235 protein-coding genes, 6 tRNA genes and 1 pseudogene (2 of these 242 running past the window's edge) are annotated in these 219,979 nt (G+C 64.1%); 75 read left to right on the top strand and 167 right to left on the bottom strand.

Features of this window, described 5'->3' with window-relative positions; translation table 11 throughout:
- A protein-coding gene (locus tag AB7G19_RS18155; RefSeq protein ID WP_014494631.1) for a hypothetical protein crosses the window boundary here: on the bottom strand, positions 1-355 show its 5' portion. The gene continues 20 nt to the left of window position 1, outside the view; the window shows 355 of its 375 coding nt (coding positions 1-355); its start codon is at positions 353-355; the stop codon falls past the left edge of the window.
- Positions 356-570: 215 nt separating this feature from the next.
- On the opposite strand from AB7G19_RS18155, the gene AB7G19_RS18150 reads away from it, so the two are divergent.
- The 3 genes from AB7G19_RS18150 to AB7G19_RS18140 all read left to right on the top strand — a co-directional run bounded on the left by AB7G19_RS18150 (position 571) and on the right by AB7G19_RS18140 (position 2,450).
- Positions 571-828 carry a hypothetical protein gene (locus tag AB7G19_RS18150; protein ID WP_174770120.1) on the top strand — a complete coding sequence of 86 codons (258 nt, stop codon included), beginning with the start codon at positions 571-573 and terminating at the stop codon, positions 826-828.
- Between the two features lie 225 nt (positions 829-1,053).
- Positions 1,054-2,268 carry a zinc metallochaperone GTPase ZigA gene (zigA, locus tag AB7G19_RS18145; protein ID WP_283016787.1) on the top strand — a complete coding sequence of 405 codons (1,215 nt, stop codon included), beginning with the start codon at positions 1,054-1,056 and terminating at the stop codon, positions 2,266-2,268.
- The gene (locus AB7G19_RS18140; RefSeq protein WP_071913000.1) at positions 2,265-2,450 is read left to right on the top strand and encodes a hypothetical protein; all 186 of its coding nucleotides are present in this window, start codon (positions 2,265-2,267) and stop codon (positions 2,448-2,450) included. Before zigA ends, AB7G19_RS18140 begins: the two co-directional genes overlap by 4 nt.
- 45 nt (positions 2,451-2,495) lie before the next feature.
- On the opposite strand, the gene AB7G19_RS18135 is transcribed toward AB7G19_RS18140, so the two are convergent.
- Positions 2,496-3,671, bottom strand: a complete 1,176-nt coding sequence (locus AB7G19_RS18135; RefSeq protein ID WP_354113673.1) for a lipase family protein — start codon at positions 3,669-3,671, stop codon at positions 2,496-2,498.
- Between the two features lie 200 nt (positions 3,672-3,871).
- Between AB7G19_RS18135 and AB7G19_RS18130 the strand changes: the two genes are divergently transcribed.
- The 3 genes from AB7G19_RS18130 (at position 3,872) to AB7G19_RS18120 (ending at position 5,954) form a co-directional block, all read left to right on the top strand.
- Complete coding sequence (locus tag AB7G19_RS18130) at positions 3,872-4,204, top strand: hypothetical protein (RefSeq protein WP_441268004.1); 333 nt, start codon at positions 3,872-3,874, stop codon at positions 4,202-4,204.
- Positions 4,205-4,453: 249 nt separating this feature from the next.
- Entirely contained in the window at positions 4,454-5,083 is a 630-nt protein-coding gene (locus tag AB7G19_RS18125) for a DUF1326 domain-containing protein (protein ID WP_063982744.1), read from the top strand.
- Between the two features lie 49 nt (positions 5,084-5,132).
- Positions 5,133-5,954, top strand: a complete 822-nt coding sequence (locus AB7G19_RS18120; protein ID WP_283016790.1) for a DUF2182 domain-containing protein — start codon at positions 5,133-5,135, stop codon at positions 5,952-5,954.
- A 155-nt stretch (positions 5,955-6,109) separates the two neighbouring features.
- Here the strand turns inward: AB7G19_RS18120 and AB7G19_RS18115 are convergent.
- A tRNA-Leu gene (locus AB7G19_RS18115) sits at positions 6,110-6,194 on the bottom strand.
- 218 nt (positions 6,195-6,412) lie between these two features.
- Positions 6,413-6,655: a FliM/FliN family flagellar motor switch protein gene (locus AB7G19_RS18110; protein WP_015685538.1), complete on the bottom strand. Its 243-nt coding sequence runs from the start codon at positions 6,653-6,655 to the stop codon at positions 6,413-6,415.
- An 82-nt stretch (positions 6,656-6,737) separates the two neighbouring features.
- On the opposite strand from AB7G19_RS18110, the gene lipB reads away from it, so the two are divergent.
- A complete protein-coding gene (gene lipB / locus AB7G19_RS18105) occupies positions 6,738-7,475 on the top strand; it encodes a lipoyl(octanoyl) transferase LipB (protein ID WP_283016791.1) in 738 nt (245 codons plus the stop codon).
- 199 nt (positions 7,476-7,674) lie between these two features.
- Positions 7,675-8,388: a DNA helicase gene (locus AB7G19_RS18100; RefSeq protein WP_283016792.1), complete on the top strand. Its 714-nt coding sequence runs from the start codon at positions 7,675-7,677 to the stop codon at positions 8,386-8,388.
- Between the two features lie 45 nt (positions 8,389-8,433).
- Here the strand turns inward: AB7G19_RS18100 and AB7G19_RS18095 are convergent, their stop codons facing one another.
- The gene (locus tag AB7G19_RS18095; protein ID WP_208070100.1) at positions 8,434-8,856 is read right to left on the bottom strand and encodes a tautomerase family protein; all 423 of its coding nucleotides are present in this window, start codon (positions 8,854-8,856) and stop codon (positions 8,434-8,436) included.
- Positions 8,857-8,969: 113 nt separating this feature from the next.
- On the opposite strand from AB7G19_RS18095, the gene AB7G19_RS18090 reads away from it, so the two are divergent.
- The gene (locus AB7G19_RS18090) at positions 8,970-9,821 is read left to right on the top strand and encodes a LysR family transcriptional regulator (protein ID WP_354113674.1); all 852 of its coding nucleotides are present in this window, start codon (positions 8,970-8,972) and stop codon (positions 9,819-9,821) included.
- On the opposite strand, the gene AB7G19_RS18085 is transcribed toward AB7G19_RS18090, so the two are convergent.
- Genes AB7G19_RS18085 through AB7G19_RS18070 form a run of 4 tightly spaced genes read right to left on the bottom strand, consistent with a single transcriptional unit; the run spans position 9,818 to position 12,928 of the window.
- Positions 9,818-10,246: a hypothetical protein gene (locus tag AB7G19_RS18085; RefSeq protein ID WP_166342223.1), complete on the bottom strand. Its 429-nt coding sequence runs from the start codon at positions 10,244-10,246 to the stop codon at positions 9,818-9,820. The genes AB7G19_RS18090 and AB7G19_RS18085 overlap by 4 nt on opposite strands.
- A gap of 9 nt (positions 10,247-10,255) precedes the next feature.
- Positions 10,256-11,692 (bottom strand): TIGR01777 family oxidoreductase, encoded by a 1,437-nt coding sequence (locus tag AB7G19_RS18080; protein WP_354113675.1) that lies wholly within the window; start codon positions 11,690-11,692, stop codon positions 10,256-10,258.
- Positions 11,689-12,354, bottom strand: coding sequence for a DUF4166 domain-containing protein (locus tag AB7G19_RS18075; RefSeq protein ID WP_354113676.1), 666 nt, complete (start codon positions 12,352-12,354; stop codon positions 11,689-11,691). The genes AB7G19_RS18080 and AB7G19_RS18075 overlap by 4 nt, the downstream gene beginning before the upstream one ends.
- 16 nt (positions 12,355-12,370) lie before the next feature.
- Entirely contained in the window at positions 12,371-12,928 is a 558-nt protein-coding gene (locus AB7G19_RS18070) for a GbsR/MarR family transcriptional regulator (RefSeq protein WP_071912979.1), read from the bottom strand.
- Positions 12,929-13,079: 151 nt separating this feature from the next.
- On the opposite strand from AB7G19_RS18070, the gene AB7G19_RS18065 reads away from it, so the two are divergent.
- Positions 13,080-14,600, top strand: coding sequence for a PAS domain-containing sensor histidine kinase (locus AB7G19_RS18065; protein ID WP_354113677.1), 1,521 nt, complete (start codon positions 13,080-13,082; stop codon positions 14,598-14,600).
- Positions 14,601-14,667: 67 nt separating this feature from the next.
- On the opposite strand, the gene AB7G19_RS18060 is transcribed toward AB7G19_RS18065, so the two are convergent.
- The 4 genes from AB7G19_RS18060 to AB7G19_RS18045 form a co-directional block, all read right to left on the bottom strand.
- The gene (locus AB7G19_RS18060) at positions 14,668-14,967 is read right to left on the bottom strand and encodes an acylphosphatase (RefSeq protein ID WP_014494616.1); all 300 of its coding nucleotides are present in this window, start codon (positions 14,965-14,967) and stop codon (positions 14,668-14,670) included.
- A complete protein-coding gene (locus AB7G19_RS18055; RefSeq protein WP_354113678.1) occupies positions 14,964-15,830 on the bottom strand; it encodes an isocitrate lyase/PEP mutase family protein in 867 nt (288 codons plus the stop codon). Before AB7G19_RS18055 ends, AB7G19_RS18060 begins: the two co-directional genes overlap by 4 nt.
- Before the next feature lie 157 nt (positions 15,831-15,987).
- Positions 15,988-18,003 carry an acetyl/propionyl/methylcrotonyl-CoA carboxylase subunit alpha gene (locus tag AB7G19_RS18050; RefSeq protein ID WP_354113679.1) on the bottom strand — a complete coding sequence of 672 codons (2,016 nt, stop codon included), beginning with the start codon at positions 18,001-18,003 and terminating at the stop codon, positions 15,988-15,990.
- A 176-nt stretch (positions 18,004-18,179) separates the two neighbouring features.
- Positions 18,180-19,250 (bottom strand): zinc-binding metallopeptidase family protein, encoded by a 1,071-nt coding sequence (locus tag AB7G19_RS18045; RefSeq protein ID WP_354113680.1) that lies wholly within the window; start codon positions 19,248-19,250, stop codon positions 18,180-18,182.
- A 214-nt stretch (positions 19,251-19,464) separates the two neighbouring features.
- Here AB7G19_RS18045 and AB7G19_RS18040 point away from each other — a divergent pair, with 214 nt between their 5' ends.
- The 5 genes from AB7G19_RS18040 (at position 19,465) to AB7G19_RS18020 (ending at position 25,355) form a co-directional block, all read left to right on the top strand.
- Positions 19,465-21,942: a hybrid sensor histidine kinase/response regulator gene (locus AB7G19_RS18040; protein ID WP_354113681.1), complete on the top strand. Its 2,478-nt coding sequence runs from the start codon at positions 19,465-19,467 to the stop codon at positions 21,940-21,942.
- A gap of 10 nt (positions 21,943-21,952) precedes the next feature.
- Complete coding sequence (locus AB7G19_RS18035) at positions 21,953-22,393, top strand: EamA family transporter (protein WP_208087381.1); 441 nt, start codon at positions 21,953-21,955, stop codon at positions 22,391-22,393.
- Positions 22,394-22,461: 68 nt separating this feature from the next.
- Positions 22,462-23,748, top strand: coding sequence for an MFS transporter (locus tag AB7G19_RS18030; protein WP_354113682.1), 1,287 nt, complete (start codon positions 22,462-22,464; stop codon positions 23,746-23,748).
- A gap of 25 nt (positions 23,749-23,773) precedes the next feature.
- On the top strand, positions 23,774-25,024 hold the full coding sequence (locus AB7G19_RS18025) for an arsenic transporter (RefSeq protein WP_354113683.1): 1,251 nt from the start codon (positions 23,774-23,776) through the stop codon (positions 25,022-25,024).
- Positions 25,025-25,121: 97 nt separating this feature from the next.
- A complete protein-coding gene (locus tag AB7G19_RS18020; protein WP_071912960.1) occupies positions 25,122-25,355 on the top strand; it encodes a hypothetical protein in 234 nt (77 codons plus the stop codon).
- Between the two features lie 46 nt (positions 25,356-25,401).
- Here the strand turns inward: AB7G19_RS18020 and AB7G19_RS18015 are convergent, their stop codons facing one another.
- Positions 25,402-26,766, bottom strand: coding sequence for an MFS transporter (locus AB7G19_RS18015; protein ID WP_071912958.1), 1,365 nt, complete (start codon positions 26,764-26,766; stop codon positions 25,402-25,404).
- 24 nt (positions 26,767-26,790) lie between these two features.
- Positions 26,791-27,558, bottom strand: coding sequence for a GntR family transcriptional regulator (locus AB7G19_RS18010; RefSeq protein WP_283016806.1), 768 nt, complete (start codon positions 27,556-27,558; stop codon positions 26,791-26,793).
- Between the two features lie 174 nt (positions 27,559-27,732).
- Between AB7G19_RS18010 and AB7G19_RS18005 the strand changes: the two genes are divergently transcribed.
- From AB7G19_RS18005 to AB7G19_RS17995, 3 genes are read left to right on the top strand one after another with little or no spacing between them, the layout of a single operon-like run.
- Positions 27,733-28,932, top strand: coding sequence for a mandelate racemase/muconate lactonizing enzyme family protein (locus tag AB7G19_RS18005; protein ID WP_167768060.1), 1,200 nt, complete (start codon positions 27,733-27,735; stop codon positions 28,930-28,932).
- Positions 28,933-28,944: 12 nt separating this feature from the next.
- Positions 28,945-29,712, top strand: a complete 768-nt coding sequence (locus tag AB7G19_RS18000; protein WP_063982668.1) for an SDR family oxidoreductase — start codon at positions 28,945-28,947, stop codon at positions 29,710-29,712.
- A gap of 25 nt (positions 29,713-29,737) precedes the next feature.
- Positions 29,738-30,769 carry an L-idonate 5-dehydrogenase gene (locus AB7G19_RS17995; RefSeq protein WP_283016807.1) on the top strand — a complete coding sequence of 344 codons (1,032 nt, stop codon included), beginning with the start codon at positions 29,738-29,740 and terminating at the stop codon, positions 30,767-30,769.
- Positions 30,770-30,783: 14 nt separating this feature from the next.
- Here AB7G19_RS17995 and AB7G19_RS17990 read toward each other — a convergent pair whose 3' ends face one another.
- On the bottom strand, positions 30,784-31,650 hold the full coding sequence (locus AB7G19_RS17990; protein ID WP_283016808.1) for a DUF3280 domain-containing protein: 867 nt from the start codon (positions 31,648-31,650) through the stop codon (positions 30,784-30,786).
- A gap of 188 nt (positions 31,651-31,838) precedes the next feature.
- On the opposite strand from AB7G19_RS17990, the gene AB7G19_RS17985 reads away from it, so the two are divergent.
- The gene (locus tag AB7G19_RS17985; RefSeq protein WP_283016809.1) at positions 31,839-33,224 is read left to right on the top strand and encodes a HAMP domain-containing sensor histidine kinase; all 1,386 of its coding nucleotides are present in this window, start codon (positions 31,839-31,841) and stop codon (positions 33,222-33,224) included.
- Complete coding sequence (locus AB7G19_RS17980) at positions 33,221-33,907, top strand: response regulator (protein ID WP_063982664.1); 687 nt, start codon at positions 33,221-33,223, stop codon at positions 33,905-33,907. Before AB7G19_RS17985 ends, AB7G19_RS17980 begins: the two co-directional genes overlap by 4 nt.
- Here the strand turns inward: AB7G19_RS17980 and AB7G19_RS17975 are convergent.
- The 3 genes from AB7G19_RS17975 to AB7G19_RS17965 all read right to left on the bottom strand — a co-directional run bounded on the left by AB7G19_RS17975 (position 33,888) and on the right by AB7G19_RS17965 (position 35,815).
- Positions 33,888-34,730 (bottom strand): hypothetical protein, encoded by an 843-nt coding sequence (locus tag AB7G19_RS17975; RefSeq protein ID WP_283016810.1) that lies wholly within the window; start codon positions 34,728-34,730, stop codon positions 33,888-33,890. The two genes, AB7G19_RS17980 and AB7G19_RS17975, sit on opposite strands and share 20 nt — an antisense overlap.
- A 204-nt stretch (positions 34,731-34,934) precedes the next feature.
- A complete protein-coding gene (locus tag AB7G19_RS17970) occupies positions 34,935-35,426 on the bottom strand; it encodes an SRPBCC family protein (protein WP_283016811.1) in 492 nt (163 codons plus the stop codon).
- Entirely contained in the window at positions 35,426-35,815 is a 390-nt protein-coding gene (locus tag AB7G19_RS17965) for an ArsR/SmtB family transcription factor (protein WP_166097165.1), read from the bottom strand. Before AB7G19_RS17965 ends, AB7G19_RS17970 begins: the two co-directional genes overlap by 1 nt.
- A gap of 281 nt (positions 35,816-36,096) precedes the next feature.
- Between AB7G19_RS17965 and AB7G19_RS17960 the strand changes: the two genes are divergently transcribed.
- Both AB7G19_RS17960 and AB7G19_RS17955 read left to right on the top strand, forming a co-directional pair.
- A complete protein-coding gene (locus AB7G19_RS17960) occupies positions 36,097-36,702 on the top strand; it encodes a serine hydrolase (protein WP_441268003.1) in 606 nt (201 codons plus the stop codon).
- Positions 36,654-37,151 carry a serine hydrolase gene (locus tag AB7G19_RS17955; protein ID WP_441268002.1) on the top strand — a complete coding sequence of 166 codons (498 nt, stop codon included), beginning with the start codon at positions 36,654-36,656 and terminating at the stop codon, positions 37,149-37,151. The genes AB7G19_RS17960 and AB7G19_RS17955 overlap by 49 nt, the downstream gene beginning before the upstream one ends.
- Before the next feature lie 69 nt (positions 37,152-37,220).
- Here AB7G19_RS17955 and AB7G19_RS17950 read toward each other — a convergent pair whose 3' ends face one another.
- Positions 37,221-38,048: an outer membrane protein gene (locus AB7G19_RS17950; protein ID WP_208087391.1), complete on the bottom strand. Its 828-nt coding sequence runs from the start codon at positions 38,046-38,048 to the stop codon at positions 37,221-37,223.
- Positions 38,049-38,327: 279 nt separating this feature from the next.
- Positions 38,328-39,032 (bottom strand): SDR family oxidoreductase, encoded by a 705-nt coding sequence (locus AB7G19_RS17945; protein ID WP_283016813.1) that lies wholly within the window; start codon positions 39,030-39,032, stop codon positions 38,328-38,330.
- Positions 39,033-39,132: 100 nt separating this feature from the next.
- Between AB7G19_RS17945 and AB7G19_RS17940 the strand changes: the two genes are divergently transcribed.
- A complete protein-coding gene (locus AB7G19_RS17940) occupies positions 39,133-39,975 on the top strand; it encodes a GNAT family N-acetyltransferase (RefSeq protein ID WP_283016814.1) in 843 nt (280 codons plus the stop codon).
- 18 nt (positions 39,976-39,993) lie between these two features.
- Here AB7G19_RS17940 and AB7G19_RS17935 read toward each other — a convergent pair whose 3' ends face one another.
- On the bottom strand, positions 39,994-40,440 hold the full coding sequence (locus AB7G19_RS17935; protein ID WP_283016815.1) for a hypothetical protein: 447 nt from the start codon (positions 40,438-40,440) through the stop codon (positions 39,994-39,996).
- 503 nt (positions 40,441-40,943) lie between these two features.
- Between AB7G19_RS17935 and AB7G19_RS17930 the strand changes: the two genes are divergently transcribed.
- On the top strand, positions 40,944-42,797 hold the full coding sequence (locus AB7G19_RS17930; protein WP_354113685.1) for an alkaline phosphatase family protein: 1,854 nt from the start codon (positions 40,944-40,946) through the stop codon (positions 42,795-42,797).
- 53 nt (positions 42,798-42,850) lie between these two features.
- Here AB7G19_RS17930 and AB7G19_RS17925 read toward each other — a convergent pair whose 3' ends face one another.
- The gene (locus AB7G19_RS17925) at positions 42,851-43,423 is read right to left on the bottom strand and encodes a hypothetical protein (protein ID WP_028154483.1); all 573 of its coding nucleotides are present in this window, start codon (positions 43,421-43,423) and stop codon (positions 42,851-42,853) included.
- A gap of 381 nt (positions 43,424-43,804) precedes the next feature.
- On the opposite strand from AB7G19_RS17925, the gene AB7G19_RS17920 reads away from it, so the two are divergent.
- The gene (locus AB7G19_RS17920) at positions 43,805-44,464 is read left to right on the top strand and encodes a peroxiredoxin (protein WP_014494579.1); all 660 of its coding nucleotides are present in this window, start codon (positions 43,805-43,807) and stop codon (positions 44,462-44,464) included.
- 138 nt (positions 44,465-44,602) lie between these two features.
- Here AB7G19_RS17920 and AB7G19_RS17915 read toward each other — a convergent pair whose 3' ends face one another.
- A complete protein-coding gene (locus tag AB7G19_RS17915) occupies positions 44,603-46,333 on the bottom strand; it encodes a methyl-accepting chemotaxis protein (RefSeq protein ID WP_283016816.1) in 1,731 nt (576 codons plus the stop codon).
- A 169-nt stretch (positions 46,334-46,502) separates the two neighbouring features.
- On the opposite strand from AB7G19_RS17915, the gene AB7G19_RS17910 reads away from it, so the two are divergent.
- A complete protein-coding gene (locus AB7G19_RS17910) occupies positions 46,503-47,894 on the top strand; it encodes a cryptochrome/photolyase family protein (protein WP_283018886.1) in 1,392 nt (463 codons plus the stop codon).
- Between the two features lie 66 nt (positions 47,895-47,960).
- A complete protein-coding gene (locus AB7G19_RS17905; protein ID WP_071912924.1) occupies positions 47,961-48,281 on the top strand; it encodes a histone in 321 nt (106 codons plus the stop codon).
- A 56-nt stretch (positions 48,282-48,337) separates the two neighbouring features.
- Here the strand turns inward: AB7G19_RS17905 and AB7G19_RS17900 are convergent, their stop codons facing one another.
- From AB7G19_RS17900 to AB7G19_RS17890, 3 genes are all read right to left on the bottom strand, one after another.
- Complete coding sequence (locus AB7G19_RS17900; RefSeq protein ID WP_063982651.1) at positions 48,338-49,084, bottom strand: hypothetical protein; 747 nt, start codon at positions 49,082-49,084, stop codon at positions 48,338-48,340.
- A gap of 97 nt (positions 49,085-49,181) precedes the next feature.
- Positions 49,182-50,054, bottom strand: a complete 873-nt coding sequence (locus AB7G19_RS17895) for a DMT family transporter (RefSeq protein ID WP_028153619.1) — start codon at positions 50,052-50,054, stop codon at positions 49,182-49,184.
- A gap of 98 nt (positions 50,055-50,152) precedes the next feature.
- On the bottom strand, positions 50,153-50,599 hold the full coding sequence (locus AB7G19_RS17890; protein ID WP_063982650.1) for a hypothetical protein: 447 nt from the start codon (positions 50,597-50,599) through the stop codon (positions 50,153-50,155).
- Positions 50,600-50,890: 291 nt separating this feature from the next.
- On the opposite strand from AB7G19_RS17890, the gene AB7G19_RS17885 reads away from it, so the two are divergent.
- Positions 50,891-51,154, top strand: a complete 264-nt coding sequence (locus AB7G19_RS17885; RefSeq protein ID WP_063982649.1) for a hypothetical protein — start codon at positions 50,891-50,893, stop codon at positions 51,152-51,154.
- 30 nt (positions 51,155-51,184) lie between these two features.
- On the opposite strand, the gene AB7G19_RS17880 is transcribed toward AB7G19_RS17885, so the two are convergent.
- Entirely contained in the window at positions 51,185-51,646 is a 462-nt protein-coding gene (locus AB7G19_RS17880; protein ID WP_283016819.1) for a host attachment protein, read from the bottom strand.
- Between the two features lie 311 nt (positions 51,647-51,957).
- On the opposite strand from AB7G19_RS17880, the gene AB7G19_RS17875 reads away from it, so the two are divergent.
- The 4 genes from AB7G19_RS17875 (at position 51,958) to AB7G19_RS17860 (ending at position 54,050) form a co-directional block, all read left to right on the top strand.
- Entirely contained in the window at positions 51,958-52,236 is a 279-nt protein-coding gene (locus tag AB7G19_RS17875) for a hypothetical protein (protein WP_071912916.1), read from the top strand.
- Positions 52,237-52,377: 141 nt separating this feature from the next.
- A complete protein-coding gene (locus AB7G19_RS17870; RefSeq protein ID WP_225048974.1) occupies positions 52,378-52,596 on the top strand; it encodes a hypothetical protein in 219 nt (72 codons plus the stop codon).
- Positions 52,597-52,742: 146 nt separating this feature from the next.
- The gene (locus tag AB7G19_RS17865) at positions 52,743-53,708 is read left to right on the top strand and encodes an AraC family transcriptional regulator (protein WP_283016820.1); all 966 of its coding nucleotides are present in this window, start codon (positions 52,743-52,745) and stop codon (positions 53,706-53,708) included.
- A 189-nt stretch (positions 53,709-53,897) separates the two neighbouring features.
- Positions 53,898-54,050 (top strand): hypothetical protein, encoded by a 153-nt coding sequence (locus tag AB7G19_RS17860; protein ID WP_167768065.1) that lies wholly within the window; start codon positions 53,898-53,900, stop codon positions 54,048-54,050.
- 50 nt (positions 54,051-54,100) lie between these two features.
- Here the strand turns inward: AB7G19_RS17860 and AB7G19_RS17855 are convergent.
- From AB7G19_RS17855 to AB7G19_RS17845, 3 genes are all read right to left on the bottom strand, one after another.
- Positions 54,101-54,177 (bottom strand) — tRNA-Arg (locus AB7G19_RS17855).
- 152 nt (positions 54,178-54,329) lie between these two features.
- Positions 54,330-54,848, bottom strand: a complete 519-nt coding sequence (locus AB7G19_RS17850; RefSeq protein ID WP_283016821.1) for a hypothetical protein — start codon at positions 54,846-54,848, stop codon at positions 54,330-54,332.
- Between the two features lie 162 nt (positions 54,849-55,010).
- Positions 55,011-55,583 carry a hypothetical protein gene (locus tag AB7G19_RS17845; RefSeq protein WP_283016822.1) on the bottom strand — a complete coding sequence of 191 codons (573 nt, stop codon included), beginning with the start codon at positions 55,581-55,583 and terminating at the stop codon, positions 55,011-55,013.
- 181 nt (positions 55,584-55,764) lie between these two features.
- Here AB7G19_RS17845 and AB7G19_RS17840 point away from each other — a divergent pair, with 181 nt between their 5' ends.
- Positions 55,765-56,151 (top strand): VOC family protein, encoded by a 387-nt coding sequence (locus AB7G19_RS17840; RefSeq protein WP_283016823.1) that lies wholly within the window; start codon positions 55,765-55,767, stop codon positions 56,149-56,151.
- A gap of 50 nt (positions 56,152-56,201) precedes the next feature.
- Here AB7G19_RS17840 and AB7G19_RS17835 read toward each other — a convergent pair whose 3' ends face one another.
- Complete coding sequence (locus AB7G19_RS17835) at positions 56,202-56,696, bottom strand: hypothetical protein (protein WP_283016824.1); 495 nt, start codon at positions 56,694-56,696, stop codon at positions 56,202-56,204.
- Between the two features lie 260 nt (positions 56,697-56,956).
- Between AB7G19_RS17835 and AB7G19_RS17830 the strand changes: the two genes are divergently transcribed.
- Positions 56,957-57,310: a GrlR family regulatory protein gene (locus tag AB7G19_RS17830; RefSeq protein WP_063986297.1), complete on the top strand. Its 354-nt coding sequence runs from the start codon at positions 56,957-56,959 to the stop codon at positions 57,308-57,310.
- Between the two features lie 8 nt (positions 57,311-57,318).
- Here AB7G19_RS17830 and AB7G19_RS17825 read toward each other — a convergent pair whose 3' ends face one another.
- The 9 genes from AB7G19_RS17825 to AB7G19_RS17785 all read right to left on the bottom strand — a co-directional run bounded on the left by AB7G19_RS17825 (position 57,319) and on the right by AB7G19_RS17785 (position 70,600).
- Positions 57,319-60,006, bottom strand: a complete 2,688-nt coding sequence (locus AB7G19_RS17825) for a PAS domain S-box protein (RefSeq protein WP_283016825.1) — start codon at positions 60,004-60,006, stop codon at positions 57,319-57,321.
- A 124-nt stretch (positions 60,007-60,130) separates the two neighbouring features.
- Positions 60,131-61,045, bottom strand: coding sequence for a DMT family transporter (locus AB7G19_RS17820; protein WP_283016826.1), 915 nt, complete (start codon positions 61,043-61,045; stop codon positions 60,131-60,133).
- A 79-nt stretch (positions 61,046-61,124) separates the two neighbouring features.
- Complete coding sequence (locus tag AB7G19_RS17815) at positions 61,125-61,940, bottom strand: NUDIX hydrolase (protein ID WP_283016827.1); 816 nt, start codon at positions 61,938-61,940, stop codon at positions 61,125-61,127.
- A 4-nt stretch (positions 61,941-61,944) separates the two neighbouring features.
- Positions 61,945-62,898, bottom strand: coding sequence for a dihydrodipicolinate synthase family protein (locus tag AB7G19_RS17810; protein WP_283016828.1), 954 nt, complete (start codon positions 62,896-62,898; stop codon positions 61,945-61,947).
- A gap of 71 nt (positions 62,899-62,969) precedes the next feature.
- On the bottom strand, positions 62,970-63,848 hold the full coding sequence (locus AB7G19_RS17805; protein ID WP_283016829.1) for an SDR family oxidoreductase: 879 nt from the start codon (positions 63,846-63,848) through the stop codon (positions 62,970-62,972).
- 163 nt (positions 63,849-64,011) lie between these two features.
- Positions 64,012-64,872, bottom strand: a complete 861-nt coding sequence (locus AB7G19_RS17800) for a MaoC family dehydratase (protein ID WP_283016830.1) — start codon at positions 64,870-64,872, stop codon at positions 64,012-64,014.
- A gap of 209 nt (positions 64,873-65,081) precedes the next feature.
- The gene (locus AB7G19_RS17795; protein ID WP_085405481.1) at positions 65,082-65,471 is read right to left on the bottom strand and encodes a Zn-ribbon domain-containing OB-fold protein; all 390 of its coding nucleotides are present in this window, start codon (positions 65,469-65,471) and stop codon (positions 65,082-65,084) included.
- Positions 65,471-66,628: a thiolase domain-containing protein gene (locus tag AB7G19_RS17790; RefSeq protein ID WP_039147548.1), complete on the bottom strand. Its 1,158-nt coding sequence runs from the start codon at positions 66,626-66,628 to the stop codon at positions 65,471-65,473. The genes AB7G19_RS17795 and AB7G19_RS17790 overlap by 1 nt, the downstream gene beginning before the upstream one ends.
- A 480-nt stretch (positions 66,629-67,108) precedes the next feature.
- Positions 67,109-70,600, bottom strand: a complete 3,492-nt coding sequence (locus AB7G19_RS17785; RefSeq protein ID WP_283016831.1) for an indolepyruvate ferredoxin oxidoreductase family protein — start codon at positions 70,598-70,600, stop codon at positions 67,109-67,111.
- A gap of 273 nt (positions 70,601-70,873) precedes the next feature.
- Between AB7G19_RS17785 and AB7G19_RS17780 the strand changes: the two genes are divergently transcribed.
- Positions 70,874-72,085 carry a c-type cytochrome gene (locus tag AB7G19_RS17780; protein WP_283016832.1) on the top strand — a complete coding sequence of 404 codons (1,212 nt, stop codon included), beginning with the start codon at positions 70,874-70,876 and terminating at the stop codon, positions 72,083-72,085.
- A gap of 128 nt (positions 72,086-72,213) precedes the next feature.
- Here the strand turns inward: AB7G19_RS17780 and AB7G19_RS17775 are convergent, their stop codons facing one another.
- Positions 72,214-72,858, bottom strand: coding sequence for a trimeric intracellular cation channel family protein (locus AB7G19_RS17775; protein ID WP_283016833.1), 645 nt, complete (start codon positions 72,856-72,858; stop codon positions 72,214-72,216).
- A gap of 166 nt (positions 72,859-73,024) precedes the next feature.
- On the opposite strand from AB7G19_RS17775, the gene AB7G19_RS17770 reads away from it, so the two are divergent.
- Entirely contained in the window at positions 73,025-73,420 is a 396-nt protein-coding gene (locus AB7G19_RS17770; protein WP_063982629.1) for a hypothetical protein, read from the top strand.
- 162 nt (positions 73,421-73,582) lie between these two features.
- On the opposite strand, the gene AB7G19_RS17765 is transcribed toward AB7G19_RS17770, so the two are convergent.
- From AB7G19_RS17765 to AB7G19_RS17755, 3 genes are all read right to left on the bottom strand, one after another.
- Positions 73,583-74,392: an isocitrate lyase/PEP mutase family protein gene (locus tag AB7G19_RS17765; protein WP_283016834.1), complete on the bottom strand. Its 810-nt coding sequence runs from the start codon at positions 74,390-74,392 to the stop codon at positions 73,583-73,585.
- A gap of 71 nt (positions 74,393-74,463) precedes the next feature.
- Positions 74,464-74,814, bottom strand: a complete 351-nt coding sequence (locus tag AB7G19_RS17760) for an antibiotic biosynthesis monooxygenase family protein (RefSeq protein ID WP_028151163.1) — start codon at positions 74,812-74,814, stop codon at positions 74,464-74,466.
- A 24-nt stretch (positions 74,815-74,838) separates the two neighbouring features.
- Entirely contained in the window at positions 74,839-75,147 is a 309-nt protein-coding gene (locus AB7G19_RS17755; RefSeq protein WP_283016835.1) for an NIPSNAP family protein, read from the bottom strand.
- A gap of 149 nt (positions 75,148-75,296) precedes the next feature.
- Here AB7G19_RS17755 and AB7G19_RS17750 point away from each other — a divergent pair, with 149 nt between their 5' ends.
- From AB7G19_RS17750 to AB7G19_RS17740, 3 genes are all read left to right on the top strand, one after another.
- Complete coding sequence (locus AB7G19_RS17750; protein ID WP_028154913.1) at positions 75,297-75,995, top strand: winged helix-turn-helix domain-containing protein; 699 nt, start codon at positions 75,297-75,299, stop codon at positions 75,993-75,995.
- A 195-nt stretch (positions 75,996-76,190) separates the two neighbouring features.
- On the top strand, positions 76,191-77,201 hold the full coding sequence (locus AB7G19_RS17745) for an alpha/beta fold hydrolase (protein WP_441268001.1): 1,011 nt from the start codon (positions 76,191-76,193) through the stop codon (positions 77,199-77,201).
- Positions 77,202-77,483: 282 nt separating this feature from the next.
- Positions 77,484-77,732, top strand: a complete 249-nt coding sequence (locus AB7G19_RS17740) for a GCG_CRPN prefix-to-repeats domain-containing protein (RefSeq protein ID WP_063982626.1) — start codon at positions 77,484-77,486, stop codon at positions 77,730-77,732.
- 148 nt (positions 77,733-77,880) lie between these two features.
- Here the strand turns inward: AB7G19_RS17740 and AB7G19_RS17735 are convergent, their stop codons facing one another.
- Complete coding sequence (locus tag AB7G19_RS17735; protein WP_063982625.1) at positions 77,881-78,162, bottom strand: twin-arginine translocation signal domain-containing protein; 282 nt, start codon at positions 78,160-78,162, stop codon at positions 77,881-77,883.
- 121 nt (positions 78,163-78,283) lie between these two features.
- Complete coding sequence (locus AB7G19_RS17730) at positions 78,284-78,598, bottom strand: hypothetical protein (protein WP_441268000.1); 315 nt, start codon at positions 78,596-78,598, stop codon at positions 78,284-78,286.
- Positions 78,599-78,704: 106 nt separating this feature from the next.
- Here AB7G19_RS17730 and AB7G19_RS17725 point away from each other — a divergent pair, with 106 nt between their 5' ends.
- Entirely contained in the window at positions 78,705-80,663 is a 1,959-nt protein-coding gene (locus tag AB7G19_RS17725) for an alpha/beta hydrolase domain-containing protein (protein ID WP_063982624.1), read from the top strand.
- A gap of 196 nt (positions 80,664-80,859) precedes the next feature.
- Positions 80,860-81,516 (top strand): glutathione S-transferase family protein, encoded by a 657-nt coding sequence (locus tag AB7G19_RS17720; protein ID WP_063982623.1) that lies wholly within the window; start codon positions 80,860-80,862, stop codon positions 81,514-81,516.
- 105 nt (positions 81,517-81,621) lie between these two features.
- Here AB7G19_RS17720 and AB7G19_RS17715 read toward each other — a convergent pair whose 3' ends face one another.
- Both AB7G19_RS17715 and AB7G19_RS17710 read right to left on the bottom strand, forming a co-directional pair.
- Positions 81,622-81,969: a hypothetical protein gene (locus AB7G19_RS17715; protein ID WP_063986294.1), complete on the bottom strand. Its 348-nt coding sequence runs from the start codon at positions 81,967-81,969 to the stop codon at positions 81,622-81,624.
- 65 nt (positions 81,970-82,034) lie between these two features.
- Positions 82,035-83,567 carry an acyl-CoA carboxylase subunit beta gene (locus AB7G19_RS17710; protein ID WP_063982622.1) on the bottom strand — a complete coding sequence of 511 codons (1,533 nt, stop codon included), beginning with the start codon at positions 83,565-83,567 and terminating at the stop codon, positions 82,035-82,037.
- Positions 83,568-83,716: 149 nt separating this feature from the next.
- Here AB7G19_RS17710 and AB7G19_RS17705 point away from each other — a divergent pair, with 149 nt between their 5' ends.
- From AB7G19_RS17705 to AB7G19_RS17695, 3 genes are all read left to right on the top strand, one after another.
- Positions 83,717-84,121, top strand: coding sequence for a DUF4260 domain-containing protein (locus AB7G19_RS17705; protein WP_063986293.1), 405 nt, complete (start codon positions 83,717-83,719; stop codon positions 84,119-84,121).
- Between the two features lie 143 nt (positions 84,122-84,264).
- Positions 84,265-84,858 (top strand): hypothetical protein, encoded by a 594-nt coding sequence (locus tag AB7G19_RS17700; protein WP_063982621.1) that lies wholly within the window; start codon positions 84,265-84,267, stop codon positions 84,856-84,858.
- Between the two features lie 73 nt (positions 84,859-84,931).
- Positions 84,932-85,924, top strand: coding sequence for a dienelactone hydrolase family protein (locus AB7G19_RS17695; RefSeq protein ID WP_063982620.1), 993 nt, complete (start codon positions 84,932-84,934; stop codon positions 85,922-85,924).
- A 150-nt stretch (positions 85,925-86,074) separates the two neighbouring features.
- Here the strand turns inward: AB7G19_RS17695 and AB7G19_RS17690 are convergent, their stop codons facing one another.
- From AB7G19_RS17690 to AB7G19_RS17670, 5 genes are all read right to left on the bottom strand, one after another.
- Positions 86,075-86,731: a carboxymuconolactone decarboxylase family protein gene (locus tag AB7G19_RS17690; protein ID WP_231142158.1), complete on the bottom strand. Its 657-nt coding sequence runs from the start codon at positions 86,729-86,731 to the stop codon at positions 86,075-86,077.
- Between the two features lie 63 nt (positions 86,732-86,794).
- Entirely contained in the window at positions 86,795-87,652 is an 858-nt protein-coding gene (blaOXA, locus tag AB7G19_RS17685; RefSeq protein ID WP_063982618.1) for a class D beta-lactamase, read from the bottom strand.
- Between the two features lie 88 nt (positions 87,653-87,740).
- Entirely contained in the window at positions 87,741-88,004 is a 264-nt protein-coding gene (locus AB7G19_RS17680) for an EscU/YscU/HrcU family type III secretion system export apparatus switch protein (protein WP_063982617.1), read from the bottom strand.
- Positions 88,001-89,593 carry a flagellar hook-length control protein FliK gene (locus tag AB7G19_RS17675; RefSeq protein ID WP_441267999.1) on the bottom strand — a complete coding sequence of 531 codons (1,593 nt, stop codon included), beginning with the start codon at positions 89,591-89,593 and terminating at the stop codon, positions 88,001-88,003. Before AB7G19_RS17675 ends, AB7G19_RS17680 begins: the two co-directional genes overlap by 4 nt.
- Before the next feature lie 56 nt (positions 89,594-89,649).
- On the bottom strand, positions 89,650-90,444 hold the full coding sequence (locus AB7G19_RS17670; RefSeq protein ID WP_063982597.1) for an ATP12 family chaperone protein: 795 nt from the start codon (positions 90,442-90,444) through the stop codon (positions 89,650-89,652).
- A 74-nt stretch (positions 90,445-90,518) separates the two neighbouring features.
- On the opposite strand from AB7G19_RS17670, the gene AB7G19_RS17665 reads away from it, so the two are divergent.
- Entirely contained in the window at positions 90,519-90,965 is a 447-nt protein-coding gene (locus tag AB7G19_RS17665; protein ID WP_063982596.1) for a hypothetical protein, read from the top strand.
- Positions 90,966-91,102: 137 nt separating this feature from the next.
- On the opposite strand, the gene AB7G19_RS17660 is transcribed toward AB7G19_RS17665, so the two are convergent.
- From AB7G19_RS17660 to AB7G19_RS17650, 3 genes are read right to left on the bottom strand one after another with little or no spacing between them, the layout of a single operon-like run.
- Positions 91,103-92,317, bottom strand: coding sequence for an RluA family pseudouridine synthase (locus AB7G19_RS17660; RefSeq protein WP_063982595.1), 1,215 nt, complete (start codon positions 92,315-92,317; stop codon positions 91,103-91,105).
- Positions 92,318-92,369: 52 nt separating this feature from the next.
- Positions 92,370-93,707, bottom strand: coding sequence for a replication-associated recombination protein A (locus tag AB7G19_RS17655; protein ID WP_028151184.1), 1,338 nt, complete (start codon positions 93,705-93,707; stop codon positions 92,370-92,372).
- Positions 93,704-95,110 (bottom strand): DegQ family serine endoprotease, encoded by a 1,407-nt coding sequence (locus AB7G19_RS17650; RefSeq protein ID WP_063982594.1) that lies wholly within the window; start codon positions 95,108-95,110, stop codon positions 93,704-93,706. Before AB7G19_RS17650 ends, AB7G19_RS17655 begins: the two co-directional genes overlap by 4 nt.
- Positions 95,111-95,423: 313 nt before the next feature.
- Between AB7G19_RS17650 and AB7G19_RS17645 the strand changes: the two genes are divergently transcribed.
- Positions 95,424-97,055 (top strand): OprO/OprP family phosphate-selective porin, encoded by a 1,632-nt coding sequence (locus tag AB7G19_RS17645; protein WP_063982593.1) that lies wholly within the window; start codon positions 95,424-95,426, stop codon positions 97,053-97,055.
- A gap of 41 nt (positions 97,056-97,096) precedes the next feature.
- Here the strand turns inward: AB7G19_RS17645 and AB7G19_RS17640 are convergent, their stop codons facing one another.
- A complete protein-coding gene (locus AB7G19_RS17640; protein WP_063982592.1) occupies positions 97,097-97,480 on the bottom strand; it encodes a winged helix-turn-helix transcriptional regulator in 384 nt (127 codons plus the stop codon).
- 133 nt (positions 97,481-97,613) lie between these two features.
- Here AB7G19_RS17640 and AB7G19_RS17635 point away from each other — a divergent pair, with 133 nt between their 5' ends.
- On the top strand, positions 97,614-98,627 hold the full coding sequence (locus tag AB7G19_RS17635) for a zinc-binding alcohol dehydrogenase family protein (protein WP_063982591.1): 1,014 nt from the start codon (positions 97,614-97,616) through the stop codon (positions 98,625-98,627).
- A 188-nt stretch (positions 98,628-98,815) separates the two neighbouring features.
- Here AB7G19_RS17635 and AB7G19_RS17630 read toward each other — a convergent pair whose 3' ends face one another.
- The 33 genes from AB7G19_RS17630 to rpsL all read right to left on the bottom strand — a co-directional run bounded on the left by AB7G19_RS17630 (position 98,816) and on the right by rpsL (position 120,058).
- Complete coding sequence (locus AB7G19_RS17630; protein WP_063982590.1) at positions 98,816-99,604, bottom strand: SDR family NAD(P)-dependent oxidoreductase; 789 nt, start codon at positions 99,602-99,604, stop codon at positions 98,816-98,818.
- A 210-nt stretch (positions 99,605-99,814) separates the two neighbouring features.
- Positions 99,815-100,654, bottom strand: a complete 840-nt coding sequence (locus AB7G19_RS17625; RefSeq protein WP_441267998.1) for a c-type cytochrome — start codon at positions 100,652-100,654, stop codon at positions 99,815-99,817.
- A gap of 120 nt (positions 100,655-100,774) precedes the next feature.
- Positions 100,775-101,191 (bottom strand): 50S ribosomal protein L17, encoded by a 417-nt coding sequence (gene rplQ, locus AB7G19_RS17620; RefSeq protein ID WP_014494513.1) that lies wholly within the window; start codon positions 101,189-101,191, stop codon positions 100,775-100,777.
- 122 nt (positions 101,192-101,313) lie between these two features.
- Positions 101,314-102,345: a DNA-directed RNA polymerase subunit alpha gene (locus tag AB7G19_RS17615; protein WP_038942308.1), complete on the bottom strand. Its 1,032-nt coding sequence runs from the start codon at positions 102,343-102,345 to the stop codon at positions 101,314-101,316.
- Positions 102,346-102,457: 112 nt separating this feature from the next.
- On the bottom strand, positions 102,458-102,847 hold the full coding sequence (gene rpsK / locus AB7G19_RS17610) for a 30S ribosomal protein S11 (RefSeq protein ID WP_007603045.1): 390 nt from the start codon (positions 102,845-102,847) through the stop codon (positions 102,458-102,460).
- A 121-nt stretch (positions 102,848-102,968) separates the two neighbouring features.
- Positions 102,969-103,337: a 30S ribosomal protein S13 gene (rpsM, locus tag AB7G19_RS17605; RefSeq protein WP_014494511.1), complete on the bottom strand. Its 369-nt coding sequence runs from the start codon at positions 103,335-103,337 to the stop codon at positions 102,969-102,971.
- 187 nt (positions 103,338-103,524) lie between these two features.
- A complete protein-coding gene (locus AB7G19_RS17600; RefSeq protein WP_441267997.1) occupies positions 103,525-104,406 on the bottom strand; it encodes an adenylate kinase in 882 nt (293 codons plus the stop codon).
- A 276-nt stretch (positions 104,407-104,682) separates the two neighbouring features.
- Positions 104,683-106,014 carry a preprotein translocase subunit SecY gene (secY, locus tag AB7G19_RS17595; protein ID WP_071912844.1) on the bottom strand — a complete coding sequence of 444 codons (1,332 nt, stop codon included), beginning with the start codon at positions 106,012-106,014 and terminating at the stop codon, positions 104,683-104,685.
- Between the two features lie 148 nt (positions 106,015-106,162).
- Entirely contained in the window at positions 106,163-106,648 is a 486-nt protein-coding gene (gene rplO / locus AB7G19_RS17590; protein WP_014494508.1) for a 50S ribosomal protein L15, read from the bottom strand.
- A 75-nt stretch (positions 106,649-106,723) separates the two neighbouring features.
- On the bottom strand, positions 106,724-106,918 hold the full coding sequence (gene rpmD, locus AB7G19_RS17585; protein WP_011088137.1) for a 50S ribosomal protein L30: 195 nt from the start codon (positions 106,916-106,918) through the stop codon (positions 106,724-106,726).
- Positions 106,919-106,943: 25 nt separating this feature from the next.
- A complete protein-coding gene (gene rpsE, locus AB7G19_RS17580) occupies positions 106,944-107,534 on the bottom strand; it encodes a 30S ribosomal protein S5 (RefSeq protein WP_028152981.1) in 591 nt (196 codons plus the stop codon).
- Between the two features lie 44 nt (positions 107,535-107,578).
- Positions 107,579-107,941, bottom strand: a complete 363-nt coding sequence (rplR, locus tag AB7G19_RS17575; protein WP_007603036.1) for a 50S ribosomal protein L18 — start codon at positions 107,939-107,941, stop codon at positions 107,579-107,581.
- 11 nt (positions 107,942-107,952) lie between these two features.
- A complete protein-coding gene (gene rplF, locus AB7G19_RS17570; RefSeq protein WP_063982587.1) occupies positions 107,953-108,486 on the bottom strand; it encodes a 50S ribosomal protein L6 in 534 nt (177 codons plus the stop codon).
- A 16-nt stretch (positions 108,487-108,502) separates the two neighbouring features.
- Positions 108,503-108,901: a 30S ribosomal protein S8 gene (gene rpsH / locus AB7G19_RS17565; protein WP_008136338.1), complete on the bottom strand. Its 399-nt coding sequence runs from the start codon at positions 108,899-108,901 to the stop codon at positions 108,503-108,505.
- 14 nt (positions 108,902-108,915) lie between these two features.
- Positions 108,916-109,221 (bottom strand): 30S ribosomal protein S14, encoded by a 306-nt coding sequence (gene rpsN / locus AB7G19_RS17560; protein WP_063982585.1) that lies wholly within the window; start codon positions 109,219-109,221, stop codon positions 108,916-108,918.
- A gap of 46 nt (positions 109,222-109,267) precedes the next feature.
- Positions 109,268-109,825 (bottom strand): 50S ribosomal protein L5, encoded by a 558-nt coding sequence (gene rplE, locus AB7G19_RS17555; RefSeq protein ID WP_063982584.1) that lies wholly within the window; start codon positions 109,823-109,825, stop codon positions 109,268-109,270.
- A complete protein-coding gene (gene rplX / locus AB7G19_RS17550) occupies positions 109,818-110,132 on the bottom strand; it encodes a 50S ribosomal protein L24 (protein ID WP_063982583.1) in 315 nt (104 codons plus the stop codon). Before rplX ends, rplE begins: the two co-directional genes overlap by 8 nt.
- Positions 110,132-110,500 (bottom strand): 50S ribosomal protein L14, encoded by a 369-nt coding sequence (gene rplN / locus AB7G19_RS17545; RefSeq protein WP_007603030.1) that lies wholly within the window; start codon positions 110,498-110,500, stop codon positions 110,132-110,134. Before rplN ends, rplX begins: the two co-directional genes overlap by 1 nt.
- Positions 110,501-110,584: 84 nt before the next feature.
- Positions 110,585-110,833, bottom strand: coding sequence for a 30S ribosomal protein S17 (rpsQ, locus tag AB7G19_RS17540; RefSeq protein ID WP_063982582.1), 249 nt, complete (start codon positions 110,831-110,833; stop codon positions 110,585-110,587).
- Positions 110,834-110,846: 13 nt separating this feature from the next.
- Positions 110,847-111,053 carry a 50S ribosomal protein L29 gene (rpmC, locus tag AB7G19_RS17535; protein ID WP_063986292.1) on the bottom strand — a complete coding sequence of 69 codons (207 nt, stop codon included), beginning with the start codon at positions 111,051-111,053 and terminating at the stop codon, positions 110,847-110,849.
- 5 nt (positions 111,054-111,058) lie between these two features.
- A complete protein-coding gene (gene rplP, locus AB7G19_RS17530; RefSeq protein ID WP_063982581.1) occupies positions 111,059-111,472 on the bottom strand; it encodes a 50S ribosomal protein L16 in 414 nt (137 codons plus the stop codon).
- 32 nt (positions 111,473-111,504) lie between these two features.
- Positions 111,505-112,230: a 30S ribosomal protein S3 gene (rpsC, locus tag AB7G19_RS17525; RefSeq protein WP_063982580.1), complete on the bottom strand. Its 726-nt coding sequence runs from the start codon at positions 112,228-112,230 to the stop codon at positions 111,505-111,507.
- A gap of 18 nt (positions 112,231-112,248) precedes the next feature.
- A complete protein-coding gene (gene rplV, locus AB7G19_RS17520; RefSeq protein ID WP_011088147.1) occupies positions 112,249-112,638 on the bottom strand; it encodes a 50S ribosomal protein L22 in 390 nt (129 codons plus the stop codon).
- Between the two features lie 10 nt (positions 112,639-112,648).
- Positions 112,649-112,927 carry a 30S ribosomal protein S19 gene (rpsS, locus tag AB7G19_RS17515; RefSeq protein WP_008136357.1) on the bottom strand — a complete coding sequence of 93 codons (279 nt, stop codon included), beginning with the start codon at positions 112,925-112,927 and terminating at the stop codon, positions 112,649-112,651.
- Between the two features lie 12 nt (positions 112,928-112,939).
- On the bottom strand, positions 112,940-113,773 hold the full coding sequence (gene rplB, locus AB7G19_RS17510) for a 50S ribosomal protein L2 (RefSeq protein ID WP_028152985.1): 834 nt from the start codon (positions 113,771-113,773) through the stop codon (positions 112,940-112,942).
- A gap of 12 nt (positions 113,774-113,785) precedes the next feature.
- Positions 113,786-114,088 carry a 50S ribosomal protein L23 gene (locus tag AB7G19_RS17505; RefSeq protein ID WP_007603019.1) on the bottom strand — a complete coding sequence of 101 codons (303 nt, stop codon included), beginning with the start codon at positions 114,086-114,088 and terminating at the stop codon, positions 113,786-113,788.
- On the bottom strand, positions 114,085-114,705 hold the full coding sequence (gene rplD, locus AB7G19_RS17500; RefSeq protein WP_011088150.1) for a 50S ribosomal protein L4: 621 nt from the start codon (positions 114,703-114,705) through the stop codon (positions 114,085-114,087). Before rplD ends, AB7G19_RS17505 begins: the two co-directional genes overlap by 4 nt.
- A 1-nt stretch (position 114,706) precedes the next feature.
- Positions 114,707-115,420, bottom strand: coding sequence for a 50S ribosomal protein L3 (gene rplC, locus AB7G19_RS17495; RefSeq protein ID WP_063982578.1), 714 nt, complete (start codon positions 115,418-115,420; stop codon positions 114,707-114,709).
- 53 nt (positions 115,421-115,473) lie between these two features.
- Complete coding sequence (gene rpsJ / locus AB7G19_RS17490) at positions 115,474-115,782, bottom strand: 30S ribosomal protein S10 (protein ID WP_002712302.1); 309 nt, start codon at positions 115,780-115,782, stop codon at positions 115,474-115,476.
- 84 nt (positions 115,783-115,866) lie between these two features.
- Positions 115,867-117,057 (bottom strand): elongation factor Tu, encoded by a 1,191-nt coding sequence (gene tuf, locus AB7G19_RS17485; protein ID WP_063982577.1) that lies wholly within the window; start codon positions 117,055-117,057, stop codon positions 115,867-115,869.
- A gap of 40 nt (positions 117,058-117,097) precedes the next feature.
- Entirely contained in the window at positions 117,098-119,170 is a 2,073-nt protein-coding gene (gene fusA / locus AB7G19_RS17480; protein WP_071912837.1) for an elongation factor G, read from the bottom strand.
- A 30-nt stretch (positions 119,171-119,200) separates the two neighbouring features.
- Positions 119,201-119,671, bottom strand: coding sequence for a 30S ribosomal protein S7 (rpsG, locus tag AB7G19_RS17475; RefSeq protein ID WP_063982575.1), 471 nt, complete (start codon positions 119,669-119,671; stop codon positions 119,201-119,203).
- A gap of 15 nt (positions 119,672-119,686) precedes the next feature.
- Positions 119,687-120,058, bottom strand: coding sequence for a 30S ribosomal protein S12 (gene rpsL, locus AB7G19_RS17470; RefSeq protein WP_007603006.1), 372 nt, complete (start codon positions 120,056-120,058; stop codon positions 119,687-119,689).
- Positions 120,059-120,741: 683 nt separating this feature from the next.
- Here rpsL and AB7G19_RS17465 point away from each other — a divergent pair.
- The gene (locus AB7G19_RS17465) at positions 120,742-121,995 is read left to right on the top strand and encodes an FAD-dependent oxidoreductase (protein ID WP_283016853.1); all 1,254 of its coding nucleotides are present in this window, start codon (positions 120,742-120,744) and stop codon (positions 121,993-121,995) included.
- Here AB7G19_RS17465 and AB7G19_RS17460 read toward each other — a convergent pair.
- From AB7G19_RS17460 to AB7G19_RS17405, 12 genes are all read right to left on the bottom strand, one after another.
- Positions 121,908-123,941 (bottom strand): ABC transporter ATP-binding protein, encoded by a 2,034-nt coding sequence (locus tag AB7G19_RS17460; RefSeq protein ID WP_283016854.1) that lies wholly within the window; start codon positions 123,939-123,941, stop codon positions 121,908-121,910. The two genes, AB7G19_RS17465 and AB7G19_RS17460, sit on opposite strands and share 88 nt — an antisense overlap.
- A 132-nt stretch (positions 123,942-124,073) precedes the next feature.
- Complete coding sequence (locus tag AB7G19_RS17455; protein ID WP_354095860.1) at positions 124,074-126,137, bottom strand: FAD-dependent oxidoreductase; 2,064 nt, start codon at positions 126,135-126,137, stop codon at positions 124,074-124,076.
- A gap of 192 nt (positions 126,138-126,329) precedes the next feature.
- A complete protein-coding gene (gene rpoC / locus AB7G19_RS17450; protein WP_071912831.1) occupies positions 126,330-130,526 on the bottom strand; it encodes a DNA-directed RNA polymerase subunit beta' in 4,197 nt (1,398 codons plus the stop codon).
- Positions 130,527-130,655: 129 nt separating this feature from the next.
- The gene (rpoB, locus tag AB7G19_RS17445) at positions 130,656-134,774 is read right to left on the bottom strand and encodes a DNA-directed RNA polymerase subunit beta (RefSeq protein WP_085405453.1); all 4,119 of its coding nucleotides are present in this window, start codon (positions 134,772-134,774) and stop codon (positions 130,656-130,658) included.
- 483 nt (positions 134,775-135,257) lie between these two features.
- A complete protein-coding gene (rplL, locus tag AB7G19_RS17440; protein ID WP_028152883.1) occupies positions 135,258-135,635 on the bottom strand; it encodes a 50S ribosomal protein L7/L12 in 378 nt (125 codons plus the stop codon).
- A 54-nt stretch (positions 135,636-135,689) separates the two neighbouring features.
- On the bottom strand, positions 135,690-136,208 hold the full coding sequence (rplJ, locus tag AB7G19_RS17435; RefSeq protein WP_283016856.1) for a 50S ribosomal protein L10: 519 nt from the start codon (positions 136,206-136,208) through the stop codon (positions 135,690-135,692).
- 584 nt (positions 136,209-136,792) lie between these two features.
- Positions 136,793-137,746: a 2-hydroxyacid dehydrogenase gene (locus AB7G19_RS17430; protein WP_354095861.1), complete on the bottom strand. Its 954-nt coding sequence runs from the start codon at positions 137,744-137,746 to the stop codon at positions 136,793-136,795.
- Positions 137,747-137,864: 118 nt separating this feature from the next.
- Positions 137,865-138,557 (bottom strand): 50S ribosomal protein L1, encoded by a 693-nt coding sequence (gene rplA, locus AB7G19_RS17425; protein ID WP_014494487.1) that lies wholly within the window; start codon positions 138,555-138,557, stop codon positions 137,865-137,867.
- Positions 138,558-138,563: 6 nt separating this feature from the next.
- On the bottom strand, positions 138,564-138,992 hold the full coding sequence (rplK, locus tag AB7G19_RS17420; protein WP_006611824.1) for a 50S ribosomal protein L11: 429 nt from the start codon (positions 138,990-138,992) through the stop codon (positions 138,564-138,566).
- Positions 138,993-139,123: 131 nt separating this feature from the next.
- Positions 139,124-139,681 carry a transcription termination/antitermination protein NusG gene (gene nusG, locus AB7G19_RS17415; RefSeq protein ID WP_063982569.1) on the bottom strand — a complete coding sequence of 186 codons (558 nt, stop codon included), beginning with the start codon at positions 139,679-139,681 and terminating at the stop codon, positions 139,124-139,126.
- A complete protein-coding gene (gene secE, locus AB7G19_RS17410) occupies positions 139,681-139,872 on the bottom strand; it encodes a preprotein translocase subunit SecE (protein WP_007611620.1) in 192 nt (63 codons plus the stop codon). Before secE ends, nusG begins: the two co-directional genes overlap by 1 nt.
- A 345-nt stretch (positions 139,873-140,217) precedes the next feature.
- Positions 140,218-140,293, bottom strand: a tRNA-Trp gene (locus AB7G19_RS17405).
- Positions 140,294-140,445: 152 nt separating this feature from the next.
- On the opposite strand from AB7G19_RS17405, the gene AB7G19_RS17400 reads away from it, so the two are divergent.
- The gene (locus AB7G19_RS17400; protein WP_283016858.1) at positions 140,446-141,669 is read left to right on the top strand and encodes a serine hydrolase domain-containing protein; all 1,224 of its coding nucleotides are present in this window, start codon (positions 140,446-140,448) and stop codon (positions 141,667-141,669) included.
- Between the two features lie 150 nt (positions 141,670-141,819).
- On the opposite strand, the gene AB7G19_RS17395 is transcribed toward AB7G19_RS17400, so the two are convergent.
- Together AB7G19_RS17395 and AB7G19_RS17390 are read right to left on the bottom strand one after the other, a co-directional pair.
- A complete protein-coding gene (locus AB7G19_RS17395; RefSeq protein WP_063982568.1) occupies positions 141,820-142,587 on the bottom strand; it encodes an SDR family NAD(P)-dependent oxidoreductase in 768 nt (255 codons plus the stop codon).
- 69 nt (positions 142,588-142,656) lie between these two features.
- A complete protein-coding gene (locus AB7G19_RS17390) occupies positions 142,657-143,355 on the bottom strand; it encodes a histidine phosphatase family protein (RefSeq protein WP_063982567.1) in 699 nt (232 codons plus the stop codon).
- A 134-nt stretch (positions 143,356-143,489) separates the two neighbouring features.
- Between AB7G19_RS17390 and AB7G19_RS17385 the strand changes: the two genes are divergently transcribed.
- Positions 143,490-144,275: an SDR family NAD(P)-dependent oxidoreductase gene (locus tag AB7G19_RS17385; protein ID WP_283016859.1), complete on the top strand. Its 786-nt coding sequence runs from the start codon at positions 143,490-143,492 to the stop codon at positions 144,273-144,275.
- Between the two features lie 929 nt (positions 144,276-145,204).
- Here AB7G19_RS17385 and AB7G19_RS17380 read toward each other — a convergent pair.
- Positions 145,205-145,687, bottom strand: coding sequence for an anthrone oxygenase family protein (locus AB7G19_RS17380; protein WP_063982566.1), 483 nt, complete (start codon positions 145,685-145,687; stop codon positions 145,205-145,207).
- Between the two features lie 94 nt (positions 145,688-145,781).
- Here AB7G19_RS17380 and AB7G19_RS17375 point away from each other — a divergent pair, with 94 nt between their 5' ends.
- From AB7G19_RS17375 to AB7G19_RS17365, 3 genes are all read left to right on the top strand, one after another.
- A complete protein-coding gene (locus tag AB7G19_RS17375) occupies positions 145,782-146,432 on the top strand; it encodes a TetR/AcrR family transcriptional regulator (protein WP_063982565.1) in 651 nt (216 codons plus the stop codon).
- Positions 146,433-146,536: 104 nt separating this feature from the next.
- Complete coding sequence (gene argE / locus AB7G19_RS17370) at positions 146,537-147,724, top strand: acetylornithine deacetylase (protein WP_283016884.1); 1,188 nt, start codon at positions 146,537-146,539, stop codon at positions 147,722-147,724.
- 168 nt (positions 147,725-147,892) lie between these two features.
- Positions 147,893-148,195 carry a hypothetical protein gene (locus AB7G19_RS17365; RefSeq protein ID WP_208070710.1) on the top strand — a complete coding sequence of 101 codons (303 nt, stop codon included), beginning with the start codon at positions 147,893-147,895 and terminating at the stop codon, positions 148,193-148,195.
- A 199-nt stretch (positions 148,196-148,394) separates the two neighbouring features.
- Here AB7G19_RS17365 and AB7G19_RS17360 read toward each other — a convergent pair whose 3' ends face one another.
- The 3 genes from AB7G19_RS17360 to AB7G19_RS17350 form a co-directional block, all read right to left on the bottom strand.
- Positions 148,395-149,021: a LysE family translocator gene (locus AB7G19_RS17360; protein WP_354096739.1), complete on the bottom strand. Its 627-nt coding sequence runs from the start codon at positions 149,019-149,021 to the stop codon at positions 148,395-148,397.
- A gap of 209 nt (positions 149,022-149,230) precedes the next feature.
- Positions 149,231-150,289: a phosphotransferase family protein gene (locus AB7G19_RS17355; RefSeq protein WP_247307454.1), complete on the bottom strand. Its 1,059-nt coding sequence runs from the start codon at positions 150,287-150,289 to the stop codon at positions 149,231-149,233.
- 131 nt (positions 150,290-150,420) lie between these two features.
- Positions 150,421-151,656 (bottom strand): acyl-CoA dehydrogenase family protein, encoded by a 1,236-nt coding sequence (locus tag AB7G19_RS17350; protein ID WP_063982561.1) that lies wholly within the window; start codon positions 151,654-151,656, stop codon positions 150,421-150,423.
- A gap of 209 nt (positions 151,657-151,865) precedes the next feature.
- Between AB7G19_RS17350 and AB7G19_RS17345 the strand changes: the two genes are divergently transcribed.
- Positions 151,866-152,528, top strand: coding sequence for a TetR/AcrR family transcriptional regulator (locus AB7G19_RS17345; protein WP_354096740.1), 663 nt, complete (start codon positions 151,866-151,868; stop codon positions 152,526-152,528).
- 3 nt (positions 152,529-152,531) lie between these two features.
- Here the strand turns inward: AB7G19_RS17345 and AB7G19_RS17340 are convergent, their stop codons facing one another.
- From AB7G19_RS17340 to AB7G19_RS17280, 13 genes are all read right to left on the bottom strand, one after another.
- The gene (locus tag AB7G19_RS17340) at positions 152,532-152,924 is read right to left on the bottom strand and encodes a RidA family protein (RefSeq protein ID WP_038942317.1); all 393 of its coding nucleotides are present in this window, start codon (positions 152,922-152,924) and stop codon (positions 152,532-152,534) included.
- Positions 152,925-153,125: 201 nt separating this feature from the next.
- Positions 153,126-153,341 (bottom strand): hypothetical protein, encoded by a 216-nt coding sequence (locus tag AB7G19_RS17335; RefSeq protein ID WP_014494475.1) that lies wholly within the window; start codon positions 153,339-153,341, stop codon positions 153,126-153,128.
- 225 nt (positions 153,342-153,566) lie between these two features.
- Positions 153,567-154,796 (bottom strand): CaiB/BaiF CoA transferase family protein, encoded by a 1,230-nt coding sequence (locus AB7G19_RS17330; protein ID WP_354096741.1) that lies wholly within the window; start codon positions 154,794-154,796, stop codon positions 153,567-153,569.
- 218 nt (positions 154,797-155,014) lie between these two features.
- Positions 155,015-155,701 carry an outer membrane protein gene (locus tag AB7G19_RS17325; RefSeq protein ID WP_283016888.1) on the bottom strand — a complete coding sequence of 229 codons (687 nt, stop codon included), beginning with the start codon at positions 155,699-155,701 and terminating at the stop codon, positions 155,015-155,017.
- 137 nt (positions 155,702-155,838) lie between these two features.
- Positions 155,839-157,044, bottom strand: coding sequence for an MFS transporter (locus AB7G19_RS17320; RefSeq protein ID WP_354096742.1), 1,206 nt, complete (start codon positions 157,042-157,044; stop codon positions 155,839-155,841).
- Positions 157,045-157,189: 145 nt separating this feature from the next.
- Positions 157,190-158,017 (bottom strand): 3-keto-5-aminohexanoate cleavage protein, encoded by an 828-nt coding sequence (locus AB7G19_RS17315; protein ID WP_283016892.1) that lies wholly within the window; start codon positions 158,015-158,017, stop codon positions 157,190-157,192.
- Between the two features lie 120 nt (positions 158,018-158,137).
- Positions 158,138-159,535, bottom strand: coding sequence for an MFS transporter (locus AB7G19_RS17310; RefSeq protein WP_085405396.1), 1,398 nt, complete (start codon positions 159,533-159,535; stop codon positions 158,138-158,140).
- Positions 159,536-160,009: 474 nt separating this feature from the next.
- Positions 160,010-161,326 (bottom strand): NAD(P)/FAD-dependent oxidoreductase, encoded by a 1,317-nt coding sequence (locus AB7G19_RS17305; RefSeq protein ID WP_283016893.1) that lies wholly within the window; start codon positions 161,324-161,326, stop codon positions 160,010-160,012.
- 60 nt (positions 161,327-161,386) lie between these two features.
- Positions 161,387-162,703, bottom strand: a complete 1,317-nt coding sequence (locus AB7G19_RS17300) for an NAD(P)/FAD-dependent oxidoreductase (RefSeq protein WP_166342300.1) — start codon at positions 162,701-162,703, stop codon at positions 161,387-161,389.
- An 86-nt stretch (positions 162,704-162,789) separates the two neighbouring features.
- On the bottom strand, positions 162,790-163,536 hold the full coding sequence (locus AB7G19_RS17295; RefSeq protein WP_166342301.1) for an amino acid ABC transporter ATP-binding protein: 747 nt from the start codon (positions 163,534-163,536) through the stop codon (positions 162,790-162,792).
- The gene (locus tag AB7G19_RS17290; RefSeq protein WP_224517323.1) at positions 163,533-164,351 is read right to left on the bottom strand and encodes an amino acid ABC transporter permease; all 819 of its coding nucleotides are present in this window, start codon (positions 164,349-164,351) and stop codon (positions 163,533-163,535) included. The genes AB7G19_RS17295 and AB7G19_RS17290 overlap by 4 nt, the downstream gene beginning before the upstream one ends.
- Positions 164,348-165,064 (bottom strand): amino acid ABC transporter permease, encoded by a 717-nt coding sequence (locus AB7G19_RS17285; RefSeq protein WP_166342302.1) that lies wholly within the window; start codon positions 165,062-165,064, stop codon positions 164,348-164,350. Before AB7G19_RS17285 ends, AB7G19_RS17290 begins: the two co-directional genes overlap by 4 nt.
- Positions 165,065-165,081: 17 nt before the next feature.
- Positions 165,082-165,912, bottom strand: coding sequence for a transporter substrate-binding domain-containing protein (locus AB7G19_RS17280; protein ID WP_283016894.1), 831 nt, complete (start codon positions 165,910-165,912; stop codon positions 165,082-165,084).
- A gap of 202 nt (positions 165,913-166,114) precedes the next feature.
- Here AB7G19_RS17280 and AB7G19_RS17275 point away from each other — a divergent pair, with 202 nt between their 5' ends.
- Positions 166,115-166,879, top strand: a complete 765-nt coding sequence (locus AB7G19_RS17275; RefSeq protein WP_234678552.1) for an IclR family transcriptional regulator — start codon at positions 166,115-166,117, stop codon at positions 166,877-166,879.
- A 124-nt stretch (positions 166,880-167,003) separates the two neighbouring features.
- On the opposite strand, the gene AB7G19_RS17270 is transcribed toward AB7G19_RS17275, so the two are convergent.
- From AB7G19_RS17270 to AB7G19_RS17255, 4 genes and pseudogenes are all read right to left on the bottom strand, one after another.
- Positions 167,004-167,207 carry a hypothetical protein gene (locus tag AB7G19_RS17270; protein WP_063986285.1) on the bottom strand — a complete coding sequence of 68 codons (204 nt, stop codon included), beginning with the start codon at positions 167,205-167,207 and terminating at the stop codon, positions 167,004-167,006.
- A 245-nt stretch (positions 167,208-167,452) separates the two neighbouring features.
- Positions 167,453-167,620: pseudogene (locus AB7G19_RS17265) on the bottom strand (GDP-L-fucose synthase); the annotation flags it as partial.
- A 212-nt stretch (positions 167,621-167,832) separates the two neighbouring features.
- Positions 167,833-167,906, bottom strand: a tRNA-Gly gene (locus AB7G19_RS17260).
- Between the two features lie 331 nt (positions 167,907-168,237).
- Complete coding sequence (locus AB7G19_RS17255) at positions 168,238-170,652, bottom strand: ATP-binding protein (RefSeq protein WP_441267996.1); 2,415 nt, start codon at positions 170,650-170,652, stop codon at positions 168,238-168,240.
- Between the two features lie 317 nt (positions 170,653-170,969).
- Here AB7G19_RS17255 and AB7G19_RS17250 point away from each other — a divergent pair, with 317 nt between their 5' ends.
- The gene (locus tag AB7G19_RS17250) at positions 170,970-171,683 is read left to right on the top strand and encodes a substrate-binding periplasmic protein (RefSeq protein ID WP_166342324.1); all 714 of its coding nucleotides are present in this window, start codon (positions 170,970-170,972) and stop codon (positions 171,681-171,683) included.
- Positions 171,684-171,693: 10 nt separating this feature from the next.
- On the opposite strand, the gene AB7G19_RS17245 is transcribed toward AB7G19_RS17250, so the two are convergent.
- Positions 171,694-171,897 (bottom strand): hypothetical protein, encoded by a 204-nt coding sequence (locus AB7G19_RS17245; RefSeq protein WP_166342325.1) that lies wholly within the window; start codon positions 171,895-171,897, stop codon positions 171,694-171,696.
- A gap of 26 nt (positions 171,898-171,923) precedes the next feature.
- Entirely contained in the window at positions 171,924-172,133 is a 210-nt protein-coding gene (locus AB7G19_RS17240; RefSeq protein ID WP_014494462.1) for a hypothetical protein, read from the bottom strand.
- A gap of 167 nt (positions 172,134-172,300) precedes the next feature.
- Between AB7G19_RS17240 and AB7G19_RS17235 the strand changes: the two genes are divergently transcribed.
- Positions 172,301-172,681, top strand: coding sequence for a YciI family protein (locus tag AB7G19_RS17235; RefSeq protein WP_166342326.1), 381 nt, complete (start codon positions 172,301-172,303; stop codon positions 172,679-172,681).
- A gap of 9 nt (positions 172,682-172,690) precedes the next feature.
- Here AB7G19_RS17235 and AB7G19_RS17230 read toward each other — a convergent pair whose 3' ends face one another.
- The gene (locus tag AB7G19_RS17230) at positions 172,691-173,281 is read right to left on the bottom strand and encodes a TMEM175 family protein (RefSeq protein ID WP_166342327.1); all 591 of its coding nucleotides are present in this window, start codon (positions 173,279-173,281) and stop codon (positions 172,691-172,693) included.
- Between the two features lie 127 nt (positions 173,282-173,408).
- On the opposite strand from AB7G19_RS17230, the gene AB7G19_RS17225 reads away from it, so the two are divergent.
- On the top strand, positions 173,409-175,466 hold the full coding sequence (locus AB7G19_RS17225; protein ID WP_166342328.1) for an ATP-dependent helicase: 2,058 nt from the start codon (positions 173,409-173,411) through the stop codon (positions 175,464-175,466).
- A 62-nt stretch (positions 175,467-175,528) separates the two neighbouring features.
- Here the strand turns inward: AB7G19_RS17225 and AB7G19_RS17220 are convergent, their stop codons facing one another.
- The 3 genes from AB7G19_RS17220 to AB7G19_RS17210 are packed head-to-tail and all read right to left on the bottom strand — an operon-like array spanning position 175,529 to position 178,647.
- On the bottom strand, positions 175,529-176,776 hold the full coding sequence (locus AB7G19_RS17220; protein WP_166342329.1) for a metal-dependent hydrolase family protein: 1,248 nt from the start codon (positions 176,774-176,776) through the stop codon (positions 175,529-175,531).
- A gap of 12 nt (positions 176,777-176,788) precedes the next feature.
- Complete coding sequence (locus AB7G19_RS17215) at positions 176,789-177,292, bottom strand: GAF domain-containing protein (protein WP_071912729.1); 504 nt, start codon at positions 177,290-177,292, stop codon at positions 176,789-176,791.
- Positions 177,289-178,647: an MFS transporter gene (locus AB7G19_RS17210; RefSeq protein ID WP_166342330.1), complete on the bottom strand. Its 1,359-nt coding sequence runs from the start codon at positions 178,645-178,647 to the stop codon at positions 177,289-177,291. The genes AB7G19_RS17215 and AB7G19_RS17210 overlap by 4 nt, the downstream gene beginning before the upstream one ends.
- Before the next feature lie 114 nt (positions 178,648-178,761).
- Here AB7G19_RS17210 and AB7G19_RS17205 point away from each other — a divergent pair, with 114 nt between their 5' ends.
- Positions 178,762-179,685 carry a LysR family transcriptional regulator gene (locus AB7G19_RS17205; RefSeq protein ID WP_283016897.1) on the top strand — a complete coding sequence of 308 codons (924 nt, stop codon included), beginning with the start codon at positions 178,762-178,764 and terminating at the stop codon, positions 179,683-179,685.
- 145 nt (positions 179,686-179,830) lie between these two features.
- A complete protein-coding gene (locus tag AB7G19_RS17200) occupies positions 179,831-180,862 on the top strand; it encodes an LLM class flavin-dependent oxidoreductase (protein WP_441267995.1) in 1,032 nt (343 codons plus the stop codon).
- A gap of 121 nt (positions 180,863-180,983) precedes the next feature.
- On the opposite strand, the gene AB7G19_RS17195 is transcribed toward AB7G19_RS17200, so the two are convergent.
- A tRNA-Tyr gene (locus AB7G19_RS17195) sits at positions 180,984-181,069 on the bottom strand.
- Between the two features lie 206 nt (positions 181,070-181,275).
- Between AB7G19_RS17195 and rlmB the strand changes: the two genes are divergently transcribed.
- Entirely contained in the window at positions 181,276-182,106 is an 831-nt protein-coding gene (gene rlmB, locus AB7G19_RS17190; RefSeq protein ID WP_166342332.1) for a 23S rRNA (guanosine(2251)-2'-O)-methyltransferase RlmB, read from the top strand.
- A 125-nt stretch (positions 182,107-182,231) separates the two neighbouring features.
- Here rlmB and AB7G19_RS17185 read toward each other — a convergent pair whose 3' ends face one another.
- Together AB7G19_RS17185 and AB7G19_RS17180 are read right to left on the bottom strand one after the other, a co-directional pair.
- Positions 182,232-182,768 (bottom strand): hypothetical protein, encoded by a 537-nt coding sequence (locus AB7G19_RS17185; RefSeq protein ID WP_071912721.1) that lies wholly within the window; start codon positions 182,766-182,768, stop codon positions 182,232-182,234.
- A gap of 56 nt (positions 182,769-182,824) precedes the next feature.
- Positions 182,825-183,310 carry a hypothetical protein gene (locus tag AB7G19_RS17180; RefSeq protein WP_071912719.1) on the bottom strand — a complete coding sequence of 162 codons (486 nt, stop codon included), beginning with the start codon at positions 183,308-183,310 and terminating at the stop codon, positions 182,825-182,827.
- Between the two features lie 307 nt (positions 183,311-183,617).
- Between AB7G19_RS17180 and AB7G19_RS17175 the strand changes: the two genes are divergently transcribed.
- The gene (locus tag AB7G19_RS17175) at positions 183,618-184,091 is read left to right on the top strand and encodes a hypothetical protein (protein WP_166342335.1); all 474 of its coding nucleotides are present in this window, start codon (positions 183,618-183,620) and stop codon (positions 184,089-184,091) included.
- Between the two features lie 125 nt (positions 184,092-184,216).
- Positions 184,217-184,921, top strand: coding sequence for a hypothetical protein (locus AB7G19_RS17170; protein ID WP_166342336.1), 705 nt, complete (start codon positions 184,217-184,219; stop codon positions 184,919-184,921).
- 109 nt (positions 184,922-185,030) lie between these two features.
- Here the strand turns inward: AB7G19_RS17170 and AB7G19_RS17165 are convergent, their stop codons facing one another.
- Together AB7G19_RS17165 and AB7G19_RS17160 are read right to left on the bottom strand one after the other, a co-directional pair.
- A complete protein-coding gene (locus AB7G19_RS17165; RefSeq protein WP_166342337.1) occupies positions 185,031-185,432 on the bottom strand; it encodes a hypothetical protein in 402 nt (133 codons plus the stop codon).
- Between the two features lie 702 nt (positions 185,433-186,134).
- A complete protein-coding gene (locus AB7G19_RS17160; RefSeq protein ID WP_441267994.1) occupies positions 186,135-186,794 on the bottom strand; it encodes a hypothetical protein in 660 nt (219 codons plus the stop codon).
- A 262-nt stretch (positions 186,795-187,056) separates the two neighbouring features.
- On the opposite strand from AB7G19_RS17160, the gene AB7G19_RS17155 reads away from it, so the two are divergent.
- Positions 187,057-187,293 carry a hypothetical protein gene (locus tag AB7G19_RS17155; protein ID WP_441267993.1) on the top strand — a complete coding sequence of 79 codons (237 nt, stop codon included), beginning with the start codon at positions 187,057-187,059 and terminating at the stop codon, positions 187,291-187,293.
- A gap of 37 nt (positions 187,294-187,330) precedes the next feature.
- Complete coding sequence (locus AB7G19_RS17150) at positions 187,331-187,465, top strand: hypothetical protein (protein WP_441267992.1); 135 nt, start codon at positions 187,331-187,333, stop codon at positions 187,463-187,465.
- Positions 187,466-187,849: 384 nt separating this feature from the next.
- Here the strand turns inward: AB7G19_RS17150 and AB7G19_RS17145 are convergent, their stop codons facing one another.
- From AB7G19_RS17145 to AB7G19_RS17135, 3 genes are all read right to left on the bottom strand, one after another.
- On the bottom strand, positions 187,850-188,107 hold the full coding sequence (locus AB7G19_RS17145; protein ID WP_441267991.1) for a hypothetical protein: 258 nt from the start codon (positions 188,105-188,107) through the stop codon (positions 187,850-187,852).
- A complete protein-coding gene (locus AB7G19_RS17140) occupies positions 188,104-188,694 on the bottom strand; it encodes a hypothetical protein (RefSeq protein ID WP_441267990.1) in 591 nt (196 codons plus the stop codon). The genes AB7G19_RS17145 and AB7G19_RS17140 overlap by 4 nt, the downstream gene beginning before the upstream one ends.
- A gap of 257 nt (positions 188,695-188,951) precedes the next feature.
- Complete coding sequence (locus tag AB7G19_RS17135; RefSeq protein ID WP_441267989.1) at positions 188,952-189,374, bottom strand: hypothetical protein; 423 nt, start codon at positions 189,372-189,374, stop codon at positions 188,952-188,954.
- Here AB7G19_RS17135 and AB7G19_RS17130 point away from each other — a divergent pair.
- Complete coding sequence (locus tag AB7G19_RS17130; protein WP_441267988.1) at positions 189,367-189,729, top strand: helix-turn-helix domain-containing protein; 363 nt, start codon at positions 189,367-189,369, stop codon at positions 189,727-189,729. The two genes, AB7G19_RS17135 and AB7G19_RS17130, sit on opposite strands and share 8 nt — an antisense overlap.
- Positions 189,730-189,734: 5 nt before the next feature.
- Here AB7G19_RS17130 and AB7G19_RS17125 read toward each other — a convergent pair whose 3' ends face one another.
- The 10 genes from AB7G19_RS17125 to AB7G19_RS17080 all read right to left on the bottom strand — a co-directional run bounded on the left by AB7G19_RS17125 (position 189,735) and on the right by AB7G19_RS17080 (position 199,887).
- Positions 189,735-190,190, bottom strand: a complete 456-nt coding sequence (locus AB7G19_RS17125) for a hypothetical protein (protein WP_441267987.1) — start codon at positions 190,188-190,190, stop codon at positions 189,735-189,737.
- Positions 190,190-192,670 carry a hypothetical protein gene (locus tag AB7G19_RS17120; RefSeq protein ID WP_441267986.1) on the bottom strand — a complete coding sequence of 827 codons (2,481 nt, stop codon included), beginning with the start codon at positions 192,668-192,670 and terminating at the stop codon, positions 190,190-190,192. The genes AB7G19_RS17125 and AB7G19_RS17120 overlap by 1 nt, the downstream gene beginning before the upstream one ends.
- Positions 192,671-192,685: 15 nt before the next feature.
- Positions 192,686-194,833 (bottom strand): hypothetical protein, encoded by a 2,148-nt coding sequence (locus tag AB7G19_RS17115; RefSeq protein WP_441267985.1) that lies wholly within the window; start codon positions 194,831-194,833, stop codon positions 192,686-192,688.
- Positions 194,830-195,036: a hypothetical protein gene (locus AB7G19_RS17110; protein ID WP_441267984.1), complete on the bottom strand. Its 207-nt coding sequence runs from the start codon at positions 195,034-195,036 to the stop codon at positions 194,830-194,832. The genes AB7G19_RS17115 and AB7G19_RS17110 overlap by 4 nt, the downstream gene beginning before the upstream one ends.
- A gap of 231 nt (positions 195,037-195,267) precedes the next feature.
- Positions 195,268-195,636 (bottom strand): hypothetical protein, encoded by a 369-nt coding sequence (locus AB7G19_RS17105; protein ID WP_441267983.1) that lies wholly within the window; start codon positions 195,634-195,636, stop codon positions 195,268-195,270.
- 46 nt (positions 195,637-195,682) lie between these two features.
- Positions 195,683-196,090 (bottom strand): hypothetical protein, encoded by a 408-nt coding sequence (locus AB7G19_RS17100; RefSeq protein ID WP_441267982.1) that lies wholly within the window; start codon positions 196,088-196,090, stop codon positions 195,683-195,685.
- A 25-nt stretch (positions 196,091-196,115) separates the two neighbouring features.
- Positions 196,116-196,319, bottom strand: coding sequence for a hypothetical protein (locus tag AB7G19_RS17095; protein WP_441267981.1), 204 nt, complete (start codon positions 196,317-196,319; stop codon positions 196,116-196,118).
- Positions 196,320-197,338: 1,019 nt separating this feature from the next.
- Positions 197,339-198,745, bottom strand: a complete 1,407-nt coding sequence (locus tag AB7G19_RS17090) for an AAA family ATPase (protein WP_441267980.1) — start codon at positions 198,743-198,745, stop codon at positions 197,339-197,341.
- Positions 198,742-199,185, bottom strand: a complete 444-nt coding sequence (locus AB7G19_RS17085; RefSeq protein WP_441267979.1) for a toprim domain-containing protein — start codon at positions 199,183-199,185, stop codon at positions 198,742-198,744. Before AB7G19_RS17085 ends, AB7G19_RS17090 begins: the two co-directional genes overlap by 4 nt.
- A gap of 429 nt (positions 199,186-199,614) precedes the next feature.
- Positions 199,615-199,887, bottom strand: a complete 273-nt coding sequence (locus tag AB7G19_RS17080; RefSeq protein WP_441267978.1) for a helix-turn-helix domain-containing protein — start codon at positions 199,885-199,887, stop codon at positions 199,615-199,617.
- Positions 199,888-199,985: 98 nt separating this feature from the next.
- Here AB7G19_RS17080 and AB7G19_RS17075 point away from each other — a divergent pair, with 98 nt between their 5' ends.
- From AB7G19_RS17075 to AB7G19_RS17065, 3 genes are all read left to right on the top strand, one after another.
- Positions 199,986-200,477, top strand: a complete 492-nt coding sequence (locus AB7G19_RS17075) for a hypothetical protein (RefSeq protein WP_441267977.1) — start codon at positions 199,986-199,988, stop codon at positions 200,475-200,477.
- Positions 200,474-201,643, top strand: coding sequence for a tyrosine-type recombinase/integrase (locus tag AB7G19_RS17070; protein ID WP_441267976.1), 1,170 nt, complete (start codon positions 200,474-200,476; stop codon positions 201,641-201,643). The genes AB7G19_RS17075 and AB7G19_RS17070 overlap by 4 nt, the downstream gene beginning before the upstream one ends.
- A gap of 62 nt (positions 201,644-201,705) precedes the next feature.
- A tRNA-Thr gene (locus AB7G19_RS17065) sits at positions 201,706-201,780 on the top strand.
- Positions 201,781-202,013: 233 nt separating this feature from the next.
- On the opposite strand, the gene AB7G19_RS17060 is transcribed toward AB7G19_RS17065, so the two are convergent.
- From AB7G19_RS17060 to AB7G19_RS17025, 8 genes are all read right to left on the bottom strand, one after another.
- Positions 202,014-202,643: a TerC family protein gene (locus AB7G19_RS17060; RefSeq protein WP_283016899.1), complete on the bottom strand. Its 630-nt coding sequence runs from the start codon at positions 202,641-202,643 to the stop codon at positions 202,014-202,016.
- A 115-nt stretch (positions 202,644-202,758) separates the two neighbouring features.
- Positions 202,759-203,130 (bottom strand): hypothetical protein, encoded by a 372-nt coding sequence (locus tag AB7G19_RS17055; protein WP_283016900.1) that lies wholly within the window; start codon positions 203,128-203,130, stop codon positions 202,759-202,761.
- Between the two features lie 500 nt (positions 203,131-203,630).
- Complete coding sequence (locus tag AB7G19_RS17050) at positions 203,631-203,792, bottom strand: hypothetical protein (RefSeq protein ID WP_283016901.1); 162 nt, start codon at positions 203,790-203,792, stop codon at positions 203,631-203,633.
- A gap of 374 nt (positions 203,793-204,166) precedes the next feature.
- Positions 204,167-204,580: a GFA family protein gene (locus AB7G19_RS17045; protein ID WP_166342377.1), complete on the bottom strand. Its 414-nt coding sequence runs from the start codon at positions 204,578-204,580 to the stop codon at positions 204,167-204,169.
- A gap of 20 nt (positions 204,581-204,600) precedes the next feature.
- The gene (locus tag AB7G19_RS17040; RefSeq protein ID WP_166342378.1) at positions 204,601-206,433 is read right to left on the bottom strand and encodes an outer membrane protein assembly factor BamB family protein; all 1,833 of its coding nucleotides are present in this window, start codon (positions 206,431-206,433) and stop codon (positions 204,601-204,603) included.
- Positions 206,434-206,537: 104 nt separating this feature from the next.
- Positions 206,538-207,251, bottom strand: coding sequence for a class I SAM-dependent methyltransferase (locus AB7G19_RS17035; protein ID WP_166342379.1), 714 nt, complete (start codon positions 207,249-207,251; stop codon positions 206,538-206,540).
- An 81-nt stretch (positions 207,252-207,332) separates the two neighbouring features.
- The gene (locus tag AB7G19_RS17030; RefSeq protein WP_166342380.1) at positions 207,333-208,052 is read right to left on the bottom strand and encodes a class I SAM-dependent methyltransferase; all 720 of its coding nucleotides are present in this window, start codon (positions 208,050-208,052) and stop codon (positions 207,333-207,335) included.
- Positions 208,053-208,304: 252 nt separating this feature from the next.
- Entirely contained in the window at positions 208,305-210,002 is a 1,698-nt protein-coding gene (locus tag AB7G19_RS17025; protein WP_283016903.1) for a methyl-accepting chemotaxis protein, read from the bottom strand.
- 244 nt (positions 210,003-210,246) lie between these two features.
- Between AB7G19_RS17025 and AB7G19_RS17020 the strand changes: the two genes are divergently transcribed.
- Positions 210,247-210,438 carry a hypothetical protein gene (locus tag AB7G19_RS17020; RefSeq protein ID WP_028154790.1) on the top strand — a complete coding sequence of 64 codons (192 nt, stop codon included), beginning with the start codon at positions 210,247-210,249 and terminating at the stop codon, positions 210,436-210,438.
- Between the two features lie 3 nt (positions 210,439-210,441).
- Here AB7G19_RS17020 and AB7G19_RS17015 read toward each other — a convergent pair whose 3' ends face one another.
- Entirely contained in the window at positions 210,442-210,606 is a 165-nt protein-coding gene (locus AB7G19_RS17015; protein ID WP_166342382.1) for a hypothetical protein, read from the bottom strand.
- Positions 210,607-210,708: 102 nt separating this feature from the next.
- Here AB7G19_RS17015 and AB7G19_RS17010 point away from each other — a divergent pair, with 102 nt between their 5' ends.
- On the top strand, positions 210,709-211,113 hold the full coding sequence (locus AB7G19_RS17010) for a hypothetical protein (protein ID WP_166342383.1): 405 nt from the start codon (positions 210,709-210,711) through the stop codon (positions 211,111-211,113).
- Between the two features lie 296 nt (positions 211,114-211,409).
- Positions 211,410-211,664 (top strand): hypothetical protein, encoded by a 255-nt coding sequence (locus AB7G19_RS17005; RefSeq protein ID WP_166342384.1) that lies wholly within the window; start codon positions 211,410-211,412, stop codon positions 211,662-211,664.
- A 33-nt stretch (positions 211,665-211,697) separates the two neighbouring features.
- Here the strand turns inward: AB7G19_RS17005 and AB7G19_RS17000 are convergent, their stop codons facing one another.
- The 4 genes from AB7G19_RS17000 to AB7G19_RS16985 form a co-directional block, all read right to left on the bottom strand.
- Complete coding sequence (locus tag AB7G19_RS17000) at positions 211,698-211,940, bottom strand: DUF6719 family protein (RefSeq protein WP_038935984.1); 243 nt, start codon at positions 211,938-211,940, stop codon at positions 211,698-211,700.
- Positions 211,941-212,191: 251 nt separating this feature from the next.
- Positions 212,192-212,899 carry an outer membrane protein gene (locus AB7G19_RS16995; RefSeq protein ID WP_166342385.1) on the bottom strand — a complete coding sequence of 236 codons (708 nt, stop codon included), beginning with the start codon at positions 212,897-212,899 and terminating at the stop codon, positions 212,192-212,194.
- A gap of 287 nt (positions 212,900-213,186) precedes the next feature.
- Positions 213,187-213,621, bottom strand: coding sequence for a hypothetical protein (locus tag AB7G19_RS16990; RefSeq protein ID WP_283016904.1), 435 nt, complete (start codon positions 213,619-213,621; stop codon positions 213,187-213,189).
- Between the two features lie 212 nt (positions 213,622-213,833).
- Positions 213,834-214,202, bottom strand: a complete 369-nt coding sequence (locus AB7G19_RS16985) for a His-rich protein BRANT (protein ID WP_166342386.1) — start codon at positions 214,200-214,202, stop codon at positions 213,834-213,836.
- 251 nt (positions 214,203-214,453) lie between these two features.
- Between AB7G19_RS16985 and AB7G19_RS16980 the strand changes: the two genes are divergently transcribed.
- Together AB7G19_RS16980 and AB7G19_RS16975 are read left to right on the top strand one after the other, a co-directional pair.
- Complete coding sequence (locus AB7G19_RS16980; protein ID WP_028150223.1) at positions 214,454-214,996, top strand: tetratricopeptide repeat protein; 543 nt, start codon at positions 214,454-214,456, stop codon at positions 214,994-214,996.
- Between the two features lie 109 nt (positions 214,997-215,105).
- Positions 215,106-216,494 carry a serine hydrolase domain-containing protein gene (locus tag AB7G19_RS16975; protein ID WP_166342387.1) on the top strand — a complete coding sequence of 463 codons (1,389 nt, stop codon included), beginning with the start codon at positions 215,106-215,108 and terminating at the stop codon, positions 216,492-216,494.
- On the opposite strand, the gene AB7G19_RS16970 is transcribed toward AB7G19_RS16975, so the two are convergent.
- Positions 216,481-218,049 carry a S10 family peptidase gene (locus AB7G19_RS16970; RefSeq protein WP_166342388.1) on the bottom strand — a complete coding sequence of 523 codons (1,569 nt, stop codon included), beginning with the start codon at positions 218,047-218,049 and terminating at the stop codon, positions 216,481-216,483. The two genes, AB7G19_RS16975 and AB7G19_RS16970, sit on opposite strands and share 14 nt — an antisense overlap.
- Positions 218,050-218,299: 250 nt before the next feature.
- On the opposite strand from AB7G19_RS16970, the gene AB7G19_RS16965 reads away from it, so the two are divergent.
- Positions 218,300-219,079 carry an NAD kinase gene (locus AB7G19_RS16965; protein WP_166092312.1) on the top strand — a complete coding sequence of 260 codons (780 nt, stop codon included), beginning with the start codon at positions 218,300-218,302 and terminating at the stop codon, positions 219,077-219,079.
- Positions 219,080-219,092: 13 nt separating this feature from the next.
- Here the strand turns inward: AB7G19_RS16965 and AB7G19_RS16960 are convergent, their stop codons facing one another.
- The 3 genes in view from AB7G19_RS16960 to AB7G19_RS16950 are tightly spaced (at most 34 nt apart) and all read right to left on the bottom strand, a layout consistent with a single transcriptional unit that may run on beyond the window.
- Entirely contained in the window at positions 219,093-219,677 is a 585-nt protein-coding gene (locus tag AB7G19_RS16960; RefSeq protein ID WP_283016907.1) for a hypothetical protein, read from the bottom strand.
- 34 nt (positions 219,678-219,711) lie between these two features.
- Entirely contained in the window at positions 219,712-219,966 is a 255-nt protein-coding gene (locus AB7G19_RS16955) for a helix-turn-helix domain-containing protein (protein ID WP_049807677.1), read from the bottom strand.
- Between the two features lie 2 nt (positions 219,967-219,968).
- A protein-coding gene (locus AB7G19_RS16950; protein ID WP_166342389.1) for a DUF2975 domain-containing protein crosses the window boundary here: on the bottom strand, positions 219,969-219,979 show its final stretch. 553 nt of this gene lie beyond the right edge of the window; the window shows 11 of its 564 coding nt (coding positions 554-564); its start codon lies off the right edge, out of view; the stop codon is at positions 219,969-219,971.

The raw sequence follows: 219,979 nt of genomic DNA, 5'->3' as shown, positions 1-219,979 counted from the left end.
CGACACAGAGCAGCACGATCAGCGCCAGGAAGAACAGGTCCATATAGGACTTGAGCTCGCCGTCGCGGCGCAGCCGGGCAACGTCGGCCACGACCTGCTTGCGCGCGTTCGTTGCGCCCGAACCGTCATTGATCGGAGCCTGCAGGCGCTTGGTCTCCGCCTCGAGCTTCTCGATCTTCTGGAAGAAATAGAACGCACGCAGCGTCGAGGCCGCGCGCATGCCGGCATAGACCAGCACGAGGATCGCGAGGATCGCCCGGTTCTGGTATTTCTCCATGAAATTCAGGCTGAAATAGACCATCGCCATGAAGGCGAAGTTCGTCACGAAGCGGTAGACGAAGCTAAGAAAGACCATGCTGGCTCCAGCCCTGAGCGGTGCGACCCGTCTACGTCATCTTTATTTCGACAAAGATTCGATCGCCGGCCGCCTTTTAGCCACGCGCGTTCATAATGCAAGCGAGAGTACCGGGGCCTGCGTGTTCCACGTAAGCGCGAGGTTGCCAGCTGCGCGATGGAGATTCGCCGGAAGCTACGGTACATTGGCACAGCCACCGCATGTGGGGTCTGCCGATGCCGAAGAAGGGAATCACGGGCCACGACGACTGGGTGCTGACCGAGGCCCTGGCGACTGCGCTCGTCGCGCTGGAGCAGCTCGAACCAAAACACCAGCCGAGCGCGCATATGGACGACATCCGCAAGATGCTGGCGAACGGCAAGGAGCCGTCGGCGGTGAGCCTGCACCTCGCCCAGGCCAAATGCCGCCTGTTTCCGGACACGGATCCGCTCGAGATCTACCGCGAATACGGGATTGGCGACGAATACGGCTAAGTCCGTCGCGCCGGTCCTTCGAGCGCGCTGCTGCCTAGGGCTGAGCGGCAGCCGATCGTTACAACGATCATCCACCTCAATGTTCGCGTGAATTTCAGCTGAGCTGCAAAACGGCTTGACGTCGGCGTCGCCAACGAATGTAATGTTATAACATTACATATTCGGTCCCAATGCCCCTCCCCACGCGTCACCGCCCTATCCCCTTGAAAAGGCTCTTCGATCTCCATGCAAAAACTCCCCGTCACCGTCTTGTCCGGCTTCCTCGGGGCTGGAAAGACCACTTTGCTGAACCACGTCCTGAACAACCGGCACGGCCTGAAGGTGGCCGTGATCGTCAACGACATGAGCGAGGTGAACATCGATGCGGATCTGGTTCGCGATGGCGATGCGAACCTGTCCCGGACTGACGAGAAGCTCGTCGAGATGACGAATGGCTGCATCTGCTGCACACTGCGAGACGACCTCCTGAAGGAGGTGCGCGCCCTCGCAGAAAATGGCCGCTTCGATTACCTCTTGATCGAATCCACCGGCATCTCCGAACCGCTGCCGGTTGCGGCGACCTTCGATTTCCGTTCCGAAGACGGCGAAAGCCTCTCCGATGTGGCGCGTCTCGACACCATGGTCACCGTGGTCGACGCCGTGAACCTGCTCAAAGACTATTCGTCGACGGATTTTCTCGATCAGCGCGGCGAAGCGCTGGCGAACGACAAGCGCACGCTCGTCGATCTCCTCGTCGAGCAGATCGAATTTGCCGACGTGATCGTTCTCAACAAGGTCGACGATGCCTCGCCAGCGCAGCGCGAGGCGGCCAGGAAAATCATCCGCGCGCTCAATCCGGACGCGGATCTGATCGAAGCCAACCACAGCCGGGTCGCCTTCGATCGCATTCTCGACACCGGCCGGTTCGACTTCGAGCGGGCGCAGCAGCATCCGCTCTGGTTCAAAGAGCTCTACGGCTTTGCCGATCACGTGCCGGAGACCGAGGAATACGGCGTGACGAACTTCGTCTATCGCGCGCGCCGGCCGTTCGATCCCGAAAAGTTCGACAAGTTCGTCAGGCAGCCCTGGCCCGGCGTCATTCGCGCCAAGGGACATTTCTGGCTGGCGACGCGCCCGCAATGGCTTGGCGAGATCAGCCAGGCTGGCACGATCACGCGCACGCAGGCGCTTGGCTTCTGGTGGGCGGCCGTACCCGCGGAACGATGGCCGGATGATCCGTCCTGGCGGAAGCAGCTGCGTGCGAACTGGAACGACATCTATGGCGATCGCCGCCAGGAAATCGTGTTCATCGGCACCAGTATGGATGAAGGTTCGCTCCGCGCCCGTCTGGATGCCTGCCTCGTCCCGGGAAAGCCGGCGATGAACGTCACGGAATGGGCGAAGCTCGCAGACCCCTTCCCGGTCTGGCGCCGCGCGGACGAAGCCGCGGAACGCAAATGACCAACGTCGTTCGATTGGTTCCGAAATCCGAGCTCGAGCGGCAGCGCCTCATCCGTGAGGCGCGTGCGATCTACGACAGCATATTCCCGCCGGTCACTTTGACCGGCGGACAAGCTGATGATCGCTTGGACCAACGAGCACCGCGCGAGGCAGTCGCCGAAATCCAGCCAAAACAGCGATAAGGATGAAGGTGGTGCGCTCGGAGGGCGCACGCAGTCCTTCCCGGCTCAGCCGCCATATTGCTGCTTCATGTATTTCAGGTAGTTGCCGAGGTGGTGCTGCCAGAAATAGTCCAGCTTCTGGCATCCCGGCGTCCCATCGGTCGGGTTGCCGCCCGGGTTGGCAAAGAGCGGCAGCAGCGCGCCGGCGTCAGCATAGTTCAGCGAGGCCTGAATCTGGTCGAGGATCTGTTGGATCAAATCCGAGATCGTTGATCCCGTGATCGGTGCGGCGGTTGCCGCGCCGAGATCGGCGGCGGTCAAATGGATCGTCTCGGATATCAGTCTCCGAGAAAGACTCTCGACCCGCTGCTTGAGCCGCCTCACCGCATCGTCGCGAACGCGATTGACTGCGCTCTCACCGTCGGTGACCACGCTGCCGAGCGCGATCATTGCTTCAGGATTGAGACTGCCGCCGAACCCACGCAGCGGATTTGGCGTGTTGAGGTCTGATATCCACTCCAGGGCAAACGGTGCCTGCGGCACCCAGTCCTGCGTCGACGTCGCGGCCCAACCGTATCCGTCGACGGCGGCAAGCCGCGCGTAATCGTATGCGTAATGGTCGTTGCCGGCCTTGGCAGGCGCGAAGGTATAGGTCTTGTAGGCCGGCCCCTTAAAGACATCCGTCGAGTGCCGGACCAGCGAGGTCAGCAGCGTGGCGATCGAGGCACCTTGGCTGTGCCCGGTGATGTAGACGTCGTTGCCCTGCTCCGCGAGCAGCCCCAAGGTCACGAACAACGGGCTATCGGTGGTGAACAGCATGAGCAGCAAACTCAGAGCGAAGCCCGAATGCACACCGGCTTTCACCGCACTGTCACCCTCATCGCGGGCAAGATAGAACGGCAGCGAGATCGGACCGAGCTTCACGTCAAAGCGCGCGTTGATCAGCGGGAACAGCAAGTCGGCCAACACGCTGGCCGCACTTGCGACCGTGCCGCGCACCGCGATCGCGTATTGGGTGGTGTCACTCTGGTTCTGCCAGACCTGCCAGTAATTATCCAATAGCGTGGCACTCGTCGGGGTGAGGTCCTTGCGGATCGCCCAATTTGAGCTTGGATCGGGCACGGAGGGCACGCCGCAGGTTGCCACCGCTTCGGTCAGCGATGGCGTGCCGGCGTAGGCACGCTGCGCCATCTCAAGCAGAAGTTGCGCCTCCGCGAATTGGAATCCCGACTTGAGCGTCATGCTGCCCTCCTTGCAAAGGTGCTCGACTCCAGCCGCCCGTGTTCGGACCCGGAAGCCAGCGACCGATATTTCGTGTCTCTCGGAGTTCATCAATTATAAGATGTGATAGCATAGAAGCGCAATAAGAAGGTGTCGATCGACCAGCGCCCCTGGCAGGCTACGTCCAGGAACAATTGCGTGAGCAGGGAGGATCCCGCGGGGTGGCCGGTGTTCCAGGCTTTGCCCGCTCCAACTCATTCCAACCGGACGCGCACTGTTCTATCGAAAGCGACATGAGGCATCTGCGGATTGATCGGCCACAGGTTTCGATGATCACGCCGGAGGAAGTCTATAATTTCAGTTTCGACACAATCGATTGGGGACCGCCGCCGCGCCAGGCTGCCGTGGTCAATCTCGGCAAATCAGATGGGCTGAAGAGATTCGCTCAGACGCATCTCGTCCGATGCAGCCACTTTCGTCTGATGTTCTATGATCAGATCATCGACTTGATCTGCGAGGGCATTTCGGCAGAAACAGGCCCCTACCCCGGCTAAAGCGGCGCGATCCGCCGTTTGGTGCGCTCGGAGGGCGGTCGCATTTATTGAAGTTTCAATGGCTTGCGGAAATGGGCAAAGAGTTCAGGTGGATCTCCAGCTGATAGGTGCTCTTTCCCGTGGATTGACCGAACCTCACAATAGCTTGCGGGACTTCAGCTTGCGGGACTTCGCCACGCAGCGTAACTTTCAACTCCACGTAGCTTATTCGAAAGTAATCTGACGGGTTCGGCCTAGCGGGAGATGGCGATGGCAGATGTCCCATGGCACCTTTCCGGCGACTACTTCGAGAATTGCAGTTGCAGCATCGTGTGTCCCTGCCTCGTGTCGGCGGCTCCCCCGCTGACCGCGCGACCGACCGAGGGCTTCTGTAACGTACCGCTGATCTTCCACGTCGAGAGCGGCCGCTATGGCAACATCGAGCTCGATGGACTCAATGTCCTGGTTATCCTCCACGCGCCGGGGATCATGGCGGACGGAGATTGGTCGGTGGCCGCCTATATCGACCAGCGCGCCAACGATGAGCAGACCGAGGCTCTAGCTGCGATCTTCACCGGCGCCGCCGGTGGTCCGATGGCCGCGTTCACACCGCTGATCAGCAAGAACCTGGGGGTTCGCAAGGTCCCGATCACATTCCGAATCGAGGGCAAGACGCGGTCCGCGGAAATCCCTGATATTCTGCACATGTCCGTCGACCCGTTGCCGACCATGCATCCGAGCGGGGAAATGTGGGCCAACATCGGCCATCCAGTCAGCCCCGACAGGATGGTCATGGCGGTCGGCGCCGCCGGTAATACGTTCAGCGATCATGGCATGCGCTGGGACAATTCCGGCAAGAACGGCCTCTATGCGCCGATCCGCTGGTCGAACCAGGCGTGATGCAACTCCTGACCCGGCCTTGCGAGAAGGCCGGCAACACTTATCGCAAATGACCGACGGCCCCCTGGAAACCGTGCTGCGGCGCGATCGCTGGATCGTCGGCGGCGCGATCGGGATCATTGTCGCACTGGCATGGGCCTATGTGCTCTGGCTCGCCAAGGACATGGACATGGGCGGCATGGACATGACCGGGTTCCGCATGATCCCGGCCGGGATCGGAATCATGTTGCCGGCGAGCGAGCCATGGCGAGCGATCGAGTTCGCGTATGTGTTGCTGATGTGGGTGGTGATGATGGTCGGGATGATGGCACCCTCGGCAGCACCCATGATCCTCATGTACGCCCGCGTGGGTCGACAGGGGAAAGCGCAGGGCAAGCCGTTCGCTGCGACCGGCTGGTTTGCGGCCGGTTATCTCCTCGCCTGGGGCGGCTTTTCGCTGGCAGCAACCCTACTCCAATGGGCGATCGAGCGGGCGGTCCTGCTGGATTCCCGGATGACGATCGCCAGCAATCTGCTCAGTGCAATCGTGCTGATCGCGGCGGGAGTCTATCAATGGACACCGCTCAAGGACGTCTGTCTCGCCCAATGCCAGTCGCCATTTCTGTTCCTGATGCGCCACGGCGGCTTTCGCGGCGACCTGCGAGGCTGCCTGCTGCTGGGGCTGCGGCACGGAGGCTATTGTGTCGGCTGCTGCTGGGTCTTGATGGCGCTTTTGTTCGTAGGCGGGGTGATGAACGTGCTTTGGATTGCGCTTTTGGCCCTGCTCGTCCTGTTGGAGAAACTTACGCCGATCGGACGATGGATCGCGCGCGCCGCCGGCATTGCGTGTGCGGCCGCCGGCGTCTGGCTACTGGTGTCGTTGCCGCGGTGATGAGCAACCTGCGTGATGTTCAGTACGCGTGCCCTGTTGCAAACGGCGATCACGCCGAGCCGCCAGCCTTACACTCGAACCGTCAGGCGGGGACGGCCGAACGGCGAAGACCTGGGCTGCCTGAGCCGGTCTCTCCATCGATCGGCTTTCGAGGTTGGTGCGCTCGGAGGGACTCGAACCCCCACGATTTTACTCACTGCCACCTCAAGGCAGCGCGTCTACCAATTCCGCCACGAGCGCTTTGGGGATGCCGGCTTAGGGCTTGAGGCCTGCCGGATCAACGGCGCCGATCTAACAAATCCATCAGAGGGGTACAAGCCTGCAAAGGCCCAGAATTCCACAAGCTTGGCAGGAAAAATCCGGACCCCTGCCCGGATCGGCCCTATCGAGGGCCCCGGCCCTGCCGGCTACCCCGGGCCGCTCCCGCGTGCCCGGGCCGTTACCGCGTGCCCGGGCCGCTATCGCGTGCCCGTCGTGCGCGGCAGCATCTGCTTGACCTCGACCGCGATCCGGTTGCGGTCGACCAGCACGACGCCGGAGGCGACCGGCAGATTGTTGGCGAGAACCTTGACCTCGTCGGCCTCGGTTGCGTCCAGTTCGATGATGGCGCCGCGGGAAAGACGTAATACTTGATGGATCGGCATGGTGGTCGTCCCGAGGACGACCATGAGATCCACGGTGACTTTATCGAGAGTGGGCACTGTCAGGACCGCCGCAACTTGGGACTTAAGCCAAAGGACTTGGCATTTGCTCCCCAGATGATCACCACGTTATGGTTAGCCAATGGTTAATTCGCCTCAAAACCCCCGCCAAGACCTCGATTTAACGTCGTTTTCCGCCTCCACCGGCGAGCCCGTGGAGTGGCGAATCTCGGACGCGCCGGTGCCCTATCCGGAGGCCGTGGCCGCCATGGAGGCGCGAGTCGCTCAGATCGCCGCCGGCGAGGCGCCCGAGCTGGTCTGGCTGCTCGAGCACCCCCCGCTCTACACCTCCGGCACCTCGGGCAAGGAAACCGACCTGCTCGATCCCCGCTTCCCGACCTTTGCCACTGGGCGCGGCGGGCAGCTGACCTATCACGGGCCCGGCCAGCGGGTGGCCTATGTCATGCTCGACCTCAAGCGGCGCAGGCCGGACGTCCGGGCCTATGTCGCGAGCCTGGAGGAATTGATCCTGCGGACGCTCGCCGCCTTCAACATCCGCGGCGAGCGGCGCGAGGACCGGGTCGGCGTCTGGGTGAAGCGCCCGGACAAGGGGCCCGAGCACGAGGACAAGATCGCGGCGATCGGCGTGCGGCTGAAGCGCTGGGTCTCGTTCCACGGCATCGCCATCAATGTCGAGCCGGAGCTGTCGCATTTCGCCGGCATCGTGCCCTGCGGCGTCGCCGACCCCCGCTACGGCGTCACCTCGCTGGTCGATCTCGGCCAGCTCGTGACCATGGCCGATGTCGACGTGGCGCTGCGCCAGGCGTTCGAGGAGCTGTTCGGACCAACCCGCGCGCTGGTGGCGGAAGCGGCCGTCTAACTTTTCCTGTTCGAGCCTGACCGGCGCATATTCTCCGCTTGTGGTGGAATCGGCTATGCTCGTTTCAGGTGCCGCCCACGCCTCCCCCCTCCGCCGGGAAAGCAGACATCATGCCGGGCGAATGATCGTCGGACCGACTGTTCGAGCGCCAGGCATAAGGAGGGATTGCGCTTTCTGCTCGCAATGGGAGGTTTTGACGATGAGACTCTCTGCGCCGATCTATCATCTGAAGCGACGAGCCAAGCGCCTGTCGCGCGAGGAAGGCATTCCGCTCCACGACGCGCTTGACCGCATCGCTGCGACGGAAGGGTTTTCCGCCTGGAGCATGCTCGCGGCAAAGGCCGCCGCACTGACGCCCGCCGATCGCCTGTTCCCGCAATTCCGCCCGGGTGATCTGGTGCTGGTGGGCGCGCGCCCCGGCCAGGGCAAGACGCTGATGAGCCTCGAATTGGCCGTCGAGGCCATGAAGTCGGGCCATCGCGCGGCGTTCTTCTCGCTCGAGTACACGCAGAATGATGTGCTGGATCGCCTGCGGGCGATCGGTGTGGCGCCGGCGCAGTTCGACAAACTGTTTGAGGTTGACTGCTCCGACGCCATCAGCGCCGACTACGTCGTCAAGCAGATGGCCGCGGCGCCTCGTGGCACGGTCGTGGTGATCGACTATCTGCAACTGCTCGACCAGAGGCGGGAAAATCCTGATCTCGCTGTTCAGGTGCGCGCACTGAAATCCTTCGCGCGCGATGCGGGGCTGATCGTCGTCTTCATCTCGCAGATCGATCGATCATATGATCCGTCGGTCAAGCCGTGCCCAGACCTCGACGATATCAGGCTGCCGAACCCGCTGGACCTCAAGCTGTTCGACAAGACGTGCTTCATCAACAACGCTGAAGTCCAGTTCCGAGCGGCGAGCTGACGGCTTCAGGCCGCGGGTGAGATTCTTCACCCGCGGCCAGCTACCTTACGCCGCCTGCAACGCAACTTCGAGCTTGCCGGCAATGTAGCGCCGCTCCTGGGTCAGGCCGCCAAAGCCGTAGGCGTCGCCCTTGACCTCGTCGACATGCAGGTAGGTCTCATGATGCAGCGGGCCCAAAATCTCGGCCATGCGCTTGAACATCGCGGCGAGATAGGCCGCCTTCTCGTCCTTGGTGTTGGTGCCTTCGCTGACATGGATGTCGATCCAGTAGCTCGCAAGCTTCTGTTCGGCGAGCGACTTGCCGCCGGCGAACCAGTCGCCTGCGTCGACCGATTTCACGATGATGGCGGTCACCCTGGGATCCTTGTGCAGGATCTTTGCGGTCAGCTCGGACACGGCGTTGGCGATATCGGCCTTCAGCGACGGCGACTGGCGGGAGGTGGTGTAGGACACGGTGATCAGGGGCATGGTGGTTCTCCTCAAGATGCTGCGCGGAGTTTGCGCGGCGTTGGTGAGAAGCTAGACCTTGCCCCGTCATTTTGGTATCTTATCTCTGTTGATACCAGTGATAACCATTCATAATGACAGCAACGCTCGACATCGCCACCATCAAGGCCTTCCTGCTGGTCGCCGACCTCCAGAGTTTTACGCGCGCCGCCGAAGCACTCGGCACGACGCAGGCCGCCGTCAGCCTGAAGCTTCAGCGGCTCGAGACATTGCTGGGAAAGCGCCTCGTCGAGCGCTCGCCGCGCGCGGTCCGGCTCACCGCCGACGGCGCCGCGTTCCTCGATCGCGCCCGCGCGCTGATGGAGGCGCATGACCGTGCACTGTCGGGCGAAACATCGACTGCGCAGTCGCTCTCGCTTGGCATCTCCGACCATGCCGCGGGCCCCGAGCTGGTGCCGCTGCTCGAACGCCTGCACGCGATGTCCTCAAGTCTCACCCTCGCCGTCACCATCGGCTTCTCACGCGAGATGCAGGACGCTTACGACGCAGGTCAGCTCGATGCCGTGATCGTCCGCCAGGAAGGCAGTCGCCGCGGCGGCGAGAAGCTGGCCGAAGACGAGTTCGGCTGGTTCGCCGCACGGCGCTTCACCCTGCCGAAGGGTGAGCCGCTGCCGCTCGCAACCCTCGCCCCGCCCTGCGGCGTCCGCGCCATCGCCGTGCGCGCGCTCGACAAGGCCGGCCTCGCCTGGCGCGAACGCTTTGTCGGCGGCGGCGTTACGGCGGTGGTCGCGGCCGCGCTTGCCGGCCTTGCGATTGCGCCGCTCGCGCGCCGGATCGCGCCTCCCGGGCTGGTCGACATCGGCCCCGCGCACAAGCTGCCGAAGCTCGGCAGGTCGAAGGTAATGCTGCATTCGAAGGTCAGCGATCCCGCCAAGCTCGCCGCGCTGCGTGCGGTGGCGGCGACGTTTCGGAGCGTGGCAGCCTAGCGCTCAGGCTGCCCCTCCTCGCCCGCATACTTGCCCGCGGCGAACCAATAGGCGATTCCCGCGAGAGCTCCGGCCAGTACAAAGAGCAGCCCCAACGGATGGTTGGCCCCAACGGTGATCCGCCAAATGAATGCACCGATCGCCGCACCGGCAGGAACGTAGAACAACACAGAGCGAATGCGGAGCGCTTCCCCGAACAAGATCACGAGTGCGGCCGGCATCCCACTAAGCAGGCAGACCAGGATCAAGATCAGCGGCAAGACAAACAAGACCAAGGTGATGATACCGCCGAGGTTCTCCTCAAGACCCCGGTACGGCAGGGACAGGATCATCGCGATGACCGGCAATGCCGCCAATGTCGTCGCTGCCGTCAAGCATCCCCGAAACCAACCGTTCACCACGCGCGGGCAGGTCTCGCAAGACATGACATCACCTCACAGGATCGCCTCGAACGCGCTGCGCAGCGTTTCGTGCCGAAAGACAAAACCGCGGCTCAGCGCCTTGTTGGGCAGCACACGCTGGCCACCGAGCAGGAGTTCGTCGGCAAAGCCGCCGCCGATCCGGCGCAACAACCCGCCGGGGATACGAAACACCGCGGGCCGGTGCAGACGACGGCCGAGCTCTTCGGTGAATTTTGCGTTGGTGACGGGGATCGGCGCGGTGGCGTTGACGGGCCCAGTGAGATCGGGCGTCGCCATCACATAGGCAATCAGCCGGATCAGATCGTCGCGCTCGATCCAGGACATCCACTGCCGCCCGGTGCCGAGCGGACCGCCGAGGCCGAACTCGAACGGCGTCAACATGCGCGTGATGAAGCCGCCTTCGGTGCCCAGCACGAGGCCGATGCGCAAACAGACCACTCGGACGCCGAGCTCCTCGGCCGGCCGCGCCGCCTTTTCCCACGCCGCGCACAGCTCGTGGCTGAAGCAGGCATGTGACTTCGCCGATTCCGTCAGCACCTGGTCGGCCCATAGGCCGTACCAGCCGATCGCAGAGCCGCTGACGAGGACCTCCGGCTTGCGCTCGAGCCGCGCGATCAGATTTACGACCTCGCCGGTCATGTCGATGCGGGAGCCGAGAATTTTCGCGCGCTTTGCCTCGGTCCAGAGGCCGTTGCCGATCGGCTCGCCAGCGAGATTGACGATGGCGTCGATTGGCGTGTCCGATGCGAGCTGATCGAGGCTGGTGATCAGCGTGACCGGCGGCGGCAGCATCTCGGCTTTCGCAGGGTTACGGATCAGCGCGATGACGTCGTGCCCTGCCCCGCTGAGGCTCGCGGCAAGGCGGCTGCCGATGAAGCCGGTGGCGCCAGTGATCAGCACGGTCTTGCGGCCGGGGACCTTCTCGACGAGCCCGTGCGCAGGCACGCTTTTCATGCGCCCGAGCCGGCGCATCGCCGCAAAGTCCCTGACGCCGCAGAGCGCTGCACCGACTGCGCAGGCAGTGGCGGCGATGCTGAGCAGGCCCTGATACACGACACTCACGCCGAACGGCTGCATCGCCCAATCGATCAGCACCGGCAGCAGCAGCACCAGGATGGCGCCATAGTTGATCGCAAGCAGCGTGTGGTTAATCCGCTCGCTCGGCGGCAGTTTGCGGCTCAGATCCTCCTCGACGAAATCCATCAGCGTAATGACGATCTCGGCGACCAGGACTGCCACGATCAGGATCGCCAGCACGCCGTAAACCTCCAACCAGCCGAGCAGCAGGAACAGCAGCGCATAGAGCATGTTGCGGATGCCGTGCAGCTTCAGCTCGAAACGCTGCGACGGGCGCCACGCCAGGCGCTCGGTGAATTCGTGGTGATAGAAAGTGTCGAACACGCCCATCACGATCTGGATGGCGATGAGGGTCCACAACAGCGGCGTCATGATACGGCCTCCCTGAAGACGGCGGACTGGTGGATCAGCGCGCCGTAACGCGGGTGAGTGACATCGAGGGTGAAACGAAAGGCGCCCTCGCCGAGATCGCTATGCGTCACCGTGAGATCGCCGGGCGTGAGCGATTGCGGCAGCGGGATCCACAAGCGTCCGAGCTGGAGTCCGTAACCGGCACTACGGAAGGTCAGCGCCTGTCCCTCGACCGCGATGCGGAGCGCCATCGAGACGCCGAAGCCGACATACTCTTCAAGCCCGGTCGGACCGGCGAAACGCTTGGCGGAATGGATCACTTGCGGAAAGCCGCGCTTGCGCGCGCAGATGCGGGTCCAGGTCTGGCCGCCGTTCGCGCCGTCCTCGGTGACGGTCACGATCATGGGGACGCCGGTGTCGCGGCCGGTCGGCAGCGGTCCGCCGATCAGGCGGGCGGCTTGCGCGAACCACCAGCCGATGTCGCTGAAGGAGACCTCGTCGACCACGCCGACATAAACGACACTGTCGCCGTCAGCGACCCGTTTCGAAAAGCGCCGCCAGGTCGCGAGCGGCAGCCGGCCCCAATCCTCGTCCGACAGCAACGCGCGGAAGCGGCGGTCGTCGAGTAGTTTGACGTGAGCTGAGGGAGATGCGCTGGAGCCTGATAATCGAGCCGACGTCATCGTACCCTCCTCAACGCTATTTGGCCTTGCCCAGCGGCAGCAGGTTGGCGATCTTCTCGCCAAGCCGCATCAAGGCGACCAGCCGCGGTCGCGGCACCTTCAGCATCTGCATGAACCAGTGGTCGGCGAGTTCGGTGAAGGCGAGCATCTCCTTCAGCCGTTTGGCTGCGACCGGATTGATGGTCGGATCATCTGCGGCATCGGACACGCAGGCCCTGAGCGCCGTGATCGCCGGATCGAGCTCTCGCTCCTTGCGCCGCGCCGCGATTCTCGCGGCGACCTCCCAGATGTCGGTCTCGGCCTCGTAATGGTCGCGGCGGTCACCGAGGATCGGCACCCGCCGGATCAGGTTCCAGGCGAGCAGCTCCTTCAGCGAGTTGGAGACGTTGGAGCGCGCCATGCCGAGCGTGTCGGCGATGTCCTCGGCCGTCATCGGCGCCTCGGCGAGATAAAGCAGCCCGTGGATCTGGCTGACCGAGCGGTTGACGCCCCACCCGTCCCCCATGTCGCCCCAATGCAGGATGAAGCGCTCGACGGCGGTGGGCAGTTTCTTCTTTCCGGTTATTTCTGTCATGACAGAAATATCTGACGAGCGCGACTGATTGTCAAGAGCGCTCGGCGGCTTGCGTCCTGTATACCGTCCGTCGTATTTGCCTAAAAACGGCCCAGAGAACGGGAACCAAACGCCCTTCGGGGCGTTTGCCCCGGTTCCAGGCGGGTTGAGAATGACGACAAAGTCCAGTCAACAGAGAGACTTGTTCGAAAGCGAGCGCAGTTTTCGGCTGTTGGTGGAAGGAGTCGCGGACTACGCGCTCTACATGCTCGATCCCACCGGGATCATCACGAGCTGGAACATCGGCGGCGAGCGGATCAAGGGCTATTCGCCCGAAGAGATCGTCGGCCAGCATTTCTCGCGCTTCTACACCGAGACCGACCGCGCCAACGGCAAGCCCGCCCGTGCCCTCGGCATCGCGCGGGACCACGGCCGCTACGAGGAGGAAGGCTGGCGCGTTCGCAAGGATGGCACGTTCTTCTGGGCGAGCGTCATCATCGATCCGATCTACGAGCACGGCAGCCTGGTCGGCTTCGCCAAGATCACCCGCGACATCACCGAGCGGCGCAATTCGCAGCTCAAGCTCGAAGCGATGCAGAGGCAGCTTGCCGAGTCGCAGAAGTTCGATGCGCTCGGGCAGCTCACCGGCGGCGTCGCGCACGACTTCAACAACCTCCTGATGATCATCAGCGGCAGCCTTCACATCCTCAAGAAGCGCGACGAGGACGAGGCCAAGATTCAGCGCGCGATGTCCGCGATCGAGACCGCAACCAAGCGCGGCGCCGCACTGACCGCCCAGCTCCTGACCTTCGCGCGGCGGCAGAGCGTCAATCCCCAGGCGATCCGCTTCGGCGACCGCATCGAGGCGATCCGCGAAGTGCTTCACGCCGGCGTCGGGAGCGCCGTTCGTCTCGCCTTCGACATCGACCGCGAGGTCTGGTCGGTCAAGGCCGATGTCTCCGAGCTCGAGACGGCGCTGCTCAATCTCGTCATCAACGCTCGCGACGCCATGCCCGACGGCGGTACCGTGACGGTCGGCGCACGCAACGTCGTCCTGAACGATCCGCTCCACAGCGGCGAGTACGTCGCCATCACCGTCGCCGATACCGGGCTTGGCATCCCCTCCGACGTCGTCAACAAGATCTTCGAACCGTTCTTCACGACCAAACCCGTCGGAAAAGGCACCGGCCTCGGCCTGTCGCAGGTGCACGGCTTCGCTCATCAGGCGGGCGGCACGGTCAGGGTCGCAAGCGAGCTCGGCAAGGGCACGACCTTCACCATCCTGCTGCCGCGCGAAACCGCGACCGCACCAATCGATATCCCTGAAGCAGTGCCGGTTCCCGGTAGCGGCACCGTGCTGCTGGTCGAGGACAATCCCGACGTCGCGCTCGTCAGCATCGGATTGCTGGAGCAGCTCGGCTATCGCGTGCACCGGGTTGCCGACGCCGAGTCCGCCTTGCGCGAGCTCGAGAAGAACGGCGTCGACTTCGTGTTCACCGACATCGTGATGCCCGGCAAGATGGACGGGCTCGGTCTCGCCCATCATCTGCGCCAGATCCACCCTGGCCTGCCGATCCTGCTCGCCACCGGCTACAGCGAAGCCGCCGCCGATGTCCGCGGCGACTTCCCGATCCTGCGCAAGCCCTACGAGATTCACGAGCTGAGCGAGGCGATCTCGAAGCTGCCGCGGTGATTTTTCACCTCTCTCCGTAAGAACGGGGCGAGGGAGCGCACCGCCCGCGCGGAAAGAGAATCCGCTCTCACACCGTCGGCAACACCGAAAACGCTTCCCCTGCCCTCCGCAGGTTCAACTCATCCGCACCGGCCGTCTCGCTGGTGACGCTGTCCACGCGCGAGGATGGCGGGCCGTGGCGGCACAGCGCGACCATGTCGGCGACATGCTTCGGCGTTCCCGCAAACAGCGCCTCCACGCTGCCATCGCGGCGGTTGCGAACCCAGCCTTCGAGGCCACTCGTTGTTGCCTGGTACTCGACCCAGGCCCTGTAGCCGACGCCCTGCACGCGGCCGCGGATCATGACCTGGAGGATCGCCCGGCTCATTTTTTCAGCCCGAGAAAGCCGGCGCTGCGTGCCTTGACGTCGGCCTCGCGCATCACGCGGCTGGTCAGGTCCGGCGACGGAAGTCCTGTGAGGTTCTTCGGCGGCGTGCCCTCGCGCAACGCTTTCTGCGTTTCGTAGACGGCCTGCGTGGCAGCCGCGATCGGCGCGTGGCCCTGAAGCGCGATGCGGACGCGCTGGCTGGCGAGATAGTCAATCGCGTTCAACTCGTCCGGCGCACCGCCGAGCACGATCGGCAGGCGCGTAGCGGCGACAATCGCCTCGAGCTCGGCGCGCGACTTGATGCCGGTGAAGAAAAGCGCGTCCACGCCGGTCGCCTCATAGGCCCTGGCCCGGCGGATCGCATCCTCGATCGAGGTGACCGAGGCAGCTCCAGTGCGGCCCATGATGACGAGCGAGGGATCGCCGCGGCCATCCAGCGCCGCCGTCATTTTGCCGACGCCTTCTTCCAGCGAGATCAGCTGTGTCTTGGCCTCGCCAAAGGCGGCCGGCAGCAGCGTGTCCTCGATGGTGAGGCCGGCGGCGCCAGCGGTCTCCAGCTCTTGCACCGTGCGGCGCACGTTGAGCGCATTGCCATAGCCGTGATCGGCATCGACCAGCACCGGCAGCGTCGCCGCGCGCGACATCCGCCGCATCTGCTCGGCAAGTTCGGTGAGTGTGATCAGCGTGACATCGGGGTCGCCGAGCACCGCGAGCGAGGCCACCGAGCCGCCGAACATGCCGAGCGGAAAGCCGAGATCCTCGGTGATGCGGATGGAGATCGCGTCATAGACCGAGCCGGGATGAACGCAGGCCGAGCCCGTCAGGATCGAACGCAGTTTTTCGCGGCGGGAACGAAAGGCCATGGTGCCCTCTCAACTGTTGCGACGCAGCCGCAACATACTCCGTCATTGCGAGCGCAGCGAAGCAATCCAGAATCTTTCCGCAGAGGCAGTCTGGATTGCTTCGCTGCGCTCGCAATGACGGTGTTGGTGGGGCCAGTGAGGGCCCCACTCACTTGCTTTACGCAAACTCCAGAATCAGCGCGTCCACCGCGAGCGTCGCGCCCGCGCTGGCGTGGATCTTCTTCACCGTACCGTCCTGCTCGGCACGGAGCACATTCTGCATCTTCATGGCTTCGATCACCGCGAGCGTCTCGCCGGCCTTGATCTCCTGCCCTTCGGTCACCGCGATCGAGACCACAAGGCCGGGCATCGGACAGAGCAGCTTCTTGCCGGTGTCGGAGGCCGTGGTCACCGGCATCAGCCGTGCCGAGGCTGCTTCCGCCTCGGTCCAGACATAGACCGGCACCTCGACGCCCTGGTGCGCAAGGCGGATGCCGTTGGCGATCGGGCGCGCCTGCACCGCGACGAAATGGCCGTCGATGGTGCCCTGCCAGACCGGATCGCCCGGCTTCCACGGCGACTGCAGCAGATGCGCGTTGCCGGCCTTGCCTTCGGCATCGACGAACCGGATCGCGATCGCCTCGCCCTCGCGTCCGACCTCGAGCAGAATCTCCTGGCGGTCGAGCCAGACCGCGCGGCGACGCTCGCGCTGCACGACGCGGCCGCCCATCTGGCCCGAGATCTGCCGCTTGCGCTCGCCGAGCACGTGGTCGATGGCGGCGCCGACCGCCGCGATCCGCCGCGCGACCTCGCCTTCGGGCACGCGCACGGCAAAGCCCTTGGGGAATTCCTCGGCGATGAAACCGGTCGAGAGCCGTCCCTCACGCCAGCGCGGATGGTGCATCAGCGCCGACAGGAACGGGATGTTGTGCCTGATACCCTCGACATAGAACGAATCCAGCGCGGTGGCCTGCGCCTCGATCGCGGCCGCGCGCGACGGCGCATGCGTGACGAGCTTGGCGATCATCGGATCGTAATAGATCGAGATCTCGCCGCCCTCCTGCACGCCGGTGTCGTTGCGCACGGTGATGCCGTCCTGGCTGGCTTCGGCCGGCGGCCGATACTTCACGAGGCGCCCGATCGAGGGCAGGAAGTTACGGAACGGGTCCTCGGCGTAGAGGCGGGATTCCACCGCCCAGCCGGTGAGCGTAACGTCCTTCTGGGTGATCGCGAGCTTCTCGCCGGCGGCGACGCGGAGCATCTGCTCGACGAGGTCGATGCCGGTGACGAGCTCGGTGACGGGATGCTCGACCTGAAGGCGCGTGTTCATCTCCAGGAAGAAAAAGCTCTTGTCCTGCCCTGCGACGAATTCGACGGTGCCGGCGGAGTCGTAATTCACCGCCTTGGCCAGCGCGACGGCCTGCTCGCCCATCCTGCGGCGGGTGGCCTCATCGAGCAGCGGCGACGGCGCCTCCTCGATGATCTTCTGGTTGCGGCGCTGGATCGAGCATTCGCGCTCGCCGAGATAGATGACGTTGCCGTGCTTGTCGCCCAGTACCTGGATCTCGATGTGGCGGGGATCGACGATGAACTTTTCGACGAAGACGCGGTCGTCGCCGAACGAGGCTTTCGCCTCGGCCTTGGCAAGGTTGAAGCCCTCGGCAACCTCGCTCTTCGAATGCGCGATGCGCATGCCCTTGCCGCCACCGCCGGCGGAGGCCTTGATCATCACGGGATAGCCGATCTCGTCGGCGATCTTCACCGCGTGCTTGTCGTCCTCGATGACGCCGAGATAGCCCGGCACGGTCGAGACCTTGGCCTTCGCGGCGGCTTTCTTGGATTCGATCTTGTCGCCCATCGCCGCGATCGCGCCCGGGTTCGGGCCGATGAAGACGATGCCGGCGGCCTCCAGCGCGCGCGGAAACGCCTCGCGCTCGGACAGGAAGCCGTAGCCGGGATGCACGGCCTCGGCGCCCGTCTTGCGGCAGGCCTCCACGATCTTCTCGATCACCAGATAGCTCTCGGCGGCTGCGGGCGGGCCGATCAGAACGGCCTCGTCGGCCATCTCGACATGGAGGGCATCGCGGTCGGCCTCGGAATAGACCGCAACCGTCTGAATTCCCATGCGGCGAGCGGTCTTGATGACCCGGCAGGCGATTTCGCCGCGATTGGCGATCAGGATGCGTTTGAACATGCTTTTCTTGAGTCTCGACCTTGGGCGGGACCCTTCCCTGGCCGTTGGGGCCTATCGGATGGGCCGTTGTGGCTCCCGTGGTACATCAAAATCAGCCGGAGGCAACGGTCTAAATCCGCGGCCCTCTGGCGTACCAGCGCAAGACCGAAATCGGCCCGGTGAGCCCATGAGCGGACCTACGGCTTCGCGGCCTTGGCCACGTCCCTGACCAAGTCGTGAATGAAGCCCAGCTTGCCGACCACCGCCGGCGACAGGATGAACGGATAGAGATCGCGCAGCCCCATGGCGCGGTTGACGCTGTTGATGGCGAAGGTGAAGGGCAGCCATGCATTGACGAGCGCCTCGACGTCCCTCGTCTCATAGGGGTTGAAACGGATGCGCGCCGTCAACTCCCCGTCGCGATCGACCCGGGGGCGTACCTCCATGCCGAACTCCGAGGCCATCTCCAGGGTATCGACGATGTGGAGGTAGTGCGCCCAGGTCTCGGCGAAATCCTCCCAGGGATGCGTGGTGGCGTAGGCCGAGACGTAGGTCTGCTGCCAGTCCGGCGGCGCGCCTTCGGCATAATGGAGCTGCAAGGCCTGGCCGTAATCGGCGGAATCGTCGCCGAACACGGCGCGGCATTGCTCCAGCCTGCCGCCCTCGCGCACCAGCACCTCCCAGAAATAGTGGCCGACCTCGTGGCGGAAATGCCCGAGCAGCGTGCGGTAGGGCTCGCCCATCTCGAGCCTGCGCCGCTCGCGCTCGATCTCGTCGGTCTCGGTCAGCGCGATCGTGATCAGGCCGTTATCGTGGCCGGTCATGATCTTCTGCCCGCTGTTCGGATCGTCGGCGAGGAAATTGAAGATCAGCCCATGTTCGGGATTTTCCTGCCGCGTCTGGAGCGGCAGCTTCCAGCGGATCAGGGAATAGAACAGCCGGTGTTTCGCCACCTCCAACTCGCGCCAGCCGGCGAGCTGAACCGGATCGGACAGATCGGGCACGATGCCGTTGTGGCGGCAGGCGCGGCAATAGCCGGTGGTGTCGCCCGCATCCGTCAGCCAGTTGCACGCGTCGTATTCGGCGTTACGGCAGAGCATCCGCCCCTTGCCCTTGTCGGCGAGCGTCATCCAGGCCTCGCCGTCCGGCTCGATCGCCGACATCGTCTCCTTCTCCGGCAGGAACGCGACGCGGTGGCCGCAGCGTTCGCAGGCGCGGTTCTCGAAATAGAGGACGTTGCCGCAGTCCTGGCAGACAAAGAGCTTCAAGATTTAGCCTCTTCGGGAAGAGAGTTTTATGATTAAGAGTTGCGACGCCTCGCAAATACGCGCGCGGGGGGCTCATCGTTCCAACATTCGGGAACAAATAGCCAGACCGGGCGTTCGTTCATACCCGCCCCTGCGATCGGTGGCGCCTTTCCGTCCTTATCCCCTTTTGAGTAATGGCTATCACGCTTTGTCTGTGGGAATATCGGCCCGGCACGTGCGCTCTTGCATCACAACGGCCGACACCTTGAACGATCCCTTGCCCGATACCACCGCCGCCGAAAGGCTGCGCCAGCACCTCGAAGAGATCGCGCGCGAGCGCGACGACGCCTATCACGCGCTCCAGGAGCGCGAGGCAGAGTTGGCGCGTATCCAGCGCATCGGCAAGGTCGGCGGCCTCGAGGTCGACTTCCGCGAAGGCTTCAAGAACCGCCGCTCGCCGGAATATCTGATGCTCCACGGGCTGCCGGCGGATGCCACCGACGAGTCGCATGAGGATTGGGTCAACCGCATCCATCCCGAGGATCGCGACGCCGCGGTCAAGCACTTCCTCGATGCGCTGGCCGGGACGAACGAAGACTACACCGCCGAATACCGCATCATCCGCCCCAACGACGGCGAGACCCGCTGGATCCGCGTCGTCGCCAAGTTCGAGCGCGACAGTGACGGCCGCGCCATTCGCCTCGTCGGCGCCCATATCGACATCACCGCCCAGGCACTCGCGCGCGAGACGCTGCGCGAGAGCGAGGAGCGCTTCCGGCTGATCGCCGACAGCGCGCCGGTGCCGATCTGGGTCACGAAGCTCGACCGCACGCGCTCCTTCGCCAACCAGGCCTATGTCGACTTCATCGGCCTGCCCTACGACCAGGCCATCGATTTCGACTGGCGCAAGATATTGCATCCGGACGACCTGCCGCATGTGCTGCAGCAATCCGTCCAGGGCGAAGCGTCGCTGAAGCCGTTCGTGCTGGAAGCGCGCTACAAGAACGCCAGCGGTGAATGGCGGTGGCTGCGCTCGGAATCGCAGCCGCGCTGGGACCCGACCGGCAAGCACATCGGCTTCATCGGCGTCGCCCACGACATCACCGCCGCCAAGCAGGCCGAGATCGAGCTGAGGCGACTCAACGAGACGCTGGAGGAGCGCATCACCGAGCGCACCGCCGAGCTCGAATCCAACGAGGCGCGGCTGCGCGCGATCCTGGAGACAAGCAACCAGTATCAGGGGCTGGTCAATCTCAGGGGCGAGCTGCTCTACGCGAACCGGACTGCGCTCGATGGCATTCGCGTGGAGGCCCGCGACGTCATCGGCAAACCGTTCTGGGACACGCCCTGGTTCAACCAGACCCAGGGCATGAGCGCCGTCGTGCGCGAGGCCTTCGACACCGTGCTCAGAGGCGAAGCGGTGCGGCTGGAGATGCGCCTGCGCCTGCCCATCGGAGAGCGCGATTTCGACTTCGGCATGCGTCCCGTGCTCGACCGCCACGGCAACATCACCGGTGCGGTGCCCGAGGCCGTCGACATCACCGAGCGCCGCCGCGGCGAGGAAGCGCTGCGGCAGTCGCAGAAGATGGAGGCGATCGGCCAGCTCACCGGCGGCGTCGCCCACGACTTCAACAATCTCCTCACCATCATCCGCTCCGCGACCGACTTCCTGCGCCGCCGCGAACTGCCGGAAGAACGCCGCCGCCGCTATGTCGACGCCATCTCCGACACCGTGGAGCGCGCCTCCAAGCTCACCGCGCAGCTTTTGGCCTTTGCGCGCAGGCAGCCGCTGAAGCCGCAGATCTTCAACGTCGGCAGCCAGGTCGAGGCCGTGGCGCAACTGGTCCGGCCACTGGTCGGCGGCCGCATCGCGATCGCCGTCGAGGTGAACGATGCCGACTGCTTCACGGTGGCCGACATCGCGCAGTTCGAGACCGCGCTGATCAACCTCGCCATCAACGCCCGCGACGCCATGGATGGCGAAGGCCGACTCACCATCGCCGTGCGCAAGGTCGCGGGCATCCCGAGCCTGCGTGCGCAGTCGGCGCGCGGCGGCGACTATGTCGCGATCTCGGTCGCGGACACCGGCAGCGGCATCGCCCCTGAAAACATCGACGCCATCTTCGAGCCGTTCTTCACCACCAAGGAGGTCGGCAAGGGCACCGGCCTCGGCCTCAGCCAGGCCTTCGGCTTCGCAAAGCAGTCCGAGGGCGACATCGCAGTGACGAGCACGCACGGCGAAGGTGCGACCTTCACCATCTACCTGCCGCAGGCGCACAGTCCCGCCGCGGAGAAGGACGCTGCGGCACTGACCAGCGAGGCCGCCACCACCGGGCGCGGCTATCGCGTGCTCGTGGTCGAGGACAATGACGACGTCGGCCAGTTCTCGACCGAGCTGCTGGAAGATCTCGGCTATGTCGTCCGCCGGGTCGCCAACGCCAATGCGGCGCTCGGCATTCTCGGCGAGAACGAATTCGCCGTCGACCTCGTCTTCTCCGACGTCATCATGCCCGGCATGAACGGCGTCGAGCTCGCCGGCGTCATCCGCGAGCGCTATCCGGGCCTGCCCGTCGTGCTCACCAGCGGCTACAGCAACGTCCTCGCCGAGAACGCGCATCGCGGGTTCGAGTTGATCCAGAAGCCGTACTCCGTGGAATCGCTGTCGCGTATCCTGCGCAAGGCGATCACCGAAAAGTTGGCGGCGGCAAGGTGAGAGATAACCGATGAAACCCGCCCTCCTCTCGGCCTGGCAGACCTGGGCGCTGCTCTCGGCCTGCTTTGCGGCACTCACCGCGATCTTCGCCAAGGTCGGCGTCGAGAACATCAATCCGGATCTGGCGACGTTCATCCGCACCATCGTGGTGCTGCTCGCCTTCTCGGTGCTGCTGTTCTTCACCGGCCAGTTCGCGGTGCCGTCGGCGGTCTCGTCGAAGACCTGGCTGTTCCTGGTGTTGTCCGGGCTTGCGACCGGCGCGTCCTGGCTGTGCTATTTCCGTGCGCTGAAGCTTGGCCCGGCGACGCTGGTGGCGCCGATCGACAAGCTCAGCGTCGTGCTGGTGGCTCTTTTCGCCTTCACCTTTCTCGGCGAGCGTCCGACCCCACAGGGCTGGCTCGGCATCGCCATGATCGGCGCCGGTGCGGTGCTGCTGGCCGTGAAGTTTTGAAGAGTGGAACAAAGGTGGCGTGAGATCGGTTTCTGGCCGGTCGCTTCCCAGCCTCGATCGAGAGACCGATGTCGAGCCAGGCCTCCCATCACCCCACCGACCAGACGAGACGCGCCGGCCGCGCTCTGGATGCGGCCAATTTCTTCCTCGCCGACGTCCGCGACGGGCTTGGGCCCTATCTCGCCGTCTATCTCCTCACCGAGCAGCACTGGGACGAGGCGCGCATCGGCCTCGTCATGTCGATCGCGACCATTGCCGGCATCGTGGCGCAGACGCCGGCCGGCGCACTGGTCGATGCGACGCGGGCGAAGCGGCTGGCGATGGTCATCGCCGCCATCATGGTGACGCTGGCGTCACTGTCGCTGCCGCTGTTTCCCAGCTTCCTGCCGGTCGCGGTCTCGCAAGGCATCGCGCAGGCCGCGGCAGTGATCTTTCCGCCGGCGATCGCCGCCGTCTCGCTGGGCATCTTCGGTCATGCCGCCTTCACCCGGCGGATCGGCCGCAACGAGACCTTTAATCACGCCGGCAATGCGGTCGCGGCCGGGCTCGCGGGGCTCAGCGCTTATTGGTTCGGTCCGACCGTGGTGTTCTACCTTCTCGCTGCCATGGCGGTCGCAAGCCTCGTGAGCATTCTCGCAATCCCCGCCCGCGCCATCGACCACGACCTCGCGCGCGGGCTGCACGACGCCGATACCGGTGACCGGCCGGAACAGCCCTCAGGTCTCGCGGTGCTCCTGACCTGTCGCCCCCTCCTCGTCTTCGCGGTCTGCGTCGTGCTGTTTCATCTGTCCAACGCGGCCATGCTGCCGCTGGTCGGGCAGAAACTCGCGCTGCAGGACAAGAACATGGGCACCAGCCTGATGTCGGCCTGCATCGTCGCAGCTCAAGTTGTCATGGTGCCGTTCGCGATGCTGGTCGGTGCGAAGGCCGACCGATGGGGCCACAAGCGCTTCTTCCTCGCCGCATTGTTGATCCTGCCCATTCGCGGCGCGCTCTATACGCTCTCCGACAATCCGTTCTGGCTGGTCGGCGTGCAGCTTCTGGACGGTGTCGGCGCCGGCATCTTTGGCGCGATCTTTCCCGTCATCGTCGCCGACCTCATGCGCAACACCGGCCGCTTCAACGTCGCGCAAGGCGCCGTCATCACCGCCCAGAGCATCGGCGCGGCGCTGTCGACGACGCTTGCGGGCCTCGTCGTGGTCGGCGCCGGCTACAGCGCGGCGTTCATCACGCTTGGCGCGGTCGCCGCGATCGGCGCCGTCGTCTGCCTCCTCGCCTTGCCCGAGACCCGGCGTGGCACCTTGCAGGCACAGGGGAAGACAGCGGCTCCAGCATCGGTTATCGCTGCCGAATGAACCGACCCAACCTCAAGGACTGAACGTGCCGTCTGACGCCATCTGGGCCTGGAGCATCATCGTCGCCGCGACCGCAGGCGTCATCATCCGGCCTTTTCGCCTGCCCGAGGCGATCTGGGCCGTGATCGGCGCCGGCGCCCTGGTGCTGCTCGGCCTCCTGCCGTGGCAGGACGCGCTCACGGGCATCGAGAAAGGCGTCGACGTCTATCTCTTCCTGATCGGCATGATGCTGATCGCCGAGCTTGCCCGGCTCGAAGGCCTGTTCGACTATCTCGCAGCGCTCGCCGTCGAATATGCAGCCGGCTCGCCGCAGCGGCTGTTTCTGCTGATCTATCTCGTCGGCACGGTCGTCACCGTGCTGCTCTCCAACGACGCCACCGCGATCGTGCTGACACCCGCCGTCTACGCCGCGACGCGCGCGGCCGGCGCCAAGCCGCTGCCCTATCTCTTCGTCTGCGCCTTCATCGCGAACGCCGCAAGCTTCGTGCTGCCGATATCGAACCCCGCCAATCTCGTGGTGTTCGGCTCGCGCATGCCGCATCTGACCGAATGGCTGCGTCAGTTCGCCCTGCCCTCGCTCGCCTCGATCGTGCTGACCTTTGTCGTACTGCGCATCACCCAGCATCGCGCGCTGAAACAGGAGATCATCGAGCGCCGCGTGCCGCACAAGGTGCTCAGCCGTGGCGGCAAGCTGACCGCGATCGGCATTGCTGCGATCGGCGTGGTGCTGATCACGGCCTCCGCGCTCGACAAGCAGCTTGGCCTGCCGACCTTCATCTGCGGCGCCGTGACGACCGGCCTCGTCCTGCTGCTCAGCCGTCAGTCGCCCATGCCGGTACTGAAGCACGTGTCCTGGAGCGTGCTGCCGCTGGTCGGCGGGCTTTTTGTGATGGTGGAAGCACTGGTGAAGACTGGCGTGATCGGCCATCTCAGCGCACTTCTGCACGAGGCCGTCGCGCAGTCCGTACCCGGGGCCGGCTGGAGCGTTGGGATCGCCACCGCCATCGCCACCAATATTGCCAATAACCTGCCGGTCGGCCTCGTCGCCGGGTCGATCGTGGCCGCCGATCACCTGCCCACCTCGGTCGTCAGCGCCATCCTGATCGGCGTCGACCTGGGACCGAATTTCTCGATCACCGGTTCGCTCGCGACCATCCTGTGGCTGGTTGCGCTTCGCCGCGAAAAAATCGAGGTCGGCGCCTGGCCGTTCCTCAAGCTGGGCCTGCTGGTGACGCCCCCCGCCTTGATCGCAGCGCTTGCGGCTGCGATCTGGTAATCGCGCGCAATTTGCGGCGCATCAATGTCGCCGCCAAAGCCGGACCTATGCTTCTTCGCGTCGCGCAGTCTCATACGGCGCGGCACGGAGGTCCATCATGCAGATTCAGTCAAAGGCATTGCCGCAGAGTTTTTCCCTGCGTCGGTCGTTTCGGAGCTTCACCGCGCCGGAACAAGGAGGCGGGACATTCCACCCCCTGCTCGTCGTCTCGGTCGTGGTGCTGCTGACCCTGTTCGCGATCGTGGAGATCGACCTCCACAGCGCCCAGCTTCAGGCGATCGGCCTGCTCGGCCATGGGTCCGGGATCAATCCCGTCTTCCTGAGCCCGTAGCGGGAAAAGCCCGATCGCGGCCACAAGGCCGCGACCGGGCAACGCGTTAGTCGTTCTCGTAGCCGTAGACTTCCGGCAGGATGAAGATTGCGGCGAGCAATCCGATCAGCGGGAAGATCGCGACCATCAGCGTGGCATTCGCCTGGCCGATCGCGGCGAACACCGTCGGGAACAGGAAGATCGCCAGGAACGACGGCAACTTCACGAACATGTAGGCGAAGCCGCTGGCCGTGCCGCGATACTTGGGCTTCGCAACCATGGTCGGGATCGTCATGCAGTTCGACGCGTCCCAATAATGGCCCCACAACATGGCGGCCGCTGCGAACGGCAGCAGGATCTTGTTGTCGGTGTAGAGCGCGAAGGCAGCGACCAGCAGCGAAGCCAGCACGATGCTGAAGCCGGCGATCGAGATGCCGCGGTGGCCGATCTTCGGCGTCAGCAGCGGACCGACCCAGCCGGACAGGGCCGCGAAGGAGAAGAGCGCCATCGTCACCAGGTTGATGCCGAGCACGCTCGACACGCCGACCATCACGAACAGCACCGGCAGATAGAATGCGAAGGTCGAGAACTCGCTGCCTTGCGCGAAACAGGCGATCCAGCCGTAGATCGTGGCGCGCCAGCGGATCGGGTCCTTCCTGAGGTCGGCGATGAAGGCACGTGTGCTGACCTTCGGCACCTTCACGTCCTGGTCCGGCAACATGTCGAGATTGTCGTTGAACATCTCGCGCGCGACCTTCTTGGCCTCGCGGTAACGTCCCTTCTGCACCAGCCACACCGCCGTCTCCGGCACGTCGTGACGCATGATCAGGATGATCAGCGCCGGCACCGCGCCGAGACCGAGCGTCACGCGCCACAGCATCTCGTGCTGCATGTCGATCAGCAGGAAGATCACGATGACACCGATGGTGAGAACTTCACCGACGGCGAACATGAATTGCCAGCGATTGCCCATGACCTCGCGCTCACCCTTGGCCATGGATTCCATGATGTAGGTGTAGCCGGTCGAAATATCCGAGCCGAGCGGAATGCCGAGCAGGAAGCGGATCACGATGAGCCAGGTCACGTTCGGCACGAAGGCCTGCGCCAGCGCGAGCACGATGAACAGCACCATCGTCACCAGGAACATGACGCGGCGGCCGATCTTGTCGGAGAGCCAGCCGCCGAGCAGCGCGCCGATCAAGGCGCCGCCCTGCGTGCCGGCTGCAGCGAGACCGAGCATCAGCGGATCGGGATTGTACTGCTCCTTGATGAAGATCAGCACGAAGGCGATCGAATAGAGATCCCAGGCTTCGACCAGGATCGAGGCCATCATCAGCCAGCCGACCTTGTTGCCCTTGGGACTGTAGTTCGTGATGAGGTAGCGGACCGCGGCTTCGCTCGCGGTCGGTTGTGGCATGGCCATTGTCTGCATGTTTGGTCCTCTCTTCAAAACTCTCTACGCGCCGAGCAGCGGCTCGATACTGCAATCGAGCAGGCGCGGATCGATCCCCGCCTCCATGCCCGTGAACATGTGGTCCATGTAGTCGATCAACGCATCGCTCGCCTTCACGGCGTCCTCGACATGGCGGCCGGCGACCGCAACGAGAATGGCGAGGTGGCGATCGATCGTGCCCGACAGTTCGGCCTGTCCCGGCATGAAGCGATGGTGGATGTAGCCGATGCGGCGGTACAGCGTGTGCAACGGCCGCAGCGTGTGCACCAGGAAGGGCTCGCCGGCGGCTTCCAGCACCAGCGCGTCGATGCGGCGATCGATGCTGTTGAATTCGTCGAGGGTCAGGGTGGCGCGGCGTTCGCGCAGCAGACGCTCGATGTGCAGCGCCTGATTGCGATGCGACAGGCTGGCGCGATCGGCCGCGAGCCGCACGACAAAGCGCTCCATGTCGCGGCGCAAGGCCAGCAGCATCCGCTCGCGCGCAAGATCGATCGGCGCGATGTGCAGGCCGTGGCGCGGACGGATGATGATGAGCGTGTCGGCGGAGAGACGATTGACGGCGTGATGCACTGGTGTGCGCCCGAACCCGGTGATGTGCTGCAATTCCAGCATCGTCATGAATTGTCCGGGCTTAAGCTCGCAGTGGACGAGCAGCTCTTCGATCCTCTGGTAAGCCAGCTCGAAGAAGTTGAGCCGGTTGCGCCGGGAGGGCTTGCCCTCGCCGTCGTCCTCGTTTCTCACCACCTCGAGCGCGCGCTTGCGCCGTGCCATGTCGTCCTCCTGTCAACCGCGCTCTCATTGCTGGGTGGCGCCTTAGTTGTGGGACCCTTAAAACATGTTGTGATATATTACAAGCAGGCGTAAGACGTTCGCGCGACCTGCAACATGTTGCAGTGCGAAATGAGACGTCAGGCGCGAGGCGTCTGTGATGGGAGGATTGTTGCCGTGAAGATCACGTCAATCGAGACGCTGCGCACCGAGGAATTTTCCAACGTCATCTGGGTGCGCGTTCACACCGACACGGGCATGATCGGTCTCGGCGAAACCTTCTATGGCGCGGGCGCGGTCGAAGCGCAGATCCACGACACCTTTGCCGGCCGCCTGCTCGGCCGCAATCCGCTGCACATCGAGGCGATCCACCGCGACATGCTGAACCTGCCGATGGCGCAATCCTCGACCGGCGTCGAATACCGCGCGGCGTCCGCAATCGACATCGCGCTATGGGATTTGTTCGGCAAGGTCTGCAATCAGCCTGTGCACCAGATGCTCGGCGGCCTCTGCCGCGACAAGCAGCGCATCTACAACACCTGCGCCGGCACTCAATATGTCCGCTCCACCAATATCAGCCCCGTCGCCAACTGGAATCTCGGCGCCTCCAAAGGCCCCTACGAAGACCTCGACGGCTTCATGCACCACGCCGACGCGCTGGCCGAAAGCCTGCTGGAGAGCGGCATCTCCGCGATGAAGATCTGGCCGTTCGACCCGGCGGCACAGGAGAACAAGGGGCTCTACATCACCGCAGCCCAGATGAAGCGGGCGATCGAACCGTTCGAGAAGATCCGCAAGGCCGTCGGCGACAAGATGGAGATCATGGTCGAGCTCCACTCGCTCTGGAACCTGCCGACCGCCAAGCAGATCGCGCGCGCGCTCGAGCCCTACAAGCCGACCTGGTACGAAGACCCGATCCGGATGAACTCGCCGCAGGCGCTGGCCGAATATGCCCGCTCGACCGACGTCTGGGTCTGCGCCAGCGAGACGCTGGGCTCGCGCTTTCCCTACAAGGACATGCTCGACCGCGACGCCATGCATGTGGTGATGGCGGATCTGTGCTGGACCGGTGGCTTGACCGAAGGCCGCAAGATCGCGGCGATGGCCGAGACCTATCACCGCCCGTTTGCGCCGCATGACTGCATCGGCCCGATCGGCTTCATCGCCGCCATCCACATGTCGTTCAGCCAGCCCAACACGCTGATCCAGGAATCGGTACGCGCCTTCTACAGGGGCTGGTACAATGAGCTCGTCACCACGATGCCGACGATCAAGGACGGCTTTGTCTATCCGATGGAAGGACCCGGCCTCGGCGTCGACCTTCTGCCCGCCGTATTCGACCGCTCCGATCTGACCGTGCGTCGCTCCAACGTCTGAGGATTTCTTGAGATGAGCACCGCCCTCTTCGACCTTTCCGGTCGCACCGCGCTCGTGACCGGCTCCTCCCGCGGGCTCGGCCGCGCCATTGCCGAGGGCATGGCCAAGGCCGGCGCCAAGATCATCATCAACGGCGTCGACCCCAAGCGCGTCGAGCAGGCCGTCGCCGAGTTTCGCGCCGCCGGTCATCAGGCCGAGGGCGCCGCGTTCAACGTCACCGATGAGCCCGCGATCGTCGCGGCCTTCGAGCGCTTCGACCGCGAAGGGCTCGCGGTCGACATTCTCGTGAACAATGCCGGCATCCAGCACCGCAAGCCGCTGGTCGAGTTCACCACCGACGAATGGCGCAAGGTGATCGAGACTGACCTCACCAGCGCCTTCGTGATCGGCCGCGAGGCCGGCAAGCGCATGATCCCGCGCAAGCACGGCAAGATCATCAATATCGGCTCGCTCGGCAGCGAGCTCGCGCGTCCCACCATCGCGCCCTACACCGCGGCCAAGGGCGGCATCAAGAACCTGACCCGCTCGATGGCGGTGGAATGGGCCCAGCACGGCATCCAGGCCAATGCGATCGGCCCCGGCTACATGCTGACCGACATGAACGAGGCGCTGGTCAACAACACCGACTTCAACAACTGGCTGATGGGCCGCATCCCCTCCAAGCGCTGGGGCAGGCCGGACGAGCTGGTGGGCGCGGCGATCTTCCTGGCGTCGGACGCTTCGACCTACGTCAACGGACAGATCATCTATGTCGATGGCGGCATGATCGCCGCGATGTAATCGCGAAAGCCAAGGGAACGAGACCATGCGCGCCGTCGTCATCCACGCCCCGAAAGACCTGCGGATCGACAGCTATCCCGATCCAGCCCCCGCCCCGGGCGAAGTCCGCGTCAAGATTGCGAACGGCGGCATCTGCGGCTCCGATCTGCACTACTATCATCACGGCGGTTTCGGCGTCGTGCGCATCCAGCAGCCGATGGCGCTGGGCCATGAGATCGCGGGCGTGGTCGCTGCCGTCGGTGACGGCGTCACCAATGTGAAGCCGGGCGCGCGCGTCGCCGTCAATCCGAGCAGACCGTGCGGCCAGTGCCTGCATTGCCAGGAAGGCATGCGCAACCAGTGCCTCGACATGCGCTTCCTCGGCAGCGCGATGCGTTTTCCCCATGTCCAAGGCGGTTTCCGTGAATTCATCACGGTCGATGCCGCGCAGGCGGTGCCGATCGCGGACAAGCTGACACTGGCGGAAGCTGCGGTGGCCGAGCCGCTCGCGGTGTGCCTGCATGCCGGCAAGCAGGCCGGCCCCCTCCTCGGCAAGCGCGTGCTGATCACGGGTTGCGGGCCGATCGGTGCGCTGATGATCCTGGTCTCGCGCTTCGGCGGCGCGTCCGAGATCGTAGTGACCGATGTCGCCGACGCACCGCTCGCGGTCGCAAGAAAGCTCGGCGCCACCCACGTCATCAATGTCGCGACCGATGCCGCAGCGCTCGATCCCTGGCGCGCCGGCAAGGGCGTGTTCGACACCCTGTTCGAGGCCTCCGGCAACCAGGCCGCGCTTCGCACCGCGCTCGACGTGCTCAGGCCCGGCGCGACGCTGGTGCAGCTCGGTCTCGGCGGCGAGATGACGCTGCCGATCAACTCCATCGTCGCCAAGGAATTGCAGCTCCGCGGCACCTTCCGCTTCGACCCCGAATTCGAGCTCGCGGTGCGGCTGATGGGCGAAGGGCTGATCGACGTGAAACCGCTGATCACGGCCACCATGCCGTTCGAGAACGCGGTCGCCGCGTTCGAACTCGCCAGCGACCGCTCGCAATCGATGAAGGTGCAGCTGACGTTCTAGGGCGAGTATCGCGGTTACTGGCTCCCGATCAGCTTATCGCTGACCAGCCGGACCGCGCCCCGTTTCCACGAATAGTCGGCGCCCATGCGCAAGCCGCTGTCGCCACGTGACAGCACCGCACCGGTCCTGGCATCGCGGACCTGGAAGCCGAGCGTGTATTCGGTGCGGCTGACCCGCCGCACCACGCCGATCAGCGACTGATCCGCGCCGAGCTTTTGCGCGATCGCCGCCTCGCAGCCACCACAATCCCGCAAGGCGCGCGCCTTGACCGCCTCGCCGCCGGCATCAACGATGCGGTAGCGGCCGGATTGGCCCAGCGCCTCGCGCACGCTGGCGGTAACTTCGGCCAAGTATGACGTATCCGACGTGGCTGAAGCGCCAGCCGAGGCGGCGGTCGTATCCTCGAGCTCGAAATCGAACACGGCCAACGCGACCGGCGCGGGCGTGGCGAGCGCGGCCATGACCTCGCGAGACACGAAAATCTCGGCGCGCTCCCATGATTCATCATTGTCGCCGCGGAAGGTGTAGAGCTTGTCCATCACGAGCTTCTTGGCGCCGACGTCGATCACGGCGACCTTGGCCCATTGCACCAGCGTGCTGGTCTTCTGGATGCCGCCGATGACCTTGAATGCCGCGCCGTCCTGGGCAGACGGCACCGGCCGGTAGCGGCCGTCCGCACTGATATCCCGCCTGAGCGCGGCCATGAACGCCGACAGCCGCCGCTCGTGGGCGGCGGTCTGGTTGGCCGGTTCGGCCGACGTATCGGTGTAGCTGAAATCGTCCATGGCAACGCCGATGGCATCCTCGGCGCCGGCAGGCGAAGAGGCCGCCGGGAGGACGAAGAGGAGGAAAGCAGAGAGGATCAAGCTGATACGGCGCATGCGGGCCTCGTGTGATGGAGCGGCGGCGCAATCTGGACGGCAGCCTCAGGTCATGCAGCTGCGCTGGTCCCGACCAAGGCCGGGAAAATTTCACGACGTTGCACCGCGGTATGCGCAGTGCTTTGCGCCGCTCGCGTTCTGCCGTTTAATGCGCCGGCGACAATTCCGTTCGCGCCAGGTGCCCGCCGATGTGGAACCGCCCGAGGTTCGATCTCAAGGTCCGTCTGACGTTGCGCGTGGCCGCCATATCGGCCGCGTGCTTCGCCGCGATCTCCGCCTATTTCCTCATCACCGCCGACCGCGCGGCCCATGCGCGCCTCGACGACATCGCCGCCATCGTGGCCAAGACGCTGGAGCTGCAACAGGGCAAGATCCAGTGGGTGGCTAGCCCGCGCTCGGACTTTCCCAACCTCGACCCCGTTTCGGCCTATGTGATGACGCCCGGCCTGTGCCTGGCGTTCCGCGGCGTGAGCGGCGACATCATCCAGCGATTCTGCAGTGGCGCGCCGATCCCGGCGAACCCGCCGCCGCAAGTCTTCGTGGCTTTCTATCGCAGCCTGTTCGACCCCGGCCGCGAGGCGGCACGGCCCGTGATCGTGCGCGGAACGAAACTCGGCGAGACCGTGGTCTCGGTCGACCCGGCCGTGCAGACGGCCGACGCCTGGCACGAGGCCGGCCGCCTGATGCTCGCACTTGCGATCGCACTGCCACTGTTGTGCGTCCTGGTCTACGCCGCACTGGCGCGTGCGCTGCGCCCCACCCGCATGATCCGCTCCGGCCTCGAGCGGATCGCCGCCAATGACCTGTCGACGCGGCTGCCGCCGTTCGATCTCGCCGAGCTGTCGGCGATCCGCGACGTCTTCAACCATCTCGCCGAAAGCCTCGACACCGCGCTGGCCGAGCGCAGCGAGCTGACGCGGAAACTGATCGCACTCCAGGACGAGGAGCGCCGCCATCTCGCGCGCGAGCTGCATGACGAGTTCGGCCAGTCGCTGGCCGCCATCCGCGCGCTCGCCTCCTCTGCCCGCCAGACCGCCGTACAGGACTGCCCCTCCCTGCTTGGCGAGTGCGACGGCATCGCGCGGACCGCAACCGGCATGATGGAGACGTTGCGCGGCGCGCTGTTCCGGCTGCGCCCGCCTGATGTCGAGGAGCTCGGGCTCGTGGCGAGCCTCGAAGGCCTCGTCGCGGGCTGGAACGGGCGTAGCCGCGGCCAGACACGGTTTTCGATCCGTTTCGACGGTGCGTTCGCGACCCTGCCCGCCACGATCAGCGCGAGCCTGTACCGTATCGTGCAGGAGGCGCTCACCAACGCCGCCAAGCATGCCGGCGCCACGCGGGTAAGCCTGGAGCTTGCGATGCGTGCCGACGAGATCGCACTTGCGATCGACGACGACGGACGGTCGAACGATCCCGTCGCAAAATCCGGAATGGGCCTGCTCGGCATGCGCGAGCGCGTAGCGGCCCTGCGCGGCCAGTTGAGCTTCGAGGCCGCGCCGAACGGCGGCTCCGCGCTGCGCGTGGTCATTCCGCTTGCAGGTGTCGACCGGCAGCCACTGGAGCGCGCGGCATGAGCGCGGCCGATGCGACCATTCTGCTGGTCGACGACCATTCCGTCGTCCGCGAGGGCTATCGCTCCGTGCTCCAGAAGCAGCCGGGGCTTCGCGTTGTCGCCGAAGCGGCCGACGGCGCCGAGGCCTACCGTCTCTTCAAATCCGAGGCGCCCGACCTCGTCATTATGGATCTGAGCATGCCCGGCATCGGCGGCATCGAGGCCGTCAGGCGCATCAGGCAATGGGACAAGGCCGCACGGATCCTGGTCTTCACCATGCACGAGAATGCCGGCTTCGCCGTGCAGGCGATCCGCGCCGGCGCACGGGGCTATGTCACCAAGACCAGCCCGCCGGAGACGCTGGTGCGCGCCGTGATGGACGTGCTCGCCGGCAAGATAGCCATCAGCCCCGACATCGATCACGAGCTCGCGCTCAGCCGTATCAGCGGCGAGAGCTCGGCCGCCGACGTGCTCACTCCGCGCGAGTTCGAGGTGCTGCGGCTCCTGCTCGCCGAGAACACGACGGAGGAGATCGCCGAGACGCTCCACGTCAGCCCGAAGACGGTGGCGAACCTGCATTCGCTGATCAAGGACAAGCTCGGCGTCGGCTCCGACATCGAGCTGGTCCGGCTGGCGCTGCGGCAAGGCCTGCTGACGCAGGCCGATCTCGGCGAAGCCCGGTCGCTCAGGCCAGATAACGCGTGAGATAGCCTTCCATAGCGTAGAGCGCGCAGAGCGCGAGGCTCGACCACACCGCCGCGGTGAAATACAGGAACATCCAGGTCAGCTCGCCCTTCCAGTGCGCGATGTCGTGGGTCACCACCCAGCGCGTCGCGACGTCATGCAGGCCTTCGAGGAAGCCGAGGAGCTTGTTGCCCTCTTCATGCCCTGCCCGCCAGCGGCTGAGATACATCGGCACGTCGACGGTGACGAGGAAGGCGAGGAAGCAGGCGATGCCGATGATGCCGGCGATCAGCGCCCAGCGCACCGGTCCCTGGAATTCCGGCATGAGGCGGCACAGCGCGATGCCGGCGAGGAAAAACGTCACCGCCCACAGCGAATTCTCGATCGCGTTGTAGAGGAAGTTCGTGGTGACGACCGCGTACCAGGAGAAGCACTCCGCGATGATGATGATGGGCACGATCACCAGCGCGATGTTCACCGCGGTCTCCGCCCCCGTCATGTGACCGAGCTGATGCAGGATGATCGCCCATTGCGCGACGAAGCACAGTTCGGCCACGGTCGCGACGGTGCGGCCGACGAAGACGCTGGAGAGCCAGGTATCGAACAGGCAGATGCGCTGCACGTCGGCGCGCGGCAGGAACGAGCGGAAGGCGCAGCCGAACACATAGCCGGCGCAAAGCAGGAACATCAGCCCGATATCCGAACCGCCGCCGGCGCTGCCGGCAGGCGTCGGATAGAACTCGCGGTACAGCATGAACCAGACGAGAATGTTGGCACTGCTGACAAGCGTCAGGGACCCCCACCACCACGCGAGGGGATTTGACCGCGCCTGCCACTGCAACATGTATCGCTCCGCCGTAACCGATATGACATTTAGTGGTAGCAATTCTGTCATAAATCGGCGGCACGACGCGACAAAAATCTACGTTATGGCGCTGTCATAATTGACCTGCGCGCTGTCATATTCGCGAAGGCGACTGCTCTCCCCATGCGTTTCCGAGCTTATTCCGGGGCGCCTCTTCGAGGCCCCCGGAATAACGCGGGAACTCTATTTCTTCATCCCACCAACATACGCCGCGAGCTTGTCCATCGTCTGGTAGCCATACTCGACGGCACCGAAGCCGATCATGCCATCGCGCTGCTCGGTGCTCGAGGCCAGTTGCCGCATCATCAGCACGGTCTTGCCGTTGCTCTGCTCGGCAAAGGTGAGGGTGAAGCGGAACATGCCGGGATCATCGTCCTGGTCGACGCCGTGATCCATCTCCATCAGCGACGGCCGCTCGATGCGGCGGAAGCGCATGCGGTTCGGATAGACGGTGCCGTCAGGACCGATCATGTTGAAGCGCCAGACGCCGCCGACGCGCACGTCGATCTCGAAGGTCTCGATCTTGAAACCCTTCGGCCCGAACCATTGCGGGAGATGTTTTGGATCGGACCACGCCTCGAACACCAGATCGCGCGGCGCGTCGATCACGCGCGACATCACGATCTCGCGGTCCATCGACCATTGCGACAGAGCGGGATTGGCAGAATTCGTCATCACTCAGAACCTTTCCGTTTGGTTGTGCGGGACGGCCGCTTGGCGGCCGCCCTCTCCTTCTCTTTCTTCAGTTGCATGACGTAAGCCTCGAACCGATCGAGCCGCGCCTCCCAGATCGCGCGCTGCTGCTGGAACCAGTCCTCCGCGCCGACGAGCGCGTCTGGGCTGAGACGGCAGGTGCGTACGCGGCCGGATTTCTCCGACTGAACGAGCCCGCTCGTCTCCAGCACATGGATGTGTTTCATGAAGCTCGGCAGCGCCATCTCGAACGGATCGGCGAGCTCGCCGACCGACGCCTCGCCGGCGCAGAGCCGCATCACGATCGCCCGCCTTGTGGGATCAGCGAGGGCTGCGAAGATCTGGTCGAGCTGGGATAATTGGTTAGCCATGAAGCTAACTATAGGCCCGCCACCGCCCTGCGTCAATAATTGTTAGCTCACAAGCTAAGTAATTTTCCGCAAGGCCCCCACCGGCGGAACCCACAACGCGCAATCGTGAATTGGGACACCCGGCCCTCCCCGTTAGAAGAGAGAGGGGGCGCATCGCATCATGCGTCAGAGCCGTGCCGTCTGTTGTCACCTCATCACACCTCACCCGGCGGGCCCTCGCGCGGGCTGCGTTGGTTCCCCTCGCGTTGGCTTGGCCGCGCCGCGCATCCGCGGATTCCGACATGATCGCGCAGATGCGCGACATCGTCGCCAACGAGCTGGCGCCGACCGCGACGCCGGACCAGCCGGGCGGCCTCGCCGCCGCGCTCTATGCCGGCCGCCATGTCGAGTTCTTCAACTACGGCTTCGCCGACGACGCCACGCGAAGACCGGTCACACCGGACACGCTGTTCAACCTTGGTTCGCTGCGCAAACCGTTCGAGGCGACGCTGGTGGCGCTGGGCTCGCTCCGGAGTGAATTGCGGCTCGACGACCGCCTGCCGAAATATCTGCCCGAGCTCACCGGAGACTATGTCCGCCGCGTCACCGTCGGCCAGCTCGCCACGCACACGTCGGGCATGCTGCTGTCGACCGACCATCCACCCTGGCCGAACGACTCGTTCTCGCGGGCGCAGTTCATCGACATGTTCAACGCCTTCGAGCCGCAGGCCGGCGAGGCGCCCGGCAAGCAGCGCATCTACAGCCATGCCTGTTACGTGCTGCTTCAGCTCGTGCTCGAGCGCTGCTACGCGCTCCGATCGCAACCCTGTTCGAACAGCGCATCCTTGGGCCGATCGGCATGGATGCGACCTCCCTGCCGGAGCGCGGCGAGGACAACCGCGCCGTGATGGACGCGGCGTGGATGCAGCGCGTCGTGCAAGGCTATTCGGATCAGGGCATGGCGATCGGCCCACCCGGCAACCAGCAGAGCTATTTCGACTTTCCCGGCGCCGGCCAGATGTTTTCGTCCGCGCGGGATCTCGCGACCTTCGTTGCGGCCTGCGTCGACGACCGCTCGGTCGAACCGCATTTGCGCGAGGCGCTGCGGATGACGCAGCGCGAGACCTTCCGCGTCGACGACAAATTCGGACAAGGCATGGCCTGGGAGACGGTCCACCTCCCCGACGCCACCATCGTCGACAAGCCCGGCGGCCTCAACAATGCCTCCGGCTATCTCGGCCTCGTCCCTATCAGGCAGATCGGCTTCGTCCTGCTCGCCAATCGCGGCGAATACCCGCACGAGATCGTTCGCTACAAGATCCTGCCCGCGCTGACGAAGCTCATGGCCTCGCACTGAACCGTCCCTCGCAACAGAAAGCCCCGGCAGAGCCGGGGCTTTCCGCGCCAGATCAGGAACGGGATGAGCTCAGTACCTGGCGACGACCGGTCCGCCGAACTTGTAGTTCACGCCGACGCGCACGATGTTCGACTTGAGATCGACCGAGTGGGTATAAACGTTGCTCGGATATTGCGTTACGCCGCCGACCAGATTGGTACTGGTCGCGCTGGCGCGGCCGAGATCGACGTAGAGATATTCGGCCTTGAGCGACCAGCCGCCGCCGAAGGCATATTCGGTGCCGACGCCCGCGGTCCAGCCGAGGCGCGTGTCGCGGATCGCGGCCGACTCGGTCGCGGCTGAGAACGTGTCGGTGAAATTGAAATTGCCCTTCACCTCGGAGATCGCCGCGCCGCCCGTCGCGTACAGCAGCCAGGTCGGAGCCGCGAGGAAGCCGATCCGACCGCGGATGGTGGCGAGCCAATCGGCCGAGACCTGCGACGACACGGTAAAGCCTGTCGGCGCGCAGCAGGGATAGAGCGCAGAGCCCGTCGCGCTGCCCTTGAAACCGAAATAGTTGATGTCGCCTTCGAGGCCGAGCACGGCGTGGTTCACCTGCCAGTTATAGCCCGCGGTGAAGCCGCCGGTCACGCTGGAGCTGTTGACGCCTTGGGCGCCGACCGTGTTGATGGCGGGGACGCTGCTGGCGGCGAAATAGCCGGCCGGCGTCCAGATGGTCGAGGTGTTCAGATCGGCGTTGCCCCACTGCCCGCCGACATTGCCGCCGACGTAAAAGCCGGTCCAGTTGTAGGCCGGCGCCATCACCGGCGCCTTGGTGTATTGCGCCGCGAGGTCGGCCGCCTGCGCGGATGCGGTGCCGAGCACAATTGAAGCGACCGCCAGCAAAAACTTGTTCATTCCGAGTCTCCATGCCCCACGCGATCGACGCTCGCGTTTCAATTGCGCACCGGTGGGAGCCATCCGGCGCAGATTGGGGATAGGGAGTGGACCGCTCGCCGTCTCGGTCTGCGGCGCAGTTCGTATGGACTGTGACGTAGTCCGTGACTTATCGCGCAAGACCAGTGACGAGTGTGACCCGAACGCCACGCGTCGCCCCGCCGCAGCGGCGCACCGCGCAGGCCGCGCGTCGCGTTACGACAAGTGCACCAGAATGGCGGAGCGAAGCCGCGCGCCGACTCACACCGAGCGTGTCAGTCCGCCGTCGACGCGGATATTCTGGCCGGTGATGTAGGCGGCACCCTCGGACGCCAGGAACGACACCGTCGCCGCGACCTCCTCGACCTTGCCGTAGCGCTTCATCGGCACGCTCTCGCGCCGCGCATCGGTCTGCGGCAGGCTGTCGATCCAGCCCGGCAGCACGTTGTTCATGCGGATGTTGTCGGCGGCATGAGTGTCGGTGAAGATCTTCGTGAAGGCGGCAAGGCCTGCGCGGAACACCGCAGAGGTCGGAAACATCGCGCTCGGCTCGAATGCCCAGGCGGTCGAGATGTTGATGATGGCGCCGCTCTTCTGCGCCTGCATCACCGGCGTCACCAGCCGGGTCGGCCGGATCACGTTGAGGAGATAGGTGTCGAGGCCGGTGTGCCACTGCTCGTCGGTGATCTCCGTGATCGCCGCGCGCGGCCCGTGGCCGGCGCTGTTGACGAGCACATCGATGCGTCCCCATTTGGCTATCGCCCCGTCGACGAGCCGCTTCAGATCATCGTTCGACTTGTTGGAGCCGGTGACGCCGAGGCCGCCGAGCTCGACTGCCAGCGCCTCGCCCTTGCCGGAGGACGACAGGATCGCGACGCGAAAGCCGTCGGCCGCGAGCCGCCGCGCAGCCCCTGCCCCCATGCCGCTGCCGCCAGCCGTGACAAGTGCGACCTTCTCTGCTGCCATGACCGATCATCCCTGTGTTGAGGCGAGCCCCGGGCCCGGCCTATCATGAGGCCTTCTACCGCCGGACCTGCCGCCAGGTCCACCGCCGAAGGCATCCGTCATGAGCGATCTGCAGATCCGCAATTTTCGCCCCGAGGAGATCGCCATCGCCGTCGACTGGGCCGCGGCCGAGGGCTGGAATCCGGGCCTCGGCGACGCCGCCTGTTTCGCGATCCCGGACGCGAAGGGCTTCTTCGTCGGCGAGATCGACGGCGAGCCGGTCGCAACAATCTCCTGCGTCAATTTCGATGATCGCTTCGCCTTCCTCGGCTTCTACATCGTGCGCTCAGGCTTTCGCGGCGCCGGCCACGGACTGCGCATCTGGAACGCGGCGATCGCACATGCAGGCGCCCGCGTGATCGGGCTCGATGGCGTCGTCGCGCAGCAGGATAATTACAAGAAGTCCGGCTTCCAGCTTGCCTACGCCAATATCCGCTATGGCGGCATCGTCGCCGCGCCGCCGAATCCACCCGCCGAAATCGTCGCGCTCGACAATGTCCCGTTCGCGCTCGTTGAAGCCGACGACGCGACCGTCTTCCCGGCCGCGCGCAGCACCTTCCTGCGCGCCTGGATCAACACATCAGGCCATCTCGGCGGCGCGCTGCTGCGCGACGGCGAGCTCGCGGCATGGGGGGTGATCCGGCCCTGCCGGACCGGCCACAAGATCGGCCCGCTCGTCGCCGACGACCGCGGAGCGGCGGAAGCGATCGTGCAGGCGCTGCTGGCGAGCGCAGGCGGCGGCGAAGTCTTCCTCGACGTCCCCGCGATCAATCGCGCGGCCATCGCGCTCGCGGAATCGCTCGGGCTCAAGCCGGTGTTCGAGACGGCGCGGATGTACACAGGGCCGATCCCGCCGCTGCGGATCGACCGCGTCTTCGGCGTGACCAGTTTTGAGCTGGGCTAGCTGGGCGGACGACGCCGCTCAGTAGCAGCGCATGATGTTGACCGTGTGCTCGCCGCCGCCGCGGCCGGGCACCGTCACCTGCTCCGTCGGGCAGCTTGGCACATAGGGCCGGTCGGACGGCACCACATTCGGCGGGAAGCGATGGGTCCAGTCCCAGGGAACGTCGTACGTATAGGTGTAACGCACGTCGGTGGAGGCCGGCTGCCCGGCATCGACGAAAGGCTGGTTATAGCCTGCGTTGTCGTAGAACCCGCCGCCGCCCGGCCAATAGACCCAAGGCGTGTTGCGGCCGCGGAACCGGGCGCCAGGACCGATCTGCGGACGCGCGATCGCGCCGGAAGGCGCGGCCATCCCGTGCGCGGCGGTGGCGGTGGCGCCGGGCCTGGCAAAACCGTCATTGGCAGAAAGGAGCAGCGCGGCTGCGCTGAGCGAGGCGAAGAGCGCCCCATATGATCTGGACATCATGATACGCACCAACTCGTTTGGCTTCGGCGGCTCCCCACCGCACGCTAGGCCGGGCCGTCACCCACCCGCAAACGTATAATTAATTGTTGGTTAAGGCACGGAATTAACGGGGTACCTGGTGCGGCAAGTCGCCCGGGATTCTGTGCTGATTTCAGACACTTCGTTCCGGGGTAGTCCTCATGACCCGTTGATCGGAGTTGATCGCGCTCGCCGAATTGGCGGCGGCAATTTTGCTTGAAGTCGCCTCCTCCGTCATTGCGAACGCAGCGAAGCAATCCAGGGTTTTGCCACGGAGGAATTCTGGATTGCTTCGCGGCGCTCGCAATGACGGCGCAATAACTGTGATCTCGTGCCCGACAACGCCCCATCCGTGGGTGCCTGGTCACCTCCCCGTCACTTCTGCTTGCTCCTTGGGTCTTGTAACAAAACTGTCATGCAGCAAAACTAAACGATGGCCGGGGGCCGCGGTCGCGGCCATTGCCGCCTCACCGCAGGAGATTTCGATGCGCCGTTCACTGGTGTTGCTGTCCGCCGGGCTCACAGTCTTGTCCACAGGACTTGCCTCCGCCCAGAACAACACGCCCCGCAACCTGATCCTCTTCATCCCCGATGGTCTGCGCGCGCTGAAGGTGACGCCTGAGACCGCGCCGGCGATGGCCGAGGTCCGTGACAAGGGCGTCAATTTCAAGAACCCGCATTCGCTCTTCCCGACCTTCACCATGGCCAACGGCTCGGCGATGTCGACCGGTCACTATCTCGGCGACACCGGCGTGTTCTCCAACACGATCTGGACCAACTATACGTCCGTCCCCGCCGGCGACACCGTGGTCCCCTTCATCGAGAACGACGCCGTGCTCGGCGACATCGACGAGCATTTCAAGGGCGACTATCTCAACGAAGAGACGATTCTGAAGATGGCCCGCGACAAGGGCTTCAGCACCGCGGCGATCGGCAAGGTCGGTCCAACCTACCAGTTCGACCACACTGACAAGCCCGAAAAGGCCGGCCTGCATTCGGTCGTGTTCGACGACTCCACCGGCGGCAAGAACGGCGTGGCGCTGTCGGACGAGGTGAAGGACGCGCTGACCAAGGCCGGTCTGCCCCTCGCCACGCCACCGCGCGGCGACAATTCCAAGGCGGGCGATGCCAAGACGCCCGGCACCGTCGTCGCCAACGTCGCGCAGCAGGCTTATTTCGCCGACGTCGCCGCCAAGGCCGTGCTGCCGATGTTCAAGGCGCGCAACAAGCCGTTCGTGCTGGTGTTCTGGTCGCGCGACCCTGACGGCACCCAGCACAACCAGGGCGACAGCCTCAACCAGATCAAGCCGGGCATCAACGGCCCGAGCACGATGGCGAGCATCAAGAACGCCGACAACAACCTCGCCCAGCTCCGCAAGGCGCTCGACGAGCTCGGGCTGGCCGCGAATACCAACATCATGATCCAGGCCGACCACGGCTTCTCGACCATCTCCAAGGAGAGCAAGACCAGCCCCTCGGCCAAGGTCAGCTATGACGACACGCCGAAGGACTTTTTGCCGATGGGCTTTTTGGCGATCGACCTCGCCAAGGCGCTCGACCTGCCGCTGTTCGACCCCAACGACAAGAACGCCGCCGTCACCGGCAACGCCCATCCGAAGGCCGGCAACGGCGTGCTCGGCAAGGATCCGACCAAGCCTGACCTCGTCATCGCCACCAATGGCGGCTCGGACCTGATCTACCTGCCGAACAAGGACAAGAAGCTGGCGGCCAAGACCGTCAAGGCGCTGCTCGAGCAGGATTACGTCTCCGGCCTGTTCGTGGACGACTCGCTCGGCCGCATCCCCGGTACCCTGCCGCTGTCGAGCATCAATCTGCGCGGCAAGTCGGCGACGCCAACGCCGGCGATCGTCGTCAATTTCCGCTCCTATGCCAGCGATTGCGGTGAGGCGCCGACCAACTGCTCGGTGCAGGTCGCCGACACCGTGCTGCGCCAGGGCCAGGGCATGCATGGCAGCTTCAGCCGCGGCGACACGATGAACTTCATGGCCGCGATCGGTCCGGACTTCAAAGCCGGCTATGTCAGCCAGATCCCGGTCAGCAATGCCGACGTCGGCATGACGGCCGCCCAGCTCATGGGCCTGCGCGGCCCGCAGAACGGCGGCCTTGTCGGCCGCGTGATGTCAGAGGCCCTGCCCAACGGCATCGTGCCGAAGGCCTATACCGGCACGCTGAAGTCCAAGCCCGCCGAGGGCGGCCTGGTGACCGTGCTGAACTTCCAGCGCGTCGGCAGCCAGCGCTATTTCGACGCCGCCGGTTTCCCGGGCCGCACGCTCGGGCTCGAGCCGGACGCCGGCAAACAAAAAACGGCGGGGAAATAACCCCGCCGCTGTCTGTCGCGCCTCGCAAGGGGCGCGATAGTCCTGTCTAACTCTTACATGCCGATGTCGAATACGTTCGGCAATTGGCCCGCCAAAGGCAGCGCAGTGGCGCCCAGGAAGGTCGCCACCATCGCCATCAGGCGACGGTTGTTCTGGCGCTTGCCGCGCATCTGTCCGGCGATCCACTCCAGCATCTCGCTGTTGACCTTGGCGGCGTAGGACGGAGCCCAGCTCTCGATCTCAGACTCTGCCGACAGCGCAACGCTGCGCGGCGGCACCTTCAGGCCCGAGGCGCTCGCGGCGTAATGGGCAACGGCCTTGGCGAGCAGGTCGTCGAACCGGCCGCCATCGGTGCGCTCGGTTGCGGCTTCATTGATCTCGAATAGTGCCTCGGCTTCGGCGCGGCTGACCGGCTGGTCGTTGACGGCCGTAGCGGTCAGGATGCGCGCGCACCAGGCGGTGTCATCTGCATCGAGCGAGCGGGAAAAGTGGACCCGGCCCTTGGTGGTCGGGCCTTCGCCCGTGATCACGCCGTCGCGCACGACGGTCAATGCATGAGCCGCGGTATCGCGGCAGGACGGTTCGAGGGACGGCGACTCAACAGACTTATGCGCAGCGGCAGACATAGTTCACTTCCAGATTTCTTCTGATCGACCAGCATTTTCATGCGGGCGTAAAGGGGTGGTTAATGATTCGATATGGGGATCGCGACTTTTCTCAATGGTTGCCGATTAGTCGCTACGAGGACCATTTCGGTTCCGGAGGCGTCGGGGCGAGCGTGATGCGGGTCATAAAAGGCTTTATGGGGGCAATCGAGACCGTACGGCTCCGGTCGAGATGTTTCGTCGCAGGCGCGGCTGTAACAGAAAGGTGCTAGGAAATCGGCCCTTCAGAGAAGAAATTCACATTTTACTTGAAGCGGTTCACTTAGGGCCGCGAAGACCCTATACTGACCGCGACGGCCGAAGATAAATTACCAAGTAAATTCAATGAGATGAGGTAGAACCATGACACTCCCGATCGGCACCACCGCGCCCGACTTCGAAGCCGAGACCACCGAAGGGAAGATCAAGTTCCACGATTGGATCGGCAATAGCTGGGCTCTCCTGTTCTCCCACCCCAAGGACTTCACGCCGGTTTGTACGACCGAGCTCGGCGCGCTTGCCAAGCTGAAGCCGGAATTCGACAAGCGTGGCGTCAAGCTGATGGGCCTCTCGGTCGATCCGGTCGACCGCCATTCCAAATGGTCGGAGGACATCAAGGAGACCCAAGGCGCCGCCCCCAACTACCCGATGATCGGCGACACCGACTTCAACGTCTCCAAGCTCTACGAGATGCTGCCGGCCTCGACCTCGGGCGATCCCCTCACCCGCACGCCGGCCGACAACCAGACCGTCCGCAACGTCTTCATCATCGGGCCGGACAAGAAGATCAAGCTGGTGCTGGTCTATCCGATGACCACAGGCCGGAATTTTCAGGAGATCCTGCGCGTCATCGACTCGCTTCAGCTCACCGCCAAGCATCGCGTCGCCACGCCGGCCGACTGGACGCAGGGCGAGGACGTCATCATCGCCGGCTCGGTTTCCAACGACGAGGCGAAGACGATCTATCCGCAGGGCTGGAAGGAACCGAAGCCCTACATCCGGATCGTGCCGCAGCCGAAGTGACTTCTGGCGATCGCGGATAGCGACCGCAAGAAGTCATCCCGGGGTGATGCGTCAGAACCCGGGATCTAGAGATTCCCTGGTGCGCAATGCGCACCAGGGTTCGGTCCTTCGGACCGCCCCGGAAATGACCGAGTTGGATTAGGCCGCGTGCACGCGGTCGAGGAAGCTGTCGACCTCGGCCTTCAGATGCAGGCTCTCGCCTGACAGCGCCTGGGCAGAGGCAAACATCCGGCTGGAGGTCTCTCCCGTCTCGCTCGCGCCCTTGGCAGCGTGACGGACATTGACCGCGACATCGGCAGTACCGGAGGCCGCAGCGCGAACGCTGGCCGCGATGTTGTGGGTAGCGCTCCTCTGCTGCTCGACGGCGGCCGAGATCGAGCCCGCGATGCCGCTGATGCGCTCGATGGTCTGGCCGATCGCCTTGATGGCGGTGACCGATTCCTCCGTTGCAAGCTGCATGCTGGCGATCTGGTTCGATATCTCGTCTGTCGCCTTGGCGGTCTGGCCGGCGAGCGTCTTGACCTCCTGGGCCACCACCGCGAAGCCGCGACCGGCGTCACCGGCGCGCGCGGCCTCGATGGTGGCGTTCAGCGCCAGAAGATTGGTCTGCTCGGCGATCGAGGTGATCAACCTGACGACGTCGCCGATGCGCGCCCCCGCTTCCGAGAGCTGCGCCATGCGCTGGTCGGTGGCTTCGGCCTGCCGTACCGCCTCGGCGGAGATCTCGTTCGATTCCTGCACCCGGCGGGTGATCTCGGAGATCGACTGGGACAGTTCGTCGGAGGCTGAGGCCGCCGTGCGCACGTGCTCGGAGGCGTTCTCGGATGCGCCGGCCGACTGCGCCGACAGGTCGGCGGTGGAGCGTGCAGTGTCGGTGAGTTGCCGCGCCACCCGCTCGAACTCACCGGAGGAGCTCAGCACCTTGTCGAGGATGCCGCCGACGCTGCCGCGGAACTGCTCGACGAAATTGCGCAGCTCCGCCTTGCGCTGCTCTGCCGCGGCAGCCGTGGCCGCGGTCTGCTCGCTGCGCAGGCGCGCCCGCTCCAGCGAGTTGCTCTTGAAGACGGCGACCGTGCGGGCGATCTCGCCGATCTCGTCGGCGCGATCCTCGCAATCGATCTCGACGTCGCTCTTGCCTTCGGCCAGCGCCGTCAGCGAGCGCGTGACCGAGGTCAGCGGCCTGGTGATACGGCGGACGACCAGCAAGGTGAGGACCAGGACCAGGAGCGCGGCGATACCGGCCGCGATCGCCATGCTCTCGATGGCCTGGGTCAGCATGCTCTCGAACTGCGCCATGGGGATGCCGACATAGAGAATGCCGACGACCTTGCCGGTGGCATCCGCGACCGGGAAATAGGCGGTCATGAAGGTTTTGCCGAACAGCGTGGCCGGGCCCTTGTACGCCTCGCCGCGGCGCAGGACGGCCTGCCCGGGATGATCGGCGGCAAGCTGGGTCCCGACAGCGCGGTCGCCGTTCTCCTTCTTCACATTGGTCGAGCGGCGGACGAACTGCCCGCTCGCATCATCGAACACGAACAGGGTCGCGTTGCCGCCGACATAGGACACCGCGCGATCGACGATGGCGTGATCCCTGAACTCCGGCATTTTGGGAATCTCGGCGCGCGCGACCCCGCCATCCCGCATCGTGATCTTCGCGTCGGGAACGACCTCGGCAAAAGCCAGGGCCAGCGTGCGCAAATTGACCTCGATGTCGCGCAGTGCACGATCGTTGAAGGCGGAGGTCAGCGACCAGTAGCCGGCGCCGACCACGAGCGCCGTGTTCACGGCGATCAGCAGCACGGCGCACAGGACGGCCTTGGTACCCAGCTTGAATTGCGGCAAGAACTTTGCCGTCGCACGGTTGGACATGAATGGAACTACCCCCGGAATTCCTGCATATTCATGCAATCGGCTTACGACCGAATTAACGACGGTTCACACCGCCGCACGCGGCATGCTTGCCAAATTGTAAACGAGGCCTGCCCTGACCACGCCAAGCGCGCCGCCTGTCATCGTCTGGTTCCGCGATGACCTCCGCCTGTCCGACCATCCCGCCCTCCATGCTGCCGCGAAGACAGGCGCGCCGGTGATCTGCCTCTATGTGATGGATGAGATGGCCGGACGGGCACCGGGCGGTGCGACGCGCTGGTGGCTGGCGCAGTCGCTGCGGGCGCTCGGCGCCGAGATCGCCACGCGCGGCGGATCGCTGATCCTGCGCAAGGGGCCGGCGGCCAAGGTGATCCCCGAAGTGGCGCGCGAGAGCGGAGCAGGAGCGGTCTACTGGAACGGGATCGCGCAGGCATCGCATCAGGCCGTCGAGAAACAGCTCGAAGCGGCGCTGGCAAAGCGCGGCGTGGACTCGCAGAGCTTCCCTGGCGACTTGCTGGTGCCACCCTCGGCGATCCGCAACAAGGAGGGCCGCGGCCTTCGCGTCTTCACGCCGTTCTGGCGACGGGTGCTGTCGCTGGGCGATCCGCCCAAGCCTCTGCCCGCACCGCGGGAGCTACGCCCTGCGCCGCAGCTCGCCAGCGACGCGCTGGAGAGCTGGACGCTCGAGCCGACAAAGCCCGACTGGGCTGGCGGCCTGCGCCAGACCTGGACCCCGGGTGAAGCCTCGGCCCGCGTGCGCCTCCGCGACTTCCTCAAGCACGCCGCGCGCGTCTATGTCGGCGATCGCGACCGCCCGGATCGCGAGGGGACTTCAAGCCTGTCGCCTCATTTGAGGTTCGGCGAGCTCAGCCCGCGCCAAGTCTGGCACGCCGCGCGCTTTGCCGCAGCGGAGAATCCCGCGATCGGGCCCGGCGTCGAAAAGTTCCTGAGCGAGCTCGGCTGGCGCGAATTCTGCCGCCACCTCCTCCACGATCACCCGAGCCTTGCCACCGAAAGCCTGCAAACGAATTTCGATGGCTTTCCCTGGAAGGGAGACAAGAAAGCGCTCGCCGCCTGGCAGCGCGGACGCACCGGCTATCCCATCGTCGATGCCGGCCTGCGCGAGCTCTGGCACACCGGCGTGATGCACAACCGGGTGCGGATGGTGGTGGCGTCCTTCCTGGTCAAGCATCTCCTGATCGACTGGCGCGACGGCGAGAGCTGGTTCTGGGACACGCTGGTCGATGCGGATGCCGGCAGCAATCCCGCCAACTGGCAATGGGTCGCCGGCTGCGGCGCCGACGCCGCACCCTATTTCCGCGTGTTCAATCCAACTCTCCAGGGCGAGAAGTTCGACCCTGATGGAGCCTATGTCCGGCGCTGGGTGCCCGAGCTGAAAGACGTGCCGGCCAAGCTGATCCACCAGCCCTGGCAGGCATCACCGATCGAGCTTGCGAGCGCGGGCGTCACGCTCGGCAAGACCTATCCGCAGCCGATCGTCGATCACGCGAAGGGGCGTGAGCGCGCGCTCGCAGCCTACGCAAAGATCCGCAAAGGTTGAGCGCTGCTTTGACTCGATTTTGAAACCCGCTATCGTCATCGCTCCATACAAACCGTGGGGGACGATATGGACGACGAGAAGCCGATCACCGAACAGGCGCTGGACACGATCACCACCGCCGTGGAAGCAACCAGCGAAGCCGCAGTCACCGCCGTCAAGAAGGTCAGGAAAGCCGCCAAGAAGGTCGCGAAGAAAGTAGCGCCGAAGAAGGCTTCCAAGAAGAAAGCCAAGAAGGCGACCAAGAAGGCATCCAAGAAATCTGCGAAGAAAGCTTCGAAGAAGGCTGCAAAGAAGTCGTCGAAGAAAGCGGCCAAGAAGGCTGCAAAGAAGGCCACCAGGAAGTCCGCGAAGAAGGCAGCCAAGTCGAAAAAGAAGGCCAAGCGCTGATCGCTGGGCTCGAGCAGGTCTCCGGGTACGGGCGCGCCCGGAGACTTCTCCCGCCCCTACCCTCGCCGCTTGGCTGCGCGCCGGCCCGGGTGATGCTCGCCTTGCGGATCACGAAATTCGCTGCGATGGCCGCGCCGGTCCTCCTTGGCGAAGCGCCTCCGCTTCTCGGATGAGCCGAACTGCTTGATCACCTTCCGGCCGTTGACCTTCTTGATGACATAGCCGCCTTCCGTCATCGAGAACGGCGCCTTGAGCGACCCCATATGGTCGAACTTGGTACCGCGGGGATGCTCGAACGGTTCGAACCAGGACGGATAGACGAAGTTCGACATCGGAAAGCCGTTGACGAGAAAAGACTCCTCTTCCACGGCGTCGCAGACCTCGTAGGCATATTGGGTGTGCCGAGTCTTGTCGGCCCACAGATTGGCCATGGGATCGAGCACCATCTCGAACAGTTCGTGCGAGGCCGCCAGGCTGACCGGATCGTCCTCGCCGAGTGCCTTCAGAAAGATCTTTGAGATCGGCTGGCCGCGGTGCGTCAGCTCGTGCCGCCCGAGGAAGTTCTTGTGGGTGGCGTCGTCAAAATAGAGCAGCTGCCAGTCCGTCGGCTTCGGGTTGCGGGTGACGTCGAGATCGATGGGATAGCCCCAGACCGGCAGGAAATGCTCGTCGTAGCATTTCTGGAGCGCCGCCGTGAGCCTCCCCATCATCCGCTCGCTCATCATCTCCTCGGCGTAGTTGATGCAGGCAATCCGGACCGGCCTCAAGGACCTGCCGAGCAGTGCACGCCGTGCTTTTTTCATGGAAATCACCTTGCCAAAGGGAAGCTGAAATCAGTCCAGCCTAGCACGAGCGCGCGCCGCACGTCAGGGATGTATTCCGACGTACTGGCCTGCCTGCCTAGAAACGCCGATTGACCACGAACACCGCTGCTGCGCACATCGCCATGCCGGCAATCGCCAGCGCATCGAGCTTCTCCCCGAACAGCAGATAGGCCATCAGCGCCGTGACGGCGGGCACCAGGTAGAACAGGCTCGCAACCGAGGTCGCAGCTGCGTGGCGGATCAGCCAGTACAACAGCCCGATCGATCCGATCGAGAGCGCCACGGCGAGCCAGGCAAGCGCGAGCACGAACTCCCGCGTCCAGTGCACCACGCGGTCCTCGAACAGGAAGGCGCCGACCGTGAAGAAGACGGTGACGGCGATATATTGCACGAGATTGCCGGCGCGCCAGTCGATGTGGTTGCAGTAGCGGCGCTGATAGAGCGTGCCGAGCGTGATGCTGATCAGCGACACCACCGAGGCGAGCCAGCCGAGCCCCGCCTCGCCGGTCATCGGACGGCCGTGCAGGATCAGCGCTACACCGCCGAGGCCAAGCACCAGCCCCGCCCATTGCACCGGCGTCACGCGTTCGCCGAGCCAGCGGTTGGCGATGGTCGAGGTCAGGATCGGCTGAAGGCCCGGAATCAACGCCGAGAGTCCGGCCGGGATCGAATGCGCGATCGCAATGGCCGTGCCGCCGAGATAGAAGCCGTGGACGAGAATGCCGGCAACGGCGCTATGCGCGACGTCGACACGGTCCGGCCATTTCGGTCGTGCGATTGCTGCGATGATCGCCATCAGGCCGACCACGATCGCCATGCGAATGGCGAGATAGGTCAAGGGATCGGCGTTGTTGATGATGTATTTGGTGCCGATGAATCCGGTGCTCCAGAGCACGACGAACAGGATCGGTGCGGCGCGGGCGGTCAGGGCTTCTTGATTATGGTTCATTGCCGCCCTCATTGCCCGACCGGGGCCTATGCGGCAACGCGAATTTCCGAACGAGCGATGCTGCGCTGCGACGGACAGCGGGAGCGCAGCTCAGCCGCTCACCATTCTTCCGGACAGGGGTCGATGATCTTCCAGAGCTCGACACCGTTCTTGATCTTCTTCATGTCGGTGGTGAGCCCGCCATTGCGGCGGATCCAGTCCTTCACCGTGTTGGGGTAATAGGACATCAGGTCGGACGTCCCCTCCGCGCTGGTGACCTTGATGCCGAAGGTGAAGGCCTTGTCGTAATAGGCCTGATGGAAGCCGAGGCTGGCGCGCGGCGTCACGCAGATCTTGTTCATCGGCACCATGCCGAGCACCAGGGTGCAGGCCGAGTTGCAGATGCCGTCGATGATGACGCGCTCGCCCTTCTCGCGGACGCGCTTGTACTTGGCCTTGTACTCCTCGACGTAGCCGCCGTGGTCACGGGTGATGTGCAGCTCGGCGCGCGCCGGCGTGGCGGCGGCGACGGAGAGCAACAGCAGGCTCAAAAGCGTGATGCGCATGGTGCGTGACGGCGAAAGCCTTCAGGAATGGACCGGCCTCGAAGGACCCCCAAAGGGCCGGCAACAGGATTCTTAAGCGAATTCTCTTTGGCCATACTTGTGTGGGGAATTCGTTAAGCATCCCGAAAAGGCCAAAAATGGGCAGCCTTCGACCCTGCTCCGGGCAATTCTGTCACACCCACCCGGGAATCGGCGGGATTGGCCCCGATTTCGGGGTGCCGGACGGGTGTCCCGGCGGCTCGAAATGGCTATAAACACCTGACCTATTCGCGCGGGTTCCGGAGAATCGAGATGAGCACGTTGAAGCTTGTAGCCGCGGTTGCTGCCCTGTCGGCCGCAATCCTCGCCCCCAGCCTTGCCGAGGCGCGGGGACACCACCGGTACCACCGCCACTACACCAACCCGCTGCCCTACCCGATCAGCTATCTGCACAATTACGGGCCCGGCGTTACCCCCGGCACCTTCGCCTTCTACGACGGCCCGTCGAACAACCGCTGCTACCAGAGCTCGGCCACCTATATCGGCCAGGACGGCCGCCGGCACCCCTGTTTCTGAGGGGCGCTGGCGCGTCCTCTGCGGGGGCCGCTATTTGGCGGCGCCCGACAGCAGCAATTGCTTCTCGATCTCGTAGACCGGCAGCTTGACGAGGTCCTTGCCGACCTCGCCCTGAAGCGCCTTGCGCACCACGACCGAATAATCGGCGCGGATCATACCGAGCGCGCGTGGTGAGGCCACCATGGTCAGGGCCGAGGTCTCGCCCGCGCTGACGGCGGCATCGAGCCGGCCGGCCAGGCTCCGCAGGAAGGCACGCTCCGCCTCATCGTGCCAATCGGTCTGCTCGACCGAGCTGCGCGCGCCGCCGACGGCGGCGTTCAGCCGGCCCGGCGCATCGGTCCCTTGCGCACTGGTCGAGGGATTGGGCTGCTCGTGCACCTCCCGGGTGTGGAGGTTCGGAAACATCTCGTCGCCGAGGTTTTCCAAAATGAGCGCCTTGCGCCCGTCGCACACGATCAGCCAGTCACCCTTGTCTATTCTCATCTTGTCCATTGCACAGCTCCAGGCAATCTCGCGAGCCTGCTCTTCGAATTCCTCGAAGCGCTGGCTACGGCAAGACTAGGGATGAAGTCGTGCCGGCGAATTGCGCAGGATCAAAGATGAACGCAATGTCCTGCCAGGCAGCGCCAGTGCAAGCGCAGCATTGGTCACGCGCGCGAACCTGGGATAGTCTTGCGAAGCGAAAGGTCAGGTCTGCGGCGAGCTTTGCTGAAGATTTGTTCATCAGCATTACATTTCGGTTCCGCCACAATTTGATCAGAACAACTTCGATATCCTGTATTGCGTAAGCAGAGGAAGACATCATGAATCTCAAGACTGGCCTCGTCGCCGCATCCCTGTTCGGTGCCATCATGGCATCACCGGCGGCGTCCGCCATGCCCATCGCGCCCGCACCTGCGACGCCGCAGGTCTCCGACGTCGAGCAGGTCCGCATGGTCTGCGACGCCTGGGGACGCTGTTTCTGGCGCCCGAACTATGATGGGTATTACGGCCCGCGGCCGTATTACGGGCCCCGATATTATGGGTATGGGCCGCGCGCCTATGGGCCTCGCTATTACGGACCACGCTATCGCCGCTGGTGATTTCCAAAGGGGCCCTCTCGGGCCCCTTCGCTTTTGCGAGATCGCGCGTTGTGTCCATTCGCGTGCTCGCGGCTTGCGTGGAGCGATTCCAAAACTGATCTAGATCAAAGATGAAATTCGATGTGCCGTCATTCTGCGTCGATGGCGGATTTCATTGTTTTCCGATGCCCTCAGACGGGCATGAATGTGCAGACGCATCTCGAGAGGCAGCCAAGGCCTGACGAGCGGAGCCTTGACGAGCGGAGGCTTGAGGGGCGGCGGCTCGAGGGGCGGAGCTTCGAGTCCTTCGCCTGTCCCGCCTGCACGCGTCTCCATTTCATCGACCTCGCCTCAGGCCAACCGATGAACCGGGACCGTTGACGGTGACATCGACCCGCCGCGCCGCGTGGCATGATGTCCGCAATACTACGGCCCGGAATCCGGTTTACTGAATCATCCTGTTTCGCCATTGATTGCGATGTATCGATTTTCATTTAATTGTCACATTTCAGCATTCGGCCAGAAGCATGTTCTTCGACGCTCTCGCCCCCTCCTCCGCGCTCCAGTTGATCCGGTTTTCCGATGTCGACGCGTTTCGACCGGCCGAGTCGATGGAAGACGCCCGCAGCATTCCGCTCGACGTCGCCAACTTCGCTGCGGCGCGTGCGATCGTGAACCTGCCGGGGTGCCGGATCATCGTGGCGAGGTCGTTTGCGCGGATTCTCGATACCGCCTATCGCGCACCGGGCGGCATGGTGATCCTGCCGATGACCGACGATCTGCGCGCCAGCTCGAGCGGGATCGAACTCGACTCGCGCGTTTTCATCGCCTTGCGCGGCAATCATCATTGTCATTTCGTCGAGCATCAGACCAACTACCACGCGCTGATCATGTTTTCCCCCGCGCTCAGGGATCGCGGCTGGTTCGATCGCGCCGATACATTGTGGGTTCGCATCGCGGACCCCGTGGCGCATCTCTACGCGCGTCAGCTTGTTCTCGACATCCTGCGGACCGCGTCCGTAGAGCCGCACATGTTCGAAACCACCGAGGTCGCCGCGCATCTCCAGGAGGGCCTGTTGCTCGCCCTCGACGACCTGTTTCAAATCGACCAGTCGTCTGATCGCACCGCCCCGAATGCAGGCGCGCGATCGGCCAGGCTCGTGCAACAGATCGACGATTACGTCTCGGCCTATCCGACCGCTCCGATCTATACGGCCAATCTCGCCGGCGAGTTGGGCGTTTCGGTCCGAACGCTCGGCGGCGCGGTGAGCAAGGTGCGCGGCATGAGCCTGCATCAATACATCCGCCTGAAGCGGCTGTGGGCCACACGCTCGCGGCTGCTCAAGGGCGGCGGCGCGACGGTCGCCACGTGCGCACGCGCCCAGGGATTTCATCACCTCGGCGAGTTTGCCGCGGCCTACCGCGCGACCTTCCACGAGGCGCCCTCCGACACGCTGGCACGGGCCCGCCACACCTGCCGTTCCGCAAGCTGAGATCACGGGTTTAGCGGTGGTGATGTTGCTTGGGCCCACGGCGCCGGGCCGCCAGGGAACCTGCTCCTTCGAACCACGTTAGCAAGTCCGAGCAATGTGCCGCGGCCCGCCCCGGGGCGCACTGAAACACCCCGCGCAACCCACACGCGGGGTTTTTCTCACCGTCAACCAAGTGGTTCAGGGAAATGAATGTCCATCAGCCGCAATCTGTTGTTTCTGATCATCGGCGCACTGGTCGTCACGGCAGCCGTGCTCGGCTACAACCTCTACCAGGCGAAAAAGCAGCCCGACGGCCTGCAGATCAATGTCGGCCCCAATGGGCTGAAGATCCAGGGCAAGTAAGGGGACCCGCGAATTGGGCCGGCCGGGCCTCAAGGCTCCGGCCTGGCAAGTGGCGCGCTCGGAGAGATTCGAACTCCCGACCCTCGGAATCGAAATCCGATGCTCTATCCAGCTGAGCTACGAGCGCCCCGGCCCGGGTATTGGGCCGCAACCGAGAAGCGCCTGACCGCGGCTGGCAAGCCAGCGCACCGGACGGCGTTCGGATGGGTTCGAATTAGCAGAGAGATTGACCAATAAAAAGCCCTCCCCGTCTCGTTTCGAGACGGGTCGGAGGCGCCCTCACCAAGTCGTATTGAAGAGACCGAAATGGGGCTGCTGGGCGACCAGCATCATCGGCCGGCCCTGATACGGCGCCGGGTGCGCCCTGGCGACCTTGCGCTTGGGCTGAGCCTGGACCTGAGGGAGCTGAGCCTGCGCCTGAACTTGCGGCTTGGCCTCGGTCTTCCTGGCCGCAGCGGCATTGGCCTTCGGGGCCGGCGTAAACTGGGCGAAGGTCTCGCGCACCCGGGCCTTGGCCGACATCTCGGCCAGCTCCGGCGAAGCGGCCTCCTGCACCGGCGGCTGAGGCGCAACGACCGCAGCGGTCTTCACTGCGGGTGCGGCAATCGTCGGCTGGCTGGTGTCGAGCACGACACGCTCAGGCAAGTGGCGATCCGACCGGATCCGGATCAAGGGCTGATCGTTGCTTGCGGTGACGATGGCCCGTGCGACCGGTTGCGATGGCAGAACGTAATCCGCCGCGAACAACAGTGCGAGCAACGCTCCACCGACGAAAACGAAGTACCTGAAAATGGGCATCGGCCACGCTCCGCCCCCCGCATCCCCGCGTGGGCTCTTCGCCTTAAACCGGCGATACTCTAATTGGTTCCTGCACCCGGCCCTTGGTTCAAATGGCAACGCCAAGTTTTTTGGCCAAGGGCTGCGGACAGTAACTTTTCCGCTACCGGGAACTGCCGGGCGTTACGCGCGCCGTGCTGCGACCAGCGAACACTTCGCCTGATCGGCGTTAACGTTGATGAAGCCGACAGCGATACGCGCAAAGGTCTTGCGGCTCTTCATCGTTACCGTGTCGGCAAGCACGCGGCTGCGGTCGGTGAGATGACTGCCATCGCGCCGCGTGAACGCGCAGACGATCTCCAGATCCTTAACGGCATAGTCATTGTCGTTTCGCAGCGTGAACGTTACCAACGCCTTCGAGCCGAGCCCGCCACGGCGCCAGGTCTGCGATGAGATTTTGAGGCGATCGAGTTCTGCCGCGGCTGACGCCTGAGCTTCGGAAATCGGCGAGACCGCCGCCGCCGTACTGCCCGGAGGTGCCGGTTCGACCGTTGCCACGTCAGACTTCACCGGCTCGGTGCTGTTGCCCCTGGAGAGCGGCAGCAGCATCCACACCCCGCAGCCGACGATGATCGCCGCCAGTAGCCAGAGCAGGCTTCGCCCGAACGAGACGCTCGCGATCGTCACGGCTCGCGCCAGGCGCTCGCCGCTCCCGGCGAAACGTCCCCACCCGATCCGGTCAAACCTGGCGTTCATGGCTGTATCACCGACCGCGGCCGGAGTTCGTTCGACGACGGACTCGGCCACTGTTTACCTTAATCCGGGAGACGAACTAAGGTTCCCGCGCTCAGGCCGAGTCGGCAAGGACGGTGGCGATCACCAGCCGGGGCCGCTAACATGCGCTGCAACATCGAAGACCCCGTTGGGAGAACATGAAATGCCAGTCGTCGTCACTTGGGATCACGTCCATCTGCGCAGTCCCGACCCGGAGGCCACAGCGGCCTGGCTGCGGGACATCCTCGGCGGCGAGGTCGTGCGCGCACCGGGACGGATCGACGTGAATCTCGGCGGCGCAAAGATCTTCATCGCATCACTCGAGGGCGACAACGCCGTCAACCCGCCGCCGCCGCACCCGCATCAGGGCCTCGACCATTTCGGTCTCACCGTGAAGGACATCGACGCCGTCGCGGCCGAGATCAAGGCCAAGGGCGTCACCTTCACGCGCGAGCCGACCACGATCCGGCCCGGCGTGCGCATCTGCTTCATCCGCGGCCCGGAAGGCATCTCCATCGAGCTGCTCGAGCGCGACAAGAAATACACCTGACGCGGCGCCGCATCTGAGGTCGACGAGAGGCCGGGCGTGCGCTCGCCCGGCTAACTCATGCTGCCAGGCATAAAGCAGCGGATGGCGACGCCCATGTAGCCGTAGATCGGCCACACCATGGTGCGGCCGACCCGGTTCGGCTCCGAGATGACGGCCTCCTCGGGCACGTCAACCCAGACGAGCTCCTGCTGCTGGCCGTCGAGCACGTGGCCCAGGCGCGGGATGCGGACACGATAATGTCCGTCCTTGCTCTCCCAGTCAGTGTCCGAGAGCGCCGAGCCGTCGGCATCGGAACAGCAAGGCCCCTTGCCGCTGCGCAGGCCGTCGAACCACGCCTTCAATTCGGCATTGGTGTTGACGAACTGGCCGCGGTCGCGCGCATGCCCCGAGGGGACTGCGAGCGCGATCAAGGCCAGGGTGCAAGTGAGGCTCACCATGCTTCGCCAGCGTGGCGCGCCGCCAGTCGGCCGTTGTGTTTCGCAAATCGTGGGACGCACACTGTACAGACGCGGCTCATCGCCGCCGGAATCGATCCAGTTGCTCACGTTTGTCTTGCTCCAGCACCCCGCGGCCAGTGCAACAATGGTTATGCATTTCGCGGGCCAACTTGATTCGCAACGACTGGCCTCGCGTCATGATCAGACAGTCATGGTGGTGTCATAGACAAGCCGGGACAACTACGGCTGGCGGCGGCAAGATCGCACCGCAGCCCGGCAAACTGCCGCGTTGCGCGCGGGAACGCGCTTTGGCATAAAAGCTCTACCGGTTACGCCGTTGGGCGATGGCGGCCGGCCTGTGGGACGTGATGAAGAACGGCCTCTATTCGATTCACGTGAACCTGCTCGATGGTCGAGTCGGCAAGGGCAGCGGCGTGATTCTTTTTCGCGACGGCAAGATTCTTGGCGGCGATGCGTACCTCTATTACACCGGCAGCTACGTCGTGAAGGACGACCACACCTTCAAAGGCGAGGTGCTGGTGCAACGGCACACTTCGCCGCGGGGCGATGACAATCCGCTGTTCGGCGGCCCTGCCCCGGTCGGCATCGGCGTCAGCGGGACCTACACGGACACCCGCGCCGAGATGACGGGCACAGCGCTCGTCGGCAAGGCCAGCCTGATTTTCGGCGCCACGCTGCACAAGCTCGCGGAAGCTGATTAGGCGCGGGACTATTCCGCAGCCTGCTCGAGCGGCGCGGTGCGCGGCAGGATGATCTGGATGCGTGTCCCCTCGCCCGGCTCGGAATCAAGATCGAGCCGCCCGCCGAGGCGATTGGTGACGATGCTGTAGACGATGTGCAGTCCGAGGCCGGTGCCGCCCTGGTCGCGCCGCGTGGTGAAGAACGGATCGAAGGCGCGCCGGCGGACGTCGAGCGACATGCCGCAGCCATTGTCCGAGAAAATGATCTCGACATTGTCCTTGCCGGACTCGCGCACCTGGATGTCGATGATCCCCGGCCGGCCGTCCGGGAAGGCGTGCGCCACCGAATTGAGAAACAGATTGGTCAGCACCTGGCCATACGGGCCGGGATAGCTGTTCATGGTCAGGCTCGGCTGGCACTCGACGTTGAGCGTCAGATTGTGTTTGCGCAAGCCCGGCCGCAGGCTCATCACCACCTGCTCGGTGAGGTCGCCGAGATCGAAGCTGCGCTGGTCCGAGTAGTTGCGGTCGGCCGCGACCTGCTTGAACGACTGGATCAGCTCGGCCGCGCGGTTCAGGTTGGAGACGAGCTGCGAGGACGCATCGCGGCTGGTGTTGAGGAAGTCGTTGAGCGTGGAGCGACGGAGCTCGCCGCGCTCGACTTCGGAGGTGAACATCGCGGTCTTGCGCTCCAGCGCGGATGCGACCGTGAGGCTGATACCGACGGGATTGTTGACCTCGTGGGCGACGCCGGCGACGAGCCGTCCGAGCGCGGCGAGCTTCTCCGCCTCGATCAGCGAGGCCTGGGTCTCGCGCAGGTTTCGCAACGCGGTCTCGGCGGATTCCTTGGCTTTGCGCATCTCCTGCTCGCCGCGCTTGCGCTCGCCGATGTCGAGCGCCACGGTAACGATCCGCTCGATCTCGCCGTCGGCATCGAGCAGCGGCAACTTGTTGACCAGCCATTGCCGCATGTTGCCGGAGGAATCCTTGTATTCCTCTTCGTAGAAGCCGAGACCTTTTCGAAGCCTGAGCACCCGCTTGTCGTTCTCGTCGGTCTTGGCTGCGCCGTAGCGCGACATCAGATCCGCGGTGGTGCGGCCGAGCGCATCGGCGGGCTCGATGCCGAAGATGCCGGCCATGTAGCGGTTCATCAGCACGTAGCGCAGCTCGCGGTCCTTGACGTTGATGACCGCGGGCACGGTGTCGATGACCTGCTGGAGCAGGCGCCGTCCTTCGGCGATGGCGTCTTCCGCCCGCTTCTGGTCGGTGATGTCGCGCAGCGTGCCCTCGTAGCGGACGATGTTGCCCGCCTCGTCCCGCACGCCCGTGGCGCTGTCGGACAGCCACAGGATGTTGCCGCTGCGCTGGCGCACCTGGTACTCGAACTCGCGCACGATGCCGTCGCGCGCCATCAGCCGCTGATATTCGGCGCGCGCCTCGGGGTGGACGTAGATGGTGTGGGCGATGTCGTTGATGCTGTCGATGAGCTGCTGCGGGCTGTCATAGCCCATCATCCGCGCCAGCGCCGGATTGGCGTTGAGGAGATCGCCGGCCGGCGTCGTGACATAGATGCCGTCGACCGAGCCCTCGAACAGTTTACGGTAGCTCTCTTCGGCGAGGCGCTGCTCGGTGAGCGCCCGCACCGCCGCCTCGCGCGCCGTGTCGGCCTCCTCCAGTGCGCGGCGGAACACTTCGGCCGCGCGCGCGATGTCGCCGATCTCGTTGTCGAGGTCGGCCGACGGGATCGAGGTGTCCTTCTCGCCCGCTGCGAGCGCGCGGATGGATCTCGCGATCTTCGCAAGCGGCCGGACGGTCCGCCGCACCACGAAGCCGGCCGCGAGAATGCCGATCAAGACGCCGATGGTGCCGAACACGATGCTCTGCCACCGCGCCTCCGTCAGCGTGCGGGCGAAATCGCGCGACAGCACGTGGCCGCGCCGGGCGCTGACCTCGCGCAGGAGTTCCGTGACGCGGCCGATCAGGCGGCCCTCGGTGCCCAGCACCTCGCGGTCGATATCGGCGATCTGCCGCTCCCGGACCGCCACCGCGATGATGGCCTCGGCATAGTCGTTCACGGCCGTCTTCAGCCTGGCGTCCGCGATGTCCATCGCCCGCATCCCCTGTGCGGCCTGCTCGGCGGCGGACGGGTTGCGCGCGAGCAGCCCGAGTGCGATCCGGCTCTGCGATTCCGACAGGCGGGAGGCGAGCTCGCGGTCCGCCGCGGCTCCGACGGCCACGTCGAACCGGTCGCGCAGCGGCGGCAGCCCGGCGAGCAGCTGGGCGCGGCGGTCGATCAGGGTCGAGATCCGCTCGAGGCCATTGCGATAGGTCGCAAGGCGCTCGGTGACCCCGTCGATCATGTCCTGCTGCTCGGGCGCGAGCTCGATGCGGGTCTTCCTCAGGATGTCGTTCAGTGTCGAGGCCGCCTCGCCGACCTGCTTGAACTGGGTGCCGGCGCCGGGATCGGTGACGAAGTCGCGCGCGGCGAGCCGCAGCTCGTTCATGCGGCGGTCGATGTCCTCGGCGAGGTCGCCGACGCTCTGGAGCCGCTGCAACTCGGCGAAGGTCGTATCGATGTGCCGGATCGCGATCACGCTCGCGGTCGAGGTGACGATGATCACCGCCAGCACCAGGAGGAAGCTGCCGAAGGTGAGCTGGCCGATGGAGAGCGAGAATGTTCGCTTTTTCTCAGGGGTCGGCGTCAATTCGGCGGACATTGGGGCTTTTGAGGACCGGGCTATTGGAGGCCCAATATACGATGGTTTGCGGCCCCGGGGGAACATGCCTCGCGCTGCCGAATATCCTTAATATCGCGAGTCCGCCGCCCTTCTCCCCACCTGATTATGACGTTTTGACGCTGACCGGCCGCCGGGCCGGGATCGTCATGGCGGCGACGCCGAAGACGACGCAGGCAAGCCCGATCCAGACGGTCCGGCTCAGGGTTTCGCCGAGGAAGGCGACGCTGATGGCGACCCCGATGGGCACGCGCAGATAGGCCTGCGCGGTGGTGCCGACCGAGCCCAGCGTCTGGATCAGGCGGAAGTAGATCGCGAACGCCGCCGCGGTCGAGAAGGTCGCCAGCGCGAGCAGCGCCAGCACGGAACTCAGCGAGGGCGACAGCGTCCAGGGCTGTTCGACGATCAGCGAGGCCGGGATCAGCGCCGCCGCGCCCGCCAGCAGCGAGCCGGCGGCCGGTGCCATCGGATCGAGACCTTTAAAGCTGCGGCCGAAGATCGCGGCGCAAGCGTAGCAGATGGTGGCGGCGACGATGGCGGCCTCCGCGACGAGGCCGCTGCCGACGTCGTGGAAGGCGTCGACGCCGACGATCAGCAGGATGCCCGCCATGCCGGCGACCACGCCGAACAGTTTTCGCGGCGTCGTCACCTCGTGGCGCGTGACGACGGCCGTGAGCAGGAAGGTGAAGATCGGCCCGGCCGAGTTGAGGATGGTCGCGAGCGACGCGTCGACATGACGCTCGCCCCAGGCGATCAGCGTCCAGGGGATGACGCTGTTGAGCACGGCCTGGAACGCGAAGCGCTGCCAGGTCGCGGCATCCATGGGCATCCTGATGCCGCGTGCCCACATGACGACGAGCAGCAGCAGACCGGCGATCGTGGTGCGCGCCGCGATCAGCGTGAGCGGCAGAATGGTGGCGACGCCGAGCTTGATGAAGGTGTAGGAGCCGCCCCAGAGCGTTGCGAGCGCGACCAGCAGCGCCAGCTCGACGGCGATGTTGGTGTCCTGTCCCTGATCCATTTTGAACGTCCGTCCATTCGCGATGGACAGAACCTAGCGCGTCCGTGGCCGCCAATACTTCGTTTGGTATCGAAGTATCCTAGCCGACCGCCCCGACCTCGAACACCTCGCCGTCATAGCCGGCTTCGCGGGGAATGCGAAGTTGGCGGCCGGTTTCGGTCTTGGTCATGACCGGCATCACCGTGACGACCGACATGCCGCGGGCATGCTCCAGCGCGGCGCCCACGCTACCCTGCTTGGCGAGCCGGATCAGGTTGCGCGTGGTCGGGAACGGCAGCTTGAAGCGGCCGCTCTCGCCGCCCTCCACCGCCTCGCGCGGCGACACCCAGATCGAGTCGGTGGACTCCCGGCCGTCATGGGCGCCGAGCTGATCGGGCGGTGCGGCCGCGAGGAAGAACCAGGTGTCGAACCGCTTCGGCATGCCCTCTGGCGTGATCCAGTGCGCGTAGGGCACGAGCGTATCCAGCGCGAGCTGGAGGCCGTTGTCGGCGAGGATACTCAGGAAGCTGATCTTGTGCTCGTTGAGGGCGACGCGATGCTTGTCGGCGATCTCGCCGGCGCGCATGGCATCGATCGGCGTCCCCGAATCCTTCGCCCGCGCCAGCAGGATACCGCTCTCCTCAAAGGTCTCGCGGATCGCGGCGATCCGAAAACCGCGATCCGATTCACTTAAGGCTTCGCCGCCCGAATAGAGGTCAGCACGGGCGACGATCTCGTTGTCGCCGGCATCGACACTGCCGCCGGGAAACACCAGCGCGCCCGAGTTGAACTCGATCTGATGATGGCGGACCATCATGAACACTTCGATTTCGTCGCGGCTCTTGCCGTCGACCTTTGCGCCGTCACGGAGCAGAAGGATGGTCGAAGCCGGGCGTGATGCTGATGTCTCGGGCATTCAACTAACCTGCGGCGCTGGATTGCGGGCCAAGATTGGCGCGCTTGTCGACGCGGGCGACGCGCGACAGGAGGTAATCGACCTCCGCCTTCGCCGCCGGCGTGATGGTCGCGCCCGGCTTGCGCTGGGCGCTGGAAGCGATGATGCCGCGCTTCTGCAGCACGTGCTTGCGCACCGCCAGACCTGCGCCCGGCTGCTGCTCGTAGCGGATCAGCGGCAGATGCGCATCGAACAGATCATGCGCAGCGTCGCGCTTGCCCTCCTTCGAGAGGCGCACGACGTCGATCAGGAGCTCCGGGAAAGCATAGCCGGTCATGGCGCCGTCGGCGCCGCGCTCCATCTCGAAGTCCAAAAAGAGTCCGCCATTGCCGCAGAGGATCGAGAGCGAACGGAGCGAGCCGTCCTTCTGGAAGCTGCGCAGCGTCGAGATCTTTTCGAGGCCCGGCCAGTCCTCGTGCTTGAGCATCACGCAATTCGGATTGTCGGTGACGATCTTGCGGATCACGGCGGGGGTGAAGATCACCGAGAGCGTCAGCGGATAGTCCTGCAGCACCCAGGGCACATCGGGCCCGATCGCCTCCGCCGCCTGCTTATAGTAGCCGACGATCTGGTCGTCGGTACGGAGCGACGGCGGCGGCGCGATCATCACGCCAGCCGCGCCGGCATCCATCGAGGCCTTCGCCAGCGAGCGCATGGTGGCAAAGCCCGGCGCGGAGACGCCGACGATCACCTGCATCTTCTTGGCGCGCTTGACGAAGCGCACCGCCACCTGCTCGGCCTCCGCGGCATCGAGCTTCGGCGCCTCGCCGAGGATGCCCAGCACCGTGACGCCGTCGCAGCCGACCTCCTCGTAGAAATCGGTCAGGCGGTCGATCGAGCGCTCGTCGATCCGGCCGTCATCGTGGAACGGTGTCGGCGCGATTGCGAAGGTGCCCTTGGCGTCGGCGGTGAGTTTCATCGGGTCTCTTGTCCTATCGTCTGTCGTCATTCCGGGATCGCGACCTCGTCGCGCCCGGAATGACAGTGTGGCTAAAACCTCCGCGCCCCCATCTTGATCTGCTCCTCGGAGAAGAAGATCTCCTTGGCGTGATCGGCGATGTCCTGGGCGTTCCAGCCCGAGTGCGGCGGTTTCCAGCCTTCCATTTCCATCATCCGCATTTCGCGCACGCCGCGGGGCCCGGACACACCCAGCACCTTGCCGGTCTGGTCGCCGGACAAGTCGCTGACCATGTATAGCACGGCCGGCGCGATGCCGTCCGGCCCCAGCGCCGCACCGGGGTTCTCCTTATAGCGGGGCAGGTCTGCGGTCATGCGGGTCAGCGCGCCCGGCGCCAGCGTCCAGATCCGGATGTTGTACTTCCGGCCCTCGATCGCCAGCACGTTGGACAGGCCCCAGATGCCGCCCTTGGCCGCGCCGTAGTTGGTCTGACCGAAATTGCCGATCAGCCCTGATGTCGAGGAGGTGTTGACGATGACGCCGCCGCCGTTTTCCCGCATCCAGCGAAACACCGGCATGGTGCAACAAAAGGTGCCCTTCAGATGCACCTTGATCACCTTGTCCCAGTCGGACTCGGAGGCCTTGGAAAAGGTCTGGTCTCGCAGGATGCCGGCATTGTTGACGAGGATATCGGCGCGGCCGAAATGCTTGATGGCGTCGTCGAACACCGACTGGCCGCCCTCCATGGTGGAGATGTCGGCGCCGTTGGCGACCGCCTTGCCGCCCTCGGCCTTGATCGCATCCACCACGAGCTGCGCCATCGACTTGTCGGCCCCGGAGCCGTCACGGGGACCGCCGAGATCGTTGACGACGACGGACGCCCCTTCCCGCGCGAACAGTTTTGCGTAGGCCTCACCGAGCCCCCCGCCCGCGCCGGTGATCAGCGCAACCTTGCCGTCGAGTAGTCCCATGGTGGCCTCTCCCTGTTTTTGTTTTTCGTGTCCCGGACTCGATGCAGCGTGAAACGCTGCGTCGCAGAGCCGGGACCCAGCTCTTTGTTGGGTTCGCTCTGGGCCCCGGCTCTGCAGCGCACCGCTAAGGAGCGCTGCGCTGAGTCCGGGGCACGAGACCGCCCTAACCCAGCACCGTCTTGCCGTTCTTGATCACGGTGACGCCGCGCGACTTCACTTTGGCCTCGAACGAGATCGTGTTGCCGTCCTTCCAGAGGTCCATGGTCACGGTCTCGCCGGGATAAACCGGCGATGAGAACCGCGCGACGTGCTGACGGAAGGCCGACGCGTCGTAGTCGGCATAGGTCTGGAGCACGCCGCGGCAGGTGATGCCGTAGGTGCACATGCCGTGCAGGATCGGGCGCGGGAAGCCGGCCTTCTTGGCGAACTCGGGATCCGAGTGCAGCGGGTTGCGGTCGCCGCAGAGGCGATAGACCAGCGCCTGGTCGGGGCGCGTGACGATGTCGATGGTCTTATCGGGTGCGCGCGACGGAATCTTGTGCGGATCGGGCTGGGTCAGGTTCGGCCCGCCAAAGCCGCCGTCACCGCGGGCGAAGCGCGAGGCGACCAGCGTTGCCAGCTTCTCGCCCTTCTCGTTCTTGAGCACGGTCTGGTGCGCGATGACGACGCCCTTGTCCTTGCCTTTGTCGTAGACCTCGACAACGGAGGAATCGGCGGTGATGTTCGCAGCGACCGGCAGCGGCTGGTGGAAGGTGATGTCGCGCTCGCCGTCGACCACCATGACGCGGTTGAGGTTCATCTCGCCGGGCCCCGAACCCCAGGCCGCGACGGACGCAAAGGTCGGCACCACCTTGAGCGGCCGCGGCGTCAGCGTGCCCTCGTTGACGAAGGCGAGCTCCTTCTCATCCATCGGATCGGCGCCGAGGCCGATGCCATAGGCGTAGAGCATGACCTCGCGATCGCCATAGGCGTATTTCTGGCCGATGTTTTTCAGGCCTTTGAGTTCTTCGTATCTGGCGGACATTTTTCTGGTTTCCTCCCGGCATTCGTCTCAGCGAGCAACGGCGCTCGTTAATGTGCCCTCTCCCCTTGTGGGAGAGGGCCGCGAGAGCCGTGCGGCAAACTCGTTCGGGTGAGGGGTTAGCTCCGCATCGAAAGTCTTTCTGCGGAGCGATACCCCTCATCCGGCGCTTCGCGCCACCTTCTCCCACAAGGGGAGAAGGAAGAAAGCAACTACGCCGGCGTGAAGAACGGCAATGGCGCGCCATCCGTCGGCTTGAACACCACTTTCACCTTTTGGCCGATCTTCAGCTTCTCGAGATCGCAATCGACGATGTTGGTCTGAAGCGACGGCCCTTCCTTCAGCGTGACATAGGCGATGGCATAGGGGCCGGTCGGCGATTTGCGCATCAGGCTCCAGGTGTAGATCGTGGCCTCACCCGAACTCTCCTCCCACACCGTCTTGTCCGAATAGCAGAACGGGCAGATCGAGCGCGGGAAGTAATGCGCTTCGCCGCAGGCGGTGCAGCGCTTGATCATGAACTTGCCCTGCTTGGCCGCGTCCCAGAACGCCGCGGTCTCCGGATTGGTCACCGGTGCCGGATACTTTTTCGCTTCGCTCATCACACGCGCTCCAGAATGGCAGTCGAAGCGGCGTGGCGAACGCCCAGAAGGCCGCCGGTGCCGTGGGCGATGGCGAGATCGCAATTCTTGACCTGCACCTTCGGATGCGCCTCGCCGCGCAGCTGCCTGACGGCCTCGATGATCTTGGTCATGCCGCCGCGATTGACGGGATGGTTGCTGCACAGGCCGCCGCCGTCGGTGTTGAACGGCAGCTTGCCGACACCCGAGATCAGATTGCCGTCGGCGACGAACTTGCCGCCCTCGCCCTTCTTGCAGAAGCCGAGGTCTTCGAGCTGCATCAAGACGGTGATGGTGAAGCTGTCATAGATCGAGGCGTATTTGATGTCCTTCGGCGTGATGCCGGCTTCCTCGAACGCACGCGGGCCGGACCAGATTCCGGCGGAGTAAGTGAGGTCGAGATCCTTGCCGCCGCGCGGGCCCTTCATCGCCTCGCCGTGGCCGATCAGCTTGACCAACGGCTTCTTCAGGCTCTTGGCGATCTCGGGCGTCGTGACAATCAGCGCGCCGCCGCCGTCGGAGACGACGCAGCAATCCATGCGATGCAGCGGATCGGAGATCATCGGCGAGTTCAGGACGTCCTCGACGGTGACGACATCCTTGAGCATTGCATGCGGATTGTATTGCGCGTGATGCGAGGCCGCGACCTTGATCCAGGCGAGCTGCTCGCTGGTGGTGCCATAGTCGTGCATGTGGCGCATGGCACACATGCCATAGGCATTGTGCGTGGTCGCACCGTAAGCGGACTCGAAATCGGCTTCCGCGCCGGCTGCGCGCGGCGGCATCACACCGGTGCGCGGTTTGCCCGCGAGCGTGATCAGCGCGATCGAGCACTTGCCGGCCGCGATGGCTTCAGCGGCGTGGCCGAGATGGATGATGTAGGAACAGCCGCCGGTCTCGGTGGAATCGACGTGGCGGAGTTTTTTGGTGTTCAGGCCGAGATAATCGACCATCGGCCATGCGCCGCCGGGGGCGTCGCCCGCGCAGAAATAGCCGTCGACGTCGTCCTTGCTGATCCCGGCATCCTCGATCGCGCCCTTGGCGACCTCGGCATGGAGCTGGGCGGTGGATTTGTCCGGCGCATGCCGGGTCGGGTGTTCGTAGATCCCGGCAATGTAGGCCTTGCCCTTGATGGTCAAAACGTCAGGTCTCCGCGCTCGCGTTTCTTCTTGCTCCGTTTTTCTGAACCGCGGGGGCCAGCTTGGCAAGCGCGGAAATATTCCGTCGGGCGAGAGGGCAGCGCGTTGGCGCAAGTGGGGGCTAACCTCGTCTGCCTCCAAGTCGGAATTGCGAGCGCAGCGAAGCAATCCAGGAGTCTTTCCGCGGATGCACTTCTGGATTGCTTCGCTGCGCTCGCAATGACGAACGCGACGACCAAAATCCTAAAGGTGTTTTGCCCGACGGCGCAAGGGATTTTCTTTTTTTACGAAAACAACCCCATACACAGTAGGACGCTGGTTGATTTCAAAGAGGAAATCGTAGGGTGGGTTAGCCGAAGGCGTAACCCACCTCTTTGCTTTCCACGTGGACGGAGAAGTGGTGGGTTACGCCGAGCAGATGCGCTTCGCGCATCTGCAGGGCTGCCCCACCCTACGCATTGCGTTCGCGTCGAGACCGCCCTACTCCGCTGCGATCTGCCTCGGCGCGGGCGGCGGGCTCGCGAGGTCGGCCGCGAGCTGGGCGTAGCGGGCTTTCGCGTCCGCGACGGCCTTCTCCTTGACCAGGCCGTAGCCGCGGATGCGGTCGGGCAGCGATAGCAGCTCGACCGCGGTGTCGACCGTGACCGGCGACAGCAGGCCGATCACGGTGGCGACGTCCTTCTCGTAGCCCACGATCAGATCGCGCTCGAGCTTGCGGTCTGCGCTGCGGCCGAAAATGTCGAGCGGGGTGCCGCGCAGGAACTTGAATTTCGCGAGCACCCTGAATGCCTTCAGCATCCACGGGCCGAAGGCGCGCTTCTTCGGGCGTCCCAGCGCGTCGACACCACTGCTGAGGATCGGCGGGGCCAGATTGAAGTTGAACTTGAAGTCGCCCTCGAACTGGTCGCGGAGCTGCTGCTCGAAAGCGCCGTCGGTGTAGAGCCGCGCAACCTCGTATTCGTCCTTGTAGGCCAGCAGCTTGGCGTAGTTCACCGCGACCACGCGCGGCAGCGCATCGTCATAACCGCCCTGCTTGGCGGCATCGCGAACCTGATCGACCAGCTTGCGATAGCGTCTTGCGAGGCGGCCGCTCTGGTAGGCGGTCAGGTGCTTGGCGCGATGCGCGACGACCTCATCCAGCGTCATTGCATCGAGCGTCTTCGGCGCAACCACCTCGTCCGTCCCCTTCAACATGTCGGCGAGGCGCTGGGGATCGGCGACCGCGAGGCGGCCGAGGCGGAAGGCCTCCTTGTTCATCTTGATCGCGACGCCGTTGACCTCGATCGCCTGCTCGATCGATTCTGCCGACAGCGGGAACAGGCCTTTCTGATAGGCATATCCCATCATCATCATGTTGGTGGCGATGCTGTCGCCAAGCAGCTGCTCGGCCGGCTTGGTGAAATCGAAGAACACCGAGTCCTTGTGCAGCGCCGTCTCCAGCAAGCCATTCAGCTTGCGGGTCTGGAAGTTGAAATCGCGGTTGAGGACGAAGTCGGCGGTCGGAATGACGTGGCTGTTGATGATGCCGCGGGTCCGGCTGGTGTCGCAAAGCGAGATCGTGTCCTTGGCGACTGCGACCACCTCGTCGGCGGCGAGCACGAGATCTGCCGTACCAGTGACGATGCGCGAGCAGGTCACCTCGGCCGGATGATCGGACAGGCGGACGTGGCTGAGCACCGCCCCGCCCTTCTGCGCCAGGCCCGACATGTCGAGGATCATCGAGGCCTTGCCCTCGATATGAGCGGCCATGCCGAGCAGCGCACCGATCGTGAGGACACCGGTGCCGCCGACACCGCCGACGGCGATGTTATAGGGCTTGTCCACCGTCGGCCGAGACGCGGGCTCCGGCAGCTCGCCGATGTCACCGAGATCGGCCGGCGCACGATGGCGCGGCTTGCCGCCGTCGACGGTGACGAAGGACGGGCAGAAGCCCTTCACACAGGAATAGTCCTTGTTGCAGGACGACTGGTTGATGGCGCGCTTGCGGCCGAACTCGGTCTCCAGGGGCTCGACCGAGATGCAGTTCGACTGCACCGAGCAATCGCCGCAGCCTTCGCAGACCGCCGGGTTGATCATGACGCGGCGCGCCGGATCCTCCATCAGGCCGCGCTTGCGGCGGCGCCGCTTTTCGGCCGCGCAGGTCTGCACGAAGACGATCGCCGAGGTGCCCTTGTACTCGCGGCACATCTTCATGACGTTGTCGAGTTCGTCGCGGTGATACAGCTTCACGCCGGGCGCGATGGTGTCGGCAGGATAGGTGTCGGGCGCCTCCGAGACCAGGTAGATCTCGCGGATGCCTTCGGCGTGGAGCTGGAACGTGATCTGCTGCGGCGAGAGATCGCCGTCATGGCGCTGGCCACCCGTCATCGCGACGGCATCGTTGTAGAGGATCTTGTAGGTGATGTTGGTCTTGGAGGCGACCGCCTGCCGGATGGCGAGAAGGCCGGAGTGGAAGTAGGTGCCGTCGCCGAGATTGGCGAAGATGTGGTTCTCGTTGGTGAAGGGCGCGATGCCGACCCACGGCACGCCCTCGCCGCCCATATGCGTGAACGTCTCAGTCGAGCGATCCATCCACAGCGCCATGAAGTGACAGCCGATGCCGGCGAGCGCACGGCTGCCTTCGGGGACCTTGGTGGACGTGTTGTGGGGACAGCCGGAGCAGAAATACGGGACGCGAGAAACAGGCGCTGTCGCCTGCATCTGGCTCGCCTGGCGGCCGTTGAACCAGTCGGCCTTGGCGCGGAGCATCTCCGCGATTTCAGGGTTGAGATTGAGTCGGAGAAGCCGCTCGGTGAGCGAGGTCGCAAGCGAGGCGACGCTGAGTTCGGCGGCGAAGGTCAGGAAGCGCTTGTCGTGCTCGTCCATCTTGCCGACGATGCGGGGGCGGACATCGTCGCGCCAGTTGAACAGCTCCTGCTTGACCTGGTTCTCAACGATCTCGCGCCGTTCCTCGATGATGAAGATCTCTTCGAGCCCGACCGCGAACTGGCGTACGCCTTCCGGCTCCAGCGGCCAGGGCATGCCGATCTTGTAGAGGCGAAGCCCGATCTTGGCGGCGACCTCCTCGGTGATCCCGAGCTCGCGCAGCGCCTGGCGGACGTCCTCGTAGCTCTTGCCCGACGCCATGATGCCGAAGCGGGCGTTCGGCGAATCCATGGTGACGCGGTTGACCTTGTTGGCGCGCGCAAAGGCGATCGCGGCAAAGCCCTTGTAGTCCTGGAGGCGGCGGTCCTGCTCGAAGCGGTCGTCGGGCCAGCGCAGATTGAGGCCACCGGGCGGCAGCTCGAAATCGGGCGGGATGATGAACGGCTTCATCTCGTCGGTGAGGTCGATCTCGGCGGTGGTCTCCACCGTCTCCGTGATCACCTTCATGCCGACCCAGCAGCCCGAATAGCGCGACATCGCGATGCCGAGCAGGCCCATCTCGATCATCTCGTGGATGCTGGACGGATAGAGATAAGGCATCAGCGCCGACATGAAGGCGTGGTCTGACTGATGCGGAACGGTCGAGGATTTTGCACCGTGGTCGTCGCCGGCCAGACACAGCACGCCGCCGTTCTTGGCCGAGCCGGCGGCATTGCCGTGGCGGAACACGTCGCCGCAGCGATCGACGCCGGGGCCCTTGCCGTACCAGATGCCGACGACGCCATCATATTTGGCTCCGGGCGAGAGGTTGAGCTGCTGCGAGCCCCACACCGCGGTCGCCGCCAGATCCTCGTTCACGCCGGGCTGGAACTTGATGTTGTACTGCTCGAGATGTTTTCGCGCCGCAAAGAGCTGCTGGTCATAGCCGCCGAGCGGCGAGCCGCGGTAGCCTGAGATGAAGCCCGCAGTGTTGAGGCCGTTGGCGCGGTCGCGCCGGATCTGGGCCATCGGCAACCGGACCAGGGCCTGGATGCCCGTGGTGAAGACGTGTCCGGTTTCCTGGGTGTATTTCTGGTCGAGACTGATCGGACCCTGGTTGATACCCATTCTTGTCCTCTTCCGCCCCTTTTGAGCGTTTGGCCACTTAAGCCGTTGCCTGCCCGTTGTTTTTAGCTAGGGCGCGCCGACCAACTCCGCCACTCTATGTCGGATATTTAACGCTCCGCATCACAAATCTGGACCAAAGGAAGCGCCGGGTAATAATCGCAATTTCGTGGCTGCAAAGGCATCAAGCATTTTCAATTTGTGTCACCATACCCCCACCGACGCGAAACGACGTGAGGCTCCTATCCGGGCGATTGGTCGCAGGGGAAGCTTTCGATGCGAATGATTCTGGCTGTTGTCGCATTGTGCAGTGCAGTTGCGAGCGCGGCCCGCGCCGCCGAGCCATCGCCGGAGCTGATCGCCTATGGCAAGGCGCTGGTCGAGGCCGGCGACTGCGCGGGCTGCCACACCACCGATCCGGCAAAGCCATTCGCGGGCGGAAAGCGCATCGATACGCCCTTCGGCGCGATCTACGCGCCGAACCTGACGCCGGACCGCGACGCCGGGATCGGCGCCTGGACCGACGCCGATTTCACCCGCGCGGTGCGCACCGGCGTCGCGCCCGACGGCTCGAACTATTACCCGGCCTTCCCCTATCCCTATTTCACGAAGATGACGAAGGACGACACGCTGGCGATCCGGGCCTATCTCGGAACGCTGGCGCCCGTCGCAAGCCGCAACAAGCCGCCGGAGCTGCGCTGGCCGTTCGGCCATCGCGGCTTGATGCGGGTCTGGAACGCGATGTATTTCAAGCCCGCCCTGTTCGAGCCGGACCAGAGCCAGAGCGCGGCGTGGAACAGGGGCGGCTATCTCGTCACCGGGCTCGGCCATTGCGGCGCCTGCCACACGCCGAAGAACTATTTCGGCGCGGACAAAACTGCGCAGGCGCTGTCGGGCAACGAGGTCGGCGGCTGGTACGCACCAAGGCTCGATGGCGCCGCGCGCACCGGGCTGAAGTCGTGGAGCGTCGAGGACATCACGGAATATCTCCAGAGCGGCCGCAACGCCAAAAGCCATGCTGGCGGGCTGATGGCCGAGGTGGTCGTCGGCTCGACCTCGAAGATGAGCGATGCCGATGTGCGCGCCATCGCGGAATATCTGAAGAGCCTGCCGCAGTCGCGGCGCGAGACGATCGTGACGCCGCCCGACGAGGCCGAGATGAAGGCCGGTCAGGCCGTCTACGCAAAACTTTGCATCGCCTGCCATGAAGCCGACGGCTCCGGCGCGCCGCGCATCTATCCGCCGCTGCCCGGCAACGCGCTTCTGCAATCGGTCAATCCGTCCTCCAGCTTGCGCATCATCCTCGACGGCGCCCACACCGTGACGACGCCACGCGCGCCCAACAGCGGCGAGATGCCGGGCTATGCCAAGCAATTGTCCGACGAAGAGATCGCCGCAGTGACGAACTACATCCGCAATTCCTGGGGCAACGCCGCGCCGCTGGTGACCACGGCGCAGGTGGCGAAGGCGCGGAAGGGAAAGCCGTAGTTCTTGCTGCCTCCTCTCCGTCATTGCGAGCGCAGCGAAGCAATCCAGAGTCCCTCCGCGGAAAGATGCTGGATTGCTTCGCTGCGCTCGCAATGACGACGTAGATGGAACAGTGAACGAAAGAGCGCCTACCGCTCCTCGCCTTCCGTGAACACGAATTTCGGCATCTCCCATTTGTAGCGCACCGCGAGCAGGCGGAAGCTGACGCCGAGGACAAACGTCAAGATCGTCCAGAGCTCCGCATTGAGATTGAGGCCGAAGGCGGTGGCGTAGAACAGGCCGGTCGCCACCGAAACGGTCGCGTAGAGCTCGGAGCGGAACAGCAGCGGCACGTCGTTGCAGAGCACATCGCGCAGCACCCCGCCCGCGCAGCCGGTCACCATGCCGGAGACGATGACGATCGGCAGCGCGGCATTCGTCTGCCAGGCGATGTCGCAGCCGGCCATGGTGAAGACGACGAGACCGATGGCATCGAGCACGATGAAGGCCACCTTCAGCCGGTGCACGAGCCGCGCGATCAGGATGGTGAGGAAGGCCGCGCCGCCGGCCAGCGCGAGATAGATGGGATGAGCGACCCAGGCGAGCGGATAGTGCCCGAGGAAGAGATCGCGCAAGGTGCCGCCGCCGAGCGCGGTGATACAGCCGAGGAAGCAGACGCCGAGCCAGTCCATGCTCCGGCGGCCGGCGGCGAGCGCGGCGGTCATGCCTTGCGCTGCGACCGCGACCAGCGACAACAGATGCAGCACGCTATCGCTCGGCGGCAAGCTCCACATCGCCTTGTTCCCTTCCCCATCCATGGAACCGACGCGCACGGTTCCAAAATGAACAGGTTCCCGATTCCTCGCGCAAGGGCAACATGCGACGAAAGCACTAAGGAGGGCGGAACAGAATCTCGCATCTAGGGGTTGTCCAGCCGCAATAATCGAGGAGACAAAATCGATGGCTGACGACCGTTTTCCCAACGATCCGTATCGCCCGAATCTCGCCGATGATGAGTATGTCCGTGCGGCGCGACGGGATGCCGAGCTTCAGGTCGATCCCGAGCTTGGCGAAGGCCCCGCCTCCAGCGGCAAGGTAGCCTTGTTCGCAGTGGCGATCGCCTTGGTACTGGGTGCCGTGTTCTACGGACTGAACAACACGAGCACCGGCAACCAGGCCAGCAACACGCCGGCAACGCAGACCGCCCAGCAGGCTCCGCCTGCGAATCCGGCCGCGCCTCCCGGCATGCGCGATGTGACGCCGCGCAACAACACGGGACCCGGCGTGACCACGGGTGCTGCCCCGAGCAAGCCGGCGGCGCCTGATCCGGCCGCCCCGTCCGAGGGCGCGAAGTAACGACAACAGCTGTCGTCGCCCGGCTTGACCGGGCGACCCAGTATTCCACCAGCGGCGGAGATTGAATCGAGAGGCCGCGGCGTACTGGATGCCCCGCTTGCGCGGGGCATGACACCGAGAGGATGAAAAAGCGGCGGGACCTCACATCCCGCCGCTTTTCGTTTAGCTGAACATCTTGTTGAGTTCGCCGCCGGAATAGCCGGTGCCGAGCTCCGTAAAGGTCCCCTTCTCCGCCATCTCCTTCGCGGCGCGCATGAAGCCGCCCCAGGCAGCGCGGGCGAGCGAGCCGCCGACGCTGATGCGGCGCACGCCGAGGTCGGCGGCCTCCTGCAAGGACAGGCCGGACGCGCCGATCAGCAGGTTGAACGGCTTTGGTGCGACAGCCTTCACCACGGCGGCGATGTCCTCGCGCGTCTTCAGGCCCGGCGCGTAGAGGCAATCGGCGCCTGCGTCCGCATAGGCCGTGAGCCGGTCGATGACGAGCTTGAGGTCGGTCACGCCCCACAAATACGCCTCGCAGCGGCCGACCAGCAGCGTGCCGCTGTCGCCGATCGCCTTGCGCGAGGCCTTGATGCGCTCGACCGCCAGCGCGCGCTCGTAGAGCGGCTTGTCCTTGTCGCCGGTGGAATCCTCGATCGATAGGCCGGCGACGCCGGTGCGCACACCGCGCTCGACGTTGTCCGCCACCTTGTCCGGCTCGACGGCAAAGCCGCCCTCGAAATCCGCATTCACGGGGATGTCGACGGCCGAGCACAATGCTGCCAGATGCTGACAGACGTCATCGACCGTGACGTGGTTGTCGGCCTTGCCGATGGTCCAGGCAAAGCCCGCGCTCGATGAGGCCAGTGCCTTGAAACCGAGATGCTGCAACGCCTTGGCGCTGCCGACGTCGACCGGATTGGGCAGGATGAAGCAGCCGCTCTCGTGCATCGTCTTGAACGTCGTGCGCTTGTCAGCGGTTGTCACATGCATGTTTCTCTCCCTTGTTGGCCGCGCAGACATAAGCGCGCGCACTGGGCAGCGCCAGTGCGCGCCCGCAAATGCTAGTGCGCGTCGTGCACGGCGCGGCTGTCCTTCGGCGCCTGCTCGCGATCATTCATGCCGTAGTCGCGGATGACGCTGGCGATGCGCAGGTGATAATCAGCAAAGATCTTCGCCCTGCCCTTCGCCTGCGTGCGCCGGTGCTCCATCGTATTGCGCCAGGCCTGGACTGCTGCCTCGTCCCGCCAGAACGACACCGACAGGATCTTGCCCTTCTCGGTCAGGCTTTCAAAGCGCTCGACCGAGATGAAGCCATCGATGGTTTGCAGGATCGGCTTCAGGTCGGCCGCGAGGTCGAAGTAGTCCTGGCGATGTTCCGGCTTGGGCCAGACTTCGAAAATCACGGCAATCATGGGCGTCTCCTTTGCGTTGGCGGTCTACAATACCACCTTGCGCAGGAAGGTGCGCTCTTCCGCGAGGATGAATTTGTTCTCCTCGGCGAAATGGAAGTTGGCCATGCCGTCTGCGTCCTGCCGCAGCCGGGCGCGATAGGCCTCATAGGCGGCCAGACTCTCGAAGGTAATCAGCGCAAACGCGATGTTGTTGGTGCCCTCATGCGGCATGAAATAGCCGATCAGGTCGCCGCCGCATTTCGGGATGATGGTGAGCCAGTGCTTTGAGTACTCCTCGAACTGCGCGCGCTTAAAGGGATCGAGCTGGTAGCGGATGAAGACGGTGACGGACATGGTGGGCTCCCTGATTTTTCATTGCGGCAAGCGCAAGCAACACCGTCGCCGCTGAAGCAACTGGATTGCTTCGCTTCGCTGGCAATGACGTGTTCGCAAAGACAGACTACGTCCTTGCTCCACTTCAATGCTTCGGCTACCATCGAAGCATGAAATCAGGTCCTGACATCGCCATGATTGCCTCGCTGGTCGGCGACCCCGCCCGCGCCAACATGCTCACCGCGCTGATGAACGGCCGCGCGCTCACTGCGAGCGAGCTCGCGCAGGAGGCAGGCATCACGCCGCAGACCGCGAGCTCGCATCTGGCCAAGCTCGAGGCCGGCGGGCTGATCGAGCCGGAGAAGCAGGGCCGCCACCGCTACTACCGCCTCACCGACGACGACGTCGCCGGCGTGCTCGAAGGCCTTGCGGGACTTGCCGCGCGGACCGGCCACATGCGCGTGCGCACGGGGCCGAAGGATCCGGCGCTGCGGCGCGCTCGGATCTGCTACGACCACCTCGCCGGCGATCTCGGCGTGCAGATGCTCGACAGTCTACGCACGCGAAACCTGGTCAGGCAGAAGAAGCAGGACATCGAGCTGACGGCCGAGGGCGAGCGCTTCCTCGCAAAGCATTTGCAGATCTCGCCCGACATGCTCACCCATCCGCGCCGTCCGGTGTGCAAGGCCTGCCTGGACTGGAGCGAGCGGCGCCATCATCTCGCCGGCACGCTGGGCGCCGCCATGATGCAGCGGTTCGCCGAGCTGAAATGGGCCGCGCGCGACGCCACGCCCGGCAGCCGCGTGGTGAACTTCACCCGCACCGGCGAGAAGCAGTTTGCGACGCTGTTCGGGACCGGGAAGGATTGATCACGCCAGGTGCGTGAGATCGCACGTTTGCGTGTGAACCACGGCTTCCGTCATGGCCGGGCTTGACCGGGCCATCCATCGCTTTAAGCGCAGTGTCGTTCCAGGGCGATGCAAAGCATCGAACCTGGAACTTCCAGATTCCGGGTTCGCATCTTCGACGCGCCCCGGAATGACGGCTCCAATTACGAGATCTTCATGAACCGCATCCTCCCGGCCGCGCTTGCCGCAGCCCTCCTCGCTTCCCCGTTCACGTCCGCCCACGCCGCCGACACTACCCCGCGCGAGCCCTACGGCATCGCGCTCGAAGGCTTTGCCTATCCGTATCCCGTGCATCTGCTGCCTGTCATCAATGACGGCGAGCAGCTCAGCATGGCCTATATGGACGTTGCGCCCGAGCGGCCGAACGGCCGCACCGTCGTGCTGCTGCACGGGCGCAATTTTCCGTCGAGCTACTGGGCGCCCGTCATCAAGATGCTGAGCGAGGCAGGCTTCCGCGTCGTGGTGCCGGACCAGATCGGCTTGGGCAAATCTTCGAAGCCGACCGGCGAATTGCACTTCGACACGCTGGCGCGCAACACCATTGCGCTGCTCGATCATCTCAAGATCGACAAAGCCGAGGTCGTCGCGCATTCGCTCGGCGGCATGCTGGGCGTGCGCATCGCCCGCGCCTATCCGGACCGCGTCGCCCATCTCGTGCTGACCGCACCGATCGGGCTGGAAGACTACCGTCTCTATGTGCCGCCAACGCCGACCGAGAAGATCATCGAGAGCGAGGACAAGCTCACACCCGACGGCTATCGCAAGCAGCTCCAGACCAATTACGCGATCAAGCTGCCGCCCGACGCGATCACGCCGTTCGTCGACGCCCGCTACAACATCAAGGGCAGCCCGGACTATCCGCGCTGGCTGCGCGCCTACGTCAGCTCCGGCCAGATGATCTATCGCGAGCCGGTCGCGCACGAGGTCGCGTTGATCACCGAGCCGACGCTGTTCATCATGGGCGCCGACGATCACAACGCGCCGGGCCGACCGAACGCGCCGGAGGCATTGCGCGCGAAAATGGGCCAGAACGCCGAGCTCGCGAAAGCGCTTGCGGCCAAGATGCCGAACGCACGGGCCGAGGTGATCCCGGACACTGGCCACCTCGTCTTCCTGGAGGCGCCGGAGAAGTACAAGGAATTGGTGCTGGGCTTTCTTGGCCGCTAGAGCGCTTTCGAGCGAAGTGGATAGCGGTTCGCGTCAAGAAAACGCATCAGCATTAAGAACCTGGAGCCCCGTTCCGATTCCATCGGGACGGCGCTCCAGCGCAATTGCTGTCGCCAGAAGCCGTATGCGGAGAATGTTCATGCCGCATTCAGGTCATGATTGGCAGGTTTGGATCGCGACGTGTCGGCACGTCCCCAAATTTAACGTGTCGAATCGTGTCTTTTGATTCATTGTGCGCCGCAAGCGCTCCAAAAACCTGCCCAAGGACAAGAGGAAGATCTCATGAAATACCTGTTTGCCGCCGTCATGCTCGCCAGCGCGGTCGTCGGTTTCAGCGAAGCGGCCAGCGCCGCCGGTGGCTGCGGCCCCGGCTGGTACCGCGGCGCCTATGGCGGCTGCCGCCCGATGCGCGGTGCGGTCGTTGTGCGGCCCGGCCCGGTGGTGGTTGCCCCGCCGGTCGTCGTCGTGCCCCGCGCCCGCGTCTGCCCGTACGGCTTCCGTTGGTGGGGTGGCCGCTGCCGCCCGATCTGATCTGACCTTTTCGTATTGCGAGATGGCCGTGCGGCGAAAGCCTGCGCGGCCATTTTCGTTTTGAACGCCTGACGTCGCATCCGCCAGCTCCGAATCAAAACGGGGACCGCAATCGCGATCCCCGTTCAAGGCCTGGCTTGTGCCGAGCTTACCAGTGGTGGCGGTGCCAGCGCCGGCGATGCCAACCCCAGTGGCGGCGGCGCCAGCCCCAATGGCGGTGATGGCCATGCCAATGCACCTGCTCGGGCTTGAGCTGCGCGGTCTCCTCACTGGTGGTGACGGCGGGACGAGCGTCGGGATTGCCTTGCGGCGCGCGCGCGGGATCACCGAGCGGCTGCGGCGCCAACGGCGCAGCTTGTGCGCTCGCGGTCAACGTCGCGGCTCCAGCCGCGACGCCGAATGCAAGTTTCAAAAAGTTCCGACGCTCCATGACATGTCCTCTAGGCTATCGAGCAAGTGATGCAGAGGGAGTGTCGCGGTCACGACATGAACGAAAGCTGAATCGCATCTTCAGGTTCATGACATGGGTGTCAGGGACAAGCGGGCTACGGCTACGCTCCAAACTCCTGCGCGAGCACCAGCGTCTCGCGCGTGCGCTTCACGTCGGGCCAGTCGCGATTGAAATCGGCGACGAGCTGCTTCAACGCATCGCCCTTCAGCATCGCAGCCAGCTTGGCCTCGTCATCGAACTGATACATGGCCTGATGCAGCGAAGGATCGTCCAGGCTCCAGAACCGCCAGGCGTTGCTCACGCCGAACGCCTTCACCGCGTCCGGCACATGCGCGGTCTCGTACCATGTGTCGAAGGCGGCGCGCTTGCTGGCGTCGGTGACGGTGGCGCGAACGACGAAGTAGGCAGCAGGCATGTGTTTCCTCCCGTTGTTTGGCCGCAGCATAGACGGTTATAGTGGCGGCAACAAAAAGCCCGCGCGACGGAACTTCATGATCGCGCCGATGGGGGAAGGAACGGCCATGCGCAGGATCATCACGGGCGTCGTTGCGATCACCTGCCTGTGGCCCACGGCCTCGCTCGCCGAAATCATCCGCTTCGACATCCTCGCGCGCGAGCCCGCCTTTGCGGGGCGCAGCTTCGGCGATGTCGGCACCTATGAGCGCATCACCGCGCGCGCGACCTTCGCGCTCAACCCGTCCGACGATCGCAACGCCGTCATCACCGACCTCGCGCTCGCGCCGCGTAGCTCCGACGGCAAGGTGGCAGCCACCGCCGACGTCGTGATCCTGCGGCCCACCGATCCCACCCATGGCAACGGCACGCTGCTGCTCGAGGTGCCCAATCGCGGCCGCAAGCTGGCACCGCAATTGTTCGACGATTCCGCCCAGCCCGGCGCCAACAATGCCGACAAGGCCGAGGATGCCGGCATCGGCTTCCTGCACCGCCAGGGCTTTACGATGGTCTGGGTCGGCTGGCAGGGCGACATACCGTCCAAGCCCGGCCAGATGGCGATGACGGCACCGGTGCTGAAGACCGTCACCGGGCCCGCGCGCGAAGAGATCGTCTTCGACAACACGACCAATCCCGCGCGCGCGACGCTGACCTGGCCGGCGACTGATGCCGCCGACCTCAAGGTCTCCGTACGCGCCGCCTGGGCCGATGCGCGGCAGGCGCCTTCCGGCCTCCTCGCAAAGCTCGTCGATCCCGTGACGGTGGAGATCACCCGGCCCGACGGTTTTGATGCCGGCGCGCTCTACGAGATCACCTACACCGCGCGCGATCCTGTCCCGCTCGGCATGGGCTATGCCGCCGTGCGCGACGTCGTCAGCTTTCTCCGCCACGACGAGACGCAGGCGAACCCGCTGCTGAACGGCCTGCATCCCTCCGTCAGCCGCGCGATCGGCTTCGGCGTGTCGCAATCCGGCCGCTTCCTGCGCGACTTCCTCTATCTCGGCTTCAACGAGGACCTCCAGGGCCGCACGGTGTTCGACGGCCTGATGCCGCATGTCGCGGGCACACGGCGGATGGCGACAAACGTCCGCTTCGGCCAGCCCGGCCGCAACCCGCGCCATCCGCAGGATCCGGCGTGGCAGGCCGACCTGTTCCCCTTCACCTATGCGAGCCTGAGCGATCCCTATTCCGGCAAGACCGACGGCCTGCTTCGCCGCTGCGCGCTCTCGGCGACGTGCCCGAAGGTGATGCAGACCGACAGCGAGCACGAATGGTGGGCCTCGCACGCATCGCTGCTCGTCACCGACCTCGCCGGCAACCACCTCGACCTCCCCGACAACGTCCGCGCCTATATGATCGCAGGCACGCCGCATTTCGCCGAAGCCTCCGACGTGATGCGCAAGGGCGTGCCGGCGATGTCGCTGCCGCAAAACCCGATGCATGCGGGCGGGCCGATGCGCGCGCTGCTCACCGACCTCAACGCCTGGATCAGCGACGGCATCAAGCCGCCCGCAAGCCGCGTCCCCATGCGCGCCCACGGCACGCTTGTGCCGGCGCAAGGCGCGGTGCCGATGGATATCCCCGGCCTGCCCTACGCCGGCATCCACACGCTCGCCGCCTTCTCCGACCAGAGCGTGCTGCCGCCCAAGGAGATCGGCCGCTATCCCGTGTTCGTGCCGAAGGCGGACAATGACGGCATGGCCATCGCAGGTATCCGCCAACTCGCATTGGCGGTCCCGCGCGCGACCTACACCGCGTGGAATCCGCGCGCGCAGGGATTTGGCCCAACAGCGCTCTATCCGCTGCAAGGCGCGGTGGTGCCATTCGCACCGACGGAGGCCGCGCGGAAGGAAGTGCACGATCCCCGGCTGTCGATCGCGGAACGCTATGCGGATGATGGGTCGTATGTGGCCGCGGTCCGGCGCGAGGCGGCGCGGCAGGTGGCGGAGCGGATTCTGTTGCCGGAGGATGCAGAGCGCGCGGTCGAGGCCGCGAAGCAAGGCAAGCTGGCGAAGCTCGGGCAGTGAGCGAAGCCCAGTGGCCCCGTAGGGTGGGCAAAGCGGAGCGTGCCCACCACTTCTACCGTCGGCCAAAAGATGGTGGGCACGGCGCAAGTGTGCCTTTGCCCACCCTACGGTCGCTGCGTGCAGAGAAAAAACGTCCTCGCCTGTCGGAACGCTCGCCCTTCATCCGTCCTATGCCCAGACAGCACGGAGACACCTCATGGCCAACCTCACGCTCACCACCTTCGACTGGGTTCCCGAGATGCCGCGAGGTTTCGTGCGCGACCTTCGCGTGCGTTGGGCGCTCGAAGAGGCCGCGTTGCCGTATCGCGTCGCGAGCGTGCCGTTCGGCCCGCGGGACGCCACCCATTTCGCGCACCAGCCGTTCGGCCAGGTGCCGTGGCTGACCGACGGCGACCTCTCGATCTTCGAGAGCGGCGCGATCCTGCTGCATCTGGGTGAACTCAGCGCCACGCTGATGCCGACCGATCCGCGCGGCCGCAGCGACACGGTCGAATGGGTGTTCGCGGCGCTCAATTCGGTAGAGATGCCGGCCCTGCCCTGGACGATGTTCAAGTTCACCGGCAGTGCCGATGGCTCACCTGCCGTGAAATTCGTCGACGACTTCCTCAAGCTACGCCTCAAGCACATGGAGACCGCGCTGGCGGCGCGCGAATGGCTGGCGGGGTCCTTCTCCGTCGCCGACATCCTGATGTCGGACGTGCTGCGCGTCGTCGATCGCTTCGATGGGTTGGCGGACAGCCCCGCCTGCCGCGACTACGTTGCGCGCGCCACGGGCCGTCCAGCGTTCGCAAAAGCCCACGCCGACCAGATGGCGCATTTCGCCGCGGCGGATGTCAAACGCAGGGCGGATTAGCGCAAGCGTAATCCACCAACGCATGCCTCAACAAAGATGATGGGTTACGTCGCGCGAACTGCGCTTCGCGCAGTCGCGGGGCTAACCCACCCTACGAATTTCGCCTCACACCAATTTCATCGGCGTGTCCTCGACCACGCGAAGGTCGATCCTGCCGATCAGTTGCGCGCGAAGCGCCTCCGCAGCACCGATGGCGCTCTCGGTTTGCTGCAACGTGCTGATGTTCGAACCGAGCGACACGATCCCGCCTAGCACCAAGGCGATCGATCCGAGCGCCGCGGTCAGACCTGTCCCGAACAACCCAAGGATCGTGATCAACAACAGCGCGCCGCCGCCGCCAATCGCGATCTTGGATGCCAGAATGTACTTTCGGCATCGCTCGGCGATCTCGGCAAGCCGCTCGATCCGCGTCTCAATGTCTGAAATCTCGTCGGTCGGATCGTCTTCGGTCATCAGCGACATGCGGGACTTGGGTTAAGAACCCGGATTTCGCTACGCTCCATCCGGGCTACGAGGCCTCACAACGGCAAATTGTCGTGCTTCTTCGCCGGCGTTTCCACCTTCTTGTCCTTCAGCATCGCCAGCGCACGCGCGATCCGCTTGCGGGTCGAGTGCGGCATGATGACGTCGTCGATGTAGCCGCGCTCGGCGGCGATGAAGGGGGACAGGAAGCGGTCTTCGTATTCCTTGGTGCGCGCGGCGATCTTGTCGGGGTCGCCGATGTCACTGCGGAAGATGATCTCGACCGCGCCCTTGGCGCCCATCACGGCGATCTGGGCGGTCGGCCAGGCGTAGTTCATGTCGGCGCCGATCTCCTTGGAGGCCATGACGTCGAAGGCGCCGCCATAGGCCTTGCGGGTGATGATGGTGACCAGCGGCACGGTGCACTGCGAATAGGCGAACAGCAGCTTTGCGCCGTGCTTGATCAGGCCGCCATATTCCTGCGCGGTGCCCGGCAGGAAGCCTGGCACGTCGACGAAGGTGACGATCGGGATGTTGAAGGCATCGCAGAAACGGACGAAGCGCGCGGCCTTGCGCGAGGCGTCGGAGTCGAGCACGCCGGCCAGCACCATCGGCTGGTTGGCGACGAAGCCGACGGTGCGGCCCGCGATGCGGCCAAAGCCCGTGACGATGTTCTTGGCGAAGGCATCCGCGATCTCGAAGAAATCGCCCTCGTCCACGACCTTCAGGATCAGCTCCTTCATGTCGTAGGGCTTGTTCGGATTGTCGGGGATCAGCGTGTCCAAGGACATGTCGACCCGGCCGATGTCGTCAAAGCTCGGCCATTCCGGTACGCCGTCGGTGTTGTTGGACGGCAGGAAGTCGATCAGGCGACGCATCTGCAAGAGCGTCTCGACGTCGTTCTCGAAAGCGCCGTCCGCAATCGAGGAGCGCGTGGCGTGCACCGAGGCACCGCCGAGCTCTTCCGCCGTGACGACCTCGTTGGTGACGGTCTTCACCACGTCGGGGCCGGTGACGAACATATAGCTGGTGTTCTTCACCATGAAGATGAAGTCGGTCATCGCAGGCGAATAGACGTCGCCGCCGGCGCAGGGGCCCATGATGACGGAGATCTGCGGGATCACGCCCGAGGCGAGCACGTTGCGGCGGAACACATAGGAATAGCCGGCGAGCGCCGCGACGCCCTCCTGGATGCGGGCGCCGCCCGCGTCATAGAGGCCGATGATGGGCGCCCGCGCCTTCATCGCCATGTCCTGAAGTTTCGTGATCTTCAGCGCATGGGTCTCCGACAGCGAGCCGCCGAACACCGTGAAGTCTTTCGCGAAGACAAACGTCTTGCGGCCGTTGACGGTGCCCCAACCGGTGACGACGCCGTCGCCGGGGATCTTGTTCTTCTCCATACCGAACTCGGTGGAGCGGTGCTCGACGAACATGTCGAACTCCTCGAACGATCCCTTGTCGAGCAGGAGCTCGATGCGCTCGCGCGCGGTCAGCTTGCCGCGGGCGTGCTGCGCTTCGATACGCTTCTCCCCGCCGCCGAGCTTTGCGCCGGCGCGACGATCTTCAAGGGCGTCCAGGATATTCTTCATTTGCTCCCGCCAGTTCTTAGCCTAAATGCGATTGCCGGGGGTTCTAACACGGCATTTTGCGGGCCGGGAAGCCGCTTTCGGCGTCGCAGGGCTGCCTTGCCGCAGCGCCAAAGCGCAAGGAATTACAAAGTTTTGCCTGGGAGACGACGATGAATGAAGCAACGGCCGAGACCGGCGCGGCGACCGGCGGCGTCAAGATCCTGCTGCGGCTGGAAGGCCTGACCCTGTTCACGGGGATGGTGATGCTCTACGCCTCCTGGGGCGGCTCGTGGCTGGTGTTCGCCCTGCTCTTCTTCGTCCCCGATCTGAGCTTCCTGGCGTACCTCGCCGACGCCAGATTCGGGGCGCTGGTCTACAATGCCGCCCACAGCTACATGGCGCCGGTGGCGCTGCTGACGCTGGGCTTCGGCTTCGCCTCGCCGCTCACGCTGTCCATCGCCATGATCTGGCTCGCCCATATCGGCATCGACCGGGCGCTCGGCTACGGCCTGAAATATTCGGCCGGGTTCGGCTTCACCCATCTCGGGCGGATCGGCCGCCAGAAAGACGCCTGAGGGGAGTGCCGTCGTTTTGTCGGCCCCCACCGGTTGACCGGGCCGGCCGATTCAGGCTTGCTCCCTTCACGATCAGGCGCCGAATGTTGCGTGAGCTCAGTCGATACGGCGGCGGTCACCACGTCTGGCTGCAAGCATCACCCATGTCCGCCACGGTCGTCCCTCTGCCGCCGAACTCATCGTCCGAAACCACCGACTTCCTGCGGCGGATGGCCAGCATGGTGTCGGGGCGCAACGGCGAGATACTGCTGCGCGCGGCCGCGCTGATCGAATCGCTGAAGCAACGGGCGATGTCGGCCGAACGGCTGTTTCACGAGCAACAGGAAGAGAACAAGCGCCTTGTAGACCTGCGCGAGGCGACCGCGCTCGCCTCCGAAGCCATGGTCAGCCAGATCGCGACGCTGGGGACTCAGCTCGCCGAGGTGACCGCGGCCGCGGCGGCCGAGCGCGCGGCATTCGACGCCGAACGCGGCAAGCTGCTCGGCCTGATGCAGGATGCGGAAAGCCATATCGGCAAGCTCACCACCGAGCTCGACGGCTTGCGCGCCTCCGTCGACAGCTTCAACGACACCGCGGTCTCGGTGCCGCTCGAGGTGCTGCGTCTGGCACGGATGCAGTTCGATGTCCTCTCCGCCGGCTTTGCCCGCAAGGGCGACGTGATCTCGGAAGCGATGAGCGAGATCGGCGGCTTTGCGATCGACCAGGCGCTGATGGCGAAGAAGGCGGATAAGGCCTGAGGTCGTCGCGCATCAAATTGACAGTGCGCAGGTCCGTTGTTCTACTCCATGAAAATCATGGGGGAGGATCACGATGCCGACGGCATTCCGCGTCGCTATGGCGCTCTGCATTTCAACACTGTTCGCCGGTAGCGCCAACGCGCAATCCCTGCCGAAGGAAGTCGCCACCCGCGCCGAGATCTATCCGATCCCCTCGCTCACCCTCTCCGACCAGCAATTCCTCAGCGGCGATGCGGTGGCCGGCAAGCCGGTGACGGTCGCGGGCGAATTCCGCGTCGCCCAGGGCACCGGCAAACTTCCCGTCGTGGTGCTGATGCACGGCTCGAGCGGCGTCGGCGCCACGACCGAGGCCTGGGTGCACGCTTTCAACGCCATGGGCATCTCGACCTTCGTGATCGACGGTTTTACCGGCCGCGGGCTGACGGTGGTGGGGCCGAACCAGGCCCTGCTCGGCCGGCTCAACCTGATCGTCGACATCTACCGCTCACTGGAGATTCTTGCGAAGCATCCCCGCGTCGATCCTGACCGCATCGTGCTGATGGGCTTCTCGCGCGGAGGACAGGCGACGCTCTATGCGAGCCTCGATCGCTTCAACAAGCTCTGGAACAAGTCCGGCGTGCAGTTCGCGGCTTACATTCCCTTCTATCCGGATTGCTCTACGACGTATCAAAGCGACGGCGACGTCGCCGCACGCCCGATCCGCATCTTCCATGGCACGCCCGACGACTACAATCCCGTGACGAGCTGCAAGGCGTTCGTCGGACGGCTCAAGACGGCCGGGCGCGATGTGGTGCTGACCGAATACCCCGACAGCGCCCACGGCTTCGACAGCGGCCTGCTCGGCGTCAGCACCGTTGCGGTGTCGGCCAACGCGCAGACCGTGCGCAACTGCCATATCAAGGAGGGCGACGGCGGCGTGCTGATGAACGGCGATACCAACGCGCCCTTCACCTACAGGGATGCCTGCGTCGAGCTGAACCCGCATGTCGGCGGCAACCCCACGACCGCCGCGGAGTCGCGCAAGGCGGTGGAGGAATTTTTGCAGGCGCTGTTCAAGCTGGGCTAGGCGCTGGGAGGCTGCTCGGCCTTCATGGTTCGAGACGCGCCGCAAGCGGCGCTCCTCACCATGAGGGTCTGATATCTCGCCACGATACAGGTCCTCATCCTGAGGAGCGCGCGCAGCGGGCGTCTCGAAGGATGGCCGCAACAAAAACCGCTACGGCTCGCCCGGCTTGAACGGCTCCTGCTTGTCCGGCGGCACCGTCTCTTCGGCCATCGCCAGCAGCATCGCGACCATCACGTAATTGCCGGCGACCGCGGTGAGATCGACGATCTGCTGATCGTTGAACACCTTCTTCGCCCGCGTGTAAGTCTCGTCGGAAACCTTCTTGGTCGTGGTGATCTCGGTGACGAAGTCGTAGACCACGGCCTCGTCCTCGGCCATTTTCGACGGCCGCTTGTTGGCCTTCAGCTCCGCGATGATTTCAGGCGACAGGCCCGCCTTGGCCGCGAGCGGCGCGTGCGCGAACCATTCCACCTGCGAGCGCCACTGCCGCCCGATGATCAGGATCGCGAACTCGTTCAGCTTGGTCGGGACCGAGGTTTCCCAGCGCAGATAGTAGAACAGGTCGAACAGTCGCTGGCCGAGCACCGGGCTGCGGATCATCGGATTGTAGGGCCCGCCGATGCCGACGCTCGACACCTTCATGATCTGCTCGCCGAGCGGCTTCTGCTTGGCGTCGAGCTGGTCCATGGTGAGCTGCGGAAAGCGCGGCTCCTTGCTGGTGGCGGGTGCGGCAAACATCGTGGCTGCGAGCCAGCCGCCGGCGGCGGCCAACGTGAGCGACGACAGCCAGAGTGGCGTTGAATTCATTTTATCCTCCAGACCTTTTCTTTTGTTTGGTCGGAAGGATGCTAGCAGGTTCGTACGCGCCAGCTAGATCGCGCCGATCTCGGCAAGGCAGGCTTGCGTCAACGGCATGCGCTCGCCGACGAGACGCGGCTCCTTGCAGTCCATGTTGAGCGCGAACACGGTGTGCGCCTCGCCCTTCTCGGCCCAACCGACCATCCAGCCAAGCGATGGCTCGCCGCGCTCGGCGCCGAGCAAGCCGGATTTGGCGCGGATGACGCTGTCGCCGACCTTGGTCACCGGCAGGATGTCGGCGACGAGGTCCTGGCTGCGCTTGCTGATCGGCAGCGCGCGGCGGCGCAGGCGGTCGACGAAATCGATCTGCTCGACCGGATCGATGCGCAAATTGCCGGTGAGCCAGAACTGGTCGATGCCGCCGCCGATATCGCGATTGCCGTAGTCGAACACGTCGACATACTTTTGCATCCGCTCTTGCCCGATCCGGCGCGCGATCTCCTGATAAACCGGCACGGCGCTGACCGCGATAGCGCTGCGCATCGTGTGGTCCTTGTTCCAGGCCTCGATCGGCCGCTTCACGCCGTCCCAGGGAAACACGTCCTTGTCGGGATCGGTGACGACGCCGGTCTCGAGCGCAATCAGCGAGTTCGGAATCTTGAACGTCGAGGCCGGCAGCTTCGCTTCGCCGGAACGGTCCTTGTCGCTCGCGACGATCAGATAGTCCTCGACCTTGTAGCCGACGAAGGTGCCCGCCGTGCCGAGATCGGTGAAGCGCTTTGCCAGGCTGTCGCGAATCTCGTTGCGCGGCGGCGCGACATGGGCGAACGCACGTGACGGCATGGTGGCAGCTGCGGCAAGAAGGCCCAGAGTGGAACGGCGGGTCAGCAAGAGCGGTATCCGTTGAGCAATGAAGATGGCCGCGACCATGCGGCCGCTATCGTGGTGAAACGATGACAGGTTATTTCTTGAGCGCGATCTTGTCGGAAAACCGCTGCACGCTTTTCCGGATCATGCTCTACCGTCCCCGGCCCGACAGCCGCAGCACGAACACCAGCACTTCGGCGACGGCCTTGTAGAGGTCGGGCGGGATCTCCTCGCCGAGCTCGACCTTGGAGAGCGCGCCGGCCAAGATCTCGTTCTCTTCGATCGGGATATCGTGTGCCTTGGCGATCTCGACGATCTTTTCGCCGATCGTGCCCTTGCCCTTGGCGACGACGACGGGCGCGTTGCTGCCCTTCTCGTAGTGCAGCGCAATTGCGAGCTTGGATGGATCGCTCATGTGGCGCGATCCAGGAAGTGGCCGGCGCGGGCCGGTGCGGGCTGCGGCGGCGCGCCGTCGCGAACCAGGATGTCGCCGGGCTTGAGCTCGGCGCGCGTCAGGGCCTGATTGAGCTCGCCGATGCCGGCGCGAAGTTGCTGCGCGGTCGCGGGCCGCTCCGCCCACATCCGCACAAAAGTCTTGTCGCCGTTGAGCGTGATCAGCGCATGCACGGGGCCGGCCGGCTCGACATTGAGCGTGAAGCGCGCGCGCCAGGCGCGCTTGGCGGGATCAGAGGACTCATTGCCGCCATCGCGCGAGATCTCGAACTGCGCCATCGCGGTGCCCTGCGGCGTCGCAAAGGGAATCTCGAAATTCCATTGCGGCACGGCCGGGTCGATGCGATGGCCGGAGGCATCGGTGCGATCGGGCAGCGAAGCGACTTGCAACAAGGTCTGCCGCGCGATCGCGGCATCGGTGTCGTCGAGCAGGCGGTGCACCGTTGCGGAGAGCGGCGTATCCGGCGCGAGCGATGGCGATGCGATCGCCTGCGGCGCCGGCAGCGCGCCGCGGAACGGCGGCGGTGTCGCGCGGGCCTCGGCCTCGAAGAGATGGCCGTCGGGCACGGCCTTGTTGGAGCCCGGCACGTTGCCGATCAGGCGCGGCAGGTTTTGCGTGACCTCCTGAAGGAGGGCCGCGGCAAGGCCGGCGGACATGGTTCGCGGCACCGTGGCCTGCGGAGCGCCGCCGGCGATGTCGGCGAGCACAGCGGCTGCGAGATTGGCGCTGCGCGGCATCTGCGGCTGTTGGGCCATATCGAACTCGGTCGACGGCGATGCAGCCTGAGCCGGCACGGCGGCGACCTGCGGTTTCCCCGCCGTAGCGATCGCGGCGCCTTGCGCCTGTGGCGCGGCGGTCTCGAGCGTGGCCAATGTCTGGCGCAGCACCAGCAGCGCGGCCTTCAGGTCCGGCATCGCGCCGGAGGACGGCGTTGTACCTGCGGCGAGCGAGGCCTCGAGAAACAGACCGGACTTCTGGAAGGCGGATTCGATATCGCCGCCATCGAGAGCGGTGTTGAGCGGCGTCTGCTGCGCCAGCACGTTCAGCACCGCCTGCTTCAGTCCCGCCGGCAGATCGCTACCGGTGACGACGGAGGCGAGATTGGCGAACAACGGGGCCTGGCTACCCTGTTTTGTCACCGCCTCGGCCGATGCCACGGTGACGGCGACCTGCTCCAACGGCGTCAGCGTGTTGCGCGCCGCCGTAGCGGATGGCGCGAGCGACGGGCTGTCCACGAGCGAAGCCGCCCGCGGCGTCAGCGTGATCTGGTCCGCCGTCGCCTCGCCTGCCCCGTTCATGATGGCGAGCCTGATGGTGCCGTCGTTCTGCGACACTGCGAGCTGGAGATTTTGCCCCGGTGTCAGCGACACCTCGGACATCACATCCATCGACAGATTGGCGATCGCGATCCGCACCAGATTGTCGGCCATCACGCTGACGACCCTTGCGTCCACGACGCTGCCGGCCTGGAGCACAAGATCGGGCGTTGCCGCATCAGCCACGGGGCTGGCGGGACTGACCGGAACGATCGAGCTTATCGGCGTTGGCATTTCAGGGGCCCAGGGAACGCTGGCCCCACCCTAAGGCCGCCCTCGTAAACCTCTCGTTAAGGACCTTTGTCCGCTTGCGGCTTCACGGCCGCCAAAACCGCCACGGCGGCCTGAAAATCCTTCAGGCGGGCGGCGCGGCGGGCAGCCGCCTCCTCGTCCACGCCCCATTTCTCGGCGTTCCAGTCCTCGTCGACATGGGCGGCGGCCCAGACCTGGCCGGCATCGCGCACGCCATGGGCGAGCGCCAGCGCCAGCAGCGCCGAACCGGTCAGGGTCGTCACCACGTGGAGCGCCGCGATCGACCAGGGATCACCAGGCAGCGCCGCGCGGGCGGCCTGAACGGCCTCGTCCGGCTGCTTCACATGCATGATGCCTTCGGACAGGATGAAATGCGCGCCCAGCGTCTCCGCGGCCCAGAACAGCACGGGGTCCCAATGCGTGGCCTCGCGGGCGACCAGCCCTTCGGGGTGGCCGGCGCGATAGAACAGCAGGTCGGTCTCGAAGTATTTTGCAAGGTCGTCGCTGACGAGCTCGACGCGATCGATGACACCCTCGACGACGCTGTTGGCGATCCGCGTCAGCGGCATGGTCACGGGACTAATCGTCTCGCCCTGGGCCGCCCATTCCGCGGCCACGGCATCGGCCAGCGCGCGCGACGGGATCACCACCTGGCGGGCCGATGGCGTCCGGATCGGCCTGCCGTCCAGCGTGATGGCGAAGCCGCCCTCGGCCTCGGCCACGCCCGCCTCCTTGTAGAAGCGCTTGCGCTGCGGCGTACGCGCGGCCTGGCGCACCGCCTCCTGCGGATCGAGCGGGGACCGCCCCGCAACCTCATCGAACAATTCGCGCATCTCGTTTCGGCCCCGGTCTCTGAATGCTAGGCTTGTAAGCCAAGACCGGCGGCTGATAAAGCGAGCGGCAAGGCATGAGGGAACTTGCGGGCATTGTGGCCCTTCTCGCCGGGCTCTGGCTGGCCGCGGCGGACGCCGGTTTCCGCACCCCGGAATCGCTGGTCCGCAATGTCTACGCGCATTACGGCGATGGCGCGCCGGAACTGTCAAAAGGCCTGCCGCGCGATGCCGCCTCCGCCCGGCAATTCTTCGACCCCAGCCTGCGCAGGGTCTGGAGCGCGCCGAGGGTCGAGCCCTACGACTTCCTGGTGCAGAGCCCGAACTGGAAGCTCGGCCCGGTCGCGATCGCGGTCGTTCGCAGGCAATACGACAAGACCTATGTCGCGGCGAATTTCGACAATCGCGGGCGAAAGGTCACGCTGAACTTCGTCCTGGTCAACGGACCCGAAGGCTGGCTGATCACGGATGTCGAAAGCCCGCACGACAGTCTGCGGATGTTTCTGGAGCAGTTTCGGAAGTGAGGGGTGCTCGTCGCCACTGCCTCAACACCGTCATTGCGAGCGCAGCGAAGCAATCCAGACTGTATCCGCAGAGCATTCTGGATTGCTTCGTCGCTTCGCTCCTCGCAATGACGGGGCTGGTAGCGAGGCCCCAATCCCTACTCTTCCGGCGCGTTCTCGATCGGATCAAACCGGCTCGCATCGAGCCCGAGCAGATTCCACGACTGCTGCATGTGCGGCGGCAATGGCGCGGTGGCGTCGATCACGCCGCCGCGGGGATGCGGAATGACGATGCGGCGCGCAAGCAGATGCAACCGGTTTTGCAGGCCGCCCGGCAGCTGCCAGTTCTCGATGTTGAAATATTTGGGATCGCCGACGATGGGGTGGCCGATATGCTCCATGTGGGCGCGCAGCTGATGGGTGCGGCCGGTCACGGGCTTGAGCGACACCCAGGTCAGCTTGTTGCCGGCGGTCTCGACCACCGCATAATACGTCACCGCGTGGCTCGCACCTTCGTCGCCATGCTGGGCGATGCGCATGATCGTGTCGTCCTCGCTCTCTTCCTTCGCGAGGAAGGTCGAGATGCGGCCCTGCTTCGGCTTCGGCAGACCTGGCACCAGCGCCCAATAGGTTTTTCGCGCGGACCGCGAGCGGAAGGCGCCGGTCAGATGCGAGGCGGCAAATCGCGTCTTGGCGATCAGCAGGCAGCCCGAGGTCTCCCGGTCGATGCGGTGCACGAGGCGCGGCTTCTGGCCCTTGGAATCGCGCATCACCTCCAGCATCTGGTCGATGTGCCGTGTCATGCCCGAGCCACCCTGTACGGCGAGGCCGAGAGGCTTGTTCAGGACGAGGACGTCGTCGTCCTCGTAGATCGTCATCTCTTTGAGCGCCTGAAGCGTCTTTTGGGCACCTTCCGACAGCTCGCCGACGGCCTTCGGCGTGTCGAGCTTCAACGGCGGGATGCGGACGCTCTGGCCCTCCTCCAGGCGGTCCTTGCTGTCGACGCGCTTGCCGTCCACGCGCAGCTCGCCTTTGCGGACGACGCGCTGGATGTGGGAGAACGACAGGCCCGGAAAGCGCGCTTCGAGGAAACGGTCGACGCGCATGTTGTTCTCGTCAGCCGTCACCTTGACGGTCTGCACCTTGGTCGGCAGCAGCGCCTCGACGGGCTTTGCCGGCGCAGCCACTTCGGGCGCAGCCTTGGGCGGCCGCCGCTCAGCACGCTCCGCCGCAAAGCGCGGCGGCTTCGCACCCGGCTTGCCACCCAGCCGTGGTCCCGCCTTCTTCGCAGTGCGCGCCTTGAATGGACGCGAATCGTCGCGCTCGTCACGCGAGCGGGGCTTTGGGTTCATTCTCTTGATGCGGCGGCTCATGGTTGCCTGCGTACCCTAAAAGCCGGCTCCCGTCACGGCGAAATGGCCGCTTCTAGCGCGAGCCACCCCGCTCCTTCCGCAGCTTGGCCCAGTAATCCAGCCGCTTGCGGATCTCGCGCTCAAAACCGCGCTCGGGCGGGTCGTAGAAGGTCTGGCGGCCCAGGGCTTCCGGAAAGTAGTCCTGGCCGGAGAAGGCGTCGGGGGCGTCGTGGTCGTATTCGTAGGCCGCGCCGTAGCCTTCGGACTTCATCAGCTTGGTCGGGGAATTGAGGATGTGCTTTGGCGGTAGCAGCGAGCCGGCCTGTTTTGCGACCTGCATCGCGGCCTTGAAAGCCGTGTAGACGGCATTCGATTTCGGCGCGGTGGCGAGATAGACCACGGCCTGCGCGATCGCGAGCTCGCCCTCGGGATGGCCGAGGAAATCGAAGGCGTCCTTGGCGGCGTTGGCGATGACGAGCGCCTGCGGATCGGCAAGGCCGATGTCCTCGACCGCCATGCGTACGACGCGGCGGGCCAGGAACAGCGGGTCCTCGCCGGCATCGAGCATGCGCGCGAGGTAATACAGCGCGGCGTCGGGATCGGAGCCCCGCACCGACTTGTGCAGCGCCGAGATCAGGTTGTAGTGGCCGTCGGCCGACTTGTCGTAGATCGGTGCGCGGCGCTGCAGGATCTCCTGCAATTGCGCCGCGTTGAAAATCTCGTCCGCCCGCGCCGAACGCCAGACCTCCTCGACAAGCGTCAGCGAGGCCCGGCCGTCGCCGTCGGCCATGCGCACCAGCACGGCGCGCGCCTCGTCATCGAGCGGCAGCTTGCGGCCCTCGACCTCCTCGGCATGCGCGAACAGTTTTTCGATCGCGGCGGCATCGAGCGAGCGAAACACCAGCACGCGCGCACGAGAGAGCAACGCCGCGTTGAGCTCGAAGGACGGGTTTTCGGTGGTCGCGCCGACCATCACGACGGTGCCATCTTCCATGACTGGCAGAAACGAATCCTGCTGGGCGCGATTGAAGCGATGCACCTCGTCGACGAACAGCAGCGTGCCCTTGCCCATCTCGCGGCGGGCGCGCGCGGCGTCAAATGCCTTCTTCAGATCGGCGACGCCGGAGAACACCGCGGAGATCTGCTCGAAATGCAGATCGGTCGCATCGGCCAGCAGCCGCGCCACCGTGGTCTTGCCGGTGCCGGGCGGGCCCCAGAACACCAGCGATCCGAGCGTGCGCGTCTCCAGCATGCGCGTCAGCGCACCATCGGGACCGAGGATATGGTCCTGGCCTACGACCTCCGACAGCGCGCGCGGGCGCAGCCGGTCCGGCAGCGGATGCGGAGCCTCGTGGTCGAGCCCCGCCGCGGCAAAGAGAGTTGGCGTCTCCTGTGGTCGCTTCGGGCTCATCCGCCCAGCGTGACGTTGATCTGCTGGCCACCGCGCACCAGCGTGATGCGCCAGATCCGCGGCCGTTCGCCCGCCGCCTTTTCGAGGTCGCCGGTCTTGCTGATCTTCAGGTTGTTGACGGCGAGGATGATGTCGCCCTTCTGGAAGCCGACACTCGCAGCCGCGCTGTCGCCGCCGAGATCGGTGATCACGACGCCTTCGGTGTCGGCGTCCAGATGCAGCTCGTCGGCAACCGCCGGCGTGATGGACGAGACCTTCGCGCCCTGGAACGGCGAGCGCGCGGTGACGACGAGTTCGTTGCGGCCGGAGTCGGGTGCGGTCTCGAGCGAGATCGTGACCTTGAGCGGCTTACCGCCGCGCTGCACGTCGATCTGCGCCGTGCCGCCGAGCGGACGCGTGGCGAAACGGTAATCGAAGGCGTTGGGATCATCCACGGTCTGGCCGTCGATCCCGGTGATGAGATCGGAGGATTTCAGGCCGGCCTTGGCCGCGGGGCCGCTCGAGACCACGCTAGCAACCAGCGCGCCGGTCGGCGAACGCAGGCCGAGGCTCTCGGCGATCTCGGGCGTCACCGCCTGCAATTTTGCCCCTAACCACGGCCGCTTCACCGCCTTGCCGCCGCTCTTGGCGGAGGCGACGACGACGCGCACCATGTTGGCGGGAATCGCAAAGCCGATGCCTTGCGAGCCGCCGGAGCGCGAATAGATCGCGGTATTGATGCCGGCGAGCTTTCCGCTCATGTCGACCAGCGCGCCGCCGGAATTGCCGGGATTGATGGCCGCATCGGTCTGGATGAAGAACTGGTAGTCGGTGATGCCGACCTGGGTGCGCGCGAGCGCCGAGATGATGCCGTGGGTCACGGTCTGGCCGACGCCGAAGGGATTGCCGATCGCGAGCACGACGTCGCCAACCAGCAGTTCGTCGGAATTGGTGAAGTCCAGGGTCGGAAACTTCTCCTTGGTGTCCTTCAGGCGCAGCACGGCGAGATCGGTGCGCGGATCCTTCAGCAGGATTTCGGCCTCGAACTCCCGCTTGTCCGACAGCGATACTTTCACCTGGTCCGCGCCCTCAATGACGTGGACGTTGGTGACGACGAGGCCGGAGGCATCGACGATGACACCGGAGCCGAGCGAGCGCTGCATCTGCTCGGGCTGCTGGCCCGGCACGCCGAAGAAGCGGCGGAAGATCGGGTCGTCCAGCAGCGGGTTGCGGTTCTGCACCACCTTGGCCGCGTAGACGTTGACGACGGCCGGCTGCACCCGCTGCACGATCGGCGCATAGGACAGCCGCAGTTCGGCGGGCGAGGACGGGACACGGCGGTCCTGCGCGGCGGCCGGATTGAGGTGGGCTGAAAACGCTATGCACAATGCCGTGATGACGGCGGTCCGGGTCGATCGAAACATTCCTACCTCTCGGAAAAGACGCCGGAATATAGGCGCGTTCGCCCGCCAATAGAAGGGCGCCAGGGGGCATTATTCAGCCGCCTTTCCGGTGTGTCCGCCTTGCAAGTCCCGCATGCGAAATGACAATTTACCTGGGCGGTGGATTGGCATGATGCGCGTCATCCACCATTGTGGTGTCGAGCGGATTCGGTTGCGGCGAATTGGCATCAGTGGGAACCGCGCAACCGGGCGCAGCGTCGCGGGGCAGTCATCGTTCATACCTAGGCTCTCCCGTTACGACTTGGGGAAGTTCGTCAAACGATGGAGTCATGATGTGAGCAGGACAAGACTTGCAGCCACCGCGATTGGTCTCGCCGGTGCGCTGGCGGCCTCGCAGGCCCAGGCCCAAACGGCAAGCAGCAGCGATCAGGAGATCGCACTGCTGAAGCAGCAATTGAAGATGCTGGAGCAGAAGCTCGACAAGCTCCAGAGCCAGACCGCCGCCAACACGGCGGCCACGGCGAAGGCCAAAGTCGAAGCAAAGGCAGAGGCCAAGGCCGAAGCGCGCTCGGAGGCGAAGGCGGTCGTGGCCAATGCCAGCGCGGCGATCCCGCTCAAGGGACCGGCGCCCGCGTCCGGCGCCGTCGTGACGATGCCGAACAACCGGCCGACCATCTGCACCGCCGATGGGGCAAACTGCGTCGCGATCACCGGTCGCGTGCACTACGATATGGGCGGCTATGACTATCGTCCCAACACGGCGGCAACTGTGCCGCAAAAGCTGGACAGCGGCGAAAACGTGCGTCGCGCGCGCATCGGTGTCGTCGGCAAATTCCTCGAAGACTGGAATTTCGCGCTGATCTACGATTTCGGGGGCTCGTCCGACGGATTTGGCGGCACGGGCGCCGCCGGCGCGACCCCTGTCGGCTTCCTGCCGGGCGGAGGCACCTCCGGCATCGAGAATGCTTGGGTGAGCTACACGGGGCTGAAGCCGTTCGGCGGCAAGATGGCAATCGAAGCCGGCATCATGGACCTTGCCTGGACCCTGGATGAATCCACGAGTTCCAACGACATTGCGTTCATGGAACGCGCCTCGGTCGGCATCATCGCGCAAAATATCGCCGCCGGCGACTTCCGTTCCGCCGCCGGTGCCCGCTGGTACAATGACGTGTTCTGGGCCGGCGCTTACGTGACCGGCCCGACCTCGGGTGCCATTCACTCGGCCTCGAGCGTGTCACCTCCCGGGACCAGCGAGCAATACGGCGCGACCGCCCGCGTTGCGGGCCAGGTCGTGAGCGGCAACGACTACTCGGTGCATCTCGGCGCCGACGCGGAATGGCTGATCCAGCCGCCGCGCAATCTGCTCGCGAACACGCAAACGCTCACGCTCAGCGATCGTCCCGAGCTGCGCATCGATCCCACGACGCTGATCTCGACCGGTGCGATTGCAAATGTGTCGGGCGCGCAGGTCTATGGCGTGGAAGCCGCGGCCACCTATGGACCGCTCTGGGTCCAGGGCGAATACTACTGGTTCAACATCGATCGGGGTGCGAACACCGCGGTGGCGCCCATCGGTACGTCGAGCCTGAAATTCCAGGGGGGCTACGCACAGGCGGCCTATGTCCTGACCGGTGAATCGCGCAAGTACAATCCGAGCAACGCGGCCTATGGCGGCGTCAAGCCGAACAATCCGTTCTCGATCAACGGCGGCGGCTGGGGTGCCTGGGAGATCGCCGGTCGCTACTCGACCGTGGATCTGAACGATCAGTTGGCGACCGCCGCCGGCATCGCCGGCGGGCGGCAAACCGTCTACACGCTGGCGCTCAACTGGTACGTCAACGGCAATGTGCGCTTCATGCTCGACTATCTGCATGGCACGGTGTCGAAGCAGGCCTCGGCGGTGTCGGCGGCGGACACCGGCTCGAAGTTCGATGCGGTCGCGTTGCGCACGCAGTTTGCGTTCTGATGCAATCTCTTCCGGGAGCGGCACGGTCCGCTCCCGGAGAGTTACGCTGCGCGCTTCGGCTTCTTGACCGGCTCCGCTTCGGGCGGCAGCGCGCAGGACAGCCGTTGCTGATGGCTCTCGCCCCAGGCCTTCAGGATGTCGATCACCGGCCGCAGGCTCTCGCCGAGCTCGGAGAGGCAATACTCCACGCGCGGCGGCACCTCGGCATAGACCTTGCGGATGACGAGCTTGTCCTCCTCCAGCGCGCGAAGCTGCTTTGTCAGCATGCGCTGGGTGATGCCGGGCATCCGGCGGCGCAGTTCGCCGAAGCGCTGGGTGCCGTCCTGGAGGTGGTAGAGGATCACGCCCTTCCACTTGCCGTCGATCAGGTCCAGCGTCGCCTCGACCGAGCAGCCCGGACGCCGGGTAAAATCTCGCCGCTTCATGCGTGTTTTCCCAATAGTATCCAAACAGGGACTATATCCCCGAATTTACAGTACTTGCCAAATCGGGGCTAGCGGGACAGTTAGCGGGCCAGGCGCAGATCACAAGCTACGCGCCATTTGATGGAGACAAGCCATGAAGGCCGTCGGCTACAAAAAATCGCTTCCGATCGAGGATCAGGACGCGCTGATCGATTTCGAGACCGCAAAGCCCGAGCCCAAGGGGCGCGATATCCGGGTCGCCGTGAAGGCAATCTCGGCGAACCCGGTCGATTACAAGGTACGCAAGCGTGCCGCCCCGCCCGAGGGCGAGACGAAGATTCTTGGCTATGACGCGGCCGGAATCGTCGATGCCGTGGGTCCGGACGTCACGCTGTTCAAGCCGGGCGACGAGGTGTTTTACGCCGGCTCGATCCTGCGCCAGGGCACCAATTCCGAATTCCACCTGGTCGACGAGCGCATCGTCGGCAACAAGCCGAAGAGCCTGTCGTTCGCGCAGGCCGCTGCCCTTCCCCTCACCTCCATCACCGCCTGGGAACTGCTGTTCGACCGGCTCGGCGCCGTGCCCGGCAAGAGCGTCGATCCGCGCACGCTGTTGATCACGGGCGGCGCCGGTGGCGTCGGCTCGATCCTGATCCAGCTCGCGCGACGCCTCACGGGCCTCACGGTGCTCGCGACGGCGACGCGGCCGGAGTCACAAAAATGGTGCCTCGATCTCGGCGCGCATGCGGTGATCGACCACGGCAAGCCGATGAAGGAGCAGATCGAGAGCTTGAGGCTGCCGCCGGTCGCGCTGGTGGCGAGCCTGACCTTCACCGACCAGCACTACAAGGCGATCGCCGAGTTCATGGCGCCGCAGGGCCGGTTCGGCCTGATCGACGATCCCCCGGAGTTCGCCGTGAGCACCTTCAAGGGCAAGGCGATCTCGGTACACTGGGAATCGATGTTCACGCGCTCCTCTTTCCAGACGCCCGACATGATCGCGCAGCATCATCTGCTCAACGACGTCTCCGACCTCATCGACAAGGGCGTGCTGCGCACCACGCTCGACCAGACCTTTGGCACGATCAACGCGGCCAACCTCAAGCGCGCGCATGCGCTGCTCGAAAGCGGCAAGTCGCGCGGGAAGATCGTGCTCGAGGGGTGGTAGGCAGCCGCAACGTTGGTGCGTGGCTGCGTAGGGTGGGCAAAGGCGCGCTCGCGCCGTGCCCACCATCTCGCAACGGGTGCGACAAAAGTGGTGGGCACGCTTCCGCCTTCGCTCTTCGAGCTACGGCGGACAAGTCGCTTTGCCCACCATACGGTGCCACGCTTCCGGTGCCACGCCTTCGCGTAGTCTCAGGCGATCGTGTTAACGATACCGCCTTCCGCGCGCAGCGCCGCACCGTTGGTCGCGGACGCTTCCTTCGACGCGACATAGACCACCATGTTGGCGATCTCGTCGACGCTGGCGAAGCGTTGGATCAACGAGCTCGGACGGTGCTGCTTGACGAAATTGGCCGCGGCCTCATCGACTGACTGGCCGTTCTGCTTGGCAAGATCCTTCACGAAGGTCTCGACGCCTTCCGACATGGTCGGACCCGGCAGCACGGAATTGACGGTGACACCGGTGCCGCGGGTGAGCTGCGCGAGGCCCCGCGCGACCGAGAGCTGGGCCGTCTTGCTCATGCCGTAATGGATCATCTCGACGGGAATGTTGAGCCCGGACTCCGATGAGATGAAGACGATGCGGCCCCAGTTGCGCTTGAGCATGCCCTTCATATAGGCGCGCGAGAGCCGCACCCCGCTCATGACGTTGACCTCGAAGAAGCGGCTCCAGTCCTCGTCAGGGATCTCGAAGAAATCTTTTGGCTCGAAGATGCCGGCGTTGTTGATGAGGATGTCGACCTCCGGCAGTGCCGAGACGAGCGCCTTGCAGCCCGCTGCGGTCGAGACGTCGGCGGCGATGCCGCGGACCTTAACGCCCGCCCCTTCCAGCTTGCGCACGGCGGCATCGACCTTGTCCTGGCCGCGACCGTTGATGACCACGCTCGCGCCGGACGCAGCGAGACCTTTTGCGATGGCGTGGCCGATGCCGGCGGTGGAGCCGGTCACGAGGGCGGTCTTTCCTGAAAGGTCGATCTTCATGAATCATCTCCATTGTTGCTGAAGCGGATATCGTGTCCAGCGCACGCCGCTTCAATCGCCACAACTGCGAAATCGTAGGGTGAGACAAAGCGACTTGTCCGCCGCAGCTCGAAGAGCGAAGGCGGAAGCGTGTCCACCTTTTCGCCACGAGTTGAAAGCGAAATGGTGGGCACGGCGCGCGAAGAGCGCACCTTTGCCCACCCTACGGCACTATTGCCGCGCCGGTAGCGTCCTGAGAAACGCGACGATGGCATCGAGATCCTGGGCCGTCATGCTGGCATAGGCAGCATAGGCCATCGGCGGCTTGAGCTTGTGGCCGTCGCGCGCGATGCCTTGCGTAATCGCACGTTTGATTTCGTCGTCGCTCCAGCCGCCCAGGCCGGCCGCGGGTTCCGCGGTGATATTGGGGGAGATGGATTCGCCCCACGGCCCCTTGAACGTGCGGCCCCCCTTGCCGCTCGCACCCGCGAAATCATGCACGGCGGACGGGCCCTCCGGCGTGTGGCATTCCAGGCAATGGGCGATGGTCAGGAGATAGCGGCCGCGCGCGAGCTTGTCGGAGAGATCGGCCTCGGTCGCCTGCTTGCCGGCATAGGTCGGCGCTTCCGGCTTGAGCGCGATCCTGTATTCCGGCGCAGGGGTTTCGTGGCGCACTGCGGGGACTGAGCGCAGGTAAGCGGTAAGCGCATCGAGATCCCGGGCCGTGAGCACCGTGTAGAACGCGGTCGGCATGATCGGCGCGACCTTGGTCCCGTTCGGCCTGTTACCGCTGACCAGAAACCGCTTCAGCTCGGCATCGCTCCAGTTGCCGATGCCGGTGTCCTTGTCCGGCGTGATGTTGGAGCCGGTGACCTTGAAGGCGGGCTCATCGAAGACCTGGCTGCCGCCCGCGAGCGCGCGCGAAAGATCGAGCCCTTGCGGTCCGCGCGGCGTGTGGCAGTTGTGGCAGACCATCACGCTGTTGACGAGATAGGCACCGCGCTCGACCAGCGTCTCGCCAGAGGTCGGCGACATCAACAGCGCCAGCGTGATCCCAAGCACAATCCTCATCGACAGCCCCCCGGCCGGAATCGCGTTCACCAGGCGATGCACGGCATGAGATATCGCCGCGCCATACAAAAAAGCGGCGCCCAGGGGCGCCGCTTTCTGAAAACTGAGGTACCGGCCGGCTTACGCCGCCTCGGCTTCCTTCTCCTGCACCGGACCGGAGTCCTGGCCCTTGGCATCGACGTCGCGGTCGACGAACTCGATCACGGCCATCGCGGCGTTGTCGCCGTAGCGGAAGCCGGCCTTGATGATGCGGGTGTAGCCGCCCTGACGGTCCTTGTAGCGGGGCGCCAGCACGTCGAACAGCTTCTTGACCTGATCCTTGTCGCGCATCTCGGAGATCGCCTGGCGACGCATGGACAGGCCGCCCTTCTTGCCGAGCGTGACGAGCTTCTCGACGATCGGACGGAGCTCCTTGGCCTTGGGCAGCGTGGTGACGATCTGCTCGTGCTTGATCAGCGCGGCGCACATATTGGCGAACATCGCGCGGCGATGCTCGGCAGTGCGGTTGAGCTTCCGATGAACCTTGCCGTGACGCATGTAACTATTCCTTAGTTTGAAACTGCCGCGACGGTTCGTCGGACATGTTGCTCAGGTGGGCTGCCTGCGTTCGCCCATTAAAATCGTGGCCGGATATCTCCGGCCACGACGATGAAGTCGGATCAGTAGTGATCCTCGAAGCGCTTGGCGAGCTCGTCGATGTTCTCCGGCGGCCAGCCCGGCACTTCCATGCCGAGATGCAGACCCATCTGGGCCAGCACTTCCTTGATCTCGTTCAGCGACTTGCGGCCGAAGTTCGGGGTGCGGAGCATTTCCGCTTCGCTCTTCTGCACGAGGTCGCCGATGTAGACGATGTTGTCGTTCTTCAAGCAGTTGGCCGAACGCACCGACAGCTCGAGCTCGTCCACCTTCTTGAGGAAGGCCGGGTTGAAGGCGAGGTCCGGGATGATCTCCTGGGCGACTTCCTTGCGCGGCTCTTCGAAGTTGACGAACACGTTGAGCTGATCCTGCAGGATGCGGGCGGCATAAGCCACCGAGTCATCCGGCGTCAGCGCGCCGTTGGTCTCGATCGTCATGGTCAGCTTGTCGTAGTCGAGGATCTGGCCCTCACGGGTGTTCTCGACCTTGTAGGAGACCTTGCGGACCGGCGAGTACAGGCTGTCGACCGGGATCAGTCCGATCGGCGCGTCCTCGGGACGGTTGCGCTCGGCGGGCACGTAGCCCTTGCCGGTGGCGACCGTGAACTCCATGCGGATCTCGGCGCCCTCGTCGAGCGTGCAGATCTGGAGGTCCGGGTTGAGCACGACCACGTCGCCCACGGTCTGGATGTCGCCGGCGGTGACGACGCCCGGGCCCTGCTTCTTCACGACCATGCGCTTGGGGCCTTCGCCCTGCATCTTGATCGAGATGTCCTTGATGTTGAGCACGATGTCGGTGACGTCTTCACGGACGCCCGCGATCGAGGAGAACTCGTGCAGCACGCCGTCGATGTGCACCGACTGCACCGCCGCGCCCTGGAGCGAGGAGAGCAGGATACGGCGCAGCGCGTTGCCGAGCGTCTGGCCGAAGCCGCGCTCGAGCGGTTCGGCAACGATGGTCGCGAAACGGGTCGAATCGCTGCCGGGCTGGATCTGGAGCTTGTTCGGCCGAATCAGTTCTTGCCAATTTTTCTGGATCGTCACTGTTTCACCCATACAGGCCAGTCAAACTGCTAGTGCAGACACTGGCGTTGGAGAAAGGCCGCGGATCATTCGCGCGGCTTTGCAAAAAGTCATTGCGGGCGACCAATGCGCCCGCAACTTGGTATCAAACGCGCCGACGCTTGCGGGGGCGGCAACCGTTGTGCGGGATCGTGGTCACGTCGCGGATCGAGGTGACGGTGAAGCCCGCAGCCTGAAGCGCACGGAGCGCCGACTCGCGGCCCGAACCGGGACCAGCGACTTCGACTTCCAGCGTGCGCATGCCATGCTCCTGCGCCTTCTTCGACACGTCCTCGGCGGCAACCTGCGCGGCATACGGGGTCGACTTGCGCGAACCCTTGAAGCCCATCGTGCCGGCGGAGGACCAGGCAATCGTGTTGCCCTGCGCGTCGGTGATGGTGATGGTCGTGTTGTTGAACGACGAGTTCACGTGCGCGACGCCGGAGGCGATGTTCTTGCGCTCACGACGACGAACGCGGGTGGCTTCCTTGCCCATAGAGTACCTTTCCTGAAGATCTCAAACGCCGCCGTAATGCCAGCGGCTACACCTGTGGAACGAAAGGCGCGTGGCGAACGGGTCTCCCCTTTCGCCACACGCCGCGATTGGATTCGAAAACTTACTTCTTCTTGCCGGCGATGGCCTTGGCCGGACCCTTGCGCGTACGCGCATTGGTGTGGGTACGCTGACCGCGCACCGGCAGGCCACGACGATGACGCAGGCCGCGATAGCAGCCGAGGTCCATCAGACGCTTGATGTTGATGCCGACCTCACGACGCAGGTCGCCCTCGACGAGATAGTCGCGGTCGATCACTTCGCGGATCTGGAGCACTTCGGCATCGCTGAGCTGGTTGACGCGACGATCCTCGGGGATCTTCACCTTCTCCAGGATCTCACCAGCGATCTTCTGGCCGATGCCATGGATGTACTGGAGCGCGATCAGCACGCGCTTGTTGGTCGGAATGTTCACGCCGGCAATACGGGCCACGGCCTTCTCTCCTGTTGCCGATCCCTCGTCAGGAATCAGGCTTTAAGTGCTTGGTTTCTCGGGCAGGTGTTCACAAACGCGAACACGACGCCCACCCCTGGTCTTCCTGGGGCCCGGCATCGTTTGAAACTATCCGACTTGGATGCGGGGCTTATTAGGGGATTCAGGGGGCTTTCGTCAACCGCTGCTAGCGCTTAGCTCGCTTTTTCGTGACCTTTTTTGCGGCCTTTTTGGCACCTTTTTTGACAGCCTTCTTGGCGGTCGTTTTGGCTGCCTTTTTGACCGTTTTCTTGGCCGCTTTCTTGGCCGCCTTCTTGGTGCCCTTTGCGGCCTTCTTGGCGGCCTTTTTAGCGGATTTGGCAGCCTTTTTGGCCGTTTTCGCCGGCTTTTTGGCTACCTTGGCCTTCTTGGCACCTTTCTTGGCGGGCGTCGACTTGGCCGCGCTGCGCGCTTGGGCCTTGCCGTGCGTCTTGGGTTCGACCGCCCCGAGGGCCAGGAGCTGACGATGAATCGCGCGGGTGACCTCATCAATGGCCATCATGCCGTCGATGGTCGAGAGCTTCCGCCGCTCGGAATAGTAGTGAATCAGCGGTTCCGTCTGGCTGCGGTAGCTGGCGAGTCGCTTGGTCAGGACCTCCGGGGTGTCGTCGACCCTGACCTCCTCCCCGCGCTCGCGCATCTGGGCGACGCGGGTCTCGACGCGGCTCAGGAGTGCGCTCTCGTTGACGCGGAGCTCGACCACGGCGTCGAGCTTGAGATGCTTTTGCTTGAGCAGCTCATCCAGCGCCTCGGCCTGCGGCACGGTGCGCGGGAAGCCGTCGAGGATGAAACCGTTCTTGGCGTCCGGCTGGTCGATGCGGTCGGAGATAATTCCCACCACGATCTCGTCGGGCACGAGGCCGCCGCTGGCCATGATCTCCTTGGCCTTCAGCCCGACCGGCGTTCCCGCCGCAACGGCCGCGCGCAGCATCTCTCCGGTCGAGAGCTGGACGATGCCATAGCGCTGCACCAGCAGTTGCGCCTGGGTCCCCTTGCCCGACCCCGGCGGTCCCAGAAGTATAATTCTCATCGGCGTACGCCCCCCGGATTGGTGAGCGATACGTCGCGCACCTGTGTTTGAAGTCCAATGACAGTGCAAATCATAATCGGCGTCGCACCGCTACCCATATCATAGGGGAGCAAATGCCAGGACGCCAAGAAGGCCTTTGAAATCAGTGATTGCGTCGCAGGGAGAGCAGCTCTGCCGATGTCTTGGAATAGCTGACTGGTCGCCTCGGCGGGCGCCGCGCGTTGCTCGCGCGGCGAATCGGCGGCGCTGTCGCGCCGCCCTCAGGGAACGCCGCGCCTAGCGGCGGCGGCCGCGCAGCTTCGACTTCCGGATCAAGCCCTCATACTGATGCGCCAGCAGATAGCCCTGCACCTGCGCCACCGTGTCCATGGTGACGCTGACGACGATCAGCAGCGAGGTGCCGCCGAAATAGAACGGCACCGAGGCGTAGGAGATCAGGATTTCCGGGATCAAGCAGACGATCGCCAGATAAACAGCGCCGAGCACGGTGATGCGCGACAGCACGTAGTCGATATATTCCGCGGTACGCTCGCCCGGACGGATGCCCGGAATGAAGCCGCCATGCTTCTTCAGATTGTCCGCGGTCTCGGTCGGGTTGAACACGATCGCGGTGTAGAAGAACGCGAAGAACACGATCAGCGCGAGATACATGATCAGGAACAGCGGACGGCCGTGGCCGAGCTGGGTCGTGATCCACTGGAACCATTCCGGCCCGCTGCCGGCGTTGAAGTTGGCAACCGTGGTCGGCAGCAGCAGCAGCGAGGACGCGAAGATCGGCGGGATCACGCCCGAGGTGTTGAGCTTGAGCGGCAGATGCGAGGACTGGCCCTCGAACATCTTGTTGCCGACCTGGCGCTTCGGATACTGGATCAGCAGCCGGCGCTGCGCGCGCTCCATGAACACGATGAAGGCGATCACGGCGACCGCCATGATGATGACGACCAGAATCAGGCCGGTCGACATGGCGCCCTGACGGCCGAGCTCGAGCATGTTGGCGAGCGCCGCGGGCAGCTCGGCGACGATGCCGGCGAGAATGATCAGCGAGATGCCGTTGCCGATGCCGCGCGAGGTGATCTGCTCACCCAGCCACATCAGGAACATGGTGCCACCGGTCAGCGTGATCGCCGTGGACAGGCGGAAGAACATGCCGGGGTCGCTGACGACGTTGCCGGCGCCCTCGAGGCCCACCGCGATGCCGTAGGACTGGAACGCGGCCAGGATCACCGTGAGATAGCGGGTGTACTGGTTCAGCAGCTTGCGGCCGGACTCACCTTCCTTCTTCAGCGCCTCGAGCTGCGGCGAGACGGTGGTGAGGAGCTGGATGATGATCGAGGCCGAGATATACGGCATGATGTTCAGCGCGAAGATCGCCATGCGGTGAATACCGCCGCCGGCGAACATGTTGAACATGCCGAGGATGCCGCCCGCCTGGGAGCGGAACACCTGTTCCCAGATGTTGGGATCGATGCCGGGCAGCGGGATATAGGTCCCGAGCCGATAAACGAGCAGCGCACCCAAGGTGAACCAGATGCGCTTCTTCAGTTCGTCAGCCTTGGCAAACGCACCGAAATTGAGATTGGCTGCCAGTTGTTCCGCTGCAGAGGCCATCTTGGACTTTCTCCCGCCGCCTATTGCGCCGTCATGCCCGCGGCCGGGCTACTCTAGCGGACGCCGGACATTATCTGGGGCTCGGCTTCGATAAGTCCACGTCCCACACGCGTAAAGGCCCGCGAGCCGCGGGCCAATGACGCAGTTGTTACGCCGCCTCGCCTTCTTCCTTGGCAGGGGCGAGGATCTTCACCGAGCCGCCGGCCTTCTCGACCGCGGCGATCGCGGTCTTCGTGGCGCCGTGCACTTCGATGTTGAGCTTGGACTTGAGCTCGCCGCGGCCGAGCAGCCGCACGCCGGCCTTGGCGCGGCGCAGCACGCCGCCCTTCACCAGGGCCTCGACGTTCACGACGCTGCCGGCGTCGATCTTCTTGGCATCGACCGCTTCCTGGAGCCGGTCGAGATTGATCTCGGCGAACTCGACGCGGAAGATGTTGTTGAAGCCGCGCTTGGGCAGACGGCGATGCATCGGCATCTGGCCGCCTTCGAAACCCTTGATGCGCACGCCCGAACGCGCGGTCTGGCCCTTGCCACCGCGGCCGGACTGCTTGCCTTTGCCCGAACCAATGCCACGGCCGACGCGCATACGCTTCTTGCGCGAGCCGGCGTTGTCGGCGATATCGCTGAGCTTCATCGCCCTGCTCCTTGTTTCTTGCGCATGATCTTCACCGAAAACGGGTGCCCGCTTTTCGGGATCCTGCGCCTTTGCTTACTTCTCGTCGACGATGCGAACGAGATGGTGAACCTTCTCGATCATGCCACGAACCGCCGGGGTGTCCGGCAGTTCGCTGGTGCGGCCGATCTTGTTGAGCTTGAGTCCGATCAGCGTCGAACGCTGCGAGTGATGGCGGCGGATCGCGCTGCCGGTCTGCTCGAGCTTGATCGTCTTTGCTGCCTTGGCCATGGGAGTCTACTCCGAAAAGCTTCCGTTAGTCGGCAGCCGCCTCGGCGTCACCGCCGATACGGCGGGACTGGAGGGTGGACACCTTGATATTGCGGCGGGCTGCGACCGAACGCGGCGAATCCTGATGCTTCAGCGCGTCGAAGGTTGCGCGAACCATGTTGTAGGGGTTCGACGAGCCGATCGACTTCGCGACCACGTCCTGGACGCCGAGCGTCTCGAACACGGCGCGCATCGGGCCGCCGGCGATGATGCCGGTACCGGCCGGAGCAGCACGCAGGTAGACACGGCCCGCGCCATGACGGCCGGCGATGTCGTGATGCAGCGTACGGCCCTCGCGCAGCGACACGCGGGTCAGGTTGCGCTTGGCGGATTCAGTCGCCTTGCGGATCGCCTCAGGCACTTCGCGCGCCTTGCCGTGACCGAAGCCGGCGCGGCCCTTCTGGTCGCCGATCACGACCAGCGCTGCGAAACCGAAGCGCTTGCCGCCCTTGACGACCTTTGCCACGCGATTGATGTGGACGAGCTTGTCGACGAACTCGCTGTCGCGCTCCTCCCGGCGTTCACGTCCGCCGCCGCCGCGTTGATCGCGTCCACCACGTTGTTCGCGTTCTGCCATTTTTCCAATCCTTCAGAGGCTTGCGCCTCAATCCTCAAATTCTGTTAGAAGCTCAGCCCGCTCTCACGCGCAGCGTCGGCCAGTGCCTTGACGCGCCCGTGGTAGAGGTAGCTGCCGCGATCGAACACGACTTCCTTGACGCCCTTCTCGGCGGCGCGCTCGGCCAGCAGCTTGCCGACCGCCTTCGCCGCATCGATGTCGGCGCCGGTCTTGCCGCCGTCGCGCATCGACTTCTCGAGCGACGAGGCAGAGGCCAGCGTCTCGCCCTTCAGGTCGTCGATGACCTGGGCGTAGATGTGCTTGGACGAGCGAAACACCGACAGACGCGGACGACCGCCACCGGAGCGGCGCAGCTTCAGCCGCACACTCCGCTTGCGCCGGGCATTGGTAACCTTGGCTTTGGACATGACCGGCTCCGTTACTTCTTCTTGCCTTCCTTGCGGAAGATGAATTCGCCAACATACTTCACGCCCTTGCCCTTGTAGGGCTCCGGCGGACGATAGGAGCGAATCTCGGCGGCGACCTGGCCGACACGCTGGATGTCGCTGCCGGTCACCGTGATCTCAGTCGGCTTCGGCACGGTGATCGTGATCCCTTCCGGGATCGCGTAGACCACGTCGTGGCTGTAACCGAGCGCGAGCTGCAGGTTCTTGCCCTGCATCGCGGCGCGGTAACCGACGCCGGTGATTTCGAGCTTCTTCTCGAAGCCCTTGGTGACGCCTTCGACCAGATTCGCGACCTGGGCGCGAGCAGTACCGTACAGCGCCCGCGCGCGGTTGGTCTCGACCCGCGGGTTCACCTTGACCTGGCCGTTCTCGAGCTTCACCTCGACGTCGTTATGGACGACGAACTGAAGCTGGCCCTTGGGCCCCTTCATCTTGACGGTCTGCCCGTCGACGGTCGCGGTCACACCCGACGGAACCGCCACAGGCCTTTTGCCAACACGTGACATGGATCAACAATCCTTCTCAGAACACCGTGAAGAGAACTTCGCCGCCCACATTCGCTTCGCGCGCGCTGTGGTCGGCCATGATCCCCTTCGGCGTCGACAACACCGAAATGCCGAGCCCGTTGTTGACCCGCGGCAGAGCCTTCACCGAGGCGTAAACACGACGCCCGGGCTTGGAGACTCGTTCGATCTCGCGGATGACGGGCTCGCCGTCGAAATACTTCAGCTCGATCTCGATCTCGCTGCGGCCCGAGGAATGCTCAAGCGTGGCGTAACCGCGGATGTAGCCTTCGGTCTTGAGGACCTCGAGCACGTTCTCGCGCATCTTCGAGCCAGGCGTGGAGACCTTGGACTTCGAACGCATCTGCGCGTTGCGGATACGGGTGATCAGATCGCTGATTGGATCGTGCGTAGACATCTAAACGACCCTCCTTACCAGCTGGACTTCACGAGGCCCGGGACCATGCCCTTGGAGCCAAGGTCGCGCATCGCGATGCGAGACAATTTGGTCTTGCGGTAGTTCGAGCGCGAACGGCCCGACAGCTCGCAACGCAGACGGATGCGGGTCGCCGACGAGTTGCGCGGCATTTCCGCAAGCTTCAGGGTGGCGGCGAACCGCTCCTCCATCGGCAGCGTCTTGTCGGCGATGATCGCCTTCAACCGCTCGCGCTTCGGGGCGGCGTTCTTCGCCATCCGCTTGCGCCGGTTGTTCTTCTCGACTGAACTCTTCTTTGCCATGCTTGGCTCCTGGGTATCCGCGTTTGAGAGGCTTTAGGTCAGCGTCTCACTGCCGGAACGGGAAATTGAAAGCGGTCAACAAGGCCCTCGCCTCGTCGTCGGTCTTGGCCGTGGTGCAGACGGTGATGTCCATACCGCGGGCTTCCGTGACCTTGTCGAAGTCGATCTCGGGGAAAATGATGTGTTCCTTGAGGCCGAGCGAGTAGTTGCCGCGGCCGTCGAAGCTCTTCGGGTTCAGGCCGCGGAAGTCGCGGACGCGCGGCAGCGCGACCGTCACCAGGCGATCGATGAACTCGTACATGCGGGCCTTGCGCAGCGTGACCTTGCAGCCGATCGGCTGGTTCTCACGCAGCTTGAAGGTCGCGATCGCGATACGCGAATAGGTCACGATCGCCTTCTGGCCGGCGATCAGCGTCAATTCAGCGGCGGCGTTCTCGGCCTTCTTACGGTCGTTGACGGAGTCGCCAACGCCCATGTTCAGCACGACCTTGTCCAGACGCGGAACCTGCATGACGTTCTCATAACCGAACTTCTCGGTCATTTCCGTCCGGATCTTCGCGTCATATTCCGCGCGCAGGCGCGGCGTGTAAGCGACCTCAGCCATCGATCTCAGCTCCCGAGCTCTTGGCGATGCGGACCTTCTTGCCGTCCGCCAGAATCTTGAATCCGACGCGGGTCGGCTTTCCATCCTTGCCGACGAACGCGATGTTGGACAGTTGGATCGGCGACTCCTTCGAGATGATGCCGCCCTCCTGGGCCTGCGTCTGCTTCTGATGACGCTTGACCATGTTGATACCGCGCACCAGCGCCGTGCCGGCGTCCGGGCGAACCTCGAACACTTCGCCGGTGCGACCCTTGTCGCGACCGGTCAGCACGACGACCTTGTCGCCCTTGCGGATCTTCGCAGCCATCACAGCACCTCCGGCGCGAGCGAGATGATCTTCATGTGGTTCTTCGCGCGCAGCTCGCGCGGCACGGGCCCGAAGATACGGGTGCCGACCGGCTCGGACTGGTTGTTGATCAGAACGGCGGCGTTGCGGTCGAAGCGGATGACCGAACCGTCGGCGCGGCGGATGTCCTTGCGGACGCGCACCACGACGGCCTTCATCACGTCGCCCTTCTTCACCTTGCCACGCGGAATCGCTTCCTTGATCGAGACGACGATGATGTCGCCGATCGTGGCGTAGCGGCGCTTGGAGCCTCCGAGCACCTTGATACACATGACACGGCGTGCGCCAGAATTGTCGGCCACGTCGAGGTTGGTCTGCATCTGAATCATTGATGCACCTCGTCCTCTTCTCTCTTGCGCCAGCCCAGCCGGCGCTCAACATTTTCCTGAAGTCAGTCGGCTAAAGCCAACAGATCAGGCGCTTTTCTTGTGTTCGCCCCGGATCACGATCCAGCGCTTCAACTTCGAAATCGGCTTGGTTTCCTCGATCCACACCATGTCGCCCGGCTTGAACTGGTTGTCCTCGTCGTGCGCGTGGTAGTTCTTCGAACGGCGGATCGTCTTCTTGTAGATCGGGTGCGTGAAGCGGCGATCGACGCGCACCACAACGGTCTTGGCAGTCTTGTCGCTGACGACCACGCCTTGCAAAGTACGTTTCGGCATATTCGTAAGCCCCTTACTTCTCTTTCGCGCGCTTCTGCGCGGCGACGGTCTTGATGCGGGCGATGTCACGGCGAGCCTCGCGCAGGCGCGAGGTGTTCTCGAGCTGCCCGGTGGCGCGCTGGAAGCGCAGGTTGAAGCGCTCCTTCTTCAGATTCAGGATGGCGTCATCCTGCTGATCAGGGCTCAATGCACGGATGTCTTCGATCTTCATCTGGGCCATGGCCATTACTCCGCAATGCGCTCGACGAAGCGCGTCTTGATCGGCAGCTTGGCGGCCGCCAGGGTCAGCGCTTCACGCGCCGTCTGGGTGTTGACGCCGTCGATCTCGAACAGCACCCGGCCGGGCTTGACGCGCGCGACCCACAGTTCCGGAGCACCCTTGCCGGAGCCCATGCGGACTTCGGCCGGCTTCTTCGACACCGGAACGTCGGGGAACACGCGGATCCAGACGCGGCCGGCGCGCTTCATGTGGCGGGTCAGCGCGCGGCGAGCGGCTTCGATCTGGCGCGCGGTAACGCGCTCCGGCTCGGTCGCCTTCAGGCCGAACTGGCCGAAGGCCAACGTCGCACCCGAAGACGCAACGCCGTGGATACGGCCCTTATGCGCCTTCCGGAACTTCGTTTTCTTAGGTTGCATCATGGCTTCAAGCCCTCAAATTCTCTGTGCTGGCGTCAGGCCGCAGCGTTGTCACGGCGCCCACGGCCACCGCGATCACCACCGCCGCCGGTCTCGCCTTCGGCCATTCTCTTGTCCTGGGCCATCGGATCGTGCTCGAGGATCTCGCCCTTGAAGATCCAGACCTTGACACCGCAGGTGCCGAAGGTCGTGAACGCGGTCGCAACGCCGTAGTCGATGTCGGCGCGCAGCGTGTGCAGCGGCACGCGACCTTCGCGGTACCACTCCATGCGCGCGATTTCCGCGCCGCCCAGGCGACCCGAGCAGTTGATGCGGATGCCTTCCGCGCCGAGACGCATCGCCGACTGCACGGCGCGCTTCATGGCACGGCGGAACGCCACGCGGCGCTCGAGCTGCTGCGCGATCGACTCGGCCACCAGCGTCGCATCGAGCTCCGGCTTGCGGATCTCGACGATGTTGATGACGACGTCGGACGAGGTGATGTCCGCGACCTTCTTGCGAAGCTTGTCGATGTCGGCGCCCTTCTTGCCGATCACCACGCCCGGACGAGCCGAGTGGATGGTGACGCGGCACTTCTTGTGCGGACGCTCGATCACGATGCGGGCGACGGCCGCCTGCTTGAGCTCCTTGTGCAGGATCTCGCGGATCTTGACGTCCTCGTGCAGCAGCTTGCCGTATTCCTGCTTGCCGGCGAACCAGCGGGAATCCCAGGTCCGGTTGATGCCGAGACGCAGACCGATTGGATTGATCTTTTGACCCATCGTTTTCTCCTGCGACCCTTAAGCCGCTGCTGCTTCGGCTTCGACCTGACGAACAATGATCGTCAGCTGCGAAAATGGTTTGTAGACACGGCCCGAGCGGCCACGGCCGCGGGCGGCAAAGCGCTTCATCACGAGGCCGTTGCCGACGAAGGCCTGCGCCACGACGAGATCGTCGACGTCGAGGTCGTGGTTGTTCTCGGCATTGGCGATAGCCGATTCCAGGCACTTCTTCACGTCAACCGCGATCCGCTTGCGCGAAAACTGCAGGTCGGCGAGCGCAGCAGCTGCCTTCCGGCCGCGAATGAGCTGGGCGACCAGGTTGAGCTTCTGCGGGCTCACCCGCAGCATCCGGGCGACCGCCTTGGCCTCGTTCTCGGCGAGGCTCCGTTCGCGCTTAGGTTTGCTCATCGTTTAATCCTCAAGCCTTCTTGGCTTTCTTGTCGCCGGAGTGGCCATGGAAGGTCCGGGTCGGCGAGAACTCGCCGAACTTGTGACCGACCATTTCCTCGTTGACGGCAACCGGTACGTGCTTCTGACCGTTGTAGACACCGAAGGTCAGGCCGACGAACTGCGGCAGGATCGTCGAGCGACGGCTCCAGATCTTGATGACGTCGTGACGGCCGGACGCACGGGCGGCATCTGCCTTCTTGAGCAGAGAACCCTCGACGAACGGGCCTTTCCAGACTGAACGAACCATGTCCGGCGTTCCTTACTTCTTCCGCTTGTGGCGGCTTAGGAGAATGAATTTGTTGGTCGACTTGTTGCTGCGGGTCTTCTTGCCCTTGGTCGGCTTGCCCCACGGGGTGACCGGGTGGCGACCGCCCGAGGTCCGACCTTCACCACCGCCGTGCGGATGGTCGATCGGGTTCATCGAGACACCGCGGTTATGCGGCTTGCGGCCCAGCCAACGGTTGCGGCCGGCCTTGCCGATCGAGGTGTTCATGTGATCCGGGTTCGACACCGCGCCGATCGTGCCGCGGCAACGGCCGTGCACCAGGCGCTGCTCGCCCGAGTTCAGGCGGATGATCACGTAGTCGTGGTCGCGGCCGACGAGCTGGGCGTAGGTGCCGGCGGAACGAGCGAGCTGGCCGCCCTTCCCGATCTTGACCTCGATGTTATGGATGATCGTGCCGACCGGCATGTTGCCGAGCGGCATGACGTTGCCCGGCTTCACGTCGACATAGTTGCCGGCAACCACGGAATCACCGACGGCAAGGCGCTGCGGCGCCAGGATATAGGCCTGGGTGCCGTCTTCGTATTTGACCAGCGCGATGAACGCGGTGCGGTTCGGATCGTATTCCAGCCGCTCGACCGTCGCGGGCGCATCGACCTTGTCGCGCTTGAAGTCGACGATGCGCAGCGTCTGCTTGTGACCGCCGCCGCGGAAGCGCACGGTGATGCGACCGGTGTTGTTGCGGCCGCCCGAGGAGTGCTTGCCTTCGGTGAGCGCCTTGACCGGCTTGCCCTTGTAGAGGGCCGAACGATCGACCATGACCAGCTGGCGCTGGCCCGGCGTCGTGGGATTGAATTTTTTCAGTGCCATCGTCGTACGACCTTACAGACCGGTGGTCACGTCGATCCGGTGGCCCTCTTCGAGGGTCACGATCGCGCGCTTGCTGTTCGACTGCGAGCCGAGATTGCCGCGGAAGATCTTGGTCTTGCCCTTGCGGACCAGCGTGTTGACGCTCTTGACCTTGACGTCGAACAGCTTCTCGATCGCTTCCTTGATCTGCGGCTTGGTCGCCTTCGCGGCCACCTTGAACAGGACCTTGTTGTGCTCCGAGGCGATCGTCGCCTTTTCGGTCACGACCGGCGACAAGATCACGTCGTAGTGGCGAGGCTCGATGTTCTTCGTCATTTGAAGCGCGCCTCCAGCGCATCGATGGCGGCCTTGGTCAGAACGAGCTTCTGACGGCGCAGGATGTCATAGACGTTGATGCCTTGGATCGGCAGCACGTCCATGTTCGGGATATTGCGAGCCGCAGCGGCAAAGCCGTTGTTGAGCTCGGCGCCGTCGATGATCAGCGCGTTGGTCAAGCCGAGGCCCGAGAAGTGGCCGAGCAGAGCCTTGGTCTTGGCGGCTTCCAGCGCGGCCTTGTCAATCACCAGCAGATCGCCGTCCTTGGCCTTGGCCGACAGCGCATGCTTGAGGGCAAGCGCGCGGACCTTCTTCGGCAGGTCGGTGGCGTGCGAACGCACCACCGGACCGAAGGCACGGCCACCGCCGCGGAACTGCGGCACGCGGGCCGAGCCGTGACGAGCACCGCCGGTGCCCTTCTGCTTGTACATCTTCTTGCCGGTGCGCCAGATCTCGGCGCGGCCCTTGGCCTTGTGAGTGCCGGCCTGACGCTTGTTGAGCTGCCACTGCACGCAACGCGCAATGATGTCCTGGCGCGGCTCGAGGCCGAAAATGGCGTCGGAAAGCTGGACCGAGCCGGCTTCCTTACCTTCGAGGGTCGTGACCTTCAATTCCATCTCACGCCTCCTGCGCAGCCGGAGCAGCGTCCGCTTCGCCAGCAACCTTGAACTTGCCGGGCTTCGGAGCATCCTTCGGCAGCGGCTTCTTGACAGCGTCGCGCACGCGGATCCAGCCGCCCTTGGAGCCGGGAACGGCACCTTCGACGAGGATCAGGCCGCGCTCGACATCGAGCTGAACGACTCGAAGGTTGAGCGTGGTGATGCGGTCGACACCCATGTGGCCGGGCATCTTCTTGTTCTTCCAGGTCTTGCCGGGGTCCTGACGGCCACCGGTCGAACCGATCGAGCGGTGCGAGACCGACACACCGTGGGTGGCGCGCAGACCGCCGAAGTTCCAGCGCTTCATACCGCCGGCGAAGCCCTTACCGACCGAGGTGCCGGTGACGTCGACGAACTGGCCGACGACGAAATGATCGGCAAGGATCTCGGCGCCAACGGGGATCATGGCATCCGCGGAGACGCGGAATTCCTCGACCTGCCGCTTCGGCTCGACCTTGGCGACCGCGAACTGGCCGCGCTCTGCCTTGGGCATGTACACGGTCTTGCGGCTGCCAGAACCAAGCTGGAGCGCGACGTAACCGTTCTTCTCTTCAGTGCGGTGGCCTACGACCTGGCAATTGCCGAGCTTCAGCACGGTCACGGGGATATGTTCGCCGGCCTCTGTAAAGACCCGCGTCATCCCGACCTTTTGTGCGATCACTCCGGAGCGCATCGGCGTGCTTCCTGTTCTTTCTGTCCGCTAGTCGCGAACGTGATCCAAAAATCTTAGAGCTTGATCTCGACGTCGACACCGGCGGCCAGGTCGAGCTTCATCAAAGCATCGACGGTCTGCGGGGTCGGATCGACGATGTCGAGCAGGCGCTTGTGAGTGCGCATCTCGAACTGCTCGCGGCTCTTCTTGTCGACGTGCGGCGAACGGTTGACGGTGAACTTCTCGATGCGGGTGGGCAGCGGAATGGGTCCGCGGACCTGCGCGCCGGTGCGCTTCGCCGTGTTCACGATCTCGCGGGTCGACGTATCGAGGATACGATGGTCGAACGCCTTGAGACGGATACGAATGTTTTGGCCGTTCATTGCCGTGGTCTCTCTTTAGTGGGGGGTGGCGAATAGCGAATAGCGAATGTCACACTCGCTACGCGCCAATCCCTATTCTCGTAATTACTCGATGATCGAGGCGACGACGCCGGCGCCGACGGTGCGGCCACCTTCGCGGATCGCGAAGCGGAGCTTCTCTTCCATCGCGATCGGCACGATCAGGTGCACTTCCATCGCGATGTTGTCGCCCGGCATCACCATCTCGGTGCCTTCCGGCAGATGCACGACACCGGTCACGTCGGTGGTGCGGAAGTAGAACTGCGGACGGTAGTTGGTGAAGAACGGGGTGTGGCGGCCGCCCTCTTCCTTGGTGAGGATGTAGGCCTCAGCCTTGAACTTGGTGTGCGGCTTGACCGAACCCGGCTTGCACAGCACCTGGCCGCGCTCGACGTCCTCGCGCTTGGTGCCGCGGAGCAGCGCACCGATGTTGTCGCCGGCCTGGCCCTGATCGAGCAGCTTGCGGAACATTTCGACGCCCGTGACCGTGGTCTTCTGCGTGGCGCGCAGACCGACGATCTCGATTTCCTCGCCGACCTTGACGATGCCGCGCTCGACACGGCCGGTCACGACGGTGCCGCGGCCCGAGATCGAGAACACGTCTTCAACCGGCATCAGGAAGGGCTGGTCGACCGGACGCTCCGGCTGCGGAATGTACTCGTCGACATTCTTCATCAGCTCGAGGATGGCGTCATGGCCGAGCTTCTTGTCGGAATCTTCGAGAGCGGCGAGCGCCGAACCCTTGATGATCGGGATCTTGTCGCCCGGGAAGTCGTACTTCGAGAGCAGCTCGCGGACTTCGAGCTCGACGAGCTCGAGGAGTTCCGGATCGTCGACCATGTCGCACTTGTTGAGGAACACGACGAGCGCGGGCACGCCGACCTGGCGGGCGAGCAGGATGTGCTCGCGGGTCTGCGGCATCGGGCCGTCAGCAGCCGACACGACCAGGATCGCACCGTCCATCTGGGCGGCGCCGGTGATCATGTTCTTCACGTAGTCGGCGTGGCCGGGGCAGTCGACGTGGGCGTAGTGGCGGTTCTTGGTCTCGTACTCGACGTGGGCGGTCGAGATCGTGATGCCGCGCGCCTTCTCTTCCGGCGCCTTGTCGATCTGGTCGTACGCCGTGAACGTCGCACCGCCGGTCTCGGCGAGGATCTTGGTGATCGCAGCCGTCAACGACGTCTTGCCATGGTCGACGTGACCGATGGTGCCGATGTTACAGTGCGGTTTGTTACGTTCAAACTTTGCTTTGGCCATTTGACTCTCCGTTCAATCGTCAGTTCGAGACCGACGACAATCAGGCAAACTTCTTCTGGACTTCTGCCGACACATTGGCCGGCGCTTCTGCGTAGTGGTCGAACTGCATGGTGAAGGTCGCGCGACCCTGGCTCATCGAGCGCAGGTTGTTCACGTACCCGAACATGTTCATGAGCGGCACCATCGCGTTGATGACGTTGGCGTTGCCGCGCATGTCCTGACCCTGGATCTGACCGCGCCGGGAATTCAGGTCGCCGATGACCGAGCCGGTGTAATCTTCCGGGGTCACCACTTCGACCTTCATGATCGGCTCGAGCAGGACGGACTTGCCCTTCTGCAGCGCTTCGCGGAATGCCGCGCGCGATGCGATTTCGAAGGCGAGCGCCGACGAGTCGACGTCGTGGTACTTGCCGTCGACGAGCTGAACCTTGACGTCGACCACGGGGAAGCCCGCGACGACACCAGAGCTCATCACGCTGTTGAGGCCCTTTTCGACGCCGGGGATGTATTCCTTCGGAACCGCACCGCCGACGATCTTGGACTCGAACTCGTAGCCCTTGCCGGGCTCGTTCGGCTCGACCACGATCGACACTTCCGCGAACTGACCGGTACCGCCGGTCTGCTTCTTGTGGGTGTACTTGACCTCGGCCTTCTTGGTGACGCGCTCACGGAACGCAACCTGCGGCGCGCCGATGTTGGCGTCGACCTTGTAGGTACGCCTGAGGATGTCGACCTTGATGTCGAGATGGAGTTCGCCCATGCCCTTGAGGATGGTCTGGCCGGACTCCTGGTCGGTCGACACGCGGAAGGACGGATCCTCCGCGGCGAGCTTCGCCAGCGCCACGCCCAGCTTTTCCTGGTCGGCCTTGGACTTCGGCTCGATCGCGATCTCGATGACCGGCTCGGGGAATTCCATCTTCTCCAGGATCACCTGCTTGTCGGGATCGCACAGCGTGTCACCGGTGCGCGCTTCCTTCAGGCCGGCCAGCGCGACGATGTCGCCGGCATAGGCTTCCTTGATGTCCTCGCGGTTGTTCGCATGCATCAGCAGCATGCGCCCGATGCGCTCCTTCTTCTCGCGCGTCGAGTTCACGACACCGGTGCCGCTCTGCAGGACGCCGGAGTAGATGCGGCAGAAGGTGATGGTGCCGACGAACGGGTCGTCCATGATCTTGAACGCGAGCAGCGCGAGCGGCTCCTTGTCGTCGGCCTTGCGCACGACCTCGTTGCCGCGGTCGTCGGTGCCCTTGATCGCGGGCACGTCGATCGGCGACGGCAGATAGTCGACGACGGCGTCGAGCAGCGGCTGCACGCCCTTGTTCTTGAAGGCCGAGCCGCACAGCACGGGATAGAACGCGCCGGTCAGCACCGCCTTGCGGATCAGCCGCTTCAGCGTCGCTTCGTCCGGCTCGTTGCCGTCGAGGAAGGCGGCCAATGCGTCATCGTCGAGCTCGACGGCGGCTTCCACCATCTTCTCGCGGTATTCCTTGGCCTGCTCGACCATATCTTCCGGGATGTCGACATAGTCGAACTTCGCGCCGAGCGATTCGTCGTTCCAGATGATGCCCTGCATCTTCACGAGGTCGACGAGACCCTTGAAGTTGTTCTCGGCACCGATCGGAAGCTGGATCGCGATCGGCTTGGCGCCGAGGCGGTCAACGATGTCGGCCAGACACTTGAAGAAGTCGGCACCCGTCTTGTCCATCTTGTTGGCGAAGACGATGCGCGGAACCTTGTACTTGTCGCCCTGGCGCCAGACGGTCTCGGTCTGGGGCTCGACGCCCTGGTTCGAGTCGAGCACGCAGACGGCGCCGTCGAGCACGCGCAGCGAACGCTCGACTTCAATGGTGAAGTCGACGTGGCCGGGGGTGTCGATGATGTTCAGGCGCTTGCCGGCCCAGAACGCGGTGGTCGCAGCCGAGGTGATCGTGATGCCACGCTCCTGCTCCTGCTCCATCCAGTCCATCGTCGCGGCACCCTCGTGCACTTCGCCGATCTTGTGGCTCTTGCCGGTGTAATAGAGGATGCGCTCGGTGGTCGTGGTCTTGCCGGCATCGATATGCGCCATGATACCGAAATTGCGGTAGTTCTCTATGGCATGAACGCGAGGCATGGGTTGATCCTTAGATTCCGTGTTTCGCCGTTACCAGCGATAGTGCGAGAAGGCGCGGTTGGCTTCCGCCATCCGGTGCACGTCTTCGCGCTTCTTGACGGCGTTGCCGCGGTTGTTCGAGGCGTCGAGCAGCTCAGCCGAGAGCCGCTCGGTCATCGTCTTCTCGTTGCGATCGCGCGCGGCCGAGATCAGCCAGCGAATGCCCAGCGCCTGACGGCGCACCGAACGAACTTCGACCGGAACCTGGTAGGTCGCGCCGCCGACGCGGCGGGAGCGCACTTCGATCGTCGGCATGACGTTCTCGAGTGCCTGCTCGAACACGCCGAGGGGGCTCTGCTTGGTCTTGGCTTCGATGATGCCGAACGCACCGTAGACGATGCCTTCGGCGACCGACTTCTTGCCGGCGTACATCACCGAGTTCATGAACTTCGTGACGATGATGTTCCCGAACTTCGGATCGGGAAGAACTTCGCGCTTTTCCGCTGAGTGGCGACGAGACATTGAGCTGGTTCCCGCTTACTTCGGACGCTTCGCGCCGTACTTCGAACGACGCTGCTTACGGTTCTTGACGCCCTGGGTATCCAGAACGCCGCGGAGGATGTGGTAGCGCACGCCGGGCAAGTCCTTGACGCGGCCGCCGCGGATCATGACCACCGAGTGCTCCTGGAGGTTATGACCTTCGCCGGGGATGTAGCCGATCACCTCGAAGCCGTTCGTCAGGCGCACCTTGGCGACCTTACGAAGCGCCGAGTTCGGCTTCTTCGGGGTCGTGGTGTAGACGCGGGTGCAAACACCACGCTTCTGCGGCGACTGCTGCAGCGCCGGCACCTTCTTGCGCGACTTCTGCACTTCACGCGGTTGAGCGATCAGCTGGTTGATCGTCGGCATCCTGGCCTTACCCTTTGTTCTGCCGCGGCCCCTTCCGGGTCCGCTGTCTTGGCGCGGCCCGTTGCCGGATCCGCAATTCTTTTCGGGCCACCCGCCCGACGAGGTCGCCTCGCACGGAACAATCCGCACAAAGCGAAATTGCGCCAACCGCTCCATCACCGAGCGGAAAGCGTTACGACGCCACAGAGGACCGCAGTTTCAGGCCAATCAGCATAAAGCTACGGCCCGCGCACCGAGGTCATGCATCCGAATTCGATCTCAAGAGAACGAGCTCAAGAGACCTAAAATCGCACTGGCATTGCCTAGCTATGATCGACAGCGTTTGAGCGGCATTCGTCGAGGTTGGTGCCCGTCTTAGCGATCCCTGAGGATCCGATCCCTGGAGATCAACGGGTGGCCCGTTCCGACGCTGGCGATGCTCACCGCCTGTCGTTAAGTGAGGCGCTTTCTATAAGTGAGAGTCGGCCAAGTCAAGGTGAAACGACAGTCAGAAAACGCTTCTGCCACCTGACGAAATCGTTGTTTACCCGCACTCTCCGCGCCTGCCGGATATGGGGACCGGACGCCTGTTCCGCCAGCCCAAAAACCATTTATACCCGGGCTAAATGTACTTTTATAACCCTTACTAAGGCTTTTTTTCCTGTTGATGCGTCAATCTGCCGCCTGCGGCAGAGATTTGCACCATGCGCTACACCGACATTGCCATTATCGGCGGGGGATTGTCCGGCTCGACCGCCGCCGCAATGCTCGGCCGCGCCGGCATTTCGACGGTGCTGATCGACCCGCATGAGAGCTATCCGGCGGACTTTCGAGTCGAAAAACTCAGTGGTCACGTCCAGGTCGAGCGATTCCTGAAGACCGGAATCGGAGAATCGGTGCTGCGCCGCGCGACTTTTGCCGGCGAAAACTGGATCGCTCGATTCGGCCGGTTGCTCGACAAGGCGCCGAGTCGGCAGTTCAACATCCTCTACGATTCGCTCGTCAACGCCGTCCGCGACGAGATCCCTGCTGGCGTCGAGCGCATCTGTGCAAAGGCGGTCTCGCTCTCGACGAGCCCGGAGCGGCAAAAGATCACGCTCTCCAATGAGGAGACGATCTCGGCCCGGCTGGTCGTGCTGGCCAATGGCCTGAACGTCGGCCTGCGCCACCAGCTCGGCATCGCGCGAAAAGTCATCAGCGCCTGCCATTCGATCTCGATCGGGTTCGACGTGGTGCCGGCGGGGCGGAATTCGTTCGACTTCCCGGCGCTGACCTATTTCTCGGAACGGCCGAGCGACCGAATCCCCTACATCACACTGTTTCCGACCGGTCCGCGGATGCGCGCCAATCTGTTCGTCTATCGCGGCTTCGACGACCCATGGCTGCGCGAATTGCGCCGCGCGCCAGCCGAGACGCTGAACGCCGCCCTGCCCCGGCTCAAGCGCATCACCGGCGCCTTCGACATCGCCGGCGAGATCAAGATCCGTCCGATCGACCTCTATGTGAACGACGCAAGCGGCCAGCCCGGCCTCGTGCTGGTGGGCGATGCGTTCTCGACCTCCTGCCCCGCCGCCGGCACCGGCTGTGACAAGGTCTTCACCGACGTCGAGCGGCTCTGCAACGTCCATATCCCGGAGTGGCTTACCTCCGACGGGATGGATACGGACAAGATCGCAGGCTTCTACGCCGATCCGGTCAAGCGGGCCTGCGACGAATGGTCGGCGGCGAAAGCGTTCGAGTTCCGCTCCGTCTCGACCGCGACGAGTCCCTACTGGACCGCGCAGCGCTGGGCGCGCTTCATCGCTTGGTCAGTTCAAGGCTTGATGCGGCCGCTCGGAGGAGCAATTCATCTGGAGCCGAACTTCCTCGGTCACGCCTCCTCGTCGTCCTCGTCCTCATCATCCTCGTCGAGGTCGTCTTCATCCTCGTCGTCATCGTCGCTGTCGTCATCGGCCTGAGCCACAGCGCCATGCGGCTGGTGGATCTGGTCGTTCCACAGCTTGCGATAGGTGCCGTTCCTGGCGAGCAGCTCGGCATGCGAGCCGCGCTCGATCGCCCTGCCCCCTGAGATCACGATGATCTCGTCCATCTCGACCACGGAGGTCAGGCGATGGGTCGACCAGATCATGGTGCGCCCCTTCGCGACCTTCAGCAGCGTGCGGTTGATCGCGGCCTCGGTGGTCTGGTCGAGCGCCGAGGTGGCTTCGTCCAGCAGCAGCACGGAAGGGTTACGGATGACCGCGCGCGCAATCGCGATGCGCTGGCGCTGGCCGCCCGACAGCGTATCGCCGCGCTCGCCGACCGGCGTGTCGTAGCGCTGCGGCAGGCTCATGATGTAGCGGTGGATCTCGGCCTTCTTGGCAGCGTCCTCCACCTCCTCGTCGGTCGCGCCTTCCTTGCCGAGCCGGATGTTCTCGCGAATCGACATGTTGAACAGCATGTTCTCCTGGAACACCACCGCCATGCTCCGGCGCAGCGAATCCAGTGTCACCTTGCGGACGTCGACGCCGTCGATGGCGACGCGCCCCTCGTTGGGCACGTACAGCCGCAGGATCAAATTGAGCAGCGTGCTCTTGCCGGAGCCCGAGGGGCCGACGATGGCGATGCGCTTGCCGGCGTTGAGCTTGAGGCTGAGATTGTCCAGCACCGGCGTCTGGCTGCCTTCGTACTGGAACGTCACGTGGTCGAAGGTGATGTCGTTGGTGATGCGCGGCAGATCGGGCGCGCCGGGACGATCGGCGCCGCGCGTCGGCTCGTCCAGCAGCTCCTGCATGTGGCGGATCGCGGCGGCCGAGGAGATCGACACCGGGATGAAGTGCATCACGTGGGCGATGTTGTAGGAGACCTCCCAGAACGCGCTCTCGAAGGTGACGAAGGTGCCGATGGTGATCTGGCCCTTGGTCGCCAGATACGCGCCGATCGCGAGCACGACGAGGTGCAGCAGCAGCACCGAAATGGTGACCGTCCGCTCCACCATGGTCGACAGGAACGCAGCCGAAGCGATCTTGCGGCGGGTCTCGTCGTTGCGGAAGCTGAAGAAGCCGAACATCTTGCGTTGCAGGCTGAACGCCTTGATCACGGCCTGCGCGGCCACGTTCTCCTGCACCATGCCGAGCAGCGCGCTCTCGTTCTGCTTCTGCTCGTAATTGGCCTGCACCGCCTTCGGGGTGAGGATGCGCGGCCCGATCAGCGTGATCGGGAACACCAGCAGCGCGACCGCGGCGAGCTGCCAGTTCAGGAACAACATCAGGATGATGCCGGCGATCAATTCCAGGAACGGCAGCGCCGCACTGTTGGCGAAGGTCTTGACCGAGCCCTCGAAGGCCGAAAGGTCGACGGAAAAGCGCGACAGTATCTCGCCGCGCTTGGTGCGGCCGAAATAGGCCGCCGGCAGGTCCTGGACATGCTCGAACAGGCGCTTGCGGACATCGGAGATGATGCAGGCAGCCAGCCTGGCGTCCCAGCGCTCGTACCAGACCGCCACGATCGAGGTGAAGATGCCGGCGACCGCGAGCACGCCGAGGATCTTGTAGAGCGCCTGGAAATCCTCCTCGCCGAGCGCGTCGTCGATCAGGTACTTCAGGCTGAGCGGCATGATGACGTTGAACAGCGTCTCGACGCAGACGCCGAACGCCACGAATGACAGCATCCGCTTGTAGTTGGACAGGAACGGCTTGACGAAACCCAGGATGGTCGCGAGCGCGCCTGCGGCCTCGCGCGCGGTAAAGACGACGAGCTCCTCGTCCTCATCGTCGTCGTCGAGCTCCAGCTCGTCATCCTCCTCGTCTTCGTCGTCCTCGTCGTCTTCGAGGTCCGCCTTGACGGGGACAAGCTTGTCGTCGAGCTCGGCCGCCTCTTCCGTGGCGAGTTTCTGTTTGTCGGGCGGGAGGGGCTTGGACGCCATGAAACCAACCGATGCTGACGGCCGGCATGACCGCGGAGAAAGCAGGAAATAGCAGCAACCGCTATCGCACCGATTCTATGCGATCATGACGAATTCGGCAAAGCAATTGGCTACGCCGGTCCGATCCTGTCTCTAGTCGTCGTCCTCATCCTCGACCTTGTCGAAGAAGGAATAACGCAGGCTGTCGGCGTCGGCGTACCACTGGCCCGGGCCCTTGTTGGCGGCAAGCGTCGCCTCCCAGAGCGCGTCGGTGCAGTCCTTGCGATGCATCGACAGGTCAAAGCCGTTGCCGAAGAACAGCTCGGACCATTCCCACCAGGTGCCGAGCTTCTTGACGCCGCGCAGCAGGTCGTAGCGGTCGATCACCACTGAAGCCATGTCCGAGGTGATCGAGCCGAACACGAGGCCGGTCTTGACCACGCGGTTCAGTTCGCGGATCGCGCGGACCACCTGCTTCGGGGAAACATGGCAGAGGCTGGTCTCGAACACGAAGTCGAAGGCGCCGTCCTTGAACGGCATGTCGGTGATCGAGCCGAGCTTGTTGTACTTCTTCAGCGCCTTCGGCGTCCTGGCGTGGATGGCGCGGTTGTTCTCGATGCCGAAGGCATCGATGCCGCGATCGCGCAGCGCGCCGACCAATTCGCCGCTGGCCGAGCCCGCGACCAGCAGCTTGGCGCCCTTGGCCTTGCCCCAGACGATGCCGATCAGCTTGGTGAGATAATCGGGATCGGTGAAGTGGCGCCAAGCTTCGCTGTAGGGACCGAGGCCGCGATAGTTCTCGAAATAGTCGCGGTCGATCTTGTCCGAGACCGGCTCGCCCTCCTCCTGTCCGCGCTCGCGGCGCAGGCGCATCATCTCGGTCAGGATGATGTCGGTCGCCGCGTCCGAGGAGTCGAGCAGACCGTTCAGCGTGGAGTCGAACAGATAATCGCCGACCACCACGATGCCGGGATGCTCCTTCGGCTCCGGCCGGTGATTGGTCATGACGTCGCGCACGGGCAGACCGCCGGGGATGGCGTTCACCGACGACAGCCAGCGGTGGATCTTGCCTTCCACGAAATGCGAACGCGCATCGCCGAGCGAGGCGGGCAGCGATTTCAGTGCGGCGTCGATCAGCTCCTGATCCGACAAATTGGCGAAGGCCAGCGCGTCGGAGCCGGGAATCAGCCAGTTCAGCACGCCGTGCTTGCCAACGTCATGGCGCGCGCCCTCGTTGTAGACGCAGCAGCCGCCGAAGGCTTCCGACATGAACCAGGCGCCAGAAATCTTCTCGCCCCAGAACTGCGTGTCGAACAGGATCGAGACGCGCAGATAGTGCGCGGGACGATCGAAATACGAGACGTGCTTGACCATCGACTTGCGGAGCTGCTCGCCTTCCCAGCCCATCGTCGCGAGCCACGAATGCGGCAGGCAGACCAGCACGAGGTCGAAGTCGCGCGTCTCCGGCCCCTTGCCGTTCATCATCTTCAGCTGGTAGCGGCCGGTCGGCGCCTTGCCGACGGTGAGCACGCGGTGATTGAGTTGGATGTCGGCGTTGACCTCCGACTGCAGGCACTCGATCAGCTGCTCGTTGCCGTTCTGTATGGAATAGAGGCCGATATAGCCGTCGACATCCATCAGGTAGTTCTTGAGCGCGTTGAGCCCGTTGGTGTTGTGGCTTTCGGTCGCGATGTCGGAGCGCGCCATCACCTTGAAGAAACGCTTTGCGGTTTCGTCCTCGACTTCCTCGTCGAGCACCTGCTCGGCGGTCTTGTAGGCCCAGGGATTCTCGTTGTCGTGCGCGCCGACGCCCTCGTAATATTCGATCGGCGTCATCGCCTCGGCGCAGCGGTTCCGGAACGCCTCGATCGCAGCCGCAGTCTTGGCGCCGTATTTGCGGCGCATGCCCGCGACGTCGTTGAGGAGCTCGCCGCCGAACTGCACCTGCTCGGCGTCCATCGGAATGGTCTGAAGTCCGAAATGCTGGATCAGCTCGCGCAGCGGATCGGGACCCGTCATCGAGTAGTCGTAGATCTCGGCAACGCCGGCCTCGTACATCGCCGGCGCGGAATCGAATTTGCGCGTGACGATCTTGCCGCCGAGCCGGTCGGAGGCCTCGTAGATGGTGATGCGGCAGAGGTCGCCGAGCTTACGCTTCAAGTACCAGGCGCTCATCAGCCCGCCGGGGCCGCCGCCTACGATTGCGAGATCAAGCATATGAGTTCCGTGGTCTCCGGCCCTGCCCCCGTCACGGGACCACCGGTCTAACTTCCCTTAGCAGAAGCGCTTTTGCGCCTGAAGGAAAGATGAACAAAGGTTGATCCTGCACCGCAACAGGCAAACAAAGCAGCAAAAAGGCCGGCTTGCGCCGGCCTTTTCATTGTCCTCGGTATTCCTACGGATGAAGCATTATTCCGCAGGAGGCAGCGCAGGAAGCTCCGCTTCCGGCGCGGGCGACACGACGGCCGCCTGCTTCTCGCGCTCGTCCAGGATCAGCTTGTCGCGCTTCATCGCGACTTCGCGGATCTTGGCCATGGAGGCGCCGGTGCCCGCCGGGATCAACCGGCCGACGATGACGTTCTCCTTGAGGCCTTCGAGCGGATCGACCTTGCCGTTGACCGCCGCTTCCGTGAGGACGCGGGTGGTCTCCTGGAACGAGGCCGCCGAGAAGAAGGAGCGGGTCTGAAGGCTCGCCTTGGTGATGCCGAGCAGAACCGGCGTTCCCGTAGCGATCTTCTTGCCCTCTTCCTTCGCCTTCTCGTTGAGCGCGTCGAACTCGATCTTGTCGACCTGCTCGCCGGAGATCATGTCCGTGTCGCCCTGGTCGGTGACTTCCACCTTCTGGAGCATCTGACGGACAATCACCTCGATGTGCTTGTCGTTGATGAGCACGCCCTGGAGCCGGTAGACCTCCTGGATCTCGTTGACCAGATAGGCCGCGAGCTCCTCGATGCCCTTGACCGCCAGGATGTCGTGCGGCGCCGGGTTGCCTTCGACGATGAAGTCGCCCTTTTCGACGACGTCGCCGTCCTGAAGGTGGATGTGCTTGCCCTTCGGGATCAGGTACTCGCGTGCCTCGTCGGTCTTGTCCATCGGCTCGATCGAGATGCGACGCTTGTTCTTGTAGTCGCGTCCGAACCGGATGGTGCCCGAGATTTCGGCGATGATCGCCGCATCCTTCGGACGCCGTGCCTCGAACAGTTCCGCCACCCGCGGCAGACCGCCGGTGATGTCACGCGTCTTGGCGCTTTCGGTCGAGACACGGGCGAGGATGTCGCCCGTATTGACCTTGGCTCCGACGTCGACCGAGAGAATGGCGTCGACCGACAGCATGTAGCGGGCATCGCCGCCACGGGCGAGCTTGAGCACCTTGCCGTCCTTGCCCTTGACCACGATGGCCGGACGGAGGTCCGCGCCGCCGCGGGTCGAGCGCCAGTCGATGACCACGCGCTTGGCGATACCGGTGGCCTCGTCGAGCGTTTCCGAGATCGACTGCCCCTCGACCAGATCCTCGAAGCCGATGGTACCTTCGACTTCGGTGAGCAGCGGACGGGTGTAGGGATCCCACTCGACGATGCGCTGGCCGCGCTTGACGGTGTCGCCCTCGTCGACGTGCAGGCGCGAACCGTACTGGATACGGTGCGTCGCACGCTCGGTGCCGTCGGCATCGACGATCGCGATCACCATGTTGCGGACCATCGCGACCAGGTGACCTTCGCTGTTGCGGGCGATGGCCTTGTTCCGGATCACGATCTTGCCGTCGAAGTTGGATTCGACGAACGACTGCTCGTTGAGCTGCGCCGCACCACCGATGTGGAAGGTGCGCATGGTCAGCTGGGTGCCGGGCTCGCCGATCGACTGCGCCGCGATGACGCCGACGGCTTCACCGTGGTTGACCGGCGTGCCGCGGGCGAGGTCGCGGCCGTAGCACATGCCGCAGATGCCGTTGACGAGCTCGCAGGTCAGTGCCGAGCGGATCTTCACCTCCTGCACGCCACCCTGGTGGATGGCATCCAGATGGCTCTCTTCCATCAGCGTACCGCGCTTGATGATCACCTTGCCCGAGCTGTCACGCACGTCTTCGCAGGCCGTACGGCCGAGGATGCGCGAGCCGAGCGAGGCAACCACGGTGCCGGCATCGACGATGGCGCGCATCTTGATGCCGAGCTTGGTGCCGCAGTCGTTCTGCGTGATGATGCAGTCCTGCGCCACGTCGACGAGACGACGGGTCAGGTAGCCCGAGTTCGCGGTCTTCAACGCGGTGTCCGCGAGGCCCTTACGGGCACCGTGGGTCGAGTTGAAGTACTCGAGCACCGAGAGGCCTTCCTTGAAGTTCGAGATGATCGGCGTCTCGATGATCTCACCCGACGGCTTGGCCATCAGGCCGCGCATGCCGGCGAGCTGGCGCATCTGGGCCGGCGAACCGCGGGCACCGGAGTGAGCCATCATGTAGATCGAGTTGATGTCGGCATCCGCCCCGCTCGCCGTCTTCTTGGTCGAGGAGATCTCCTTCATCATCGCCTTGGCGATTTCTTCCGTGGCCTTCGACCAGGCGTCGACGACCTTGTTGTACTTCTCGCCATGGGTGATCAGACCGTCGTTGTACTGCTGCTCGAAATCCTTCGCCAGCGTACGGGTGGTGTCGACGATCTTCCACTTGGAGTGCGGCACGACCATGTCGTCCTTGCCGAACGAGATGCCGGCCTTGAACGCGTTGTAGAAGCCGAGCGCCATGATGCGGTCGCAGAAGATCACAGTCTCCTTCTGGCCGCAGTGACGGTAGACTTGGTCGATCACGCCCGAGATTTCGCGCTTGGTCATCAGCTTGTTGATGATCTCGTACGAAATCCGCGGGTTCTTCGGCAGCAGGTTGCCGAGCATGACGCGACCCGCGGTGGTCTCGATCCAGCGCGTCGAGACCTTGCCGGTCTCGTCCATGCCCTGCCACCGATACTTGATCTTGGTGTGGAGGTGGATGACCTTCGCGTGCAGCGCGTGCTCGAGCTCGGCCATGTCGCCGAAGATCTTGCCCTCGCCGGGCAGGCCTTCACGCATGATCGAGACGTAGTAGAGACCGAGCACGATGTCCTGCGACGGCACGATGATCGGCTGGCCGTTCGCCGGATGCAGGATGTTGTTGGTCGACATCATCAGGACGCGCGCTTCCAGCTGCGCCTCGAGCGACAGCGGAACGTGCACGGCCATCTGGTCGCCGTCGAAGTCGGCGTTGAACGCGGCGCAGACCAGCGGATGCAGCTGGATCGCCTTGCCCTCGATCAGCACGGGCTCGAACGCCTGGATGCCGAGACGATGCAGCGTCGGTGCGCGGTTGAGCAGCACCGGATGCTCGCGGATGACCTCGTCCAGGATGTCCCAGACCTCGGGCCGCTCCTTCTCGACCAGCTTCTTCGCCTGCTTCACGGTGGTGGACAGGCCCTTGGCGTCAAGCCGCGAGTAGATGAACGGCTTGAACAGCTCGAGCGCCATCTTCTTCGGCAGGCCGCACTGATGCAGGCGCAGCTCGGGACCGACCACGATCACCGAACGGCCCGAATAGTCGACGCGCTTGCCGAGCAGGTTCTGACGGAAGCGACCCTGCTTGCCCTTGAGCATGTCGGCGAGCGACTTCAGCGGACGCTTGTTGGCGCCCGTGATGACGCGGCCGCGGCGGCCGTTGTCGAACAGCGCATCGACCGCTTCCTGAAGCATGCGCTTCTCGTTGCGGATGATGATGTCCGGCGCGCGCAGCTCCATCAGCCGCTTCAAGCGGTTGTTGCGGTTGATGACGCGGCGGTAGAGGTCGTTGAGGTCCGAGGTCGCGAAGCGGCCGCCGTCCAGCGGCACCAGCGGACGCAGGTCCGGCGGGATCACCGGAACCACGGTCATGATCATCCATTCCGGCTTGTTGCCGGAGTGGCGGAACGCTTCCACGATCTTCAGGCGCTTGGCGAGCTTCTTGTGCTTGATGTCGGAGTCGGTCTCCTGCATCTCGAGGCGCAAGGTGGCTTCGAGCTTCTCGAGGTCCATGCCCTTGAGCAGCTCGCGGATCGCTTCCGCGCCGATCATGGCGGTGAAGGAATCCTGGCCGTACTCGTCCTGTGCCTTCAGATACTCGTCTTCCGACAAGAGCTGACGGTCCTTCAGCGCGGTGAGACCCGGCTCGAGCACGACGTAATATTCGAAATAGAGGATCCGCTCGAGATCCTTCAGCGTCATGTCCAGCAGAAGGCCGATGCGCGAGGGCAGCGACTTCAGGAACCAGATGTGCGCGACGGGGGCTGCGAGCTCGATATGGCCCATGCGCTCGCGCCGGACGCGCGACAGCGTGACCTCGACCGAGCACTTCTCGCAGATGATGCCCTTGTACTTCATGCGCTTGTACTTGCCGCACAAGCACTCGTAGTCCTTGATCGGCCCGAAGATGCGGGCGCAGAACAGGCCGTCGCGCTCGGGCTTGAAGGTACGGTAGTTGATGGTCTCCGGCTTCTTGATCTCGCCGTAGGACCAGGACAGAATCTTCTCAGGAGACGCGATCGAAATCCGGATCTGGTCGAAGACCTGAGCCGGAGTCGTCGGGTTGAAGAGATTCATAATTTCTTGGTTCATCGTCTTCTCCTCGCGTGCCGGTCGCCTACGGCCGCAAATTCGAAAATCACTCAATCGGGGCGCCCTGCCCTCAAGGCCTCGGGAGGGGCGCCGATGCCCGGCCGTGAAGGCCGGGCATGAAAGGTCGTATTACTCGGCTGCTTCCGACGTCGGCGCCGGTCCCACCTTGGAGTTGTGCAGGTCGACGTTGAGGCCGAGCGAGCGCATTTCCTTGACCAGCACGTTAAACGATTCCGGAATACCGGCCTCGAACGTGTCGTCGCCGCGGACGATCGCCTCGTACACCTTGGTACGGCCGGCGACGTCGTCCGACTTGACCGTCAGCATCTCCTGGAGCGTGTACGCCGCGCCGTAAGCCTCGAGCGCCCACACTTCCATTTCGCCGAAGCGCTGGCCACCGAACTGCGCCTTGCCGCCCAGCGGCTGCTGGGTGACGAGCGAGTACGGACCGATCGAACGCGCGTGGATCTTGTCGTCCACGAGATGGTGCAGCTTGAGCATGTAGATGTAGCCCACCGTCACCTTGCGATCGAAGGCATCGCCGGTACGGCCGTCATAGACGGTCGACTGACCCGAAGCGTCGAGACCGGCAAGCTTCAGCATCTCCTCGATGTCGGCTTCCTTGGCGCCGTCGAACACCGGCGTCGCGATCGGCACGCCGCGGCTCAGATTGTGACCAAGCTCGATCAACTCGTTGTCGTTGAGCGACTTGATCGTCTCGTCCTCGCCGTAGACCTTCTTCAAGGTTTCCTTCAGCGGCTTGATGTCCTGCTTCGACAGATAGGCATCGACCGTCTGGCCGATACGCTTGCCGAGGCCGGCGCAAGCCCAGCCGAGATGGGTCTCGAGGATCTGTCCGACGTTCATGCGCGAGGGCACGCCGAGCGGATTGAGCACGATGTCGGCATGCGTACCGTCTTCGAGGAACGGCATGTCCTCGATCGGCACGATCTTCGACACCACGCCCTTGTTCCCGTGGCGGCCGGCCATCTTGTCGCCGGGCTGGATCTTGCGCTTCACCGCGACGAAGACCTTGACCATCTTCATCACGCCGGGCGGCAGTTCGTCACCGCGCTGAAGCTTCTCGACCTTGTCGAGGAAGCGCTGTTCCAGCCCCTTCTTCGACTCGTCGTACTGCTTCCGCATGGCCTCGATCTCGGCCATCAGCTTGTCGTTCGGCGAAGCGAACAGCCACCACTGCGACTTCGGGTACTCCTCGAGCACCGCACGGGTGATCTTGGTGTCCTTCTTGAAGCCCTTCGGGCCCGCAATGCCCTGCCGTCCCTCGAGGAGCTCGGCAAGACGGTTGTAGACGTTGCGGTCCAGGATCGCCTGCTCGTCGTCGCGGTCCTTGGCCAGACGCTCGATCTCTTCCCGCTCGATCGCCAGCGCACGCTCGTCCTTGTCGACGCCGTGACGGTTGAACACGCGCACTTCCACGATCGTGCCCTGCACGCCCGGAGGAACGCGCAGCGAGGTGTCGCGAACGTCGGAGGCCTTTTCGCCGAAGATGGCGCGCAGAAGCTTTTCTTCCGGCGTCATCGGGCTTTCGCCCTTCGGCGTGATCTTGCCGACCAGGATGTCGCCGGCGCGCACTTCCGCGCCGATGTAGACGATACCGGCTTCGTCGAGGTTCTTCAGCGCTTCTTCCGAGACGTTCGGAATGTCGCGGGTGATTTCCTCAGGGCCGAGCTTGGTGTCGCGGGCCATCACCTCGAACTCCTCGATGTGGATCGAGGTGAAGACGTCTTCCTTCACGATCCGCTCGGAGAGCAGGATCGAGTCTTCGAAGTTGTAGCCGTTCCACGGCATGAACGCGACCAGCACGTTGCGGCCGAGCGCGAGCTCACCGAGATCGGTCGACGGACCGTCGGCGATGATGTCGCCCTTCTTGACGATGTCGCCGACCTTCACCAGCGGACGCTGGTTGATGCAGGTCGACTGGTTGGAGCGCTGGTACTTCATCAGACGGTAGATATCGACGCCCGACTTGGTCGGATCGAGATCTTCCGTGGCGCGGATGACGACGCGGGTCGCGTCGATCTGGTCGATCACGCCCGACCGGCGCGCCGCGATCGCGGCACCCGAGTCACGCGCAACCACGCCTTCCATGCCGGTGCCGACGAACGGCGCCTCGGCACGAACCAGCGGCACCGCCTGGCGCTGCATGTTCGAGCCCATCAGCGCGCGGTTGGCGTCGTCGTTCTCGAGGAACGGGATCAGCGCCGCGGCGACCGAAACGAGCTGCTTCGGCGACACGTCCATGTAGTCGACCTTGTCCGGCGTCACCGGCAAGACTTCGCCGGCGTGACGGCAGACCACGAGATCCTCGGTGAAGCGGCCCTTCGGGTCGAGCGGCACGTTGGCCTGCGCGACCGTGTAGCGGCCCTCTTCCATCGCCGAGAGGTACACGACCTCGTCGGTGACGCGACCGTCCTTGACCTTGCGGTACGGCGTCTCGACGAAGCCGTACTTGTTCACGCGCGCGAAGGTCGCGAGCGAGTTGATCAGGCCGATGTTCGGACCTTCCGGCGTCTCGATCGGGCAGATGCGGCCGTAATGCGTCGGATGCACGTCGCGCACCTCGAAGCCGGCGCGCTCGCGGGTCAGACCGCCCGGTCCAAGCGCCGACAGGCGGCGCTTGTGGGTGATCTCCGACAGCGGGTTGGTCTGGTCCATGAACTGCGAGAGCTGTGAGGAGCCGAAGAACTCGCGCACGGCGGCAGCCGCCGGCTTCGCGTTGATCAGGTCCTGCGGCATGACCGTGTCGATGTCGACCGAGGACATGCGCTCCTTGATCGCGCGCTCCATGCGCAGCAGGCCGATGCGGTACTGGTTCTCCATGAGCTCGCCGACCGAGCGCACACGGCGGTTGCCGAGATGATCGATGTCGTCGATCTCGCCCTTGCCGTCGCGCAAATCCACCAGCGTCTTGATGACGGAGAGGATGTCTTCCTTGCGCAGCGTACGCTGGGTGTCGGGCGCATCGAGGTCGAGGCGCATGTTCATCTTGACGCGGCCGACCGCGGACAGGTCGTAGCGCTCGGCGTCGAAGAACAGCGACTGGAACATCGCCTGCGCCGAATCCAGCGTCGGCGGCTCGCCCGGACGCATCACGCGGTAGATGTCGAACAGCGCGTCCTCACGCGTCATGTTCTTGTCGGCCGAGAGCGTGTTGCGGATGTAGGCGCCGACATTGACGTGGTCGATGTCGAGCAGCGGCAGCTCCTTGTAGCCCTGCTCGTTGAGGGCCTTCATCGACTTGTCGGTGATCTCTTCACCGGCTTCCGCGTGGATCTCACCGGTCTTCGGGTTGACGAGGTCCTCGGCGAGATAGTTGCCGACGAGCTCCTCATCGGACAGCCGCAGCGCCTTCAGGCCCTTCTCCTGCATCTGACGCGCACCGCGCACGGTGAGCTTCTTGCCGGCCTCGAGCACGACCTTGCCGGTGTCGGCGTCGATCAGGTCGTTGATGGTCGAGTAGCCGCGGAAACGGTTGGCGTCGAACGGAACGCGCCAGCCTTCCTTGGTCCGCTTGTAGAGAATCTTCTTGTAGAACGTGGACAGGATCGCCTCGCCGTCGAGGCCGAGCGCGAACATCAGCGACGTCACCGGAATCTTGCGGCGACGGTCGATACGCGCATAGACGATGTCCTTGGCATCGAACTCGATGTCGAGCCAGGAGCCGCGATACGGGATGACGCGGGCGGCGAACAGCAGCTTGCCCGAGGAATGGGTCTTGCCCTTGTCGTGGTCGAAGAACACGCCGGGCGAACGGTGCATCTGCGAGACGATGACGCGCTCGGTGCCGTTGACGATGAAGGTGCCGTTCATCGTCATGAGCGGGATGTCGCCCATGTAGACGTCCTGCTCCTTGATGTCCTTCACCGACTTCGCACCGGTTTCCTCGTCGATATCGAACACGATGAGGCGCAGCGTCACCTTGAGGGGTGCCGCGAAGGTCATGCCGCGCTGGCGGCACTCGTCGACGTCATATTTCGGCTGTTCGAACTCGTAGCGGACGAATTCCAGCATCGAGGTGCCCGAGAAGTCGGAGATCGGGAACACCGAGCGGAACACCGCCTGCAGGCCCTCGTCGAGACGCCCGCCCACGGGTTCGTCGACCATCAGGAACTGGTCATAGGACGCCTTCTGAACCTCGATGAGGTTCGGCATCTCGGCGACTTCCTTGATGTGTCCGAAGAACTTGCGAACGCGTTTGCGACCGGTGAATGTCTGCTGCGCCATCGTGGCCTCTCATTTCGTCGCCCGCTCCGGGCGCGCCGTCCAGGACGCGGTTGCCACCGCTCCCCGGGTTGAATTTTTCGAACCCGCCTTGGGGACCAAAAATCCAGTTTCAGGCCGTCATGTCCTGAATCTGTTCTTCAGACCTTCAAAACGCAAAACGACGCGCGGGGCGCATAGGCACGCCCGCCCGTCACAACGATTGTCTTCACGGACTGCAAAAGCCCGAAATAGCCTGCTCTCCCAACGGCTTACAGGGAATCCGGCATCCCTGCCCACCGCGCTTTCGTGCTGTCGAACCGATATGGGGCGACAATAGTCGAGATTCGAGGGGTTAACCTTCAAATCCCAACACTTTTTCGTGTTCGGCCTGCGTCGGAGCGTTCCGTCGCACGTCTTTTGCATCTGGCCCGCCCCTTTTGGGGATGGACCAGGATCCCGGGCCTCGCATGATGCGCGCCCCGGGATCCGGCCAGTAAGCGTTGCTTACTTGAGCTCGACCTTCGCGCCAGCCTTCTCGAGCTGGACCTTGATCTTCTCGGCTTCGTCCTTGTTCACGCCTTCCTTGACAGGCTTCGGCGCGCCCTCGACGAGGTCCTTTGCTTCCTTCAGGCCCAGGCCGGTGATGGCGCGGACTTCCTTGATGACCTCGATCTTCTTGTCGCCGGCGGCGGCAAGAACGACCGTGAACTCGGTCTTCTCTTCGGCCGGAGCGGCGGCAGCGCCACCACCAGCCGGGCCGGCCACGGCGACAGCCGCGGCAGCCGAAACGCCCCACTTCTCTTCGAGGAGCTTCGCGAGTTCGGCAGCTTCGAGCACGGTGAGGCTCGAGAGGTCGTCAACGATCTTCTGCAAGTCAGCCATTGTTCAGTTTCCTTGAGTGTATGTCTGGTTCGGGTTTGAGTTTTGCGAAGGGCGTCAGGCCGCTTCGCCCTTTGAGGCATGAGCCTGGATTACGCGCGCGAGCTTGCCCGCGGGCGCATTGGCGAGCTGAGCGATCTTGGTCGCCGGGGCCACAAGAAGGCCGACGATCTTGGCGCGCAGTTCATCAAGCGACGGCAGCGAGGCAAGTGCCTTCACGCTGTCGACATTCAGGACGGTCTTTCCCATCGAGCCGCCAATGATGACGAACTTTTCGTTCGTCTTGGCGAATTCGACGGCGACCTTCGGCGCCGCTACCGGATCGTCCGAAGTGGCGATCACGGTCGGTCCCTTCAGCATGGGGCCGATGGCAACGACGTCAGTGCCTTCAAGAGCAATTTTGGCGAGACGGTTCTTCGAGACCTTCACCGAGGCGCCAGCCTGCTTCATCTGCATACGCAGCTTCTGCATCTGGGCAACGGTCAGGCCGGAATATTGAGCAACGACCGCGACGCTCGTGGTCTTGAAGACCCCATTGAGCTGTTCGACCGCTTCCTTTTTTGCCGCTCGTTCCACAGCAAGCTCTTTCCGGTTGGCGGTCATCGCAAGAAGCGGGACCGCCGGGTTGCACCCATCGTCCCACCCAAAACCTGAACCTCGGGGCCAAAACCCCTTGGACACGCGCCGGGCGAGACGACAATTCAAAGCCTGCCCTCCGGGAGCCCTTAAGGCCCACGGCGTGTCGAGGTCCGAACCAGACCCGTTTCGCAAGCCAGCCGTTAAAGCTGGGCGCGAAGTGAAATCCGGTCTTCACCCGTCTATGCAGGCCATGCGATTAAGCCGTTGAGAAATCGAAATTTCCCGCGGGCGCCTGCAGTCTTGGACAGGACAAGGTCAGCCGGCGAACCGCCCGACCCCTGCCCGCACTCCACCAACCGACGGGTTTTCCTTCCTTTTCGGGCAAATCCTCACGGACGTCCTGAAAAGGAATGATCTCCTGTCTTGTCGGGTTTTCGGAATGCGTGCACGAACGCGCCAGCCGAGGCCGGCACGTCCGGAAGCGGTTCTTTAACCGCTCGGAGCCCGCTTGCCAAGAGCAAAATTCACACCAGTTCCAATCGACTGGCGGCAGGGCTTGAGACGGCCCGACAAGGGCCGATTCAGGCCGATTTGACCCCGTATGGCAGCGGCTTGCCCGCGAAGAATGCCGTCAGGTTCGCCAGCACGCAGTTCTGCATGGCGACGTGTGATTCGAGGGTGTGGCCGCCGATATGCGGGGCGAACACGACGTTGGGGAGCGCGGTCAGCGCGTCGGGGGCGTGCGGTTCCTTCTCGTAGACGTCGAGGCCTGCGCCAGCGATGGTCTTGTCGGAGAGCGCAGCGACCAGGGCCTTCTCGTCGATCACCGAGCCGCGGGAGATGTTGACGACGTAGCCGTGCTCCCCGAGTCGCTTGAGGATATCGGCGTTGACGACGTGCTGGGTCTCGGCCCCTGCCCGGACCGCGATCATCAGCACGCTGCACCAGTCGGCGAGCGCCTCCAGCGTCGGGAAATATTGATAGGGCAGATCGTATTTGGTGCGGCTGAAATAGCCGACCTCGCTCTCGAAGGCGGCGCAGCGCGCCGCGATCTTGCGGCCGATCTCGCCCATGCCGTAGACGCCGATACGGCGGCCGGGCATGCCGGCCTGCGGCCGCATCATCGGCGACTGCTTTGAGCCGGCCCAATCGCCGCTGCGGACATATTGGTCGGCGACCAGGATCCGCCGCGTCGTCGCCAGCATCAGGGTCATCGCGATGTCGGCGACGGAAGCCGCATTGGCGCCGGGGCTGTGGCCGACCGCGATGTTGCGCGCAACGGCCGCCTGCAGGTCGACGCCGTCATAGCCGGTGCCGTAGCAGACAATGGCGCCGAGTTTTGGGAACAGGTCCATCGCCTCAGCCCCGAGCGGCGAGCCGCCGGCGGTGAGCATCGCGCGGATGCCGCCGAGCTCATCGGCCGAAAACACCTCGCGCGCCGGCTTGCCGCCGGTGTCGAGCAGTTCGAACCGCTCGGCGAAACGCGCCATCATCGTCTTCGGGAAGCGCGAGTAGATCAGGACCTTGTCAGCCATTTTTTCTTGTTTCCGGGTTCTTGCTTCCGATGAACGCCACAAACGACGAGGGGCGGAATCGGTTGCCCAATTCCGCCCCTCGCCTCATGCAATTTCCAAACCTCAGCCGAGGCAAGCCTTAACCGAGAATGGTGCCCGGCTCGACCTTCACGCCGGGGCCCATCGTCGAGGACACCGCAACGCGCTGGATGTAAGTGCCCTTGGAGCCAGCCGGCTTCGCCTTCGAGACAGCATCGGCCAGGGCCTTGATGTTCTCGACCAGCTTCTCCTCGGAGAACGAGGCCTTGCCGACGCCGGCCTGCAAAATGCCGGCCTTCTCGACGCGGAACTCGACCGAGCCGCCCTTGGCACCCTTCACCGCACCGGTGACGTCCATGGTCACGGTGCCGATCTTCGGGTTCGGCATCAGGCCGCGCGGGCCGAGCACCTTACCGAGACGGCCGACCAGCGGCATCATGTCGGGGGTGGCGATGCAGCGGTCGAAATCGATCGAGCCGTTCTGCACCTTCTCGACCAGGTCCTCGGCACCGACGACGTCGGCACCAGCAGCCTTGGCTTCGTCAGCCTTGGCGCCGCGGGCGAACACGCCGACGCGGAGCGTACGGCCGGTGCCGTTCGGCAGGGTCACGACGCCGCGGACCATCTGGTCGGCGTGACGCGGATCGACGCCGAGATTGATCGCGACCTCGATGGTCTCGTCGAACTTCGCCTTGGCGCGTTCCTTGACCATCTTGATGGCGTCCGCGAGCGGGTAAAGCTTTTCGCGGTCAACACCTTCGCGGGCTTTGTTCAAACGCTTTCCGATTGCCATGACCGCTTACCCCGCCACTTCCAGACCCATCGAACGGGCAGAGCCCTCGACCATCTTCATGGCCGACTCGATGGAGTCGCAATTGAGATCCTTCATCTTCTTCTCGGCGATCTCGCGCACCTGCGCCTTGGTCACCTTGCCGGCCTTGTCGCGGCCCGGCGCCTTCGAGCCGGACTGGATCTTGGCGGCCTGCTTGAGGAAGAAGGACATCGGGGGCGTCTTCATCTCGAACGTGAACGAACGATCGGCGTAGATCGTGATCACGACGGGAATCGGGGTGTTCTTCTCTTCCTTCTGGGTCTGGGCGTTGAACGCCTTGCAGAACTCCATGATGTTGAGACCGCGCTGACCAAGCGCGGGACCGATCGGGGGCGAAGGATTCGCCGCACCGGCCGGGACCTGAAGCTTCAGGTATCCGGTCACTTTCTTTGCCATGTATCACTCCTGTTGTGCCGGCAGGGCCAGCGGTTTCAGGTTCGTGGTCTGGGTCGGATGCGGCTGGCAACCGCCCTCTCCCTCCCACGGCCTCTTGCTAGCGTGAGACCGAAGCCTCACGCCTCAATCGATCAGACCTTCTCGACCTGACCGAATTCCAGTTCGACCGGCGTGGCGCGGCCGAAGATCGACACCGCGACCTTCACGCGCGAGCGCGCCTCGTCGATTTCCTCGACCACACCCGAGAACGAGGCGAACGGGCCATCGGCCACGCGCACGTTCTCGCCGATCTCGAACGACACCGACGCCTTCGGCCGTTCCACGCCCTCCTGCACCTGGTGCAGGATGCGCATGGCCTCGGCTTCCGAGATCGGCATCGGCTTGTTCTCGGCGCCGAGGAAGCCCGTGACCTTCGGGGTGTTCTTGATCAGATGAAACGCCTCGTCGGTCAGCTTCATCTTCACCAGCACGTAGCCCGGGAAGAACTTGCGCTCGGCGTCGATCTTGCGGCCGCGGCGCACTTCCGTGACCTTCTCGGTCGGAACCAGCACCAGCTCGAACAGCTCCTCGAGCCCGCGCTGCTTGGCCTGCTCGCGGATCGATTCGGCGACCTTCTTCTCGAAGTTCGAGTAGGCGTGGACGATGTACCAGCGCTTGTCGGTCGATTGGGTTGCAGCGGCTGTTGCCATCAGTGAATGCCCAAAAGGAAGGTGATGAGGTAACGGATGATCTGGTCGGCGGCGAAGAAGAAGATCGAGGCCACGGCGACCATCACGAACACCATGATGGTGGTGATCGTGGTCTCACGACGGGTCGGCCAGGTGACCTTGGCGGTCTCCGAGCGCACTTCCTGCAAAAACTTGAACGGGCTGACTGCCATCGTTTGATGTCCAACGTCCGTCGACAGACGCGAATGAATTTCAGGGATCCGAACAGCCGCCGTTGGCCCAGCCCTCTGTCTTGAAGGATGAGCCGGGAAACCGGGCTCGATTGTTCGGGGATTTCAAAGCCGCGCCGGAAATCCGCGTTTAACGGGCCGGCTGCGAGTGCGGGGTAGATACTGCGGATGGGGCCAAAGGTCAAGGTGTGGGCTGGCCGGGACACGCGCGGCCGAGGCCAGCGGAGCCGATCCGGATCAAGGGCTTACCCGGTCCGCATGATCCACGGTCCGAGCTTGTCGGCCCGCCGCCATCCTGCCTGTCGATCCTGATTGTCCGGGATTAGCTGGCAGGAGTGGCAGGGCTCGAACCTGCGACCCCCGGTTTTGGAGACCGGTGCTCTACCAATTGAGCTACACTCCTACGGACCCTCGCGTCGCCACGCGGATCAGGGGCGCTTTCAAGCACAGGGGACGGCCGGATTGCAAGGGTGAAGCGCGCTGGCTTCGCTTGTTTGTGCCGCGCCTTCTGGGCCACAGTTCATTCCCGATAATAATGTGCCCCCGGGAGTGAACATGACTGCCACAGCCGCCGCCCAAGCCGCCACCGCGCCGAAAACCCCGCCTTTGCCCGAGGCCAGGCCGGAAACGCTGGGCCTGTCGCGCCCTCGCCTGCAGGCGATGTCGGACGCCTTCAAACGCGAGATCGACAAGGGAACCATTCCCGGGGTGACCGTGCTGGTGGCCCGGCGCGGCCAGGTCGGCTGGTTCGAGGCGCTCGGCAAGCAGAGCCCGGTGGGGGCCGCGCCGATGGCGCTTGATTCGATCTTCCGGATCTTCTCGATGACCAAGCCGATCGTCTCGGTCGGGATCATGGCACTAGTCGAGGATGGCCACCTCCTGCTCGCCGATCCCGTCGCCAAGTTCATTCCGGAGTTCGCCAACCAGAAGGTCGGCGTGGTCAGCGGCGGCAAGCTGGAACTGGTTCCGCCCCGGCGGCCGATGACGGTGCAGGACCTGCTCCGCCACACCTCTGGTCTCACTTATGAGCACCAGGGCGACGGCCCCGTGCACAAGCTCTACCAGGAGTCCCGCGTCCGCAGCCGCAAGATCACCAATGCCGAGCATGCCGCGCTGGTGGCAAGCTTCCCGCTGGTCTGCCATCCCGGCGACGAGTTCAACTACAGCCGCTCCACCGACATCCTCGGCCGCATCATCGAGGTCGTCAGCGGCAAGTCGCTCGGCGCGTTCCTCACCGAGCGCATCCTCGCGCCGCTGCAGATGACTGAAACCGCCTTCTCCACCAGCGAAGCCAATGCCGGCCGGCTCGCTCAGCCGTTCGAAGCCGATCCCTGGACCGGCGACAAGGTCGCGCTGTTCAACATGCTCGAGCAGCCGGTGATGGAGTCCGGCGGCGGCGGCCTGGTCTCGACCACGATGGACTATGCCCGCTTCGCGCTGATGCTGCGCAACGGCGGCACGCTCGACGGCAACAGGATCATCGGCCGCAAGACGCTGGAGCTGATGGCATCCGATCACCTCGGACCGCACGTTGTGACCAACGGCACACTGCTGTCGCCGGGCCACGGCTTCGGCCTCGGCTTCGCCGTGCGCCGCGAGGCCGGCATCGCGCCGTTCCCCGGCAGCGTCGGCCAGTATTTCTGGAGCGGCATTGCGGGAACGTTCTTCTGGATCGACCCGAAGGAGGATCTATTCGTCGTGTTTATGTCGCAGGGACCGGGGCAGCGCGACCACACGCGGACGCTGGTGCGGGACCTGGTTTACGCGGCGGTGGATTGAGGTCCGCTCTCGTGCACCGGACGCGATGCAGCGCGTAGCGGTGCGTCGCAGAGCCGGGGCCCATGCCTCCGCGATCTCGAACGCCGCCTTCTGGGTCCCGGCTCTGCGGAGCAGCGTTTCACGCTGCACCGCGTCCGGGACACAAGACCATCAACTAATCGTCGCGCCGCCGTCGATCACCATGGTCTGGCCGGTCATGAAGTCGCCGGCCTTCGAACCCAGGAACACCGCGGCGCCGGCGATCTCGTCGGGGATGCCGATGCGCAGCAGCGGCGAGCGCGAGGTCGAGGCCTTCAAATTCTCCGGATTGTCCCACAGTGCCTTGGCAAAATCGGTCTTGATCAGGCCGGGCGCGATGCAGTTCACGCGGATGTTGTGCTTGCCGTACTCGCAGGCGAGGTTGCGCGCGAGCTGCATGTCGGCGGCCTTGGAAATCGCGTAGGCGCCGAGGATGGTCGAGCCCTTCAGGCCGCCGATCGAGGAGACGATGATCACCGAGCCGTCCTTGCGCTCGATCATCTGCGGCACCACCATCGAGATCAGCCAGTTGTTGGCGACGATGTTGTTGTCGAGGATCTTCCGGAACTGATCGTCGGAGATGCCGGCGAGCGGGCCGTAATACGGGTTCGACGCGGCGTTGCAGACCAGCACGTCGATCTTGCCGAAGGCGCGGTTGCTCTCATCGATGAGGTTTTGCAGATTTTCCTTCGACGAGATGTTGGCGGCGATCGCGACCGCCGTGCCGTTGCCGAACTTGTCGTTGATGCCCTTCGCAACCTGGTCGCAGACATCGGCCTTGCGCGAGGAGATCACGACCTTGGCGCCGTGCTCGGCCATGCGCTCGGCGATCGCCAGCCCGATACCGCGCGTCGAGCCGGTGATGACGGCGACTTTCCCCTTCATGTCGAACAAGGTCATGGTTTCCTCCCAGATTATGGTTTGATTGACTTGAAGCTTACGCCGTGTCCGCGCGCGCGGCCAACGGTATCAGGCGAGCTTCTTGACTTCCGGCCCCGCCAGCTGATGCATCTCGGCGTGCGCGTCATCAGCGATCCACGGCTGCTGGTTGACCATCGGCAGTCGCCAGACCGAGCGTTCGGGGCTTGAGAAATAATCGAGCCGCGTGATCGACACATTGTCGATGTCGAACGACAGGGCCCGCTCTACCTGGCCGTCGAGTGCGAGGCCGATCGCCGCCTTGATGGTGCCGCCATGCGCGACCGCGATCACATCCTGCCCGGCCGCCTCGTTGTTGATCCGCTCGACGGTGCGGCGCGTGCGGTTGTAGAGATCCATGAAGCTTTCGCCGCCGGGCGCGGGCTCGTTGATGTCGGCGAACCAGCTCGAGCCGACGGGGCGGCTGGCGATGAACTGGGCGCGGTTCATGCCCTGCCAGCGTCCGAGATTCTGTTCGGCCAGGTCTGCTTCCCATTTCATCGATGCGGGCCTTGGGAAGCCGGCCGCCCAGATCGCTTCCGCGGTCTGGTGGGTGCGCATCAGATTGCTCGAATACCAAACCGCCTTGCGTGGCAGCACCTTGGCAACAGCGTTGAACACGTAGGTGTCGCTGGTGTCGCAGGCGAGATCGCTCTGGCCGTAAATGTTGCCGCCGTCATTGCGCACCGGCGCATGACGGACCCACCACCACCGCGTCGTGACCACTTTGGGCTTGTCTGTGCCTGTCATCGAAACTCTTCCATCCCGTGTGATGTCGCTGTACGTCAGGTGTGAACGTGTCTCAAGACACTTTACCGTTTGAAATCTTGTTTGAAATTCCGTTGCGCGGCAAGCGTCGCGCAGCATACCAAAGGGAGAAACGCATGGGCCGTCTGCAAGGCAAATCCGTCATCATCACCGGCGCCGGCAGCGGCATCGGCCGCGCCGCCGCACTCCTCTTCACCAGGGAAGGCGCCAAGCTGATCGCGGTTGACCGCACCGAGGCGGTGAAGGAGACCGTCGACGAGGTGAAGAAGGCCGGCGGTGTCGCGGAAGCCATGGTGGCCGACGCGGGCTCCGAAAAGGACGTCATGGCCGTCATCGACAAGGCGGTGAAGACGCATGGCCGGCTCGACGTGATCTGGGCCAATGCCGGCGTCTCCGGCGGGCTCGTGCCGCTCGGCGAGCAGACCGTGGAACAGTGGCAGGAGGTGCTGCGCGTCAACCTGATCGGCCCGTTCCTCGCGGTGAAGCATTCGATGCCGCACATGGTGAAGCAGCAATCCGGCGCGATCGTGCTCACGGCGTCCGTCGCGGGCCTCAAGGCCGGCGCCAGCGGACATCCCTATGCGGCGAGCAAGGCCGGCGTGATCAGCCTGGTGCAGACCACGGCGTATTCGCTCACCGGCACCGGCGTGCGCATCAACGCGGTCTGCCCGGGCCTGATCGAGACCGGCATGACCAAACCGATCTTCGACCGCGCCAAGGAGCGCGGCACCCAGAACAAGATCGGCCAGCTCAATCCGTTGAAGCGCCCCGGCCAGCCGCACGAGCTCGCGGCGATGGGGCTGTTCCTGGCCAGCGACGAAGCATCGTATGTCAACGGCCAGGCGTTCCCGGTTGACGGTGGTTTGACGGCGTCGATGCCGTATACGGGCAAGCCGGTTTAGCACGCGCTCTCTCGCATCCCGGACGCGCTGCGTCCGGGATGCGAGACCGGAGTTTTGGCGCGCAACTGCCTCAACATCGTCATTGCGAGCGCAGCGAAGCAATCCAGAATCCCTCTGCGGAGGCAGTCTGGATTGCTTCGTCGCAAGAGCTCCTCGCAATGACGGAGTGTGGGGGGACACGGCCGCTTCATCATACGCATCTTCATTGCGGACACACCCTCGCATCCTCGCGGCTTGCTTCGCCCGAGCTTTGCTTGGTCGCCTCACCCCCAATTGAAAGAGGGCGCAGGGAAGGCCGGGAGCCGGCTGGCTCCCATTGTCCGCTATGCCATGAGTAGTTTGCGCTACAATGCACAGCGGGTAACAGGGCAACCGGAGCATCCCGGCCTTCCCTGCGCAGTGGTTGGAACGGCTTATGTCGTGCTCTCCCCGGGGAGCGATGCACTATTGCCCCCGTCGCCGTTGCTGATGGCTGATGCGCATGCCCGGTCGGGCTGCCACATCACCGCAAGACTTGGCGCACAGACCCCGGGCGCCAGGACGACACGATTTGGCCGTACGCCGATCACATCTGTCGTTGGCGCGAGGTCTTCGCTCACGGTCGCCCGCCCTGCGAAGCTTTTCGTGCCGATGTGACCTGCGTCCACCGCCGCCCGGCCCGCGTTCGTGACGATCGCGATACGCCCCTCTTCCTTGGGCCGGGTTGCGGCAACAGATACGCCGTTTCCGAATTTCGGTAAAGTGGAATATTTTGGCGAGTACACATTGACCGAGAGTTTGAGTGTTTTGCCCGACGGGCAACGCAAGGTCTTGTAGACTGGAGATCTTGTAGCCCGGATGGAGCGAAGCGTAATCCGGGGTTTGCGCCCCCCGGACATAGTGGCCCCGGATTTCGCTTCGCTCCATCCGGGCTACGATGCCGATTTGGCCTACGAAGCCAGCGCTGCGACAAACAACCCGCTCGCGACCACCGACGCAACCGTCCGCACGTGGTTCCAGAACGTCCAGTCCTTCAGATACGCCGCCCACACCGCGCCAGCCTCCGGCGCGGACGGCTGCAACGCGGCGAGCGCGTTGTTGAGCGGGACGTTGAACACCATCGTCACCACGAACATCCCGATGACATAGAGGCCGCCGCCGGCGATCATGCTCACTGCCCCCGGCTCGCTGACGCGCAACGTACCCATCACCACCAGCGCCGCGCCTGCTACCGTCGTGCCGAGAAACAGCGGCATGAACAGCGAGCGCACGATGTCGACATTGATCGCGTTCATCGCCGCGATGCCGGCCGCCTGGCCGAGCCGGCCGAACGCGGCCATGATGAAGGTCGAGAAGGCGAAATAGATTCCGGCCATGAGGCCGCAGCCGATCGCCGAAAACCAGAGCAGTCCGGTCGTGAAACCCTGCCACATGCCGCAGCTCCCTATAATACGATAAACTCTCGTATTTGATAAATGCGATAAACTCTCTTATTTGTGACGTCAAGCGCGGATGGCGGGAACCAGGATGCCGGAACGGAAAAGCAGGACGGACAAGACGACGCACGCGGCCGCGCGACGCACGCCGCTGGTGCCGACGCAGGAGCGAAGCCGCGAACGCTTCGACCGCATCCTGACCGCTGCGGCCGAGATTCTCACCGAGAAAGGCAGCGACGCCTTCCGGATGAGCGACATCGTCGAGCGCACCGGCATCGCGTTCGGCTCGCTCTATCAATATTTTCCGGACAAGAGCACGGTGATCGGGACGCTCGCCGAGCGGTGCAATGTCATCGGCCGCGAATGCGTCCAGCGCGACCTCGCCGAGATGAAGAAGCTATCCGACCTGCACGCTGCTCTGTGCCGCATCACCGACGGCTATGACCAGATGTTCCGCGAGCATCCCGTGATGCATCACATCTGGCAGGCGACGCAAGCCGACCGAAGCTTGCAGAAGATCGACGAGGAGGATGTGGCCTTTCTCGCCGGCCTCTTGCGCGAGGCGCTCAAGCGCGTCGCGCCGAAACAGCCCGCCGCCGCCCTCACCTCCTTCTCGCAACTGGCGATGATCCAGATCGCCGCCGCGGTTCGTCACGCCATCGCCTTGCCGCCGGCGGAGGCGCGGCGTACGCTCGAGCTGTTCAAGCGAATGCTGCCGAAAGATCTCTCCGCGCTCGGCTGAGGTTCAGCGAAAGCACCCTTCGCGATCCGATTTGCCCGAACCGCCACTCCGTTGGTATGTTTCGTGCAGGCGGCGAAGCCATCCTCCATCTCATGAACGAGACAATGCCCAACCCGATTTTCCCGAGTTCACGACCCGATCGCATTCGCAACCTCCTCGCCGACCTCGTCGGCTTCGACACCGTCAGCGACCGCACCAATCTGCCCTTGATTGCCCATATCGAGAGCTATCTCGCTTTCCTCGGTGTCAAGGGCGAGCGCATCGTCGACGACACCGGCCAGAAGGCCTCGCTCTGGGTCACCATCGGACCGGAGGACCGTCCAGGCCTCGTGCTGTCGGGACACACAGACGTCGTGCCGGTCGTGGGCCAGGACTGGAGCCACGATCCGTTCAAGCTGGTCGAGCGCGACGGCAAGCTCTACGGCCGCGGCACCACCGACATGAAGGGTTTTGTCGCGGTGTGCCTCGCCATGGTGCCGGAGATGCTGGAAGCGAAGCTGACGACGCCGATCCATCTCGCCATCTCCTATGACGAGGAGATCGGCTGCGTCGGCGTGCGGCCGATGCTGCGCGAGGTCGCGAAGAAGAAGATCAAGCCGCTCGGCGCCTTCATCGGCGAGCCGACCGAGATGAAGGTCATCATCGGCCACAAGGGCAAGCACGGCGTGCGCGCGACATTCCGTGGTCTCGCCCGCCACTCCTCGATCGCGCCCGACGGCGTCAACGCGATCGAATACGCGGCCGAGCTGATCACCGAAATCCGTCGCCGTGCCGTGAAGCTTGCGGCCGCGCGATCGAATGACAGCCTCTACGACGTTCCGCATTCGACGCTGCTCACCAGCATCGTGCATGGCGGCGCCGCGCTGAACATCGTGCCCGATACCTGCACGGTGGATTTCGAATGCCGCGGCATCGGCATCACCGAGTCGCGCGAGGTGACGGATGCGATCGTCGCCTGGGCCAGGGCCGAGCTCGGGCCGGAGATGAAGGCGAGACATCCGGAGTGCGGCATCGATTTCGAGGAGATCCTTGATTATCCCGCGCTCGACACGGCGGCCGACGCCGCCATCGTCACACTGGCAAAAAGCCTCGCCGGCCGCAACGACCACGCCAAGGTCGCCTTCGGCACCGAGGCGAGCCTGTTCGCCAGCATGGCGGATATCCCGTCGGTGGTGATCGGCCCCGGCGCGATCGCGCAAGCGCATACGCCCGACGAGTTCGTGGCGATGGCGGAGCTGGAGAAATGCGCAGGCTTCGTGGAAAGGCTGATCGCGCATTGTGTGAAGGGCTGACCCGTAGGGTGGGTTAGCTTAGCGCAGCGTAACCCGCCACTTCTGTTGCGCCGTGCGAATGGCGGACAACGATGCGCCTTTGCCCACCCTGCGGGAGCTGATTTGCCCGACAGGCAAGGCTCCCTTCTGCTAGGCTCCAGACTCTCGCCTAACCGAAGGGAGAACTCCATGAAGGCCATCGCACTGGGCGCACTCGGGGCCGCGCTGGTTGCGGCCGCCGCTCCCGCCGCGCCGCTCAACGCAACGACGATCGGCTCTGCCGAAATCTCCGACGTCGACCAAGTCGGTCTGATCTGCAACGAGTATTATGGACGCTGCTGGCGGACCCGGGGACGCTATGTCCTGCGCTACTTTGACGACCCCAGCTACTTCCCCGGCAGGGGCTACAACTACTACGCCGGTCCCGGCTATTACGATCGCGGATACGGCGGCTACTACGTCGGACCGAGGTTCACCATTCGCGCCCGGTAGCAGGCCAATCACCATCAGAGCGGCGCTCGACGCCGTCGCGTCGAAGAAGAAGGGCATGAACAGCGAGCGCAGGATGTCGACATTGATGGCATTCATCGCCGCAACCGTTCAGAGCGTAGCCCGCATGAGCGTTAGCAACATGCGGGACCGCCGTCCCGGGTGTCGCTGCGCTCACCCGGGCTACGGGAGCACGCGTTCCTCATCGCTCCTGCAACGCCAGCCGCACGCCGACAGCGCAGTAGATGGTCCCGACCACCTTGCCCTGCCATTTCACCACGGCCGGATGGCGGCGCAGGAGATTGCCCAGACGACCGGCGCCGACGGCGAACACCACGGTGCTGACGAGACCCAGCAGCACGAAGACGATGCCGAGGATCGCAAGCTGAAGTGCGATCGAACCGTGCTCCGGCCTCACGAATTGCGGCAGGAACGCAAGGAAGAACAGCGCGGTCTTGGGATTGAGCACTTCGGTCAGCACGGCCTGCCGGAAGGCCCGGCCCGCGCCGATCGCGGGCGCGCCGCCGTTCGGCTCGACCGGCGCCTTGTCGAGCATCGCGCGAAAGCCGAGATAGATCAGGAACGCAGCGCCCGCATATTTAACGATGCTGAACAGCAGCGCAGAGGTCGCGATGATCGCCGAAAGACCGACGATCGCCATCGAAGTGTGGATCAAGTCACCGGCCGCAATCCCCGCGCCGGTCGCGATGCCGACCTTCGTTCCCGAGCTAACCGCGCGCGCCATGGTGAGCAGCGTCGCAGGCCCGGGAATGAAGACAAAACCGAGTACGATGAGGATGTAGGTGATGAGGGTGGCGTGATCGATCATGTGGCTGGCCGTTCTTTCACTGATGTCGCGACGACAGCGGTGTCATGCCCCAGCTTGACCGGCGCATCCAGTACGCCGCCGCTCCTCTGCGTCCACGCGCTGTCTCTGGGATACTGGATTGCCCGCTTTCGCGGGCAATGACACCGAAAGTGTGGAGACGGCGAACCACAAAGCGAAAAGGCGCGGCCATCAGCCGCGCCTTTGTGGGTCTAGACCGCGCCCGCCTTCTGCGCGTACTCCCACGACGCCTTCGACAGCGGCACGGTGCGCTTGGCGGACTCCAGCGCCTTGGCGTTGGCGGCGGTGCCGTCGCGGACGCGGCCGGCGATGCCTTGGGTGATGCCGGCGAGGCGGAACAGGTTGTAAGCAAAATACCAGTTGAGATCGGGCACCGTCATCTTGGTGACGTTGCAATAGATCTGCGCGGCCTCTTCCACGCTTGGGATGTTGAGCGCCTTGAGGTCGGCGCCGTCAAGGCCCGGCATGATCCACTGCATCAGGAGATAGGTGAAGTCGGCCATGGGATCGCCGAGCGTCGACAGCTCCCAATCGAGCACGGCCTGCACGCGCGGTTCCGTCGCGTGGAAAATCATGTTGTCGAGGCGATAGTCGCCGTGGACGATCGAGACGCGCGCCTGCTCCGGCACGGTTTTGGGCAGCCATTCGGCGACCTTCTCGAACTCCGGAATGTGCTGCGTCTCGGACGCCCGGTACTGCTTGGTCCAGCGGTCGATCTGCCGCGCGAAATAGTTGCCGGGCTTGCCGAACTCGCCGAGGCCGATCGCTACGGGATCGTACATGTGGAGTTTTGCCAGCGTCTCGATCTTGCTGGTGAATATCTTGCGGCGGTCCTCCGGCGTCTGGCTCGGCAGCGTCGGATCCCAGAACACCCGGCCGTCTTCCATCGACATGATGTAGAAGGCCGCGCCGATGATGCTGTCGTCCTGGCACAGCGCGTAGGCGCGCGCGACCGGAAAACCCTGCTTTCCAAGGGCTGCGATGACGCGATATTCGCGATCGACCGCGTGCGCCGACGGCAGCAATTTGCCGAACGGCTTGCGGCGCATCACGTAGGAGCGGTTCGGCGTGTTGAGCCGGTAGGTCGGATTGGACTGGCCGCCCTTGAACTGGAGGACAACCAGCGGGCCCTCATAGCCTTCGACGTTGTCGCGCATCCAGGCTTCGAGCCGCATCTCGTCGAAGCGATGACGCTCCTCGACCGGCTTGGTGCCCGAGAATTCTTCGTCTTTCCTGACGCCGTCAGCCACGATGACGCTCCCTCTTCAGTCCGAACATGATCCTAATCGGTAACCGCTGACGCACTTGCGTCAAGCGGTCACCGAATGCGGATCAGCCCTGTCGTCTTTTTCAAGTCGGGAGCGCCGCAGGGCTCTCCCTCTTAATGCTTGGGAGAATTGGCATACTTCCGAACTTCGAGCCTTGCAATGGCGCGATTGTGCACCTCGTCCGGACCGTCGGCGAGCCGCAGCGTGCGGATGCCGGCGTAGTCCTTGGCAAGACCCGCTTCGTCCGAAACGCCCGCGCCACCAAAGGCCTGGATCGCCTCGTCGATGATCTTCAGCGCCATGTTGGGGGCTGCGACCTTGATCATGGCGATCTCGGCCTGCGCGGTCTTGTTGCCGACCTTGTCCATCATGTCGGCGGCCTTGAGGCACAGAAGACGCGTCATCTCGATGTTGGTGCGGGCCTCGCCGATGCGCTGCTCCCACACCGAATGCTCGACAATCTTCTTGCCGAAGGCGGTACGCGACATCAGACGCTTCACCATCTTCTCCAGCGCCTCCTCGGCCTTGCCGATGGTGCGCATGCAGTGATGGATGCGGCCGGGACCGAGGCGGCCCTGCGCGATCTCGAAGCCGCGGCCCTCGCCGAGCAGGATGTTCTCCTTCGGCACGCGCACGTTCTCGAGCAGCACCTGGGCGTGGCCGTGCGGCGCGTCGTCGAAGCCGAACACCGGCAGCATCTTCTCGACCTTGATGCCGGGAGTGTCGAGCGGAACCAGGATCTGCGACTGCTGCTGGTGCTTGGCCGCCTTGAAATCGGTCTTGCCCATCAGGATCGCGATCTTGCAGCGGGGATCTCCGACACCGGACGACCACCATTTGCGACCGTTGATGACGTAGTGATCGCCATCCTTCTCGATGCTGGTCTCGATGTTGGTGGCGTCGGACGAGGCGACCGCCGGTTCCGTCATCAGGAACGCCGAGCGGATCTCGCCGTCCATCAGCGGACGCAGCCATTTGCGCTTCTGCTCCTTGGAGCCGTAGCGCATGAACACTTCCATGTTGCCGGTGTCGGGCGCCGAACAGTTGAACACTTCCGAGGCCCAGGAGATGTGGCCCATCTGCTCCGACAACAGCGCGTATTCGAGATTGGTCAATCCCGCACCACGGAATTCGTCGTCCTCATGCTCGTTCGGCGGCATGAACATGTTCCAGAGGCCTTCGGCCTTCGCCTTCTTCTTGAGGTCCTCCAGCACCGGAATGACCTTCCAGCGCTCGCCGCTGTGATCCTGCTCGTTATAGATCGGCACCGCCGGACGCACGTGCTTGGTCATGAACGACTGCACGCGGTCGAGCCATTCCTTCTGCTTGGGGGACAGATCGAAATCCATGGGACGCTCCTCGGTCTCTCTTTGCAAAGCTGTTTTGCGCCGGACTGTCCTCCCGCCGCACGCGGTCCGCAAGCACGAATGCCTGCGGACGCTTCGGAACCCGTCCGCGCGCTGCGAACGAGTCTCGATTGCGGATTGACTTTCTCCGGCCTTCAAACGATAGTTTCATACAAGTGTTTGAATTGCAACTCCCTCCCTGAGGGGCATCCATGGCCAGCGATCATACGAGGTCTGCCATTCTCGCCGCCGCCGAACGGCTCTATGCCGATCGCGGCTTTGGCGACGTGACGCTGCGCGACATCGTCGCGGAGGCCAACGTCAACCTCGCAGCGGTGAATTATCATTTCGGCTCGAAGGACGAATTGATCGCGGAGCTGTTCGTCTCGCGCTCGATCGCCACCAACCGCGAACGCCTGCGCGAATTGAAGGCCGCGGAAGAGCAAGGCGGCGGTCGCGCGCCGATCGAGGTGATCTTGCGCGCGCTGGTCGGCCCGACCTTGCGCGGCTGCCTGGGTCCGGAAAACCAGCGCTCCACCGCGGCGCGCTTCATGATCCGCGCCTCGATCGAATCCGTGCCGCCGATCCGCCGCATCAAGAACCGCGAGATCGACCATTTGCGGAAATTCGCAGGCGCCATGCGGCGCTCCCTGCCCGACCGCAGCGACGTCGATATCTATTGGGGCCTGAACTTCGCGCTCGCCATGGCGCACCACACCATCCGCGAGAGCGAGCGGTTGACGAAGCTCTCTGAAGGCAAATGCGATCTCGACGACGTCGACGACGTCGTCGCGCGCGTCGTCAGCGTCGCGACGATGGCGCTGACAGCGGGACGGATGGAGACGAAGGCGCCGTCACGGGTTGTCGCGCGTTAGCGCTCACATCATCGCGATGCAGTCGATCTCGACGTCGAAGGGGCCGAACCATTCCGGGGTGCAGACGAAGATGCGCGCCGGCGGATCGATCGGGAAGTAGCGCGCATAGATCGCGTTGAAGACGGCGAAGTGTTTGGTCGAGGTGCAGTAGACGTTGCACTTCATGACATTGTCGAGCGAGGCGCCTGCCGTCTCGAGGCAGAGCTTCATCTGCTCCATGATGATCTCGCTCTGCCGCGCGATTGGCATCCCCCCGATCTCGCCCGTCTCGGGGTCGAACGGCGGCAGGCCGGCGACGAAGATCATGTTGCCGGCGCGCGTGACCGGCGAGGTCGGCGCCTTGACACGGTCGAGAAAGGACGAGATCGGTTCGACGCGGAGCGCTTCGCGTTTCATCGGCGGCCACCTTCGGTTCGAGCGAGACTGGCGCCTTGCTACATTATTCTGCAGCCGGCATGCTTCGCTAAAGCTCGAAGTGTGGTTGCGCTAAAGCGCGATGAGATCGCGCTTTAGTTCTTGTTTGAGCATGATCTCCGCGCAAACGCGTTCCGCGTTTGTCGCGAGGGAAAACCGCTGCGCAGTTTTCCGGATCGTGGCTTACACCCGCTGCGGCATCTCCTCGGCCTCTTCCTTGGCGAGCAGCAGCAGCATCTCGATACCCATCTCGCCTTCCTGGGGCGAACGGATGAACTTTATTTCGTCGGCGCTTTGCCGCAGCGCGGCGATGATGGCGACGGCCTGATTGGCCGTTGCTGCCTCGGTTGCCAGAATTGCCTTCTGGTCCTTGGCCTGAAACCCGATCGTGTAGGACATGCGTTCCCTCCCGGACTTGCGTCGGGATGATCGCATCAGAGTCGCGCGCAAAGCGGAAGCCTGTGCGAGTACGGACCGGGTTCATCTGGGGATTGCACGCAAGCCTCGGGCAAGGCCTGGCATCGCGCAACCGTCGCTCCCAGGCTGGTCAGGATCGCTGTCGCATGCGCGCCAGCACCGCATTGGTCTTCGCCAGCACGCCCCTGAGAGGATCAGGAAGCGAAACTAGATGATCCCCTGCTGCTTCAGCTGCTCGATCTTGCCGGCATCATAGCCGAGCTTGCCGCCGAGCACCTCCTGAGTGTGCTCGCCGAGCAGCGGCGGAGCACGATAAGTCTCGATCGGGGTCTCTGAGAGGGTCAGCGCGTTGCGGATCAGCGAGAGATCGGGCTCGAACGGATGATCGACTTTCACCCGCATGCCGCGCGACTGGACGTGCGGATCGGAAAGCACCTGCTCGAAATTGTTGATCGGGCCCGACGGCACGCCGGCCTCCTCCAGCTTTTCGAGCCAGTAGGCCACCGGCTTCTTCAGGAACAGGCCGGCGAAGATCGCCATGATCTCCTTGCCGTGCACGACGCGGTCGTTGTTCTTGACGAAGCGCTTGTCATTGGCGAGCTCGGGCTCGCCGAGCACGGCGCAGGTGCGCTGGAATTGGCCGTCATTGCCGACCACCAGCATCAGCTCGCCATCGGTGCAGCGGAACACGCCGGCCGGCATGCCGCCATTGCCCCAGGTGCCGCGGCGCGGCGGCATCTTGCCGTTGACGAGGTAGATCTGCAGCCAGTGCGACAGCGATGCGATCACGGTGTCGAACAGGCAGACGTCGATGTGCTGCCCCTGCCCGTCATTGGCGTCGCGATGGTAAAGCGCCGAGAGAATTCCGATCGAGGTGTTCATGCCGGTCATGTAGTCGACGATCGACGGCCCGACCTTCATCGGACCCTCGCCGGGCTCGCCGTCGATATGGCCGGTGACGCTCATCAGGCCGCCCATCGCCTGCAGGATCGCGTCATAGCCAGCGCGCGGCGCGTAGGGGCCGGTCTGGCCGAAGCCGGTCACCGAGCAATAGATGATGCCGGGGTTGATCGCCTTGATCGTCTCGTAGTCGAGGCCATAGCGCTTGAGATCGCCGACCTTGTAGTTCTCCATGAAGACGTCGACGTCCTTGGCGAGCGCGCGGATGATCGCCTGCCCCTCGGGCTTGGCGATGTTGACGGTGACCGACTTCTTGTTGCGGTTGGCGCAAAGGTAGAATGAGTTGTTGTTGTTGGCCTTGCCCTCGGGGTCGGTCAGATAAGGCGGGCCGAAGGCGCGCGCGTCGTCGCCGGTGCCCGGCCGCTCGATCTTGATCACCTCCGCGCCGAGATCACCCAGCATCTGGGCCGACAGGGGCCCGGCAAGCACGCGGGTGAGATCAAGGATCTTGATGCCTGAGAGCGGCAAGGCCGACATGTCGATTTCCTCCGGGAACTAATATTGGCGCGGCGGCCTTAAGCCCTGGCCGCGCTCCCTGCGGATACACCATTTTGGAGTTCTGAGCACTGCGTTCGGGGCATACGGCTATCCATCGCCCGGCAGCAGGAGCGGCCCTGCGGCGGGCGGATTTCCGCGCCACGGCTATCGCGCCTGCGCCGGCGCTCCGCCACGGCGATCCGCGCCGCTGATGACGGCTAGAACCTGACGCTGATTCCACCGCGCACGGACTGGAAGCGAGGATGCTGCTCGTAGCTCCCGACGTCGGGCCAGTCGAAGCGGGACGTGCCGAAATCGCTATAGCGATATTCCAGGCGCGCCGTAACCCGATTGGTCAGCGCCGCTTCTCCGCCGACGCCTGCGGTCCATCCGGTCTTCGAAATGTCGGCATCCACCGTGGGAACTGCCAATGTCGACGTCCACCGGTACTTCAGCTCGGTGAACGCCAAGCCACCCGTCACATAGAGCAGCAGGCGCTCAGTCGGTGTAAAGCCGAGCCGTCCGCGAACGGAGGCCTCCCACTCCTTGCGCGCGTCGTATCGGAAAAACGGGATGTTAAATCCGCCGTTCACCGGGCCCACGTCTACATCGGCCTCAAGGCCAACAACGAGCCTGTCCAATTGATGGTTGTAGCCCACATGGACACCGCCGAAGCCGCCGTCCGCGCGGAACCCATGCGTGAAGCCGGTCGGAGGCCCGCCCAAGAAGAATTCGACAGTGCGATCCCGGCTCCACGCGTAACCACCTTGGACACCTGCATAGAAGCCAGTCCATGCGAAGGGCGACACGGCGACAGAACGCACTGCCTTAACGGGCAAGTCGGCAGCATCCGCAGCGACGGCGGAGCAGACCAGCGCGGCGAGGCAGATTAGCGTGCGTTTCATTGCAAATTCCAGCCCATGGGATTGACGATTCCAACTCTAGCGGGTTCCCCTCGCTTTTGCTGTGGCGGCCGGGCGACACTCGGTGAAAACGAATAGGAAGCGACCGGCAACTCGCGGCAACCGACGTGCCGCCGACCTCACACCACACCGGCCGCGGCCACCTGCGGTCGGCGGCGGCCGAGCAGAACCAGGATCAGCACCGCTGCGCAGGAGCAGACGAAGGTGAGACCGAGCGCGCCGCGGCTGCCGAACTGGGTGAGCAGGCCGGCAAGAACGGGCGGCGAGATCGCGGAGGCGAGATTGAGCGGGAGCGCGATCATTGACGACGCCTTGGCGAACTCGGCCTGGTCGTAGAACACCAGCGGGATCGTCGCCCGCGCCACCGCCATCGCGCCGCTGCCGGCGCCGTAGAGCAGGATGAAGACCGCGACCGCCCAGGTCGCCCCCTCGCTCAGCATCAAGAGCAGCATGGCAACGGGCAGCGCCGTGCCGGCGACAAGCCCCGTCGTGATGCCGTCCCAGCGCCCGCCGCCGAGGAAATCGAGCCCACGGGCGCTGACCTGGATCACGCCGAGCATCGAGCCGAAGGCGATCGCCTGCGCCGGCGCCAGCCCCTCGGCCCGCAGCAATTCGATGAAAACGGCGCTCAGGCCGAAAGTGACGAAGGCATTGACGGTGATCGCGGCGACGACGAGGCCGAACGTGCTCCGCGGAATTGACAGCGCATTGGCTTGTTTTGCGGGAGCGGTGCCCCCCTCCTTCGCGATGGCCCGGCGCGGAGTTGCGAAAGCATAAAGCGGCAGCGAAACGAGAAACAGCATGGCGGCGTAGACGAGGCAGGTGCCGCGCCAACCGAAATGACCGCTCAGGAACGAGGTGGTCGGCCAGAAGATGCTGCCGGACAGTCCCGTCACCAGCATGAGGGCGCCAATCGCGCTCTTGGCCTGTCGCCCGGCGACCTCGTTGAGCATGATATAGGCGCCGGTCGACAGCGTGGCGCTGCCGCCCATGCCGAGGATGACCCAGGCCACGAAATAGAGCATCGGCTCGTGCGCAAAATACAGAAGGACATAGCCCGGCACGGCCACGACGGTGCCCACCATCATCACCTTGCGTGCGCCGTGCCGCGCAAAAGCCTTGGCGAGCCAGGGCGCGCACAGGCCCATGGTGACATAAAGCGTCGAGGTGCCCGCAAACACCATCGGGAGGCTCATGCCGAGATCGGCCGCGAGGTCACGGCCCACGATCGGCGGAAGGCCAATCGTGCCCCATCCAATGAGCTGGGTGATTGCAAGCACCAGCAGGACCCCGATGAGCCTGCCGTCAGATTTCAAGAACCGCATTCCGATCGTCGCCTGCCCCAGCTGCATGCGTGCGCACAGACACGTCATAGCGGGAGTCTTGATAACGGAAGTCCTGGCGCAGAGGAACGCCGGCCGCCGAATGGCAGAAGGCGGCCGAGAGCATGTCAGCAGGAGGCAGTAGCCCCTACCCCGCGAGCCCGAGCAAGGATCGCGCCTCGGCCGCGGTCGCGACGCGCCGGCCGTGGCGCGCGACAGCCTCGCCGGCGATGGTCACGAGCTCAGCATTGCTGGCGGCCAGGCGGGTCTTGTCGATCCTGATATTGTCCTCGAGCCCGGTGCGCACCGCGTCGGCGCCGCGCGCAAGCGCCCAGCCCATGACCTCGGCCTGATGGCGTCCGATCCCGGCAGCGGTCCACGTCGCTTTCGGGATCAGCCGCTTCAGCTCTCCCAGGAGGATGTCGAGGACATGCTCGTCGGCCGGCATCGCATTCTTGACGCCCATGACGAATTGCACGTGCGGACGCGAGTCCATCAGCCCCGCCTCGATCAGACGCCGCGCACCATGTAGATGCGACAGATCGAAGATCTCGATTTCCGGACGGATGCCATTTGTCTTCATGCCGGTCGCGAGAGTCTCGACCAGGGCGGCGCCGTTCTCGTAGACAATCGTCGGAAAGTTCACCGACCCTGTCGACAGCGAGGCCATGTCCGGCTTCAGATAAAGCGATGATCCCCGCGCCGAGGGATCGCGGCCCCGCCCGCCGGTCGAGAACTGAACGATCATCCCCGGGCAATGCTTTTTGATCCCCTCCTGCACCTGCGCGAAACGCGCGGGGTCGGAGGACGGCGTCTCGTCATCGTTTCGAACATGGATATGGGCAAGCGTGGCGCCGGCCTCGAAGGCCTCCTGCGTCGACTCGATCTGCTCGGACGGCAGAATCGGCACCGCGGGATTGTCCTTCTTGCGCGGAACGGAGCCGGTGATGGCGACAGCAACAACAACGGGGTTCATCCCTTGACCTCATGATGATCGCGCTCGCGCGCACGGAGTTCGAATAGGCACTCAAGTAACGCATCGAGCCCTGCCGCTGCAAACATCATCGATCGCAGCGGCAGGCCCCTTGCGTGCCGTTCAGGTCGGAATTGCGGCCGCACCGCTCGCCGCCTCCGCACGCTGCCGCTCATAGTCGGCCCGCGGCATCGGAACGGCCTTGGGATTGCCGAGATCGTCGATACTGACTCGATAGGTCTCCCGGGCCGTGACGGCCGCCAGCGCCGCGATGACAGTGATACCGAAGGCGATCGCTCCCACCGTCAAGGGGATATTGTCCGAGCCGGGAGGCGCCACGGTCGCAAACAGGGCCGGAAGCAACGCGGTGATGGTCGTTCCGATGTTCTGCGAGATCGCCATCGCCGACACCCGCGTGCGGGTCGGAAACAGCTCCGGGTAGAAGCTCGGGAAGATGGCGTTGTAGCCCTGATAGACGACGCCCCACATCAGCAGCGACACCAGGATCGCCAGCGGCACATTCCTGATGCTGATGGCATAGAGATAGACGAAGGCAAGCAAGCCTGAGAGCAGCGCGCCCACGATGATCGGAGGCTTGCGACCGACCTTGTCGGAGAGATTGCCGACGAAGGGAATGACGAATATGGCCAGCATATTTCCGAGGACCGGGATCCACAGATAGACGTCCTTGGCAAAACCGATGCCATAGGCCGGCTGCACCGCGTAGGCCGCACCGAAGATGGTCGCAACGACCGGGATGACGTTCATCAGAGCCATGCAGATGACCCTGAGCATGTCGCGCCAGCTCAGCTTGATGGCCTGAACAATGGGCGACCGCGGCGTTTCTCCCCGTGCGCCCTCTTGCGCAAAGGCAGGGGTTTCGTCGACTTCGCGACGAATGATGTAGCCTGCGACAATGACGAAGAAACTGAGCAGGAACGGAATCCGCCATCCCCAGCTATTGAATGCGTCGGTCGGCATATAGGCCGCCAGCGGCAGGAACACGGCTGCCGCGAGGATTTGTCCGGCCTGCACGCCCTGAAGGGCGAAACTGGCATAGAAGCCGCGCCGGCCGAACGGCGCATGCTCCAGGATCATCGAGCTCGCGCCGGAGATTTCACCGGCCACCGCAAATCCCTGCACAAGGCGCAGGATGACGAGCAGGATCGGCGCCAGGATGCCGACCTGCTGATAGGTCGGCAGAAAACCCACCGCCATCGTCGAGATGCCCATCAGGAACATGCAGACGATGAGAACGGTCTTGCGGCCATGGGTGTCGCCCCAATGTCCGAGAACGAAAGCCCCGATCGGCCGGGCCACATATCCCACACCGTAGGTCGCCAGCGATGCGACGATGGCGACGGTGGGGTTTTCCGACGGGAAGAAGATTTGCGGGAAGATCAGCGACGCGGCGGTCGCGTAGATGAAGAAGTCATAATATTCGAGAGCCGAACCGATCCAGCCGCTGGCAGCGGCCTTCCTGGACTGACTCATGTGACGGATCGTGCGAGTCGTGGTCATCGCAGAAAATTCCTCCACTGGGTTTGCTGACGTCCCGTTGTCGGGCTTCGCTAGAAATTGGGCAGCATTCTCCGGGCGCTCTGCCGACTTCCGCGAGCGCTTGTCACTGCCGATGGGTATCCGATTGGTCGCGACAATAGGCTTTCGCCGGGCTAACACAATTACCCAGTTATGCGATAAACCTAACATGATGTTATTTTCGCCAGACTTGAACACAGTTGGCGATTGTGCGCCGATCAGCAGCGCTCGGGCGGAGACGCGTCGTCGACATCCGACGCAGAGACGACCAGATATTTCAGACCGCCAGTTCAACACACGCTTTTCGCCACAAGCGCACGCTGGGCTCGCTTCTCCCATGCCGGCAAGATTGCCCGCCTCAGACAGCGCGACTGTGTGTGGGAGACCGGCCGCCGCCGTCTGCCACGAGAAGAGCTCCCGTGACGACTACGCCTTGTTTGGCGTGGGCATCAAAAATCAGGCGGCCCTCTTCAAGCGCTTGAAGCGCTCCATCCGGAAGGGTGCGGGATCTACGCAAGGCGTCGAACCGGTCACGAGATCGGCCATCAGGGCGCCGGCGCCAGGACCGATACCGAAGCCGTGGCCCGAGAAGCCGGTCGCGAGATAGAAGCCTGGAACGGAGCCGACCGGCGCGATAACTGGAACGGCATCCGGCGTGACATCCATCAGGCCAGCCCACATTTGCATGATCCTGGCGTCGCGGAACGCCGGGAAGGCTTCGCACAGATGGGTGACGCCGCCGTGGACGAACCGCAGCGACGGATCGGGATCAAGAATGCGGACATGCTCGAAAGGACTAACCTCATCACTCTTCCAGCTGCGGGCCATTTTCAGCTCGCGAACGAACTGACCGCCGATGCGAAGTGTCAGTTCGTTCCAGCTCTTGATGAGCGTCGGCGTATAGTCGCAGAACAATCGGAAACTGTCCGGCGTAATCGGGGCGACGTTCGCGTTGCGCTGGGCGACGGTGAACCCGCCATCCAGACGGCGGCGGAAAGCGAAGTTGCCCGCACCAACGGCAAAATCCGGAACGCCCTCGATCGAAGAAACGCGGGCGACGCTGCCGAGGATCTTCAGGACCGGAAGATCGATGCCCATGTTGCCGGCGAAGAGGCGCGACCAAGCCCCTCCCGCCAGCACGACGGACGAACAGCGGATCTCGCCGCGCTCGGTGACACAGCCGCTCACCCTGCCCGCCGATCGCTCGATGGAACGGACCGCGCAGTTGGTGAGGATATGCACCCCTTTCGCGGCCGCGCCGCGCGCGATTGCAGGGACGGCGATAAACGGCTCCGCCTTGCCGTCGCTCGGCGTATGCAGCGCGGCACGGATCGGTTTCGCCATACCCGGCATGAGCGTCTTCAGCGCCTCGCCCCTTACGAAGCGCGAGTCGAGATCGAAAGACGTGGCGTGTTTCAACCACTCGTCATACATCGCAACGTCGGCATCCGTGTCGCAGAGATAGGCGATGCCGGCCTGCCGAAAGCCGGTTTCGCCGCCGATACGCTCGTTCATGCCACGCCAGAGCCGAAGACTCTCGATCGCGAGCGGCAACTCGGCCGGATCGCGCCCCATTTGGCGTACCCAGCCCCAGTTTCGCGACGACTGCTCTGCTCCGATCAATCCCTTTTCGCACAGGGCAACGGAGACGCCACGCTCAACCAGCGAAAGCGCGGTCGACACGCCGATGATGCCGCCGCCGATCACGACGACGTCCACATGCGCAGGCAGCTCCTGCGGCGCGACGACAAGATCGGGAATAATCCTGGACACGTGGTCCTCCTTGAAACGGGTACGCGGAAGGCGAGCCGGGCCGGATGTGCCGCCCGAGGCTCAGCGTCCCGGACGGTCGAGGAAATCGCGCAGGCGATACCAGCCGGCAAAGAGCGGAACGAACCAGGGCTTGCCCGAATAGAAGGGCACGGCCGTGAATGTCTCGCGATCGAAGGCCGATGGCATGTTCTGCTCGCCGAGAATTTTGCGTGCTGTCTGGTAGCCGAGAAAGGTCATCAGCGCGACGCCGTTGCCATTGCAACCAGCCGCGAAATCCGCGCCGTCGCGAACCCCGAGATGGGCTATCTTGTCGACAGTCATGGCCACGCGCCCGCTCCAGGCATGAGTGATCTTCACGCCCGCAAGCTGCGGCCAGATGGCCAACATGCGCGCATAAAGCCGCTTCGCGGCCAGCTTGTCGGGCATGTCGAAGATGCCCGGGCGTGAACCGAACAGAAGCCGTGTCCCGTCAGGCGACGGCCTGGCGTAGATCAAGTCACGGCGTGTGTCGGACACCATGCGGGCCTGCGGAACGAGCTCGGCCAAGAGATCGGCCGGCAGCGGCGCGGTGGCAATCTGATAGCTCTTGACCGGCACGATACGGCTGGCGAGGCCAGGTGTCGCATCGGCGGCGGTGTAACCGTTTGTGGTTGCGACCACGTGGGCAGCCCGGATGGCGCCTCGAGCGGTCGGCACGATCTTCTCTCCTTTCGCACCATCCTGCACCATACCCGCGCGCGCATGCGAGCGCAGCATGACGCCGGCGGCGCGCGCCCGGTCGCGCAGCGCCTTGTGATACTTGCCCGGATGCAGACCGCCATATTCGTCGATCACCATGCCGCCGTGATAATAGTCCGAACCGATCGCCGATCGCTGATGCGCGCGATCGAGGAAATGTACGGTCACGCCGGTCTTTTCCGCCAGAAGCATGCCATGCCGCTTCAGGGTTTCGTAATCGCCCGCGGCGTGGGCGCCGAAAAAGCGGCCGCTGAGCGCAAGCCCCGCATCCAGCTTCTCCGTCTCGACCAGCATCTTCAGATAATCGAAGCTCTCGTTGCTCTCGCCGATCAGGCGCGAGAAGAGCACGGGATCGATTCCCTTGATCGCACCACTAACCACCAGCTTCTGGCCACTCGACACCATCCCGCCCGAACGCGTCGAGGCTCCCTCCCCGATCCGGTCACCGTCGATGACGACGACGGAGCGCCCGGCGCGCGCCAGATGAGTCGCTGCATTCAACCCGGCATAGCCCGAGCCGATGACCACGACGTCGGCTCGCTCCGGCAGCGGATCGAGATCGGTCTCCGGTTCCGCGGCCTCCCACCAGTAAGGCGTCTCCTTGAAGTCCTTGGCGTAGATGTCGTCAAAACGAGGCATGATGTATTGGGCCTTCCGGCTCACCTTTCATTTTCATTGCACTTGGGATGGCCGCACCACGCAGCGCGTCCGCCCCGGTGGTGCGATCAGAGAACCTGACCGAGGAATTCGCGCGTGCGCGGGTCTCGCGGATTGTCGAAGAGTTCCGCAGGAGGCGCACTTTCCACGATCAGACCACGATCGGTGAAACAAACGCGTTGCGAGACTTCCCGGGCGAACTTCATCTCGTGCGTCACGAGAATGCAGGTGAGGCCCTCCTCCACCAGTTCGCGGATCGCGAACAGCACGTCCTTTACCGTTTCGGGATCGAGCGCAGCCGTCACCTCGTCGAACAGGATCGCTTCCGGCTGCATCGCGAGTGCGCGGGCGATTGCCACGCGCTGCTGCTGGCCGCCGGACAGCTGCCCCGGGTAGCTGTCCGCCTTCTCCGAGAGCCGCACCTTCTTCAGGAGCTTGCGGGCCCGCTCCTCGACTTCGGCGCGATCGTGTCCGAGAACCTGGATCGGCGCCATCATGATGTTTTCCAGTGCCGTACGATGCGGGAAAAGATTGTACTGCTGGAACACCATCGCGACCTGATGGCGTAGCACCCGCATCTGCTTTTCCGACCTCATTTCATGCACACGGTGTGCGCCGACGCGGACAAAGCCTTCGTCCACGGGAATCAGGCCGTTGATGCAGCGCAGAATGGTGGACTTTCCCGACCCGGAAGGACCGATAATGCAGACTGCCTCGCCCTTCTGCACGAACATCGAAATGCCCCTGAGAACAGGGACGTCACCGAAGGACTTGCGGACGTTGTCGAGCTCGATCAGCGCGTCGATGCGGTTCACAGGCTTTCTCCCTTCACGGCGCGTTCCAACCGGCGCGCGACGACCGCGATCGGATAGCAATAGGCGATGAACAGGAAGAGGATGGTCAAATAGAAGTAGACGATCACGCGCTCGTTCTCCATGGCGAGCAAAGTATTCAGAATTGTCAGCACGTCCTGGATACCGGTCACCGTGGCGAGCGCTGTCGCGATCATCAGCAACGCGTAGGAATTCATCCAGCCCGGGATCATGCGCCGCAGCGCCTGTGGCATGATCACGTGGCGATAGATCTGGCCGGTGCCATAGCCGAGCGAACGTGCCGCTTCCCACTGACCGCTGTGAATGGACTGAACGGCGCCCCGGATCACCTCGGAGAAATTCGCCGCCGTTGGCAGCGCAAGGCCAATCACGGCCTTCACGAACGGCGGGAACGCAATGGTCGTGCCGAAGACATGCATCTCAAACGGCAGGAAATAGAGCGTTGCAAAAAGCAGAACGAGCCAGGGTGAATTGCGCAGGAAATTCATCAGCAGAAGAGACGGGACCCGGATCGGTCCGAACCTGGCGAGCGTCGCAAGACCCATGATCGTACCGAGCACCGTCGCCAGTGCCATGGAGGCGATCGAGAGAATGATATTGAGGGCAAAGCCGCCATTGATCGGCCAGCCGGACGCCGAGCCGGTGAGAAGCAGAGGAAGCCGCGCCAGCACGCGGCTCCAGTGCGCCGAGCCGCCCGCCGCCGCATCGACCGCGATCCAGATCGCGACGCCAAGGGCGATCAGCAGCAGAACGGCGCGCTTCTTTCCCTCATAGGAGAGCATGGAGCCCGCGATCAATGCCCCCTCCCGTAACCCGGGAAGGCCATGAAGGCTTCGAGCCTCGCCATCGCAAATGTGAGGATGGACACCAGCACCACGTATATGAGGAGGACCAGAATCATGACCTCCAGCGTGCGGAACGTGTCATTGTAGATCTGCCCGGCGTAGTACATCAGTTCCGGCACGGTGATGACGGATGCCTGCGACGTCGTCTTGAAGAGGTTGGTCAGGATGTTCGTCAGTCCCGGCAGGCAGACGCGGGTGGCGATCGGCGCCTCGATGCGCCAGAAGCGGGCCCATCGGCCGTACCCCAGCGACCGCGCCGCATCGATGATCGACCGCGGCATGGTTTCGATGCCGGAGCGGAAGGCTTCGGTCGCCAGCGCCCCGCCGAAGAGACTGAGCGAAATCGCAGCACAGGCGAAGGCACTGAGAAGCGGAACCGATAATCCCGTCGACGGATCGGTCACCTTGAGGCCGAGGTTCGAGAAGGTGAAATAGGCAAACAACATCTGCAACAGCGGCGGCGTGTTGCGGAACACCTCGACGAACAGCTCGATCAGGGCATCGAGCCAGAAAATCCGCAGCGTGAGCCCGAGGGCCCCGAGCATCCCGATGAGGATGGCGGCCGCCGATGAGAGCGCCGCCAGCTTCAGCGTGTTGACAACACCGGTCAGCAGCCATTGCTGGTACGCAGGATCCGCGAGCCAGGAATAGTCGAGTCCGAACAAAGGCCGCTCCGTGTGCGTCAGTTCTTCTTCGCGACCGCAGCCTTCGCCCGCGCGGCGATGTAGTCGGAGTGCGGCATGCCGAACTCGGTCTCCCACGCGATCAGCTTGCCTTCGGCCTCGGCCTTCGCGATGGCCTTGTCGACGGCTTCGTGGAATTCCGTGTCTCCCTTGCGGAGGCCGCCGGCCATCGGCTGGAATTCATACGGCGCCACCGCGATCTTGTAGCTCGCCCAATCGGGCTCCTTGAGCTTCTGCTGAAGCGTCATGTCGTCAAAGACGAAGCCGATGCAACGATTGTCCTTCAGCGCACGATAGGCTTCCGGCTGGGTCTTGAAGGCCACGAGATTGATGCCGAATTCCTCGGTCATCTTCTTGTTGTAGTAGGAGCCCTGGATGCCGCAGACCGACTTGCCCTTCAGCTCTTCCCACTTGGAGACCGTCGCTTCCTTGGCCGCCAGCACGGACGGGCCGGCAGCGGAAACGTATTCCGTCGTGAAGTCGATGACCTTGGCGCGCTCGGCCGTGACGCCGAGCGTGGCGAAGATCGCATCGATGCGGCCGGCGGTCAGGAATTCGATGCGATTGGACGCGACGACAGGCACGAGCTCGATCTTATCCTCGGAGCCAAGGAGCTCCTTGGCAACGTACTTCGCAAGCGAGACCTCGAAGCCGACGATGTCGCCCTTGTCGTTCAGAAAGCCATAGGGCACGTAATCATTCTTCACGCCGACGACGAGCTTGCCGCGCGCCTTGACGTTCTCAAGCGTGCCCGCCACGGCGGCGCTACCAGCAAAAAAAGCAGCGAGCGCAACAGCGGAAACGCCCATCATCGTTTTGAAGCCTGTCATCCTGTTCCTCTGGATAAATCACGGCCTTCCAGCGCTGTTGCCACAGCGCCGCGTCAGCCATCAGCTTTGCGAATGCAGAAATCAGGTCGCTCAAAAAATATGCATCAATCCCAAGCGACCTAATTTTCATCATTGGAGACGCATCTTTCTCAATGTACAAGTTGCCGAGGCCTCTTTTTTCATAATGTGAGATACTGTGCCGGTGATCGCCCAACCGCCCTCCGGTGGAGCCCAGCTGCTCGACCGGACCGTCATCCTGCTGGATCTCGTCGCCGATGGCGGCGTCGAGGGCCTATCGCTCAAGGACCTGGCGGCCCGCTCCGGGCTCAACACCGCCACCTGTCACCGCATCCTCAACACGCTGGTCGGTCACAAGCTGCTTGCCCGCGACGACAAAAAACGGCGCTACAGGTTGGGTGCACGCATGGCGATCTACGGCGTCCGCGCGGCTCGCGGCCCCGGCATCATCAGCCGCTGCGAGATCGCGCTGTCCCGGCTCAGGCGCCGCACCGGCGACACGACCCATCTGATGGCCCGCTTCAACCACGATTCCGTTTGTCTCGACCGGCGCGACGGCGAATGCATCGTGCCGACGCTGACGGGATCGATCGGCGGCTTCGTCCCCCTCGGCGTGGGCCCCGGTTCGATCGCAATGCTCGCATTCCTGGACGAGGACGAGCAGGACTACATCATCCGCGCCAACCTCGGGCGCTACGCGTCCTATCGCAACCTCACCGAGGACAAGGTTCGACAGCTGATTGCCGACACCCGTCGCCGCGGTTACGCGGTGGATGTGGGCGAGCTCATTCCCGGCATTGCCGGAGTTGGATTGCCGATCATGACGCCGGGCGAAAAGCCGGGCGCGGCGCTCAGTTTCACGCTGCTCTGCGCCAAGCTGACGTCGGGCGTCCTCGAACATTACGGCGCCCTCCTGAAAGAGGAAATCGACGCCATCGTCGGTCAGTAGGAAGGATCAGGGTGGCGTGGCGACGGCCGGAAACAGGTTAGCGGATCTCGTTCACGTAGGGATGATGCGCAGTCGTGGCGCGGTACTCGCTCAGGATCACAAGCGCACGGGCTTGATCGTATCCCTAGCTTCCCAGCGCATTCTCGCCGGCTTCGCGACCGGGCACGCTGACATGCACCTCATGCCCCTGACGGATCGCCAGGGAGGCGGCAGCGACCGCGGACTCGAACGCGGCTTCCTTGGTCGCGTATTTGCTTTTGACGTCACCGTCATGCAGCACGCCCCATTCGTCCTCGACCGGCACGATCGCGTATTGAGCAAGGCCCATGGTGCAGCTCCTCGATATCTAGCGCTGCGTGACCTGCGGATGGGCCGCCGTCACCCGCCACACGGCGTTGCCACTGTCGTCGGCGAAGAGCAGTGCGCCGGTCTTGTCGATGGCGACAGCATCGGATGAATCGGATGCCCCGCGATTTGCGCGGTGGAGCGCACGCGCACGGCTTGTTGCACGGTCGGCCTCGTGTGGCTTTTCGCCCTGCCCGACCGGCCAACTCTTGCTTGCGGTGAAGGTTCCTACTCTCGCGCCGCCACCGGCGCGCCGGCCTGATACGCCGCATAGGCGCACTTCAAGCCATCGTGAAGCGAGGTCGTGGCACGCCAGCCGAGCTTGGCGAGACGGCTGACGTCGAGCAGTTTGCGCGGCGTTCGATCGAGACGCGAGCTATCGACACTGATATCGCCGCACGCATTTGTCGCGGTTTCGAGTGCGACGTCGGTATTGACGCAACACCTCACCACCGCAGAAGCCGCGGCCCGAGCGCGGCCCCCGCCAGAGTGCACACCACGATCGTTCCACCGCGAAACAGTCGATCGCAAAGCGAGCATCAGGACGTGTCAAGCAGCCGATTTGTCAGACTGAAACCTGACCACTCTCGCAAAATCTTCGAAAAATTTGGAGCGGGTGAAGGGAATCGAACCCTCGTATTCAGCTTGGAAGGCTGCTGCTCTACCATTGAGCTACACCCGCATCACTGGCTCCCTAACACGACCGGGCGGCAGTCTCAACTGCTCCGGACCGGTCTTTCCCGTCTTGCGGACAGGCCAGTTCCCGCCCCCGGGGCGCCCCTTAACGGCGGCGGGATTTCGTCCTATATTCAGAGTCCCGAAACCAACGAAAGGAGGTGATCCAGTGTCTTATCTCAAGCGCTGTCACCTCGCTGGGATCGCCCGCTAGGCTTTGACGAAAGGCCTGGCATCGGGGCGCTCTCAGCCCTGGACCAGCGAGCAAGAAATCGGGCGCGACGGGGCCTCCCCGCCGCGCCTTTTTCGTGGGTGGCGTCTGCATGGATGAGCTCCGCTCAGGCCGGCGGCTCGCCTGCAAGCACCTCGCGGATCTTCTGCGACAGCTCCGATTTCCGGTACGGCTTCCTGAGCAGCGCCAGGCCGGGATCGAGATGTCCTTCGTGAACGATGGTGTCGTCGGTGTAGCCGGAGGTGTAGAGCACGCTCGCCCCCGGCCGGCGAAGCCGGACGGCTTCGGCCAATTCCCGTCCGTTCGTGCCGCCGGGCATGATGATGTCCGTGAACAGGAGATCGAATTTGACGCCCTGGTCGACCAGCGCAAGCGCAGCTGCGCCGTCGCTGGCGGCGAGCGTGCGATAGCCGAGGGTGCCGAGCTGGGCGATGACATAGCCCTGCACCAGCGGATCGTCCTCGACCACGAGGATCGTCTCGTGCCCGCGTGCCGACGCGGGCGGCTGAACCGGCGCCGTCCTGGCCGGCGCCTCGCCCTTCGACCGCGGCAGGAACAGCCGCATCACCGTGCCGCGCCCCTCCTCGCTCTCGATGATGACGGTCCCGCCGGTCTGGCGGGCAAAGCCGTAGACCATGCTCAGCCCAAGCCCGGTGCCGCGGCCGACGCCCTTGGTGGTGAAGAACGGCTCGAACACGCGCTCGCGGATGTCGGCCGGGATGCCGTGACCGGTGTCGGCCACCGCGATCATCACGAAGGCGCCGCGCATGACGTCGCCGTCGCCGGCACCGCTGGTGCCGTCGAGCTCGCGGTTCGCGGTCTCCAGCGTGAGCCGGCCGCCGCCCGGCATCGCGTCACGCGCATTGACGGCGAGATTGACGATCGCCGACGAGAGCTGCGACGGATCTGCCATCGCGGACCAGGCGTCGTCCGCGAGCCGGGTCACGATCTCGATATGCTCGCCGAGGATCGGCTTGAGCAGCTTCGCCGTTTCGACCACGAGTGCGTTGACGTCGATGTCGCGGGGCTCCAGCGGCTGGCGGCGCGCGAAGGTCAGCAGCTGCGAGGTGATCTCGGCGCCGCGCGCCGCCGCATCGTCGATCAGTTGTGCGATCGCGGCGAACTCGGGCTTGTCCGCAAGCCCCTCCTGGATGATCTCGATGGTGCCGGTGATGACCGTGAGCACGTTGTTGAAGTCGTGAGCGACGCCGCCGGTGAGCTGACCGATCGCGTCCATCTTCTGGGATTGGCGCAGCCGCTCCTCGGCCTCGTGCTGCACCGTGAGGTCAGTGGCCGACCCGCGATAGCCCATGAAGCGTCCGTCCGCCGCGAAGATCGGCTGGCCGTTGACGTTGAAATGATGCATGCGGCCGGCCACGTCGCGCCCGCGATACTCGAACTTCCGGAACGGCTCGTGGCGGTCCAAGGTCGCCACGTGCGCGCGCCATTTCTCAGGCTCGGCGTCGCGGTCGGAGGCGGCATCTGTGCGGTGCTTGCCGACAAGCGCCTTGTTGTCCATGCCGAAGGCGCCGGCCCGGTCGGATACGTAGGTGAACCGATGATCCGGTCCGGTCTCCCAGAACCAGTCGGACGCGGTCTCGGCATAGTCGCGGAAACGCTCTTCACTGGCACGCGCGTCCTCTTCGGCGCGCCGGCGGATACTCAGGTCGCGCTCGAGATTTGCGTTGGCCTCGCGCAGCTCGCCATAGGCGCGCCCGAGATTCTCGCACATCGCGTTGAAGGCGTCGATCACCTTGTCCAGCTCGTCGGGATCGCGGGGCGGCCGGCGCTCGAGGTGCAAAGGCGGCGGTGGCCGCGACAGGCTGTATTGGCCGACGAACTCGGCGATGGCGACCAGATGCCGTGTCACCAGCAGATGGAACATGTAGATGATGAACAGCGAGACGACAAAGGTCTTCGCGGCCTGGCTTGCCAGGATGACCAGGGCGCGGTTCAGCAATTGCTGATAGACCTCGGCCAGCGTCGCCTCGACATGGAGCACGCCGATCTGGCGTGCCGTCCCCTGGACGCTGTAGTTCAGCGGATAGTCGCGTGTCACGGCTGAGCGGGTGCTCGGCTCGCCGACCGCGACACGGATCGGATTGGGACGATCGGCGACCTCGCGCACCTCGGCGGCGCGGATGTCGGGCAGCCGCAGGATGCCGTCGAGCTGGAGCTTGAGCTGGTTCTGGTCGAGATTCCACAGGCTCTCGCCGAGGCTGCCGGTCGTGCTGCGGCCGATCTCGTCTAGCCGCGTCTCGATGACGCCGACCTCGCGGTCGTAGTCGAGATAGAGCTGAAGCGCGGTCAGCATCAGCGTGACGATCGAGGAGAACAGCAGCACGGCGGCCAGCAGGCGCGGCCCGACGCCGCTGCGCGACCAGTTGAAGATCCGCGACAGCAGCGCTCCGATCATCCCTGGCGCAAATGCAGCGCCGATCCCGTTCAAATCCTGCTTCGCGGCCGCCGGGGGACCGGCGCGACTGCTGCGCTTGGAGTCCTCGTCGCCTGCGTTGCCCATGCACCACGTCCCCGGAATGGCGGCACCCTGCTCCGGACGGCGGATCGCAGCCGCGAGCAATTCGACAGTTGAAATTCTCTCATCACGCGACCTGCGTGGCGATCCTGCCGGCCCATGGGTGGCTTGGCGGGGTCTTGTCTTGCGCCCAGCAGCAGGATTCTCGCGCAAACTATCACTTCGCGTACTGGAATGACATTGGTTAAAGTCCGCAGTCGCCTGCAAGACAAGCGAGCGGTGCGGCCGCCACACGGGTGCCCCCCGGTGGATCGCGGCCATCCGAATCCAATGGTAGCTATGCAGGGCAAAGGAGACGCGTCATGTGGCGGATCATCGTCGCCTGCCTGTCATTGCTCGCCGCCGCTCCGTCGCACGCGCAGGAGCTCATCCGGCTGGCGCGGATTGCCGATATCCCCGATCAATATGTCGGCGGCGAGATGCTGCGGGCCGTCTACGCCAAGCTGAATATCAAGCTGGCGTTCGAGGACGTCCCCGGCAAGCGCGCGCTGGCGCTGTCGAGCGCCGGCGAGGTCGATGGCGAGATTCAGCGGATCGGAACGCTCTCCAGCGACTACCCGACGCTGATTCAGGTGACGCCGGCGATCAACTACATCGAGCCGGCGGTCTTCGCGACGAAACTCCGTTTCGACGTCGCCGGCTGGAATTCGATCAGGGAGTACAGCATCGGAATCGTCCGCGGCGTCGGCTCCTCGGAGGCCGGGACGCGCGGCATGGCCCGCGTCACCGCGACCACCAGCCTCGAGAACATGATCAGGATGCTCGACGCCGACCGTTTCGAGCTGATGGTCACCGATCTCTTCAGCGGGCTCGTCGCGGTGAGGAAACTCAATCTGCAGACCAGGATTGTCCCGCTCTCGCCACCGCTGGAGCGCATCCACATCTACCATTATTTGCACGAACGCCATCGCGATCTGGTGCCGAAGGTCGGCAAGGTGATCGCACAGATGGAAGCGAGCGGCGAGCTGGCAACGCTGCGCGAGGCGCTGGTCAAACAGGTCCTGAGCGCGCCGTGACGGCGCCGGATCACCTCGCGCGAAGCCGCTCACGCAGGGCAACGGCGGCAATCAGCACGCCGACGCACCAGGCCATGACCGCCCGATGAGGCTCGTCGCCGAGCAGCACGGTGACGATGCTCGTCAGCAGGCACGGCGCGATTGCCTTTCGCGTCCGGCTCATCAGCGCAAGCAGGAACGGCATCGCCGCGATCGATATTTGCAGGACGTCCATGTCGAAAGACGGTATCGCCGAAGGCGTCAGAAGCCACACACATTGAGCGCGCGCGGGCGTTTTCCGCGGCGGCTTTCGACGATCCGCTCACCGCCGTTCTCGGCCGAGCTGCCGTAATAGCGGTGGTGGCCGGACTGGTCGTGCAAATCCGCGGCTTCCGACTTTCCCGCCCGACGCGCGTCGCAGATGATCTTTATGGTCGACATGGCCGCCTCCGAAGTGTTCTTGGTGGCCATCAGTCGCCTCGGCTTTGGGCAGCGTTCACCTCCGAGGGCGGCAATCGGGTTTCAGGACGGTTTCGTCGCAACTTGCGCGACGCAATATGTTAGTCTCCGGGATTGTCGGTATCGACGGCGCTCATACATCCTTCCGACTGCGAGCTTGAAAAACAAACGAGGTGACGATGCTTTACGCCATCCTGGCCTACCACGTGGAAGACGAGATTTTGTCCTGGACGGCAGAGCAGGACGCCGCGGTCGTGGCCAAAGTGATCGAGGTTCAGGCGCCCTTGAGGGCAAGCGGACACCTTGGGCCGGCCGCCCGTCTGGATGAGACCCGAAAGGCGCACACCTTGCGCGGCCCCGGCGCGGGCATGGTGCTGGACGGCCCGTTTGCCGAGACCAAGGAGCAGCTTCTCGGCTTCCACCTCGTCGACTACGATACCGATGAGGAAGCGATCGCGGCGGCGCGGAAGCTGCGCGAGGTCAACCCGTCAGCGGTCTACGAAATCCGCCCAGTCATGCTTTACGTGCCGGCCGACGGGTTCGGCGCGACAAAAGGGTGAGCCACCGCCTCACGCGCCTGGCCCGGTCGGCGCGGCATAGAAGCGCTGGATCAGCAGCCCGCCAAAGGCGATGAACCACACGAAGGGCGCGACGTGCGGCGCGAAGGCCGCAACGATCGTGCCCGGAATGAACACCAGCAGCGGAAACATCGAGGCCATGATCTCGTGGCGCCAGCCGCCCAAAATCGTCCACCACAGCCAGGCATTGAGGCCGGCGATCGCGGTCAGATGCAGGCCGTAGAGAACGGCCACCGCGCTGCTCATGCTGTAATTGGTGTAGAGGCCGTTGGTCACCGGCAGCAGCACGATCGAGAGCAGGAAGAACAGGTTGAGGATCACCATGCCGCGGCTGCCCACGGGCTGGCGCGCGAGCCGGCGGTGATGGCTGATCCAGAACACGCCGGCAATGATGAAGCTGAGCGCGAGACCGGCGAGCTTGCCGGAATAGACCCGAGCAAGATCGTCCCAGCCCGGCGCGCTGGTGAACACCGCCGCCTTGGGCAGGTCGTAGGCGAGTAGCGTCATGGCGACACCAAAGATGGTGTTGCTGAGCGACTCCAGCCGCCGCATCTCGAACTGCTCGGACTTGGGCTCGGTCATGCCGGGTGTGCGCTTTTCGGGCTGGAACTTCGGGCATCTTTTCCCTAGGTCTTAACATTGGTTCCGTCCAGCTGCATTGCGATTCGCGCCGGGATCGCCGACTCTCACCCTTTCACCGGGGCGATTCGTGGCGACATATCTGGACACGCTCAATGCGGAGCAGCGCCGCGCCGTGGAACATGGCGTCGCCGATGGCGCGACCGTGGGCGCCCCCCTGCTCGTCATCGCCGGCGCGGGCTCCGGCAAGACCAATACGCTCGCCCATCGCGTCGCGCACCTGATCGTCGCGGGCGCCGATCCACGCCGCATCCTGCTGATGACGTTCTCTCGCCGCGCCGCGGCCGAGATGGCCGGCCGGGTCGAGCGCATCGCCCGAAAGGTGCTGGGCGAGAACAACGCCGCGATCATGCGCGACGCCCTCACCTGGGCCGGCACGTTCCACGGCATCGGCGCGCGCCTCTTGCGCGAATATGCCGAGCGGATCGGCATCGATCCAGCCTTCACCATCCACGACCGCGAGGATTCCGCCGACCTGATGAATCTGGTCCGGCACGAGCGCGGCCTGTCGAAGACCGAGAGCCGCTTTCCCGCCAAGGGCACGTGCCTGTCGATCTACTCGCGCTGCGTCAATGCCGAGATGGAGATCGAAAAAGTGCTCGGCCAGCACTATCCCTGGTGCGCCGGCTGGGCCGCCGAGTTGAAGGGCCTGTTCGCGGCCTATGTCGAGGCCAAGCAGGCCCAGCACGTGCTGGATTACGACGACCTCCTGCTCTACTGGTCGCAGATGATGAGCGATGCGCTGATCGCCGAAGAGATCGGCGGCCGCTTCGATCACGTGCTGGTCGACGAATATCAGGACACCAACCGCCTGCAATCCTCGATCCTGCTGGCGCTGAAGCCGGATGGACGCGGGCTAACCGTGGTCGGCGACGACGCGCAGTCGATCTATTCATTCCGCGCCGCCACCGTTCGCAACATCCTGGATTTTCCGCAAAGCTTCTCCCCCCACGCCGAGATGATCACGCTCGACCGCAACTACCGCTCGACGCAACCCGTGCTGGCGGCGGCCAACGGCGTCATCGGGCTAGCGCGCGAACGCTTCACCAAGAACCTGTGGACCGACCGCACCTCGTCGCAGAAGCCGCAGCTCGTCACCGTCCACGACGAGGCCGACCAGGCGCGCTACATCGTCGAGGAAGTGCTGGCCAACCGCGAGCAAGGCGCGCTGCTCAAGCACCAGGCGGTGCTGTTCCGGACGTCCTCGCATTCCGGTCCGCTGGAGATCGAGCTGACCCGCCGCAACATCCCCTTCGTCAAGTTCGGCGGACTGAAATTTCTCGATGCCGCGCATGTCAAGGACGTGCTGGCGCTGCTGCGCTTTGCCGAAAATCCGCGCGACCGCGTCGCCGGTTTCCGCATCCTGCACCTGTTGCCCGGCGTCGGCCCTGCCACCGCGCAGCGCGTGCTCGACCAGATGGCGGAGAGCACCGACCCGCTTGCCGCGCTCGGCCAGCTTGCGGTGCCGCCACGCACCGGCGCCGAGTGGACCGACTTCGTCCGCACGGTCGGAAATCTGCGTTACTCGGAATGGCCAGCCGATCTCGAGCGCGTGCGGCTCTGGTATGAGCCGCATCTCGATCGCATCCACGAGGATTCCGAGACGCGCCGCGCCGATCTCATGCAGCTCGAGCAGATCGCGAGCGGCTACGCCTCGCGCGAAAAATTCCTGACCGAGCTCACGCTCGACCCGCCGGATGCGACCAGCGACAAATCAGGTCCTCCGCTCCGCGACGAGGACTATCTGATCCTCTCCACCATCCATTCGGCCAAGGGCCAGGAATGGAAGTCGGTGTTCGTGCTCAACGTCGTCGACGGCTGCATGCCGTCGGATCTCGGCGCCGGCACCTCGGCCGAGCTCGAGGAGGAGCGCCGCCTGCTCTATGTCGCGATGACGCGCGCCAAGGACGATCTCCACCTCGTCGTGCCGCAGCGCTTCTTCGTGCACGGACAGGCCGCCAAGGGCGACCGCCACGTCTACGCCTCGCGCACCCGCTTCATCCCGGAATCCCTCGTCTATCTGTTCGAGCGCACCGCCTGGCCGAAGGCCGCCGCCGGCGCGGCCCGCACCGCGGCGCAAGGGCCGAAGATCGACATCGGCGCGCGGATGCGCGGGATGTGGCGGTAGCGCAGGCTTGTTTAGACGTGTTTTCCTAACGCGAACCGGTATCCTCTTCGCTCGAAAACGCTTTAGGCGTTCAGCCGGTCGAACTGGACCTTGCCTGCCTTCATCACCATCGGGATGTGCTCGCCCTGGCCGAGCAGGCAGGCCACATCGCGCAGCGGGTTGCCGTCGACCACGAGCAGGTCCGCAATAGCGTCGGGCGCGATCCGGCCGAGCTTGCCCTCCATGCCGAGCACTTCGGCGCCGATCAAAGTCGCGCTGGCGATGACGGAGCGCGCTCCCAGAATTTCGGCGCGAATGCGGAATTCGTCGCTCTGGAGGCGTTGAGAAGCTCCAAGCAGATCGCTGCCAAATCCCATCTTTACCCCGGCGTCGCGATAGATCGCGAGCGAGCGCAGACCGGCGTCGCGGACATCGGCGATCTTGGCCACGCTCTCCGGCGGCAGGCCGTATTGGGCGCCCTCGTTGGCCAGCGCCTCGTAGGTGACGAGGGTCGGCACCACATAGGCACCCTTTTCGGCCATCAGGCGCGCGGTCGGAGCATCGGCCAGATTGCCATGCTCGATGGTGCGCACGCCGCAGCGAACCGCGCGTTCGATGGCGGCAGCGGTGTAGGCGTGGGCGAGCACGTAGGTCTGGCGCCCGCGCGCCTCCTCGACGATGGCGCGGATCTCGTCCTCGGAGTAGCCGAAGGCGCCGACCGGATCGGTCGGTGAAGCGACGCCGCCGGACGCCATGATCTTGATCTGGTCGGCGCCCATCTGGAGCTCCTCGCGTGCCGCCCTGCGCACGCCATCGACGCCGTCGGCAACGCGCGCCAGCGCCCCGACACGCACGCAGCAGGGACACGGGGCGTCGCTCGCGAGGTAATCCGAGCGCGCGCGCATATCACCGTGGCCGCCGGTCTGGCTGAGCGCACGGCCGGAGACGAACAGCCGCGGCCCGTCGGTCAGGCCGGTCTCGATCGCCTGCTTCAGCGCATGGCCGGCGCCGCCGGCGTCGCGGACGGTGGTAAAGCCACGCCGCAGCATGCCGCGCAGCAGCAGCGTCGAGCGCAGCGTCACCAGCACGTTCGGCATGTGCACCTGCTGCGCCAGGTTAAGCTCAACGGCGATGGCGTGCACATGCAGGTCGATCAGGCCGGGCATCAGCGTCCTGCCCTTGAGATCGATGGTGCGATCGGCGGTGGCCTGGATCGGCCGGTCCGAGACCTCCTTGATCAGGCTGTCTTCGACCAGCACATCATGGCCTGCCAGCAATTCCGCCTGGAGCGGATCGAGCAGCGCGGCGTTCTTGAAGAGGATGCTGGACATCGCGGAATCCTGTCAGAAGTCGGCCGGCGCAAGCAGCGCCGGCAAGGTGAGCTGGGCAAAGGGAAGGCACGCGGCGATATCGTCCTCGCCATACCAGCCCGCCTCGTGAAGCAGATTGAGCGAGCCGAGCGTACGGCCGCGCCAGCGCACGGGCATGTTGAGCACGCTCGCGCAGCCGAGCGAGGCGATCAGCTCGTGGTCGGAAAACACCTTGCGCAGATCGTCCCGCGTTCGGCCGATATAGGCCTCGCCGCGGTCGAGCACGGCCTCGGTCCACGGGCCCGGCGCGAGGCGCTTGCGTCCGCCGGTCGGATACGGACCGGGAAGATTGGAATAGACCCGCGCGGCTTCGCCGCTGTCGCCGTCGTAGGTCAGGATCGTGAACAGCTTGTGCCCGATCGCCGACTTCACGGCTTCGTCGAGTGCCGCGAACAGTGCATCCGGCTGATCCGCCCTGCTCTGCGCCGCCGCGACGGCGCAGAGCCAGGGATCAGCGGTAACTTTCGTCCGCGTCATGCGACTTCACCCGCCGCGATCTCTTCCAGCGAGCGGCCGCGCGTCGGCACGCCCATCAGCACGACGGTGACTGCCCCAAGCAGCAGCACAGTGGTGGTGACCCCGAATACGCCGGCGAAGCCGAAATTCGGATAGAGATAGCCGACCAGGATCGGCGAGACGATCGCGCCGATGCGACCGATTGCGGAGGCGAGCCCGGCACCCGTGGTCCTGACCGGCGTCGGGAATACTTCGGCGGTATAGGCATAGACGCCCGCATAGGTGCCGTTCATGAACAGGGACAGGAAGATCCCCGCCGCCATGATCTGCTGGTCGCTTTGCGCGAAGGCGAGCCCGAGCGCGCTGGCACCGCCGAGCACCATGTAGGTCGCGATCGTCGCCTGCCGCCCGATGCGCTCGTTGAAATACGCGGCGCTGAAATAACCGGGGATCTGCGCGCAATAGATCGCGATCGAATAGGCGAAGCTCTTGGTAATGCTCATCCCGTTCTGGACCAGCAGGCCGGGGATCCAGACGAAGAAGGAATAATAGCTGAAGGTGATCGCCAGCCACATGATCCAGGTCATGATGGTGATGCGCGCCTGGCGGCCGGCGAGCAGCGCCGCGAAATTGGCGAGCAGCGTTCCGGTAGCTCCGGCCGGCGCCGTCGCTTCGACGACCGGCTGCGGCAGGACATGGCCCGCGCGCGCAAAGCCTGCCTCGATCCTGTCGAGGACGGCTTCGGCTTCCTTCTTCCGTCCCCGGCTTTCGAGCCAGCGCGGCGATTCCGGCAGCGCCCGGCGCCACCACAGCAGCATGACGACCGGCACCGCTGTGATCACCAGCACGATGCGCCAGCCGTTCTCGTAGGCGGGAACGATGAAGTAGCCGAGCAAGGCTGCGGCGACGAAGCCGAAGGAGAAGAAGCCGGCGAGTGCGCCGGTAAAGCTGCCGCGATAGCGCCGCGCGACGAACTCTGCGAGATAGGGCGCGATGATCGCGCTCTCCGCGCCGGTCCCCATGCCGGCGACAACGCGGGCGGCAAAGAAGGACGGCCAGGTATCGACCATCGCGCTCACGATCGATGCTGCGCAGTAAAGCGCCAGCGCCGACATCATCACCGCGCGGCGCCCGATCAGGTCACCGAGCGTACCGGCGAACAACGCGCCGAACAGGAAGCCGATATAGGTGCTGCTGCCGAGCACGCCGATCTGGACGCTCGACAGATTCCACGCCGTGCGCAGCACCGGCAGGATGAAGGCCAGCACGGCTGCGTCCATCGCGTCGAATGCGTAGCCGAGCCCGCCCATCAACAGCAGATGCGTGTGGAAGCGTGCGAACGGAAGGCGCTCGATGCGCGCCGATATCATCGACATGAAAGTCCCCTCAGTCTTGGCGGCCCGGCGCTCCGCGTGTCCCTTGGGGAACCATAGACAAAGTGACATTATCGTCATAATTTATAATCATGATCTAATATATCACCACGGTGAATGTCTGTGTCGTTCCGCGCGCTCGACCTCAATCTCCTGAAAGTCTTCGAGGCGCTGATGACCGAAGGCAGTGTCACCCGCGCGGCGAGCGCGCTGACGATGACGCAGCCCGCGGTCAGCAACGCACTCGCACGCCTGCGCGGCGCGCTCGGCGACCCCCTGTTCGTCCGATCAGGCACCGGGATTCGTCCGACCCAGCGCGCCGTGGTGCTGTGGGAGCCGATCGGCGAGGCGCTGGAAAGCGTCCGTGGCGCGCTCGACGAGCAGGTATTCGATCCCGCCCGCGCGCAGACCGAGTTCAGCCTGTCGATGTCGGACTACGTCGCCTCGCTGGTGATGCCGAACCTCCTCGGTCATCTCGGCAAGGTTGCGCCCAAGGCGCGCGTCCACACCGTCCCCAACACCATTTTGGAGATCGCCGATCAGCTCGAGGACAACAGGGTCGATTGCGTGCTGAGCGTCTACGTCAACGAGGCGCAACAGCCGGCCGCCATTCGCTCGCGTTCGCTGTGGACGGTCGACTACGCCTGCTTCATGCGGCGCGGCCATCCGCTCGCGGCGATGAAGCGGCTGAGCACGCGCAGCTTCCTCAACGCGGGGCACGTGGATGTGAGCCTCGCCGGCAAGACCTTACCGTCCTACGATCTTTTCCTCGCCTCGCGCGGGCTGTCGCGCAACCTGGTCGCGACCGTCAATCATTACAGCGCCGCCTACGAGGTCGTGCGCCAGTCCGACCTGATCGCCGTGCTGCCGAGCGATCTGCGCTCGCAATCCCGGCACGCGCCGTTCCTGCACGCCATGCCGATTCCGCTCAAGGCGCCACCGCGCATCGTCAGCCTGTTCTGGCACCAGCGCAACGACACCGTACCGGCGCAACGCTGGCTGCGCGAGACCCTGGTCGAGACGTTCGCCAAGTCCGACTGAGCCGGCGGGGCGATGAAAAACCGGAAACCCAGCCTTTCCCGGAGCAGCATTGTCGAAGCGGTCTCCGCGCCTTAGCTGCAATGCAAAGCATTTCTTCCCACATAACGGGCGCCGCTCGCGCCCCTCCCCCGCAGAGACCTGATCGATGACCTCACCGCTTCAATTCGGACTGGATACCTTTGGCGACGTGACGAAGGACGCGAGCAACGCCATGCTTCCCCATGCGCAGGTGATCCGCAATGTCGTCGACGAAGCCGTGCTGGCCGACGAGCTCGGCCTCGACTTCATCGGCCTCGGCGAGCATCACCGATCTGATTTTGCGATCTCCTCACCCGAGACCGTGCTGGCCGCGATCGCGTCGCGCACCAGGCGCATCCATCTCGGCTCGGCCGTGACGGTGCTGAGCTCGGACGATCCGATTCGCGTGTTCCAGCGCTTTGCCACGCTCGATGCGCTCTCCAACGGCCGCGCCGAGGTCATCCTCGGCCGCGGATCCTTCACCGAATCCTTTCCGCTGTTCGGCTTCGACCTGCGCGCTTACGAGGCGCTGTTCGAGGAGAAGCTCGACCTGTTCACGGCACTCTTGTCGCAGCAGCCGGTGACCTGGGAGGGCAAGCTGCGTCCGCCGCTGAAAGATCAACTGGTCTATCCGCCGGTCGAGAACGGCCGGCTCAAGACCTGGATCGGCGTCGGCGGCAGCCCGCAATCGGTGGTGCGCGCCGCGCATTACGACCTGCCCCTGATGCTCGCGATCATCGGCGGCGATCCCGCGCGCTTTGCGCCCTACGTCGATCTCTATCACCGCGCCTTCAAGGATTTCGGCCGTCCGGCACAGCCGATCGGCGTGCACTCGCCCGGTTACGTCGCCGAGACGGATGAGCAGGCGCGCGAAGAGCTGTGGCCCGACTACAAGGCGATGCGCGACCGGATCGGCAAGGAGCGCGGCTGGCCGCCGATGGGCCGCGACGAGTTCGTCAATGAGGCCGAGCACGGCTCGCTCTATGTCGGCTCGCCGGAAACCGTCGCGCGCAAGATCGCCAAGACCGCAAAGGCGCTTGGCATTTCGCGCTTCCAGCTGAAGTATTCGGCGGGGCCTTTGCCGCACGAGAAGCTGATGCGGAGCATCGAGCTTTACGGGGGGAAAGTGGTGCCGCTGGTCAGGGAGATGATGGGGTGACTTACGCTCTGAGCCAGTCCGCCTGCGCCCTCCCGGCTACGGCGTGACAGCCTTCGCTAGCTTCGCGTGACGGTGATTTGGTCTGGCTTGCCCAGCCGTAGCTCGCGAAGCGAGCGAAGGCTGGTGGGGGAGGCAGGACTCGAACCTGCGAAGCCATGAGGCGGCTGATTTACAGTCAGCTCCCTTTGCCACTCGGGACACTCCCCCGCTCGACGGCAGCACAATCGGGCCGGACCTTGCCGGCGACCGAAGACGGCCACGGAACGTGAAGGCCGCGACAGCCCGGATGGGGGCGCGACCGGGCGCGTTTATGGGCGATGCGGTGGGGCAAAGTCAACCGAGGCGAACAGCTAAAATCGCCCCCGAAGCCACCCAAATTGCCATATTCCGGGACCCGTGACACAAGCGAGCCCATGAAGGATCGAAAATTCACCCCAAGGGGCCCCCGCGGCGGGGCTAAGCCCTTCAACAGGCCCGGAAAATCAGCCGGCCGGCCGGCTTGGCGCGACCGCGATTCGCAGTCCGACGGACCGGTCATCCTCTATGGCTGGCACACCGTGACCATGGCGCTGGCCAACCCTCAGCGGCAGATCCGCAAGCTGACGCTGACCGAGAACGCCGCAAAGCGGCTTGCGGACGAGAACATCGCGACCCGCGTCGCGCCCGAGATCGTCCGGCCCCAGGAGATCGACCGCCTGCTGTCGCCCGACGCCGTGCACCAGGGCCTGCTGGCCGAGGCCGACGCCCTGCCCTCGCCCGACATCGAGACCCTGGAGCAGGAAGGCATGGTGCTGGTGCTCGACCAGATCACCGATCCGCACAATGTCGGCGCCATCCTGCGCTCCGCAGCGGCGTTCGCGGTGAAGGCGATCGTCACCACGGCGCGCCACAGCCCCGAGGCAACCGGCGTGCTGGCCAAGGCCGCTTCCGGCGCTCTCGAGCTGGTGCCAATGGTGACCGTGCAGAACCTCGCCCGCGCACTCACCGCGCTGAACGAGCGCGGCTTCCAGACCGTTGGGCTGGACAGCGAAGGCAGCGAGGACCTCTCGAACGTCACGCTGCGCGAGCCGCTCGCGCTGGTGCTTGGTGCCGAAGGCAAGGGCCTGCGGCAATTGACCCGCGAGACATGCAGCGTCGTGGCGCGGCTCGACATGCCCGGCGAGATCAAGAGCCTCAACGTCTCCAACGCCGCCGTGCTCTCGCTCTATGTTGGCGCGAGCCGTCTCGGGTTGATGAAGCGCTAGAGCGTTTTCGAGCGAAGTGGATACCGGTTCGCGTCAAGAAAACGCGTCAAACTAAGAATCCAAAAAACAAAACGCCCGTCCGCATCGCGCGGACGGGCGTTTCGTCAACTCAACCAATCAAACGATCAGTAATAGCGGCGCAGCACGCGGTGGCCGCCGTAATAGTACGGCGCGGCGCGACGGGCGTAGCCGTAGCGGGGACCGTAGCCGTAATGCACGCGCGGCAGATAGCCGTAGCGCGGGCCATAGCCGTAGCGATACGGACGGTAGTACGGGCGCTGATAGGGATAGGCGGCCGGGGCTTCGACCGCGGCGGCACGATAGCCATAGCCGTTGCCGTAGCCATAACCACGGCCGTAGCCGTAGTTGGCGGGCGCGACGACTGCGTCCTCACGATAGGTCGGGTACGGCGCGAATGCGCCCGGTCCGGTGTAGGTCGGGCCCTGGTTGACGTAGTAATACTGCGTGGCTGGCTCGGCGAGGTGCTCAAAGCCCCATCCGCCATAACCCGGGCCATAGCCCCAGCTACCGCAACCCGTGTTGCAGCCGCTATAGACCGGCGCAACCGGTGCGCACGTGCTGAAGCCGCAAGCCGCGGCGGGCGCGGTGGCGACGAACATCACGGCAGCCGCCGCAACCAGTCCCGAAATCATCTGACGCATTACTCTCTCCTGTTGATTTTCGTATCTTGGATTTTTTCTTGAATTTTTGACGTTTCTTAAGTTGGCGGCCTTCCGGGCGCCTGTGCATGCGGCCGCGGCCGAGGACGCCGCGGACGGTCGTTGATCTCAGGCGCAAAGATCACCGGCGGCGGATTGACGGGCACGTCCATCTGCGGCGGCAGCGGCGCCGATTGCACACCCCAGCTCTGGTGATAGCTCTCGGCGGGCCTGGGCAATTTGCGGTTGGCGGGCGGCTCGACCTCGAGCCGGCCGTAGCCGGGCCGCAAGCCCATGGTCGGATAATAATGGCCGACGTCCTCGGGCTGCCGCTCCGCGATGTAGCGCCCGCCATAGATGGTCGGCTGCACCTGGACGTTCTTGCCGAGACCCCAGACACCCTCGACCACGCTGTAGGACGCGTCGATGTTGTCGATGATGATGGGCACGCCCGGGCGGCCAGGAACGACGATATCGAAGCCGCCGCCGGCAAACGCCGTCGCGGGCAATCCGATCAGAAAGGCGGCGAGCGCGAGAGCGCGCATGGAAGGATCCCGGTTTATCCGACGCTCAACCTATCCGATCGCCACGCGGAGAGGGTTAAGGCCCGCTCACCAATTTCCGGTAAGCCTAACGTGCAAGGGTCGATAGCGGCTCAAATGCCGCAAGCTGCGCTAGCGAAGCGTTAACGGGACACAAACCCGCCGCACATGCTGGATCGCACGAGGTTGCGTGACACAAACCGCACATCCTCCGCGGGCTCACGTCGATGTGACCCCACATGCGAGAATCCGCGGAACGACTGCCGAATGGCGCGCTTAGCACAGGTCTCAACAACATGGAGCAAATGCCATGACGAGCCTGAAGCGTCTTGGCTTGGCCGCGATCGTCGCGTCCACGCTGGCAACACCGGCCTTCGCGCAAACCACAGTCGACAATTCGGGCCCCTGCACGGGGCTCTTCCAGGATCCCAATTGCCAGAATCTCACCCCCGGCAATCCCACCACCGATCGCGCCTCTCGGCGCCGGCACATGGCCCGCGGCCAAGTGAATCCGGATGACGGAACTCGATCGGGCTTTTGGCCGGTCGACACCGCGGGCGCCGTTGCTGGCGCCGCCGTCGGCACCGCGGCAGCCGTTGCATCCGCGCCGTTCCGCGGCTGGGACAATTCCTACGCCTATGACACTTCCGGTGGGTATGCCGGCGGCCGCAGCGAAATGGGCTGGTACGGCAATTGGGATACCTATGCGGCCCGCAACGGCATCGTTTGCCGGCCCGGGACCTGGTACAAGGGAGCGGACGGCCTCCAGCACATCTGCCAGTAAGGCCCTCTTCCATCGGGTTGAATGGTTTCAGGCGGCCCTACGGGCCGCCTGTTTCATGTCGGCGAAACCCACCCCTGGAAGCATGGAATGCCGAAAAAGTTCACTTCGCGGATATGAGGTGACACATGAAACGACTACCCGGCACCGCCGCCATCGTCCTGGCCTCCGCAGCACTGCTCGCCCTGACGGGCGCAGCCCACGCGGTCGATCACGGCAAGGCCGCCAGCGACTACGGTTTTGCGAACGCCTCCCTCGAACTCTATTGCAAGGGTATCCTGACCGTGGCCGATGCGAAGGAGAAAGCCAAGCTCGACCGGATGTACCGAAACAATTCACGCTGGAAAAAGGACTACGCCGAGGGTTACGACTACATCGCCAATCGTGAGCGGCGCGACATGTCCAGTCTCTGGTCGATCTGTGTCGATGCGGCCTCACGACAAAAGTGGTTAAGGATCGACCCGGAGGTACGGGTCATCCTGCAGGACTACGCCGACGGAAAACTTAAAGAAAACGAAGCGCAGGAACAATTGAACCAGAAGAATGCGGCCTTGTTGGCCGTTCCTGCGACCGAAGAAGCATCCGACGTGGAAAGCACCAAGATCAGTCTGGCAATCAGGATCGCGTTGTACGAATCGGTCTGCGAGATCAAGCTGTCCCCGGCTGTCGAGCAGGCCAAGGAGCTATTGCTGAAAAACGTCGGCAAGAAAATAGTGATGGTAGGCAGCGCCGCTATCATCGGGTCGTGGAACGGCGACAAGGCTGCGATGGCCAAGTGGTGCGCTGGCGCTCCCAAGACGCTGCGCATGATCGAAGAGGGTATGAAGCCATGAAGTTTGCCCTCACCTCCGTCACCCTTCGCGCTCTGCCCTGCAATGCGCAGGCGCAGACGATGGAGGAAAACGGTCGCTAATGCTTTAGCGCGGCGCGTTCGCTATCATCTTAGCGACCCTTTCCCTTCATGATCTCGTCTATCATCATGAGCGTATCTTTATACGCTTGATCCATCACCGGGCGGCAAGTGCCCTCGAACTGATCACGCAACACTTTGATGTTGTCGCACTTGCGCGACATCTCGTTTGTCATCTTGTCGTTGGCGACCGTAGCCAAGGCTCCAACCGCTTCTTTGGAAACGCCAGCCTGCGCACCTATGCGAATGCTGCGACCGTGCAACACGCCTGCTGCAGTCTTGAGTTTGCCGAGCAAAGGGTCGCTTGGGTCTTTTTGCTCACGACAGACGGCATCAATAGTCGCGTAATTCGCGCAGCTGATTGCATCGTCTAGAGGCGCCGCGCGAGCGTCGGCGGCTGCGAGCACCGCGGCGATGGCGAGAAAGCGTTTCATGTCTCGTCCTCACTCCAAAGGGACGTATTTGGTTCCGAGACCGCGCAAGGCTTTGACAGCTTTGGAGCACCATTCGTTGTGTCAGCTTTAGTCTTCCAAGAATCGGTTGACGGTTGCGCCGACGATCATCCGCTCTTTTGGTCTGACATCCTTCGCCCGCACGTCCTTGAAACGGGGCAGTCTGGTTTCACAAAGCGATTTCCGGCTCTACACATTTTCTGCCAGGCGGCGGTGCGGACAAGAGCGCAAGCCAGTCAGACTAGACCTACACCCCGACTGCGGCTATATCGACGCAAACGCTGCCCGACCGTGCACCCCAACGTGCCGAGCGGACAAGTTTCTTCTCGTTAACTGCTTATAATTGTTTGGTTTTGCCGGCTTAGCTCAGCGGTAGAGCAGCGGTTTTGTAATGCGCAGAGGCGCGTGATGGGCCGTACTGCTCTATATGTTTTTGTTGGAATTTTCCGCCTGCCAACGCACTCATTGTACGTCTGATATCGCCGCGTACTGCGGAGTTTGTGGCCAACATTGGGGCCAAGTCGCTCCGCTCCAGCACGATAGTTGCCGGCCATGATCTCGAGCCAGGCCCGCTCGTCCGGCATGGCCGCGTCCGCCGCCATCCCGGCACAGGCGCTCCGTTCGCGAGCTCGTCGATGTCGTAGAGCCGTCGGCGCTCAGCTCAGGGCATGGCTCGATGCAATCTCAGTGTCGAGTAAAGTTGAACTGCTGACTACCACGCTCGCGCGGGTCTGGGCCGTGCTCGGTCAAGCGATACCCTTCATGGGCCGAGACAAACGACTTCCCTGGGATCGAATAGCGAACGTACTTCACCAGTTTGTCGCTTCCCGATGCCAACCGCCCCGGTCCGTTGTTGCTGAGCAGCGAGGTCTGAGTCTCCGCTTTGTCCGCTCCATCGCGGATGGGAACGCGATACCAAACCATCCTAGCTGGCTGCGTTGCGCACAGCGCTTTAACCGTCCCGATTGCATCCTCGACATATTGGATTGCACCGTTTGAGTGCATCAGGTCGACATTCCCGAGCCAGTCCGCCGCCTTCTCGATTTCAGTGAAAAACATTAAGCGGTTTGAGGCCAGTTTGCTCGCTCGTCGCACCATGGCGGGCGTCTCGACGATGGCCCAACGAATGTCAGGCGATTGTTGTTGCGCAACCTTGTAATGGATGCCGGCACCGCCCCCGAAATCGAGCACGGTTCCTACATTTTCAACGAGCGGCCAATTTCCTTCTGGTTGGAATGCCACAGTCTTACGATAGATAGACTCGACCAACTCTTCATTTTCGTAGCCTTCGATCACCGCGCGAGGCGGAAATAGCCGGCGAAGCACCTTCTGCATCAAACTCATAGGCGGGTTAGCCCCGATGTTTCTGGTTGCGCTGCTGCATGGTCACAATCAGAAACGTATAGAAACAGTCAAGTCACAATTTGAAATGCTTGTGGCGTCCGCTTGACGCGGAAAGTTGCCCACACCCACGACACGCAGTATCCCGCGCGCGCTCCGAGCCACCAGTAATCGACAATTTGACTCTCGCGTGCGCCGCGCTTGGATGGCGGGCATGCCTCGCCCTGTCCGCCGCCACACGCCTACGTACGCCGACGGCCGGCAGATGAAAATCACATTCGGCGAGATGCGTGAAATGGGCGTGCGCGGCGTGCTGGTCTACTGCCATTGTGGCCATCACATTGCCCTGGAGGCCGATCGGTGGCCTGACAATGTAAGGCTTTCCGATCTCGAGCCGCGGCTGGTCTGCCGGGGCTGCGGTGGCCGCGGAGGAGAAGTCCGGCCAGACTTCGAACGAGGCAATCCACAGCTTGCAATCATGGGGTACCGAAACACGAAATGACCAAGGGCTGGGGGCGGCCCAAGCTGAAGAGGGATCAATGACCGTCTGGATCTACGACCAAGGCAAAGACCTGATGGTGTTCGCGACTGAGGAAGTTGCCAAGGTTTGGCTCGATGAACACGATCCGGAGGGCGTGGCCTTCGAGTACGACGTGGTGGGCTTGCCAGGCTGACCGAGTGATCGTGACGCGGGGTCCATGGGAAAAGCCGCAGCGTGGTTCCAGCCCCCACTGCGGCATTCCCGGATAACTTGAAATCGGTTGGTACTTAAATCGCGCCGGTGTTCCTTCAGTAGAACACCCCGTTCCGAAAATGGAGTCCGGACAACTACCGGACTCCGGTTTTCTACGCATTGTCACTTGGAGGGCCGACGTGGCACGGCATGGCTATTCCAGCCCCAATGCTCCCGGCTGCCGATCCAATTGCGGATTAGAGCGCCGGGAGTGCGAGGCCCGCCAGCGTGAACCGGCGGGCCCGTCGTTTTCAGCGCCTCAACCGTCTGCGGTGCGTCATCAGCCGCTGCCGGTCGCGCTTCCTGTGCATTCGGCGCCGGCGCTTCATGCTGGCCCCCGCAACTCGCTATTCCAGCGGGCGTCGTACTCCTTTTCCAGCGCTACCAGCATTTCGGCAGAATGAAACACGGCGAACCGCAAATGATCGTTTTCGATGCTCGCGTTCAACATCAACTCTGCGGCTATACCGGTCATCCTCACGCAATCCCGAAGGCTGGTTTCCATATCTCGGAAAGCCTCGGCGTGACGTTCGGCGATGTTGACCTCGGAGCGGTCGGGCACCAGTTCGATGACGTTGCTCATGCTGATCGCTCCCGGTTCTCGCAATCTCGCTCAACCAGCCGAAACAATGATCGCAGGAAAAGGATCTCGAACGGTTGAAGATTGCGGCCCGACTCCTCGTCGCCGGACTGATCCATTACGACGTCGGCGACGCTGGCGAGCGACCACAGTTCAACCGTCCGAACCTTGCTCGTCTTGCTCATGAGGCGCGTAAGCCTGCGCAGCGCTGCGTCCCGCCGCTCGGACGTGCCCTCAATGACGATCTCGGCAACGGTCGAATTGCCGGTGTGCTCGGCGCGCCATGCACCGTTGATTGCGCCATTGATGGAGGTGTAGGTCACGGCCGCTCGCATGATCGCAGAGGCTCTATCGAGATCTTCCTCAGTTTTGAGCCGGCTGGGCGGCGCTGCGGGGATGATCTGTGCGGCAACAGCCGCCGTTGCTGCGGTGCGTGCAGCGTCCAGGTCAATGATGTTGGATGGGCTCGCAATCGAGCTAGGAGAGTCGCTGGTGCGCTCTCCCGTTTCGGGCTGTCCAGTGGCGGGGGTGGCAGAAAACGAATCCACGGACTCCGCTCGTGGCGGAAACATGGGTCTCTCGATGGTCATGGTGGTTGCTCTTCAGATTTGGCTTATCAAGGCCGCAGGCGGTGACGGACCGCCAAGCCGGGAGTTGATAAACCGCTGAAGAGACGGTCCGGTGTGCTTTTAAGCTTTCGCTCTGGACATGGCGCACCGCTCCCGGCCATAATGGCCAGGTCGGTGCACCCGCCAAGGTGCCACCAGCGCTGTAGAGCCCGCCAAGGCTCAGTCGCGCAGACGGATCTCCGGCGCCAACCGGGAAACGTCGTCTTCAGTCCGGGTTATCAAGCCCACGGACATCCTGATCCTGATTTGGTTAAAAAAGCAATTCCCCTCGTGGGGCGCCTCGGCGCGCCTGCGTGCTGGTGGATTGCGGGGATGCCGGCGGCGCCGGATTCGCCAAGGCCGGTCGAAAGCGTCAGCATCACGTGGTCCTGCCCCATGAGGATCGCCATGACGTCGCCATCCCCGCAGACACTCGAGCGCGAGAGAGACAAGCTGTTCTTGACCGACGCCGAACTGATCCGGCGCCTCGGCGTGCCGGAAAAGATCATGCGGCCAATGTTGCCTGGGCTCGAAGCCAAATACGGATTTCCGAGGAAGCAGGCGCTCTTCGGGGCGAGACGGTACTGGCCCGCCGTGAAGGCGTGGCTGGATAAGCACAACGGGTTGCCCGTCCTTCGATGATTGAGCGTTACGATGCCCATGCTCACCCTCAAAGAGACAGCTGAACAACTCGGCGTATCCAAGCGCTGGCTGCAATATTGGCTAGCCGAGCATCCGGTCGATGCCGCCGGCGTACCGTTCTATATCCCGTTCGGGAACAGGAAAAAATTCGAACCGCAAGACCTCGATCGCATGCGCACCCACATGCGCGAAATCGAGGCCGCGCGCCTCGGGCCCAGTGTCAAAGCAAAAGCGAAGATGACCGGTCTAATGGCCCACGTCGGCGACTACGCGCAGTTGGTCGCTTTCCGTGAAGCAGCGGAGCGCAGAAAACGAGAGGAGAAAGCAAAGCAAGGTCCTCGCCGACGTGTAACGTTGCCTGGCGGGCCAAAATGAGCGGCTTAGGGCCTGATGATCTCGATCTGAGCCGGCGTGACGTCGACCATGGGCGGACTGGGATCGTGAGTAATGATCTGGATGACCACGCCTGGCGATGCGGTGCCGGGAAGTGGCGCTGATGCCGCCTCCGGCACGACTCCGATCAGGCCCAGAACGAAGCTCGAGGCGCGATCGCGGACCATTTCGTTCGGGCTGTCGAGCAGAGCCAGCTTCGTGGCGCTGGCCCGCGCGGCACCGACGGCGAGCGAGCGCTTGATCTTCTGGCGGAGGTGCTCGGTGATGTGGGGCTTGGAGAGTTCCCGGGACAGGTGCTCTCGGCTAAGTCCGGCCTGGTCGGCCGCATCGGTGATTGTCCTGGCGTCGCCCGTCACCATGGCATCGATGGCAGCCCGGACCCTTGCCGAGATCGGTTTGGGTTTCTGCGGCCTGTCGGCGGCGGACGGAAGTTTGTCGGTCATCACGCGGTCATCTCCATTCCGATCCTGGCAATAATTAAAGGACCCGGCGTGTCCTTTGTGATCGACACACGCGGATCATAGGACGACCCCGGCGGCGGCCACAATTCGACGGTCTCTCGAAGGATCGGCGGCTTTGTCGCGTCGTCGCCCTGGTTGTAGGCGGTGACGCGGCGAGAAGCTGTGATGTCGCCGAGTGCCGGGGACGTCGGGGTTTGCTTGCTGCTGAACAGCGCGTTCATCACGAAACCGGTCGAGTTGATGACGTAGACCGCCAGATTTGCAATTTGCCGCATCTTCATACCCTGGTCTGCTTCACTGCCAAGGGGCGCAATTGGACAGAACGGCTCGACGGTCAGCGTCCACGGCTGGCCCGCGACAAGAGACGCAACTGTCAGATCTTCACCGCCCTTGAACTGAGGAATGATGAACCCGTTGGCGTCGATCTGGTACGTGCCCATCGCGCGCGTCACCTGGTCGATCAGCGTCACGCTCTGTGATGGGATGAACCACAGAGGCCCCTTCCCACCCGGTGGTGTGAAGGCCGCGGGCAGCGAATTAACCGATAGCGCGCAATCGAGATATTGCGTGTCATCGAGCACCTCGACGATGCCCGTGCCGAAATAAGTTCCGGTGAAATAGACATCAGCGTTCCATGCCGACACCCACGCCAGCGTCGCGGCACCTGACCACGGCACCCAGCCGATCTTCGGAACACTGTTGGAAGCAAGGCTCGTGGCGTCGTATTTCCCAACGACGGTAGAGCCGTCAGAGTTCATCGCGTAGGCATAGCGCTCGTTGAAGCTGCCGTCTGCCGAGGGACAGGCAATGGCCCTGATGTTCGAAAACAGATGCGAGTGAAATTCGGTGAGGTTTTTGGTGTTGAACGGCCGCAGGTAGGCGCCGGTCGCAATGATCGCCATCATCGAGTTCAGGCCGGCGTTCACGTAGAGGATGGCTTCTTGCGCAAGACGTGGTTGGACCTGCGCCGAGCCGTCTGCCGAAAGCGTCTGGAACGCGACGCTGCCGGGCTTCAACGGGTTGGTCGCCGAAATCGGGATGTAATAGATGCGCCGGTCGCAGAAGATGAACTCCGAGCCTTCCGGGCCCGGCACGACGTAGTAGACCTGCACCTTGTTCGGCGCGATTTCGAAGATCGCATTGTCCGGCGTGGAATCGACATAGAGATCATTCGGCGAGTTGATCGCCGACCAAAGAATGCCCCCGGGTACCGCCGGGAAATTGCAGAAACCGACGCGAAACTGATCGACGAACACCGAGGCCGGATAGCCGCGATAGTCGTTCATCACCTCTTCGTCCCAGACCGCAATCGCTTGCGGCGCGCCAGTTGCTACCGCAGACACGTTTGAGTTTGCAGACGGCCCAACGACAGCGTCGTTGATCGTGAAAAACTTGATTGTTGTCGCCCCGATCGGCACGAGCTGGATCACCAGCGACGTCGTGCTGGCGCTCGATATCGACGCGGACCATATGCCGCCGTTGCCGATTATCGTTTCGCCGCCATTCAGGAAGGCAGTCCCGGTGCTCAACTGAATTAGAAGAACGGTCCCAAAGGTCACTATGCCGGTAACGATGCCGCTTGCACCTGAGACGGAACCCGTAACGGTGTCACCCACCTTTGGCGTCGCGCCGATCCGGCCTGAAATCTGCACCGATTGCTGATTTGGCGAAGCGATGACGATTCCGGACGCACCGGACGATGTTCCGAGCACGACGTCGCCAACGCCGAAATTTCCGATTGCGCCTGCCAAGCTGAGTGTTTGGCTCGGCGGCAACGGTTCGAGCACCGTTGCATTCATCGTCGTGGTGTTGACGAGTGCGCCAATAAGGATTTGACGGCCGGCATAGCGGATGCGCGTGCCCGTCAAATTGGCTGCCGCAATCGGCGCAGAGAACTCCACCGCGATCGCGCCTGTAATCGCCGTGGGCCTCAGGGTAATGCCCTTCGGGGAGAGGCGGTAGAACGGCGTGCGCTTCTGGCTGCTCGCGGTGACGAGCTCGTTGTAGTCAGCAACTGACCACGGCGCCACGCCGTCATAGGTGTAGACCTGTGGTCGCATGCCGGCAGATGTGACGTACACTTTCTGGTCAAGCACGGCGTAGACAACCTTGTCCAGATTTGCGGTCGTCCACGGCAGAGCTGCACCGTTCGCCTGCGTGGTGAATTCGTTTACGACCGCGTCCGCCGAGTTGAGAAACTGAAGGCGACCGTTGCCGAAACCAATCTTGAAGTCGACGCCGGCTGCGATCGTGAACTTTTCAAACCGCGTGCACCCGTTCGAAACAGGGAACAGCGCTCGGCGCCCGCTGCGATTCTGCGCGCCGCCAGCATTGAGGAGGCGGGTGTTCTTTGCCTGGCGCAAACCGGCCTTGCGCGCCGGGTGATCGTCAGCCCACTTCAACGTGACGTCGACCTCGCCGAACGAGAAGTCACGTTGGGCACCTGGGATCTTCTGCACCATTGTTCCGGCCCCGCCTCAGTTGATCCGGTATGCCGAGATGGCGCTGTCTTTTGAGTTGCCTGACGCATTGAACAGGATCTTGCCGGTGGTCGCGGACGTGTCCTTGACTGATATCCGCAGGTTGCCCGCCGGCGAGGCCTTGAAGCCTGACAGGGTGATTGTGATCGGCACGTTCGCGCCGACGCCCTGTGCTTGAGCCGATGCGATCACAGTAGCTCCGTCCCAGAGCTTGGCGTTGAAGATCGCACCCGACCCGGTATCGGTAAGTGTCACAGTGCCCGACACAAACCAGGTCCCGCTCGATCCAACGTTGACCGAAGGCCCGTCGAAATAATTTGCCGTGTTGTTAAGCGCGACATCAGCCCCAATAGAGTTCGTCGACGGCGCGATCGCCATCGAGGAGAGGTTGCCGGACGTGTCGTTGGTGAGAATGCCTGCGGTGCCGGCAATCTGCGGGAGTTGAACGCCGGCTGTGCCGAGGCCGCCTTGGGCGATGATAAGAGAAATGCCCGTGCCGTCTAGAATTGACGTTGCCAACGCTGGCTTGATCTGAATTGACCCGTTGGAGTCGCCATAGATCGTCCCGCTTTTGGCGACGCCGGAAGCGTTAATGCCCTGGAAAGTGATTGGCTGGCTGTTGACCGTTGTGGCTCCAGTCGTCGCGGGCCCGGCGGTGAAGGCGCTGACGGCAGAGCCTGCCATCGTCCGATAGCCATTGCTCCACTTCGCGCCCGTGACGACGCTGAGCGCATTCAGTTGAAAGCCGTCGCCTTGACTAGTCGTAGAGGTGCCGCCGCCGGCGACGCCGATGCCGAAGACATTGCCGATCGTCGGCTCTCCACCGCCAGCCAGTTTGATGATGTTGATGTCGGCTTCAAAACTTCCGAGAAAGTTCGAGTTTTGACCGGGATTGAGCACGCCCCCAGGAGCGCCGCCGTCGCTGTTCGTGACAATCGTATTGCCGCCGAACACGCTGGCGTTGGCAATCGACGTTGCGCCCTGGCCGAACATGCCGACTGCGACGGCGCCGCCACCACCCGTTGGAGATCCGGTGATGGCATATCCCGCAGTTCCGAGGCATCCATGCGTGGTAGTGTCCGAGGCTCCAATGCGACACGTTCCGACGATCGCGCTTTGCGTCGGGGATGCTGGAAGATTATATCCCTCCTGCTGACCGGCAGGGATCGGCGTCCCCAGCGAAACCTGCAAAGCGTTGTTTGAGACGGTAAGAGTTGACGGGTTGGCAATCTGCGAGAAGAGGGCTGCGTTGCCGGGGTTGCCGGCCTGATATGCCGGCGTAGCGGCAAGCGAATTTCCGGAGGTGTTGTTCCAGAATGCGATATTGCCGACAACAGATGAACCAGGGCCCGCCGGCACAGTTGCTGGCAGACGCGCGGCCGATAGCGTGCCGCTCGTGATGTTGCTGGCGTTCGTGGTGTCGGTCGTAGCCGACGCGGCCGGTGCTCCCCCATCCTTCAGAAGCTGTCCCGTTGTGCCGTTGAACAGCGCGAAGTGATTATCGACCGAACTGGCCGGGCCGACGACACTGCCGCTGCCAGCGCCTGCAACACAGGTCGGGATCAACCCGGTGACATTGAACCCGAGAAATTTACCCGCACACGCGGATGGCAGCGGGAGTAGCCCGAGGGTTTGGCCCGGCTGAGACAGAAGCGCGCGGCCCGTGACGTCATTCGTCTTGTCCCAGAGTTCGCGGTTCTGAGCGACAAGGTCGGTCAAGGCGAGATTGAGATCGCGCGCTGCGACGCCGGTGCTCTCCGAAAATTGCGAGGTGCGCCGCGGGCGCCGCGCGCCGACGATCTGCACCGTGCCGGTCTGAGCATTGTTGAAGGTCAGGATGGCGTCGCTGATCGGTCGCGCGCGGGTCGCCAAGGTCTGCGTCGGGACCGTGATCGTCCAGCCGAAGGTCGCGTCGTTGTAGTTGACGCGCGCGCCGTTGAGCCAGACTTCGACCCAGTTCTGATAATCAACCCCGTCGCCTAGAAGGGCGAAATTCAGGGCGCATGAGCACTGGGTTCCGGTGATGGAATATGACGTTCTTCGCTCAGCATCCGGCAGTGCGGGCACGGGAGGTGGTACCTGGGCGAGCGCTGGGCCGAGCCCGGCGATCGTGGCAATGACGAAGACGATGCGACGGAGGTTCATTGCCCGTCCTCGCAGTCAAAGGCAGGGATACGCGCGAACCAGCGCGGAAACACGAGGTCGTCGTTGGCATCACGCCACCGTCCGTCGTCGGGATCCTGGTTGCCGACAAAGGCGAGATCCAGGTTGCCGCTACCAGTTCGCAGCAACAGCGGGCCGCAGGCCCTTGGGGCTTTCGTGATGAATTGCCAATTCGTGTCTGACACGAGCGAAGGTCTCCAAAGGCAGCCCGGTCGGAAAGCCCTGCGCGAACAAGGGTGATCGATCTGAGATCACCGGGCGCCTTTGGAGGTTCGAAATTTGGCGTCCGCGCGCAGCTCGCTTTTCCGAACGAGCGTATGGCGGACAGAATGATTCAGTGAGAGGTGGGCGCAACGCACCACGCGGAGACGCGCGGGTCAGGCGGCGCCTCTGCATCGAGGCGCGCAGTCACGGCGTTATCCATACTTGGACCCTCGTCGCTTACCGGCCGGCACCGGCAGTGCCGGCAGCGCCTTTGGCGTGATGCGCGACACGTTGCCAAACCGCTGCTGGCTGGCATGGACGGGCTCTCGCCGAGCCACGGTGCGCGCGGACGCGGCCGTGTCCTCCACGAGCATCAAGCGAAGCCCAAGCGTCTCGAGCGTCGCTCCTAACGTCAGCGGCCCAAAAGTCTTGGATGGCTTGCGAGACAGGAGTTTTGACGCGTGGCCGCCAGCTAAGCCGGCAATCTTTCCAATGTCCTCGCGACTGATCTGCATCTCGACCGCACGATCGCGGAGGGCCCCGATCACCTGGTAATAGTCGTTGCAGACCCGAACGAACATCGAAAGGAGCTCCCGTCTCTGGGCCACGAAAGTTAGGTGGGCAGGCTCACGCCGGCATGTCGGCCGTCTTGACGTGCGGCCGCGGCCCGCTGCCGGTCAGGCCCAGCCCGTCCGAGAGAACGACCTTGCCGCCTTGCCACGGCGCGGACTGCAACCGCGATTTGACCCGGTTGCGGTAAAACTCGATCACCATCTTTGCCGAGTAGTTCAAGGGATGAAACGCTGGATTTGGCCAGGCCCCTGTTTCGATGATTTCCCCTGCCTCGTAGGCCCGATCCGCATACTGCCAAACGGCGGAATCGCTGAAGCTAGAAAAAGGCGGCTCAAACCGATGCCTGGAGTTCGGAGACGGTCGCACCGGGAGAACGACCCGATACCTCGGTACTTCCCTGTTCCAGTTGGCCGGCGGCGTGGTTGGAATGGCGGCGGTTGGGCGGCTGATGGTCGCGGTCATGATGGAGTTCTCCGGATGTTGAAGGTCAGCTTGCGCTCTGCGAATTGAAACTCCAGCTGCCGATCACCACGGCGCCGTCGTTCAGGATGTCGCCAGACGTCTTCGTGCCGCCGGCAGCTTGCGCATCCTGCACAGCCAAGGTGACGGCTCGCCGGATGAACGAAAGCTCGCTGGCCTTCCTCTCCATCGCGGGGACTTGGTCGTAAACGGTCAGGGTGAAAAGCGGCACGGGCAGTTTCCCTAGTAGCGCTGCTGACGAGGATCGATACCGCCCGGGCTCGACGCCACGCGGACCGCATGCGCCGCTTCCTCATTCGAGGCTGCCGCAGGGGTCGCGGCCGGCGGCACGTGGTGCGGGCCCAATGCGGGCTGCTCAAACCGTTTGATCGGTCGCGAGGGAGGTGACGGCGGAGCGGCATGTCGGGTGATCTTCATTTCAGCGCCTCTCTACGGTTCGGAAAAATTCTGGGTTCAACCAAAAATCGGGATCGAGTGTTTGCGGGGTCGGTCGTGTGAGGGGAAGACCACCGGCTCGATCGGCGCCCCTTTTTCGAACCCCGGTCCCCGCGTGGCGGGTTCTGGAATCGGAGGGCCCACCCCCGGCCTCGCGCGTGCACGGGCGCGCCTGGTCTGCTTCAACAGAGCTCAAGACTGAGTTGGCACCCGCGCGCATAAATCCCTTCCGATCGTGCGTTGTGCTGACCGAACCATGGCCGCGGTGATTTGCGAAGAGTGCGGTTCGTCTGGTCACATCCAGTTCGGTCTTTAGGTCCAATTATGGGTCCAACCCCGATTACTAGTGGAAGGATCGCCAACGATCTCAGCACCATAGTGCTATCCACAAGCGGTTTCACAAACCGAGGGCACGCGATCGGTGCAGCCTCATCACGACTTCATCGTCAGGTGCGGAGTGCTACGCAGCGGCGCGGCCGATCAGTGTCGAGCGAGGCCGCAAATTCCTAAGTCGTATCTCTTGAGCCCGAGACACGTCCCACAGCCCCCATTTCGTGACCTGTTTTGCATGCTGTCCGGCGGTGCGCCCCCAAGCGTCGCCGAAGGCAAAGCGCTGGTGGCGCATAGCGGATGAGGCTGCGTGCGCGCGAGGCTGGGTGCGCCACCGCTGCGCCATGCAGCAATGGAGCAATGGCGCGCGGTTTTGCGCCATCTCCAACACTAGGGGAATTTCAATGGCGCAGCAGACAAATCTGCGCCATGGCTGCTCCATTGAAATTGGCTCAATGGCGCACCTCATGAGGGCCGTTTTGCATGGCAGACGCGAAGGCCCTTGCGGGACTTGCGGTCGATCGCGTCGTCGTAGTCCTCGGAGTAGGTCACGCCGTTCTTGTTCCAGGTGCGCAAAATCTCACGGCATTGGGGCTCGGTGCGGTCTGGGCAGTGCTTCTGCACCACTGGCCACGCGGCCCGGGCGCCCGCCTTGGATGCGTCGGAATAGCGCTGGCCGTTCGGCATGCCGGCCTCTATCTCGTCCAGGGCGGCGTTCAGCTGGGCGCTGCTGATGCCGTCCCAGGTCTTCGGCGGGTGCCAAGGCACGACCGTCTGCACGGTGTCGCCGGCGGGATAGTCTGGGGTGCCGTTGTCGAGTTGGACGCCGACGAGCTTAAACCACGTTGTATGGTCGGACGGCGGCGCAAGGTTGACCTTGGCATTGTCCAGTCGAACGTAGAGGCTGCGCTGTTCAGCCGGGATGCCGTAAGCCTTGCCCTCTTCCTCGTTCATCCTCGTGAGCGTGTTCATTAAGCGACCACCGTCGCGAGTGGCCCCCGCCCCGCGGCCGGCATCCGTGTCGCCCGCGGTCTGCATCCCTTTCTTGGTATGCATCGGGATGTCGACCGCGATGTTGTATTCGGAGGCAAGCGTAGCAAGGATTTCGCTCACAAAATCCATGTCGTTGTTGTCGTTTTCCTTGAGCGCGTGAAGTTTGATGAGCGGATCAAGCGCAAGCAGATCAATCTTGCGGTCCTCAATCGTCTTGCGGAGGATCATCTCGAGCGGGCCTCTGCGGGCCGATCCGTCCTTCATCTCCGCCAGTTTGATGCCCTTGGGGGTGGCACAGAACAGCCACCCGTCGAGGTCGGCAGGTTCGATGCCGTGATAGATACAGGCCGCCGCGAGGCGGCGCCGCATTTCGTCCGCGTCGTCTTCCAGGCTGATCTGCAAAACCCGCCCGCGCTTGAACACGTGCTGTCCTGTGATGGGCTTGCCTGTAGCCAATGCGATGTATTGCGCCTGCCGCACCGCCGACTTTCCTGTCGCCCCGGGGGCTGCAAGACCTGAGATAAACTGGCGGCAGAACTGGTTGCCGAGCAACCACCCCCGCGGCGGGGGCTTGCGCGTAGCAGCGCCTGCGTTCCATTCGCCCAAGATCGCAACCGGACCTGCTGGCGCGGCATCCACGATCGGCTCGCCGTCGGCGCTCTCAGGGTAGTAATCGTGAAACGGCGCATCGAACGGCGGCGGTCCATCCGAAAAACCTACATCAGCGTAGGCCTGCCGAGCCTGTTCGCGCGAGAGCGGCGATGAAGTTTTAGACGTAGAAGGCGATCCGCTAACGTAGCTTTCGGCATGTAGATCGATGATATCGCGCAGTCGGTCAGCGCCCTGTGTTTGGTGCAACGTGTTAGCGTCCGCCTTCATCCGTGAGCTCCCGGTCGGACGAGCCGCGCTTCAAAACCTTTTGCATCGAGCCTTGCGGCCAGCTCTACAGCGTTCTTTTCTCCAACCGGATCGGCATCAACGAAGATGGTCACCGCCTCGACATAGGCCGGGACGTGGTCGGCCATCGCCGGAAGGCGCCCGGCCGTTCCCGCCGCCCATGCACCCAGACCCGTCGCTGCATGTACTGACAGCGCGTCCTCGATGCCTTCGCAGATCGCGAGGCCGCAACCATCGTTGACCGGCGCGAGCCAGATCGGCGCCGTGTTCCCGATGCCGATCGTGAGCTTGTCGGCCTCCGTGCCAGCCTTGCCGGCGCCGTCGGACCTCAACTTGGTGATGTGCACGCCGCGGATCGCCAGGTCATAGATCGCGAGCTCACCGGGTAGTGTCTCTACCGCCATGCCGAACGCAGCAATCATCGCCGGCGCGTGACCCCCGCGAGCAGGAAGGAAGCCGAGTGTCGCGTGAAGGTCGCCTTGGTAACCACGACATCGGCGCAGATAGGTCTACGCAACGGATCCTGTGATTGGCTGGCGTTGTGACCACAACCAACGTGCCTTCCTCAGGCTATCGACGGCTTCAGTGTGATCTCGCTCGCGTGCTTTCGCTCGAGCTTTTTCAAGGATCTGTGGATCTGCGATGCGGTGTTGGTCGCCACCCGTCCATCCACAATGATTGCAGCCGAATTTTACGCCATCGACGTTGATCGTGACGCCAAGGCACTTCAGCTTTTGATTGGACTTTTTCCGCTTATGCGAACATTGCGGACACGTCGTGTAGTACCGCCCGACGCTTGCCGCGGGCGTGTTGATGTTGAACTGACTGAGTAAGTCCTGAGCTGACACCGGCTACTCGCCCAGCAACTTCTCCAGCGCAAGACGCGGTACAAGCAGACGCCGGCCAATACGAACAGTCGGAATGTCGCCGCGATTGGCGGCTGCGTAGGCGCTGACCTTGGACAAGCCCAGGATCTCACAACCTGCTTCTTCCACAGAAAATGTAGAGCGGCCGTCCCATTTGGGATCGAAAATGGGGCTGCGAACTTTCCGGGCGCCGCCCGCGGCGGACCGCGGCGGCCCCGAAGTAGAGGTCAAAGCCGCCTTTTGGTGCTGTTTCATCATGTCCAATATCGTCCTGTTGACATAGGGAGGCCAAATCACTAGGGTCCACTACTGGGGCCATTCTGACGACAAATTGGCCCCATGCAATAGGCCAGCTTATGAAACAGGTGAAAATCGGTCTAACCGGTAAGCAGCGGAGCGAGTTGGACCGTGCGGCCAAAGCGGCCGGTCGCACGCTCTCCGACGAAATTCGACGCCGGCTCGCAAATTCTCTCGCACAAGACAGACTCTCGGGTTTTGCCCAAGTGGTGGGCGACGAGGCGATGTGGCTCGCACAGATCGTCTTTCACACCGCCCTAGGACAGCGCCTCCAGCTTGTCCCCGACAACGGGCAAGGCGACGTCCTGGATCAAGGTCAAAACTTCGATCTGAACGACGCTAAAGAGAACTTTGGACCCGAGCTGCGTCGCGCCCTGGTGGTGGCGTTGAACGACTGGTTCGGTGAGATCAAGTTCGGAGAGCGGCTGGAAGTGGATTCCAAAGCCGACACAATTGGTCGCGCCGCAGCCCAGAGCTTTTTTGTCATGCAATCTGAATTGCACAGGGTGAGAGCTGAACAAGAAACTGACAATTCGGAGGACGAAGAATGAGCAAGCGATCCCACGGCAGTGGAAGCATTCAGGGCCGGGGCGAAAACTCATGGCGCCTGCGATACTATGACGCCGATGGGGCTCGGCAAGCGGTGACGTTCCGAGGCACCAAGAAAGAGGCGGAAACAAAACTCCGTAGCGTCCTAGACGCTGTCGACAAAGGCACGCACGTTGCTCCTGACAAGACGACGTTGCGGAAATGGTCAGCAGACTGGATCGCGCTGAAGGCCGCGGAGCGCCAGCATAAGACAGTCGCACGCTATGAAGATTTGCTTGAGAAGCACGTTCTCCCGAAACTGGGCGATCGGCCGCTTCAACAGATCAAACCGATCGAAATTCAAAAGCTCTATGCCGAGCTTAAACTTGCGCCACGCACCCGGCACCACATCGCGACTGTTCTGAAGGCCTGTCTTCAGGCAGCGGTGGATATAGGCAAGCTGATGCAGGTCAATCCAGCTGCGGCAATTAAGAAGCCGGTGGCGGCCGACTCCGACGTAGGTCAGGCGCTGGAGCAGGATAAGATCATCGCCCTAGTTGAGGGATTTCGAGGATCGACGTTGTTCGATCTCGTCTTCGTCATGTCCTTCACTGGCATGCGACGCGGTGAAGCATTGGCGCTTCGTTGGTCCGATTTTGACCCTGACGCCAAGACGCTCCGCATTGAGCGCGCCTTGGAATACACCAAAGCGCATGGTCTACGATTCAAGGTCCCGAAGAGCGAGCGCGGCAAACGGACAATCAAGTTGGATGACGGGCTCGTCGACCAGCTGCTCGCAATGCGCGGCGTTGCTCTTCAGATCGCCGCAGGCGTACCCAATGGGGACAATGTTGATCTCAGCCTGATCCGGATCCCAACCGACTGGCTGCTCTTCCCTGCCCCCAACGGCGACATGAGCGCGCCTCGCCACCCTGACAGCGTGACCAAGCAGTTTGTGAACCGTGCCGAGAGGATCCTCGGCTTCGCGATCCGCCTGCACGATCTCCGTGTGTCACATGGCACGTGGCTGCTCGACCAGGGAACACCGGTGCACGTTGTCGCAAAAAGGCTGGGGCATGACCCTAGCGTTTTGCTCCGGGTCTACGCTAAAAGGACGCAGAAAGGCGACGAGGCGGCGGCCGACACAATCGGTCAGCTCACGCGAGCCTTATCGAAAGGGCCAAAATAGGGCCGACGTTCTCAGGATGTTCGCATAGCCTCGGCGGCAACGTCCTGAAAAATCAAATAGATGCCGGCTTAGCTCAGCGGTAGAGCAGCGGTTTTGTAAACCGAAGGTCGGGGGTTCAATCCCCTCAGCCGGCACCAGCGCTTAGCTTGTTTTATTTCGATGTCCCTCAACCGGGCGCGGCGCTTGTACCCTTAGTTGTTTTCATTCTCGGGGCTGGCTTTGCTCTAACCTAATTTTTTTGACCGGCGTCGATAGACTTTGGACAGGGCCGCCCCACAAAGGCGGCCCTTTCTTCTGCGGGCTTCACACCCCATCTGCAGCCTATGCGTACTGCGTTCGAATTCTGCCTGACGACTTAGGATACAGCATCTCATATCGACGCAACGTTGATGACATCCAACGTCCCGCGAAAGACCATGTCACCCGCCACATAAAGGATGACGGCTAGACCGACGTAAGCAATCCATCGATAAGTTTGCAGAAGGCGCGCAATGAACGAAGCGGCCACGCCCATCATCGCGATGGACAGCCCCAGGCCGAAAATCAAGATCATCGGATGCTCGCGTGCTGCCCCAGCCACGGCCAGAACGTTGTCGAGAGACATGGAAACGTCGGCCACGACAATCTGCCAACTCGCTTGAACGAGTGTTTTGCGAGCTTTGCCGCCTGCAATTGCTCCAGCGGCGTCCATCGCACCTGTTGGCCCTGTGGAGGATGTGCGCAACTCTCGCCACATTTTCCAGCATACCCACAACAACAGGATCCCGCCGGCGAGCAAGAGGCCGACGATCTGGAGGATTTGCGTCGCCAACCCGGCGAGTAAGACGCGCAGTATCGTCGCGGCAACAATACCGATCAAAATCGCCTTGCCTCGTTGCGCCTCAGGAAGTCCGGCTGAAGCAAGACCGATGACGATGGCGTTATCGCCAGCGAGCACCAGATCGATCAGAACGATCTGCAAGAATACGCTAAGGACATCTGTATCGTAATAATCAGGCACAGGTCATGTCCCCGCCGCAGGGGAATGGGCAGCTGCAAGCGAGATCGCATACGTCTATCGGATCGGTTGACCGATACCTGCCACCAAGAAACGGGGGTCCTAACGCCGCCGGTTATCAGGGGCTAGCGCTATCGCCTAGAGCCGCGTCCAAATGTAGTCTGACCGGTTGCTCGAAAAGAAGTGCCACTTGATCTGGTTCGCCAAGAATCGCTGCGGCACAACCCAACATGGTCAATGCCCCGGCAACATCCCATAGCGTTACATTTTCTAATGTCGCATTTCCCGACTTTGCCCAAGCCAAGACCGCAGTGATCATCGCGTCTGAGAAAAATAGAATACTGAGCGCTGGTAAGACGAGCTGGGAATCCAGCAGGAGTATCATCAAGAATGCAGGAGCTGCGACCAGTATGCTCAACACCGCGCATGTGCAAAATGCCTGCCGCCAAGAAGCATTCCTGTTTGTCCAACTTGCACGAGAAAGGATCATTTGATCCTCCTGCATAGGAGCATTTTTGAACGCCCCTCACCTGCTGAACTACTCTGGTCTAGCCGATCGTTTTCCGACGTCTCCCCATCAATGTTTTGTCCTATGCCGCTGACTCTCAATTAGCGTAAGAATGCCAGCGGTCACCACGGCAATAACGACGACGGCTGCCAGCGCCTCGACAGAGGCCAAGGTCCCGTACCACTTGTTCCAAAGCTCAATCATGTGCTGGCCTCTCGCGAGAGCGCACCCACGATCGACAAGATCTGCTCTCCAAGAAGAACGAACCGGGCGATCAAAAAAGCAATGCTACTCATCGTCGCGCGGTTTTTCACCGCGCGGCAAGGTGACTTATGTGGCAAGCCTAAGCTGAGCTTCATTGCGGAACCGGAACTAAGAACCTAGCGTTCCCACAGCTCAACATCAGCGCGCGGATAGCCACGAACCACAGCCCCACGAGCGCGGGCACGGCGCCGATGACATAGCTCCGCATGAGTCCCTCCCTATTTGCAGAAACGATGCGCGAGCGCGATCGACAGCCGGCCATGGCCACGGCTTCGCGCAAGCTTCTCGGCCGCAGCCTCATTGCCGCCAGCCTCGGCCAGCAGGACCCGCGCGCCGGCACAGAACGCCGGCAGATCCGCGCACTGGAAGCCGGCGCCCATGGCGACGTAACACGCGCCGCCGAAACAGGCGTATGGATCGGGATCGGCGGCATGCGCCGGCGGCCGACAATGCGACCCCGAAGGCGGCCGCGAGCGTGAGCCGCTTCAACCGAGCACCACAAACAGCAGTGCCGCAGTGAACGGGAACGCGCACCACATGCCCAGCGCTGTCGACGGCTTGCCGCTGATGCAGCTCGAGTCCTCGACGCCGGCGCGCCGGTAGAGACGCCCGCCGAGGTAGCCGATCGCAAGCCCGCTCGCCGCAATGGCTAGCAGACCTCAGCTTGCCGAGGTCATCGGTCAAGCTTCGTAGATCGCCTTGAAGGTCGGGGGTTCAATCCCCTCAGCCGGCACCAGCGCTTGAGGCGGAAACCTCAGCTTGCATTCTTCGGCGCACTGCTTTGCTGAAAGTGCTCCGCACCATTGATTTCGACCCAGCCATGTTTCGACTGCTCGAAAACCGATTTTAGCGGAGCCGGGAAATTCGGGTCCGCCATCGCGCCGACGGCGACGCCGATCATCCCTGGCAGATTGTCCGCCTTCCAATAGACCGTCGAACCGCAATGGGTGCAAAAATAGCTGCGGACCTTGCCGCCGCTCGCGGCCTTGCGAACGTATTCGCTTGGGGTCCCCGAGATCGTGACGGCCTCAGCCGCGTAGAAGGCGCCGACGCCGAAGGGCGCACCGGTTCGGCGCTGGCAGTCCATGCAGTGACAAGCAACGACCGCGCGGGAAGGCTCCGCGAGCGACAATGCAACGGCGCCGCAACTGCATCGGGCATCGATCATCGCGCCTCCCTACCTCGCGCTCACTCCGTGCCCACCTCGAACGCCAGCAGCACGTTGCCGGCGACGCCGCTCCATTGGCCGTAGCCGGAATTGGTGTAGAGCATGCCGCCGGCGATGACCGGTCCGGGACCATCGATCGCGCCGCCATGGGCGGGGACGCCGTTGACGGCCTTGTAATCCTGCGCGGTGTCGAACTCCCAGAGCAGCTTGCCGTCGCTGGCATAGGCACGCAGGAAGCCGCTGACGCCGCCGGAGAACACGACGCCGGGGATCAGGCTCACCGCCGCCGACAGCGCGGGGCTGCATTGGAGACGATCGCCGCAGGCGACCGGAGGCACCTCCATCACGACTGTCCCGTTGGCGAGATCGAGCCCGAACAGGCCGCCGCCTTGCGTGGAGTCGAGACGTCTGGTGCCGTCACGCAGGAAACGCACGTCGGAGTTCGCGACATAGATGCGATCCTGATCGGCCGCCGAGCCCCATTCGCTGCCGCCAAGCGCACCGCCCTTCCCGATCCGCGTCTGCCACAGGATCTTGCCACCGTCGTCGGGATCGAGCGCGTGCACGACGCCGGATTTCTGTGCGATGGCAAGAACGCGCCTGCCGTCGCGCAGAGTTACCAGGATCGGCGACTGGCCGAAATCGTGGTCGGGTCCGTGATCCTCGGGACAATTGGTCTTGTCCACGCCGTAGCATGCCACGACATAAGCGTCCTTCGGCGTGGCCTGCTGGCTCCAGAGCAGCTTTCCCGTCGCAAGATCGAAGGCGAGAATCGCGTCACTCGTCGCGGATGGCGGATTCGAATAGGAATTGCTGGTCGCGACATAGATCGCGCCGCGCTTCACATCGATCGTCGGCGCGGACCAGATCGCGGCACCGGACGGGCCGAAGAGCTGCACGCCCCTCGCGTTCTTGTCGGTCGGATGCGGCACTTCCGGGATCGTATAGGCTTGCCAGACCGGCTTGCCGGTCGCGGCCTCCAGCGCCATCACGCTGCCGCGGAAGGTGCAGCATTCGTAAGAGGGTTGCGAGCCGGCGGCCTCCTCGAGCGAGGACACCGGCACGTAGAGAATGCCGGAATGCAGCACCGGTGCGCCGGTGATGCGCGCGGCCGGATGCTCCTCGACCTTCGTCTTCCAAATCAGCGCCCCCGTCAGCGCGTTCACGGCATAGGCGTTGGCGCGCAAATCACCGAAGAAGATCGCGAACTGATCGGAGCCCGGAAGCGGTGCGACCGTGATCGCGGCGCGCACCGCCGCATCGATCGCGAACGTCCACAGCGTGCAGCCGGTTCGCGCGTCGAGCGCATGTACCTTGCGGTCGGTGCCGCCGATGAACAGCAGGCCGCCCATGATCGTCGGCGGCGCAAAGGACACCGAGGCGCCGGGAAACGCGTAGGCCCATTTCAGCCGCAGGCGCGGCACCTGCGCCGCGGTCAGCCCCGCCATGTCGGCCGGCTGGAAGCGGCTGTTGTTGAGATCGACGCCCCACCCGTTCCAGCGTGGACCGTCGAGCGGTTGCGGAAAGCCGCTGATCTGCTGCGTGCAGCGGCCCTGCCCGTCAGACGCGCTGTTGATTGCGGCCTTGCCGGTGACGAAAGCAGCAATCGCGCGACGCTCGTCGTCGCTGCGCTCCTTCGCCATCGCGGCCATGCTGCCGGAGGTCAGCGTCCCCAGCACGTGATCGAACGACATCGCCTGCATGGCGCCGCGCGCGGGCGCGCGGTTCTGGGCATCGCCGGCATCGTGACATTGCGCGCAGTGCGCTGCGTAGAGCGCGGCGCCGTCCTGCTGCGCCAGTGCCGGCGTGGAGCACCAGATCAACAGAGCCGCTACGGCAAAACTCGGCCTCATGGCGTCCTCCGGCATCGTCGACACGCGACCCAAAGATCGCGTCACACAACCTGAAGTGTATCGCCAGTGCGGTCACGGACGCAATGGAGTTCCGCCTGCGTCCGTCACATCGCCGTGGCCATGCGGATACGATCGGGCAGTTCATCCAGCCGCCATAGGGCAAGGCTCTTGTCGCGCCAGCCGCCGCCGCCCTCCTCGCAACGCTCGTTGATCAGCGCGCGCGGCGACGGCCAGTTGAACGGCGCCTTCTCCATGTTCAGCGCGCGCCAATCGCCATCCGCGCAATCGCGATTTGCATCCCATTCGGGAAACGTCGTGACCAGCAGGAAGCCCGCGCCGCTCTCGGCAAAGCTGGCAACGGCGCGGGCGATGTTGTCGAAGCTCAAATGAACCAGGCAGTCCCGGCACAGGATGACATCCGCGCGCGGCAGCGCATCGCGCGTGACGTCGGCAACGAGAAACCGGCCGAACAACTCGCCGCCGGCCACACGCCGGCGATTGGTCTCGATCAGCGACGGCACGATGTCGATGCCGGTGTAGTCGAGGTCGAGCTTGATGCGGCCGATCCAGCCGGCATCGCCGCAGGGCGCATCGAGCAGCGAGTGCGCGCCGAGCCGTTGCAGCAGGGGAGGAAGCTCCTCTCGGATCGCGGCGGTCGCCGGGTCCTCCGAGCCGAGGCCCGAGACGGATGTGGCCGCGCCCCACAGGTTGGTCTGCTCGATCCGCTCGAACCGCGCGGCGAGATCGAGGCCGTCAAAGTTCTCGCGGTCCGCAACGAAGCGCTCATGGGCGAGCACGGGTGGACGATTGGTGATCATCGGGCGGGACTCGCGTCAAGATTCCGTCGCAAGCACACTATACAGCCGAAGCGTCGCCTCCGAAATCGCCAGCCGCTTCCCTCAGGCCGCCTTCTGCCACTCCATGATGTGGAAATAGGGCACGCGGCGATGAACGGCATTCCTCTCGGGATCGCCGCCTGCGGGCTCCGGCTCGACGAACAGACGCAGCTGAAGGCCGTGATCGAGCAACAGCGTCATGTAGGTGCTGAGCGGACGATGCCAATTCTGGACGCGGATGCCGCGCCAGCTCACCCAGATCGGCCGCTCCTCCATGTAATGGTCGATCGAAAAGCGCGGGATACCCTCGCCGTCCCGCGTCCATCCGTCGGGCTGCCCTGCGGTGTTGAAGCTGGTCAGGTTGGCGATCAGCAGCGTGCCGCCCGGCCGCAGCGCCGCCACCATCTTCGCGATGGCCGCGCCGAGGTCGGGCATGTCGATCAGGCTGAGATAGCTGACGACCAGGTCAAATTCCGCACTGACCTCCATCGTCTCGGCGCGGCCGAGCCGATAGTTGCCGGTCGGGTCCAGCTCCCTGGCGCGCGCAAGCAACGCTTCGGTCGGATCGAGGCCGGTGGTGCCGATGCCGGCGCGCTGCATGATGCGGCAGAAGCGCCCCTCCCCGCAGCCGACGTCGAGCGCATTGCGAAAGCCGCGCCCTTCGATCCGCGCCCGCATCGGCGCGTCTAGGACAAAGCGGCGGCCGTAGTCGCCGTCTTCTCCCTGCTCGACGATCCAGGCGGCCGCGGACGCGGTCCAGCCGTCGCTGACGTCCTCGTTCATGGGGCGACCTTCGGGAATGGAGTCGGCCGCGCGCATCGCGCTGCGCGGCTACTGACCACGGATTGGACCGAAGTTCAACATGAGGTAGCATGCAGCCCGCATGCGCTCGACCACCAGCAAAGAGAAGGCCAAAATCGTTGCCGGCGCCGTGACGGCCGTCGTCATGACGGCCATGCTGTTGGTGTTCGCGCTCGGCCTCTTGCTTCCGCATTAGGCGCGGTGAGCGCGGCGGACGAGTGCCGCCGCACACACTTACGCCGCGCGCACGGTCCGCAAGAATTTTCCGACTTCGTCCTTCAGCCGGTTGCTGTCGGTCGCCAGCATCTTGGCGGTCGAAAGCACCTGCGAGGACGCCGAGCCGGTCTCGGCCGCGCCGCGCTGCACGTCGGTGATGTTGGTGGAGACCTGCTGGGTGCCGTGAGCGGCCTGCTGCACGTTGCGCGAGATCTCCTGGGTCGCGGCGCCCTGCTCCTCGACGGCCGCGGCAATGGTGGACGACACCTCCGACAGCCGCTCGATCGTCGCGGAGATGTCGCGGATCGCGTTGACGGATTCCTGGGTCGCGGTCTGGATGCCGGAAATCTGCTGGCTGATCTCGCCGGTCGCCTTCGCGGTCTGCTCGGCCAGCGTCTTCACCTCGGAGGCGACGACCGCGAAGCCGCGGCCGGCCTCGCCGGCACGTGCCGCCTCGATCGTGGCGTTCAGCGCCAGCAGGTTGGTCTGGCCGGCAATGGTGTTGATCAGCTCGACGACATCGCCGATCCGCGTCGCCGCGATCGAGAGCTCGCTGACCCGCTCGGTCGTGGTGCGCGCCTGGGTGACGGCCTCGCCCGCCATCCGCGCGGATTCCTGCACCTGCCGGCTGATCTCGTTGACGGAGGACGACAGCTCCTCCGTTGCGGTCGCAACCGACTGCACGTTGCCCGTGGCTTCACCCGAAGCGACCGCGACCACCGAGGTCAGCTCCTGCGCGCGGTGCGCGGTGGTGGCCAGCGTCGAGGACGACGCTTCGAGCTCGGTGGAAGCGGACCCGACGGTTTCGATGATCTCGCCGACCGCGCGTTCGAAGCCGTCGGCCAGGTTGACCATGTCACGGCGGCGCTGCTCGGCAGCCTGCTTCTCGATCTCGAGCTGCGCAGCCTTGAGGCGTTCGACCTCGATCGCGTTGGTCTTGAAGACTTCGACGGTCCTGGCCATGTCGCCGATCTCGTCGCTCCGGTCCTTCTCGGACACCTCGGTCTTGAGATCGTTGCGGGCGAGACCCTCCATCGCGAGCTTGAGCCGGGCGATCGGCCGGGACATCGCATTGAGGCCGATGAACAGCGCGATCGCGATACCGACGATCAGGCCGCCGGCGCTGACGCCGATCACGGTCCAGGTCGCGGACCTGGCGTCGCGGTTGATGGCTTCCTTGCGGTTGCTGACCGCCTGTGCGGACTCGGTCACGAACTGGACGATGCGTGCGAGGGCCGCGTCCAGCACCGGATCGCACTCCTTGTGCGCACGTTCGGCGGCCTTGGCATTCTCCTCCACGCTGCTTGCCTGCGCGCCGGCCTGGAGTACCGGATCGCAGCTGGCGAACGCGGCCTTCAGCTGGTCCCCGATGCTCTTGACCTGGCTGGCGCGCGACGGGTCGTCCTGCACGGCCGCATCGAGGTACTGACTGATTTCGGTGCGGTTCTGGTTCGCGATCTTGAGACGGCCAGCGTTGCCCGCCTCCGTCGCTTCGGTGAAGACCGCATAGAGCGCGGCATGATAGGTCTCCGCGCGGCGCTGGGCCCGCGTCAGGTTGAGCGCCGAGGATTGCGCGGCGGAGAGTTCGGTAAATCCGTCGACAGTCGCCGAAAGTTCACGCGCGGCGAAGCCGGCGACGGCGAGCATCGCGCATCCCATCACCGCCACGATTAGTGCGACCTTCCACACGATTTTCAGATTGTTCAAAAAGCTCATAACAGCCGCCCCAATGCTTCTGCCGACGCATAATCCCAGCAACGGGCATTGGAACCGGCGGACGTTAAGATTTGATGCCAAATCCCCCGAGTAGTCTTACGGAAAAATAACTATTCGGGGGGTCGACGTAAGCCTCGTGTAAGCTTCTGCCTGTTTTGGGGGCGTTTCCGGACAGAGCCGGCCGGAACCGGTCGACGGCGTCAGTCGTTGTCGGCCCATGCGGATCAAGGAAGAAAACCGAAACATGTTTCTGCTGGCGACGGTGACGCTGTGCTGTGTCGCCGTGGCCGGCACCGTTGCGCTGTTCGAGCTGGCACCAGGACCGGCTCCGGCCACGCAGGTCGCCGAACGCGCGGCGATCGACGTTACGGCTCCGACACCGGTCCGGGTGGTGGGCGCGCCGTTCGAGCCCAACATCAACCCGCGCGAGCGATAGCGCTCACGTCGGCGATGCCTCCGTGCCCGCCTCGGGCCGGCCTTGGGCTCGCGCCAACTCCTCCACGAACACGATCACCTCCGCCCGCTTGTCGGGTGGCAGCGACAAGAACGCACGAACGAGCCGCAGGCCCTGCGCTTCGTCCGACTGGTCTGATTTGACGTCCATTCCCCACTGTCGGGCGGGCGGGAAAAATATGCAATCCCCAGCCGGACACCTCCTTGATTCGGCCGGCCAGCTTTGCTGGAATGGCTCCAACAGAGGTGGACCATGAAGTGGATCAGCGAGCGCGACGCACTGATCGCGCAGACAATGGCCTTCGTCCATTCGGTGACCGGCAAGAAGGGCGACTTCCATCCGCCGGAGAGGCCGACGGCTGCACCGGACGTCCCGGTGGGGACCGTCACCGTCGAGACCGTCACCGTCGAGATCGTGGCGGTCGACACATTGGCGGTCGAGATCAAGCCGCCGCCAGTCCCGCTCGCCCCGCCCGTCATGATCCCGCCAGCACGGACAAGCGGCGATTTCCGCTCCGAGATGCAGGCCCGCATCGCCAATTTCCGCAAGCATCAGGAGCGATTCGAGCGCGAGCGGGAGGAGTATTGCGCGGCGACCCTGACCAGGCTCCGCGCGGCCATTCGTGACCCCTCCCTCCGTCCGCCAACCGAAAACTAAGACCGGCGGGCGATCGGACACCTACAGCCAGGACCAGACCAACCAGAGATTGGCCGCACAGGCGCTGAGCAATCCCAGCGTCAGTGGCAGCAGCATGTGCCCGCAGCAGGTCTTGAGGTCGGTCGTCATGGCCGAAAACATCCGCTGATTCCGGCAAATGAGTCCCAGGGATTCTTTTTTTAGGGATTCAGGACTCGTTAAAGACTCAGGGCCCGCGGCTCCGATCACGCCCCCGTGATCGTCCCGGAACCCCTTGCCCCGTGAAGCCGTTAACGCGCTTTCCGGGAGCGGGAAGAATGCCCTACGCCCTGTTCTGCAACGACGCCCAAATCAGCAAGGCCTATCCCAGCGAGGCCGACGTCTGGCAGCTCGCGCAGCAAAGCGGCCTCGTCGTGGATGTCAGCACCGACGATCGGCGCCACGGGCCGCGCCGGGTCCTGGACAATGATTACGAGATCAGGCCCTGCCGGGCTGCCCAGGGCGAGGACCCCGCCAGGAACAAGGCCGAGGCCGAGCAGCAGTCGAGGATGGAGCTTGCGCTGAATTCCTGAGGTTCGGCCCGGGGTATCTCAGGAAGGGATCTCTCAGGGGGTCGCGGTCGCCAGCGAGGCCTGCTCGCCCGCCAGCACCACGCAGGCCTTGCGACGGTGCAGCCCGCGGATCGCGCCTGTTACCTTCAGCACCTTGCCGGATGGGCAGGAAGCGTCCTTGACGAAGGCCACCTCATAGGGTGCCAGCATCAGAGGCTCGGATTTGAGGATTGTCTGTGCAGCGCACGGCAGGGAGATGAAGCACGAGAGCACTACTGCCGACACAAAGATACGCATGTCCGTCGTCCCACCAGCCCGGTAATTCTCATATAACGCCTTCCGGAGCGCGAGTTCCGTAGGCGGCAAAAATTATTTTTGCTTTACGCCAGTCCCATGACGCGCGTGAGAACGCGCGCGCCAGACCGTTTGCTTGCAAATGACGCGCCAGATGGTTCACGCAAAGCAAACAACAGGCAGGCAAACAAGGGCCAGGCAAACGAAAGGCCGGCGTGAGCCGGCCCTTGTCAGGTCGTGGTCGCTGTTGGGCGTCAGTAGCGCGAGGCCGCCGGTCCGCCCCAGCCGAAGCGGTAGTTCACACCGACCTTGACGGTATGCTCGTCCTCCCGGCCCCGGACGCCGACGACGTCGGCCGGAGCGGAGGTGAAGGTCGTGCTGCCAAAGTTGTAATACTGGTACTCGGCCTTGGCCGACCAGCTCGGTGCGAACATGTATTCGAGGCCGGCACCGACAGTATAGCCGTCCTTGTTGTTGCCAGTGGCGGTGAAGGGCTGCGCCACGCCGGCGACGTTGACGCCGAGGCCGCCATTACGCCAGGCGTAACCGCCCTTGGCATAGACCAGCGCCGGTCCCCAGGTGTAGCCGATGCGGCCGGTCACCGACCCGAGCTGGTCGGTGTTCGACGTCACCTGCGTCCCCAGCGGGAACGTGACACCGTTGTTGTTGGTCGGCAGCCAGGAATATTGGGCCTCGATACCCACCACCCAATTGGGCGCAAACTGGTAGTCGAAGCCGCCCTGCACGCCGCCCAGGAAACGGGCGTCGCTCGACTGGAAGCTGCTGTCACCCGCGAACGCGCCGCCGACATGGCCGCCGATGTAGAAACCGGTCCAGTTGTAGATCACCTGCGGCGGCGTATAGGCGGGCGCCTTGGTATAGGTGCGCGGCTGCATGTCGGCCGCGGCGGCCGGTGCAGCCAGCGCCAGCAGAGCAACGGCGCCCAGCAAAATCGTCTTCATGATCATCCCCGTTCTTTCAAATTCGACACTCAGGAAACAACGTGGCGTGAATTAGGTTGCTTCGCGGCGATGCCGGAACGTTGATCGTCTGTCACTGTGACGGTGTGGCAACAACGCGATTTTGTTCCGTCACACCTGCTTGCACCGACTGTTTTCGTCGTCTGCTCAAGGCGGGCTGTAACGATCTGTCGCAAGGCAAACCAGCCCCGTTCAAAGCTCGCCAAATTGTGATCCAGCGGCTCCGGCGGCCCCTGTCCTAGCACCTGCCGATGAAGGCCGGCTTTGCGCTACCGCGCCATCTTTTCCAGTTCCGGAAAGGGTGCGTAAACCGCACCGGCGCAGAGCTCGCCGGCGCGATCGACGATGCGGTCGCCCCGCCCGTTGACGAAGACGGCGGCCCGTTCGCGCACGCCCTTGTAGCTGCCGTCGGTCTCGCGTGGCGTGAAGTGCAGGCAGGCGACGTAGAACTGCCGTCCGCCGATCTCGCGCAGCACCGGATCGGCCATGGTGGCCTCGCGCACACCGACGGGATTGTTGAGGTAAGCGCGCATCAAGGCCAGCGTGTCACTGCGAAAATTGTCGGGAAACGGCTGCGGCCCTCCCGCCTGGGTCCCCTCCATCAGGGATGGACGATCACCGTCGCTGCCGAAACATGCCGCGAGCGCCAGCGGCAAGACCAGAACCAACGCCAAGATCACCGCACGCTTCGCCAACCATCCCACAGGCCACGCTCTCCGCTCGATCAGACTCGGAGGATGTTCTAGCCCCAAGGTTGCACGAAGGGAATTCGGTCCTGCTCGTATGCTGCGCAAATAACGCACCGTCCCGCCGCCGGCGCCTGCGCTTTCGCGCTGACGCCGAGACGACGGGCCGGGCCTGAATTCCGCACGCGGCGGCGGGCAATGCCAGGGATGCCGCCGCGCCGGATCAGTCGTTAGCTGCGCTTGTCGATGGCCGCCGGCTTGGTCACGTCAGGCTGCGCCTTCAGCGACTTCTTGGCCGACAGATGCTTGTTGTGGTGGCGATGCGTGCGCACGGCCTTGTGCTCGTCGGGCGTGACCGCGGCATTGGCGTTCATCGCCTTCGACTTGGTATCCACCTTGGCGTCCGCCTTGACGTCGGCGGCCTTCGTGTCGGCCTTGACGCCGGCCTCGGGTTTCACGGCGGTGGTCGACGCCTTGGTCTGGCTCTGGTCCGCCTTGATCACCGGCGCGGTCGTGGTGGTCTTGCCGGCTTCAGCGGCGAAGGCCGGGGCTGCGATTACGGAAGCGGCGAGCAAGGCTGCGGAAATGGTCTTCAACATGGTTGGTCTCCTCTTGGAAGGATCTTGAGGCGGCGCCCTCTCGCCTACTCTTCGATCGTGGGTGGGAGCCTAGGCGGCGCGCGCTGAACCCAGTCTGAAGTCCCTTGCAGGCTTCTGTTCATCTCGATGACAAGTTTGTCATCTGCGGAGGGGCGAATAGATCGTGCGAAGCGGGAATGTTTTTGCCCTCTGGGTGTTCCGGTCTTTGGGCAATCGTGTAGGATCGCCACGTTCCATACGGGAGAAGATAGATGCGCAAACTTTCCATGCTTCTGGTACCGGGGCTTGTCTCGATGGCGTTGGCCGCCGGACCGATGCTGACCAGCGCCTACGCCGCGGGCAGCGACGAGCCCTCGCCGCCGCCGAAGTCGGACAGCTCGGCCAAGAAGGGGAAGAAGAAGAGCTCCTCCATCAGCGATCCCAAATTCCTCGCGGCCTATCGCACCGCCTACACCACGATCTACGACGGTCACGACTACACGAGCGCGATCGGCCAGCTGAAGTCGCTCGAGCGCGACGACGTCGCCGACGTCGCCAATTTGATCGGCTACTCCTATCGCAAGCTCGGCGACTACCAGTCGTCCAAGGTCTATTACGAGATCGCACTGAAGGACGATCCGAACCACGTCCGCACCTGGCAGTATTACGGCCTCTGGCAGCTCGAGCAGGGCAACCGCGAACAGGCGCAGTACCACCTGAACAAGATCGCCTCGCTCGCCGGCACCGACAGCTCCGAGTATCGCTCGCTCGCCGCGGCGCTCGACAAGCCGACCGGCGCGACGCTCGTCTACTGAGACATCGCATCCTCGAACGAAACGAGCGGGCACAACCTCGGGGTTGTGCCCGTTCCGCTTTCTCGGTTAGCCTCTCGCATCAAGTGCTCCCCTCGCAAATTGGTGCGCAATGGATACGTGGCTGCGATCCGCGATCGACTACATCGGCTGCTGGATCGAATTCCAACAGGCGACATTCCAGCAGCCCGGCGTCATCGTCGCATTTGCCCATCGCGGCGAAATCGTCGCCGAGCACGCCTTTGGTCTTGCCAATCTCGACACTGGCGAGAAGCTCACCCCGCGCCACCGCTGCCGTATCGCCTCGCATTCGAAGAGCTTTACCTCCGCCGGCATCATGAAGCTGCGCGACCAGCGCAAGCTCCGGCTCGACGACACGGTCGGCCAACATGTCGGCGGCCTGCATCCGCGCGTCGCCGAGACGACGATTGCGCAGGTGCTCTCGCACAGCGCGGGGCTGACGCGCGATGGCGCCGATTCCGGGCAGTTCATTGACAACCGTCCCTATCTCAACGCCAGGGAGTTGCTCGCGGAATTGAAGCTGCCGACCGCGATCGAGCCGGGGACGCGCTTCAAATACTCCAACCACGGCTTTGGCCTGCTCGGCCTCGTCATCGAAGCCGTGTCGAAGGAGCCCTACTCCGCCTGGATCAAGCGCGAGATCATCGAGCCCGCAGGCCTGCGCGAGACTGAGCCGGATGCGCCGCTTCCCAAGGGCGCATCGTTCGCGCGCGGCCACACGCGAAAAGTGCCCTTGGGCGAGCGTTGCGTGATCCCCGGCGACAATCCGACGCACGCGATGGCGTCCGCCACGGGCTTCGCCGCCACCGCCGGCGATACGGCCCGCTTCTTCGCGCAGCTTGCGCCCAACGCCAGGAAGAGCGTGCTCTCAGTCGCAAGCCGCCGCGAAATGACCCGGCATCACTGGCGCATCCCGCAGAGTTTCGAGGCCTATTATGGCCTTGGCATCAACGCCGGCAAAACCGACGGCTGGGACTGGTTCGGCCATGGCGGCCATTTTCAGGGTTACATCTCCCGGACCTGCTCCATCCCCGCTTGCGAGCTCGCGATCAGCATCCTCAGCAACTCGATCGACGGCGCGGCGCCGTTCTGGATGGACGGCGCGATGCAGATCCTGCGCGTGTTCAGGACTCGCGGCGCACCCGACCGCCGCGTGCGCGACTGGACCGGCCGCTGGTGGACGATCTGGGGCGCAACCGATCTCGTCCCCGCGGGCAACCGCGTGCTGGTCGCCAATCCGCAGTTCATCAATCCGTTCATGGATGCCGCCGAGATCGAGGTCACCGGCCGCGACACCGGCAAGCTCGCCTGGGCTGCCGGCTATTCCAGCCACGGCGAGCCGGTGCGCCGCGTCCGTGACGCGCGCGGCAAGGTCAGCGACATCTGGATCGCCGGCGCCAATATCAAGCCGGAGCGTGTCGTGGCGCGCGAGATCGCGCGGAGATATCCGCCGCGCAAGCGGCGGCCTACTCTCGGATAAGAGCCTCCACCTCGCTCCGAAACGCCTGCCGCGAGCCGTCGCGCGAATAGAACATGTGGCCGCCGGGATAGACGACGAACTTGACCCGCTGCGTGGCGAACGCCGGGAGCTGGTCGAGCACCCGCTTCGATCCGAAATAGGGCGTGGCGAGATCGAACAGGCCGTGCGCGACCAGCACGTTCAGCTTTCCGTCGGTGGCGAGGATCTGGCGCAGCTCCGACACCGACTGGGGCGGGTTGATGCCGCGGCCGAAATCCCAATTGCCCTCGACGGCGCCATTGAGGACTTCATAGGAGCCATCCGGCCGCCAGTTGAGCTTGCGCGTGAGAACATCGACCGCCGCACTCGTCAGCGGCGCCTGGAGCGCATCGCCCGAGGGATCGCCGAACCGGGAGCTGCTCGAATCCGGATAGGGATCATAGCCTCGCACCGAGGCGTCGTAGCGCCCCGTCACCTTGCCGTTCTTGCGGTCGAACTCGCGGCGGAATTCACCGACGTCGAAACGGCCGGCGAGCCGGCGGCTCACGGCCTGATCGATCCCGGTGAGCTCGGCGACCTTGTCGGCAAGGCGATTGGTGGCCTCCTTGTCCGCCTCGCCCTTGACGAGGTCGGCCAGGAACTCGCCCCGCGCGTAAGCCTCGACGTCGGCGAGATCGGCGCGCTTGACCGCTCCCTTGGCTTCGCGCGCCACCGCGACATAGCTCGGCAGCGTCGCGACATATTGCAGGAGGCTGGTGCCGGTGAACTCGCGGAAGTCCAGGAGCGGCGACACCAGGATCAATCCCCTGACGCCGACGCCATGCTGGAGCTGCAACTGGCGCACGACCTTCGGCCCGCGAATGCCGCCATAGCTTTCGCCGCCGACATATTTCGGCGAGGTCAGCCGGTCGTGCTTCTCCAGCCAGCGGCGGATCACGAGCGCGATCGAATTGACGTCGCCGTCGACGGAGTAGAAGGACTTGCGCGCGTCCTCGCCGCTGGCAACGAAGCGGCTGTAGCCGGTGCTGACGGGATCGATGAAGACGAGATCGGTAAAGTCGAGCCACGTCTCCGCGTTCGGCTTCACCTCGGGTGAGGCGGACGGCGAAAGGGCCTCGCCATCGAGCGGCAGCCGCCACGGCCCCGCAGCGCCGAACTGGAGCCATGCCGAGGACGCGCCGGGACCGCCGTTGAACAGGAACGTCACGGGGCGCGTCGCTCGGTCGGCACCATCGAGCTCATAGGACGTATAGGCGATGTCGGCGAGCGGCTCACCCTTGCCGTCGAACACGCGGATCGAGCCGGCAGTCGCAGTGAAGTCGAGTGCACGGCCCGGCAGATCGAGCGTCTGCTTCGTGGTCGAATCCGACGGAAGGCGATGCGGCTCGGCGGCGGACGATGAACCCTGTGACGCGCCTGGCGTGTTGCCGCCGCGCCCACCCTTCTGTCCCGCTGGGGCCGTCGTCTCGGCGCGCGGCTGCGGCGGATCGTCCGCGCGGGCAAATCCCGCGAGCGCGAAAGTCGACACCGCCAGTACCAGGGTCGCGCGGCGGAGCGCCGGCAAACGCATGACCATGATCGTTCTCCTTGTCCGGCTGCGAGAGCCGGCGAGCATCGCAAGGCTAGCGAGAAATTGCGACGGTTTGGGGGATAGCCGGCCCGGCGGCGCCTGAAGAAGCCGGGCGAGCACAAATCGACCCGGATTTGCCCTGAATCGGGATGGACGCTGTTTGCCTTGAACAGCGGTCCTTCTCGACAATGCAGGCCCAGGTCGTATAGACGAGCCCGGCGGAACTTTCTCCAGCCAGCGGCCCTGCCCGGAAGCCATGACCAAGCCAGCGCGATACAACCGGATCGCCTTTGTCGCGAGCCCAAGCAGCGAGGCGCAGACCGCCTTCGGCCAGCTCACTCGGGACTATGGCAATTGCGACCCGAACGACGCCGATGTCGTGGTCGCGCTCGGCGGCGACGGACTGATGCTCCAGACGCTGCACCAGAACATGCACTCGGGCAAACCGATCTATGGCATGCACCGCGGCACCGTCGGCTTCCTGATGAACGAGTACTCGACGGTCGACCTTCGCGCTCGTCTCGAGGCAGCGCAGGAATCCGAGATCAACCCGCTCCTGATGCGCGCCACCGACGTCAACGACCGCGTCCACCTGCATCACGCCATCAACGAGGTCGCCCTGTTCCGGCAGACCTACCAGGCCGCGCGCCTGCGGATCCTGATCGACGAGCGCGAGCGCATGGCTGAGCTGATCGCCGACGGCATCATGGTGGCGACGCCCGCCGGCTCCACCGCCTACAATCTGTCCGCGCAGGGACCGATCCTGCCGATCAACGCCGCGCTGCTGGCGCTGACGCCGATCAGCGCCTTCCGCCCGCGCCGCTGGCGCGGCGCGCTCCTGCCCAATACGGCTTACGTCGTGATCGAGGTGCTGGAGGGCGACAAGCGGCCGGTGGCGGCGGTGGCCGACCATGACGAGGTGCGCGACGTCCGCCGCGTCGAGGTGCTGTCCGACAAGACCATCTCGATGCGCATGCTGTTCGACCCCGGCCACAGCCTGGAAGAACGCATCCTGCGCGAGCAGTTCGGCTATTGAGCGCCAATGCGGATCACTGGCCGCAAGGCTGAATCGATTCCAGGCCGCCCGCCATTGCGGGATCCGCGAGCAGATCGAAATCCCTGACGACGGGAACGAAGCTCTTCGTCTCCGACGTCATCAGATAGATCGTGACAGCCAGCGATCCCTGCGGCGCCGCGTTCGCGCGACAGAATTCCCTGGCTCCGACGCCGAGCCCCATCGACCCGCGTTTGCCTTGCTTCCCCTGCTCGACCATCGATGCACGCAGCGCTTCGAAGCGCGCAGCATCGCCCGGCGACAAGCGATAGGCGTAGGTTGAGGAGCCCCGCGGCGGCGCAGGCAGGCTGACGCGATCTCGCGGGTCGCTCATCTCCATCATGGCGAAGCTCGTCCTGGTCTCGGCCTCGCCGGCCACTTTGGTGACGACGTCGAGCTTGACGCCGCCCGAACGTGGCCGCAGCGCGTCAGGCAACTGCACGGCGACGCGCAGCATCGACAGATCCGTCGTCCTGGCATCGATGCGGGCAAGCGGCGGGATCGATGTCAGCGGCACCGAGCTGCAACCGGCAAGCATGAGCGCAGCCGCGCTCGCAAGAACACGCGCCAGGCGGTTCATCGCAGGCATCTCCAATCTGGACTTGAAGGATTGGCTAGGCCGATTTCCGGCCGGCCCCGCGCGGCTCCAACGCGTCGTCCGCGCTGTCAGGGACATATTCCAGGATATCACCGGGCTGGCAGTCGAGCACGGCGCAGATCCGCTCGAGCGTGTCGAAGCGGATGCCGCGCACCTTGCCCGACTTCAGCAGGGAGACGTTCGCCTCCGTGAGCTCGATGCGCGCGGCAAGCTCGCGCGACCTGATCTTGCGCCTGGCGAGCATGACGTCGAGGTTGACGATGATCGGCATGGTCAGATGATCT

This window comes from Bradyrhizobium sp. 215_C5_N1_1, from assembly GCF_052075935.1.
Lineage (GTDB): Bacteria > Pseudomonadota > Alphaproteobacteria > Rhizobiales > Xanthobacteraceae > Bradyrhizobium > Bradyrhizobium barranii.
This window is presented reverse-complemented; position numbering and strand designations above follow the sequence as displayed.

Coding starts and splice junctions, on each gene's coding strand:
- AB7G19_RS17125 (WP_441267987.1), bottom strand. CDS start 190,190: ATGACCGACAAACTTCCGTCCGCCGCCGACAGGCCGCAGAAACCCAAA.
- AB7G19_RS17165 (WP_166342337.1), bottom strand. CDS start 185,432: ATGAAACGCTTTCTCGCCATCGCCGCGGTGCTCGCAGCCGCCGACGCT.
- AB7G19_RS17730 (WP_441268000.1), bottom strand. CDS start 78,598: ATGCCTGCTGCCTACTTCGTCGTTCGCGCCACCGTCACCGACGCCAGC.
- AB7G19_RS17845 (WP_283016822.1), bottom strand. CDS start 55,583: ATGAACGCCAGGTTTGACCGGATCGGGTGGGGACGTTTCGCCGGGAGC.
- AB7G19_RS17240 (WP_014494462.1), bottom strand. CDS start 172,133: ATGGCCACCAAGAACACTTCGGAGGCGGCCATGTCGACCATAAAGATC.
- AB7G19_RS17665 (WP_063982596.1), top strand. CDS start 90,519: ATGAGGGAACTTGCGGGCATTGTGGCCCTTCTCGCCGGGCTCTGGCTG.
- AB7G19_RS18075 (WP_354113676.1), bottom strand. CDS start 12,354: ATGACGTCGGCTCGATTATCAGGCTCCAGCGCATCTCCCTCAGCTCAC.
- AB7G19_RS17465 (WP_283016853.1), top strand. CDS start 120,742: ATGCGCTACACCGACATTGCCATTATCGGCGGGGGATTGTCCGGCTCG.
- AB7G19_RS17890 (WP_063982650.1), bottom strand. CDS start 50,599: ATGCGCATCACGCTTTTGAGCCTGCTGTTGCTCTCCGTCGCCGCCGCC.
- AB7G19_RS17815 (WP_283016827.1), bottom strand. CDS start 61,940: ATGCCCGAGACATCAGCATCACGCCCGGCTTCGACCATCCTTCTGCTC.
- AB7G19_RS17955 (WP_441268002.1), top strand. CDS start 36,654: ATGGATGCGACCTCCCTGCCGGAGCGCGGCGAGGACAACCGCGCCGTG.
- AB7G19_RS17670 (WP_063982597.1), bottom strand. CDS start 90,444: ATGCGCGAATTGTTCGATGAGGTTGCGGGGCGGTCCCCGCTCGATCCG.
- AB7G19_RS17975 (WP_283016810.1), bottom strand. CDS start 34,730: ATGTTGCAGTGGCAGGCGCGGTCAAATCCCCTCGCGTGGTGGTGGGGG.
- AB7G19_RS17630 (WP_063982590.1), bottom strand. CDS start 99,604: ATGAAGATCGACCTTTCAGGAAAGACCGCCCTCGTGACCGGCTCCACC.
- AB7G19_RS17025 (WP_283016903.1), bottom strand. CDS start 210,002: ATGAGCTTTTTGAACAATCTGAAAATCGTGTGGAAGGTCGCACTAATC.
- AB7G19_RS18010 (WP_283016806.1), bottom strand. CDS start 27,558: ATGGCACGGCGCAAGCGCGCGCTCGAGGTGGTGAGAAACGAGGACGAC.
- AB7G19_RS17825 (WP_283016825.1), bottom strand. CDS start 60,006: ATGTCCGCCGAATTGACGCCGACCCCTGAGAAAAAGCGAACATTCTCG.
- rpoC (WP_071912831.1), bottom strand. CDS start 130,526: ATGAACCAAGAAATTATGAATCTCTTCAACCCGACGACTCCGGCTCAG.
- AB7G19_RS17715 (WP_063986294.1), bottom strand. CDS start 81,969: ATGACCGAAGACGATCCGACCGACGAGATTTCAGACATTGAGACGCGG.
- AB7G19_RS17860 (WP_167768065.1), top strand. CDS start 53,898: ATGTCCATCAGCCGCAATCTGTTGTTTCTGATCATCGGCGCACTGGTC.
- rpsH (WP_008136338.1), bottom strand. CDS start 108,901: ATGTCTACGCACGATCCAATCAGCGATCTGATCACCCGTATCCGCAAC.
- AB7G19_RS17900 (WP_063982651.1), bottom strand. CDS start 49,084: ATGAAAAAAGCACGGCGTGCACTGCTCGGCAGGTCCTTGAGGCCGGTC.
- AB7G19_RS17140 (WP_441267990.1), bottom strand. CDS start 188,694: ATGACCATCGAGAGACCCATGTTTCCGCCACGAGCGGAGTCCGTGGAT.
- rpsE (WP_028152981.1), bottom strand. CDS start 107,534: ATGGCAGAACGCGAACAACGTGGTGGACGCGATCAACGCGGCGGCGGC.
- AB7G19_RS17105 (WP_441267983.1), bottom strand. CDS start 195,636: ATGTTCGTTCGGGTCTGCAACGACTATTACCAGGTGATCGGGGCCCTC.
- rplA (WP_014494487.1), bottom strand. CDS start 138,557: ATGGCAATCGGAAAGCGTTTGAACAAAGCCCGCGAAGGTGTTGACCGC.
- AB7G19_RS17380 (WP_063982566.1), bottom strand. CDS start 145,687: ATGTGGCAGGGTTTCACGACCGGACTGCTCTGGTTTTCGGCGATCGGC.
- AB7G19_RS16965 (WP_166092312.1), top strand. CDS start 218,300: ATGACCAAGCCAGCGCGATACAACCGGATCGCCTTTGTCGCGAGCCCA.
- AB7G19_RS18030 (WP_354113682.1), top strand. CDS start 22,462: ATGTCGAGCCAGGCCTCCCATCACCCCACCGACCAGACGAGACGCGCC.
- AB7G19_RS17235 (WP_166342326.1), top strand. CDS start 172,301: ATGCTTTACGCCATCCTGGCCTACCACGTGGAAGACGAGATTTTGTCC.
- AB7G19_RS17175 (WP_166342335.1), top strand. CDS start 183,618: ATGACGAGCCTGAAGCGTCTTGGCTTGGCCGCGATCGTCGCGTCCACG.
- AB7G19_RS17925 (WP_028154483.1), bottom strand. CDS start 43,423: ATGTCTGCCGCTGCGCATAAGTCTGTTGAGTCGCCGTCCCTCGAACCG.
- AB7G19_RS17750 (WP_028154913.1), top strand. CDS start 75,297: ATGAAATCAGGTCCTGACATCGCCATGATTGCCTCGCTGGTCGGCGAC.
- AB7G19_RS17045 (WP_166342377.1), bottom strand. CDS start 204,580: ATGATCGATGCCCGATGCAGTTGCGGCGCCGTTGCATTGTCGCTCGCG.
- AB7G19_RS17270 (WP_063986285.1), bottom strand. CDS start 167,207: ATGGGCCTTGCTCAATACGCGATCGTGCCGGTCGAGGACGAATGGGGC.
- AB7G19_RS16995 (WP_166342385.1), bottom strand. CDS start 212,899: ATGAAGACGATTTTGCTGGGCGCCGTTGCTCTGCTGGCGCTGGCTGCA.
- AB7G19_RS17640 (WP_063982592.1), bottom strand. CDS start 97,480: ATGAAGCGGCGAGATTTTACCCGGCGTCCGGGCTGCTCGGTCGAGGCG.
- AB7G19_RS17385 (WP_283016859.1), top strand. CDS start 143,490: ATGGGCCGTCTGCAAGGCAAATCCGTCATCATCACCGGCGCCGGCAGC.
- rpsL (WP_007603006.1), bottom strand. CDS start 120,058: ATGCCGACGATCAACCAGCTGATCGCTCAACCGCGTGAAGTGCAGAAG.
- rpsQ (WP_063982582.1), bottom strand. CDS start 110,833: ATGCCGAAACGTACTTTGCAAGGCGTGGTCGTCAGCGACAAGACTGCC.
- AB7G19_RS17725 (WP_063982624.1), top strand. CDS start 78,705: ATGCGCAGGATCATCACGGGCGTCGTTGCGATCACCTGCCTGTGGCCC.
- AB7G19_RS17830 (WP_063986297.1), top strand. CDS start 56,957: ATGAAGAACGGCCTCTATTCGATTCACGTGAACCTGCTCGATGGTCGA.
- AB7G19_RS17250 (WP_166342324.1), top strand. CDS start 170,970: ATGTGGCGGATCATCGTCGCCTGCCTGTCATTGCTCGCCGCCGCTCCG.
- rpmC (WP_063986292.1), bottom strand. CDS start 111,053: ATGGCCCAGATGAAGATCGAAGACATCCGTGCATTGAGCCCTGATCAG.
- AB7G19_RS17375 (WP_063982565.1), top strand. CDS start 145,782: ATGCCGGAACGGAAAAGCAGGACGGACAAGACGACGCACGCGGCCGCG.
- AB7G19_RS17230 (WP_166342327.1), bottom strand. CDS start 173,281: ATGACCGAGCCCAAGTCCGAGCAGTTCGAGATGCGGCGGCTGGAGTCG.
- AB7G19_RS17400 (WP_283016858.1), top strand. CDS start 140,446: ATGACTGCCACAGCCGCCGCCCAAGCCGCCACCGCGCCGAAAACCCCG.
- AB7G19_RS17740 (WP_063982626.1), top strand. CDS start 77,484: ATGAAATACCTGTTTGCCGCCGTCATGCTCGCCAGCGCGGTCGTCGGT.
- AB7G19_RS17075 (WP_441267977.1), top strand. CDS start 199,986: ATGAAACAGGTGAAAATCGGTCTAACCGGTAAGCAGCGGAGCGAGTTG.
- AB7G19_RS17365 (WP_208070710.1), top strand. CDS start 147,893: ATGAAGGCCATCGCACTGGGCGCACTCGGGGCCGCGCTGGTTGCGGCC.
- fusA (WP_071912837.1), bottom strand. CDS start 119,170: ATGCCTCGCGTTCATGCCATAGAGAACTACCGCAATTTCGGTATCATG.
- AB7G19_RS17050 (WP_283016901.1), bottom strand. CDS start 203,792: ATGGGCGCCGGCTTCCAGTGCGCGGATCTGCCGGCGTTCTGTGCCGGC.
- AB7G19_RS18095 (WP_208070100.1), bottom strand. CDS start 8,856: ATGCCCCTGATCACCGTGTCCTACACCACCTCCCGCCAGTCGCCGTCG.
- AB7G19_RS17935 (WP_283016815.1), bottom strand. CDS start 40,440: ATGATGTCCAGATCATATGGGGCGCTCTTCGCCTCGCTCAGCGCAGCC.
- AB7G19_RS17650 (WP_063982594.1), bottom strand. CDS start 95,110: ATGTTTCGATCGACCCGGACCGCCGTCATCACGGCATTGTGCATAGCG.
- rplN (WP_007603030.1), bottom strand. CDS start 110,500: ATGATTCAGATGCAGACCAACCTCGACGTGGCCGACAATTCTGGCGCA.
- AB7G19_RS17850 (WP_283016821.1), bottom strand. CDS start 54,848: ATGCCCATTTTCAGGTACTTCGTTTTCGTCGGTGGAGCGTTGCTCGCA.
- AB7G19_RS17940 (WP_283016814.1), top strand. CDS start 39,133: ATGAGCGATCTGCAGATCCGCAATTTTCGCCCCGAGGAGATCGCCATC.
- AB7G19_RS17655 (WP_028151184.1), bottom strand. CDS start 93,707: ATGAGCCCGAAGCGACCACAGGAGACGCCAACTCTCTTTGCCGCGGCG.
- AB7G19_RS17950 (WP_208087391.1), bottom strand. CDS start 38,048: ATGAACAAGTTTTTGCTGGCGGTCGCTTCAATTGTGCTCGGCACCGCA.
- AB7G19_RS17700 (WP_063982621.1), top strand. CDS start 84,265: ATGTCCGCCACGGTCGTCCCTCTGCCGCCGAACTCATCGTCCGAAACC.
- AB7G19_RS18140 (WP_071913000.1), top strand. CDS start 2,265: ATGACCAACGTCGTTCGATTGGTTCCGAAATCCGAGCTCGAGCGGCAG.
- AB7G19_RS17210 (WP_166342330.1), bottom strand. CDS start 178,647: ATGTCGATGATATCGGCGCGCATCGAGCGCCTTCCGTTCGCACGCTTC.
- AB7G19_RS17930 (WP_354113685.1), top strand. CDS start 40,944: ATGCGCCGTTCACTGGTGTTGCTGTCCGCCGGGCTCACAGTCTTGTCC.
- AB7G19_RS17785 (WP_283016831.1), bottom strand. CDS start 70,600: ATGGGTATCAACCAGGGTCCGATCAGTCTCGACCAGAAATACACCCAG.
- AB7G19_RS17090 (WP_441267980.1), bottom strand. CDS start 198,745: ATGAAGGCGGACGCTAACACGTTGCACCAAACACAGGGCGCTGACCGA.
- AB7G19_RS17675 (WP_441267999.1), bottom strand. CDS start 89,593: ATGCCAACGCCGATAAGCTCGATCGTTCCGGTCAGTCCCGCCAGCCCC.
- rlmB (WP_166342332.1), top strand. CDS start 181,276: ATGAAGGATCGAAAATTCACCCCAAGGGGCCCCCGCGGCGGGGCTAAG.
- AB7G19_RS17980 (WP_063982664.1), top strand. CDS start 33,221: ATGAGCGCGGCCGATGCGACCATTCTGCTGGTCGACGACCATTCCGTC.
- AB7G19_RS17200 (WP_441267995.1), top strand. CDS start 179,831: ATGACCTCACCGCTTCAATTCGGACTGGATACCTTTGGCGACGTGACG.
- AB7G19_RS17300 (WP_166342300.1), bottom strand. CDS start 162,703: ATGCCTCGTTTTGACGACATCTACGCCAAGGACTTCAAGGAGACGCCT.
- AB7G19_RS17360 (WP_354096739.1), bottom strand. CDS start 149,021: ATGATCGATCACGCCACCCTCATCACCTACATCCTCATCGTACTCGGT.
- AB7G19_RS16960 (WP_283016907.1), bottom strand. CDS start 219,677: ATGAACCGCCTGGCGCGTGTTCTTGCGAGCGCGGCTGCGCTCATGCTT.
- AB7G19_RS17115 (WP_441267985.1), bottom strand. CDS start 194,833: ATGAACCTCCGTCGCATCGTCTTCGTCATTGCCACGATCGCCGGGCTC.
- AB7G19_RS17145 (WP_441267991.1), bottom strand. CDS start 188,107: ATGAGCAACGTCATCGAACTGGTGCCCGACCGCTCCGAGGTCAACATC.
- AB7G19_RS17185 (WP_071912721.1), bottom strand. CDS start 182,768: ATGCGTCAGATGATTTCGGGACTGGTTGCGGCGGCTGCCGTGATGTTC.
- nusG (WP_063982569.1), bottom strand. CDS start 139,681: ATGGCAACAGCCGCTGCAACCCAATCGACCGACAAGCGCTGGTACATC.
- AB7G19_RS17735 (WP_063982625.1), bottom strand. CDS start 78,162: ATGGAGCGTCGGAACTTTTTGAAACTTGCATTCGGCGTCGCGGCTGGA.
- AB7G19_RS17710 (WP_063982622.1), bottom strand. CDS start 83,567: ATGAAGAATATCCTGGACGCCCTTGAAGATCGTCGCGCCGGCGCAAAG.
- AB7G19_RS18015 (WP_071912958.1), bottom strand. CDS start 26,766: ATGCAGACAATGGCCATGCCACAACCGACCGCGAGCGAAGCCGCGGTC.
- AB7G19_RS18070 (WP_071912979.1), bottom strand. CDS start 12,928: ATGACAGAAATAACCGGAAAGAAGAAACTGCCCACCGCCGTCGAGCGC.
- AB7G19_RS17100 (WP_441267982.1), bottom strand. CDS start 196,090: ATGACCGCGACCATCAGCCGCCCAACCGCCGCCATTCCAACCACGCCG.
- rplX (WP_063982583.1), bottom strand. CDS start 110,132: ATGGCTGCGAAGATCCGCAAGGGCGACAAGGTCGTCGTGCTGACCGGT.
- AB7G19_RS17820 (WP_283016826.1), bottom strand. CDS start 61,045: ATGGATCAGGGACAGGACACCAACATCGCCGTCGAGCTGGCGCTGCTG.
- AB7G19_RS17840 (WP_283016823.1), top strand. CDS start 55,765: ATGCCAGTCGTCGTCACTTGGGATCACGTCCATCTGCGCAGTCCCGAC.
- AB7G19_RS17705 (WP_063986293.1), top strand. CDS start 83,717: ATGAATGAAGCAACGGCCGAGACCGGCGCGGCGACCGGCGGCGTCAAG.
- AB7G19_RS17970 (WP_283016811.1), bottom strand. CDS start 35,426: ATGACGAATTCTGCCAATCCCGCTCTGTCGCAATGGTCGATGGACCGC.
- AB7G19_RS17335 (WP_014494475.1), bottom strand. CDS start 153,341: ATGTCCTACACGATCGGGTTTCAGGCCAAGGACCAGAAGGCAATTCTG.
- AB7G19_RS18000 (WP_063982668.1), top strand. CDS start 28,945: ATGAGCACCGCCCTCTTCGACCTTTCCGGTCGCACCGCGCTCGTGACC.
- AB7G19_RS17965 (WP_166097165.1), bottom strand. CDS start 35,815: ATGGCTAACCAATTATCCCAGCTCGACCAGATCTTCGCAGCCCTCGCT.
- AB7G19_RS17635 (WP_063982591.1), top strand. CDS start 97,614: ATGAAGGCCGTCGGCTACAAAAAATCGCTTCCGATCGAGGATCAGGAC.
- AB7G19_RS17010 (WP_166342383.1), top strand. CDS start 210,709: ATGAAGTGGATCAGCGAGCGCGACGCACTGATCGCGCAGACAATGGCC.
- AB7G19_RS17915 (WP_283016816.1), bottom strand. CDS start 46,333: ATGTCCAACCGTGCGACGGCAAAGTTCTTGCCGCAATTCAAGCTGGGT.
- AB7G19_RS17455 (WP_354095860.1), bottom strand. CDS start 126,137: ATGCTTGATCTCGCAATCGTAGGCGGCGGCCCCGGCGGGCTGATGAGC.
- rpsC (WP_063982580.1), bottom strand. CDS start 112,230: ATGGGTCAAAAGATCAATCCAATCGGTCTGCGTCTCGGCATCAACCGG.
- AB7G19_RS17430 (WP_354095861.1), bottom strand. CDS start 137,746: ATGGCTGACAAGGTCCTGATCTACTCGCGCTTCCCGAAGACGATGATG.
- rplD (WP_011088150.1), bottom strand. CDS start 114,705: ATGGAATTGAAGGTCACGACCCTCGAAGGTAAGGAAGCCGGCTCGGTC.
- rpsG (WP_063982575.1), bottom strand. CDS start 119,671: ATGTCTCGTCGCCACTCAGCGGAAAAGCGCGAAGTTCTTCCCGATCCG.
- rpsJ (WP_002712302.1), bottom strand. CDS start 115,782: ATGAACGGCCAAAACATTCGTATCCGTCTCAAGGCGTTCGACCATCGT.
- AB7G19_RS17875 (WP_071912916.1), top strand. CDS start 51,958: ATGAATCTCAAGACTGGCCTCGTCGCCGCATCCCTGTTCGGTGCCATC.
- rplO (WP_014494508.1), bottom strand. CDS start 106,648: ATGAAGCTCAGCGATATCGCCGACAACGCCGGCTCGCGCAAGAAGCGT.
- tuf (WP_063982577.1), bottom strand. CDS start 117,057: ATGGCCAAAGCAAAGTTTGAACGTAACAAACCGCACTGTAACATCGGC.
- AB7G19_RS17120 (WP_441267986.1), bottom strand. CDS start 192,670: ATGGTGCAGAAGATCCCAGGTGCCCAACGTGACTTCTCGTTCGGCGAG.
- AB7G19_RS17180 (WP_071912719.1), bottom strand. CDS start 183,310: ATGCGCGCTCTCGCGCTCGCCGCCTTTCTGATCGGATTGCCCGCGACG.
- AB7G19_RS17945 (WP_283016813.1), bottom strand. CDS start 39,032: ATGGCAGCAGAGAAGGTCGCACTTGTCACGGCTGGCGGCAGCGGCATG.
- rplF (WP_063982587.1), bottom strand. CDS start 108,486: ATGTCACGTGTTGGCAAAAGGCCTGTGGCGGTTCCGTCGGGTGTGACC.
- AB7G19_RS17085 (WP_441267979.1), bottom strand. CDS start 199,185: ATGATTGCTGCGTTCGGCATGGCGGTAGAGACACTACCCGGTGAGCTC.
- AB7G19_RS18035 (WP_208087381.1), top strand. CDS start 21,953: ATGAAACCCGCCCTCCTCTCGGCCTGGCAGACCTGGGCGCTGCTCTCG.
- zigA (WP_283016787.1), top strand. CDS start 1,054: ATGCAAAAACTCCCCGTCACCGTCTTGTCCGGCTTCCTCGGGGCTGGA.
- AB7G19_RS17720 (WP_063982623.1), top strand. CDS start 80,860: ATGGCCAACCTCACGCTCACCACCTTCGACTGGGTTCCCGAGATGCCG.
- AB7G19_RS18055 (WP_354113678.1), bottom strand. CDS start 15,830: ATGGCCTTTCGTTCCCGCCGCGAAAAACTGCGTTCGATCCTGACGGGC.
- AB7G19_RS17395 (WP_063982568.1), bottom strand. CDS start 142,587: ATGACCTTGTTCGACATGAAGGGGAAAGTCGCCGTCATCACCGGCTCG.
- AB7G19_RS17030 (WP_166342380.1), bottom strand. CDS start 208,052: ATGAACGAGGACGTCAGCGACGGCTGGACCGCGTCCGCGGCCGCCTGG.
- AB7G19_RS17920 (WP_014494579.1), top strand. CDS start 43,805: ATGACACTCCCGATCGGCACCACCGCGCCCGACTTCGAAGCCGAGACC.
- AB7G19_RS17460 (WP_283016854.1), bottom strand. CDS start 123,941: ATGGCGTCCAAGCCCCTCCCGCCCGACAAACAGAAACTCGCCACGGAA.
- rplP (WP_063982581.1), bottom strand. CDS start 111,472: ATGATGCAACCTAAGAAAACGAAGTTCCGGAAGGCGCATAAGGGCCGT.
- rplL (WP_028152883.1), bottom strand. CDS start 135,635: ATGGCTGACTTGCAGAAGATCGTTGACGACCTCTCGAGCCTCACCGTG.
- rplE (WP_063982584.1), bottom strand. CDS start 109,825: ATGGCTGAGGTCGCTTACACGCCGCGCCTGCGCGCGGAATATGACGCG.
- rplQ (WP_014494513.1), bottom strand. CDS start 101,191: ATGCGTCACGGCAAGGTTCATCGGAAGCTCAACCGCACTGCCGAGCAT.
- AB7G19_RS17990 (WP_283016808.1), bottom strand. CDS start 31,650: ATGCGCCGTATCAGCTTGATCCTCTCTGCTTTCCTCCTCTTCGTCCTC.
- AB7G19_RS17015 (WP_166342382.1), bottom strand. CDS start 210,606: ATGGACGTCAAATCAGACCAGTCGGACGAAGCGCAGGGCCTGCGGCTC.
- AB7G19_RS18020 (WP_071912960.1), top strand. CDS start 25,122: ATGCAGATTCAGTCAAAGGCATTGCCGCAGAGTTTTTCCCTGCGTCGG.
- AB7G19_RS17035 (WP_166342379.1), bottom strand. CDS start 207,251: ATGATCACCAATCGTCCACCCGTGCTCGCCCATGAGCGCTTCGTTGCG.
- AB7G19_RS17995 (WP_283016807.1), top strand. CDS start 29,738: ATGCGCGCCGTCGTCATCCACGCCCCGAAAGACCTGCGGATCGACAGC.
- AB7G19_RS17325 (WP_283016888.1), bottom strand. CDS start 155,701: ATGAAACGCACGCTAATCTGCCTCGCCGCGCTGGTCTGCTCCGCCGTC.
- AB7G19_RS18125 (WP_063982744.1), top strand. CDS start 4,454: ATGGCAGATGTCCCATGGCACCTTTCCGGCGACTACTTCGAGAATTGC.
- rpoB (WP_085405453.1), bottom strand. CDS start 134,774: ATGGCGCAGCAGACATTCACCGGTCGCAAACGCGTTCGCAAGTTCTTC.
- AB7G19_RS17960 (WP_441268003.1), top strand. CDS start 36,097: ATGATCGCGCAGATGCGCGACATCGTCGCCAACGAGCTGGCGCCGACC.
- AB7G19_RS17780 (WP_283016832.1), top strand. CDS start 70,874: ATGCGAATGATTCTGGCTGTTGTCGCATTGTGCAGTGCAGTTGCGAGC.
- AB7G19_RS16970 (WP_166342388.1), bottom strand. CDS start 218,049: ATGGTCATGCGTTTGCCGGCGCTCCGCCGCGCGACCCTGGTACTGGCG.
- AB7G19_RS16985 (WP_166342386.1), bottom strand. CDS start 214,202: ATGTTGAAGACCATTTCCGCAGCCTTGCTCGCCGCTTCCGTAATCGCA.
- rplK (WP_006611824.1), bottom strand. CDS start 138,992: ATGGCAAAGAAAGTGACCGGATACCTGAAGCTTCAGGTCCCGGCCGGT.
- AB7G19_RS17625 (WP_441267998.1), bottom strand. CDS start 100,654: ATGAGGATTGTGCTTGGGATCACGCTGGCGCTGTTGATGTCGCCGACC.
- rpmD (WP_011088137.1), bottom strand. CDS start 106,918: ATGGCCAAGGCAGCAAAGACGATCAAGCTCGAGCAGACCGGCAGCGCG.
- AB7G19_RS18080 (WP_354113675.1), bottom strand. CDS start 11,692: ATGACGCCGCTGTTGTGGACCCTCATCGCCATCCAGATCGTGATGGGC.
- AB7G19_RS17760 (WP_028151163.1), bottom strand. CDS start 74,814: ATGATTGCCGTGATTTTCGAAGTCTGGCCCAAGCCGGAACATCGCCAG.
- secY (WP_071912844.1), bottom strand. CDS start 106,014: ATGGCCTCTGCAGCGGAACAACTGGCAGCCAATCTCAATTTCGGTGCG.
- AB7G19_RS18065 (WP_354113677.1), top strand. CDS start 13,080: ATGACGACAAAGTCCAGTCAACAGAGAGACTTGTTCGAAAGCGAGCGC.
- AB7G19_RS17865 (WP_283016820.1), top strand. CDS start 52,743: ATGTTCTTCGACGCTCTCGCCCCCTCCTCCGCGCTCCAGTTGATCCGG.
- AB7G19_RS17775 (WP_283016833.1), bottom strand. CDS start 72,858: ATGTGGAGCTTGCCGCCGAGCGATAGCGTGCTGCATCTGTTGTCGCTG.
- AB7G19_RS17280 (WP_283016894.1), bottom strand. CDS start 165,912: ATGACAGGCTTCAAAACGATGATGGGCGTTTCCGCTGTTGCGCTCGCT.
- AB7G19_RS16955 (WP_049807677.1), bottom strand. CDS start 219,966: ATGCCGATCATCGTCAACCTCGACGTCATGCTCGCCAGGCGCAAGATC.
- rplC (WP_063982578.1), bottom strand. CDS start 115,420: ATGCGCTCCGGAGTGATCGCACAAAAGGTCGGGATGACGCGGGTCTTT.
- lipB (WP_283016791.1), top strand. CDS start 6,738: ATGGTTAATTCGCCTCAAAACCCCCGCCAAGACCTCGATTTAACGTCG.
- AB7G19_RS17310 (WP_085405396.1), bottom strand. CDS start 159,535: ATGACCACGACTCGCACGATCCGTCACATGAGTCAGTCCAGGAAGGCC.
- rpsN (WP_063982585.1), bottom strand. CDS start 109,221: ATGGCAAAGAAGAGTTCAGTCGAGAAGAACAACCGGCGCAAGCGGATG.
- AB7G19_RS17905 (WP_071912924.1), top strand. CDS start 47,961: ATGGACGACGAGAAGCCGATCACCGAACAGGCGCTGGACACGATCACC.
- AB7G19_RS17155 (WP_441267993.1), top strand. CDS start 187,057: ATGAAAATCACATTCGGCGAGATGCGTGAAATGGGCGTGCGCGGCGTG.
- AB7G19_RS17600 (WP_441267997.1), bottom strand. CDS start 104,406: ATGAGAATTATACTTCTGGGACCGCCGGGGTCGGGCAAGGGGACCCAG.
- AB7G19_RS18050 (WP_354113679.1), bottom strand. CDS start 18,003: ATGTTCAAACGCATCCTGATCGCCAATCGCGGCGAAATCGCCTGCCGG.
- AB7G19_RS18150 (WP_174770120.1), top strand. CDS start 571: ATGCCGAAGAAGGGAATCACGGGCCACGACGACTGGGTGCTGACCGAG.
- AB7G19_RS17330 (WP_354096741.1), bottom strand. CDS start 154,796: ATGTCGGCCTTGCCGCTCTCAGGCATCAAGATCCTTGATCTCACCCGC.
- AB7G19_RS17615 (WP_038942308.1), bottom strand. CDS start 102,345: ATGGGTGAAACAGTGACGATCCAGAAAAATTGGCAAGAACTGATTCGG.
- AB7G19_RS17810 (WP_283016828.1), bottom strand. CDS start 62,898: ATGAAACTCACCGCCGACGCCAAGGGCACCTTCGCAATCGCGCCGACA.
- AB7G19_RS17345 (WP_354096740.1), top strand. CDS start 151,866: ATGGCCAGCGATCATACGAGGTCTGCCATTCTCGCCGCCGCCGAACGG.
- secE (WP_007611620.1), bottom strand. CDS start 139,872: ATGGCAGTCAGCCCGTTCAAGTTTTTGCAGGAAGTGCGCTCGGAGACC.
- AB7G19_RS17765 (WP_283016834.1), bottom strand. CDS start 74,392: ATGCATGTGACAACCGCTGACAAGCGCACGACGTTCAAGACGATGCAC.
- AB7G19_RS17880 (WP_283016819.1), bottom strand. CDS start 51,646: ATGGACAAGATGAGAATAGACAAGGGTGACTGGCTGATCGTGTGCGAC.
- AB7G19_RS17795 (WP_085405481.1), bottom strand. CDS start 65,471: ATGAGCGAAGCGAAAAAGTATCCGGCACCGGTGACCAATCCGGAGACC.
- blaOXA (WP_063982618.1), bottom strand. CDS start 87,652: ATGGTCGCGGCCATCTTCATTGCTCAACGGATACCGCTCTTGCTGACC.
- AB7G19_RS17870 (WP_225048974.1), top strand. CDS start 52,378: ATGGCGGATTTCATTGTTTTCCGATGCCCTCAGACGGGCATGAATGTG.
- AB7G19_RS17220 (WP_166342329.1), bottom strand. CDS start 176,776: ATGTCCAGCATCCTCTTCAAGAACGCCGCGCTGCTCGATCCGCTCCAG.
- AB7G19_RS17205 (WP_283016897.1), top strand. CDS start 178,762: ATGTCTGTGTCGTTCCGCGCGCTCGACCTCAATCTCCTGAAAGTCTTC.
- AB7G19_RS17255 (WP_441267996.1), bottom strand. CDS start 170,652: ATGGGCAACGCAGGCGACGAGGACTCCAAGCGCAGCAGTCGCGCCGGT.
- rpsS (WP_008136357.1), bottom strand. CDS start 112,927: ATGGTTCGTTCAGTCTGGAAAGGCCCGTTCGTCGAGGGTTCTCTGCTC.
- AB7G19_RS17805 (WP_283016829.1), bottom strand. CDS start 63,848: ATGGGACTACTCGACGGCAAGGTTGCGCTGATCACCGGCGCGGGCGGG.
- AB7G19_RS17660 (WP_063982595.1), bottom strand. CDS start 92,317: ATGAGCCGCCGCATCAAGAGAATGAACCCAAAGCCCCGCTCGCGTGAC.
- AB7G19_RS17770 (WP_063982629.1), top strand. CDS start 73,025: ATGGCTGACGACCGTTTTCCCAACGATCCGTATCGCCCGAATCTCGCC.
- AB7G19_RS18090 (WP_354113674.1), top strand. CDS start 8,970: ATGACAGCAACGCTCGACATCGCCACCATCAAGGCCTTCCTGCTGGTC.
- AB7G19_RS17020 (WP_028154790.1), top strand. CDS start 210,247: ATGTTTCTGCTGGCGACGGTGACGCTGTGCTGTGTCGCCGTGGCCGGC.
- AB7G19_RS18135 (WP_354113673.1), bottom strand. CDS start 3,671: ATGACGCTCAAGTCGGGATTCCAATTCGCGGAGGCGCAACTTCTGCTT.
- AB7G19_RS17885 (WP_063982649.1), top strand. CDS start 50,891: ATGAGCACGTTGAAGCTTGTAGCCGCGGTTGCTGCCCTGTCGGCCGCA.
- AB7G19_RS17895 (WP_028153619.1), bottom strand. CDS start 50,054: ATGAACCATAATCAAGAAGCCCTGACCGCCCGCGCCGCACCGATCCTG.
- rplB (WP_028152985.1), bottom strand. CDS start 113,773: ATGGCACTGAAAAAATTCAATCCCACGACGCCGGGCCAGCGCCAGCTG.
- AB7G19_RS16975 (WP_166342387.1), top strand. CDS start 215,106: ATGGATACGTGGCTGCGATCCGCGATCGACTACATCGGCTGCTGGATC.
- AB7G19_RS17245 (WP_166342325.1), bottom strand. CDS start 171,897: ATGGACGTCCTGCAAATATCGATCGCGGCGATGCCGTTCCTGCTTGCG.
- AB7G19_RS17340 (WP_038942317.1), bottom strand. CDS start 152,924: ATGAAACGCGAAGCGCTCCGCGTCGAACCGATCTCGTCCTTTCTCGAC.
- AB7G19_RS17390 (WP_063982567.1), bottom strand. CDS start 143,355: ATGACAGGCACAGACAAGCCCAAAGTGGTCACGACGCGGTGGTGGTGG.
- argE (WP_283016884.1), top strand. CDS start 146,537: ATGCCCAACCCGATTTTCCCGAGTTCACGACCCGATCGCATTCGCAAC.
- rpsK (WP_007603045.1), bottom strand. CDS start 102,847: ATGGGCAAGGAAGCCACCCGCGTTCGTCGTCGTGAGCGCAAGAACATC.
- AB7G19_RS17985 (WP_283016809.1), top strand. CDS start 31,839: ATGTGGAACCGCCCGAGGTTCGATCTCAAGGTCCGTCTGACGTTGCGC.
- AB7G19_RS18085 (WP_166342223.1), bottom strand. CDS start 10,246: ATGTCTTGCGAGACCTGCCCGCGCGTGGTGAACGGTTGGTTTCGGGGA.
- AB7G19_RS17350 (WP_063982561.1), bottom strand. CDS start 151,656: ATGGATTTCGATCTGTCCCCCAAGCAGAAGGAATGGCTCGACCGCGTG.
- AB7G19_RS17315 (WP_283016892.1), bottom strand. CDS start 158,017: ATGAACCCCGTTGTTGTTGCTGTCGCCATCACCGGCTCCGTTCCGCGC.
- AB7G19_RS17505 (WP_007603019.1), bottom strand. CDS start 114,088: ATGACGAAGAACATCGAGCCTCGCCACTACGACGTGATCTTGTCGCCG.
- AB7G19_RS17135 (WP_441267989.1), bottom strand. CDS start 189,374: ATGGGCATCGTAACGCTCAATCATCGAAGGACGGGCAACCCGTTGTGC.
- AB7G19_RS17160 (WP_441267994.1), bottom strand. CDS start 186,794: ATGAGTTTGATGCAGAAGGTGCTTCGCCGGCTATTTCCGCCTCGCGCG.
- AB7G19_RS17170 (WP_166342336.1), top strand. CDS start 184,217: ATGAAACGACTACCCGGCACCGCCGCCATCGTCCTGGCCTCCGCAGCA.
- AB7G19_RS16980 (WP_028150223.1), top strand. CDS start 214,454: ATGCGCAAACTTTCCATGCTTCTGGTACCGGGGCTTGTCTCGATGGCG.
- AB7G19_RS17070 (WP_441267976.1), top strand. CDS start 200,474: ATGAGCAAGCGATCCCACGGCAGTGGAAGCATTCAGGGCCGGGGCGAA.
- AB7G19_RS17800 (WP_283016830.1), bottom strand. CDS start 64,872: ATGTCCGCCAGATACGAAGAACTCAAAGGCCTGAAAAACATCGGCCAG.
- AB7G19_RS18060 (WP_014494616.1), bottom strand. CDS start 14,967: ATGAGCCGGGCGATCCTCCAGGTCATGATCCGCGGCCGCGTGCAGGGC.
- AB7G19_RS18100 (WP_283016792.1), top strand. CDS start 7,675: ATGAGACTCTCTGCGCCGATCTATCATCTGAAGCGACGAGCCAAGCGC.
- AB7G19_RS17150 (WP_441267992.1), top strand. CDS start 187,331: ATGACCGTCTGGATCTACGACCAAGGCAAAGACCTGATGGTGTTCGCG.
- AB7G19_RS17745 (WP_441268001.1), top strand. CDS start 76,191: ATGAACCGCATCCTCCCGGCCGCGCTTGCCGCAGCCCTCCTCGCTTCC.
- AB7G19_RS17080 (WP_441267978.1), bottom strand. CDS start 199,887: ATGATGAAACAGCACCAAAAGGCGGCTTTGACCTCTACTTCGGGGCCG.
- rplR (WP_007603036.1), bottom strand. CDS start 107,941: ATGTCCAAAGCCAAGGTTACCAATGCCCGGCGCAAGCGGAGTGTGCGG.
- AB7G19_RS17130 (WP_441267988.1), top strand. CDS start 189,367: ATGCCCATGCTCACCCTCAAAGAGACAGCTGAACAACTCGGCGTATCC.
- AB7G19_RS17040 (WP_166342378.1), bottom strand. CDS start 206,433: ATGAGGCCGAGTTTTGCCGTAGCGGCTCTGTTGATCTGGTGCTCCACG.
- rplV (WP_011088147.1), bottom strand. CDS start 112,638: ATGAGCAAACCTAAGCGCGAACGGAGCCTCGCCGAGAACGAGGCCAAG.
- AB7G19_RS17320 (WP_354096742.1), bottom strand. CDS start 157,044: ATGCGGTTCTTGAAATCTGACGGCAGGCTCATCGGGGTCCTGCTGGTG.
- AB7G19_RS17005 (WP_166342384.1), top strand. CDS start 211,410: ATGCCCTACGCCCTGTTCTGCAACGACGCCCAAATCAGCAAGGCCTAT.
- AB7G19_RS18120 (WP_283016790.1), top strand. CDS start 5,133: ATGACCGACGGCCCCCTGGAAACCGTGCTGCGGCGCGATCGCTGGATC.
- AB7G19_RS17755 (WP_283016835.1), bottom strand. CDS start 75,147: ATGTCCGTCACCGTCTTCATCCGCTACCAGCTCGATCCCTTTAAGCGC.
- AB7G19_RS17680 (WP_063982617.1), bottom strand. CDS start 88,004: ATGAGCGATCCATCCAAGCTCGCAATTGCGCTGCACTACGAGAAGGGC.
- AB7G19_RS17690 (WP_231142158.1), bottom strand. CDS start 86,731: ATGAATTCAACGCCACTCTGGCTGTCGTCGCTCACGTTGGCCGCCGCC.
- AB7G19_RS17055 (WP_283016900.1), bottom strand. CDS start 203,130: ATGATCCTTTCTCGTGCAAGTTGGACAAACAGGAATGCTTCTTGGCGG.
- AB7G19_RS17000 (WP_038935984.1), bottom strand. CDS start 211,940: ATGCGTATCTTTGTGTCGGCAGTAGTGCTCTCGTGCTTCATCTCCCTG.
- AB7G19_RS17215 (WP_071912729.1), bottom strand. CDS start 177,292: ATGACGCGGACGAAAGTTACCGCTGATCCCTGGCTCTGCGCCGTCGCG.
- AB7G19_RS17695 (WP_063982620.1), top strand. CDS start 84,932: ATGCCGACGGCATTCCGCGTCGCTATGGCGCTCTGCATTTCAACACTG.